The sequence below is a fragment of the Rahnella sp. WP5 genome (assembly GCF_000745615.1).
In the GTDB taxonomy this organism is placed as follows: domain Bacteria; phylum Pseudomonadota; class Gammaproteobacteria; order Enterobacterales; family Enterobacteriaceae; genus Rahnella; species Rahnella aceris.
Map to the genome: position 1 here is coordinate 115,344 of NZ_KN050720.1, position 230,686 is coordinate 346,029.

At 51.7% G+C, this 230,686-nt stretch carries 205 protein-coding genes, 2 tRNA genes and 1 pseudogene (2 of these 208 only partly in view); 86 read left to right on the forward strand and 122 right to left on the reverse strand.

The window, feature by feature from the left end:
* The 5 genes in view from citE to EX31_RS17815 are tightly spaced (at most 30 nt apart) and all read left to right on the forward strand, a layout consistent with a single transcriptional unit that may run on beyond the window.
* Positions 1-550, forward strand: the 3' portion of a protein-coding gene (citE, locus tag EX31_RS17795; RefSeq protein WP_037035952.1) for a citrate (pro-3S)-lyase subunit beta. The gene continues 326 nt to the left of window position 1, outside the view; the window shows 550 of its 876 coding nt (coding positions 327-876); the start codon falls outside the window, past its left edge; the stop codon is at positions 548-550.
* A gap of 30 nt (positions 551-580) precedes the next feature.
* Positions 581-2,107 carry a citrate lyase subunit alpha gene (gene citF / locus EX31_RS17800; protein WP_037035955.1) on the forward strand — a complete coding sequence of 509 codons (1,527 nt, stop codon included), beginning with the start codon at positions 581-583 and terminating at the stop codon, positions 2,105-2,107.
* A complete protein-coding gene (citX, locus tag EX31_RS17805) occupies positions 2,107-2,646 on the forward strand; it encodes a citrate lyase holo-[acyl-carrier protein] synthase (RefSeq protein WP_013574921.1) in 540 nt (179 codons plus the stop codon). The genes citF and citX overlap by 1 nt, the downstream gene beginning before the upstream one ends.
* Positions 2,624-3,463: a triphosphoribosyl-dephospho-CoA synthase CitG gene (gene citG, locus EX31_RS17810; RefSeq protein ID WP_013574920.1), complete on the forward strand. Its 840-nt coding sequence runs from the start codon at positions 2,624-2,626 to the stop codon at positions 3,461-3,463. The genes citX and citG overlap by 23 nt, the downstream gene beginning before the upstream one ends.
* Positions 3,460-4,008 carry an RBBP9/YdeN family alpha/beta hydrolase gene (locus EX31_RS17815; protein ID WP_037035958.1) on the forward strand — a complete coding sequence of 183 codons (549 nt, stop codon included), beginning with the start codon at positions 3,460-3,462 and terminating at the stop codon, positions 4,006-4,008. The genes citG and EX31_RS17815 overlap by 4 nt, the downstream gene beginning before the upstream one ends.
* Positions 4,009-4,035: 27 nt before the next feature.
* Here EX31_RS17815 and EX31_RS17820 read toward each other — a convergent pair whose 3' ends face one another.
* Complete coding sequence (locus EX31_RS17820; protein ID WP_013574918.1) at positions 4,036-4,512, reverse strand: DUF805 domain-containing protein; 477 nt, start codon at positions 4,510-4,512, stop codon at positions 4,036-4,038.
* 86 nt (positions 4,513-4,598) lie between these two features.
* Positions 4,599-5,669: a LacI family DNA-binding transcriptional regulator gene (locus EX31_RS17825; protein ID WP_037035960.1), complete on the reverse strand. Its 1,071-nt coding sequence runs from the start codon at positions 5,667-5,669 to the stop codon at positions 4,599-4,601.
* Positions 5,670-5,946: 277 nt separating this feature from the next.
* Here EX31_RS17825 and EX31_RS17830 point away from each other — a divergent pair, with 277 nt between their 5' ends.
* Complete coding sequence (locus EX31_RS17830; RefSeq protein ID WP_013574916.1) at positions 5,947-7,203, forward strand: maltoporin; 1,257 nt, start codon at positions 5,947-5,949, stop codon at positions 7,201-7,203.
* A 253-nt stretch (positions 7,204-7,456) separates the two neighbouring features.
* On the opposite strand, the gene EX31_RS17835 is transcribed toward EX31_RS17830, so the two are convergent.
* From EX31_RS17835 to EX31_RS17860, 6 genes are all read right to left on the reverse strand, one after another.
* On the reverse strand, positions 7,457-7,774 hold the full coding sequence (locus EX31_RS17835; protein ID WP_013574915.1) for a glucose PTS transporter subunit EIIB: 318 nt from the start codon (positions 7,772-7,774) through the stop codon (positions 7,457-7,459).
* An 80-nt stretch (positions 7,775-7,854) separates the two neighbouring features.
* Entirely contained in the window at positions 7,855-9,924 is a 2,070-nt protein-coding gene (locus tag EX31_RS17840) for a beta-galactosidase (RefSeq protein ID WP_037035962.1), read from the reverse strand.
* 65 nt (positions 9,925-9,989) lie between these two features.
* A complete protein-coding gene (locus EX31_RS17845) occupies positions 9,990-11,201 on the reverse strand; it encodes a glycoside hydrolase family 53 protein (RefSeq protein WP_037035964.1) in 1,212 nt (403 codons plus the stop codon).
* 4 nt (positions 11,202-11,205) lie between these two features.
* Positions 11,206-12,057 (reverse strand): sugar ABC transporter permease, encoded by an 852-nt coding sequence (locus tag EX31_RS17850; RefSeq protein WP_013574912.1) that lies wholly within the window; start codon positions 12,055-12,057, stop codon positions 11,206-11,208.
* A 13-nt stretch (positions 12,058-12,070) separates the two neighbouring features.
* Positions 12,071-13,372 carry a carbohydrate ABC transporter permease gene (locus EX31_RS17855; RefSeq protein WP_015689635.1) on the reverse strand — a complete coding sequence of 434 codons (1,302 nt, stop codon included), beginning with the start codon at positions 13,370-13,372 and terminating at the stop codon, positions 12,071-12,073.
* A gap of 86 nt (positions 13,373-13,458) precedes the next feature.
* Entirely contained in the window at positions 13,459-14,685 is a 1,227-nt protein-coding gene (locus EX31_RS17860; RefSeq protein ID WP_013574910.1) for an extracellular solute-binding protein, read from the reverse strand.
* A 276-nt stretch (positions 14,686-14,961) separates the two neighbouring features.
* On the opposite strand from EX31_RS17860, the gene EX31_RS17865 reads away from it, so the two are divergent.
* The gene (locus EX31_RS17865; protein ID WP_037035967.1) at positions 14,962-16,065 is read left to right on the forward strand and encodes an ABC transporter ATP-binding protein; all 1,104 of its coding nucleotides are present in this window, start codon (positions 14,962-14,964) and stop codon (positions 16,063-16,065) included.
* 200 nt (positions 16,066-16,265) lie between these two features.
* Complete coding sequence (locus EX31_RS17870; protein WP_037035969.1) at positions 16,266-17,225, forward strand: D-2-hydroxyacid dehydrogenase family protein; 960 nt, start codon at positions 16,266-16,268, stop codon at positions 17,223-17,225.
* Between the two features lie 63 nt (positions 17,226-17,288).
* Here EX31_RS17870 and EX31_RS17875 read toward each other — a convergent pair whose 3' ends face one another.
* Entirely contained in the window at positions 17,289-17,621 is a 333-nt protein-coding gene (locus EX31_RS17875) for a DUF496 family protein (protein WP_013574907.1), read from the reverse strand.
* A gap of 167 nt (positions 17,622-17,788) precedes the next feature.
* Positions 17,789-18,886, reverse strand: a complete 1,098-nt coding sequence (locus EX31_RS17880) for an FUSC family protein (RefSeq protein ID WP_037035971.1) — start codon at positions 18,884-18,886, stop codon at positions 17,789-17,791.
* Positions 18,887-19,123: 237 nt separating this feature from the next.
* On the opposite strand from EX31_RS17880, the gene sbcB reads away from it, so the two are divergent.
* Positions 19,124-20,551, forward strand: coding sequence for an exodeoxyribonuclease I (sbcB, locus tag EX31_RS17885; protein ID WP_037036569.1), 1,428 nt, complete (start codon positions 19,124-19,126; stop codon positions 20,549-20,551).
* 146 nt (positions 20,552-20,697) lie between these two features.
* Here sbcB and EX31_RS17890 read toward each other — a convergent pair whose 3' ends face one another.
* Both EX31_RS17890 and EX31_RS17895 read right to left on the reverse strand, forming a co-directional pair.
* Entirely contained in the window at positions 20,698-22,074 is a 1,377-nt protein-coding gene (locus EX31_RS17890; protein ID WP_013574904.1) for an APC family permease, read from the reverse strand.
* A 461-nt stretch (positions 22,075-22,535) separates the two neighbouring features.
* Complete coding sequence (locus EX31_RS17895) at positions 22,536-23,960, reverse strand: glutamine synthetase family protein (RefSeq protein WP_051931116.1); 1,425 nt, start codon at positions 23,958-23,960, stop codon at positions 22,536-22,538.
* Positions 23,961-24,333: 373 nt separating this feature from the next.
* On the opposite strand from EX31_RS17895, the gene puuD reads away from it, so the two are divergent.
* The 3 genes from puuD to EX31_RS17910 are packed head-to-tail and all read left to right on the forward strand — an operon-like array spanning position 24,334 to position 27,063.
* Positions 24,334-25,137, forward strand: a complete 804-nt coding sequence (puuD, locus tag EX31_RS17900; RefSeq protein WP_037035973.1) for a gamma-glutamyl-gamma-aminobutyrate hydrolase — start codon at positions 24,334-24,336, stop codon at positions 25,135-25,137.
* A gap of 4 nt (positions 25,138-25,141) precedes the next feature.
* On the forward strand, positions 25,142-25,699 hold the full coding sequence (gene puuR, locus EX31_RS17905) for an HTH-type transcriptional regulator PuuR (RefSeq protein ID WP_013574900.1): 558 nt from the start codon (positions 25,142-25,144) through the stop codon (positions 25,697-25,699).
* Between the two features lie 50 nt (positions 25,700-25,749).
* The gene (locus EX31_RS17910; RefSeq protein ID WP_051931096.1) at positions 25,750-27,063 is read left to right on the forward strand and encodes an NAD(P)/FAD-dependent oxidoreductase; all 1,314 of its coding nucleotides are present in this window, start codon (positions 25,750-25,752) and stop codon (positions 27,061-27,063) included.
* Between the two features lie 50 nt (positions 27,064-27,113).
* On the opposite strand, the gene EX31_RS17915 is transcribed toward EX31_RS17910, so the two are convergent.
* Positions 27,114-27,308, reverse strand: coding sequence for a hypothetical protein (locus EX31_RS17915; RefSeq protein ID WP_037036572.1), 195 nt, complete (start codon positions 27,306-27,308; stop codon positions 27,114-27,116).
* Between the two features lie 194 nt (positions 27,309-27,502).
* On the opposite strand from EX31_RS17915, the gene EX31_RS17920 reads away from it, so the two are divergent.
* Positions 27,503-29,230 carry a potassium/proton antiporter gene (locus EX31_RS17920; RefSeq protein WP_013574897.1) on the forward strand — a complete coding sequence of 576 codons (1,728 nt, stop codon included), beginning with the start codon at positions 27,503-27,505 and terminating at the stop codon, positions 29,228-29,230.
* Between the two features lie 41 nt (positions 29,231-29,271).
* Here the strand turns inward: EX31_RS17920 and osmE are convergent, their stop codons facing one another.
* Complete coding sequence (gene osmE / locus EX31_RS17925; RefSeq protein WP_013574896.1) at positions 29,272-29,604, reverse strand: osmotically-inducible lipoprotein OsmE; 333 nt, start codon at positions 29,602-29,604, stop codon at positions 29,272-29,274.
* 242 nt (positions 29,605-29,846) lie between these two features.
* On the opposite strand from osmE, the gene EX31_RS17930 reads away from it, so the two are divergent.
* Positions 29,847-30,446, forward strand: a complete 600-nt coding sequence (locus EX31_RS17930) for a cupin (RefSeq protein WP_037035976.1) — start codon at positions 29,847-29,849, stop codon at positions 30,444-30,446.
* A gap of 7 nt (positions 30,447-30,453) precedes the next feature.
* On the opposite strand, the gene EX31_RS17935 is transcribed toward EX31_RS17930, so the two are convergent.
* The 5 genes from EX31_RS17935 to EX31_RS17955 all read right to left on the reverse strand — a co-directional run bounded on the left by EX31_RS17935 (position 30,454) and on the right by EX31_RS17955 (position 37,274).
* Complete coding sequence (locus EX31_RS17935) at positions 30,454-32,079, reverse strand: methyl-accepting chemotaxis protein (RefSeq protein WP_037035978.1); 1,626 nt, start codon at positions 32,077-32,079, stop codon at positions 30,454-30,456.
* Between the two features lie 97 nt (positions 32,080-32,176).
* Positions 32,177-33,247, reverse strand: coding sequence for an ABC transporter ATP-binding protein (locus EX31_RS17940; protein WP_013574893.1), 1,071 nt, complete (start codon positions 33,245-33,247; stop codon positions 32,177-32,179).
* Entirely contained in the window at positions 33,240-35,009 is a 1,770-nt protein-coding gene (locus EX31_RS17945) for an ABC transporter permease (protein WP_013574892.1), read from the reverse strand. The genes EX31_RS17940 and EX31_RS17945 overlap by 8 nt, the downstream gene beginning before the upstream one ends.
* Before the next feature lie 87 nt (positions 35,010-35,096).
* Positions 35,097-36,185, reverse strand: a complete 1,089-nt coding sequence (locus tag EX31_RS17950) for an ABC transporter substrate-binding protein (RefSeq protein WP_013574891.1) — start codon at positions 36,183-36,185, stop codon at positions 35,097-35,099.
* Between the two features lie 198 nt (positions 36,186-36,383).
* Positions 36,384-37,274: an SDR family oxidoreductase gene (locus EX31_RS17955; RefSeq protein ID WP_037035980.1), complete on the reverse strand. Its 891-nt coding sequence runs from the start codon at positions 37,272-37,274 to the stop codon at positions 36,384-36,386.
* A gap of 137 nt (positions 37,275-37,411) precedes the next feature.
* Between EX31_RS17955 and EX31_RS17960 the strand changes: the two genes are divergently transcribed.
* Positions 37,412-38,329: an AraC family transcriptional regulator gene (locus EX31_RS17960; protein ID WP_013574889.1), complete on the forward strand. Its 918-nt coding sequence runs from the start codon at positions 37,412-37,414 to the stop codon at positions 38,327-38,329.
* A gap of 80 nt (positions 38,330-38,409) precedes the next feature.
* On the opposite strand, the gene EX31_RS17965 is transcribed toward EX31_RS17960, so the two are convergent.
* Positions 38,410-38,497: transfer RNA gene (locus EX31_RS17965), tRNA-Ser, on the reverse strand.
* Between the two features lie 195 nt (positions 38,498-38,692).
* Positions 38,693-38,780: transfer RNA gene (locus EX31_RS17970), tRNA-Ser, on the reverse strand.
* Between the two features lie 389 nt (positions 38,781-39,169).
* Between EX31_RS17970 and yccA the strand changes: the two genes are divergently transcribed.
* Both yccA and tusE read left to right on the forward strand, forming a co-directional pair.
* Positions 39,170-39,835: an FtsH protease modulator YccA gene (yccA, locus tag EX31_RS17975; RefSeq protein WP_015689627.1), complete on the forward strand. Its 666-nt coding sequence runs from the start codon at positions 39,170-39,172 to the stop codon at positions 39,833-39,835.
* A 106-nt stretch (positions 39,836-39,941) separates the two neighbouring features.
* Positions 39,942-40,271, forward strand: a complete 330-nt coding sequence (gene tusE, locus EX31_RS17980) for a sulfurtransferase TusE (protein ID WP_013574887.1) — start codon at positions 39,942-39,944, stop codon at positions 40,269-40,271.
* A gap of 6 nt (positions 40,272-40,277) precedes the next feature.
* Here the strand turns inward: tusE and yccX are convergent, their stop codons facing one another.
* A complete protein-coding gene (gene yccX, locus EX31_RS17985) occupies positions 40,278-40,556 on the reverse strand; it encodes an acylphosphatase (protein ID WP_013574886.1) in 279 nt (92 codons plus the stop codon).
* A gap of 98 nt (positions 40,557-40,654) precedes the next feature.
* Here yccX and rlmI point away from each other — a divergent pair, with 98 nt between their 5' ends.
* Entirely contained in the window at positions 40,655-41,848 is a 1,194-nt protein-coding gene (gene rlmI / locus EX31_RS17990) for a 23S rRNA (cytosine(1962)-C(5))-methyltransferase RlmI (RefSeq protein ID WP_037035983.1), read from the forward strand.
* Between the two features lie 127 nt (positions 41,849-41,975).
* Positions 41,976-42,293, forward strand: a complete 318-nt coding sequence (hspQ, locus tag EX31_RS17995) for a heat shock protein HspQ (protein ID WP_013574884.1) — start codon at positions 41,976-41,978, stop codon at positions 42,291-42,293.
* An 82-nt stretch (positions 42,294-42,375) separates the two neighbouring features.
* Here the strand turns inward: hspQ and EX31_RS18000 are convergent, their stop codons facing one another.
* Positions 42,376-42,789, reverse strand: a complete 414-nt coding sequence (locus EX31_RS18000; RefSeq protein ID WP_013574883.1) for a CoA-binding protein — start codon at positions 42,787-42,789, stop codon at positions 42,376-42,378.
* Between the two features lie 188 nt (positions 42,790-42,977).
* On the opposite strand from EX31_RS18000, the gene EX31_RS18005 reads away from it, so the two are divergent.
* Both EX31_RS18005 and mgsA read left to right on the forward strand, forming a co-directional pair.
* Positions 42,978-43,637 carry a DUF2057 family protein gene (locus EX31_RS18005; RefSeq protein WP_037035985.1) on the forward strand — a complete coding sequence of 220 codons (660 nt, stop codon included), beginning with the start codon at positions 42,978-42,980 and terminating at the stop codon, positions 43,635-43,637.
* Positions 43,638-43,756: 119 nt separating this feature from the next.
* Positions 43,757-44,218, forward strand: a complete 462-nt coding sequence (gene mgsA, locus EX31_RS18010; protein ID WP_013574881.1) for a methylglyoxal synthase — start codon at positions 43,757-43,759, stop codon at positions 44,216-44,218.
* A 66-nt stretch (positions 44,219-44,284) separates the two neighbouring features.
* On the opposite strand, the gene helD is transcribed toward mgsA, so the two are convergent.
* On the reverse strand, positions 44,285-46,339 hold the full coding sequence (gene helD / locus EX31_RS18015) for a DNA helicase IV (protein ID WP_037035987.1): 2,055 nt from the start codon (positions 46,337-46,339) through the stop codon (positions 44,285-44,287).
* A 176-nt stretch (positions 46,340-46,515) separates the two neighbouring features.
* Between helD and EX31_RS18020 the strand changes: the two genes are divergently transcribed.
* Positions 46,516-46,977 carry a YccF domain-containing protein gene (locus EX31_RS18020; protein ID WP_013574879.1) on the forward strand — a complete coding sequence of 154 codons (462 nt, stop codon included), beginning with the start codon at positions 46,516-46,518 and terminating at the stop codon, positions 46,975-46,977.
* Positions 46,978-47,019: 42 nt separating this feature from the next.
* Positions 47,020-49,161: a YccS family putative transporter gene (gene yccS / locus EX31_RS18025; protein WP_037035989.1), complete on the forward strand. Its 2,142-nt coding sequence runs from the start codon at positions 47,020-47,022 to the stop codon at positions 49,159-49,161.
* A 21-nt stretch (positions 49,162-49,182) separates the two neighbouring features.
* Here the strand turns inward: yccS and EX31_RS18030 are convergent, their stop codons facing one another.
* Positions 49,183-49,815, reverse strand: coding sequence for a TfoX/Sxy family DNA transformation protein (locus tag EX31_RS18030; protein WP_037035992.1), 633 nt, complete (start codon positions 49,813-49,815; stop codon positions 49,183-49,185).
* 216 nt (positions 49,816-50,031) lie between these two features.
* Here EX31_RS18030 and sulA point away from each other — a divergent pair, with 216 nt between their 5' ends.
* Together sulA and ompA are read left to right on the forward strand one after the other, a co-directional pair.
* Positions 50,032-50,538: an SOS-induced cell division inhibitor SulA gene (gene sulA, locus EX31_RS18035; RefSeq protein ID WP_037035994.1), complete on the forward strand. Its 507-nt coding sequence runs from the start codon at positions 50,032-50,034 to the stop codon at positions 50,536-50,538.
* 357 nt (positions 50,539-50,895) lie between these two features.
* On the forward strand, positions 50,896-51,972 hold the full coding sequence (ompA, locus tag EX31_RS18040) for a porin OmpA (protein ID WP_013574875.1): 1,077 nt from the start codon (positions 50,896-50,898) through the stop codon (positions 51,970-51,972).
* Positions 51,973-52,081: 109 nt separating this feature from the next.
* On the opposite strand, the gene matP is transcribed toward ompA, so the two are convergent.
* Positions 52,082-52,543, reverse strand: coding sequence for a macrodomain Ter protein MatP (gene matP, locus EX31_RS18045; RefSeq protein ID WP_037035996.1), 462 nt, complete (start codon positions 52,541-52,543; stop codon positions 52,082-52,084).
* A gap of 210 nt (positions 52,544-52,753) precedes the next feature.
* On the opposite strand from matP, the gene EX31_RS18050 reads away from it, so the two are divergent.
* Together EX31_RS18050 and fabA are read left to right on the forward strand one after the other, a co-directional pair.
* Positions 52,754-54,520 carry an AAA family ATPase gene (locus EX31_RS18050; protein WP_013574873.1) on the forward strand — a complete coding sequence of 589 codons (1,767 nt, stop codon included), beginning with the start codon at positions 52,754-52,756 and terminating at the stop codon, positions 54,518-54,520.
* A gap of 68 nt (positions 54,521-54,588) precedes the next feature.
* Positions 54,589-55,107: a bifunctional 3-hydroxydecanoyl-ACP dehydratase/trans-2-decenoyl-ACP isomerase gene (gene fabA, locus EX31_RS18055; protein WP_013574872.1), complete on the forward strand. Its 519-nt coding sequence runs from the start codon at positions 54,589-54,591 to the stop codon at positions 55,105-55,107.
* Positions 55,108-55,245: 138 nt separating this feature from the next.
* Here the strand turns inward: fabA and rmf are convergent, their stop codons facing one another.
* The 6 genes from rmf to rlmKL all read right to left on the reverse strand — a co-directional run bounded on the left by rmf (position 55,246) and on the right by rlmKL (position 63,277).
* A complete protein-coding gene (rmf, locus tag EX31_RS25540; protein ID WP_013574871.1) occupies positions 55,246-55,413 on the reverse strand; it encodes a ribosome modulation factor in 168 nt (55 codons plus the stop codon).
* Between the two features lie 275 nt (positions 55,414-55,688).
* Positions 55,689-56,255, reverse strand: a complete 567-nt coding sequence (gene pqiC / locus EX31_RS18060) for a membrane integrity-associated transporter subunit PqiC (RefSeq protein ID WP_013574870.1) — start codon at positions 56,253-56,255, stop codon at positions 55,689-55,691.
* Positions 56,255-57,907, reverse strand: a complete 1,653-nt coding sequence (gene pqiB / locus EX31_RS18065; RefSeq protein ID WP_081925220.1) for an intermembrane transport protein PqiB — start codon at positions 57,905-57,907, stop codon at positions 56,255-56,257. Before pqiB ends, pqiC begins: the two co-directional genes overlap by 1 nt.
* On the reverse strand, positions 57,894-59,168 hold the full coding sequence (gene pqiA, locus EX31_RS18070; protein ID WP_369794817.1) for a membrane integrity-associated transporter subunit PqiA: 1,275 nt from the start codon (positions 59,166-59,168) through the stop codon (positions 57,894-57,896). The genes pqiB and pqiA overlap by 14 nt, the downstream gene beginning before the upstream one ends.
* 78 nt (positions 59,169-59,246) lie before the next feature.
* Positions 59,247-61,151 carry an ABC transporter ATP-binding protein gene (locus EX31_RS18075; protein WP_013574867.1) on the reverse strand — a complete coding sequence of 635 codons (1,905 nt, stop codon included), beginning with the start codon at positions 61,149-61,151 and terminating at the stop codon, positions 59,247-59,249.
* Positions 61,152-61,156: 5 nt separating this feature from the next.
* Complete coding sequence (gene rlmKL, locus EX31_RS18080) at positions 61,157-63,277, reverse strand: bifunctional 23S rRNA (guanine(2069)-N(7))-methyltransferase RlmK/23S rRNA (guanine(2445)-N(2))-methyltransferase RlmL (RefSeq protein WP_013574866.1); 2,121 nt, start codon at positions 63,275-63,277, stop codon at positions 61,157-61,159.
* Positions 63,278-63,387: 110 nt separating this feature from the next.
* Between rlmKL and EX31_RS18085 the strand changes: the two genes are divergently transcribed.
* On the forward strand, positions 63,388-64,491 hold the full coding sequence (locus EX31_RS18085; protein ID WP_037036002.1) for a YcbX family protein: 1,104 nt from the start codon (positions 63,388-63,390) through the stop codon (positions 64,489-64,491).
* A gap of 30 nt (positions 64,492-64,521) precedes the next feature.
* Here the strand turns inward: EX31_RS18085 and EX31_RS18090 are convergent, their stop codons facing one another.
* Together EX31_RS18090 and pyrD are read right to left on the reverse strand one after the other, a co-directional pair.
* Positions 64,522-65,070: a cell division protein ZapC gene (locus EX31_RS18090; RefSeq protein WP_013574864.1), complete on the reverse strand. Its 549-nt coding sequence runs from the start codon at positions 65,068-65,070 to the stop codon at positions 64,522-64,524.
* A 184-nt stretch (positions 65,071-65,254) separates the two neighbouring features.
* Positions 65,255-66,265 (reverse strand): quinone-dependent dihydroorotate dehydrogenase, encoded by a 1,011-nt coding sequence (gene pyrD / locus EX31_RS18095; protein ID WP_013574863.1) that lies wholly within the window; start codon positions 66,263-66,265, stop codon positions 65,255-65,257.
* Positions 66,266-66,580: 315 nt separating this feature from the next.
* On the opposite strand from pyrD, the gene ssuE reads away from it, so the two are divergent.
* The 5 genes from ssuE to ssuB are packed head-to-tail and all read left to right on the forward strand — an operon-like array spanning position 66,581 to position 70,951.
* A complete protein-coding gene (gene ssuE, locus EX31_RS18100; protein ID WP_013574862.1) occupies positions 66,581-67,162 on the forward strand; it encodes an NADPH-dependent FMN reductase in 582 nt (193 codons plus the stop codon).
* A gap of 18 nt (positions 67,163-67,180) precedes the next feature.
* A complete protein-coding gene (locus EX31_RS18105; RefSeq protein ID WP_037036004.1) occupies positions 67,181-68,155 on the forward strand; it encodes a sulfonate ABC transporter substrate-binding protein in 975 nt (324 codons plus the stop codon).
* 59 nt (positions 68,156-68,214) lie between these two features.
* Positions 68,215-69,369, forward strand: a complete 1,155-nt coding sequence (gene ssuD / locus EX31_RS18110; RefSeq protein ID WP_037036006.1) for an FMNH2-dependent alkanesulfonate monooxygenase — start codon at positions 68,215-68,217, stop codon at positions 69,367-69,369.
* Between the two features lie 11 nt (positions 69,370-69,380).
* Positions 69,381-70,172 (forward strand): aliphatic sulfonate ABC transporter permease SsuC, encoded by a 792-nt coding sequence (gene ssuC / locus EX31_RS18115; RefSeq protein WP_013574859.1) that lies wholly within the window; start codon positions 69,381-69,383, stop codon positions 70,170-70,172.
* Entirely contained in the window at positions 70,169-70,951 is a 783-nt protein-coding gene (gene ssuB / locus EX31_RS18120) for an aliphatic sulfonates ABC transporter ATP-binding protein (RefSeq protein WP_037036008.1), read from the forward strand. The genes ssuC and ssuB overlap by 4 nt, the downstream gene beginning before the upstream one ends.
* A gap of 75 nt (positions 70,952-71,026) precedes the next feature.
* Here the strand turns inward: ssuB and pepN are convergent, their stop codons facing one another.
* Complete coding sequence (gene pepN, locus EX31_RS18125; RefSeq protein WP_037036010.1) at positions 71,027-73,642, reverse strand: aminopeptidase N; 2,616 nt, start codon at positions 73,640-73,642, stop codon at positions 71,027-71,029.
* 694 nt (positions 73,643-74,336) lie between these two features.
* On the opposite strand from pepN, the gene pncB reads away from it, so the two are divergent.
* From pncB to EX31_RS18145, 4 genes are all read left to right on the forward strand, one after another.
* A complete protein-coding gene (gene pncB, locus EX31_RS18130; protein WP_013574856.1) occupies positions 74,337-75,542 on the forward strand; it encodes a nicotinate phosphoribosyltransferase in 1,206 nt (401 codons plus the stop codon).
* A 259-nt stretch (positions 75,543-75,801) separates the two neighbouring features.
* Positions 75,802-77,202, forward strand: coding sequence for an asparagine--tRNA ligase (gene asnS, locus EX31_RS18135; RefSeq protein ID WP_013574855.1), 1,401 nt, complete (start codon positions 75,802-75,804; stop codon positions 77,200-77,202).
* Positions 77,203-77,501: 299 nt separating this feature from the next.
* The gene (ompC, locus tag EX31_RS18140; RefSeq protein ID WP_037036012.1) at positions 77,502-78,614 is read left to right on the forward strand and encodes a porin OmpC; all 1,113 of its coding nucleotides are present in this window, start codon (positions 77,502-77,504) and stop codon (positions 78,612-78,614) included.
* A gap of 241 nt (positions 78,615-78,855) precedes the next feature.
* Positions 78,856-80,046 (forward strand): amino acid aminotransferase, encoded by a 1,191-nt coding sequence (locus EX31_RS18145; RefSeq protein WP_013574853.1) that lies wholly within the window; start codon positions 78,856-78,858, stop codon positions 80,044-80,046.
* Positions 80,047-80,131: 85 nt separating this feature from the next.
* Here EX31_RS18145 and EX31_RS18150 read toward each other — a convergent pair whose 3' ends face one another.
* The 7 genes from EX31_RS18150 to cmoM form a co-directional block, all read right to left on the reverse strand.
* Positions 80,132-80,779, reverse strand: a complete 648-nt coding sequence (locus EX31_RS18150; protein ID WP_013574852.1) for an MBL fold metallo-hydrolase — start codon at positions 80,777-80,779, stop codon at positions 80,132-80,134.
* 51 nt (positions 80,780-80,830) lie between these two features.
* Positions 80,831-81,382, reverse strand: coding sequence for a YcbK family protein (locus tag EX31_RS18155; protein ID WP_013574851.1), 552 nt, complete (start codon positions 81,380-81,382; stop codon positions 80,831-80,833).
* Positions 81,383-81,561: 179 nt separating this feature from the next.
* The gene (gene ldtD / locus EX31_RS18160; protein ID WP_037036014.1) at positions 81,562-83,412 is read right to left on the reverse strand and encodes a L,D-transpeptidase; all 1,851 of its coding nucleotides are present in this window, start codon (positions 83,410-83,412) and stop codon (positions 81,562-81,564) included.
* A gap of 361 nt (positions 83,413-83,773) precedes the next feature.
* Positions 83,774-88,222 carry a chromosome partition protein MukB gene (gene mukB / locus EX31_RS18165; RefSeq protein WP_037036016.1) on the reverse strand — a complete coding sequence of 1,483 codons (4,449 nt, stop codon included), beginning with the start codon at positions 88,220-88,222 and terminating at the stop codon, positions 83,774-83,776.
* Positions 88,219-88,950, reverse strand: a complete 732-nt coding sequence (gene mukE / locus EX31_RS18170) for a chromosome partition protein MukE (RefSeq protein WP_013574848.1) — start codon at positions 88,948-88,950, stop codon at positions 88,219-88,221. The genes mukB and mukE overlap by 4 nt, the downstream gene beginning before the upstream one ends.
* Positions 88,931-90,253 (reverse strand): chromosome partition protein MukF, encoded by a 1,323-nt coding sequence (gene mukF / locus EX31_RS18175; RefSeq protein ID WP_013574847.1) that lies wholly within the window; start codon positions 90,251-90,253, stop codon positions 88,931-88,933. Before mukF ends, mukE begins: the two co-directional genes overlap by 20 nt.
* On the reverse strand, positions 90,250-91,035 hold the full coding sequence (cmoM, locus tag EX31_RS18180; RefSeq protein WP_013574846.1) for a tRNA uridine 5-oxyacetic acid(34) methyltransferase CmoM: 786 nt from the start codon (positions 91,033-91,035) through the stop codon (positions 90,250-90,252). The genes mukF and cmoM overlap by 4 nt, the downstream gene beginning before the upstream one ends.
* 155 nt (positions 91,036-91,190) lie before the next feature.
* Here cmoM and elyC point away from each other — a divergent pair, with 155 nt between their 5' ends.
* Positions 91,191-91,970, forward strand: coding sequence for an envelope biogenesis factor ElyC (elyC, locus tag EX31_RS18185; RefSeq protein ID WP_013574845.1), 780 nt, complete (start codon positions 91,191-91,193; stop codon positions 91,968-91,970).
* 1 nt (position 91,971) lies between these two features.
* On the opposite strand, the gene EX31_RS18190 is transcribed toward elyC, so the two are convergent.
* The 14 genes from EX31_RS18190 to serC form a co-directional block, all read right to left on the reverse strand.
* Positions 91,972-92,865 (reverse strand): YcbJ family phosphotransferase, encoded by an 894-nt coding sequence (locus EX31_RS18190; RefSeq protein WP_037036018.1) that lies wholly within the window; start codon positions 92,863-92,865, stop codon positions 91,972-91,974.
* A 195-nt stretch (positions 92,866-93,060) separates the two neighbouring features.
* Positions 93,061-93,819 carry a 3-deoxy-manno-octulosonate cytidylyltransferase gene (gene kdsB / locus EX31_RS18195; protein ID WP_013574843.1) on the reverse strand — a complete coding sequence of 253 codons (759 nt, stop codon included), beginning with the start codon at positions 93,817-93,819 and terminating at the stop codon, positions 93,061-93,063.
* A complete protein-coding gene (locus EX31_RS18200; protein WP_013574842.1) occupies positions 93,816-93,998 on the reverse strand; it encodes a Trm112 family protein in 183 nt (60 codons plus the stop codon). Before EX31_RS18200 ends, kdsB begins: the two co-directional genes overlap by 4 nt.
* A 381-nt stretch (positions 93,999-94,379) precedes the next feature.
* On the reverse strand, positions 94,380-95,603 hold the full coding sequence (locus EX31_RS18205; RefSeq protein WP_037036019.1) for a winged helix-turn-helix domain-containing protein: 1,224 nt from the start codon (positions 95,601-95,603) through the stop codon (positions 94,380-94,382).
* Positions 95,604-95,698: 95 nt separating this feature from the next.
* On the reverse strand, positions 95,699-95,911 hold the full coding sequence (locus EX31_RS18210; RefSeq protein WP_013574840.1) for a cold-shock protein: 213 nt from the start codon (positions 95,909-95,911) through the stop codon (positions 95,699-95,701).
* A gap of 261 nt (positions 95,912-96,172) precedes the next feature.
* Positions 96,173-96,382: a transcription antiterminator/RNA stability regulator CspE gene (locus tag EX31_RS18215; RefSeq protein ID WP_013574839.1), complete on the reverse strand. Its 210-nt coding sequence runs from the start codon at positions 96,380-96,382 to the stop codon at positions 96,173-96,175.
* A gap of 349 nt (positions 96,383-96,731) precedes the next feature.
* Entirely contained in the window at positions 96,732-97,721 is a 990-nt protein-coding gene (lpxK, locus tag EX31_RS18220; RefSeq protein ID WP_037036020.1) for a tetraacyldisaccharide 4'-kinase, read from the reverse strand.
* The gene (msbA, locus tag EX31_RS18225) at positions 97,718-99,466 is read right to left on the reverse strand and encodes a lipid A ABC transporter ATP-binding protein/permease MsbA (RefSeq protein ID WP_037036021.1); all 1,749 of its coding nucleotides are present in this window, start codon (positions 99,464-99,466) and stop codon (positions 97,718-97,720) included. Before msbA ends, lpxK begins: the two co-directional genes overlap by 4 nt.
* A gap of 38 nt (positions 99,467-99,504) precedes the next feature.
* Positions 99,505-101,784 (reverse strand): ComEC family protein, encoded by a 2,280-nt coding sequence (locus tag EX31_RS18230; protein WP_072012290.1) that lies wholly within the window; start codon positions 101,782-101,784, stop codon positions 99,505-99,507.
* A 241-nt stretch (positions 101,785-102,025) separates the two neighbouring features.
* A complete protein-coding gene (ihfB, locus tag EX31_RS18235; protein ID WP_013574835.1) occupies positions 102,026-102,310 on the reverse strand; it encodes an integration host factor subunit beta in 285 nt (94 codons plus the stop codon).
* A gap of 60 nt (positions 102,311-102,370) precedes the next feature.
* Positions 102,371-104,044 carry a 30S ribosomal protein S1 gene (gene rpsA / locus EX31_RS18240; protein ID WP_015689619.1) on the reverse strand — a complete coding sequence of 558 codons (1,674 nt, stop codon included), beginning with the start codon at positions 104,042-104,044 and terminating at the stop codon, positions 102,371-102,373.
* Positions 104,045-104,200: 156 nt separating this feature from the next.
* Positions 104,201-104,899, reverse strand: coding sequence for a (d)CMP kinase (gene cmk / locus EX31_RS18245; protein ID WP_013574833.1), 699 nt, complete (start codon positions 104,897-104,899; stop codon positions 104,201-104,203).
* A gap of 196 nt (positions 104,900-105,095) precedes the next feature.
* The gene (gene aroA / locus EX31_RS18250) at positions 105,096-106,379 is read right to left on the reverse strand and encodes a 3-phosphoshikimate 1-carboxyvinyltransferase (RefSeq protein WP_037036023.1); all 1,284 of its coding nucleotides are present in this window, start codon (positions 106,377-106,379) and stop codon (positions 105,096-105,098) included.
* A 104-nt stretch (positions 106,380-106,483) separates the two neighbouring features.
* The gene (gene serC, locus EX31_RS18255) at positions 106,484-107,569 is read right to left on the reverse strand and encodes a 3-phosphoserine/phosphohydroxythreonine transaminase (RefSeq protein ID WP_037036024.1); all 1,086 of its coding nucleotides are present in this window, start codon (positions 107,567-107,569) and stop codon (positions 106,484-106,486) included.
* Between the two features lie 325 nt (positions 107,570-107,894).
* Here serC and ycaO point away from each other — a divergent pair, with 325 nt between their 5' ends.
* From ycaO to pflB, 3 genes are all read left to right on the forward strand, one after another.
* Complete coding sequence (gene ycaO / locus EX31_RS18260) at positions 107,895-109,658, forward strand: 30S ribosomal protein S12 methylthiotransferase accessory factor YcaO (protein ID WP_037036574.1); 1,764 nt, start codon at positions 107,895-107,897, stop codon at positions 109,656-109,658.
* A gap of 499 nt (positions 109,659-110,157) precedes the next feature.
* Positions 110,158-111,015 carry a formate transporter FocA gene (focA, locus tag EX31_RS18265; RefSeq protein WP_013574829.1) on the forward strand — a complete coding sequence of 286 codons (858 nt, stop codon included), beginning with the start codon at positions 110,158-110,160 and terminating at the stop codon, positions 111,013-111,015.
* 75 nt (positions 111,016-111,090) lie between these two features.
* Positions 111,091-113,373: a formate C-acetyltransferase gene (pflB, locus tag EX31_RS18270; protein WP_013574828.1), complete on the forward strand. Its 2,283-nt coding sequence runs from the start codon at positions 111,091-111,093 to the stop codon at positions 113,371-113,373.
* Between the two features lie 416 nt (positions 113,374-113,789).
* On the opposite strand, the gene EX31_RS25550 is transcribed toward pflB, so the two are convergent.
* The 14 genes from EX31_RS25550 to EX31_RS18330 form a co-directional block, all read right to left on the reverse strand.
* Positions 113,790-114,008, reverse strand: coding sequence for a DNA-binding transcriptional regulator (locus tag EX31_RS25550; RefSeq protein WP_072012291.1), 219 nt, complete (start codon positions 114,006-114,008; stop codon positions 113,790-113,792).
* A gap of 82 nt (positions 114,009-114,090) precedes the next feature.
* On the reverse strand, positions 114,091-115,254 hold the full coding sequence (locus tag EX31_RS18275; RefSeq protein WP_037036025.1) for a phage late control D family protein: 1,164 nt from the start codon (positions 115,252-115,254) through the stop codon (positions 114,091-114,093).
* Positions 115,251-115,715 (reverse strand): phage tail protein, encoded by a 465-nt coding sequence (locus EX31_RS18280; RefSeq protein WP_037036026.1) that lies wholly within the window; start codon positions 115,713-115,715, stop codon positions 115,251-115,253. Before EX31_RS18280 ends, EX31_RS18275 begins: the two co-directional genes overlap by 4 nt.
* A 12-nt stretch (positions 115,716-115,727) precedes the next feature.
* The gene (locus tag EX31_RS18285) at positions 115,728-118,181 is read right to left on the reverse strand and encodes a phage tail tape measure protein (RefSeq protein ID WP_037036027.1); all 2,454 of its coding nucleotides are present in this window, start codon (positions 118,179-118,181) and stop codon (positions 115,728-115,730) included.
* Entirely contained in the window at positions 118,171-118,311 is a 141-nt protein-coding gene (locus EX31_RS25555) for a GpE family phage tail protein (RefSeq protein ID WP_197060745.1), read from the reverse strand. The genes EX31_RS18285 and EX31_RS25555 overlap by 11 nt, the downstream gene beginning before the upstream one ends.
* A gap of 14 nt (positions 118,312-118,325) precedes the next feature.
* Positions 118,326-118,622, reverse strand: a complete 297-nt coding sequence (locus tag EX31_RS18290) for a phage tail assembly protein (RefSeq protein WP_037036028.1) — start codon at positions 118,620-118,622, stop codon at positions 118,326-118,328.
* A gap of 54 nt (positions 118,623-118,676) precedes the next feature.
* Positions 118,677-119,195, reverse strand: coding sequence for a phage major tail tube protein (locus EX31_RS18295; protein WP_037036029.1), 519 nt, complete (start codon positions 119,193-119,195; stop codon positions 118,677-118,679).
* 11 nt (positions 119,196-119,206) lie between these two features.
* Entirely contained in the window at positions 119,207-120,394 is a 1,188-nt protein-coding gene (locus tag EX31_RS18300; RefSeq protein WP_037036030.1) for a phage tail sheath protein, read from the reverse strand.
* A 121-nt stretch (positions 120,395-120,515) separates the two neighbouring features.
* Complete coding sequence (locus EX31_RS18305) at positions 120,516-120,971, reverse strand: tail fiber assembly protein (RefSeq protein WP_037036031.1); 456 nt, start codon at positions 120,969-120,971, stop codon at positions 120,516-120,518.
* A 9-nt stretch (positions 120,972-120,980) separates the two neighbouring features.
* Positions 120,981-123,380: a phage tail-collar fiber domain-containing protein gene (locus tag EX31_RS18310; protein ID WP_037036032.1), complete on the reverse strand. Its 2,400-nt coding sequence runs from the start codon at positions 123,378-123,380 to the stop codon at positions 120,981-120,983.
* A 14-nt stretch (positions 123,381-123,394) separates the two neighbouring features.
* Positions 123,395-123,925 carry a phage tail protein I gene (locus tag EX31_RS18315; RefSeq protein ID WP_037036033.1) on the reverse strand — a complete coding sequence of 177 codons (531 nt, stop codon included), beginning with the start codon at positions 123,923-123,925 and terminating at the stop codon, positions 123,395-123,397.
* Positions 123,918-124,826 (reverse strand): baseplate assembly protein, encoded by a 909-nt coding sequence (locus EX31_RS18320; RefSeq protein WP_037036034.1) that lies wholly within the window; start codon positions 124,824-124,826, stop codon positions 123,918-123,920. The genes EX31_RS18315 and EX31_RS18320 overlap by 8 nt, the downstream gene beginning before the upstream one ends.
* A gap of 4 nt (positions 124,827-124,830) precedes the next feature.
* On the reverse strand, positions 124,831-125,181 hold the full coding sequence (locus EX31_RS18325) for a GPW/gp25 family protein (RefSeq protein WP_037036035.1): 351 nt from the start codon (positions 125,179-125,181) through the stop codon (positions 124,831-124,833).
* 17 nt (positions 125,182-125,198) lie between these two features.
* Positions 125,199-125,840, reverse strand: a complete 642-nt coding sequence (locus EX31_RS18330; protein WP_037036575.1) for a phage baseplate assembly protein V — start codon at positions 125,838-125,840, stop codon at positions 125,199-125,201.
* Between the two features lie 157 nt (positions 125,841-125,997).
* Between EX31_RS18330 and EX31_RS18335 the strand changes: the two genes are divergently transcribed.
* Complete coding sequence (locus tag EX31_RS18335) at positions 125,998-126,534, forward strand: hypothetical protein (protein WP_037036036.1); 537 nt, start codon at positions 125,998-126,000, stop codon at positions 126,532-126,534.
* Positions 126,527-127,000: a hypothetical protein gene (locus EX31_RS25000; protein WP_051931100.1), complete on the forward strand. Its 474-nt coding sequence runs from the start codon at positions 126,527-126,529 to the stop codon at positions 126,998-127,000. The genes EX31_RS18335 and EX31_RS25000 overlap by 8 nt, the downstream gene beginning before the upstream one ends.
* Positions 127,001-127,065: 65 nt before the next feature.
* Here the strand turns inward: EX31_RS25000 and EX31_RS18345 are convergent, their stop codons facing one another.
* The 11 genes from EX31_RS18345 to EX31_RS18390 all read right to left on the reverse strand — a co-directional run bounded on the left by EX31_RS18345 (position 127,066) and on the right by EX31_RS18390 (position 132,718).
* Positions 127,066-127,512: a phage virion morphogenesis protein gene (locus EX31_RS18345; RefSeq protein ID WP_037036037.1), complete on the reverse strand. Its 447-nt coding sequence runs from the start codon at positions 127,510-127,512 to the stop codon at positions 127,066-127,068.
* Positions 127,505-127,972 carry a phage tail protein gene (locus EX31_RS18350; protein WP_037036038.1) on the reverse strand — a complete coding sequence of 156 codons (468 nt, stop codon included), beginning with the start codon at positions 127,970-127,972 and terminating at the stop codon, positions 127,505-127,507. Before EX31_RS18350 ends, EX31_RS18345 begins: the two co-directional genes overlap by 8 nt.
* Positions 127,935-128,180, reverse strand: coding sequence for an Rz1-like lysis system protein LysC (lysC, locus tag EX31_RS26445; RefSeq protein WP_231576079.1), 246 nt, complete (start codon positions 128,178-128,180; stop codon positions 127,935-127,937). The genes EX31_RS18350 and lysC overlap by 38 nt, the downstream gene beginning before the upstream one ends.
* Positions 128,062-128,484 (reverse strand): Rz-like lysis system protein LysB, encoded by a 423-nt coding sequence (gene lysB, locus EX31_RS18355; protein ID WP_037036039.1) that lies wholly within the window; start codon positions 128,482-128,484, stop codon positions 128,062-128,064. Before lysB ends, lysC begins: the two co-directional genes overlap by 119 nt.
* Positions 128,481-128,990, reverse strand: coding sequence for a lysozyme (locus tag EX31_RS18360; protein ID WP_037036040.1), 510 nt, complete (start codon positions 128,988-128,990; stop codon positions 128,481-128,483). The genes lysB and EX31_RS18360 overlap by 4 nt, the downstream gene beginning before the upstream one ends.
* A complete protein-coding gene (locus tag EX31_RS18365; protein ID WP_037036041.1) occupies positions 128,974-129,183 on the reverse strand; it encodes an HP1 family phage holin in 210 nt (69 codons plus the stop codon). Before EX31_RS18365 ends, EX31_RS18360 begins: the two co-directional genes overlap by 17 nt.
* Positions 129,184-129,185: 2 nt before the next feature.
* A complete protein-coding gene (locus EX31_RS18370; protein ID WP_037036042.1) occupies positions 129,186-129,389 on the reverse strand; it encodes a tail protein X in 204 nt (67 codons plus the stop codon).
* Entirely contained in the window at positions 129,389-129,883 is a 495-nt protein-coding gene (locus tag EX31_RS18375; protein WP_051931102.1) for a head completion/stabilization protein, read from the reverse strand. The genes EX31_RS18370 and EX31_RS18375 overlap by 1 nt, the downstream gene beginning before the upstream one ends.
* A 95-nt stretch (positions 129,884-129,978) precedes the next feature.
* Complete coding sequence (gene gpM / locus EX31_RS18380) at positions 129,979-130,725, reverse strand: phage terminase small subunit (RefSeq protein ID WP_037036043.1); 747 nt, start codon at positions 130,723-130,725, stop codon at positions 129,979-129,981.
* 2 nt (positions 130,726-130,727) lie between these two features.
* Complete coding sequence (locus tag EX31_RS18385; protein WP_037036044.1) at positions 130,728-131,828, reverse strand: phage major capsid protein, P2 family; 1,101 nt, start codon at positions 131,826-131,828, stop codon at positions 130,728-130,730.
* 44 nt (positions 131,829-131,872) lie between these two features.
* The gene (locus tag EX31_RS18390) at positions 131,873-132,718 is read right to left on the reverse strand and encodes a GPO family capsid scaffolding protein (protein ID WP_015689591.1); all 846 of its coding nucleotides are present in this window, start codon (positions 132,716-132,718) and stop codon (positions 131,873-131,875) included.
* A gap of 164 nt (positions 132,719-132,882) precedes the next feature.
* Between EX31_RS18390 and EX31_RS18395 the strand changes: the two genes are divergently transcribed.
* The 6 genes from EX31_RS18395 to EX31_RS18420 all read left to right on the forward strand — a co-directional run bounded on the left by EX31_RS18395 (position 132,883) and on the right by EX31_RS18420 (position 142,379).
* Positions 132,883-134,655 carry a terminase ATPase subunit family protein gene (locus EX31_RS18395; RefSeq protein ID WP_037036045.1) on the forward strand — a complete coding sequence of 591 codons (1,773 nt, stop codon included), beginning with the start codon at positions 132,883-132,885 and terminating at the stop codon, positions 134,653-134,655.
* A 1-nt stretch (position 134,656) separates the two neighbouring features.
* Entirely contained in the window at positions 134,657-135,670 is a 1,014-nt protein-coding gene (locus tag EX31_RS18400; protein WP_037036046.1) for a phage portal protein, read from the forward strand.
* Between the two features lie 392 nt (positions 135,671-136,062).
* Complete coding sequence (locus EX31_RS18405; RefSeq protein ID WP_051931104.1) at positions 136,063-139,335, forward strand: P-loop NTPase fold protein; 3,273 nt, start codon at positions 136,063-136,065, stop codon at positions 139,333-139,335.
* A 517-nt stretch (positions 139,336-139,852) separates the two neighbouring features.
* On the forward strand, positions 139,853-141,211 hold the full coding sequence (locus tag EX31_RS18410) for a hypothetical protein (RefSeq protein WP_037036048.1): 1,359 nt from the start codon (positions 139,853-139,855) through the stop codon (positions 141,209-141,211).
* Positions 141,212-141,229: 18 nt separating this feature from the next.
* The gene (locus EX31_RS26450; protein ID WP_231576080.1) at positions 141,230-141,568 is read left to right on the forward strand and encodes a hypothetical protein; all 339 of its coding nucleotides are present in this window, start codon (positions 141,230-141,232) and stop codon (positions 141,566-141,568) included.
* Positions 141,552-142,379: a hypothetical protein gene (locus EX31_RS18420; RefSeq protein WP_037036050.1), complete on the forward strand. Its 828-nt coding sequence runs from the start codon at positions 141,552-141,554 to the stop codon at positions 142,377-142,379. The genes EX31_RS26450 and EX31_RS18420 overlap by 17 nt, the downstream gene beginning before the upstream one ends.
* Before the next feature lie 264 nt (positions 142,380-142,643).
* On the opposite strand, the gene EX31_RS18425 is transcribed toward EX31_RS18420, so the two are convergent.
* Positions 142,644-144,713: a replication endonuclease gene (locus tag EX31_RS18425; RefSeq protein WP_231576081.1), complete on the reverse strand. Its 2,070-nt coding sequence runs from the start codon at positions 144,711-144,713 to the stop codon at positions 142,644-142,646.
* A gap of 44 nt (positions 144,714-144,757) precedes the next feature.
* On the opposite strand from EX31_RS18425, the gene EX31_RS18430 reads away from it, so the two are divergent.
* A complete protein-coding gene (locus EX31_RS18430; protein ID WP_037036051.1) occupies positions 144,758-145,015 on the forward strand; it encodes a hypothetical protein in 258 nt (85 codons plus the stop codon).
* A gap of 206 nt (positions 145,016-145,221) precedes the next feature.
* On the opposite strand, the gene EX31_RS18435 is transcribed toward EX31_RS18430, so the two are convergent.
* From EX31_RS18435 to EX31_RS18455, 5 genes are all read right to left on the reverse strand, one after another.
* Positions 145,222-145,503, reverse strand: coding sequence for a DUF5405 family protein (locus EX31_RS18435; RefSeq protein WP_037036052.1), 282 nt, complete (start codon positions 145,501-145,503; stop codon positions 145,222-145,224).
* Between the two features lie 2 nt (positions 145,504-145,505).
* Entirely contained in the window at positions 145,506-145,724 is a 219-nt protein-coding gene (locus tag EX31_RS18440) for a TraR/DksA family transcriptional regulator (protein ID WP_037036053.1), read from the reverse strand.
* Complete coding sequence (locus EX31_RS18445; RefSeq protein WP_037036054.1) at positions 145,724-145,966, reverse strand: DUF2732 domain-containing protein; 243 nt, start codon at positions 145,964-145,966, stop codon at positions 145,724-145,726. The genes EX31_RS18440 and EX31_RS18445 overlap by 1 nt, the downstream gene beginning before the upstream one ends.
* A 59-nt stretch (positions 145,967-146,025) precedes the next feature.
* Complete coding sequence (locus EX31_RS18450) at positions 146,026-146,526, reverse strand: hypothetical protein (RefSeq protein ID WP_013574791.1); 501 nt, start codon at positions 146,524-146,526, stop codon at positions 146,026-146,028.
* A 178-nt stretch (positions 146,527-146,704) separates the two neighbouring features.
* On the reverse strand, positions 146,705-147,076 hold the full coding sequence (locus EX31_RS18455) for a Cox family DNA-binding protein (protein ID WP_037036055.1): 372 nt from the start codon (positions 147,074-147,076) through the stop codon (positions 146,705-146,707).
* A gap of 100 nt (positions 147,077-147,176) precedes the next feature.
* On the opposite strand from EX31_RS18455, the gene EX31_RS18460 reads away from it, so the two are divergent.
* The 3 genes from EX31_RS18460 (at position 147,177) to pflA (ending at position 149,403) form a co-directional block, all read left to right on the forward strand.
* Positions 147,177-147,476, forward strand: a complete 300-nt coding sequence (locus EX31_RS18460; RefSeq protein ID WP_015696620.1) for a helix-turn-helix transcriptional regulator — start codon at positions 147,177-147,179, stop codon at positions 147,474-147,476.
* A 102-nt stretch (positions 147,477-147,578) separates the two neighbouring features.
* Positions 147,579-148,565 carry a phage integrase gene (locus tag EX31_RS18465; RefSeq protein WP_015689581.1) on the forward strand — a complete coding sequence of 329 codons (987 nt, stop codon included), beginning with the start codon at positions 147,579-147,581 and terminating at the stop codon, positions 148,563-148,565.
* 97 nt (positions 148,566-148,662) lie between these two features.
* Complete coding sequence (pflA, locus tag EX31_RS18470; protein ID WP_015689580.1) at positions 148,663-149,403, forward strand: pyruvate formate lyase 1-activating protein; 741 nt, start codon at positions 148,663-148,665, stop codon at positions 149,401-149,403.
* Positions 149,404-149,509: 106 nt separating this feature from the next.
* On the opposite strand, the gene EX31_RS18475 is transcribed toward pflA, so the two are convergent.
* The 12 genes and pseudogenes from EX31_RS18475 to lrp form a co-directional block, all read right to left on the reverse strand.
* Positions 149,510-150,655, reverse strand: a complete 1,146-nt coding sequence (locus tag EX31_RS18475) for an MFS transporter (RefSeq protein WP_037036058.1) — start codon at positions 150,653-150,655, stop codon at positions 149,510-149,512.
* Positions 150,656-150,788: 133 nt separating this feature from the next.
* Positions 150,789-151,361, reverse strand: coding sequence for a ferredoxin-type protein NapF (gene napF, locus EX31_RS18480; RefSeq protein ID WP_013574785.1), 573 nt, complete (start codon positions 151,359-151,361; stop codon positions 150,789-150,791).
* Positions 151,361-151,969: a Tat proofreading chaperone DmsD gene (gene dmsD, locus EX31_RS18485; RefSeq protein WP_037036059.1), complete on the reverse strand. Its 609-nt coding sequence runs from the start codon at positions 151,967-151,969 to the stop codon at positions 151,361-151,363. The genes napF and dmsD overlap by 1 nt, the downstream gene beginning before the upstream one ends.
* Positions 151,970-152,038: 69 nt before the next feature.
* Entirely contained in the window at positions 152,039-152,896 is an 858-nt protein-coding gene (locus EX31_RS18490; RefSeq protein WP_013574783.1) for a dimethyl sulfoxide reductase anchor subunit family protein, read from the reverse strand.
* Between the two features lies 1 nt (position 152,897).
* Entirely contained in the window at positions 152,898-153,515 is a 618-nt protein-coding gene (locus EX31_RS18495; protein ID WP_013574782.1) for a DMSO/selenate family reductase complex B subunit, read from the reverse strand.
* Positions 153,516-153,526: 11 nt separating this feature from the next.
* A complete protein-coding gene (gene dmsA, locus EX31_RS18500; RefSeq protein ID WP_037036060.1) occupies positions 153,527-155,974 on the reverse strand; it encodes a dimethylsulfoxide reductase subunit A in 2,448 nt (815 codons plus the stop codon).
* A gap of 90 nt (positions 155,975-156,064) precedes the next feature.
* Positions 156,065-158,034 (reverse strand): annotated as a pseudogene (locus EX31_RS18505) (molybdopterin-dependent oxidoreductase).
* Positions 158,035-158,232: 198 nt separating this feature from the next.
* Positions 158,233-159,525 (reverse strand): serine--tRNA ligase, encoded by a 1,293-nt coding sequence (gene serS / locus EX31_RS18510; protein WP_013574779.1) that lies wholly within the window; start codon positions 159,523-159,525, stop codon positions 158,233-158,235.
* A 106-nt stretch (positions 159,526-159,631) separates the two neighbouring features.
* Positions 159,632-160,975, reverse strand: a complete 1,344-nt coding sequence (locus EX31_RS18515) for a replication-associated recombination protein A (RefSeq protein WP_013574778.1) — start codon at positions 160,973-160,975, stop codon at positions 159,632-159,634.
* Between the two features lie 7 nt (positions 160,976-160,982).
* Positions 160,983-161,594: an outer membrane lipoprotein periplasmic chaperone LolA gene (gene lolA / locus EX31_RS18520; RefSeq protein WP_013574777.1), complete on the reverse strand. Its 612-nt coding sequence runs from the start codon at positions 161,592-161,594 to the stop codon at positions 160,983-160,985.
* 194 nt (positions 161,595-161,788) lie between these two features.
* The gene (locus EX31_RS18525; protein WP_037036062.1) at positions 161,789-165,235 is read right to left on the reverse strand and encodes a DNA translocase FtsK; all 3,447 of its coding nucleotides are present in this window, start codon (positions 165,233-165,235) and stop codon (positions 161,789-161,791) included.
* A gap of 120 nt (positions 165,236-165,355) precedes the next feature.
* Positions 165,356-165,850, reverse strand: coding sequence for a leucine-responsive transcriptional regulator Lrp (lrp, locus tag EX31_RS18530; RefSeq protein WP_013574775.1), 495 nt, complete (start codon positions 165,848-165,850; stop codon positions 165,356-165,358).
* A 732-nt stretch (positions 165,851-166,582) separates the two neighbouring features.
* Here lrp and trxB point away from each other — a divergent pair.
* The 5 genes from trxB to infA all read left to right on the forward strand — a co-directional run bounded on the left by trxB (position 166,583) and on the right by infA (position 172,288).
* Positions 166,583-167,551 (forward strand): thioredoxin-disulfide reductase, encoded by a 969-nt coding sequence (gene trxB / locus EX31_RS18535; RefSeq protein ID WP_015689578.1) that lies wholly within the window; start codon positions 166,583-166,585, stop codon positions 167,549-167,551.
* A 148-nt stretch (positions 167,552-167,699) separates the two neighbouring features.
* On the forward strand, positions 167,700-169,466 hold the full coding sequence (cydD, locus tag EX31_RS18540; protein WP_037036064.1) for a heme ABC transporter permease/ATP-binding protein CydD: 1,767 nt from the start codon (positions 167,700-167,702) through the stop codon (positions 169,464-169,466).
* 2 nt (positions 169,467-169,468) lie between these two features.
* Entirely contained in the window at positions 169,469-171,190 is a 1,722-nt protein-coding gene (cydC, locus tag EX31_RS18545) for a heme ABC transporter ATP-binding protein/permease CydC (RefSeq protein ID WP_037036580.1), read from the forward strand.
* Positions 171,191-171,241: 51 nt separating this feature from the next.
* Positions 171,242-171,976 (forward strand): leucyl/phenylalanyl-tRNA--protein transferase, encoded by a 735-nt coding sequence (gene aat / locus EX31_RS18550; RefSeq protein ID WP_037036065.1) that lies wholly within the window; start codon positions 171,242-171,244, stop codon positions 171,974-171,976.
* 93 nt (positions 171,977-172,069) lie between these two features.
* Positions 172,070-172,288 (forward strand): translation initiation factor IF-1, encoded by a 219-nt coding sequence (infA, locus tag EX31_RS18555; protein ID WP_002211347.1) that lies wholly within the window; start codon positions 172,070-172,072, stop codon positions 172,286-172,288.
* A 221-nt stretch (positions 172,289-172,509) separates the two neighbouring features.
* Here infA and clpA read toward each other — a convergent pair whose 3' ends face one another.
* Together clpA and clpS are read right to left on the reverse strand one after the other, a co-directional pair.
* On the reverse strand, positions 172,510-174,792 hold the full coding sequence (gene clpA / locus EX31_RS18560) for an ATP-dependent Clp protease ATP-binding subunit ClpA (RefSeq protein WP_013574770.1): 2,283 nt from the start codon (positions 174,790-174,792) through the stop codon (positions 172,510-172,512).
* Between the two features lie 27 nt (positions 174,793-174,819).
* Entirely contained in the window at positions 174,820-175,140 is a 321-nt protein-coding gene (gene clpS, locus EX31_RS18565) for an ATP-dependent Clp protease adapter ClpS (protein WP_013574769.1), read from the reverse strand.
* A 393-nt stretch (positions 175,141-175,533) separates the two neighbouring features.
* Here clpS and cspD point away from each other — a divergent pair, with 393 nt between their 5' ends.
* Positions 175,534-175,755: a cold shock-like protein CspD gene (gene cspD, locus EX31_RS18570; protein ID WP_013574768.1), complete on the forward strand. Its 222-nt coding sequence runs from the start codon at positions 175,534-175,536 to the stop codon at positions 175,753-175,755.
* Between the two features lie 292 nt (positions 175,756-176,047).
* A complete protein-coding gene (locus tag EX31_RS18575) occupies positions 176,048-177,037 on the forward strand; it encodes a VirK/YbjX family protein (RefSeq protein ID WP_037036068.1) in 990 nt (329 codons plus the stop codon).
* Here the strand turns inward: EX31_RS18575 and EX31_RS18580 are convergent.
* A complete protein-coding gene (locus EX31_RS18580) occupies positions 177,034-178,767 on the reverse strand; it encodes an ATP-dependent endonuclease (RefSeq protein WP_037036070.1) in 1,734 nt (577 codons plus the stop codon). The genes EX31_RS18575 and EX31_RS18580 overlap by 4 nt on opposite strands.
* Positions 178,768-178,956: 189 nt before the next feature.
* Between EX31_RS18580 and EX31_RS18585 the strand changes: the two genes are divergently transcribed.
* From EX31_RS18585 to EX31_RS18615, 7 genes are all read left to right on the forward strand, one after another.
* Positions 178,957-179,856 (forward strand): LysO family transporter, encoded by a 900-nt coding sequence (locus EX31_RS18585; protein WP_013574765.1) that lies wholly within the window; start codon positions 178,957-178,959, stop codon positions 179,854-179,856.
* 166 nt (positions 179,857-180,022) lie between these two features.
* A complete protein-coding gene (gene hcp / locus EX31_RS18590) occupies positions 180,023-181,675 on the forward strand; it encodes a hydroxylamine reductase (RefSeq protein ID WP_013574764.1) in 1,653 nt (550 codons plus the stop codon).
* A gap of 6 nt (positions 181,676-181,681) precedes the next feature.
* Positions 181,682-182,695: an NADH oxidoreductase gene (gene hcr / locus EX31_RS18595; RefSeq protein ID WP_037036072.1), complete on the forward strand. Its 1,014-nt coding sequence runs from the start codon at positions 181,682-181,684 to the stop codon at positions 182,693-182,695.
* Positions 182,696-182,990: 295 nt separating this feature from the next.
* Positions 182,991-184,712, forward strand: a complete 1,722-nt coding sequence (gene poxB / locus EX31_RS18600; protein WP_037036074.1) for a ubiquinone-dependent pyruvate dehydrogenase — start codon at positions 182,991-182,993, stop codon at positions 184,710-184,712.
* Positions 184,713-184,789: 77 nt separating this feature from the next.
* Positions 184,790-185,803 carry a low-specificity L-threonine aldolase gene (ltaE, locus tag EX31_RS18605; protein ID WP_037036076.1) on the forward strand — a complete coding sequence of 338 codons (1,014 nt, stop codon included), beginning with the start codon at positions 184,790-184,792 and terminating at the stop codon, positions 185,801-185,803.
* Between the two features lie 82 nt (positions 185,804-185,885).
* Complete coding sequence (locus tag EX31_RS18610) at positions 185,886-187,340, forward strand: DUF2867 domain-containing protein (RefSeq protein ID WP_037036077.1); 1,455 nt, start codon at positions 185,886-185,888, stop codon at positions 187,338-187,340.
* Positions 187,341-187,496: 156 nt separating this feature from the next.
* Complete coding sequence (locus EX31_RS18615; protein ID WP_013574759.1) at positions 187,497-188,531, forward strand: NAD-dependent epimerase/dehydratase family protein; 1,035 nt, start codon at positions 187,497-187,499, stop codon at positions 188,529-188,531.
* A 22-nt stretch (positions 188,532-188,553) separates the two neighbouring features.
* On the opposite strand, the gene EX31_RS18620 is transcribed toward EX31_RS18615, so the two are convergent.
* Positions 188,554-189,402 carry an N-acetylmuramoyl-L-alanine amidase gene (locus EX31_RS18620; RefSeq protein WP_081925224.1) on the reverse strand — a complete coding sequence of 283 codons (849 nt, stop codon included), beginning with the start codon at positions 189,400-189,402 and terminating at the stop codon, positions 188,554-188,556.
* Entirely contained in the window at positions 189,399-189,725 is a 327-nt protein-coding gene (locus EX31_RS18625) for a heavy metal-binding domain-containing protein (RefSeq protein ID WP_013574757.1), read from the reverse strand. The genes EX31_RS18620 and EX31_RS18625 overlap by 4 nt, the downstream gene beginning before the upstream one ends.
* A gap of 187 nt (positions 189,726-189,912) precedes the next feature.
* Here EX31_RS18625 and EX31_RS18630 point away from each other — a divergent pair, with 187 nt between their 5' ends.
* The 9 genes from EX31_RS18630 (at position 189,913) to sanA (ending at position 198,636) form a co-directional block, all read left to right on the forward strand.
* Complete coding sequence (locus EX31_RS18630) at positions 189,913-190,494, forward strand: lipoprotein (RefSeq protein ID WP_013574756.1); 582 nt, start codon at positions 189,913-189,915, stop codon at positions 190,492-190,494.
* Between the two features lie 210 nt (positions 190,495-190,704).
* Entirely contained in the window at positions 190,705-191,433 is a 729-nt protein-coding gene (artP, locus tag EX31_RS18635; protein ID WP_015689572.1) for an arginine ABC transporter ATP-binding protein ArtP, read from the forward strand.
* Between the two features lie 47 nt (positions 191,434-191,480).
* Positions 191,481-192,212 (forward strand): arginine ABC transporter substrate-binding protein, encoded by a 732-nt coding sequence (gene artJ / locus EX31_RS18640; RefSeq protein ID WP_013574754.1) that lies wholly within the window; start codon positions 191,481-191,483, stop codon positions 192,210-192,212.
* Between the two features lie 12 nt (positions 192,213-192,224).
* Positions 192,225-192,941: an arginine ABC transporter permease ArtQ gene (artQ, locus tag EX31_RS18645; RefSeq protein ID WP_013574753.1), complete on the forward strand. Its 717-nt coding sequence runs from the start codon at positions 192,225-192,227 to the stop codon at positions 192,939-192,941.
* Entirely contained in the window at positions 192,941-193,609 is a 669-nt protein-coding gene (gene artM / locus EX31_RS18650; RefSeq protein ID WP_013574752.1) for an arginine ABC transporter permease ArtM, read from the forward strand. Before artQ ends, artM begins: the two co-directional genes overlap by 1 nt.
* A 227-nt stretch (positions 193,610-193,836) precedes the next feature.
* Positions 193,837-194,571 carry an arginine ABC transporter substrate-binding protein gene (locus tag EX31_RS18655; protein ID WP_013574751.1) on the forward strand — a complete coding sequence of 245 codons (735 nt, stop codon included), beginning with the start codon at positions 193,837-193,839 and terminating at the stop codon, positions 194,569-194,571.
* Positions 194,572-194,745: 174 nt separating this feature from the next.
* Complete coding sequence (cdd, locus tag EX31_RS18660) at positions 194,746-195,630, forward strand: cytidine deaminase (RefSeq protein WP_037036582.1); 885 nt, start codon at positions 194,746-194,748, stop codon at positions 195,628-195,630.
* Between the two features lie 158 nt (positions 195,631-195,788).
* Positions 195,789-197,486: an NAD-dependent malic enzyme gene (locus EX31_RS18665; RefSeq protein WP_013574749.1), complete on the forward strand. Its 1,698-nt coding sequence runs from the start codon at positions 195,789-195,791 to the stop codon at positions 197,484-197,486.
* A 226-nt stretch (positions 197,487-197,712) separates the two neighbouring features.
* Positions 197,713-198,636 (forward strand): outer membrane permeability protein SanA, encoded by a 924-nt coding sequence (gene sanA / locus EX31_RS18670; RefSeq protein WP_037036078.1) that lies wholly within the window; start codon positions 197,713-197,715, stop codon positions 198,634-198,636.
* A 136-nt stretch (positions 198,637-198,772) separates the two neighbouring features.
* On the opposite strand, the gene mglC is transcribed toward sanA, so the two are convergent.
* From mglC to EX31_RS18705, 7 genes are all read right to left on the reverse strand, one after another.
* Positions 198,773-199,783, reverse strand: a complete 1,011-nt coding sequence (gene mglC, locus EX31_RS18675; RefSeq protein WP_013574747.1) for a galactose/methyl galactoside ABC transporter permease MglC — start codon at positions 199,781-199,783, stop codon at positions 198,773-198,775.
* 18 nt (positions 199,784-199,801) lie between these two features.
* Complete coding sequence (gene mglA / locus EX31_RS18680; RefSeq protein WP_013574746.1) at positions 199,802-201,334, reverse strand: galactose/methyl galactoside ABC transporter ATP-binding protein MglA; 1,533 nt, start codon at positions 201,332-201,334, stop codon at positions 199,802-199,804.
* Positions 201,335-201,560: 226 nt separating this feature from the next.
* Positions 201,561-202,559 (reverse strand): galactose/glucose ABC transporter substrate-binding protein MglB, encoded by a 999-nt coding sequence (mglB, locus tag EX31_RS18685; protein ID WP_013574745.1) that lies wholly within the window; start codon positions 202,557-202,559, stop codon positions 201,561-201,563.
* Between the two features lie 250 nt (positions 202,560-202,809).
* Positions 202,810-203,841: an HTH-type transcriptional regulator GalS gene (galS, locus tag EX31_RS18690; RefSeq protein WP_015689566.1), complete on the reverse strand. Its 1,032-nt coding sequence runs from the start codon at positions 203,839-203,841 to the stop codon at positions 202,810-202,812.
* Between the two features lie 270 nt (positions 203,842-204,111).
* The gene (gene yeiB, locus EX31_RS18695; protein ID WP_013574742.1) at positions 204,112-205,266 is read right to left on the reverse strand and encodes a DUF418 domain-containing protein YeiB; all 1,155 of its coding nucleotides are present in this window, start codon (positions 205,264-205,266) and stop codon (positions 204,112-204,114) included.
* 175 nt (positions 205,267-205,441) lie between these two features.
* The gene (folE, locus tag EX31_RS18700; protein ID WP_013574741.1) at positions 205,442-206,107 is read right to left on the reverse strand and encodes a GTP cyclohydrolase I FolE; all 666 of its coding nucleotides are present in this window, start codon (positions 206,105-206,107) and stop codon (positions 205,442-205,444) included.
* A 125-nt stretch (positions 206,108-206,232) separates the two neighbouring features.
* A complete protein-coding gene (locus EX31_RS18705; RefSeq protein ID WP_013574740.1) occupies positions 206,233-207,360 on the reverse strand; it encodes a YbfB/YjiJ family MFS transporter in 1,128 nt (375 codons plus the stop codon).
* A 199-nt stretch (positions 207,361-207,559) separates the two neighbouring features.
* Here EX31_RS18705 and EX31_RS18710 point away from each other — a divergent pair, with 199 nt between their 5' ends.
* From EX31_RS18710 to fghA, 3 genes are read left to right on the forward strand one after another with little or no spacing between them, the layout of a single operon-like run.
* Positions 207,560-208,489, forward strand: a complete 930-nt coding sequence (locus tag EX31_RS18710) for a putrescine utilization regulator PtrR (RefSeq protein ID WP_013574739.1) — start codon at positions 207,560-207,562, stop codon at positions 208,487-208,489.
* Positions 208,490-208,532: 43 nt separating this feature from the next.
* Positions 208,533-209,657, forward strand: a complete 1,125-nt coding sequence (locus tag EX31_RS18715) for an S-(hydroxymethyl)glutathione dehydrogenase/class III alcohol dehydrogenase (RefSeq protein ID WP_037036079.1) — start codon at positions 208,533-208,535, stop codon at positions 209,655-209,657.
* A gap of 11 nt (positions 209,658-209,668) precedes the next feature.
* Positions 209,669-210,526: an S-formylglutathione hydrolase gene (gene fghA / locus EX31_RS18720; RefSeq protein WP_037036080.1), complete on the forward strand. Its 858-nt coding sequence runs from the start codon at positions 209,669-209,671 to the stop codon at positions 210,524-210,526.
* Between the two features lie 63 nt (positions 210,527-210,589).
* On the opposite strand, the gene gsiD is transcribed toward fghA, so the two are convergent.
* From gsiD to EX31_RS18745, 5 genes are all read right to left on the reverse strand, one after another.
* Positions 210,590-211,510, reverse strand: coding sequence for a glutathione ABC transporter permease GsiD (gene gsiD / locus EX31_RS18725; RefSeq protein ID WP_037036082.1), 921 nt, complete (start codon positions 211,508-211,510; stop codon positions 210,590-210,592).
* Between the two features lie 8 nt (positions 211,511-211,518).
* Positions 211,519-212,439 (reverse strand): glutathione ABC transporter permease GsiC, encoded by a 921-nt coding sequence (gene gsiC, locus EX31_RS18730; RefSeq protein WP_015689564.1) that lies wholly within the window; start codon positions 212,437-212,439, stop codon positions 211,519-211,521.
* 108 nt (positions 212,440-212,547) lie between these two features.
* Positions 212,548-214,104 carry a glutathione ABC transporter substrate-binding protein GsiB gene (gsiB, locus tag EX31_RS18735; RefSeq protein ID WP_037036084.1) on the reverse strand — a complete coding sequence of 519 codons (1,557 nt, stop codon included), beginning with the start codon at positions 214,102-214,104 and terminating at the stop codon, positions 212,548-212,550.
* Positions 214,105-214,176: 72 nt separating this feature from the next.
* Positions 214,177-216,045: a dipeptide ABC transporter ATP-binding protein gene (locus tag EX31_RS18740; RefSeq protein ID WP_037036086.1), complete on the reverse strand. Its 1,869-nt coding sequence runs from the start codon at positions 216,043-216,045 to the stop codon at positions 214,177-214,179.
* Entirely contained in the window at positions 216,042-217,046 is a 1,005-nt protein-coding gene (locus tag EX31_RS18745) for an isoaspartyl peptidase/L-asparaginase family protein (RefSeq protein WP_037036088.1), read from the reverse strand. Before EX31_RS18745 ends, EX31_RS18740 begins: the two co-directional genes overlap by 4 nt.
* A gap of 277 nt (positions 217,047-217,323) precedes the next feature.
* Between EX31_RS18745 and tsgA the strand changes: the two genes are divergently transcribed.
* On the forward strand, positions 217,324-218,523 hold the full coding sequence (tsgA, locus tag EX31_RS18750; RefSeq protein ID WP_037036089.1) for an MFS transporter TsgA: 1,200 nt from the start codon (positions 217,324-217,326) through the stop codon (positions 218,521-218,523).
* Positions 218,524-218,926: 403 nt separating this feature from the next.
* Positions 218,927-221,746: an autotransporter family protein gene (locus tag EX31_RS18755; RefSeq protein WP_231576082.1), complete on the forward strand. Its 2,820-nt coding sequence runs from the start codon at positions 218,927-218,929 to the stop codon at positions 221,744-221,746.
* Between the two features lie 74 nt (positions 221,747-221,820).
* Here EX31_RS18755 and EX31_RS18760 read toward each other — a convergent pair whose 3' ends face one another.
* Positions 221,821-222,054, reverse strand: a complete 234-nt coding sequence (locus tag EX31_RS18760) for a DeoR family transcriptional regulator (RefSeq protein ID WP_013574728.1) — start codon at positions 222,052-222,054, stop codon at positions 221,821-221,823.
* Between the two features lie 245 nt (positions 222,055-222,299).
* On the opposite strand from EX31_RS18760, the gene moeA reads away from it, so the two are divergent.
* Both moeA and moeB read left to right on the forward strand, forming a co-directional pair.
* Positions 222,300-223,541: a molybdopterin molybdotransferase MoeA gene (gene moeA, locus EX31_RS18765; protein ID WP_037036093.1), complete on the forward strand. Its 1,242-nt coding sequence runs from the start codon at positions 222,300-222,302 to the stop codon at positions 223,539-223,541.
* Between the two features lie 2 nt (positions 223,542-223,543).
* Entirely contained in the window at positions 223,544-224,305 is a 762-nt protein-coding gene (moeB, locus tag EX31_RS18770) for a molybdopterin-synthase adenylyltransferase MoeB (protein ID WP_037036095.1), read from the forward strand.
* 182 nt (positions 224,306-224,487) lie between these two features.
* On the opposite strand, the gene EX31_RS18775 is transcribed toward moeB, so the two are convergent.
* On the reverse strand, positions 224,488-226,080 hold the full coding sequence (locus tag EX31_RS18775) for an ABC-F family ATPase (protein WP_015696564.1): 1,593 nt from the start codon (positions 226,078-226,080) through the stop codon (positions 224,488-224,490).
* Between the two features lie 186 nt (positions 226,081-226,266).
* Positions 226,267-227,154, reverse strand: coding sequence for a nucleoside-specific channel-forming protein Tsx (locus EX31_RS18780; protein WP_037036097.1), 888 nt, complete (start codon positions 227,152-227,154; stop codon positions 226,267-226,269).
* 449 nt (positions 227,155-227,603) lie between these two features.
* On the opposite strand from EX31_RS18780, the gene EX31_RS18785 reads away from it, so the two are divergent.
* Positions 227,604-227,966 (forward strand): type II RES/Xre toxin-antitoxin system antitoxin, encoded by a 363-nt coding sequence (locus EX31_RS18785; RefSeq protein WP_231576083.1) that lies wholly within the window; start codon positions 227,604-227,606, stop codon positions 227,964-227,966.
* Positions 227,963-228,421 (forward strand): RES family NAD+ phosphorylase, encoded by a 459-nt coding sequence (locus EX31_RS18790; RefSeq protein ID WP_013574722.1) that lies wholly within the window; start codon positions 227,963-227,965, stop codon positions 228,419-228,421. The genes EX31_RS18785 and EX31_RS18790 overlap by 4 nt, the downstream gene beginning before the upstream one ends.
* 27 nt (positions 228,422-228,448) lie before the next feature.
* On the opposite strand, the gene EX31_RS18795 is transcribed toward EX31_RS18790, so the two are convergent.
* Positions 228,449-228,901, reverse strand: a complete 453-nt coding sequence (locus tag EX31_RS18795; RefSeq protein ID WP_013574721.1) for a DMT family transporter — start codon at positions 228,899-228,901, stop codon at positions 228,449-228,451.
* A gap of 3 nt (positions 228,902-228,904) precedes the next feature.
* Positions 228,905-229,339 (reverse strand): DMT family transporter, encoded by a 435-nt coding sequence (locus tag EX31_RS18800; RefSeq protein WP_013574720.1) that lies wholly within the window; start codon positions 229,337-229,339, stop codon positions 228,905-228,907.
* A 101-nt stretch (positions 229,340-229,440) separates the two neighbouring features.
* Here EX31_RS18800 and EX31_RS18805 point away from each other — a divergent pair, with 101 nt between their 5' ends.
* A complete protein-coding gene (locus tag EX31_RS18805) occupies positions 229,441-230,370 on the forward strand; it encodes a LysR family transcriptional regulator (RefSeq protein WP_037036098.1) in 930 nt (309 codons plus the stop codon).
* Positions 230,371-230,594: 224 nt separating this feature from the next.
* Here the strand turns inward: EX31_RS18805 and EX31_RS18810 are convergent, their stop codons facing one another.
* On the reverse strand, positions 230,595-230,686 hold the 3' end of the coding sequence (locus tag EX31_RS18810; protein ID WP_037036100.1) for a GNAT family N-acetyltransferase. The gene runs 376 nt beyond the window's last position; the window shows 92 of its 468 coding nt (coding positions 377-468); its start codon lies beyond the right edge, outside the window; its stop codon occupies positions 230,595-230,597.

Sequence of the window (230,686 nt, forward strand, 5' to 3'; positions counted from 1 at the left end):
CGAACGCATCGAGAAAGACTGCGGTCGCGAAGTTGGCTCCACCAAAATTATGGCGGCCATCGAATCGGCCATTGGTGTGATTAACGCCGTGGCGATCGCCCGCTGCTCGCCGCGTCTGATCGGTATCGCGCTGGCGGCTTTCGATTATGTGATGGACATGCAAACCGAGCGCGGCGACGGTACCGAACTGTTTTATGCCCGTTGCGCCGTGCTGCACGCGGCACGCGCCGCCGGAATTGACGCCTTCGATGTGGTGTATTCCGACATCAACGATGAGGCCGGTTTCCTGCGTGAAGTGGAACTGATCCGCAAGATGGGCTTTAACGGCAAATCCCTGATCAACCCGCGACAGATTGAGCTGCTGCATAACGCTTACGCACCGACGCAGGAAGATGTCGACTATGCGCACCGCGTGATTGCCGCCGCAGAGGAAGGCGAGCGCAAGGGTCTGGGCGTAATTTCGCTCAACGGCAAGATGATCGATGGCCCGATCATTAACCATGCGCAGGTGGTACTGGAACGCGCCAGTGCATCCGGCATCCGTCGCTAGCCCTCAATTTTGCACAGGAATATCAAGATAATGAGTCATTTAACTGAAACTTTGCACAGCCTTTATCCGCAGCTCAGGCATCTGACTGCCTTTGACGGCGCGCACCGCAATACGCCGTATCTTTCCGATCCCGATGCCCGCCTGCACCGTAAACTTTGTGATTCACTGGAACAGGCGATCGCCCGCAGCGGCCTGAAAGACGGCATGACCATTTCCTTCCACCATGCTTTCCGTGAAGGTGATCAGGTCATTAATAACGTCGTCGCCACACTGGCGAAGCTCGGTTTTAAAAACCTCACGCTGGCGTCCAGTTCGCTGATGACCTGCAACGATGCGCTGATCGAACCTATCCGCAACGGCGTCATCACCCGTATTTATACCTCCGGGATGCGTGGCAAACTGGCCGATGCCATTTCTCACGGACTGATGAAAGAACCGGTACAAATCCACTCACACGGCGGTCGGGTTAAATTGTTGCAGGACGGCGAGCTGAAGATTGATGTCGCGTTTCTCGGCGTGCCATGCAGCGATGAATTCGGCAATGCCAACGGCACGCACGGTAAATCCTGCTGCGGTTCGCTGGGCTACGCGATGGTGGATGCACAGTTCGCCAGAACCGTGGTGCTGCTGACCGAAGAACTGGTGCCCTTCCCTAATATGCCCGCCAGCCTGGTGCAGGATCAGGTGGATTACATCGTTAAAGTCGATCAGGTCGGCGATCCGGCAAAAATCAGCGTCGGCGCAGCGCGGGTGACCAGTAATCCGCGCGAACTGATGATCGCCCGCACGGCGGCTGAAGTCATCGAATACTCCGGCTATTTCAAACCGGGCTTTTCAATGCAAACCGGTTCCGGTGCAGCGGCTACGGCCTGCACCCGTTTCATGGAAGAGAAAATGGAACGCAACCAGATCACCGCCCGTTTTGCCCTCGGGGGCATCACCGGCAGTCTGGTGGATTTACATGAAAAAGGCCTGATTGAAACGTTGCTGGATACGCAATGTTTCGACGGTCAGGCTGCGGCGTCACTTAGCCGTAACCCGCAGCATATCGAGATTTCTACCAACGTTTATGCCAATCCGGGAGCCAAAGCCGCGAGCTGCGATCAACTGGATATTGTCATTCTGAGTGCGCTGGAAATTGACACCGGCTTTAACGTTAACGTGATCACGGGTTCCGACGGCGTTATGCGTGGCGCGTCCGGCGGTCATTGCGATGTCGCCAGTGCGGCCAATCTGACCATTGTCGTCGCGCCTTTACTGCGCAGCCGAATTCCGACAGTCGTACGTCGCGTCACCACCCGCGTCACACCGGGGGAAAGCATCGATGTGCTGGTGACTGACCACGGCATCGCCGTCAATCCGGCACGTCCTGAAATCCGTCAGCGGCTGGAAGAGGCTGGCATGAAAATCATGGACATCGAAGCGTTGTATCAGCGGGCGATTTCCCTGACCGGCGAACCGAAACCGATTGAATTCACTGACCGTGTGGTGGGCGTTATCCGCTATCGCGACGGCAGCGTGATCGACGTGGTTCATCAGGTAAAAGAGGACGCATAATGACCATCATGACGCCTGCGGATGCAGGCGTCAGCCTGGAGGATTTGCTGGCAGCAAAGGAACTGCGTGCCAAACGGCAAACCGACTGGCTGACTCAATTCTCACAACCGCTGATTTCACTCACGCTGGTGACGCCGGGGCCGGTGAAAGACTCCGTGGCCTGGCGTCAGGTGATGCGCGAGGCGTTGCAACGTGCCGAAGTTATGCTGCTGCAACACGGCTGGCCGGTGCTGAAACATCAGGTTTTCTGGCTGCCGACCGGCGCCGAAGCATTCTGGTGCGTGGCACATCCTGCGCCGGAAGTGAAAGCGGCCACGGTTGAACTGGAACAATCGCATGCCCTCGGGCGTTTATGGGATTTCGATGTGATCTGCCCGCAGGCGGGTGTTGTTGGCCGCCGTTCGCTGGACAATGCCAGCCGCCGCTGCCTGATTTGCGACGGTCCTGCGCATGCCTGCGCCCGTTCACGTCAGCACCCGCTCGTGGACGTTATCGCTAAAGTGGAGGCACTGATTGATGGCTGGCACCGCACGCGCTGAACACCCCGCCTGCACGGACATCGCTACGCTGGCGGCAGAGGCGTTGCGCCGTGAAGTGTGGCTGACGCCCAAACCGGGACTGGTCGACAGCGCCAATAACGGCTCGCACCGCGACATGGATTTACCCCTGTTTCTGCGCAGCATTGACGCCATCACGCCCTGGCTGCATCAGTTTTTCGCCCTTGGTCAGCAGGATTTCCTGCAACCGGCGCAGGCGATGCTGACGCGCATCCGCCCGACCGGAATAGCCTGCGAACAGGCGATGTTCGGTGCCACACAAGGCGTTAATACGCATAAAGGCGGCATCTTTTCACTGGGATTATTGTGCACCGCCGCAGGCAGGCTGACCGGCCAAAGCCAGCCACTGACCCGCCACCGCTTATGCGCTGAAGTGGCCGCCATGACGCAAGGGCTGGTTGAACGTGAATTGCAAAGCTGCCGCCAGCCGGTGACTGCCGGTGAACGGCTGTTTATGGCGCACGGCATGACCGGTGCCCGTGGCGAAGTGCAGAGCGGGTTCCTCACTTTACGCCGTCACGTTTTTCCGTACTGGTATCAGGAAAGCCATTCCGGGCGCCGCAGTCTTAATGCTTTGCTGCGCCTGATGGCCTATAACCCCGATACCAATCTGGTAGCACGCGGCGGGCTGGACGGATTACATTTCGTGCAGGACTACGCCCGCCGGTTGCTGATAACGGGCTGGAAGACAGAGGATTTGCAGCAGATGGACCGCGCCCTGATCGCCCGCAATCTCAGCCCTGGCGGCAGTGCTGATTTGCTGGCGATTGCCACCGTGCTGATGGCTTTCCCGCAATGAATTCGTCCCCTGAATTCACCCGCATGCTGGTGCCCGGATTACGTGACAGCGAGGCCGGACACTGGCAAAGCCGCTGGCATGAGCAGCATCCGCACTGGCTGCGTATAAAACAGCGCAACTGGGCGCAGGTTGATCTCGAGGGCTGGATCACCGCCATCGATCGCGAGCAAAAACAGGCGACATCCCCGCTGCTGCTGATCGGCCACAGTTTTGGCGCGCTTGCCAGTCTGGTGTGGGCGAACCGTCATCCGCAACGCGTGGCGGGTGTCATGCTGGTCGCCCCCGCCGAGCCTGTGCGGTTCGGACTGGGTGATGACATTCTCCCTGCACCGCTGGCCGTGCCGGGGCTGCTGATCGCCAGCCATACCGATCCGCTGCTGACCTTTACCCGCGCGGAATTTTGGGCACAGGCGTGGCGCTGCGAGCTGGCAGATATCGGCGAAGCCGGACATATCAATGTGGAATCAGGATTCGGCGACTGGTCGTGGGGGCTGGCAAAACTGGAGGTGTTTGCCGCGCAACTGGCGGCAAACTTGTCGGATTAAATGCGCAATAATGCTTTCAGCGTGACGTTACTCAACAATGCGGGTTTGTGTGGTCGGCGCAGGCTGTGATTTCTGGCAGCACAGGAAAACCATCACCAGCAGCGGGATCCAGCCCAGCACGATGCCCAGCGTGATTTTCATCCAGACATAGGTTTCCGGTGAAGCGTATTGCATCAGGATCGTATTCAGCAGGCGCGAGACAATACCGGCCAGATAAACGCCACCAAACCACCAGCCGGAACGGTTGATGTCGTGCATACGCCGGACACCGACCGCCAGCAACGGTAATGCCGTCGCCAGCGCAAACAGGGTGTAAGCGACACCCGCGTAGAAAATGCTGTAAGGATTACCCGCCAGCGCGAACAGGAATGACACGCCCATCGTCAGCAAAATAATAATCAGCAAATTGCCCAGCGCAAAGGTCCAGAACGCCTTGCGGCTCGCCCGACCACGGAAATCCACATACTTTTTCCAGCCCTGCACATAACACTGCCATAGCGTCATTTCATCACGTCCTTTTGCCTGTTCATCTGATGTTTCAATGGAAATTTCATTCTGCTTTTCAATAAGCCGGGAATTAAAGCGTTTTCTTACTGGCCCCGCAACTGCCGCGCCAGAAGATCAAGCTGATCGGCTATCTGATTGAGATCTTTATCCTGCTGCCCGGGCGCACGGGTAGAATTACGCACCACCAGCTTCGCAGGCAGAATTTTGGATGACATCACCTCCGCACTTTCGGCCAGTAAATGTTCAACCGCCTCTTTGCTCTGCAAATCGAGATCCAGTGACACGGTGGTCAGTGACGGATGGAAGAATGCGCTGTCGTACGTGTCATCGTAGCCAATGATCGACGCCTGCTGCGGAATGGCCACATTGTGCTGATGCAGCGCACTGATGACGCCCAGCGCCATCTGGTCATTGCCCACCAGCATGGCGGTGAATTGCGGAGTTTCACGCAAAATCTGCAACGCGCTGTAATAACCGCTTTTCGCACTCCAGTCGCCGTGGATGACAGTCACCGGCTGAATGCCCTTCTCTGCCAGCGTTTCCTGCCAGCTTTTCAGACGCAAACGGGAAGACACAGAATCTTCCGGCCCCGCCAGCAAGGCAAATTCCCGATGCCCTAAATCATGCAGATATTCCACGCTGGCACGCGACCCGTCAGCCGGATTAAAGCAGACGTTAAACACCGGACTGGTCGGGTCGACATCGAGAAACAGACACAGAATGTCGCGGTTGTTTTCATAAATCCGTTCAGCCTCGGCACTTTCCAGCGGGATGTTAATGATCATGCGGTCAACGCGTTGTGATTTCAGCTCGTTAATGGAGTCCTGAATGCTCTGATTGACGTCCTCATCAATCATTGAAATCAACACCTGATACCCGGCCTGATGGGCATATTTCTTCACTGACGCCGCAATTTGCGACGGCGCGTGTAACGCCAGTGATGTGGTGACCAGTCCGATGGTAAAACTCTGCTTTCCAACCAGTTGCTGCGCCAGCCGGTTCGGCACATAGCGCAGAACTTCAATGGCCTGTTCGACCTTCAGACGCGTGGCATCTGAAACATTGGCCGATTTGTTTAACACCCGCGAAACCGTCTGGTACGAAACACCGGCATAGCGGGCAACATCTTCTAATGTCGAACTTTTTGATTTCATTCTTTCCCCACACAGCAGCCCGTGATTTTGCTCAATCTTATGATAATCGAGCCAACGTACGGGATCTCATTTAAAAGTTCAATCCGGGCGTTCGTTGCTGCATAAGTTATACGTTAACATTGCATATAATCGTGATTTACATCACTCCTGATTTATCATTAACTCATAAGTTGTAGACATATCTCACATTTCACAATATGTAAAATTGATCATTATTGTTTCTGGGTATCTTATAGATTTCGTAAATGTGAACGTCATACAATCATAAGGAAAAAAAATGAAACACAACTTACGCACTCTGGCTGTGGCGGTTTCCCTCGCCATCACAGCGGGCCCTGCTGTGGCAAATGATATTGATTTCCATGGATATCTGCGTTCGGGGCTGGGGGTTTCTGGCGGTGGCGGTCTGGAACAGTTCCAGAAAAACAAAGTCGGGCGTCTGGGTAACGAAGATGACACCTACGGCGAAGTCGAACTGGGCAGCGAAGTTTACAAGAAAGACGACGTGAGTTTTTACGTCGACTCGATGGTCAGTATGGTGTCTGACGGCTCCAATGATGATGAAAACACCCTGAATGATGATGCACAGTTCGGCCTGCGTCAGCTGAATCTGCAAATCAAAGGACTGGTGCCGTGGGATAAAGATGCAGTGATCTGGGGCGGTAAACGTTATTACCAGCGCCACGATTTACACATCATCGATACCAAATACTGGAACATTTCCGGTGCCGGTGCCGGTATTGAGAACCTGAAAATGGGTGAAGGTGCGCTTTCTCTGGCGTGGATCCGTGGCGATGCCAATGACGTGGATTACCGCGTGGATGGCAATAACGATGTGAACATTAACTACATCGACGTGCGTTATGCCGGGATCAAACCGTGGAGCGGTGCCTGGATGGAAATCGGTGCCGACTACGCCATGCCAAACCTGTCGCATGACCAGAAAGAGTACGGCGGCCTGTACGATGCGGATAACGGCGTGATGCTGACCGGTGAAATCAGTCAGGATATGTGGGGCGGCTATAACAAACTGGTGTTGCAGTACGCGGATAAGGGCCTGGCGCAGAACATGATTTCGCAGGGCGGTGGCTGGTACGATATGTGGAACTACACCAATGACGCTACCGGTTATCGTGGCATCATCACCGGTCTGATTCCGATCACCAGTAAGTTCAGCCTCAACCATGTGCTGACCTACGGCCATGCAGAAAACATCACGGATTACACCGACACGACTGAGCTGGTTTCTCTGGTAGGCCGCGCGCAATACCAGTGGACAGAGTATGTGCGTACCATCGGTGAAGTCGGTACCTTCTATCAGAAAGATGATTACAAGAACGGCTCGAACTACAAGCAAGGCGGTCAGAAATATACACTGGCGATGGGTCTGGCAGCCGGTCCGGAGTTTATGTCACGCCCTGAATTGCGTGTGTTCGCGTCTTATCTGAATGATTCTGAGCATGGCGATACGTTTGACGACCATACCAAAGCGGATACGTGGAACTTTGGGGTACAGGTAGAAGCCTGGTGGTAAATTTCCTTCATTCTTGAAGCTGTTGCTGCGTTGGCTGCAACTCCAATGACTTTGAAAAAATAAGTGTTAGTTATTAAAGAAATATCCTCATTGTTATACAGCGACAGATAAAAACTTAATTTCTCTTGTAGGGGATCGTTACGTTTTTTCTCCGCACAGCAGCATCATTATTATTATTTATAAAAAGCAGAAACAATAAAGGCAGCCTTGTGTCGGGCTGCCTTTATTTTTGGGGTTGTTTCAGCAACAGCGTTTAATTACTTTTCAGTCCAAACTTCTCAGTCATTAATTTCTTCAGGCTGTCGGATTGTTTACCGAATATCGCATGCACTTCCTGGCCGATAATCACCACGCCAATCGCACCGGTCTGCTGGATAGCACCGGAGTTCACGCGCTTAAGTTCTTTTACCGTCACGCGCAGGCGGGTAATACAGGCATCGACATTCACAATATTATCGCGCCCGCCGAGTGCATCAATTAATAACGCCACGTCAGTCGATGGCGGCACTTCATTGTCAGGCGTTTTATTCTTCGCAGAGAATACATGCATAAAGTCTTTAATATTTACCATGATGAACACTCTCTTTCAGGAATGAAAAAAAACGTGCAACCGGGAAATCCTGATTGCACGTCGCTGTTAAAAATAATGGGTTAAGAAATAACAGATAAACGCCGCGACAGGATCTGACAACCGAATGCCGGAAGCGTCAGTGTGCGCGGTAATATACCGCCGTGAACCATGTCGCGGTAATCATCCGGCAATGTCACCGTCTGGCTGTCGGCGGCATAGTTTTGCAGGAAGATAAATTCACTTTCACCGTCGGTGCGTCGTGCGGCAGTGACACCTTCAGGCAGATCGGTGGCTATCGCCCGTGGCAGCTTCATTTCTTTCGCCAGCGCGGTATAAAAATCGGCGTGGAATTGCTGATCGTTTCGGGAAGCCAGATAATACGCCTGCCCTTTGCCAAACAGATTCACGCTCACGGCTGGCGTGCCGGCGTAGAAATCGTCACCGTACGTCGCCAGTGCGGCCGCACCTTCCAGGTGGATCACTTCACACAATTCGCTGGCGCGATACGGGCCGTTTAACCCCAGCGCATTGCCTTCAGTGCCGCTGACGCTGTTGTGCTGATCGTCGGTCAGGCTGTCGATTTCTTCCGCCCAGATACCCAGTACCGGACGCAACGGTCCCGGGAATCCGTTGAGGAAACACAAATCGCTTTCGTTAACGATACCGCTCCAGTAAGTCGCGACGAACCGCCCACCGGCCTGCACGAACGCGGTGATCCGCTCGTCGACGCCTGCCCTCACCATATACAGCATCGGCGCAATCACCAGGTCGTAACCGGTTAAATCGCAATCGGCATTGATCACATCGACCGCAATGCCCTGCGCCCACAGCGCACGGTAATGTCCGGCAACCGTGTTTTCATATTCCAGTCCCTGATTGCGCGGCCCGAGGGAATCGTCCATCGCCCAGCGGCTTTCCCAGTCGAAGATAATTGCCACTCTGGCTTCTACGCGGCTGCCCGCCACCGGAGCCAGCGCCGAGAGAATCCCGCCCAGTTCGGCCACTTCGCGCCCGACACGGGTATCGATATGCCCGACGTGATCGACGACCGCGCCGTGGAATTTCTCTGAAGAACCGCGGCTTTTACGCCACTGGAAATACTGCACAGAATCCGAACCATGAGCGACTGCCTGCAAAGAAGACAGAATATGCATGCCCGGCTTTTTCAGTTTGCTGACCGGCTGCCAGTTGGTGAAACTTGGCGTCGATTCCATCAGCACAAACGGCTGGCCCTGTTTCAGCGTACGCATTAAATCGTGATACATCGCGGTATACGCCGCCAGACCGATATCATCTTTGCGGGTATGCCACATCGGATAGCTGTCCCACGAGATGAAATCCAGCACGCTGGCGAGTTTCCAGTAATCGTAATCGTAGAAATATTCCATGAAATTGGTGGTCGCCGGTAACGCCGGATTCTCCGCTTTGAGCGGGCGGATTTCCTCGCTGCAAAAACGGGTGACCTGATCGGTGTTAAAACGACGCCAGTCGAGATTCAGGCCGTGAATACCGCTTTCGCCCTGCGGCGACGGCGATTCGATCTGCGCCCAGTCGGTATAGGTGTGGCTCCAGAAAGTGCTCCACCAGGCTTGATTCAGCGCATCGAGCGTGACGTAACGGGCTTTCAGCCAGTCGCGGAAACGGGTCTGGCAGTAATGGCAATGGCACTCGCCGCCGTATTCGTTGGAAATATGCCAGCCAATCACCGCCGGATGATGGGCGTAACGCTTCGCCAGCGCACTGTTCATCAGTTGCACTTTTTCGGCATACACCGGCGAACTCATACAGTGATTGTGACGCCCGCCGTGCAGTGCTTTTACGCGGTCACGCCCGACACGCAGGACTTCAGGATACTTTTGCGACATCCACGCCGGACGTGCGCCGCTTGGTGTGGCAAGAAATACCGAGATACCATTTTCATGCAATTTGTCCAGCACCTGATCCAGCCAGCCAAAGGTAAAATGACCTTCTTCAGGCTCCAGCGCTGACCAGCTAAAAATCCCGACTGACATGACATTACAGCGCGCCTCTTTCATCATTTCGACATCGCGAATCAGCACATCGGGGCTTTCCAGCCACTGTTCCGGGTTGTAATCCGCACCATGTAATAGCCCGGAAATCTTACTGCTCAGAAGAGGAAATTTCGTCATGCTTGGGTCCTTAGGAACTTTAAGAAATATCAACTCCCCGGCCAATCAAGCCGGGGAAAAAGGGATTAATTGAAGACTTTGATGGAAGGAAGAACCTGACCGTCACAGCTGAACAACGCCTGATTTTCGCGGGCATTGCCCTCTTTCCAGTGGTCGTTGATGTAGGTCATCCCGGCCGGTGTCGCCCAGCCTGCGCCGTCAACGGCGATCCAGGTAGGTTCCCAGTAGAACAGACCCTTGCCGCGATGATCCGGCACCGCGACCAGGCTTTTGATCATGTCGCTGAGGAAATCAGCCTGCCCCTGCACCGTGCCCGGATAGCCGCCGTCTTTGGCTTCTTTTTCGGTAAAGCTGTTTTCAGCCGCATCACAGTTTTTGGTGGTATAGCCGTAAGCCACTTCCACCACGATCACGTCTTTGTTGTAGCGCTTGCTGATGTCGTCCATGTTGGTCTGCAACGCGGAAACCGGACCGTTCCAGTAGGTATAAAATGACAGGCCAATCACGTCGTAAGGCACCTTGCGCTGATTGATTTCATCGAACCACCAGCGGAAGGTGTCGTTCTTAGTGCCTTCGGCCAGATGCAGCATGATTTTGATATCAGAAGGATTTTTTTCATCGGCACGCACACCGGCAATTGCGGCGTTCAGCAGCCCGGCCAGACGGTCAAACTCACCGCCGCCCGCGCCCCAGCTTTTGCCTTCAGGCCATAAAATGCCGCCGTTCATTTCGTTGCCGACCTGCACCATATCCGGCACGGTGCCTTGTGCCCGGAATCTGGCGATCACCTCGCGGCTGTAATCATGAATGGCAGTTTTCAGTTGCGGATAATCCATTTTCTCCCAGCTTTTTGGCTTGAACTGTTTACCCGGATCAGTCCAGAAATCGCTGTAATGGAAATCGAGCAGGATTTTAAAACCCTGCGCTTTGGCGCGTTTCGCCAGCTCCAGCGTGGTGGCCAAATCGTTATTGCCGCCACCGTACGGATGCCCCTGCGCATCTTTCGGATCCACCCACAAGCGCAGACGCACGTAGTTAAAACCGTTTTGTCTGAGGATCACCATCGCGTCGGTCTGCTTGTGGTTTTGATCAAAGAACTTGCCGCCGTGTTTTTCGACGTCAATCAGCGTCGAGATATCCGCACCTTTGATGAAATCCGCCGGGACGTTGGCGACTTTTTTAATCACCACCTCCTGCGCCACCGTTGAAAATGACACCGCCAGCAGCACGCAGGCCATTGCGCTTTTGTTGAAAATCTTCTTAGAAAAGAAAGTCATCGGATTATCCTTTTGTACTGCCAGCCGTCAGGCCGGAAACGAAGTATTTTTGTAAAGCCAGATAGAAAATGGCGACAGGCACAGCGATCAGTACCGCGCCTGCGGCGTACATGGTGTAGTTGGCACCCATTTTTTGCGCGACCAGGTTGTACAGGCCAATCGGTAAGGTGTACTTATCCGGTGTGCGTAAAATGGTGCTGGAAAGAATGAAATCGCCCAGCGGTCCGGTGAAGGAAAACAGCGCGATCACGGCCAGAATCGGTTTGGACAAAGGCATGATGATTTCGATGAAAATGCGGAAATTGCCCGCGCCGTCCATCCGCGCTGATTCATCCAGATCTTTCGGAATGGCGTCGAGATAGCCTTTCATCAGATAGGTGTTCATCGGGATCATGCCGCCGACGTAAATCAGCACCAGTGCCAGATGACTGTTGATAAGCCCGAGTAACTGCGCCAGCACAAAGATGGCAATCAGCGCGGAAAACTGGGGGATCATCTGCAATAACAGAAACAGCATCAGCCCGTCTTTGCGGCCTTTAAAGCGAAAACGCGAGAAGGAATAGGCGGTGAAACTGACACAAATCAGGGTCAGGATCATGGTCAGGAAACTGATTTTCATCGAGTTCCAGTACCAGCCGACATAATTCACTTCGCCGTTAAACAGGTCTTTGTAATGCTGGAACGAGACGTTCTCTGGAATAATCGATGTGCTGAGCAGGCTGTTACCGGCATTCAGTGATGCGCCGACGGTCCAGATCAGCGGATAAATAATGATCACCGCCACAATCAGCAACAGGAAATAACTCAGCCCGAGGCGGATAAACCGGTTTCTTTTAATACTGCTGTTCTTACTCATGCCCTTCCCCCGGTTACGCCATATCATCTTGTTTAAATGAATTGGTTGAGCGGAATTGCCACAGAGCAATACCGACCACAAATATCGACAGCAAAATCGTAATGGTCGCGGCAATGGCATATTGTGAAGATGACATGGTGAGTTTATATATCCACGACACCAGAATATCCGTCCCGCCTGCATTCGAACCGGCCACTGCCGGGCCGCCGTTATTAAACAGATAGATAATATTGAAGTTATTAAAGTTGAAGGTGTATTGCGTGATAATAATCGGCGCAATGGAATATAAGACCAGCGGCAATGTAATGGTTTTGAGTTTCTTCCAGGTACTGGCACCATCCATTGTCGCGGCTTCATATAAATCGTTCGGAATGGCCTGCAATACGCCGGTAGTCATGGCAAACACAAACGGGAAGCCCAGCCAGGTCTGCATCAGGATCAGCGCCGTTTTGGTCCAGAACGGATCGGTCAGCCAGGCTTTAGGCTCAATGCCTAAGGCAGCCAGAATGCCGTTATTGATGACACCGAATGAATCATTGAACATGCCCGCAAACACCAGAATGGTGACAAAACCCGGCACCGCCCACGGCAAAATAAGCACGGTGCGAATCAGCGCCTTGAAGCGCAAATCTTTCTGGTTCACCAGAATTGCCAGCATCACGCCAACCGTACATTGCAGCGTGGTCGCCAGCACGGTCCAGACCACCGTCCATTGCAATACATCCAGCAAGGTCGAGCGCCAGATATTGAGCGTGAAGATATTAATAAAGTTTTTGAACCCCACCCAGTCGACTAATTTAGCCGGCGGCGTGTGGTATAAATTATAATTGGTAAACGCGATGGAGAAGCCGAATATAATCGGGAAGACCACCACAAACACCAGCAAAATAAAGCCCGGCGTAATCATCAGATAAGGGAAACCTTCACGCAGCAGCAAATGATATTGCTTGCGCACGCTGGGTAATTCCATCCCCTGGTCGCGGCGTTTACCATTTGCCCACGCATCGCGCAGACTCCAGTAATAAAAGGCCACGCCGAACGCGCCAATCAGCAGGCTGATAATGCCTTTGGCGAGCAGAAATATCGAATTATCACGCGGCACTTCTTCGCCCAGTGTATATAAACCCCATAATCCCTGACGCAGGAAATCATAGAAGACGCCGGCGAAACAAATAAGAATGATAAAAAACAGTATTCCCTTGGCCCATTGCCGGTTATAAAACTGCCCAAAACCGGGGATCAGCGCCACAGCCAGCGCCACCGGTGCATGGTGGCTGGCAGAGAGTGGCGCCTGGTTTTCCTCATGAAGACGCATAGACACAAAGATGTTCCTTTCACTGGTGAGGGAGTGAAATCACTCCCTCCGGTCAGACATACATGGGTTTCAGCAGGCGTTGCCGGTTATTCGTTGCTGGCTTTCGCCGCTTCGATTTGCATCTGGATATTTTTCACCGCGTCGTTGAGCGCGGCATCAACCGGCTGTTTGCCAGTCACACCCAACTGGATGCCGTTGTTCGCAGGCCCCCAGACTTCCTGCATTTCAGGTACACCCGGCATCGCCGTGGCGCGGGTTGACTGCTCGGCTACCGCGTTGGCTTTTTCATCGTTTTTAATCATCGGATCGTTAACCAGCGCCGTCAGTGCCGGGATTTCCTTGGTCACTTCGTAACGCACCTTGGCGTACTTCGGCTGGTTGATGAAGGTGATGAATTTCTCGGCCAGCGGTTTTTGCTTGCTGTAGGTTGAAACCGCATAACCTTTCACGCCGAGGAACGAACTCATCGGTTTGCCGTTTGGCAACAGCGGCAGCGCTTTCACGCCATAGTTAATGCCAGCAGCTTCATACGGCTGGAAGGCCCAGGGACCGGTGATCACCGCAGCCGCTTTCTTTTCAGTAAACAGCGAGTCGATGGCGTTCAGGCCGTTATCGCCGACAATCCCTGCCGGGAATAATCCGTCGGCATAGAATTTTTTCAGGTAAGTAATGGCTTCAATGCTGCCCGGTTTATTCAGGCCGATATCTTCGACGTTGATTTCGCCTTTAGCATCCTTACCGAATATATAGCCGCCCATCGAGGCCATCGCGCCGTAGGCGTAATACACTTCGTCAAACTTGGCTAACAGACCATATTTACCTTTCGCCCTTTCGGCTTTGGAGAAGGTGTAATACTCGTCGAGGGTTGCCGGTGCCTGTGGCAGTAAATCTTTGTTGTAAATCAGCACCAGCGTTTCCACCGCTTTCGGCACACCATAGGTCTGGCCTTTAAGCTGGAAGGCGTTCAATGCTGGCGGCGTAAAGCTCGCCAGAAATGCTTTGTCGAGATTCAGTGGCGCCAGTAAACCCTGTACCACTGCCGTGCCCAGCTGATCATTGGGGATCACGACGACATCGGGGCCAATACCTGCCGGACCATCCAGACGTAATTTCTCCGTTTGTTGTGCGTAAGGCGTTTCCTGCACAACGACTTTGACGTTGTTCTCTTTTTCAAAATCTTTCACCGCGTCGGAAATACCGGAAGATTTCTTAATATCTTCCCAGACAAGTAACTGTCCCTCTGCTGCCCGGACGGCCTGGCTGCTGAGACTTAATGACATCAGTACCAGGGCAGTAAGGTGGGTAATTTTCATTGTCGCTCCTGAATGTGAAGGTATAACATTTTTGTAGGGTACGTAACGACAGTCAATCAACACTTTATACAAACAACCCTTTAAAATCTGATTTAACAATGATGAATGTCGCCTTAAAAACTATGTTATACGTTAAACTTACACACCATAAATCACTACAAAAAGATGCGCATTGTGTGATCTTCTCTCCAAAATTCAAACCCGCCTGTGCAAACGCTTACACAAGGTGGTTATAGTCCGAAACATCAGCGGTATGAATTCTTCATGAGGTCAAACATGTCCAGCATCAGACTTAAAAATGTGGTCAAGCGTTTCGATAAAACAGTGACGTTGCATGGCATCAATATTGATATTGAAGACGGCGAGTTCACCGTTTTCGTCGGGCCGTCGGGGTGCGGGAAATCCACCCTTCTGCGCATGATTGCCGGGCTGGAAGATATTACGGAAGGAGACGTTTACATTGGCGAGCAACGGGTGAATGACGTCGACCCGTCACGCCGTGGCGTGGCGATGGTGTTTCAGTCTTACGCGCTGTATCCGCACATGACCATTGCGGAAAACATGGGTTACGGGCTAAAAGTCAACGGCGTACCGAAAGAGGAAATTCGTCATCAGGTGGAGATGGTTGCCAAAACCTTGCAGCTTTCTCATTTGCTGGACAGAAAACCGAAACAGCTTTCCGGCGGTCAGCGCCAGCGCACCGCGATTGGTCGTGCGATTGTGCGAAATCCGCAGGTGTTTATGTTTGATGAACCGCTGTCTAACCTGGATGCCGAGCTGCGTGTGGATATGCGTTTACACATTTCCAAGCTGCATCAGGAACTGAAAACCACCATGGTGTACGTGACGCACGATCAGACCGAAGCCATGACGCTGGCCGATAAAATCGTGGTGATGAATTACGGCAAAGTCGAGCAGACAGGCGCGCCGATGGATCTGTACTACAACCCGGTGAATCAGTTTGTGGCCGGATTTATCGGCTCGCCGAAGATGAATTTTCTGCCTGCAGAGGTGCTGAGCTGGCAGCCGGAGCGGCTCGAAGTGCGCCTGACGCCGGAGAAGACGCTGACGCTGGCGCTGAACACCAGCGAACTGGCAGCAGGCGATAAAGTGACGCTCGGCATCCGACCTGAACATCTGCTGTCGCAGGAAACTGAAAACGTGCTGGAATTTAACTGCGAAGTGGTTGAACGGCTGGGCAACAGCACCTATCTGTTTGGTCAGTGTTATGGCACCGACGGTTTCAAAATGCTGCTGCCGGGCGATATGGCGTTCAATCCTTATCAGAGCCTGACCACCTGGTTCGATGCTAAACGTTGCATGGTATTCAGCGAAGACGGTCTGCGCATCAGCGCGCCGAGCCTTTCACATCTGCATTAATGTTGTCAGACCGCCCGCTGCGGCGGTCTCCTCCCGCACTTTCCCCGCTAAAGGGCTTTCCCCCATCAGATTCATTTACACCCTTTCCTTTATGCAGGGCTTTGGCGCCGCATAAAGGAAAGGGGCTTACCGGGGTACTTCACCTCCCGGCTGTTTCAGTGCTATATCTCTTTATCATGATTTTCAGATAAGGGATCCCCATGCCACTGCAATGCCGCATTCTTGATGATTACCAGAACGTTTCCCTTTCGCTGGCTGACTGGCGCTCACTGGCACCGCAGGTGGAATGCCAGGCGCTGACGGAACATATTGCTGATGAAAACACCCTCGCTGAAACCCTGAAAGACGCCGATATCGTCGTGATTATGCGTGAGCGCACACCGTTCACCGCTGCGCTGTTTACCCGTTTACCCAAACTGAAACTGCTGATCACCTCCGGTATGCGCAATGCCTCAATAGATCTTGCGGCGGCGAAAAAGCATGGCGTGACGGTCTGTGGCACCGGCAGCGGGCAGTCTGCGCCGGTTGAGCTGACATGGGCACTGATCCTCGGGCTGGCGCGGCATCTGATGACTGAAAATAATGCATTTCGCCACAACGGCTCGTGGCAAAGCACGCTGGGTTTTGGCCTGAGCGGCAAACGTCTTGGTCTGCTGGGACTGGGAAAGATCGGTCAGAAGATGGCACATATCGCGCAGGCGTTCGGTATGGATGTATGTGCGTGGAGCCAGAACCTGACCGCAGAACGCGCGGCGGAACAGGGTGTGACACTTTGTGCATCGAAAGAAGAATTACTGCAAACCAGCGATGTGGTGTCCATTCATCTGGTGCTCGGCGAACGCACGCGCGGCTTGCTGGGTGCGCAGGAACTGGCGCAGATGAAGCCCTCCGCCCTGCTGATTAATACCTCGCGCGCCGCGATTGTCGATCAGCCCGCCCTGCTCAGTGCGTTGCAAAACGGTGTGATTGCCGGTGCCGGACTGGATGTGTTTGATGTCGAGCCGCTGCCGGCAGATCATCCTTTCAGAACGCAACCCAACCTACTGGCGACGCCGCATCTGGGCTACGTTTCAGACGGCAATTATCAGGTGTATTTCACCGAAGCCGTCGAAGACATTCAGGCGTTTCTGGCTGGAAAACCGGTACGCGTTTTGGAATAAGATAAACAACAGGCGTAAAAAAACCGGGCATCAACCCGGTTTTTGTATTCGGTCGCGACGAAACTACTTGGTTTCGTTGGCTTTGATTTCGCCCATTGCTTTCAGCTTTTTGGACATTTCACGACGTTCTTTCGACAGGTCCGCATTGCGGATGATGTAATCATCAACGCGATCTTCATAGTCGCCGCGCATGCTGGCAATGATCGCCTGAATTTCGTCGATGCTCATACCTGGTTTGATGTAATCACTCAGGTTGTCGAGCAGCAGAACACGTTTCTGGTTGTCACGGATTTTCTTTTCGTTGTCAGCAATTTCGCGTTGTAATTTGTTTTTACGACGGAAAATGCGCACAAACTCCAGAACGTCCTGGAAACTCGGCTTATTGATATTGTCCATTTTAACACCTTCGATTAAGTTACACAGATTCAGTGACTGACTTGTCGCAACCGCGTGTCCTGCCTTAACTGTCAGCTAGCAGAAGAGTAGCAAAGATCGGGCTGCGCGCTCAGATAATCGTCCAATAACGCCATCTTACCCGTTTTAGGCCACAGACAAAAATCCCTTCATGCTTTCGGCGTTTTACCGCTGCTTATTTGAGCGTCTTCTTTTTGCATCGTCATGGTGATCAGGTCGCCCATAGCCCGCAGTTGTTCCGCTACCTGTGAACTCAGCCACACATAGCCATACACCTGCGCTTCCAGATGATTTGCCGCATTCATTTCCGCCATCAGCGCTTTCAGCTCTTCCGCAGATTCGTTGAGCTGATGATTGATCGTCAGTTCGTCGCCTCGCGTGCCGTTCATCAGCATCAGACTGAGCTTTTCCAGCGTATTGAGCATCAGCAGTTGCGCACTGCGCAGCGTGCGGGCATTGAGCATCAGGAAATGGCTTTCGCGCGAACTCCAGTAGGCATCGGCCAGCAGTTCCAGCGTACACAACAGATTACGGCTCAGGGTCTGGATCGCATCAAACACTTCACGCGGAATATGCGATTCCTTACTGGCGGGAGCGAACAGAGCGCGCATCTTGACCATCTGCCCCATCGTCGTTTTCATTTTACCGTGCAGATGCGGGCGTTCGAGCATATTCGGCGATAACCACGCGCTGTAGAGTTTGTTCAGCGACATCAGGTAATCGGCCATCTGCATGCGCCAGTGAATAAACGCGCGCTGCGGATAAATACTGGCGAAAAGCAGCGCCAGCAGGGATCCGAAAATCACATCGCCGGAACGCCACAGCGCGGTATTCATATCGCCCGGCCCTGCGCCACACACCACCGCCAGCGTAATGCCGATCAGCAGCGCCATATACGGACGCTTGCCAAGGGTCAGATAGCCGCTGACAAACATCACAATTCCGCACCACACCAGCATCAGCGGAAAGGAGTACAGCTCGAGCCATAAGGCAATCAGCCCGGAAACGGAACCCAATACCGTGCCGGTAATGCGCTCCAGCACGCGCTGAAGCACGTTTCCCCAAAACGACATCGGTCCCATCACCACGACCAGGGTGATCAGCGGCCAGGTACCTTCGGGGATTTTCGTCAGACGGACAATCAGGAATGTCAGAATAAATGCCACCGCGATCCGCAGGGCGTGAGTCATTCTGTAATTACGGTAAATGACGTTATCCAGCGCAGAAATTTTCTTGTCGAGACGCACGTTGAGCCTGCCGTAAGGCGTAAATTCAAAGAAGGCGGTAGTTTAGCCGAGTTACCAGAGGGGATCACCCTGGTTTTTGTCAGGGATTTGGGGGATCGGTGCGGTATTGCGGAACAACGGGCAGATTTTGATGATGTGTTCCATGCCTGCGCATTTTGTCATGACTTCATTGTGGCGGATGGTATCCTAGTCGCCGTCGAGTTCATTCATTCCGCACTGATTAAGGTTATTTCCGTCATGTCAGACAAGCCGCAAAAAACTTTTTATTTCCACGATTACGAGACATTCGGTAAAAACCCGGCGCTGGATCGCCCGGCACAATTTGCCGGGGTGAGAACTGACGAAGATTTCAATATTATTGAAGAACCGCTGGTGATTTATTGCCGCCCTTCTGACGATTATCTGCCTGAACCTGAAGCGGTGATGATCACCGGTATTACGCCACAAGTGGCCCTGGAACGCGGCCTGATCGAAGCCGAGTTTACCGCGCAAATCCATAAAGCTTTCAGCGTACCGGGCACCTGCATTGTCGGATATAACAATATCCGTTTCGACGATGAAGTCAGCCGTAATATCCTTTATCGCAACTTTTACGATCCGTATGCCTACAGCTGGCAGAACGGCAATTCCCGCTGGGATTTGCTGGATGTGATGCGCGCCTGTTATGCACTGCGTCCGGAAGGCATCAACTGGCCGGAAAATGATGACGGTTTTCCGAGTTTCCGTCTGGAACATCTGACCAAAGCCAACGGCATTGAACACGAAAATGCCCATGACGCGATGGCCGATGTCTACGCCACTATTGCCATGGCAAAGCTGGTGAAACAGGCGCAACCGCGTTTGTTCAGCTTCCTGCTTGAGCATCGCAGCAAACATAAACTCAATACCCTGATCGACATTCCTGCCATGGCCCCGCTGGTGCATGTTTCCGGTATGTTCGGCGCGGCGCGCGGGAATACCGCGTGGGTCGCACCACTGGCGTGGCATCCTGAAAACAAGAACGCCGTGATCATGTGCGATCTGGCCGGTGATATGTCGACGCTGTTAGATCTCAATCCTGATGAGATGCGCGAACGTTTGTACAGTCGCCGCGAGGCGTTGCAGGCGGGTCAATCTCCGCTGCCGGTCAAGCTGGTGCACATCAACAAATGTCCGGTGCTGGCACCGGCAAAAACACTGTTGCCTGAAAATGCCGAACGGCTGGGGATTGATCGTCAGCGTTGTCTTGAGAATTTGCAGTTACTGCGTCAGAACCCGCAGGTGCGCGAGAAAGTGGTCACGATGTTTGCTGAAGCAGAGCCGTTTACGCCTTCCGATGACGTAGACGCCCGCCTTTACGACGGCTTTTTCAGCGATGCCGATCGCGCGGCCATGCGCATCATTGTGGAAACCCGTCCGGAGAACCTTCCCGCGCTGGATCTGACCTTTAATGATTCCCGCATCGAACCGCTGTTGTTTCGTTTCCGCGCCCGCAACTACCCTGCCACGCTGACCGATGCCGAACAGAAACGCTGGATGTTGCATCGCCAGGAGAAACTGACGGACGAGCGTGTGCAGGCGTACATTTTAGAGCTTGAATCGCTCTATAACTTGCATGAGGGGGATGCTGAGAAGATGGCGCTTCTCAAGGCGCTGTTTGAATATGGGAAGAAACTGGTGGGTTAATCGGTTTGCGCCTCCCCATGCGAAGGGGAAAGGCTGCGAGCGGGGTATAAAGGGCTAACACCACGTCAAAGCAAACTTCAACTCATTGATTTCGCTTCAATACCCCACCCCGGCCCTCCCCTTCGCAGGGAAGGGCGCGGAACAAATCACGCTTCCGGCGCTATCTCCCCGCTCATCTGCGGTGGCTGCTTGCGAAACGCATTGGTGATGAACGCCAGATACCCGAGGCCAATCGCCCCCCAGACTAAGCCCAATGTCATCGAACTCGATTCCAGGTTCAGCCACAGTGCACCGACGGTCAGCGCACCAATTACCGGCAGGATCAGGTAACTGATGTGATCTTTCAGCGTACGGTTACGTTTTTCACGGATGTAGAACTGTGAAATTACCGACAGGTTCACGAAGGTGAACGCCACCAGCGCACCGAAGTTAATCAGCGCGGTCGCTGTCACCAGATCAAAGGTTATCGCAGACATCGCCACAACGCCGACCAGCAATACGTTGAACGTCGGGGTACGCCATTTCGGATGCACATAACCGAACAGTTTTTCCGGGAACACGCCATCGCGGCCCATTACGTACAGCAGACGGGAAACACCCGCATGTGCGGCCATGCCTGATGCCAGAACGGTTACGCAGCTGAAGCACAGAATGACGGACTGGAAGAACTTACCTGCCACGTACAGCATGATTTCAGGCTGAGACGCGTCCGGATCTTTAAAGCGCGAGATGTCCGGGAAATACAGTTGCAGGAAGTAAGACACCACCACGAAGATGATGCCGCCAATCAGCGCGGTCAGGAAAATCGCTTTCGGAATGACTTTGCCCGCGTTTGGCGTTTCTTCAGACAGTGAACTGATACCGTCAAAGCCCAGGAATGAGAAGCACAGAATGGTCGCACCGGTAATCATCGGCACTACATGCGCATTTTCACTGAAGAACGGTTTAGTGGTTGCCAGCGTACCCATCCCCTCGCCCATATAAACGCCACGGACTAACAGACCCAGGAACACCACCATGATCGCCACCTGCACCACAACGATAATGCTGTTCAGGTTCGCAACAATCTTGATACCACGCAGGTTGAACGCAGTCATCATGCCGACCAGCGCCACCACGAATATCCATGACGGCACGCCCGGGAAGATGGCTTCCAGATAGATTTTCGCCAGCAGGATGTTGATCATCGGCATGAACAGGTAGTCCAGCAGTGATGACCAGCCGACCATAAAGCCGACGTGCGGGCTGATAGCTTTTTGCGCGTAAGTGTAAGCAGAACCGGCAGACGGGAAACGCTGCACCAGTTTGCCGTAGCTCACGGCAGTAAACAGAACGGCGATCAGCGCGAAGATGTACGCTGTCGCGACGTGACCATCGGTCAGGCCGGAAACAATGCCGAACGTATCGAAAATGGTCATCGGTTGCAGATAGGCAAGCCCCATCATGACAACCTGAACCAGTGTCAGGGTTTTACGCAGTTGTACACGCTGAGTGGCCGGAGCGGCAGATGCATTAGCAGACATGGTTCAGCCCTCCCTGGATTGCAGACACCGGGCGCTTAAACGCCTCTGAAAGCAACGTACAGGGAAAACTTCGGGAGTTATTACCAGTAAACGGGGGGTAGATCTTCACGTCGCTGAACGCGGAGGTGAAGGCTGTGCGAATGTGACCGCAGCTGACAGAAGCACCGGCAGGCACCGGTACAGGTTTGAAGTATTGCCCCATATTACATTTCCTCATAGTGGCGACCGTTTTTAATTTGGGATCGCACACGAACCTTGTTATCTATCCGGATCTGGGTCCGGCCTCTGTTGAATTAGTTTGGGTACTGCATATACAAAAAAAATAACCGGCGCCTTTAAGCGTCGGTTATCTGCAGTGCGGCGTATTTTGCACAAATCACGCATGAATGACAACATTCACAGGCGTTGCGTTACAAATTCTTTTCCAGTATTGAACATAATGCGCGTATTCGTTAACCGTGCTACGCGTTGCGGAGCATCCAGTCTATCTCCGTTTCCGTCACCCTTCTCTCGAACTGCAACAGTTCATCGGATTTACAGGTGTGATAGACGTGTGAGAAACGTTCGCCGAGGATTTTCTTCAGCGCAGGCTGATCGTCAAAATCATACAGCGCATCGCTCTGGCGGATAGGCAGCGGAATACCTTCCTGTTCCAGACCGTTACCGGTGACCGGTTCGGGTAACGGCAAATCGTTGTCCAGACCATACAGCATGCCCGCCAGTACGGTGGCGACCACTAAATACGGGTTAGCATCGGCACCGGCCACGCGATATTCCACGCGGTGATCGGCGGTTCCACTGCAAGGAACACGCAGGGCAACGGTACGGTTATTGTGCCCCCACGACGCCTGCGTCGGCACATACATGCCCGGCTGGAAGCGGCGGAAGGAATTGACGTTTGGCGCCAGCACCGCCATAGAGGCCGGCATCAGTGCAATCATGCCAGCGAGCGCGCGTTTCATCAGTTCAGAATCTTCGCCACTGGCATTGGCAAACAGGTTTTTACCGTTGTCGTCGAGCACGCTGAGATGGATGTGCATCCCGCTGCCCGCATATTCATCGTAAGGTTTCGCCATAAAGGTGGCGTCCATATCGTGATTTTCCGCCACCAGACGCACCAGACGTTTGAGCATCAGGGCGTAATCACAGGCGCGCAGAATATTTTCGCTGTGGTGCAGATTGATTTCGAACTGGCCCGGTGAGGATTCCGCCACCGCGCCATCCGCAGGTAACCCCTGAATGTGCGCCAGACGATCAATGTCACTGAGCACATCCGCAAAGTGATCGAGATTATCGACGGAGTAAACCTGAGTATGCATGCTGCGTTCCTGCGTCCCCGGGGTGCAGGGTGGCTGAATATAGCCTTCCGCATCACGCTGCCTGTCGAGCAGATAGAACTCCAGCTCTACCGCTACCACCGGGAACAGGCCCCGCTGGCGCAATGTTTGCCAGATATGATTAAGCACATTGCGTGGTTCAACGTTAAAGGGAGTGCCATCTTCGTCAAGCATGGTCAGAAGCAACTGGCCGGTATGTTCAGGGTCGGAAGCCGATGGCGTTAAGGTACCGGGAACCGGCACACAGGTGCGGTCGGGTTCGCCCAGTTCCTGGCCTAGTCCGGCTTCTTCCACAACATTACCGAGAATGTCCATGGCGAAGACCGATGCCGGGAAATAACAACCTTTTTCGAGTTTACGGAGTGCTGAGACGGGAATGCGTTTGCCGCGGAAGGAGCCATTGAGATCGGTGAGCAGGACGTCGACGTGAAGGGTTTGCGGGTGACGCTCCAGGTATTGGGATACTTCATCCTGGAACGCGCTACTTCGCTCTTCAACGTGCTTAGCGAGGGGCTCGGTCCCGCTAATCTCTTTCTTAATTTCATTCATCAGTTCAGTCGCTTGCATAGGTTTTCCGCCATTTGCTGGTTTCCGGCATATCAGGCTCCAACAGGGTGCCAGCCGGTTATCTTTACCGGGTCATCACTTTGTTCAACGCTGTGCTCTCATGGAGTGGGGATCCTCTCAGTTTTTTACTCAAAGCTCTTTTATGCTCAAACCGTTTATTGCTCAAAATAACGGCCATATCATTAACCCTAGCCTTAACATTAATTATTTGCAACATGTACATTACCGCAACATATCAGTTTGAAAAGCGACCTGAGCGCTGCTAAATTGGTCAATATAAGGTCAATATTCTGAGCAGTAACGTGCGGGGAGGCACGTACTGTCAGCCAATTCATCTACTCAACGAGGCGGTATTATGGGCAATATATTTTCCACGGCATCTGCGGGAAAAGAGACGCGCTACAGACCGGTCATTGGGGTAGTCATGTGTAAAAACATCGTTGATGAAAATCCTGCCCTGACTGTCCACGAAAAGTATCTGGACGCCATTTTCAACGCCGATGCCCTTCCCGTTTGTCTGCCACATGAACTGGCAGCGCGCGAAGGCGCGATAGACCAGATTCTGCGCGGTCTCGACGGCATCTTCCTCACCGGCAGCCCCAGCAATATTGAGCCTCATCAGTACGGTGAAGAAGGTGTCGAGGAGCAGGCCGATCCCGGCCGTGACCGCCTGAGTTTGCAGTTGATCCGCGCGACGCTGGATAAAAAAATCCCGTTGTTCGCCGCCTGTCGCGGATTACAGGAACTGGTGGTTGCCACCGGCGGCAGTTTGCACCGTAAAGTGCAGGACGTGCCGGGCTATATGGATCACCGCGAAGACACCACCTTGCCGCACGACAATCAGTATGATCTCGTGCATCCGGTACATATCGAACCGGGCGGCTTACTTTCGGAATTATTACCCGATTATCAGCAGTTTCAGGTGAACTCCCTTCACGGTCAGGGAGCCAACCGTCTGGGTGACGCACTGACCGTGGAAGCACGCGCACCGGACAATCTGGTGGAAGCCGTGAGTGTCCGCAATCATCCGTTTGCCCTTGGTGTGCAGTGGCATCCGGAATGGCACAGTCTGACCGACCCGGTGTCGCGTCAGCTGTTTAACGCTTTTATCGCTGCCTGTCGCAAGGGCCATCAGGCCCGGAGCGCACGAGAGGAATAAACGGATGAGCGAAGTCAGTCTGGCGCCTGGTCGCCGGCTTTCTGAAATTCGCCAGCAACTCGGGATGTCACAGCGCAAAGCCGCCGAGTTGTCTGGCCTGACACACAGCGCCATCAGCACCATCGAACAGGATAAAGTCAGTCCCGCCGTCAGTACGTTGCAAAAGTTATTGCGGGTTTACGGGCTGTCACTTTCGGAGTTTTTCGCCGAAGAACATAAAAGTAACGCGCCGCGTATCGTGATTAATGCGGCGGATTTAATTGAAATCGGCAGCCGCGGCGTGTCCATGCGCATGGTCCACAACGGCACGCCAAACCATACCGTTGCCATGTTGCTGGAAACCTATCAGCCCGGCAGCACAACCGGCGATAAGATCAAGCATCAGGGCGAGGAAGTCGGCACCCTGTTAGAAGGAGAAATCATCTTAACCGTCAACGGTCAGAGTTACCCGCTGCGTGCGGGGCAAAGTTATGCCATTAACACCGCGAACCCTCATAGCTTCAGTAATATTTCGACGCGGATTTGCAGGATTGTCAGCGCGCATACCCCTAATACCTTCTAGTTGTCATCGGCTCCGGGCGTGGCAACGGGAACCCGAAGAAGGATGTCATCATGACTGCTCAAACAGGAAGTCCCCGCGCTGCCGGTGTGCCGCACACCGACAGCTATTACGCCGGTTCTGTCAACGACCACGCCCCGTGGCCGGAACTGACAGACAATATTGAGTGCGATGTCTGCATTGTCGGTGCCGGTTTTACCGGCATTTCTTCTGCTTTATATCTGTGTGAGGCCGGTTACGACGTGGTGGTGCTTGAGGCCGCACGGGTCGGCTGGGGCGCCAGCGGGCGTAACGGCGGGCAGGTGGTCAACTCTTACAGCCGCGATATTGATGTGATTGAAGACCGCTACGGACGGCAGACCGCTGATATGCTCGGCAGCATGATGTTTGAAGGGGCGAACATCATCCGTCAGCGCATCGATCAGTATGCCATCGACTGTGACTATCGCCCCGGCTGTATTTTTGCCGCGCTAAGTGCACGCCAGCTTTCGAAACTGCGCGACCAGCAAAAGCTGTGGAACCGTTACGGCCATACTGAACTGACCCTGCTGGATGAAACCGCCGTGCGGCGCGAAATCGCCACCGACCGTTATGTCGGCGGGCTGCTGGATAAAAATGGCGGCCACCTTCATCCGCTGAATCTGGTGCTGGGCGAAGCCGAAGCGGTGCGGCGTCATGGCGGGCGTATATTTGAAGGATCGGCAGTCACGCGCATTGACCACGGCGAACCGGCGTTAGTGCACACGGCCAAAGGTCAGGTCAGCGCCAAATATGTGATTCTGGCGGGCAACGCCTATCTGAGTCAGCAGCTTGCGCCGCGCCTCACGCGTCTCAGCATGCCGTGTGGCTCGCAGATTGTCGCCACAGAACCGCTGTCGGATGACATGGCACTCTCACTGTTGCCCAACAATTACTGCGTCGAAGACTGCAATTATCTGCTCGATTATTTCCGTCTCACCGCTGACAACCGGATGCTGTACGGCGGCGGTGTGACCTACGGCGGTAAAAATCCGCCGAATATCGATTCGGTGATCCTGCCCAAACTTAACCGCACCTTTCCGCAGCTTAAAGGCGTCAAGATTGATTACCGCTGGGGCGGCAATTTCCTGCTGACGTTATCGCGCCTGCCGCAATTTGGCCGGCTGGAAAATAACATCTATTACATGCAGGGTGACAGCGGGCATGGCGTGACGCTGACGCATCTGGCCGGGAAGCTCATCACCGAAATGCTGCGCGGAGACGCCGAACGTTTTGATGCGTTCGCCCGTTTACCGCATATGCCGTTCTTCGGTGGCCGCAATTTCCAGGTGCCATTTACCATGCTGGGCGCGGCGTATTATTCCCTGCGCGACCGCCTGGGCGTGTAATCCTTTCATCCTGCAAAGCCCCGCAGTTTAACTGCGGGGAAATCCCTGTGTCAGCCTTTACCCGCCACCGGAAATTCGCTGTCAGTGCCGACTTCGGGCAACTCATTCAGATCTGGCTCGATCCCTTGCGAAATGTAATCTTTTGCCGCAATCGACTGTTCATTGCCTTGTGCGTCGCGGATAAGCACATGTTTGATCGCGCCATCTTTCATCACCTCACGGTGTACACCGGTAAATTCACTCATTGTGGTTTCCTTTTTGATGAACTGCACGTAGACATCGCTCATCTTTAAGCATAGTTTTTTATTCTTAAGTGCAACTAATAAAAATCCTAAATGACCTCAGCAACGCGCTCATTTTCCTGATAAATTAGAGGTATTGTCACTGATGACGACACCGCACGCCCCCGCACCACTCATGCCTTACAAGGAGAACGCTCTTGGACGCCAGCACGATTAATACTCTTTTCTTTATTGGCGCCCTGTTAGTCGCAGCGAGCATTTTGCTCAGTTCGTTCTCTTCTAAGCTTGGCATCCCTATTTTAGTCATTTTTCTGGCGATCGGCATGCTGGCAGGCATCGACGGAATTGGTGGTATTGCGTTTGATAATTACCCCGCCGCCTATCTGGTCAGCAACCTGGCGCTGGCGGTGATTTTGCTCGACGGCGGCATGCGTACCCGCGCCTCTTCCTTTCGTGTTGCCCTGTGGCCCGCGCTGTCGCTGGCGACGGTCGGCGTTCTGATTACCGCCGGTCTGACCGGGCTGGCCGCCGCGTGGTTGTTCAATATCAACCTGATGCAGGGTTTACTGATTGGCGCGATTATCGGTTCAACCGATGCGGCAGCCGTCTTCTCGCTGATTGGCGGTAAAGGTCTGAACGAACGTGTCAGCGCCACGCTGGAAATTGAATCCGGCAGCAACGACCCGATGGCGGTATTCCTGACCATCACCCTGATCGACATGATTTCCAAAGGCGAACACGGCCTGAGCCTGATGTTTGTGGTGGATGTGGTGCGCCAGTTTGGCCTCGGCATTGTGTTTGGTGTGGGCGGCGGCTGGCTGCTGCACAAGCTGATTAATAAGATTACGCTGGCGGCCGGGCTGTATCCGCTGCTGGCGTTCAGCGGTGGTTTGCTGGTGTACGCGGCAACCATGTCACTGGAAGGCAGCGGCATTCTGGCGGTGTATCTGTGCGGCCTGATGCTCGGCAATATGCCCATCCGCAACCGTCACGGTATTTTGCAAACCTTCGACGGGCTGGCATGGCTCAGCCAGATTGGTATGTTCCTGGTGCTCGGTTTGCTGCTGACGCCCAGCGATCTGTTGCCGATTGCCATCGCGGCGCTGGCGCTGTCATTGTGGATGATCCTGCTGGCACGCCCGCTGTCGGTGTTTGTCAGCCTGATCCCGTTCAAAAACTTTACCCTGCGCGAACGCTTCTTTATCTCGTGGGTTGGCCTGCGCGGTGCGGTACCGATCATTCTGGCGGTATTCCCGATGATGGCCGGACTGCCTAATGCCACGCTGTATTTTAATGTCGCCTTCTTTATCGTGCTGGTCTCCTTGCTGCTTCAGGGGACGTCATTAGGCTTTGCGGCCAAAAAAGCCAAAGTGCTGGTGCCGCCGCAACCGACGCCGATTTCCCGCGTCGGACTGGATATCGATGTGTATAACGACTGGGAACAGTTCGTGTATCAGCTCGGCTCCGATAAATGGTGCGTCGGCGCGGCACTGCGTGATCTGCAAATGCCGCAGGCGACACGGATTGCAGCGCTGTTCCGTGGCAAAGAGATGCTGCATCCGACCGGCAGTACACGGTTGAAGGAAGGCGATATTCTGTGTGTCATCGGACAGGAAAAAGATTTACCGGAATTGGGTAAATTGTTCAGCGACAGCAATAAAGTGGTGCTTGATGATCGTTTCTTTGGTGATTTCATTCTGCAGGCCGATGCGCCGCTGGATGCGATTTCCCAGCTGTATGGCCTGAATCTGGAAGACACCGTGGATCAGTCGCAAACCCTGGGACATTTCGTCATTAAGCTGCTCGGAGGCGAACCGGTGATCGGTGACCATATCGAATGGGACGGACTGACGTGGACGATTGCGGAAATGGAAGGAAATCGGGTGAGTAAAGTCGGCGTGAGGATTGTGACGCAGAAGGCTTAAATTTCGGCTCCTTCCCCTCTCACGAGGGGAAGGAAAACGTATTACTGAGCAGCCTGCGGGTCTTTGTCGTAGTCTGAACAGGACTGATAACCTTTGTTCATGACATGACCGGTGTCGTTAAAGCTGACGAAGTAGGTCTGTGCTTTACCATCACGCGGGGCGACCGCATAAGTCTGACAAGTCCCTTTGGCGTGGATCAGCGTCGCTTCCGTTGACGGTGGCCCTGCAATGGCACGAACCTGCGATTTCGTCATCCCGACTTTGACATCGCTGACTACCGGTTCTTTAACGTAACTCGCCGCACGGTCATAAGTCTGACACCCTGCCAGTACCGAAACTGCTGTAGCAACCACAAGTAACATTTTCTTGTTCATAACTTCTCCTCCTGAGTATTTTTGTATTGTTAAGCATAGAAGACATAAGGGATTTAGCCAGCCGATATGACTTCTATTTATTAATTGCACCATATTTTAAGTTTTTTCTGATAACCGGAATGGAGGTTTTTAGCGCGGCCTGACATGCATTTTTTATGTGTGCAAAAAGAAGATATTCAGGGCTTTTTGATCTATACATGAAAGAGGTAAGCCATTGATTGCTCGACAAGGAGCTATTACTGATGCATTTGGATCGACGCCGGTTCGTGACTTTGCTGGGTGTTATAGCCCTGATGCCGATACCCCAAACGGGCTTCGCGACTCCCCGGGAGGTTGCCATGGATACTCTGCGGATTGATAAACCCGACGGCGGTGTGCCGAATAATACGTTACCGGTGCTGATTTATCACCGCGTCATTCCGCCTGATACCGCCGATAATGCCGACTATCTCGAACACCTTTTCCGCGCCAACGGCTGGCCGCCGCAGTGGCGTTATCCCGTCTATACCTTTACGCATTTTCATTCCAACACACCTGAAGTGCTGGGTGTTTTTGCCGGTACGGCGAAGCTGCAACTGGGCGGCGAGCACGGCAATATTATCGAGGTGAAAGTCGGCGATGTGTTACTGCTTCCGGCCGGAATCGGCCATAAACAGATTTCTGCCGATGCCGATTTTATGCTGGTCGGCGCGTATCCGCCGGGCATCAAAGCCGATTTATGCCATGACGAATTGCCGCAACTGGCGGCTCGCACCAAAGCGGTGAACGCCGTCCCGCTGCCCGCGACGGATCCGGTGACCGGCCACAGCGAAGGCAGCATGCTGGTGTGGCATCAGAAATAACCGGGTATCACGCGGCGGTCAGGGCAAACCGCGCCACGGCTTTTTCCAGACGCTGCGACTGGTCCAGCAACTGCTGGGAAGATGCCGCCGCATGATCCGCCAGTTTGCCGTTTTGCAGCGTCACATGATTAAGCGCGGTAATGCGTTCGGAGACATCGTGAACACTTTGCCCCTGATACAACGTCGCTGCCGAAATCTCACTGACTAACGTGCTCAGGCCGTTGAAGATATGAATTATCTCTTCCAGACTTTGCCCCAGCACCGTAACGGATGCCGAACCGCGATCAATTTGCTGCACGGAATCATCAATCAGCTGGTGAATGCCACGCGTCGAATGGCTGCTCTTTTGCGCCAGCAGACCGATTTCTTTCGCCACCACCGCAAACCCGCGTCCGTGCTGTCCGGCATGCGCCGCTTCAATCGCCGCATTCAGCGCCAGAATATTGGTCTGAAACGCCACGCTGTCGATCATTGAGACAATACTGCTCATTTCTGAAGACTGGCTGACAATCTCTTTCATCGCGGTATCCACCTGCCCCATTACTTCCCCGCCGCGCGTCGCCACGCCTTTCGCCTGCTCGGCGCGTTGACTGGCCTGCAACGCATAGGCGGCGTTTTCTTTCACGCGTTCATTAAGATGGGTGATGTGTTCAGTGGCAGCGCTGAGTTCTTCGCTCTGAATGGCGGCCTGTGCCGATAATTCCTCGTTACCCTTTGCCATCTGATTGATATTGATCATGATATGCGAGGAGGCATCGCGCACTTCACTGACCAGTTTTTGCAGGCCGTGCTGCATGTTGCGCAGGCTGACACCCAGCTCGCGGACTTCAATCACCCGCGCGTGGTCATCTTCGACATCGCGCGATAAATCCCCGGCAGCCAGCACGCTGATGTGCCCGATCATGCGTTGCAACGGACGGATAATCCACGCAGACACACCGCGCCAGACCAGCACCGCAATCACCGCCAGAATGACCAGCGCGCCCATAAACAGCGTTTTCGCCTGCGTCAGCGCATTGAGTAAGCGGTCGCTCAGGGACACCGCTGTGTGCTCATTAACCGCCAGATAAGCATAATATTTCTGGCTGAAGTCATCCTGAAACGCCTGGATCGGCACTTCAAAGAAGGAATCAATATTGTTGTTCTTTTGCAGACCGTTCGCCTGTTCCCGCAAGCCGTCGTAGAACATCTGATAGCTGGATTTCAGCTCGGTGGCAGCCGTATCGGCGTTTTTCGTCATACCTTCGAATTGTGCAAACGCTTTTTGCGACGCGGCAAGCGAACCCAGCGATTCTTCCATCAGGCTGTTCCAGCTCCCGACCGAGCCGGTTTCTTTATCCTGCATGTAATAAATACCGGCACGGTTCAGTTTGTCGCTGGCCATCAGCAGTTCCATACGGGCTTTATCCATGACGGCTTGCTGCTGACGCAGACTTTCGGTGGCAATAACGTTGTTATGTGCATCCTGCAGGATTTTGGTGAGCACCACGGTGGAGAAAATTTGCAAAGCAGAAAACAGGGCGATAACGCAAATTACCCCGAAAAGGATCCCCCGCGGACGTTTGATGAAACCCGATCGAAACAATCTGTTGAATGGCATTTTACCAATAAGTGAACGAGAAGTTAAATTCATGATTATTCTGCATTATTTAGAGAAGAAACAGAATTTTACTCGCGGGAAATGACAGAAGTATTTCAGGGAGCGGCGCTGAACCGCTCCCTGCGATTACTTATTGTTTCGGGAAGATCCACACATGGTTTTCGGGAAGTGCCAGACGGCAATGCTGCGGGTCGCGCACATCGGTGCCGTAAGCACGGATCACAAAATCATCGCCGGTTGTGCGGAACAGATATTCCCAGCGGTCACCGAGATACATGCTGGTCAGGAGCGGCAATTCCAGCTGATTCTCGCCCGGCCCGTCGGCCAGCACCACGCGTTCGACGCGGATCACCGCCGTCCCTTCCTGTCCGGCCTGCACCCCCTCACCCGCCAGCCCCCACAGCACCCAGTCGCTGCCTTCGATACGCGCTTTACCCTCACGCACTTCGGTGACTTTGCCGTGCAGACGATTGTTGCTGCCCATAAATTCTGCGGTAAACAGGGTTTTCGGCGAACCGTACATTTCCTGCGGCGTACCCTGCTGTTCAATTTTGCCGTTGTTGAGCAAAAGAATACGGTCAGAAATCGCCATCGCTTCATTCTGGTCATGCGTCACCATCAGCGCCGACAGTCCGAGTTTAATGATCAGTTCGCGCAGGAACACCCGCGCCTCTTCACGCAGTTTGGCATCAAGGTTCGACAGCGGCTCATCGAGCAAAATCACCGGCGGGTTGTAGACCAGCGCACGGCCAATCGCCACGCGCTGCTGCTGGCCGCCGGAAAGCTGATGCGGGTGGCGCTTGCCCAGATGCCCGAGGCCCAGCTGATTCAGCACATCCTGTACGCGCCGGGTGATTTCACCCGCCGAAACCTTACGTAATTTCAGCGGATACGCCACGTTCTCAAACACGGTTTTATGCGGCCACAGGGCGTAAGACTGAAACACCAGTCCGAGATTGCGCTCTTCGGCCGGAATTTCGCTGCGCGGTGTGCCGTCATAAACTTTGTTTTTGCCAATGACGATAGTGCCTTTCACCGGCTTTTCCAGCCCGGCGACGGCACGCAGCAAGGTGGTTTTTCCGCTGCCGGAAGGCCCGAGCAATGACACCACTTCGCCGCGTTTCAGATCCATAGAAACGCCCTTCAGCACCGGATTATCACCATAAGTCAGGTGCAGATTGTCGACAGATAATTCAATCATGTAATTTCACTCCGAAACGAAGGGCAATACCCAGACCTAACACCACCAGCAGGATGTTAATAAAGGAGAGCGCGGCAACAATATCAATGGCGCCCGCCGCCCACAGGGAAACCAGCATCGAGCCGATGGTTTCCGTGCCCGGCGACAGCAGATAGACACCGGTGGAATATTCACGCTCGAAAATCAGGAACATCAGCAGCCACGAGCCAATCAGGCCGTAACGCGACAGCGGAATGGTAACGTGACGGGTGATCTGCCCGCGGGTCGCCCCGGTACTGCGCGCCGCCTCTTCCAGCTCCGGCCCGACCTGCAACAGTGTCGAGGAAATCAGCCGCAGACCATACGCCATCCACACCACGGTATACGCCAGCCAGACGCTGAAAATCGTACTGCGCAAGGATCGCAACCAGACCACCAGGTTATCGCGCAACCACTGTGACCACGGCATGCCGGAAAGCCAGCCGGATTTTAGCGCGTTATCGAGCCACATCGGCAGGAACAGGAACACCCACAGGAAAGCCAGACCGGCCAGCAGCCCCGGCACCGCACGCGGCACCAGTACGCTGTAATCAAGGAAACGGGTGACGCCGTCGGGTTTACGGTGCATCGCAATACCGATAAACAGATAACAGGCCACTGCCAGCGCACCGCCAATGACGCCAATAGCCATCGAGTTGACGATAGCGCGCAGCAGGTTCGGCTGTTCCCAGATCGTGCGGAACGTGTTGAGCGAGAGTTCATCCCAGATGGACACGCCGACGCCCCAGTTAGAGATAAATGCACGCAGCATCACACCAATCAGCGGAACGCCGATGGTCACCGTCAGCCAGAACGCCACCACAGCCCCGGCCACCCAGCGCCATTTTCCAAGCGGTAAAGCACGCGCCTGCGACGCTTTACCTTTCACCGTCACGAAACGGTTGGCGGTACGCATCAGGCGGCGCTGCAACATCACCAGCGGAATAGTGATACAAATCAGCACCACGGCAACCGCAGCCATCAGATGATAAGACGGCGTACCAAGTTTGTTGGTCAACTGATAAAGATAGGTCGCCAGCACCATGTTGCCTTCCGGGTCGCCGAGCACCAGCATCAGGCCGAACACTTCCAGCCCGAGGAAGAACAGCAGAACGGTGGCGTAAAGAATCGACGGACGCACCATCGGCAGACTGACCGCCGTCATCACCTGTAACGGCGAGGCGCCTGCAGTTCGCGCGGCTTCCTCAACATCCGACCCGACGCTGCGCAACGCCGAGGAGATATACAGATAGGCGTGAGGAACATGCGTCAGACCGGCAATCACCACGATGCTCGACATGTCGTAGATGTTCCACGGCACGAAACCGAGGATCGCCTGTGCCCACAGTGAAAAGAACCCGACCGGTCCGGCGGCCACCACGTAACCGAAACCTAATACCATCGGCGACACAAAAATCGGCACCAGGATCAGCGGCTCAATCACGCGTCTGCCCGGCAAATCCGTACGCACCATCAGGAACGCCAGAATACCGCCAAGCGGGATGGCGATGACCACCAGCCCGAAGGCCAGAATAAAGCCGCTTTTCAGCGCTTTGTAGAAATCCGGATCAGTAAAGATGAATCCAAAAGATTCGAGGCTCCATTCTTTCGACGGCGAAAAGAACGGCGCGGAGAGGAAACTCTGTATCACGATGAACGACAACGGAATGTAGATAACCAGCGCCGTTATCAACACCACAATGCCGCGCGGCAGGCTCTGCCACTTTCTGCGCAATGCATTCATGTTACTTCCCTTCGGTTAGAAACAAGGAGAGCGAAATCAGGCAGGAAAAAGGAAGCGCGGCGGAAAATGACGCGCTTCAATATGTCACTACTTGGCAGCAGCGGTACGCCACTGTTTGATGTAATCCAGGCGTTTTTTCTGTTGCAGGTATTCCAGCAGGGTTTCATCCACCGGGATGGGTTTGAGCGCGTTGCCCAGCATTTTGGTCATACCATCGATATCATTTTTGCCTTCGATATCGTTACGGATGGAGGGAATGTCAGCCTGATTGGCCAGAATGCTCTGCCCCTTCTCGGACAAGACATAGTCCAGCCACAGTTTGGCCGCGTTGCTGTTTTTCGATTCCTGACTGATGAAGGAAACGCGGGAAAGCACCAGGGTGTAATCCTTCGGATAGGAAATCCCCAGTGACGGGTCAGTTTTAGCGCGGGCTTCGGCGTAGGAACCCAGGATGTTAAAGCCGATCAGGTTTTCGCCGGAAGAGACACGTTCCATCATGGTGCCGGTAGAGGATTGCACTGCTAAGCCGCCTTTGGCCACATCAGCCAGCGTTTTGAAATAATTCGGATCGGCTTTGAAATCCTGTACGGACAGCATGAAGCCGAGACCGGATTTCTCAATATCGTAAGTCGTGACTTTTTTGTTGAACTTTTCGGTCTGGCTGGCGATCAGTTTTGCCAGTGCCGCATGGGAATCAGGCACATCACCGGCCGGGATCAGGCGTTTGTTATAGATAAACACTACCGGTTCATACGTCGTGCCGTAAGCTTTGTCTTTCCACACTGCCCATTTTGGCAGTTGCCCCTGTTCAGGGGATTTATATTCCTGCGCGTAGTCGGTCGCCAGTTTCAGCGCGGTATCCATCGAGGAACTCCAGACCACGTCGCCGCTGGTGCCGCCCGCCGCCTGTTCGCTGATATAACGGTTGTACAGCTCGGTGCTGTTCATATCGTTGTATTCGACTTTGATACCCGGATACGTCGCCTCGAAGCCCTGGATCAGCGGGCCAGCGGCTTTGGTGTCAGTCGTGGAATAGACCACGACTTTGCCTTCTTTAGTCGCCGCATCGACGATTTTTTGATAGTCAGCCGGGTAGCCTTGAGGTAATGCAGACATTGCAGAGGAAGACATCATTACAGCCAGAGCAATCAGAGAGATACGTAATTTATTCGACATTATTGTTAACCTCTAGTTACATTTGGGAAACTAAAAATCAACATAACGCATAACATCGGACAGGCAATAGGGTAACGTTTTTATCTTCCCGATTTGTGATTCGTGGCGTTTTTTAAGCAATTAACACCATAAAAACCACGGTAGAAAACGCAAAACAGGCCCTCTGAATGGCCTGTTTTTAAGGACAGAAAACGGGGATTATTTAAAATATCCGGCGGTATCAATATCGGTCAGTAAATCCTGATGTACGGGTTTCCAGCCCAAAATATCGCGGGTGATCTGACTTGAGGTCGGATTATTTAACGAGGCAAAATGGGTAAACCAGCCAAAATGTGCCGCCAGATCTGGCCCGTTTTTACTCACCACTGGCAGGTTCAGGTGCTTACCGATGAGGGTGGCAATCTCACGGAATGGCACACCTTCTTCTGCATTCGCGTGATAAATCGCATTCTGCGCGCTCTTCTCCAGTGCCAGCACAAACACTTGCGCGGCATCAAAACGGTTCACTGCCGGCCAGCGGTTTTCGCCATCCCCCGGATACGCTGATTCCCCCTTTTCCCGCGCCAGCGCAATGAGCAGCGGCACAAATCCATGATCGCCCGCGCCATGCACCGATGGCGGGAGACGCACCAGTGACACCCGCACGCCCTGCTCTGCCAGTTTAGCGACGGCAAGATCGGACGCCACGCGAGGATTTTGCCCGTACGGATCGGGTAAATCATTTTCCGTTGCCAGACGGCCATTGTTCACCAGCGCCGTGCCGGAGGTGACGATCAGCGGTTTATGGGTGCCCTTCAGCGCAGCGCCTAATGCGCCAATCGCCAGCCGGTCTTTTTCACAATTTTCCAGAAACTTCGAAAAGTCATGGATAAACGCGGTGTGGATCACCCCGTCGGCCTGCGCTGCGCCGGATGCGAGGCTCTCAAGATCTTCAATACTGCCGCGATGAACCCCGGCACCCGCGTCGGTCAGCGCCTGCGCCGAGGCATCCGAACGGGCCAGCCCCAGCACCTGATGACCGGCCCGCAGCAATTCCTGAACCACCGCAGAACCGACAAAACCTGTTGCACCTGTCACAAATACACGCATTGCGAATTTCCCCGTTGTTGGCTAAACCTGTCGTGGCTACAAAAGCCCAGGACTTACGTCATAAAATATAGGGGCTGGAGGAAAGACGATCTATGCGCTAATGTCCGCATTATCTTTGCAATCGTCCGGAGTCGCTGATGGACCCTCTTTCTGATGTGTTATCACTGCTGAAGCCGCGCAGTTATATGTCCAAAGGTTTTGAAGCCGGAGGCGCCTGGTCGGTGCAATTTCCCGACCATTATCAGTCGATTAAATGTAACGCGATTATTCGCGGTGAATGCTGGCTGGCAGTCGATTCCGTGCCAGGCGCAGTGCATCTGAAAGCAGGAGACTGCTTTGTGTTACCCAGCGGACGCCCGTTCCGGCTGGCCAGCGATCTTAGCCTTCCGTCCGTCGATGCCGGGCCCATTTTCCAGCAGGCGCAGGATGGCGGAACGGTTTCCTGTAACGGCGGCCAGGATTTCTTCCTCACCGGCAGCCGGTTTGCGGTCAGCGGCGCAAACGCTTCTACCCTGCTGGCGATGCTGCCGCCGGTGGTGCATATCTCAAAAGAATCCGACAGAGCCAGCCTGCGCTGGGCGGTTGAACGGATGATGCAGGAACTGCGTGACCAGCGTCCCGGCGGCTTGCTTATTGCGCAGCATATGGCGCACATGATGCTGGTACAGGCGCTGCGGATGCACGTCGATAACGCGCCGGAAGGTGAAACCAGCGGCTGGTTTGCCGCACTGGCCGATAAGCAGTTATCCAAAGCGCTGAATGCAATGCATGAAAACCCGGCGCAGCGCTGGACGGTGCAAACGCTGGCAGAACGGGCGGGTATGTCGCGTTCTGTATTTTCTCAAAAATTCAAACAGGCTGTGGGCAGTGCGCCGCTGGAATACCTGACGCGCTGGCGGATGTTGCTGGCTGGCGACCGGCTGGCGAATACTAAAGAACCGGTATCAGCCGTGGCGCTTTCGCTTGGGTACGAATCAGAAAGTGCTTTCAGTACGGCGTTCAAACGCACACTGGGATGTTCGCCAAGGCAATACGGGCAGAAAGAAGCCGTCTGAAGAATAAGTGGAGGGGCAAAGGGGGAATTTCAGATACAAAAAAAGCCGCTAATCACTTAGCAGCTTTCTTGTGTTGTTTATGGCGGAGGAGGAGAGATTCGAACTCTCGAATGGTTTCCCATCGCCGGTTTTCAAGACCGGTGCCTTCAGCCGCTCGGCCACCCCTCCGTAAACAACAAGTACGTTACGACCTCAGTCGTTCAGTACGGGGCGTAGTATACAAGACCGTAAAAAAGATGCAAATATTATTTTCAGTCTAGTTTGTTGATTTTATGAGCATTTAAACCGCGTACACAAAGTCGGGCATAAATGACAGAGACAAAAAAAGCCGCTAATTGCTTAGCAGCTTTCTTGTGTTGTTTATGGCGGAGGAGGAGAGATTCGAACTCTCGAATGGTTTCCCATCGCCGGTTTTCAAGACCGGTGCCTTCAGCCGCTCGGCCACCCCTCCGCAACGAAGCGAACTATAAACAGTGCCGATCCGCTTGTAAAGCCTGATTCTGTTCTGATTGCCTGAAAAACAGGCATTCGGTTCGCAAGCGGCGATTTAAGCATCATTTCGGTGATTTTGACGTCAGGATACCGCGCAGTGCCCCGCTCCGGGCAGGTAAAGAAGGGTAAAACGTCTTTAATGACGCACCGCAACTACTTACACTGCAACCTGTTTGTATTTTCACCGACTCCAATTAGATACCCAAAATAATTTGGGTCGCAGGAAGGCGGCAAGAGAGGGAGTCCCGATGAGCTTACGCAGGTAAGTGATTCGGGTGACCGGGCGAAGCCAACGCATCTGCGACACAAAGTATGAAGGGCTTAAGTGAGAATTTTATTATGAACCGCATGGATCGTATCGTTGCATCTTCGTCATCATCACGCGCTGGCTCGTTGCTAAGCACGCACCGGGTGCTGCGTAATACTTATTTCCTGTTAGCACTGACTTTGGGCGTATCCGCGATTACTGCGACAGCAAGTACGGTTCTGAGATTGCCGTCCCCCGGTTTTCTGCTGACCATCGTTGGCTTCTATGGCCTGATGTTCCTGACCTACCGCACAGCCAACAGCCCGGCGGGTATTTTATCTGCCTTCGCGCTGACCGGTTTTATGGGGTATACGCTGGGGCCACTGCTGAGTTCGCTGCTTTCCGTCGGTGCCGGTGACATTATTATGCTGGCACTGGGCGGCACTGCGCTGGTGTTCTTCTGCTGTTCAGCCTATGTGCTGACCACGCGCAAAGATATGTCGTTCCTGTCCGGCATGATGATGGCAGGTTTTGTGGTGCTGCTGGTGGCGGTTATCGCTAACCTGTTCCTGCAAATTCCTGCGCTGTCACTGGCGATCAGTTGCCTGTTTATTTTGTTCTCCGCAGGCGCAATCCTGTGGGAAACCAGCAATATTATTCATGGCGGCGAAACCAACTATATTCGGGCGACCGTCAGCCTGTATGTCTCGCTGTACAACATTTTTGTCAGCCTGCTGAGCATTCTGGGCCTGTCATCACGTAACTGATAAAGCCTGAAGTGGATCGAAGCCCCGCCTGCGTGCGGGGCTTTTTATTTTGTCTGACCGGCGTTTTTGCTAAACTGACTGCCGCATTTTACAGGTTTGAGGTTGTATGCTGGAGTTTGAAGGTCAGGTTATTGAAACCGACGCTCAGGGTTACCTGAAAAACAGTCAGGAGTGGCAGGAAGGCATGGCGCCGCTGCTGGCGGAAGAAGAAGGGATCGTTCTGACTGACGCCCACTGGGAAGTCGTGCGGTTTGTGCGCGAGTTTTACCTCGAATTCAATACTTCTCCCGCCGTACGCATGCTGGTGAAAGCAATGGCGCAGAAATATGGCGAAGAGAAAGGCAACAGCCGCTATCTGTTCCGGCTGTTCCCGAAAGGTCCGGCCAAACAGGCAACCAAAATTGCGGGCCTGCCGAAACCGGTGAAGTGCTTGTGAAAGATTTCAGTATTTGATTTTAAAATCGCTGTAATTGCCAGGCGCGGTCGGCTCACTCAGTACGCGATCAACGCGTGCATGTTTCGGCCCGCCCTGCTTCAGCCAGGCTAGCAACTGATCTACTTTCTCCTGCTCTCCGCACGCCACCACTTCGACGCTGCCATCCTCAAGATTTTTCGCGTAACCGGTCAGACCGAGACCGGTAGCCTGATGCTGGGTCGCAAAACGAAAACCGACGCCCTGCACCATGCCGTACACATAGGCGGCTATACTGACTGTTGCCATAATATTCTCTCCGTTAGCGGTATGGTTCGTTGCAATTTGACCTGCATGACCGGACAATGTCGCTCTTTTTTGTCTCCGAACCGACAGAACCTAATTTTATGACTGCACGTTTAATTCTGGCCAAAGGCCGTGAAAAATCACTTCTTCGTCGCCACCCGTGGGTGTTTTCCGGCGCTGTTTCGCGCATCGAAGGTAAAGCCAATTCCGGCGAGACTATAGATATTGTAGACAGTCAGGGAAAATGGCTGGCGCGCGGCGCCTATTCGCCGTCCTCGCAAATCCGTGCGCGGGTCTGGACATTCAAACAAGATGAAGACATTGATATCGCGTTCTTCATCCGCCGTTTACAACAGGCGCAGAGCTGGCGCGATTATATCGCTAAGCGCGACGGACTGGACGGTTACCGCCTGATTGCTGGGGAATCCGACTGCCTGCCAGGTATCACTATCGACCGCTTCCAGAATTTCCTGGTGCTGCAATTGCTGTCAGCCGGTGCGGAATATCAGCGTGCCCCGCTGATTGCAGCACTGCAACATTGCTATCCGGAATGTGCAATCTGGGATCGTTCCGACGTGGCCGTGCGTAAAAAAGAAGGGCTGGAACTGGCTCAGGGACACGTATTTGGCGACGAGCCTCCTGCCTTGTTGCCGATTCAGGAACATGGAATGAGCCTGCTGGTGGATATTAAAGAAGGTCACAAAACCGGTTTCTACCTTGACCAGCGTGACAGCCGCCTTGCCGCACGTAATTATGCCGCAGGCCGCAACGTTCTGAACTGTTTCTCTTATACCGGCGCTTTCGCGGTGTCTGCGCTGATGGGCGGCTGTACAAAAGTCACCAACGTGGATACCTCCCAGGCAGCGCTCGACGTGGCCCGTCAGAACGTTGAACTGAATAAACTGGATCTCTCGAAAGCAGAATTCTTGCGTGAAGACGTGTTCCAGTTGCTGCGTAAATACCGCACCGAAGGCCAGCAGTTCGATATGATCGTGATGGATCCGCCGAAATTCGTTGAGAACAAAAATCAGCTGGCAAGCGCCTGCCGTGGTTACAAAGACATTAATATGCTGGCGTTGCAACTGTTACGTCCGGGGGGGATTCTGCTGAGTTTCTCCTGCTCCGGATTGTTGCCAACGGATTTATTCCAGAAAATTCTGGCTGATGCGGCGCTGGATGCCGGTCGTGAGATCCAGTTCGTCGAGCAGTTCCGTCAGGCAGCCGACCATCCGGTGACCGGCGCTTACCCTGAAGGTCTATATCTGAAAGGGTTCGCCTGCCTGGTAATGAACTGACAAAATAAGCACGGTGTGCTGTTGCGGCAGTACGCCCGCGAATTTTAAGCAGATTACGTGGTCAAAACTTGAAATAGCCCGTTTTATCTCCATATAGAGATTAATGAATTATTTTTGGGAGGTGACTATGATTGCCAGTAAATACGGTATCGGACAGCAGGTCCGCCACAGAATGTTAGGTTATCTGGGTGTGGTTATTGATGTTGATGCACAATATTCGCTCGATAAGCCTGACGTCAATGATGTCGTTGCTGATGATTCAATGCGTACCGCTCCCTGGTACCATGTCGTGATGGAAGATGAAGAAGGTCAGCCGGTTCACACTTACCTGGCTGAAATTCAGATCGATCATGAAGCGGCACGTTCGCATCCTGAACAAGCCTCGCTGGATGACCTGGCAGCCTCAATCCGTAACCAGTTACAGGCACCGCGACTGCGTAACTGAGCATGATGGCTTTTTCCTGACAAGATGAAAGATAAAAACCGGCGCGGTAGCCGGTTTTTTTACGGGCAGGATCCGCAGACGTTTACTTTTCCATGCCCAGTCGCGGAATTTCAATTTTCGGGCAGCGATCCATCACCACCTTCAGCCCGGCCTCTTTTGCCAGCACAGCAGCCTGTTCATTAATGACGCCCAGTTGCAACCACAACACGTTCGCCTTAATCGCAATCGCTTCCTGCGCCACGCCATAAGCGGCATCCGCATTACGGAACACGTCCACCATATCTACCGGATGGGGGATTTCTGCCAGAGAACCATAAGCTTTCTGGCCGAGCAGTTCCTGCCCCGCCAGCTTCGGACTTACCGGGATCACCTCAAAGCCCTGAGAAAGTAAATACGCCATGACGCCGTAACTTGGTCGGCCGGGATTATCACTGGCCCCCACCAGCGCGATGGTTTTCACTTCTTCAAGAATCTTGCGGATATCATTGTCTTGCACGGGTTTATCTCCTTTGGCCTGTATGCATTAAGTGTAACGCAGCCTGACCATTTCGACAGTCTGTACGTGAAAAAGAGCCGCTGCAGGATCACGCCGGTGGGAAATTAAAACATTTTGTAAAACTTTGACACACAATCGTCATTCCTGAATAATAGAGGATGAGCAACGTTGTATCTGAGGAGAGAGGAATGAAAATCTGTCATGCGCTGGTCGCATTAGCGAGTCTCAGCCTGATGGTGTCAGCTTCAGCGACCTCACTTAAATTGTCCCCCGATGTCGATGTTCTGGTAATCGATGGCAAACAGATGTCTGGCGCAATCCTTAAAGGTGCAGACAGCCTTGAACTCGATGGCGGTCAGCACCAGATTCTGTTTCAGGTCAGCAAAAATGTCCGTTCCGTCACTCAACAGGCACCGATAATCTACCATTCGCCTGCCCTTATCGTGACCTTCAATGCTAAAAGTAATCGTTCCGTTTCTTTCGTTCTGCCAAAACTGAGCAACGACAATGAAACGACACAATTTAGCCAGCAGATGAATTATCAGCTCATTGATGAACAAGGCCGTCAAATACCGACGCAACGTGACGTCCTGAATATGTTTAATCCCGGACATACTGCAGACGCTGAGAAATTAATGATGACTTACAATTTGTCGGGCGCACGTGCGGCGGTTCCTTCATTCGCCAAAGGCAGCACGGATAAAAAATCTGCGTTAGCCACCGACGCAACATCTCAAATTTCTATCGTTTATCTTCACCCGTTGTGGACACGTCTGGCCGCGAATGCTGGCTTTGAGCGGTTGTTACTCTGGTTAAAACTGCCGGATAATCAGGAACGCGCGTCATAACTTAATCTGCATCACGCATTCCTCCTTCTTAACGGCGAATTATTCCCCCTGAGCTATGCAGTAAAACGGAGTTTCAGTATTCTGTGATCCACTTTTACTTTCGCGTTGAAGGGAATTAGATGGAATACACGACCCGCACGATCGCAAAACAAAAACATATAGCCCTGGTCGCGCATGACCACTGCAAAAGTACCCTGCTGAAATGGGTTGATAAAAACGTTGCTGAACTTTCGCAGCATATCCTGTATGCCACCGGCACGACGGGTAACCTGGTTCAGCGTAATACCGGGATTAATGTCAAAAGCATGCTAAGCGGGCCGATGGGCGGCGACCAGCAAGTGGGCGCGCTGATTGCCGAAGGCAAAATCGATATGCTGATTTTCCTCTGGGATCCGCTCAACGCCGTTCCGCATGATCCGGATGTGAAAGCCCTGCTGCGTCTGGCGACCGTATGGAACATCCCGGTGGCAACCAATCTGTCTACTGCTGACTTCCTGATCCAGTCTCCGTTGTTCCAGTCTGAAGTCGAAATCACTATTCCTGACTACCAGCGCTATCTGTGGTCACGCCTGAAAGAATAATTATTCAATTGGCTGATTTTTAAAAGTAAAAATCCCGGCGATTGCCGGGATTTTCATTGATCTTATCTATGGTTTTCGCTGGACCGGTACGCCGATATCTTCAAGCTGTTCTACGAAGACGGAAGGACGTTCTTTATCCTGCAGCAACCAGACCTGATGCTTCGCACGTGTCATCGCCACATACAATAAACGCCGCTCTTCGGCATCCAGAAAGTTTTCCGGTTCAGGCAATAACACTTCCTCCAGCAAAGATTCCCGCGCGGGCGCAGGGAAACCGTCATTGCCACCATGCAATCCGACGATAATCACGTATTCAGCCTGTTGTCCTTTACTGGCATGAATCGTCATGAAATCAAGATTAAGCTTTGGCCAGCGGGTCGCGGCTTTCTCCAGAATTTGCGGTCGAAGATGGTGATAACGTGCCAGCACCAGAATATGTTCATCAGCGGTGACATAGCCGCTAAGTTTATCCAGCAATTTTTCCATCTGATCCTCAGGCAGTATCACCACATTTTTCTTGTTGCCTTTGGTCAGACTGTTCAGCGGCTTCTTCAACTGATAAGGGTTTTGCTGCACAAACTTATTGGCAATTTCACCGATGCGGTCATTGAACCGGTAAGTCGTATCCAGTGCGCATTGCGCTCCTTCGCCAAAATTGTCAGCAAACGCCGTGGTCAGGGACAACTCCGCACCGCTGAAACGGTAAATCGCCTGCCAGTCGTCCCCCACAGCAAACAAACTGGTATGTTTGTTAAGTTTACGCAAGGCAGAAAGCAGCAGTGCGCGCTGGGGGGAAATGTCCTGGAATTCATCCACCAGAATATGCTTCCACGGGCTGACAAAACGCCCTTTTTCCAAGATATTGACTGCCTGATGGATAAGCCCGGAAAAGTCCACTGCGCCCTCTTCTTTCAGTGCCGTTTTCCAGGCTTTCATCAGCGGTGCCATCAGACGAATACGCTTTGTAAACAGATCTTTGACGTCTTCCGGCGCGCTTTCGATCATCTCCGCCTGACTGCCACCGTGCATACGCATCAGGCTGAGCCAGCGTTCAAGGCGGCTTCCGAGGCGCTCCGCCAGCGATTTATTTTTCCAGTAATCACCCTCAGGAACGGTCCATTCCAGTTCGTCTGTCATCCATTGCCGCCAGCCGCTGGCCTGCACTTTTTTCTCTGCACACTGCTGCTGCCATGTCTTAATCAGTAAGCTGCGCCGGGCTTTCGAATCGGTTTCAAGTTTGCTGATTTTGGGGGCTTTTTTGCTGCCTTCCTGGATAATCTGCAAAGCGAGCGCATGAAATGTCTTGGCCTTGATGCCTTCAGTATGCAAACGCTCTTTGATACGCCCGTTCATTTCATCCGCTGCCTGACGACCAAAGGCCAGCAACAGAATTTGTTCAGGATGCGCTTCCTGACGGCGCAACAGCCAGCCCGCGCGCGCCACCAGCACCGACGTTTTACCACTGCCCGCGCCAGCCAGCACCAGAACCGCGTCTTCACCGTTCACGACAGCGCGGCATTGGCTGTCATTGAGCGGTGACACTTCAACGGTATCAAAAAAGTCACGGTTATCAGCAATCACCCTGTCAGTCCAAGCCAGATTGCGCCGGTCGACACTGCGTTTACCCTGCTCAAGCCAGCGCAGACAGGTCTGATAATCTTCCCGACAATTATCAAATTCAGTAAGACGTTCAACAGGCACCGGGATCGCAGAAAATGCCTCAGTAATGTCTTTCTGCACATCAGCCAGATCAATGCGTTTGAACCATTTGTCTTGCTGTTCAATCTGGGTAATTTTTTCAACCTGCCCGCGCAATACTCCGGCGCTGACCTCGCTCATCTCGAGACTCCAGGTCTGCCAGATATTGAGCAGGTATTGATAAAAACGCTGTGTTTCCTGCCATTCGGTGCCGTGCAGCCGGACCACTTTTTGCTCCGGCAATTCAAATTCAAGCTCCCCCCAGACGATGCCACGTTTGCAGCGAATCTGAATAAGCTGATTAAAAGGGATCAGATAGTGATGTTTATCGCCGCTGACTTCCACGCCGGCATTAAGCAGACGCACCCGGTTATAAGGGTGCTGCGCCAGATGTTTCCCGAATGAGGTCGATTTCAGTTCCATATCATCACACCGTGTTTTTCTTTAATTCCTGACATTTTACATGCAAGAGCATTTAAGAGTTTACCTTTGATAAGCGCAGGCGATCCACGCTCCAAAACAGAGTAGAATAAGAGGTATGTTTGCGTTATGTGAACACGAAATTTATCAACTTTTTAACCTCTTCGGGAAGAGCTGCCATGCGTACCGTACTCAATATTCTTAACTTTGTTTTAGGTGGTTTTTTCACCACGCTTGCCTGGCTGCTTGCTACGCTGGTCAGTATCGTGCTGATCTTTACTCTGCCCCTCACCCGCTCTTGCTGGGAAATCACCCGTCTTTCACTGCTGCCATTTGGCAATGAAGCCGTACATGTCGATGACCTGTATCCGGAAAAACGCAGCGCGTTGCTGTCCGGCGGAGGTACTCTGTTGAATATCTTCTGGTTTATTTTTTTCGGCTGGTGGTTATGCTTGTCGCATATTGTCGCCGGTATCGCGCAATGTATCAGCATAATCGGTATTCCGGTGGGCATTGCGAACTTTAAAATTGCTGCCATTGCACTCTGGCCGGTAGGACGCAGGGTCGTTTCCGTCGAGCTGGCAAAGCAAGTTCGTGAAGCTAATGCAAGCCGTCAGAGAGAAAACGGACGCATTCGCTGATTGCGATGTTTCAACATTTTTGAATTTTAAGGTGGGTTTTTCGTGCTTTCTATTGCACCCGGTTTACGGCGCTATGCCTATAACAGCAATATTCTTTATCACATCAGGATTTTCATTGCGCTGACAGGGGCTGCGGCATTGCCATGGTGGTTGGGTCAGTTCACGTTGACAATCCCCCTGACACTCGGTGTGGTTGCTGCGGCTCTTGCCGACCTTGATGATCGTCTCGCTGGCCGTCTGCGCAATTTGCTGATTACCCTGGTCTGTTTTTTTATTGCTTCAGCATCCATAGAATTACTCTTCCCCTATCCGTGGCTTTTTGCGCCCGGGCTGATGATTTCAACCTGCGGATTCATCCTGCTGGGGGCCCTGGGGCAGCGTTATGCCACGATTGCCTTTGGCGCGTTGCTGATCGCCATATATACGATGCTTGGCACCAGCATGTATCACATCTGGTATCAGCAACCGCTGATCCTGCTTGCGGGTGCTATCTGGTATAACCTGCTGACGCTGGCTGGCCATATTATTTTCCCCATCCGTCCGTTACAGGATCAGATCTCACGCTGTTTCACGCAACTGGCGGCTTATCTTGAAGCCAAAGCAACGTTGTTTGATCCCGATCAGGATGATAACAACCAGCAACTGGTCGAGCTGGCCATGGCCAATGGTCAACTGGTCTCCACACTGAACCAAACAAAAAATACGCTACAGACCCGGCTGAAAGGAGATCGTGGCCAGAAAGGAACCCGCCGGACATTACATTATTATTTTGTGGTGCAGGATATTCATGAGCGCGCCAGCTCGTCCCACGTGCAGTACCTCAAACTCAGTGAACAATTTCATCACAGTGATATTCTGTTCCGCTTTCAGCGCCTGATGAGCATGCAGGCGCGGGCCTGTTTACAGCTGTCACAATGCATTCTTTATCGCCAGCAATATACCCACAACAGTCAGTTCGAACGGGCGTTTTCCCGGCTGGAAGAAGCCCTCAAACGTCTGGAATCTCATCATGAACACCGTGAGACATTACAGGCGTTACGCCATCTTTTACGCAATCTGCATGCGATTGACGCGCAACTGGCAAATATCGAGTCGGAGCAGTCTCTGCCGGAAAACCAGACCGGCAAAAGCCCGTTTGCGGAAGACCGTCTGACTGGCCTTGATGATATCTGGCTGCGCATTTCCCGCCATTTTACGCCGCAATCGGTGTTGTTCCGTCATGCAATTCGTATGTCTGTCGTGCTCTTTGTCGGTTACGTTTTCATTCAGGTCAGCGGCTTAAATCACGGCTATTGGATCTTGCTCACCAGTCTTTTTGTCTGTCAACCAAACTACAGTGCGACCCGCCGGAGGTTAGCTCTGAGGATAATCGGAACACTCGCCGGTATTGCTCTCGGGATCCCTATCTTGTATTTCGTTCCGTCCGTTGACGGACAAATGATTCTGATCGTCATCAGCGGGTTATTGTTCTTTGCGTTCCGCACAGTGCAATACGCGCAGGCCACAATGTTCATCACCCTTCTGGTGTTGTTATGCTTCAATTTGTTAGGCGAAGGATTTGAAGTCGCTATCCCGAGAGTAATCGATACGCTGATTGGTTGTGGTATCGCCTGGGCGGCAGTGACCTTTATATGGCCCGACTGGAAATTCAGGCAACTTGATAAGGTGGTCAGAAAAACGTTCGATGCTAATTGCCGTTATCTTGATGCTATTCTGGTGCAGTACCATCAGGGGAAAGACAACAGTCTCGAGTACCGTCTGGCCCGCCGCGATGCGCATAATTGCGATGCCGAACTGGCGTCCGTGGTGTCAAACATGAGCTCTGAGAGAAATAACGAACCGTCGACACTCGAAGCGGCGTTTCGCCTGTTATGCCTCAATCATACAATGCTGAGCTACATTTCAGCGCTGGGTGCCCATCGCGAAAAACTCAATGATGCCGAAACCCTGAGGTTGCTGGATGATGCAGCATGCTGCGTTGACGGCGCTTTGCATCATCTGCCTTCTGAAGCAGAACGCATCCAACACGCGCTCGGTGAACTCACTGCACGTATTCAGATGCGTACAACGGATATCGACAGTAAAGAGCAGCTCGTGCTTCAGCAAATTGGATTACTGGTGGCTCATTTGCCTGAGCTCACCAGTCTTAATACTAAGATCCTGCCGGCACAAAATCGGCTCTAATTGCAGATAACTTACGCAAATTTAGTGCACAACCGTTGATAGCTGCTCTTGGTGATGGTTAAACCAGTGAGTTAATGACTCTCTGGATTCCATCGGCAAAGCGGCTTCATGGAAGCCCAAAATTGCCCCTTCGAGTGCCATCAGTAAATTAATCCCTAAATTCTTTTTTTTAATGGCACACAGTTTGAGGTAGGTATGGCAGGCCCCCTGTAACCGCAAGTCCCCCGAGTTCTCAATGCCGACTTGCCAGAGCATCCTTTCGAGCGCCAGCGAGAGATTGGGTAAATCTTTCAATCGGACCGCTTCGTTGTTTTTTTTCAGCTCTATATCCCGCAACATCCCTTGCAACGATAATCTGCCCAGCTCGCACAGTGCCTGGTGATCATTCCATTGCCGGGCACTCACTTTGAAATAACGCAACTGCACATCCATGCCTCGCTTGCGATAGGTCAGCCTCTCCATCTTTTTGCGGCGAAAATGAGTTTCAGTTTCTCCGGTCGCTCGCAGATAGAGTTCACCATCAGAAACCAGGGCGAACATGACGCGGTCAGCGGACAAGCTCATCCCCCCAAATTGGGTGCGGGAACGAATATTGCCCAACGGGGCAAAAATCTCCAGACACTCAAGCACTCGTTTTTTTGATTTGTTTATCATTGCGTTATCCTTTTCACGTTAATCCCTTGCTTCCATTTTGAGTTACCAAAACAGCTAAAAGCAAAATACGCAATCTTATGAACTCCAACAAACATAAAATGCCGTTACAGCCTGTTGCCTTCAAAATTTGCGAGATATCTTGGAAAAATTGGGTTGATCTTTGCTCACCGCCAGAGTACTGTACATACATACAGTAACTCACTGGAGTACATCATTATGCGAACTCAATACCATACAAATCATAATTTTAGTCAGCTTGCTTTGCCCGTCACTCCGTCACAGGTAAATACGTCTGCATCCTTGAATAATGGTCTGATCACTGAGTTCGTCTATAGTGCGAGCCAACCTGATTTTGCGCAGTTATTACTGCCCTTACTGCAACACCTGGGTATGCAGTCTCGCTGGTTGTTGTGGCTCACACCTCAACAAAAACTGAGCCGTCATTGGTTATCTCAGTCAGGTCTGCCGGTGGATAAGATGGTGCAAGTTAATCAAATTACGGCGATGTCGACGGTAGATGCAATGGAGAAAGCCTTGCAGACGGGTAACTACAGTGTCGTGTTGGGATGGCTTCCGGATTTGAGTGATACTGAGAGGGAAAGATTGCAAATTGCAGCACGCCAGGGTGGTGCTTACGGCTTCATAATGAGACCGACAAATGAACAGAATTCAGCTTGTGGACATCATTCCACAGTAAAAATTCACTCTTCCGTATACCATTAGTTCAAAATAGGAATCTTCCTATGAAAATAATGCGGAACTTAGTGATTTGTGCTGAATAATGCCTGCAAGCCAGTAAAAACGGGCTTCCTGAATGCAGATTAGTGCCAGATTTTGTCAGCAAATTGCCAAAGCCGTTAAGAAATGTGTCCGTTTTTCCCTTTTTTTCCACGGTGTTAACACATCAAGCTTGTAAGTTTCGCGCCACGTTGTAGACTTTACAACGCCAAGGTTGCTCGATAATGCCAACGTAAAGTGGCAAGTTCTGAAATGAAGCAATAATCTTGGCGTAAGGATTTTAACCAAGGGCTTAAAAAGCTTAAAGCTCAATTGCCTATTTGGATGATAACGAGGCGCAAAATGAAAAAGACAGCTATCGCATTAGCAGTGGCACTGGCAGGTTTCGCTACCGTAGCGCAAGCCGCCCCTAAAGATAACACCTGGTATACCGGTGGTAAATTGGGCTGGTCCCAATACCATGACACTGGTTTCGCAAACGCTTACAACGGTATCGGCAACGGCCCTACCCACGAAAGCCAACTGGGTGCAGGTGCGTTCTTGGGTTACCAAGCGAACCAATACCTGGGCTTTGAAATGGGATATGACTGGCTTGGCCGTATGCCTTACAAAGGCAGCGTAAATAACGGCGCGTTCAAAGCACAAGGCGTTCAGCTGGCTGCTAAACTGAGCTACCCGCTGACTGACGATCTGGACCTGTACACCCGTCTGGGTGGTATGGTTTGGCGTGCAGATGCTAAAGGTAACTTCAACAACGGTGCTAATGGTCGCGTAAGTGATCATGACACTGGTGTTTCTCCACTGGCAGCAGTTGGTGTTGAATACGCAGTAACCAAAAACTGGGCTACCCGTCTGGATTACCAGTGGGTTAACAACATTGGTGACGCGGCTACCGTTGGTGCACGTCCTGATAACGCAATGCTGTCTGTAGGTGTTTCTTACCGTTTCGGTCAAGATGAAGCAGCTGCTCCAGTTGTTGCTCCAGCACCAGCTCCAGCTCCAGTTGTAGAGACTAAGAAATTCACTCTGAAATCTGACGTTCTCTTCAACTTCAACAAAGCGACTCTGAAACCAGAAGGCCAACAGGCTCTGGATCAGCTGTACAGCCAGTTGAGCTCTATCGATCCTAAAGACGGTTCTGTTATCGTTCTGGGTTACACCGACCGTATCGGTTCAGAACAATACAACCAGAAACTGTCTGAGCAACGTGCTCAGAGCGTAGTAGATTACCTGGTATCTAAAGGTATCCCTGCTAACAAGATCTCTGCACAAGGCCAGGGTAAATCTAACCCAGTTACCGGTTCTACCTGTGACTCCGTTAAAGGCCGTGCTGCTCTGATCGACTGCCTGGCACCAGACCGTCGTGTAGAAATCGAAGTTAAAGGCTACAAAGATACTGTTACTCAGCCACAGGCTTAATAACACGCTTTAGCTTTTGCTACAGATACTAAAAACCCCGCCATGGCGGGGTTTTTTTTATGCCTTCGGTCAGAGCAAATAGCTGACTCCCTGAGACGCGAAAGCAAATCTATCCAATATCTTTCTTGCCGAGTATTTGTTCTAAATCCTCTTTCAATGAAGACATCTGATTCGCGTATTTCTCTTTACGCTCGGCATCTTCAAGCAGTTGAATGATCGTGTCAGAAAGCGTGACACCACGCCTTTGTGCCAATCCCGCTAAACGCTGCCAGACCAGAAATTCTAAATCGATAGATTTTTTGCGAGTGTGCTGATGCTCGGCATTGAAGTGACGCTTACGGCGTGCACGAATCGTTTGCTTAAGACGATTTTCCAGCGCCGGATTCATATTATTAACAATCCAGTCTGACACTTTGACCGGCTCGTTTTCCAGGTTGAGAAGTTGATTCACGGATTCCTGGGCAGCGCTGTTTTCCAAATGGCGGGTGATCCGCTCACCTTCCCGGTGTTTTTTCACCAGATACTTCCATTTCCAACCACTTTCGAGATTTTCCAGTTGCTGATATTTCATCGTGAACTCTTCGGTGACCACGTAACTTTACTAAGCATAACAGCTTTAATTCAATTTTCACCCCAAATAAAACCGCTTATTTTGGTTGTTTTTTACCCGCCTGTACAGCAATGTGCACTAAGACCAATTCCGCTACGACTCTCATTGTATGCAGCCGGATTTATTCTTGTATAATCGCACTTTCCCTTTTTATAGAAAACAGCTAACACATTGACCAATAACCGACTTGACTGGCAGCTTTTACTGCCCGACTCCGCGCCTTACGAGGCAATCTTTGCAACGGCTGCCCAGTTAGCCCCTGTCGATTTTGCAGGAATTCAGCCCCGGCTGGAAAATGGTTTAACGCTGTTTTGTCATCCCCGCTCACGTGTGCGTTTTATGACGCTCAAGGCGCAGGAAAATCGCGAATACTTGTCACGTATTACGCAGGTGGTCAGCGACTTACTACCTGAACCGGCGGAAGTCACGGGTAACCGTTACCATATTGAAGGCAATAAGGTAACGCTGCTGGCGGCGAAGACAGCGGAAGATGCATTCGCGGCGAAATCGACCTGCCAGTATCGTGAATGGGTTGAACCTGAACAGCTGTTCGGGTGCGTGCGCATTTACAAAGACCAGATCCAGCTGGAGCCGGGATTGGTACACCAGGTGAATGGCGGTGTGCTGGTACTTTCCATCCGTACCCTCATCGCGCAGCCTCTGATGTGGTTGCGTCTGAAACAGATGATCACCGAAGGTCAATATCATTGGGTCTCACCAGATGAGACGACACCTTTACCTGTGACAGTCCCTCCGATGCCTTTGGATATTCGCCTGATTCTGGTCGGTGACCGCTTATCGCTTGGTGACCTCAGTGATATGGAGCCAGAGTTGGTGGATTCTTCCATTTATGGTGAATTTGAAGCCGACCTGCCGCTGACGGAAGAAAGCGATATGGAAACCTGGTGTGGTTATGTCAATACGCTGGCTGATGAGCTTGAGATCCCACGCCTGGCCGCTGATGCATGGCCCGAGTTTCTGAAAATGGCCATTCGTCACAGCACCGATCAGGGCAGTCTGACACTCGATCCGGTATGGCTGAACACCCAGCTTAGCGAAGCTGCACTCTATAATGAAGACGAGTTGCTGAGCGTTAAGTCTCTTGAGGCGGCATCCGGTGCACGTGCATGGCGTGAGAGTTATCTCCAGGAGCGTATGCAGGATGAAATCGAACTTGGACAAATTCGCATTGAAACAGAAGGCGAAGTTGTCGGGCAGATTAATGGCCTGTCTGTACTGGAATATCCGGGGCATCCGCGAGCGTTGGGTGAACCTTCCCGAATTAGTTGTGTCGTACATGCCGGCGACGGCGAATTTACCGACGTCGAACGTAAAGCCGAGTTAGGTGGTAATCTGCATGCCAAAGGCATGATGATTATGCAGGCCTTTCTGATTTCCGAGTTAGAACTCGACCAGCCTCTGCCCTTTTCCGCCTCGATTGTATTTGAGCAGTCTTACGGAGAAGTGGACGGCGACAGCGCTTCACTTGCTGAACTCTGCGCACTGATCAGTGCGTTGTCGATGCAGCCGATCAACCAGCAAATTGCGGTCACCGGCTCTGTCGATCAGTTTGGGAATGTGCAACCTATTGGTGGCGTAAACGAGAAAATCGAAGGTTTCTTCGAAGTTTGTCAACGTCGCGGTTTGACCGGTAAACAAGGGGTCATTCTGCCAACCAGCAACGTGCGCAACCTGTGCCTGCATCCGCAGGTTCTGGACGCCGTTCGCGAAGGCCAGTTTCATTTATGGGCAGTTGATAACGCAGCCGAAGCGCTGCCTATCCTGACCGGATTGATTTACACAAACGAAGAAGAAGCTGAAGAAGAGCGTCCGAGTCTGCTGGGATTAATTCAGCAGCGTATTGCGCTGGCGACATCGCAAGGCAGCCCGCGTTATCCGTGGCCTCTTCGCTGGTTGAACTGGTTCAATCGCAGCTGATCGGAGTTGTTCAGCTTACAGCTGTTCGCTAAACTTCGCCCTTCATTAAAATAAGGCTTACATAGAACATGGTAGATAAACGCGATTCCTATACGAAAGAAGACCTCGTAGCTTCTGGCCGCAGTGAACTGTTCGGCGCTGGTGGCCCTCCGTTACCATCAGGCAATATGCTGATGATGGATCGTATCGTAAAGATGCAAGAAGACGGCGGCACCCATGGCAAAGGCTATGTTGAAGCTGAATTAGATATCAACCCTGATCTGTGGTTCTTTGGTTGTCACTTTATTGGCGATCCGGTAATGCCTGGTTGTCTGGGTCTGGATGCCATGTGGCAGTTAGTGGGCTTCTATCTGGGCTGGCTCGGTGGCGAAGGCAAAGGCCGCGCACTGGGTGTAGGTGAAGTGAAATTCACTGGTCAGGTTCTGCCAACCGCGAAGCTGGTCACCTACCGCCTGAACTTCAAACGCGTGATCAACCGTAAACTGATCATGGGCGTTGCTGATGGTGAAGTGCTGGTTGACGGCGTGGTAATTTACACCGCCACTGATCTGAAAGTGGGTCTGTTCAAAGACGCTGCGGCTTTCTGATAAAGCCCTGCACGACGTCTGAAAAAGGGTGAGCCTCCGGGTTCACCTTTTTTATGTCTGCTGTACGGGCACTCTGCCCTGCAAACAAAAACCTCCGCGCGCAGCGGAGGTTGTTCCTTATTCTGACAGGGTAGCCGCTTAAGCGGTAACAGCCCTGTCCTCCATGGCTTGTCGCCAACCCCCGAGCCAGTGTGATCGGGCATCTAATGATTGGTACGGACAAATCTCTTTTGAGCGTCCGCCAATACCTGCTTGATATCCACGTGATTGTGCCCGTTCCAGGCGATCGCGTTTTTGTCTCTTCATGCCTTGTATCCCTCATTATTCAGGTCAGGTGGAAAGAAAACAGTGGCCCGCTTCTGCGTCCACATCTAACAAATAGCTGCAATATGAGGAGAGGTCAATGCGCAAAATTCACGCCAATGTCACATTCGTGAGCTATATTATTGGATTGTGCACAAAATAATCGCGCCAGTTAATCCCTCATCTGGCTGATCCCCATAAAAAAATCCCGGTGTCTGTCAGGTCAGAAACCGGGATTTTTTATCTTTAACTTAAAAAATATTAAGCTTAAAAAAACGTCATCTTATCTGCGCAGCAATCTGGCCCGCTTCTTGCTGCCAGCCGGTAGCCAACGTTCTGACCAGCGCGTCATAGCCATCTTCGTTTTGCTTGAGATTCAGGGTGAAATCACGCTGAATCATCTGCCCGTTGCGTGTCAGGCTCCAGCTGCCACTGACGATCACAATACCGTCATAGCGGCCATGGAAACCGGTGACATTAACGTTCAGCACATCCTGATCGTCGGTATTCGCCGCCTGAGTGGAAACCAGCGAGCCCGGCAAGTCCCGGCGTAAATAGGTGACCAGTGCTTGCTGTAGTTGCTGATCCAACGGACTGGCCCAGAGATTATTCTGGGTCAGCGTGTACTGCACATCATTGGTCTGATATACCAGCCCTGACCCTGCCAGATAATCAGCAACACTCACCCGCTCAACCCACAGATGCCGCTGTACGGCACCTGCAGACATCACGCTACCTGTTGTTACGGTGCTGCTCAGCACAGGCAACTGGTAGTAGGTTTTCTGATCACTGCTGCTACAGGCAGTCAGGAATAATGCTAAGACGACAGGTATCCATTTCATCATTATTTGGCCTTCTTCGGCTGAGGATCATCTTGCCCTGGGGCAGCGAAAATCAGTGCGTTACTTTTCTGATTCAGCGTTTTCAATACCGGTTGCAGCTCACGCAGGGTTTTATCCAGACTCTGCATATCGCCGACCAGATTGCCGTACGCCGGCGAACCAGGCTGGAAGCCTTTCAGGCTGCGGTTCAACTGAATCAGCGTCTGCTGCATATCCTGAGGCAGATTTTTCATCTCTTTACTGCTGACAATCGCGTTCAGAGACTCAATCGTTTTCTGCGTTGACTTCATCGTCCTCTGACTTTCAGCCAGCGTACTTGTCGCTTCGCGCATCATCGGTTCGATTGGCAGATTGTTGATCTTATCGAGGGTTGTCATCAGTTTTTGCTGAATCTGTGCAAAGCCTCCGCTCACCGTCGGCAACAATTTATGCCCGCCGATTTCCAGCGGCCCTTTCCACGGTTTCTCATTCGGATAGAAATCCAGATCGATATACATCGCCCCTGTTAACAGGTTGGCGGATTTCATCGAAGCACGCAGACCCTGAGCAATACCGTCACGGATATGATCTTCAATATTGAAATTACTGCCCAACAGTTGAACGAAGCGATCGGGTTCAATGCGGATCAGCACAGGAATGCGATAATCGTCCGACATCTGCTGTTTCACCACATTCATCGGATAAGGCACTTCGGCCACAGTACCCAGACGAATACCACGGAATTCAACAGGTGCGCCAGGTTGCAGACCGCGAATAGAATCCGAGAAGAACATCACGTAATCCGTGTGACGGGTATACAGCGATTCCTGAATGCTTTTCTGATCATCAAAGAGCCTATAACTGTCACCATTTTTGGCTTCGTTGCCCTGCGTCCAGCCATTCGGAATATCAAAGCTGACACCACCACTAAATAACGTGGTCAGTGACCCCATTTCGACACGCATACCGGCGGCAGACATATCGAAATTCACGCCGCTGTCTTTCCAGAAACGCACGTTGTCAGTCACCAGTGTGTCGTAAGGCGCACGGATGAAAAGCTGGTATTTGATGTTACGTGCTTTCGGATCAAAGTGACTGGTTTCCACCGTACCGACCTGGAAACCCCGGAACAACACAGGGTCGCCTGGACTCAGCTGACCGGAACGCTCACTTTCCAGACTCACGCGGATCCCTTTCGCATCAGGTGACGCCAGCGGGGGGGAGTCATCCAGTTTATATTCTGATTTTTCTCCCCCCTTGTTACCCGGCTGCAGCTGAATATAAGCGCCAGACAATAATGTGCCCAGACCGGAGATGCCTTCACGTCCGATTTGCGGTTTCACTACCCAAAAAACAGAGTCCCCGCGCAGCATTTTTTCCATACCGGTGTTCAGTCGTGCTTTGATGATAACTTGTTGTAAATCATCGCTAAGCGTAACGGACTCTACTTTACCGACATCGACGTTACGGCTTTTGATGGTGGTTTTGCCACCTTCGATGCCCTCAGCGGTGGTAGTGATCAGCGTGACTTCCGGGCCCTGATGGCTGTAGTGATAAAACAGGATCCACGCGCCAATCAGCGCAGTGACGATCGGTACGATCCACACTGGCGACCAGCGTTTAATTTTCTCTACTTTGGCAGTTCCGTCATGCTCTGCCATGTTATTTCCCGCCATCTTGTGGCTCCTTTGTAGACTTCATTCCAGCACGATCCCAAATGAGCCTTGGGTCAAATGTCGTTGCGGCAAACATGGTGAGGATAACTACGCCGGCGAATAGCAGCGCGCCAATATCCGGATAAATACTCATCAGTTGCCCCATTCTCACCAGCGCCGCCAGTACCGCAATAACAAACACGTCGATCATTGACCAGCGGCCAACGAACTCAACCACCTCGTAAATGACATGTAATCGTTCCCTGTCGATCTCTTTATTAGAGTTCGCATCCCAGCATAGCCAGCCAATAGCGATCATTTTGAGCGTCGGCACCATAATACTGGCGATCAAAATAACCAGAGCCACGGGATAGGAACCTTCGCTCCATAACAGCGCCACCCCGGCCATAATCGTAGACGGTATCGGATTACCCAGTACCTGAGTGATCATGATAGGCAACAGATTTGCCGGGATATACAGCAGAACGGAGGTCACCAGCAGAGCCATTGTCCATTGCAGACTATTTTTACGCCGTGCATGACCATGGGTTTTGCAACGGCCACATTCTTTCTGATCAACCGGTAAAATTGCCATGCAGCAATGACAGGATCGCAGACCCTGACGCAGACCGCTTTCTCCCATGCGCAGTGGCTGATCTACCGCCGGAGCAGGTTCGATGTGCTGCCATATCCAAAGACGGTCCGTGCACTGAAAGGCACGCAATTGCAGAAGGCAAAACAGGACATAGGGATAAAAACTGCTGCCCACGCCCACGTCGCCATAAGCCATGAGTTTCACGAAACTGACCAGTACCCCGGCAAGGAAAATCTCGACCATACACCAGGCTTTCAGTTGGAATAAGGTCCGGGCAATGACAACTTTCCAGCGAACGGGAATATTGAAACTCTGGCAGAGGATGATAATGGACAGCATGCAAATGGCCGGGAGCAGTTGCACCACGATCATGAATAACGACGCCATGCTGGCATAGTCTTCTGAAACCAGAACCTGAGGGATTTGCACCAGCGTGACTTCGCTGCTCAGCCCGGCAACATTCATATTGACGAAAGGAAAGAGATTGGCCAGCAACAGCATGAACAACGCGCTGATGGCATAACCGACAGGACGTCTTCGAGGCTCATTCCAGCGGGAGGTTAGCGTAGTGTGGCAACGGGGACACACCGCTTTTTGCCCGATGTGCAGGCCGGGTATTGCCACCAGCATATCGCATTGGGGACATAATATGTGCGGGTCATGATCATGGGCGTCAGAACACACTATCGACTCCTCAACAGCGGAAAGACTACGAATATCGGCAACCGGCCTTCCCTTTATCCGGTTGCCAATCATGAGGCAGTGTTAAGCGTTCTTCTGCGCTTCCAGCGCTTCCCAACGTTCAAACGCCTGCTCTAACTCAAGCTCTGCGGCAGCGAAAGCGGTGAGCACTTGCTGAGTTTCTTCATGAGGAAGGGTGAAGAAATTCGCATCGCTCATTTGCTGTTGCAAGGCACTGATTTTTTCTTCCAGAGTGCTGATTTGCGAAGGCAATTGTTCCAGCTCACGTTGCTGATTATAGCTGAGCTTATTCGCGGTGCGTTTGGCCGGTTCTGCTTTAGGTTGTGCAGCGGGTTTATTTTCCGTGGTCACCGCCTGACGGATTGGCTTCTGGTTGCGGCGCTGATGCTGTGCATCATGGTAACCACCGACATAGCTGTTGATCACGCCATCGCCTTCATAAATCCAGCATTCGGTTGCCGAGTTATCAACGAATTCACGATCATGGCTCACCAGCAGTACCGTGCCCTGATAGCTGTCGATCATCTCTTCCAGGAGTTCAAGAGTTTCCACATCCAGGTCGTTGGTCGGTTCATCGAGGATCAACAGGTTGCTTGGGCGCAGGAATAATTTTGCCAGCAGAAGACGGTTACGCTCGCCACCTGACAGCGCTTTCACCGGTGTCATGGCACGTTTCGGATGGAACAGGAAGTCCTGCAGGTAGCCCAGTACATGGCGTGCACGGCCATTGACCATCACTTCCTGCTTACCTTCGGCCAGGTTATCCATCACCGTACGTTCAGGATCCAGCTCAGCACGGTGCTGGTCGAAGTACGCCACTTCCAGTTTAGTACCACAGTGAACACGGCCGCTGTCTGCCTGAATCTTACTTAACATCAGTTTCAGCAACGTCGTTTTACCACAACCGTTCGGGCCAATCAGCGCAATTTTATCACCACGCATGACTTGCGCAGAGAAGTTGCTCACCAGTTGTTTTCCGGCAATGCTGTAATAAACGTCTTCCATTTCAAAGACAATCTTGCCTGAACTCGCGGCTTCGACCACCTGCATTTTGGCGGTGCCCATCACTTCCCGGCGATCGGAACGCTCTTTACGCAGGGCTTTCAGAGCGCGTACGCGGCCTTCGTTGCGGGTACGGCGGGCTTTGATACCCTGACGGATCCACACTTCTTCCTGCGCCAGTTTTTTATCAAACTCGGCGTTCTGCAGTTCTTCAACGCGTAAGGCTTCTTCTTTTGCCAGCAGATAGGCTTCGTAATTACCTGGATAAGACACCAGTTTGCCGCGATCAAGATCGACAATGCGCGTCGCCATATTGCGGATGAAAGAACGGTCATGGGAAATGAAGATAATGCTGCCCTGGAATTCCTTCAGGAAATCTTCCAGCCACGCGATACTTTCGATATCCAGATGGTTCGTCGGTTCATCGAGCAGCAGAATATGCGGCGCGCTGACCAGAGCACGGCCCAGCGCCGCTTTACGCAGCCAGCCGCCGGACAGGGATTTCAGCTCTGTATCTGCATCCAGACCCAGTTTCAGCAATACTTCGTTGATACGGCTGTCGAGCTGCCACAGGCCCTGATGATCGAGGATCTCCATCACCTGAGCCAGTTTGTTCATGTTCTTTTCGCTCGGGTCGGTTTCAACCAGATGCGAAATCGCGTGATACGCCTTCAGATGTTCAGCCTGCTCGAACACGCCTTCTGATACGAAATCAAACACCGTACCTTCGACATTGCGCGGCGGATCCTGTTGCAGACGCGCCACAATCAAATCCTGCTCGTACACGATACGCCCGTCATCAAGCGGCACTTCGCGGTTCAGGATCTTCATCAGCGTCGATTTACCGGCACCGTTACGGCCAACCAGACAGACACGCTCATTCGGCTCGATGTGTAATTCGGTGTTATCCAACAGCGGCGAGTCACTGAATGACAGCCAGGCACCTGACATACTAATTAACGACATAAACTTTATTTTTCCTCGCCGGCATGGGACAGCAGCCAGCAGTTATGAATCTGACGATTACGGGCGAAATCCTGTGACAGGGTTTGGCTGGTGATTTCTTTCGCGCTCAGCCCCAGTTTACTCAGTCCGTCGAGATCCATCTGGAAACCGCGCTTGTTGTTGGAGAACATAATGGTGCCGTTGCGACGTAAAATGCGTTTCAGATCTTTCATCAGAGCCAGATGATCACGCTGTACGTCAAAACTTTCGGCCATACGTTTCGAGTTGGAGAACGTCGGTGGATCGATAAAGATCACATCAAACTGTTCGTCACACATGCCCAGATAAGACAGGCAATCCGCCTGGATAAGTCGATGCTGGCGGCCGGTCAGATCGTTGGCACGCAGGTTCTTTTCCGCCCATTCCAGATATGTGCGGGACATATCTACCGTGGTCGTGCTGCGCGCGCCGCCCAGGCCAGCATGAACACTGGCGGTACCGGTGTAAGCAAACAGGTTAAGGAAGTCTTTACCTTTGCTCATTTCACCCAGCATTTTGCGGGCGATGCGGTGATCAAGGAACAAGCCGGTATCGAGATAATCCGTCAGGTTAACCCACAGTTTAGCGTTGAATTCCTCAACCAGCAGGAACTCACCTTTCTGCGCCAGTTTCTCGTACTGACTGGTGCCTTTCTGGCGCTCACGGGTTTTCAGGATCAACTGGCTGGATGAAATATCCAGTACAGACAGGGTGGCGTTTATCACGTCAAACAAGCGCTGACGGGCTTTTTGTGCATCAACCGTTTTTGGCGGCGCATATTCCTGCACCACCACTTTGCTGCCATAGCGGTCAACCGCAACGTTATAATCCGGCAAATCGGCATCATACAGGCGATAGCATTCAATGCCCTGCTGTTTGGCCCATTTTTCCAGTTTTTTGACGTTTTTACGCAGGCGGTTAGCGTAATCTTCCGCCATTTGCGTACCGGCCGCACCCGTCGGGTTTTCTGCCAGCTGATAGTTTTTCTGCACACATTCCAGCGGGCCGTTTTTAGCTTTGAACTGGCGCTCAGCACGCAGTTGCAGGCAGCTCAGCAATTCCGGTGACGCACTGAACAGCGACAACTGCCAGCCACCAAATTTGGTCTTCATAATGCGGCCGAGCATGTTATGCAGCGCAATCAATGCCGGTTCGCTTTCCAGACGCTCGCCGTATGGCGGGTTGCTGATGACCGTACCCACCGGGCCTTCCGGCAGCGGATTCACCAGTTTCCCAACTTCTGAGGCTTCAAAGCTGATCAGTTCCGCAACACCAGCGCGACGGGCGTTCGCACGCGCCATCTCTATCACACGACGGTCGATATCAGAACCGAAGAAACGGGAAGTGGTTTCCTGCACCGCACGGCGGGTACGAACCTGCGCTTCTGCGGTCAGTTCGCGCCACAGTTCAGCGTCAAATTTATTCCAGCCGGTAAAGCCCCAGTGCTGACGATGTAAGCCCGGTGCGCGATCGGCAGCGATCATTGCCGCTTCAATCAGCAATGTCCCGGAACCACACATCGGATCGACCATCGGAGTGCCCGCCTGCCAGCCGGAGCGCATTACAATCGCTGCTGCCAGGTTTTCTTTCAGCGGCGCCTGACCGGTCAGATCGCGGTAGCCGCGCTGATGCAGGCCTTCGCCGCTGAGATCCAGCGCGACGCTGGCAGTATCACGTTGCAGGAAGACGTTTACGCGGATGTCGGGCTGCTGTTTCGCCACATTCGGGCGTTCGTCCATTTTGCGGGTAAAGCTGTCGACGATGGCGTCTTTCACTTTCAGTGCACCGTACTGGCTGTTACGGATTTCGTCATTCAGGCCGCTGAAATGCACAGCGAAGGTTTTTTCCACGCCAAAAACGGCCGGCCAGTCGATCGCCATCACGCCAAGATAAAGATCCAGATCGCTGTGAACTTTGAATTCGTTCAGCGGCAACAGGATGCGCGAAGCCAGACGGCTCCACAATAAGCTGCGGTACAGCAGGCGATCGTCACCTTCAAAATGCACCCCTCCCTGCACAACTTTACAGGCTTGCGCACCCAGCGTTTCCAGTTCGCTTTTTAACAGTTCTTCCAGTCCACGCGCCGTGCTGGCAAACAAAGAGTTCATATCGACATATCACCAAAAATAAAATTGTTGCGCATTATAGCTAATCCCCGCCTCTTGTCATAAAGTCTCTGGTTCTTCTTAAGACTTTACACTCTGAGAGGCAGTCTTCAGTGCCCATTCTTTCACGTTTATTTGTTCACCCGGTCAAATCCATGCGCGGCCTGCAGGTTTCATACTCGCTGGTGACAGCAACCGGCCTGGCGTTCGATCGCCAGTTCATGATTACCGATCCGCAAGGCATGTTCATTACAGCCCGCCAGTATCCGAACCTCGTTCTGTTCACGCCGGTTTTGCTGCCCGATGGTCTGATGATCTCCGCGCCCGAAGGCGAAAGCATCACAGTCAAATTTCGTGATTTCGCAGGCGTTCACTCGCCGACGGAAGTCTGGGGCAATCAGTTTACCTCACTCATCGCGCCGGAACCCGTAAATCGCTGGTTAAGTGCCTATTTAAAGCGTGACGTTCAACTGCGCTGGGTTGGCGATGAACCGACGCGCCGGGTAAAAAAACATCCGGAAGTGCCGCTGTCGTTTGCTGACGGATTCCCGTATCTGCTGATCAATGAAGCCTCAATGCAGGATTTACAGCGCCGCTGTCCGGGCGGTGTCAGGATTGAGCAATTCAGGCCGAACATCGTGGTCAGCGGCGCACAAGCCTATGCCGAAGACAGCTGGCAGACGATCCGCATCGGGGAAGTGATTTTCGATCTGGTGAAACCTTGCAGCCGCTGTATTTTCACCACAGTCAGTATCGAAAAAGGTCGCAAACATCCGCGTGGCGAACCGTTGAAAACATTGCAGGGTTATCGTACCGCCAGCGACGGCGATGTCGATTTCGGTCAGAACATGATTGCCCGCAACAGCGGCGTGATCCGCGCAGGCGACAGCGTTCAGGTGCTGGCAACCAGGCCACCACGGCCTTACTGCGCGGGCGATATCATTGAAAATGTGGAAGCGCCAAAAAGCACCGCGCAGGACGTCAGCATTAATTACCAGGGAACGCAGTTTACCGGCAACAATCAGCAGATTTTGCTCGAGCAGCTGGAATTGCAGGGATTACGTATCCCCTATTCCTGTCGTGCAGGAATTTGTGGCGCGTGCAGGATGACATTGAAAGAAGGAAAAGTGGCACCGCTGAAAGAGAGTGCAGTGGGAAAAGATGGAACGATATTAGCGTGTAGTTGTATTCCGGCTACGGATATCGTGCTCGGCTAGAGGTGTATTTAATGAGGATCAGGCAGGAAACTAAACTGCCTGATCGTAAACATCATCCCTGTCAACGCGGAATGCTGCTGGCATTAGCCGGTCATGCATCACTTTAATAGCATCCCCCAGCACCATGCCGCGCCCTGCGACCGTCAGCCGTTCCTGCGCCAGCAGGCACAGACTGGCATTATCACCGGATTCCACCACCAGTAATGTCGCCTGTTCACCGCTTTCCATCACCTGCACCTGAGCAAGCTGACCATTAGCAGGCTGGAAAGGACGCATCTGCTGACTGAAATGCCAGCTCTTCGGCATCAGCGGTTTTAAAAAACGATAAGCGACTAAGGCGTTCAGAACTAATTCAGCGCGTTGTTCAGCTGCGAGACGAATATGTTTGCACTGTTCTTCAAAATCAAAATACAGCGCCGCATCATCGACACAAAATGACATATTTCCGAAAGCATCAGGAGTTAACATTTTGGCGGGAAAACGGGAACGGAAAATCATGCCATTGGCGAGGTCCAGCATAAGCCGGTCATGTTCTGTATCAAAATACCAACGCCAATTATCATCTGGTTTAATTTTCATTTCGTCATCCTGTTTACCCTCATGCCCTCTGCCTGACTTCATTACCGGCTAATCTGTAAGAATAGATTTTTCAGTAACGAAACGATATCAGACAAATCCTGAGCCTGAATTACGGTCAGTGGACAAAATATAGACGAGCCGGGTTAATAAATAAACCCCTGACTCGTCTTCAGGATGAAAAATATTAGATATGGGTAACAATATCTTTGATCAGACCCGGACCTTTAAAGATAAAGCCGGAATAGATTTGAATTAAGGAAGCGCCTGCGGCCATTTTCTCACGGGCCGCCGTTAATGAATCAATACCGCCAACACCAATAACCGGCAGACGCCCTTGTAATTCATGAGAGAGCATGCGGATAATTTCTGTGCTGCGCAGCTGCAACGGGCGCCCGCTCAGACCACCAACCTGTTCGCAATAATTTAGCCCCTGAACCAGTTTACGATCGAGTGTGGTATTCGTCGCAATCACGCCATCCATATTATGGCGCACTAAACTGTCGGCTATTTGGATCAATTCTTCCTCAGAAAGATCCGGTGCGATCTTCACCGCAACAGGCACATATTTCTGATGGCGTTGCTGTAACTCAAGCTGCTTATTCTTAATCGCTGCCAGCAAATCATCCAGCGCTTCACCGTATTGCAGTGAACGTAATCCCGGCGTGTTAGGTGATGAAATATTCACCGCGATATAACCGGCGTACGGATATACCTTTTCCATACAGGTCAGATAATCGTCTGCGCCGTGCTCAACAGGCGTATCTTTATTCTTGCCAATATTAATCCCCAGAATGCCGCCAAAATGTGATTTTTTGACATTATTCACCAGATTATCCACGCCATGGTTATTGAAACCCATGCGGTTAATCAGGCCTTCAGCTTCCACAATACGGAATAAACGCGGCTTATCATTACCGGCCTGCGCACGCGGGGTCACAGTACCGACTTCAATAAATCCAAAGCCCATTGCCCCCAGCGCATCAATACATTCGCCGTCTTTATCCAGGCCTGCGGCCAGTCCCAAAGGGTTCTTAAAGGATAATCCCATGCAGTTTACCGGTTTGGTCGGCACTGACTGGCGGATCAGGAATTCAAACGGGGTGCCGGAAATGCGGCTCAACTGACGAAAGGTTAACTCGTGGGCGCGCTCTGGATCGAGCTGAAACAGTGCTTTCCTGACAAGAGGATAATACATGGAGACTCCTGGATTCCCGGTGGCTAGACGGGGCGGTATTATCGACTAAGCGCCGCTTAATTGGAAACGATAACCGGTATATTGGCCGAATAATTGCTTCGCTGCGCAAACGATTACTTTTTTGTTACCTTTAATTCACTTTTATTTCCTTTCCCCCCATCGCCCCGCAGCACACCCGACACGTGCTTTATCTGTTTTGAAACTTTCCATAGCCAAAATTGAGATTTCCGCTGCGCCGCCTCTGCCTGCTAGGTTTACCTCACTTCGTTAAGAAAAATGATAGTTCTATAACAGATTGTTATAAGGAATAAGCAAATGCGTGTAGTGACTCTGGCAGGCAGTCCGCGACAACCCTCCCGCTCCTCTTCCCTGCTGGCACTCAGCCACCAGTGGCTGGCGAGCCGTGGCGTTGAAGTCTTTACCTACAATATTCAGGATTTTTCAGCAGACGATCTGCTTTTCGCTAATTTTGGCAGCCCGCAACTCAAGCAACTGAATGCTGAACTGGCGAGTGCTGATGGCCTGATCGTCGCCACACCAGTGTATAAAGCGTCTTTTTCCGGCGCACTGAAAACCCTGCTCGATTTACTGCCAGAACGCGCGCTCGACCATAAAGTGGTGTTGCCACTGGCTACAGCCGGATCTATCGGCCATATGCTGGCCGTCGACTACGCCCTAAAACCGGTACTCGCCTCGCTGAAAGCACAGGAAGTTTTGCAGGGCGTTTTCGCAGATGACAGCCTGATCACCGATTATCAGACGTTCCCTGCGAAACTGGCCCCCGCACTGGAAGAGCGTTTGATCGAATCTCTGGAAAACTTCTACCTGGCGCTGAGCCGCCGCCGTCCGCAGCTTCCGTCTGTTGCATCCCTTTCTGCGCAAGCACTGCGTGTCTGACTTTAAAAGGAATTAATCATGCCTGCTTCTTTCTCTTTATTACGCCGTATCCCGGTTGTGGCCAGCCTGCTGACCAGCCTTTTCCTGAGCGGCACCGTAACGGCTCAGGAAAAGGATCCGGCGCAATTACGTATTGCCTATCAGAAAGGATCTGTCGGACTGGTGCTGGCGAAATCACACCAGTTACTGGAAAAACGTTTCCCGGATACAAAAATAAGCTGGGTAGAATTCCCTGCCGGGCCGCAAATTCTTGAAGCGCTGAACGTCGGAAGTATTGATCTGGGCGGTACCGGTGATTTGCCGCCGTTGTTCGCGCAGGCAGCGGGGGCAGATTTGTTGTATATCGGCTCTGAACCCCCGAAACCGAAAGCAGAAGTGATTCTGGTCGACAGCAACAGTCCGATCAAAACCGTCGCAGATCTCAAAGGCCATAAAGTCGCTTTCCAGAAAGGCTCCAGTTCGCACAACCTGCTGTTGCGTGCCCTGCAACAGGCGGGCCTGAAATTCAGCGATATCCAGCCGGTCTATCTGACCCCTGCCGATGCACGGGCCGCATTCCAGCAACATGATGTGGATGCCTGGGCTATCTGGGATCCGTATTATTCGGCCGCGCAAGTTCAGGGTGATGTGCGGGTTCTGACCGACGGCTCGACGCTCCACCAGACGGGCTCCTTCTATCTGGCACCGAAAAAATACACCGAGGCCAATCCTCAGTTCATCAGTCAGGTTCTGGAAGTGTTAACGCAGGCGAATGCGCTGACCAAAACTGACCGTGAGCAAAGTATCAAACTGCTTTCTCAGTCGATGGGGTTACCGGAAAAAGTGGTCGCCTCTTATCTGGATCATCTGCCGGATATGCCTATCACGCCGGTCAGTGCAGAAACAGAAAAGCGCCAGCAGCAAACCGCCGATTTGTTCTATCAGAACCATATTTTGCCAAAGCCGGTTGAAATTAAAGACCGCATCTGGAAACCAGCCGTACAAGCTAACTGAACATCCATTTAGCCGCCGCTGAGCGGTAACGAATCGCACACTTTGAGAGGAACACAACGATGAGTCTGAACGTATTCTGGTTTTTACCTACCCACGGCGACGGCCGCTATTTAGGCACAGAAGAAGGTGCCCGCGTGGTCGATCACGGCTACCTTCAGCAGATCGCGCAAGCGGCTGACCGTTTAGGTTTTGGCGGCGTGCTACTGCCAACGGGTCGTTCATGCGAGGACTCATGGCTGGTAGCGGCTTCCCTGATTTCTGTCACGCAACGTCTCAAATTCCTGGTGGCGCTGCGTCCCGGCATTATTTCTCCGACACTGGCAGCCCGTCAGGCGGCAACACTCGACCGGCTTTCCGGCGGTCGTGCACTGTTTAATCTGGTGACCGGTGGCGATCCGGCTGAACTGGCGGCTGAAGGTTTACACCTCAATCATAAAGAACGTTATGAAGCGTCGGCGGAATTTACGCGTATCTGGCGTCGTGTTCTGGAAGGTGAAACCGTCGATTACGAAGGCAAACACATTCAGGTCAAAGGCGCGAGCCTGATGCATCCACCGGTTCAATACCCCCGCCCGCCGCTGTATTTCGGTGGTTCTTCCGACGAAGCGCAGGATCTCGCCGCCGAGCAGGTGGAACTTTATCTGACCTGGGGCGAACCTCCGGCGTTAGTGAAAGAGAAAATTGAACAGGTGCGTGCCAAAGCTGCCGCACAAGGCCGCACCGTGCGTTTCGGCATTCGTCTGCACGTGATTGTGCGTGAAACCAACGAGGAAGCCTGGCGTGCTGCCGACAAACTTATCGCCAACGTGGATGATGAAACTATTCAACGCGCGCAGGCAGCTTTCGCTAAAACCGACTCTGTCGGCCAGCATCGTATGGCGGCATTGCACGGCGGCGACCGCAACAAGCTGGAAATCAGCCCGAATCTCTGGGCCGGCATTGGTCTGGTACGTACCGGAGCCGGGACGGCGCTGGTGGGCGATGGCCCGACCGTCGCCGCACGTATGCAGGAATATGCTGATCTGGGCATCGATACCTTTATTTTCTCCGGTTATCCGCATCTGGAAGAAGCGTACCGCGTCAGCGAACTGCTGTTCCCGCATCTGGAACTGGCAAAACCGGAAGATGACAATACTGTGAAGAAAGCCATTTTGCCGCGTGGCGAGCTGGTCGCTCATGACTTTGCGACCAAACGCACCGCCAGTCAGCACTGAGGAGAATACCGATGACAACGACACAACGCTGGCTGAACCGCGCTGCTCCCTGGGTAGTGCCGGTGGTTCTGATCGGTGGCTGGCAGCTGGCTGTCGAAGCGGGCTGGTTATCCAACCGCATTCTGCCCGCTCCCAGCGCAGTGGTGGAAGCCTTCTGGACACTGGCGAAGAGTGGCGAGCTGTGGCAGAACCTGAAAATCAGTACCTTCCGCGCTCTGATTGGTTTCGCTATCGGCGGCAGTCTCGGCTTGCTTCTCGGCTTTATTACCGGGCTTTCCCGCTGGGGCGAACGTCTGCTCGACAGTTCTCTGCAAATGCTACGAAACATTCCGCATCTGGCGCTGATCCCACTGGTGATCCTGTGGTTCGGCATTGATGAATCCGCCAAGATCTTCCTGGTGGCGCTGGGAACGTTGTTCCCGATTTATCTCAACACTTACCACGGCATCCGCAATATCGACCGCGGTCTGCTTGAAATGTCGCGCAGTTACGGGCTTTCCGGTTTCCCGCTGTTTATTCAGGTGGTATTACCGGGCGCGTTGCCCTCAATTATGGTCGGCGTACGATTTGCGCTGGGGTTCATGTGGCTGACGTTGATTGTGGCCGAAACCATTTCCGCCAACTCCGGGATTGGTTATCTGGCGATGAATGCCCGCGAGTTTTTACAAACTGACGTCGTGGTTGTCGCCATCGTGCTTTACGCCATTCTTGGCAAACTGGCCGATGTCCTTGCCCGCCTGCTGGAAAGTGTCTGGCTGCGCTGGCACCCTGCATATCAGAAAAAACAAGGAGATGCCGCATGAACGCCCCCGCACGTATTCCGCAAGGCACGCCGGTGACACTGTCCGGCATCACCAAAAAATACGGTAACCGCGCCGTGCTGAACGATATCAATCTGCGCATTCCGCCCGGCCAGTTTGTAGCCGTCGTCGGGCGCAGCGGTTGTGGCAAAAGTACCCTGCTGCGTTTGCTGGCCGGGCTGGAAAAAACCACTCAGGGCGAACTGCTCAGCGCCAGCGCACCGCTGAGTCAGGTGCGCGAAGATACGCGTCTCATGTTTCAGGATGACCGCCTGCTGCCATGGAAAAAGGTGATTGATAACGTGGGATTGGGCCTGAAAGGCCAGTGGCGTGAAGCCGCACAAGCTGCACTGGAAGAAGTCGGGCTGGCAGATCGTGCCGACGACTGGCCGTCAGCATTATCCGGCGGACAGAAACAGCGCGTGGCACTGGCGCGTGCATTAATCCACCGCCCTCGCCTGCTGTTACTGGATGAACCGCTGGGCGCACTCGATGCCCTGACGCGCATCGAGATGCAAAGCCTGATCGAGCGTTTGTGGCAGCAGCATGATTTCACCGTGCTGCTGGTGACGCACGATGTCAGTGAAGCGGTGACCGTCGCTGACCGTGTGATCCTTATCGATCAGGGGCAGATTGGCATGGATTTAACGGTTGATTTGCCACGTCCGCGTCGTAAAGGTTCTGCGCGACTGGCGGAGCTGGAAGCCGAAGTGCTGGAACGCGTGCTGACGCCACAGCCTTCACACACGGTGGCGCAGGAAGCAAAACGCGCGCAAAACTGATCTCTATGTTCAGCGAATACAAAACGAAAAAAGGGCGATGTTTCCATCGCCCTTTTGCTTTGCGGTTAATTGCGATTACGCATCTAACGCTTTGGTAATTTTCTCGAACAAATCACCGGACAGATTTTCCAGCCCTTTCAGCTGTTCCAGCGCCTGACGCATCAGCGCCTGGCGGTTCTGGTCATAGCGTTTCAGGCGGATCAGTGGCTCGATCATACGCGCAGCCACCTGCGGGTTACGGGTGTTGAGATCAGTCAGCATTTCAGTCAGGAACTGATAACCGCTGCCATCTGCCGCGTGGAAAGCGGAAGGATTTGCAGACGCAAAAGCACCGATTAATGAACGGACCCGGTTAGGGTTGCCCATGCTGAATGAACGGTGGTTCAGCAGTGAACGGACTTTCTGCAATACATCGGCTGCCGGGCTGGTCGCCTGCTGGATAAACCATTTATCCATCACCAGACCGTCGTGATGCCAGCGCTCATCGTAAGCCGCCATCAGGGATTCACGGCAAGGCAGTTGCGCAGAAACCGCCGCAGACATCGCCGCCAGAGAATCCGTCATGTTATCAGCCTGCTCAAACTGCGTTCTGACAAGTTGATCGGCCAGCGTCACATCGGCAAAGGCCAGATAATGCAGGCAGGTGTTACGCAGCGAACGTTTACCGATATCTTCATGCACGACGCGGTATGCAGGCAGACGGTTAGCGTTGTAAACCGCCAGGAATTCATCCGCCATCTCGGTTGCCAGACAACGGGTGATCGCATCGTGAACAGCGCTGATCGCTTCAGGATCGATAATATCGAACAGTTCAGCAATTTCATTTTCAGACGGCAGAGTCAGAATCTGCGACGCCAGCGCCGGATCAATGTTCTCATCCAGCAATACCGCGCGGAACGCATCTGCCACATGCAACGGCAGGGACAATGGCTGTTTCTGCTGATGACGCGCTACGTTCAGTTTGATGTAAATTGCCAGCAGGCTTTGCGCCGCATCCCAGCGGGCGAAATCATTACGCGCGTATTTCATCAGGAAAGTCAGCTGATGATCGCCCCATTTGTAATCGAGTTTCACCGGTGCGGAGAATTCACGTAGTAAGGAAGGCACCGGCGGATATTCCACGTCGTCAAACACAAACGTCTGCTCAGCTTCAGTCACGTTCAGCACGTTACTGACCGTCTGACCCTGTTGTTTCAGCGCAATCACATTGCCCTGCGGGTCATACAGTTCAATATCCAGCGGGATATGCAGTGGCAGCTTTTCAGTCTGATCAGGCGTCGGCGGGGTTTTCTGGCTGACAGTAAGGGTGTATTGCTGTTTTTCCACGTCATAGTCGTCGCGCACGGTCAGCACTGGTGTACCAGACTGGCTATACCAGCGGCGGAACAGAGAAAGATCGACGTTTGAGGCATCTTCCATCGCCTGTACAAAATCGTCACAGGTTGCCGCGCTGCCATCATGACGCTCGAAATACAGCTGCATGCCAGCCTGGAATTTCTCTTCCCCCAGCAAAGTGTGCAGCATGCGAATAACTTCTGAACCTTTCTCGTACACCGTCAGGGTGTAGAAGTTGTTCATTTCAATGACTTTTTCCGGACGGATCGGGTGCGCCATCGGGCTGGCATCTTCAGAGAACTGCGCACCACGCATGACACGTACGTTATCGATGCGGTTAACTGAACGCGAGCCCAGATCAGAGCTGAATTCCTGATCGCGGAATACGGTCAGGCCTTCTTTCAGGCTCAGCTGGAACCAGTCGCGGCAGGTCACGCGGTTGCCGGTCCAGTTATGGAAGTATTCATGGCCGATCACCGCTTCGATACCGAGGTAATCTTTATCGGTTGCGGTTTCTGCTTTTGCCAGCACGTATTTGGAGTTAAAGACATTCAGGCCTTTGTTTTCCATTGCGCCCATGTTGAAGAAATCAACGGCGACAATCATAAAGATGTCGAGGTCGTATTCCAGATTAAAACGGGTTTCGTCCCATTTCATGGACTGTTTCAGGGATTCCATCGCCCAGCCTGCACGATCCAGATTGCCACGATCGACAAACAGTTCGAGCGCTACATCCCGGCCGGAACGGGTTTTGAAGGAATCGCGCAACACATCAAAATCACCCGCGACCAGCGCAAACAGGTAGCAAGGTTTCGGGAACGGGTCCTGCCATTTGATCCAGTGTTTGCCGCCTTCCAGCTCACCCTGATCAATACGGTTACCGTTTGACAGCAGATACGGATAGCGGGCTTTATCCGCCACAATGCGGGTCGTGAAACGCGCCAGCACATCCGGACGATCCAGATAATACGTAATGTGGCGGAAACCCTCGGCTTCACACTGCGTACAAAGCGCTTCACCGGAAAGATACAATCCTTCCAGCGCAGTGTTTTTTGCCGGATGAATTTCATTAACAATCGCCAGTTCAAAGGCTTCCGGCAAACCGGTAATTTCCAGTGCGCCTTCTTTTAACTGATATTTTGGCCAGTCCTGGCCGTTAACCTTCAGGCTAATAAGGGTCAGATCTTCGCCGTTGAGCACCAGCGGCGCGCCCTCTGCGCCCTGTCGTTTAATCTGACTGACCGCAGTCACAAGGGTCTTCTGTGCATCAAGCTCGAAATTAAGGTCAATGTCCGTGATGGTATAGTCCGGCGCACGATAATCGTGACGGAACTTGGCTTGTGGCAGTTGAGTCATAAAAAACCTTTTGACGTGTTGGTTGTTAGTAGTGATGGCGATTTTGATTGATGAAGCAGGTTTTGCAAGTCAGCGAATCGCTGCCCAGCACACCGGACGACCTTCATACTTTTTATCTTTAAACTCTACCACAGGCATCAGGAAATCCCAGATTGTTACCAGTTTGTGAGTGCGTATGCGCACCTTTCAACCAAAACACAGAAATTTCTGTAAAACAGCGGTTTTGGCGCATCCGGTAAAAACACAACCGTCACGGACAGCTTGTCGTATAGCTTCATGGTATTCAGCATACTGGTCGTGATGCGGGTGATCGGTATTTGGGGCAAAAAAAACCTGAATCACTCTCGAAAACATCAGTTCGTTTACTATCGTGAACAAACGTAGCGAAATGAACATAAGAAAACCGGGGTTTAATCGCCCCAGTTTTTTCTTTCTTAATGTCAGATTGATTAAATTTATGTAATCAATTCGTGCTTTTTTTACGCCGAAAAATCGCCAGCTTGCCCATATTTCCTACATTTAAGCACATTTAGACCTCGACCATTCCCCGACAATTATGATGTGATGAGGGTTCTTTGACGGGATAATACGGTATACTTCACAGACTTTGCTGTTTTATCCAGAACGTTTTTTTTACGGAACGGTTGTTTGTGTTCAAACACTCAGTTTCTGACGAGGATGCTGTAAACGCGCTATGACTCCATACGCCTCCCCGATTTTGACTTCGCTGTTAGATACCGATGCCTACAAGCTTCATATGCAGCAAGCAGTCTACCATCGCTACCACAACATCAGCGTCGTGGCAGAGTTCCGTTGCCGTGGTGATGAACTGCTGGGCGAATACGCCAGCGAGGTCCGCCAGCAAATCCAGATGATGAGTCAACTGGCGCTGACGGACGACGAGTTCACCTACCTTTCCGGGCTGCCGTTCTTCACGCAGGATTACCTGAACTGGCTAAAAACCTTCCGCTACAATCCTGAACATGTAATGGTTTCCGATCGCAACGGACATTTGCATGTGCGCATCGAGGGCCCGTGGCGTGAAGTGATTATGTGGGAAGTGCCGCTGCTCGCGGTCATCAGTGAAGTTGTCCATCGCCAGCGTTCTCCACAAGTGACGGCGCAAATGGCAGTGGAGCACCTGCGTAAAAATCTCGCCAGTTTTAAAGAACAGGCCGCAGATATCGATCTCGGTGCCTTCCGTCTGATGGATTTCGGTACCCGTCGCCGCTTCTCCGGTGAAGTTCAGGAAGCCATCGTCAGCACACTGAAAAATGAATTCCCTTATCTGGTCGGCACCAGTAACTACGATTTAGCGCATAAATTGCAGCTGGCACCGGTCGGCACGCAAGCCCACGAATGGTTCCAGGCGCATCAGCAAATCAGCCCGGTTCTGGCTAACAGCCAGCGCGCGGCGTTGCAGGCCTGGCTGGACGAATACCCGGATCAACTGGGGATCGCTCTCACTGACTGCATTACGATGGATGCTTTCCTGCGTGATTTCGGCAGCAAATTCGCCAATGCCTATCAGGGACTGCGTCATGATTCCGGGGATCCGTTTGAATGGGGTGAGAAAGCGATAACGCATTATCATGCGCTGGATATCGACCCGATGACCAAAACGCTGGTCTTTTCCGACAATCTGGATCTGGACAAAGCGTTACACCTGTATCGCCATTTCCATCAACGGGTGAATCTGATATTCGGGATTGGTACGCGTCTGACATGTAATATTCCGGGCGTGAAGCCGCTGAATATTGTCATTAAATTGGTACAGTGCAATGGCAAACCTGTCGCGAAACTCTCTGACAGCCCAGGCAAAACGATTTGCCAGGACAAAGCTTTTGTTAAAGCCCTGCGCAAAGCTTTCGATCTGCCGCTGGTGAAAAAAGCGTCCTGACTCTCCCTAAAGTGCCGGAAATCAATCCGGCGCTTCATTCAGATTTTCTTTCCTTTATATACTTGCGATCTAATTCTGCTCGGCTTTTATTCACTCTCTCAATATTTCCCCACAACTCTCTTCATTCGCGCCACAATTCTTGGCCGCTGACGACGATTTCTGCTTGTGTCCTGAGAAAGCCTAAGTAACATAGCAAAATCCCTATTTACAGGGTGTCCAATATTTCTTAGTCAACATATATAAAGAAAGAGAGAAATCTATGAGCGTTGTGCCTGTAGTCGACGTACTGCAAGGCCGTGCTGCGGTTGACAGTGAAGTCACCGTACGCGGTTGGGTACGTACCCGGAGAGATTCTAAAGCTGGTATCTCATTCGTCGCCGTTTATGACGGCTCCTGCTTTAATCCTTTACAGGCCGTCATCAATAATTCTCTGCCCAATTATCAGGAAGACGTATTGCGTCTGACGACGGGTTGTTCAGTAGAAGTGACCGGTATTGTTGTCGCCTCACCTGGCGAAGGCCAGAGTTTTGAGCTGCAGGCAACGACCGTCAACGTTGTTGGCTGGGTGGATGACCCTGATACTTATCCGATGGCGGCAAAACGCCACAGCATCGAATACCTGCGTGAAGTGGCTCACCTTCGCCCGCGCACCAATCTGATTGGTGCTGTCGCCCGTGTGCGCAACACCCTCTCTCAGGCCATTCACCGTTTCTATCATGAAAACGGGTATTTCTGGGTGTCCACACCGCTGATCACTGCCTCCGATACAGAAGGCGCCGGTGAGATGTTCCGCGTATCGACACTGGATCTGCAAAATCTGCCGCGTACAGACAAAGGCGAAATCGACTTCAGCGAAGATTTCTTCGGCAAAGAAGCGTTCCTGACGGTTTCCGGCCAGCTGAACGGCGAAACGTATGCCTGTGCGCTGTCCAAGGTTTACACCTTCGGTCCGACTTTCCGTGCAGAGAATTCCAACACCAGCCGTCACCTTGCGGAATTCTGGATGGTAGAACCGGAAGTCGCATTTGCGACACTGGATGACATCGCAGCGCTGGCTGAAAACATGCTTAAATATGTTTTCAAAGCCGTTTTAGACGAACGCGCAGACGATATGGCCTTTTTTGCTGACCGTGTAGACAAAGATGCTGTTGCACGCCTTGAGCGATTTGTAACATCCGATTTCGCCCAGGTAGACTACACCGATGCAGTAGAAATATTAATGAATTGTGATCAGAAATTCGAAAACCCGGTTTCATGGGGTGTCGACCTTTCTTCTGAGCATGAACGTTATCTCGCGGAACAGCATTTCAAAGCGCCGGTGGTGGTTAAAAACTATCCGAAAGATATCAAAGCCTTCTACATGCGTATGAATGACGATGGTAAAACCGTCGCGGCAATGGATGTTCTGGCACCGGGCATTGGTGAGATTATCGGTGGCTCTCAGCGTGAGGAACGTCTGGACGTACTGGACGCCCGTATGGCTGAAATGGGGCTAAATAAAGAAGATTATTGGTGGTATCGCGATCTTCGTCGTTACGGCACAGTCCCGCATTCAGGCTTCGGCCTTGGCTTTGAACGTTTAGTCGCCTATGTAACCGGTGTTCAAAACGTTCGTGACGTGATCCCGTTCCCACGTACACCACGTAGTGCAACCTTCTAATTAATTAAACTATTTTTAATTAACATAATAGTTACAAAACTAAGGCCAGCTTTGCTGGCCTTAGTCATTTTCAAAGATAGATCCCTGTCACAAAGTTCCGCAAAATACACATTTTGAAATACATTCTTTCCTGCTGAAACATATTTAGTAATTTAGTAGCATTTTCGCTGTGGATTAAGCTCACCACGGATGGAATAGTGCGTTCAGACACAGGAGACACCAAACTTTCGTAAATAGTTCCGTAAAGAATTATTTAGGCAGTGGCAGGTGTCCAAATAAAACCAATGAGGGTAATAATAATGATGAAGCGCAATATTCTTGCAGTGGTAATCCCTGCTCTGTTAGTTGCTGGTGCAGCTAATGCAGCTGAGATCTATAACAAAGATGGCAACAAACTGGATCTGTACGGTAAAGTTGACGCACGTCACACCTTCTCTGACAATGCTGGCGACGATGGCGACCAGACCTATGTCCGTTTCGGCTTCAAAGGCGAAACTCAAATTAATGACCAACTGACCGGTTACGGCCAGTGGGAATACAACGTTCAGGCTAACCATGCAGAAAGCGCTGGCGACGAAGGCAACAAAACTCGTCTGGGCTTCGCAGGTCTGAAATTCGGTGATGCAGGTTCTTTCGACTACGGTCGTAACTACGGCGTAATCTACGACGTAATGTCCTACACCGACCAATTGCCAATCTATGGCGATGACACCATGTACCAGAACAACGACAACTTCATGATTGGTCGTGGTAATGGCATGGCAACTTACCGTAACAGCAACTTCTTCGGTCTGGTTGATGGCCTGAGCTTCGCTGTACAGTACCAGGGCAAAAACGACGAAGGTCGTGACAGCCGTGGCGCAGTTGATTCCAATGGCGACGGCTGGGGTACTTCTGCCGCTTACGCTATCGGCAACTCAGGTGTTAGCATCACTGGTGCTTACTTCTCTTCTAACCGTACTGTTACTCAGAAACAAGACGGCACTGGCGACAAAGCTGACGCATACGCATTCGGCGCTAAATACGACGCTAACAACCTGTACCTGGCAACCTTCTACGGTGAATCACGTAACACCACCGATTACGGTAACCCGGATGCAATTGCTAACAAAACTCAGAACTTCGAAGTTGTTGCTCAGTACCAGTTCGATTTCGGTCTGCGCCCATCTATCGCATACCTGCAGTCTAAAGGTAAGAGCCTGAACGGTTTCACCAACAACGGTTCTACCTACGCTGGCGGCGATGCTGACCTGGTTAAATATGTAGAAGTTGGTACTTACTACTACTTCAACAAAAACATGTCTACCTATGTTGACTACAAAATCAACCTGCTGGACGACAACAGCTACACCAAAGCAGCGGGTCGCAGCACTGACGACATCGTGGGTGTTGGTCTGCAATACCAGTTCTAATATCACTTAACGATGCGCTTACAGGCGCAGCAAAGTGGATATCAAGGCAGAGCTTCGGCTCTGCCTTTTGCATTTCTGAGTCTTGAAAAGACCGCTTTTCCACCCTCGCCTATAAAATATTTTAATCTCCCACGCCTTCTCACAACTCTGTTTTCTTTTTGCCGCAAACGGTTGGCAAAAGGGGGCGCTGGCGTTACCCTGATGACCTCTTTCGTAATATCAGGCTATGGAATTTTCCGACATGTTTGAAAAAATCACTGCAGCACCTGCTGACCCTATCCTGGGTCTTACCGATCTTTTCCGCGCTGACGACCGCTCTAATAAAATCAATCTGGGGATTGGTGTTTATAAAGACGAAACAGGTAAAACGCCGGTTCTGGCCAGCGTGAAAAAAGCCGAACAGTTCCTGTTGGAAAATGAAACCACTAAAACCTATCTGAGTATCGACGGGTTGCCTGATTTTGCCCGTTGTACACAGGAACTGCTGTTTGGCAAAGACAGCACGGTTATTGCTGATAAACGGGCACGCACCGCACAGACTCCGGGCGGCACTGGCGCTCTGCGTATCGCAGCAGATTTCATCGCTACGCAAACCAGCGCCAGACGCGTGTGGGTCAGTAATCCGAGCTGGCCGAACCATAAAGGTGTGTTCTCTGCTTCGGGTCTGGAAGTTGTGGAATACAATTACTATGACGCCGCAAATCACAGCCTTGATTTCGATGGCATGCTGAAAAGCCTGAGCGAAGCGAAAGCAGGCGACGTGGTGCTGTTCCATGGCTGCTGTCACAATCCAACCGGTATCGATCCTACAGAAGAACAATGGGCACAGCTGGCAGAATTGTCGGTGAGCAACGGCTGGTTACCGTTGTTCGACTTCGCCTATCAGGGCTTTGCAAAAGGTCTGGAAGAAGATGCGGCGGGTCTGCGCCTGTTCGTGGCAAAACATAAGGAATTGCTGGTCGCCAGTTCTTACTCGAAGAACTTCGGCTTATACAATGAACGCGTAGGTGCTTGTACGTTAGTCGCAGCCGATGAAGAAACTGCCGGTCGCGCTTTCAGCCAAATGAAATCGGTTATCCGTGCAAACTACTCCAACCCGCCGTCACACGGTGCTGCGGTTGTAGCCACCATACTGGGTAACGAAGCTTTGCGCACGCTGTGGGAGCAGGAACTAAGCGATATGCGCCTGCGTATCCATCGTATGCGCCAGCTATTCGTCAGCACCTTGCAGGAAAAAGGCGCTCAACAGGATTTCAGCTTTATTATTAACCAGAACGGGATGTTCTCTTTCAGCGGCCTGACCAAAGATCAGGTATTGCGTTTACGTGATGAATTCGGCGTGTACGCGGTGAACTCCGGCCGTATCAACGTTGCCGGCATCACGCTCGAAAATATGGCACCGCTGTGTGAAGCCATCGTCGCCGTACTGTAAAAGATAAGCAGTGTTGCTCAATTAAAAAAGCCCGTCAGGTATCCTGACGGGCTTTTTGTTTTTTGCTGATAAACAGCAAACGTAATTACCAGACCGGCATTTCATCCTGCAGGAACGGGTTCGTTTTACGCTCATAACCAAAGTCTGACATCGGGCCATGACCGGGAATAAAGACCATGTCATCGCCGAGCGGTAATAATTTCGTTTTGATGGAATGAATCAGCGCCTGATGGTCACCACGCGGGAAATCACTGCGGCCTACGCCACCCTTGAAAATCACATCACCAGAAACGGCAATTCGCGCTTTATCATTGATGAAGACAATATGCCCCGGCGTATGGCCTGGGCAATGCAGCACGGATAAGATTTCTTCACCGACACTCACTGAATCCCCTTCTTCCAGCCAGGTATCCGGCGTCAGCGGGTCACAATGGTCGAGGCCAAACATCTGGCTTTGGGTCGGTAACGCATCCAGCAGGAATTCATCTTCTTTTTGTGGTCCGATAACCGGTACCTGATAGTGCGCAGCCAGTTCTGCTGCGGCACCCACGTGATCAAGATGTCCGTGAGTCAGCAAAATTTGCGTAACCAATACACCTTTGGCAGAAACTTCCTGGATGATCCTGGCGGCTTCACCGCCCGGATCAACAATGGCGGCCTGATTGGTTTTAGCACACCAAATCAGTGAGCAGTTTTGGCTGAACGCCGTGACGGTAATAAGATGGGTTTTCATAGAGCTCCACAAAATGACCTGCACATTCCGGCAGGCCATTAATTACACACATCACCAGGTCCGTGCGGGACCGGTATCGATGTGCACAAAGTTACTTCGTGGATAATATCCTACACCACCCATCCGCATTTTTAATGCTGCTTTGCGGATATTGCTCAGTTCGATGCCCTGAATATGGAAATCCATTGCCTGCCCAAGCGTGTGATAGCTGTGCTTCGCTACCCCGCTTCCGGGTTCACGCATGCTGTTGTTTGTCGCCAGTGAGCGGTAACCCGAAATCAGCTGGACTGGTTTATTCGTTCCGCCAAGCATCACCTGCAAACGATAGAGGTGATCGAACAACGCGGGATCGATAGATTTTACTTTTTCCGCACGATAGTCCCTGAACAGATGATTCAACCGGGCCAACTCATCCTTGTTGTAACGCTTTCCATCAAAAAACTCGGTTTTGAGGGTTTCGCCGGTATTGATATTGTTAACGACTAAAATACGCGGGCGAGGTGTGGAAAGAGTGGCGAATGCACGACCTGGAAGTAATGCAATCCCCATAGCGGCACTGCCTAATGCCAGCCATTTACGGCGATGTTTGTCGATTTCATTCATGAACAGTTTACTATCCGGTAAGAGAGTCAAAAATAAGCTCTGATCTGAGCCGTTTTGAACCTTAACTGCCAATTTTCTGCGAGTCAAGGGAACCCATATAAGCAAAACGAGCGTGCCAGTGGCTCACGCTCGTTCGATGGCCAAATACTCTGACCCTTATCAGATTAGTTTTACTGCATTTATTGAAGCAAAATTTCCGCCTGAGGCAGAATTTGTGCACCGGATCTCACCGTTGAATCATAATTGTAAATATCTGTTCTGAATTGCGGCTTACCGTCATCCGCAACCCACGCCGTCAGATAAAACAGTTTTACCGGTATATGATGGCGTATTGCCACATACGTAGTATTGCCGCCCTGCAATGCAGAAGATATTCGCGTGTCATTCCAGCCTGCATCCTGTAACAGCATATTGGCTAATTCAGAAGCCTTATTCACCCTCACACAGCCAGAACTCAGCGCACGAATGTCTTTGCTGAACAAGTTATGGTTTGGCGTGTCATGCAGATAAATGGCATCAGAACTCGGCATATTAAATTTATACCGTCCCAGGGAATTACTTACGCCCGGCGCCTGACGGATGCGATAGGGGAAATGGTTGGGTGATATCATTGCCCAGTCGATCATTGAAGGATCGATGATTTCAGCATCGTTACTCCAGCCAGACAATACCTGATAGCCATGTTGCTGGAAGTAACCGGGATTGTTCATGGCTTTAGGCACGATATCTTCACGCACTAACGTTGTGGGCACATTCCACGGTGGATTGACCACCACATTATTCAATGCACTGCTCATTAACGGCGTTTTACGGCTTGGACGACCGACAATTACCCGTGACGACAACACTTCATTGCCATTGAGATAATAGGTGAGCTGATAGTTTGGAATGTTCACCATGATTCCGGTGTTCACATTGCCTGGAAGAATGCGCAGACGCTGAATATTCAGCGCCAGCAAGGTAGCACGCAATTGCGGAGAGGCATTCAGCCACTGACGGGTACGTCCGCCAATAATACCGTCCGCTTCCAGCCCCTGCCATTTTTGAAAACGCTTAACAGCTTCCACTAAATCCGGTGTGTACTGATTATCAGCGACAGCCACTGGCGCGGGTGTCGCTGGCACTTCTGTCGACTGAACCGTTGGCAGGACATCTTGTACTGATGTTGCGGAAGGGCTGACAGCCGGGGTCGATTGCTGGGCCTTATCAGCGGTTTCATCAACAGACAGATCGTCATTTGCCGCGCTTCCCGGCGTGTTCGGGGCGATAGTTTCATCTGTCGGTTTAGCCACCTTATTCTCTTCAGGCGAGGCGACCATCATACCGGTTCGGGTCAGGATCTCCCGCAAGGCCGGGACATCGTCACTGATCTGGTCCGGACGCAAACTGGCTGATCCTGTCATCACGGGCCATGGTCGATTGTCCGTCAGCATGATTTTCAATGCATCATGCATTTTGGTGTAATAAGGGTGCTGTGGTGCGAGAGTCGACAAATAGTGTGACGTATTGCCCTGACGCACAGCCAGTTGCCACTGATTAATCACAGTCAGCGACGGCGTCGTCATTTTGTACGGTGTGGCGCTGTATAACCACTTATCTCCATTGGCTTCCACGCTGCTCGTAAACTGCAAATAGCCCAGCATTGCATCTGACAACACCACATCACGGGCCATGCCGGTAACTTGCGGATCCGTCAGCCATTTCACCCATTGCGTGAACTGAGGCTGGATCCCCGATATGGCCAGCTCGGCGAGTTGCTGCTGGAATAACTGAACTGTTTCGCGATCGTTCCACATGGGCTGCATATGATTTGCAGCATAAAGCGATGACAGAGATGACAGATACAACGGCCTGATGCCCCTTGGCAATAACTCTGCCTGCAACTGGCTCATGCTCTGTACGCTTGATAGCGTGGTTTTTCCTAATGGCAGCGCGGGCACGGTAGCCCATGCAGCAAACCACGGCGAGAGACCGCTCGCCAGCAGACAGCTGGCGACTAAAAACCTGAGAGACCTTTGATTCATTAACATCTTCCCTTGCCTCCCGATAAGGTGCTCAATCTCATCCCCAAAATTGAGCCAACAGCTCTTGGAATAAGTATATAAAGAGAATTCTTTTTTTGCGTAGGAACTCAATGAAATAGAGCCCGCGTGTAACGTAAAGACTCTAAGCCAGCTGTCAGTTTAAATAAAGTCTTCCCTTACGTGTTTATGTGCTGTTTTCAGGCATTCGTCTATAAATTGCGCAGCACCTTAGCGTTGGCTTACAAACTATTTAGTTCACCACAACTTTTTAAAGAAATATAAGTGAAATGGATGCAATTTCAATAAAAAGCCCCGGCGCTCAGGCCGGGGCTTTTAAAAATCAGACATCTTATTTATCTGAAAACACTCAGGAAACGTCAGCTTCCGTATTGACCAGTGCCGGAAGTTCAGGTGCGAATCCACGCAAACCGACCACGTGTACATGTTCATTATTGCCGAACACTTTACGTACCAGTTTATAGGTCGTGCCTTTTTCAGGGCTGATGTTTTCCGGTGCCGCAATAATCAGCTGCATTTCCAGACGGTCGCAAAGCTCGAACAGCGTGGCGATAGATTTAGCATCCAGACGTGCGGCTTCATCAAGGAACAGCAGACGACAAGGCGAAATATCCTTCCCGCGCATACGGCTCGATTCGTCTTCCCAGCTCTGAACCACCATCACCAGAATCGACATACCGGTACCGATCGCTTCACCCGTTGACAGCGCCCCGCTTTCTGCGCGTAACCAGCCGTCAGAACCACGGTTCACTTCCACTTCCATTTCGAGATAGTTGCGGTAATCCAGCAGTTCTTCACCAATAGTTTGCGGTGTGCGCTGACCCATATCAATTTGCGGGTTCAGACGCTGATAGAGTTTCGCCAGCGCTTCCGAGAAGGTCAGACGGTTACTGCTGAAGAGATCCTGATGCTGTTCCTGCTGTTCAGACAGCACATCCAGCAGTCCCGCGTGCGCTTCGCGTACATTCACGTTCAAACGCACACTTTTCACCTGACCAAAGGCCACAGCCTGCAGGCCCTGGTTCAGCTGGCGGATACGGTTCTGTTCGCGCTGAATGGTTTTACGGATGATATTCGCCACACTTTTCGAACTGATGGCCAGTTGCTGCTCGCGGGCAGTCAGTTCTTCGGTCAGACGGCCCAGTTCAATTTCCATCTGTTCAATCGCTTCAACCGGGTCATCGGTACGAATAATATCCTGACGGATACGTTCGCGCAGATGCTGGTATACAGCAATGTAGAACTGGATTTTACGTTCAGGACGTTTTGGATCTTCGGACAGACGCAGTACATCGCGCAGATGTTCGTTATCAGAGACCGCCAGACGCAGCGCGCCAAGGGATTTATCTGACATGGAACGCAGTTCGTCGCCATCCATATACGCCAGCTCACGGCGGTGCAAACGGCGTTCAACGCCATTGTCTTTCACCAGACGCATCACCGCACACCAGCCCGCTTTCGAGGTCACTACCTGTTCGCGGCTCTGATGATAATCACGCTCAAGTTTGCGCAATTTCTTCTGCAGGTTATCCATTTCTGCTTCGCAGAAGGTGATTTGTTTTTCGAGCTGATTACAGCGTGCCCGGTTGGTGCTGAGCGCGGTGTGCAGTTCGTCACGACGGGTTTTAGCACGTGCTTCAGCATTTGCATCAGCCTGAACACCGATATCCTGCAATTCCTGGCTAAGTTCTTTGAGCATATCGCGTTTGGCATCGAACGAACTTTTCAGCGAGGCCAGAACCTGACTGTACTGCGTCAGTTGTGTCTGATGCTGACGCATTTGTTCACGGGCACGCGTACGTTCCGCTTCCGCATGTTCCAGACGCTGACGCAGTTTGTCATTCAGATCACTGTTTTCATTCAGCATGCCGGCGGAGTCGGTATAGCTGAAGTGAGCACGGCGCTGAACCACTTCCGTCAGAGCGAATGCCTGTTGCTTCGCCAGACGCTGTGCATGCTGCGCCTGTGCGTAATCTTCTTTCAGTTGCTCATGCTGTTCCGGGTCGCTTTGCAGCACCGATACCAGCGGTTCCAGCTTGCTCAGTGAAACACCGTGTTGCTGAATGAAACGGGCGGAATCCTGTGCCTCTTCCATTTCTTCGCGGATTTCTTCAACGCGATCAATCAGCGTTTCGTCACACAGCAAGCCGACACGTGGCTGCAATTTATTAAGCATGCCGATAGCGTCTTTCGCCTGCTCGTATTGCTGACGCTGTTGCTGATTCTGGCCTTCATGCGCATTGATAGCGCGTTCCAGTTCGCCACGACGCCCGCTCAGAGTGCGGATTTCAGCTTCCGGGTCGGCGTCAAACGCCACAGCTAAATGACTGCCGATGAAACGACTAAATGCCTGATGTGCACGCTGAATTTTCTGCACGTCAAACGACAATGTCGCGTAACGCTCTGACAGGTTTTCGCGTTCTTTATGCAAGGTTTCCAGACGGTTCTCACGCGCCGCACGGCCAAACAATGGCACCTGTGGGAAGTGAGAATAACGCCACTGGCGATCACCCGTTTTGACCAGTACCGCGCCCTGCATTTCTTCTACTTCAAAGACATTGTCATCAAATGATTGTGGATCCCCTTCGATAAGATAGAGGTCTTCCGGGCAATCATCCAACCCATCCAGCTGATCGCGGATCAGGGATAAATCAGGCACCACAATCGCGTGGCGGGACGGACCATACAATGCAGAGAAGTAAGGCGCATCGTCGATGGTGACGTCATCGTAAATTTCCGACAACAACACGCCACCGAAGCGTTCTGCAAGCGCGATCATGCGGGAATCTTCCGCACCGCTTGGCTGGCTGAGGCGGGTTATCTGCCCTTCAATACGACGTTTGCGGGCAGCCACTTCGTCACGCTCAACCGTCGTTTCGCGTTCCGTTTCCAGCAACTGCTGCATGTATTCGGTCACCTGCTGGCTGCTTTCCAGCGGTTCCTTACTTTGCTCGCTTAACTGGCTAAGTGCTTCCTGCGCGGCCAGCCAGACGGGTGCACGGGCGGTCAGTTCGCGAATGCGCGACTGAACACGTTCAAGTTCCTGACGCATTTCCATGCGACGCTCACCTGCCTGCGACACAACACCCTGTAATTCTTCGATCTGTACTTCCAGCTCACGCTGCATTTCGTCCAGATCTTCGGGATGCACATCCTGACCCGTACGCTTGCAGAATTCCTGCAACTGACGTTCGGCATCCTGCTGTTCACGCAGGCGGCCTTCAAGTTCTGACAAGCGCATGCGCAGCGGTTCGACGCGTTCGGCCTGATGCTGTTGTGAAGACCAGTCGCGCAGTAATTCACGCGCCGTTTGCCAGGCCTCACTGCGGCTCACTTCACCGGCGATTTTTACCACCAGCTGATAAGCCGTTTCAAACTGATTATGGGCGGCAGAAGCGACGCTCATCTTCTGTTCCAGCATCAGCAGGATTTCAGTCGCTTCCTGCTCTTTACTCTGGAAAGTTTCCAGCCATTCTTCACTGTTCTGAATGCTCAGATCGGGGATCTGGCACAAATCGCGCGCACGCTCAATGGCCTGCAACGCCTGCTGATACTGAATCGCACGGGTCTGCTGAACATCCAGCGCCTGCTGGTAATCGGCCAGCTGGCTTTTCAGCTCATCCACTTCCAGTTCAGCGGCTTCAGCGCGCGCTTCATGTTCGGCGTGCAGCTCGCTGGCTTCGGCCACCACTTCGTTCTGTTCTTCCAGACGGTACGTCAGCTCTTCGAGATCACTTTCATAACGCTCGATTTTTTCCTGTTGACGCATCGCCGTCTGAACCAGACTCAGATGATCGCTGGCAGCCTGATAATCGGTTTCTAAATCGCTTTGCGCACCACTTTGCTCAGCCAGTTCACGTGCCATTTCGACATGACGGTATTGCTCGCCGGACAACTGTTTGCGGCTGGTGAACAAATCATTACGCAGTACCAGCGCACCATCGAGATGAATACGGCGTTCATTGGCGTGACGCATATAATCTGCAGCCACGTAAGACGTCGCTTCAGAAATCAGGTGTTTAAACAGGTCGCGGTCAGACTGAGTAACGCGGATAGCTTCCAGCGTCATACGGTTTTCACGCAGCGCCGCTTCCATATCCTGGAAGGCTTTCCGCACGCCACTGTTTTCCGGCAACAAATAGTCGCGCAGGGAACGGGTGATGGCACTGGAAATACCGCCATAAAGCGAGGCTTCAATCAGACGATAGAACTTGCTACGGTCGGATGCCGATCGCAAACGACGTGGAATAACACCCAGATCAAACATCAGGGCATGGTAATCGGTAATCGAGTTGAACTGCTTGAACTGCACGCCTTCCATCGCTTCCACGCGATCTTTCAGTTCCTGCAAAGACAGCACACGAGCCTGACGCTCGCCGACCGTTTCAGTCAGCATTTCCGTCGGATTGACCGCAACCGGCAAGCCCTGAATCGTGAAAGGTTTGATGTCGACTTTACGGTCACGACCGGCGACCTGCTGCAGACGAACCCCCACGACAATACGCTGGTGACGGGAGTTCACCACATCCAGAACCGAGTAACAGACACCCGCACGCAATTTACCGTGCAGGCCTTTATCACGCGAACCGGAAGTTGCGCCCGCTTCGGTGGTGTTACGGAAATGCAGCAACGTCAGATCGGGGATCAGCGCCGTGACGAAAGCCGCCATCGTGGTGGATTTACCGGCCCCGTTACCGCCGGAAAGCGTGGTGACCAGTGAGTCGAGGTCAAAAGTACGGGCAAAGAACCCGTTCCAGTTAACCAGCGTCAGTGAGCGAAATTTACCGCGTTCAATCATTCCTGTTCATCCTCTGCGCTCTCATGCCCTTGCTGCACTGCCAGCGATTCGCCGTCCTCACTTTCGTCATTCAGTGACAGCGCGCTGTCGACCGGCATTGCTTCACCGTCGCGGATCATCCGCAGTTGTGCTTCGCGCGCGTCATCGCCGCTGCGGACATCCGCACCAAACCGGAATACCGCTTCAGTGATACGGAATTTGCTGCTATCAACCCCCATGAAATACACCATGCCCAGCCGGCGTAGTCGGTTCAGGGACGTGCGGACTTTGTCCTGCAATTTCTGGCGATCCAAATCTGAGCCGGTTGAACGTTGGTTGACGTATTTAAGTAATTTGCTTTCATCCGCCAGGCTCAGTAATTCGTCATACAGTTCCTGCTGGGTAAAAATCCCCTCATGCGCCAGACGTTCCGGGCTGAGATACAGATAGCAAAGGATTTTACCCACCATCATGTCCAGTTCAGATAAGACTGAACGCGGGATAAGCGTAGTGGAGCGCGGGCGCAGGTAGAAGAAACCTTCTGGTGCCCGGATTAACTCCACGTTGTAGCGGCTGTAAAAGAGTTCCATTTCTTCCTGATAGTCCATCAGGAAAGCGTGGTTATCCAGCTCATCAATACCGATATGACGGCCAGAACGCAGTTGGCTGTCGAGAGCAGGAAACACTGAGTTCGCCAGTGCCTGCGCCAGCTTAGCTGGCATTATGTGTTCAATATTTGTCGATGACATGGGCCTGCACCTTGGCTCCGTAATCATTGATTGCCTGCCATTCGGCATGCAATCCTGAAAAATCTGCTTCAGCCACACCAAGGCGCACAGCCTGGTCGACCACAATTCGCGCGACATCAAAATGTCGGGCACGCGGATACTGTTTAAGATATTCGCGCATTACCATGCCCAGATTGAGCGGCGTTTTTTGTTGCTGATAAACCTGTAATGCCTGTTCAATCAATGCCGCAAGTTGTTCGCGGATTTCGTTAAATTCTTCAAACTCAAGATCTGGCGGAAGTTCGCCGGTCACTTCCTCGCTGCGCAAGGCCAGTTCTTCATCGCGCATATCCAGCAGACGGTCAGCATTGGCGAAGGTCAGCGTCCATGGCTGATCAAAATAGTTCTGAACCGACTGGCGCAGACGCTGGGCGAACACCCGGTTTTTATCCATGTCGATGGCAGTACGGATAAATTTATGCACATGCCGGTCATAGCCAATCCACAGGTCAATAGCCTGCTGGCCCCAACTGGTAATGCGGTCGAGTTTGTTCTGCAGGTCGAAAACCAGTTTGTCGACAAAGCTCAAATCGAGTTCGACCATCGTGGCATCCTGAATACGCATAAGATGCGCCTGCAACAGGTTACCGGCCGCCTCGAGCGTATCCTGCAATTCACGCAGCGTGCCGGAAGTTTCTGACAGGAGGATTTCACAACTGGAAATTGCCGCACGCCAGTCTTTATTGAGCAACGCGGCAATGTCGTCTTTCACGCCCTGCTGCTGCTCGTCCATGATCCGCTGGGTCATGTCGATGCTGTCAAAAATTTCAGCTACTGAGTATTTAAGTGGCGCGTAAACATTGCGATGCCAGTGAAAATCATCACCGCCCTCTTCGGCTGCATCGGCTGCACGCTTGAGTTCCTGAGCAACGATCGACAACTGCATAGACAACCGCAACGTTGAGAACTCTCGCTGGCGGATGTAGTAATCTGAAATGCCGATCGCCAAAGGCGTCAGGCGATAAATGGCATTACCGTCGGCCAGTTCACTGACAAAACGGTTGAGCAAACGCTGACGCACCATGTCATTGATGGCGTTATTGGCACGTACGGTGATGGTTTCATTTGTCTGCTCAAATCCCTTGCTGACATGACGAAACGCGTCGACCAGTTCACCCTCACTCATTTCTCCATCAAGGCGCTCGCTGTTTAATGTGGCGATTGCCAGAAGAAAAGCCAGCCGCTCCGTTGGCAGCGAAATTGAGAAATCATTTTTGCGTGCCCAGGCGACCAGTTCGGGTACAGTCTGGGAAAATTCACTCATAATTCGTCCTTCAGAATGGGTTTGTGCGCCATCACGTGGATGTAACGTCCCAAACTAACAAAAGGTTCCTGACGACAATAACGCTGTTCCAGCGCCAGAAGCTCATCAAAATCCTGTTTATGTTGTTGTCTGTTTCGCAAATAATCGTGGAACACTCTAACACCGGTCTTGCCGCTGATCTGCATCCCAAGTTCTTCCAGCCACTGGTAAACCTGTGCGGGTTCCAGTGGGTGATCGGGTAACAGGGAGCTTTTTTTGATTTTTGGCACACCCGCTTCAACATGAGCAAAATTGCCAAGGATCATGTGCCGCATGACCAGACCGTGGATATTGTAAAACATCAGTGATATTGCGCCACCGGGGGTCAGACAATCGACCAGTGCGGCCAGAGCCTGTTGAGGTTCGGCCAGCCATTCGATGACCGCATGGAACAATATCAGATCAACCGGCTGTTCCAAATGTTCGGCGATATGCTGAGCCGGACATTGTACAAATTGCATGTTGTCGCTCACACCTTTTTCCAGCGCAGCCGCCTCGGCGCGGCGGATCATCTCACCGGAGAGATCACACAACAAGACCTTATGTCCTAAAGCTGCCAGTTCACAGGCCATTTGTCCTTCACCGCCGCCCGCATCAAGGATGCGCAGTGGCCTCTGAGGCAAAGTCTGTAGTAAATCATGCAGATCCTGACCCAGCACAGCCTGACGGATACGTCCCTTTGTTGTGCCGTAGATATTGCGCGAAAACTTCTCGGCCATATCGTCGAAATTACGATCCTGCATGAAATGAACCCTGTTTCTAAAAACAATTTGTTAATGATGGCTGAGCGGTGATACCGGGTGAAGTGCTATTTTGGCACAGGCTGGCATAGAATAAATCATCCTGACGCGGATTCACGCCCGGATGTCGTTTTTTCACCCAAAAGGATCGGTTTCTGATGTTATTTATCCTAAAAAAGACGCTGGGGGGCCTGTTATTACCTCTGCCATTTATTCTGCTCTTCATGGCGATTGCACTGGTGTTGCTGTGGATGACCCGCTGGCAAAAAACCGGAAAAGTGTTTTTTTCACTGAGTTGGCTGCTTCTGTTGCTGCTCAGCTTGCAACCTGTTGCGGATAACCTGCTGCGTCCTATTGAATCGGTTTACCCCACTTACCAGGCCAGTGGCAATGTGCCGGTAAAATATGTTGTCGTACTGGGCGGCGGTTATACCTATAACCCGGCGTGGGCACCGAGTTCTAATCTCATCAATAACAGCCTTCCTCGCGTGGCCGAAGGGATCCGCATTTACCGGGCAAATCCCGGTTCAAAAATGATCTTCACCGGTGCGCGGGCCATGACTAACCCGATGAGCAGTGCTGCGGTCGCCGGGAAAGTTGCGGAGAGTTTAGGGGTGCCGGAGAGCGATATTATTCTGCTCGACAGGCCACGGGATACACATCAGGAAGCTTTGCAGGTTAAAGAAATGCTGGGAGAGCAGCCGTTTGTGCTGGTGACGTCGGCAAACCATCTGCCGCGGGCAATCATTTTCTTCCGGCAACTGGGACTGAACCCTATTCCGGCACCGGCGAATCAGCTTGCGATAGATTCCCCGCTCAATCCGTGGGAAAAAGCGTTGCCTCAGGCACTGTTCTTGTCTCACAGCGAGCGGGCATGGTATGAAACGCTGGGGCGCGCATGGCAATGGATGACGCTGCCGGCACCCGCAGCGAAGTAACTCAGTTAAGCCACGGCAACAATTGTTGCCGTGCATAATCGAATTGCCGGCGATCAAGCTTACCGGTATGAATCAGATGCGCGACTGATTCCCACACCAGATACAACCAGCGCCGTGCGAGGAATGTTTCTGAAACAGGTGCTTTTTGCAGATAACTGAACAGCAATTGCTCGCTCATGCCTTTTTCCCACAACCTGAAAAGATCAAACTCCCTCGGCGCCCATAACACGGTGCCGGGATTAATCATTGCCAGCAGTTGATCGCTGCGAGGATCTTTGAGCATGCTGCGCAACGAGAGATTGCCGTGTACCAGTACCGGTGTATCGTCGAACTCTTCAAATAGCTTAGGAATGCAGGCACGGGAACGGAAAAGCAGCGTGCGATCTTCAGGTGTGAGTTCGGATGCCTGTAAATTCGATAACGTTGCCCACAACACCTCCACCCGCTGCGGGTACCAGTTTTCCCAGCGATTTTCCTGCGTGCTGTCAACAGAACCGACGCAACCGTGGCTGTCAATCCGGTGCCACGCCAGCATCGCCTCGACAATTTGCTCCTGCAAGATTTGCCAGCGATCAGGGGTGCGTGTTGGCGCTTCCGCCGATACGCCGCGCAGACGTTCAATCAGCAATATTTCCTGATATGGTTTCTGATGCGTGGTGACCATGCCATAAACCGTCGGCACCCTCACCACGCCCTCCCGCGCCAGCATTGATAATTTATAAGCCTCCTGCCCGGCAATTCCCTGACAAGTAAAACTCTTCGCCATCAATGGCATCGCGTAACCCTGCTCATCATAAAGGGAAAAAAGATGGGCATAAGGCTGCTCACTGACACATTCGAGGCGGGATAAACGCTCGCCCAGCACAATACTCAATTCGGCTTTTAGCTGTTCCATAACGTGTTCGCAGTGACGAATAAATTAACGTTTATGATGAAAGTTTCAGGAAAGGATTACCCCGTTTCAGATCAAACAAAAACCGGATAGTCGGGGCAGAAACAGGAAGGCAGTGCGCAAAACGAAAAGAGAACAGTGATGACAAAACGGAATGCCGGAACATTCCGCTTTTATGACTTTTTATACTCTGTGTGGTCAGGAATTTTTATGCCCCAAAATCACGCGCACACGTTCCAGATCCTCAGCGGTATCGACACCCACAGAAGGAATGGCCTTCGCTACATCAACGTGGATTTTTTCACCGTACCACAGCACCCGGAGTTGTTCGAGTAATTCGATGTGCTCAAGTTTAGTCGGTTCCCACTTCACATACTGGCGAATGAAACCAGCACGGTATGCATAAATACCGATGTGACGAAGGAAGACATCACCAACCGTTTCTTTCGACACGGCAAAACGTTCACGTTCCCACGGAATTGTAGCGCGGGAAAAATACATGGCGTAACCTTTGGCATCCCGAACCACTTTGACCGCATTCGGGTTAAACGCTTCTTCCGCTGTTTCAATTGGCACTGCCAGTGTTGCCATTCCTGCTTCACTGTTTGCCAGATTATCAGCCACCTGACGGATGATAACAGGCGGGATCAGCGGCTCGTCGCCCTGAACATTAACGATAATTTCATCATCGGAAAACTGACATAAATCGATGACTTCTGCCAGACGCTCAGTGCCTGACTGATGATCAGGTCGGGTAAGACAAACTTCACCACCCGCAGCTTCAACCGCCGCCACAACGTCAGGATGGTCTGTCGCAACAATTACACGTTTAGCACCCGACTCCCGTGCACGTTCCATCACATGCACAACCATAGGTTTACCGTTGATATCGGCCAACGGCTTACCCGGCAAACGGCTTGACCCGAAGCGGGCCGGGATAATAGCAACAAAACTCATGGGTGTGTCTCATCAACAGAAAGCGGGCGGGCCTCGTTTTCTAATAAAACAGGGATCCCTTCACGCACGGGATAAGCCAGGCTGTCTGCCTTACACACTAATTCCTGCGACTCTTTATTAAAGTAAAGCTTCCCGTTACATACAGGGCACGCAACGATTTCAAGCAAACGGTGGTCCATAAATTCCTCCCGGAGGCGAATACACCGCATTTTCAGCAAGGTGTAACGTAAAAAAGCATTGGAAACACAACATAGCGGTTCAGGAGAATAACATAACGCCGCACCCCGCGTTAATCCTCACTCATCCTCCGATACGACTTCAAAGAAGTTACATTTCTGTAAATAAAAAATATCTCCTGAGGAGCATTGCGCTGCCGATTTCGTGGGAGTACAATTTTTTTGTGATGCACGTCACACTAAACACCTTCAATATGAGCACTAAAAATGAAAACCATTAACAAAATCATCGCAATGTTCGCTAACTTCAGCCACTAAGCTGGATGCCACCTGCAATCATCGTGAAATAACGGCTGCCTGATGCAGCCGTTTCATTTTGTGACATTAAATCTGCCAGTCTCTTTCCCAAAACACCGTTAACGTTTCAGGTACTTTCACGGTTTTGACTTTTTCAGCTCCCTGCCACTGTGCAAACCGGCTGATTGCTCCGTGTATATCTTTTGCACGTCGTGAAGACATCGTCACATCGGGCTCGAGATGGAGGCTTTTCACTTCCAGTAGTTTTTCTTTGCGATGCATTTTTGCATCCACCCGACCAATCAGTTCACCCCGCTGCAGTATGGGTAGCGTGAAATAGCCGTACTGGCGTTTTGCTTCCGGCGTATAGCATTCGATCCGGTATTCAAAATTAAACAACATTGAGGCGCGTTTACGATCCCATACCACGGGATCAAAAGGTGAAAGCAGCGTGGTGACCGTTGAACCGATCCGTGATTCAGTGGCTTGTTGCAGAAGGGGAAACTGTTTCCGGTGGACATAGTAAATATCTTCAAGCCCGGCCACTTCGACCGGTGTAATTTCCTCATCCATCAGTAATTGTGCAATCACAGCCTTGGTATTCACCCGCCTGAGGCGATAATAGTCCGCCAGCCATTCCGGTCTAAAGATGCCAAGATATTGCGCCGAACGCCGCAGCATCTGATATTCCGCTGCAGACTGTTCAAGAGTCTGGCTCGCATCGTCCCAGCCAGGCATCACCCGTTCAGCAAGGTCATAAACCCGGTGGAAATTACGCCGTTCAGACACCATCAGTTTCCCGGAAGTAAGCAATGTTTCCAGGTGCTTTTTATGAGGCTTCCAGTCCCACCAGCCGCTGGCAGACTTTTTATCTGTACTGAAATCGGCCGAACGCACAGGGCCATTTTCAGCAATGTGTCCCAGCAGTGCCTCAATATCCGTCTGATGTTCATCAAACCAGGTCTGAGAAAATTTCCACCCCATCCCCTGAGGATTGAGCATCCGGTGGCGCAGGAGTCCGTAATCTTCACTGGGAATAAAACAGGCCTCATGTGCCCAATACTCGAATATTTTTCCTGCCGGGAGGGCTTGTTCCAGCCATTGAGGGTCGTAATTACCTAAGCGGCTGAATAACACCAGATAAGGACTGCGCGCAACCACGCTTATCGTGTCAATTTGCAGCAATCCCATATCACGGATCGCCTGAACGACATCCGCAGCAACAGGCTTTCGGGTCACTGGTTTAAGAAGATTTTGCGCAGATAGGTGCAGGGTGCGGGCTGAAGCAAGAGATATAACCGGGTGAGACATATCGGTATCCGTGGCAGCAATTTAACTGTGGATACCGATAGCATATTTTTACCGGAGCGTAAAATTCAACTCAACGGTGAACAACAAAACCGGACTCAGAAAGCAATAACATCAGCCGCGGAAGGGCCATGTGTTACGCTGCGGTAAGTGGTGAACTCCACCTTCTGACCGGCACTCAGAGATTTATTCCCTGTATTGGCGATGGAAGTACGCTGAACATAAATTTCAGAAGAACCATCAAGCGGGCAAATAAAACCGTAGCCTTTAGCCTGATTATACCATTTAACTAAACCCATTTTTAACATCATAATTTCTATCCTTTCTTTTGGGCATCCATGAACACACTTTTTTATTATTGTTCGGATGCGTTTGCCCATTGCTAAGTTATTTTTTTATAAAAAACCTCTAATGAGCGAATTAGTTTTAACGACTACTTTTACAACTTTCACGACGTCTTATAAACGCCGTATTTACCTTTTCAGGTATGTAAAACCCGCCATCCGGCGGGTTTTACTCTGCTGATATGATGAGCGATTAACGTTGTTTCATATCCTCACGTTTGTCTCTTATCAGAGTGCAATAACGTTAGCAGCAGCAGGACCGCGCGGGCTATCCTGAATGGTGTATTCTACACGCTGGCCTTCGGCCAGAGTTTTGAAACCATCGGTTGCGATTGCAGAGAAATGTACGAATACATCCTTACCGCCATCAGCCTGCTCAATAAAACCAAAACCTTTGCTTTCATTGAACCACTTAACCTGACCATTTTTCTTCGACATATTTAAAACCTTTTACAAAATATAAAATCCTGCCATTCGGCAATGCTAGCCAATAGTTCAGACAATTACTTATGGGGAGGACTTAGAAGGTTCGTCTTGGAAGCGGAATCATCGGGAAAGAGATAACGTCTGGGAGGAACTGCTTTACTCTACACTCATACATAAATAGCGCTGCAACACAGGCTGCACGCATTTACTCATAAGTGCAGAGCAATAGCAAGTCACGTTGCGCAATTATTCTGACGTTAAACATTAACGGTGAATATTAGTCTTTAAAATCAGGGAGATTGAAACTTTAGATTTACGTAAATTTTTATCAGAGGCGCGAAAACGGTCTGTTTTTGCTGTATCAATGCATCTTTTGCAAAATAAGCTCAGCTATTTTTTGGAGCAGTTTCTCAGCCTGGTCACCCTCGATTTTGGCGTCAACCGGTAAATACCACCAGTCTGGTTGAGCAAAAGAACGACATTTTACTGCATCCTTTTCAGTCATCAGAAGGACCTGTCCTGGTGCCTTCACAGCTGACAGTTGCCCGGAGGTGTAAGCCTGATGATCCGAAAAAGCGACTTCCTTTTGTACATTTATCCCTAGCTGTTTCAACGTGGAAAAGAAACGCGGTGGATGCCCGATGCCGGCAATCGCAACCACATTTTTCAATGCAGAAGCATCACACTGTTCACCTGTGACCAAATTTATCGCTTTGCCAGGTTGCAAGAACATCGCTAACTCACCAGGACGGGCTGTGCCGCCATTGGTAATAACCGCATCCACTGAACGCAAACGAGATTCTCTTTCACGCACAGGTCCTGCAGGTAACCAGTGACCATTACCAAAACGGCGGACTCCGTCGATCACAACAATTTCGATATCACGCTGAAGTGCATAATGCTGTAATCCGTCATCCGTAATGATAACGTCTAACTCATTTGCACCAAGTAATGCTTTTACCGCATCAGAGCGAACCGGAGACACCGCAACCGGTGCCCCGGTTCTCTGAAATATCAGCACAGGCTCATCACCTGCCTGCGTGGTGGGCGTCGCCTCCGTCAGCAATAAGGGATAGTGCTCAGCCCTGCCACCATAACCGCGCGAAACGACTCCAACACGAAAACCATGCTGCTGGAGTGTTTCAACCAGCCAGATCACCACCGGCGTTTTACCATTACCTCCGGCAGTCAGATTTCCGACCACCACGACAGGCACCGAAGCCCGCCAGCTTTTTTTCAGCCCCGTTTTATAGCTGTAACGGATCAAAGTTGAAACTAACCCGTACAACCATGAAAGAGGCAGGAGTAACAGATATAGCGGTGATTTCCCTGACCAGATGCGCTCAATCATTGGCCAAACTGCATCCGGTACAGCTGTGAGTAAACACCACGCTCTTCGAGCAGGCTCGTATGTGAACCACGTTCCACCACGCAACCATCTTCAATGACCAGAATCTCATCGGCCTTTTCAATAGTGGATAAACGGTGTGCGATCACCAGGGATGTGCGGTTTTTCTGTAGTTCGTCGAGTGCAGCCTGAATAGCACGCTCAGATTCAGTATCAAGGGCAGATGTCGCTTCATCAAGGATCAGAACCGGCGAGTCACGCAGCAAGGCACGCGCAATTGCGATACGCTGACGCTGGCCACCAGAGAGCAGAACGCCATTTTCACCAATGACCGTATCCAGCCCTTGATCCATTTTGCTGATAAAGTCCATCGCGTAAGCCATCGTCGCCGCTTTTTCGATTTCTTCGCGGGAGTACATATCCGTACGGGCGTAAGCGATGTTATTGGCAATGGTATCATTGAACAGGTGGACGTTCTGAGAAACGAGTGCCACCTGATCACGTAATGACGACAGGGTATATTCCCGCAGATCATGACCATCCATCAGGATCTTACCTTCCTGAATGTCATAGAAACGGGTCAGCAAATTCGCGATAGTCGATTTACCGGAACCTGAGCGGCCAACCAGTGCAACAGTTTTACCCTCCGGCAGGTTGAAGGAAATATCACGCAAAGCAGGAATATCGCGTCCCGGATAAGTGAAGGTCACGTTTTTGAATTCGACATTTCCGTTAACGCGTTTGACTTCCAGTTTCCCTTCGTCTTTTTCCTGTTCCATATCCAGGATTGAGAACAGCGTCTGACAAGCGGCCATACCGCGCTGGAACTGGGAGTTCACGTTAGTCAGGGACTTCAGCGGACGCATCAGGGCAATCATAGAAGAGAACACAACGGTGATAGTACCCGCGCTGAGCGTTTCCATCACGGACGGGAAGCTTGCCGCATACAACACGAACGCCAATGCCAGAGAGGCGATCAACTGAATAATCGGGTCTGAAATTGAAGAAGCGGAAACCATACGCATACCTTGCTGGCGCATACGGTTACTCACTTTATCAAAACGCGCGGTTTCAACTTTCTGGCCACCGAAGATCAACACTTCTTTATGACCTTTGAGCATCTGTTCCGCGCTGGTCGTCACCTGTCCCATGGTGTTTTGCATTGTTTTACTGATATTACGGAAGCGTTTAGACACCACACGGATAACAACAGAAACAATCGGCGCAATCACCAACAGGATTACAGAAAGCTGCCAGCTGTAATAGAACATCATGACAAACAGACCAATGATTGACGCACCTTCACGTACGACGGTCACGAGCGCACTGGATGATGAAGACGCCACCTGCTCGGAATCATAGGTGATACGGGAAAGTAAAGTACCGGTAGATTGCTGGTCAAAGAATGCTACGGGCATTCTCATCATGTGACCAAACAGACGACGACGCATATGCATCACCACTTTGCCCGAAACCCATGAAATGCAGTAACTCGAAATGTAGCCACTGACCCCACGCACAACCATCAGGCCGATAACGACCAATGGCATCCAGAGTAGGATCGAGCGGTCAGCTTTACCAAAACCGTCATCTAACAGAGGCTTCAGCAAAGACAGCATGAAAGTATCACTGGCGGCGTTTGCGACCAGCGCAATAGCCGCAGCGATCAGCCCGGCTTTAAAAGGTGTGATCATCGGCCAAAGGCGACGAAATGTCTGCCATGTGGAGAGATCTTTATCGTTCATCATGCAATATCAACCAGCATCGAAAGAAATAGCGGTCTATTCTACTCATTATCTGTAGATACTCCAAACTGGCGGTGATACCAACGGGGGATTAATTGCTCACGTAAGCCTTTAATTGTCCAATAATCATCAAAAACGAAGAGGCTGAGTTGACCCGATTCAGACGTTGAATGCCAGTCATAGTGCGCTTTGTTGTATCTGCTAACAACTTTATGTGCCGGCAGATGCCATTTATTAAAACGGGATGCGGACGCCAGTGCGATAACCGGCTTAACTGCCCGCAAAAATGGAGGTGTCGATGACGTATTGCTGCCATGATGAGGAACCTGAAGTACAGTGGCTTGCAGTTTGCTCCGCCACTTCCTGACTAACGCTTTTTCTGTTTCAGTTTCAATATCTCCGGTCAGGAGCAAACTGAATGAACCGTCATCAATGCGGATAACGCAGCTGTCGTTATTCCCTGCATCCTCTGACATTTTATCCGGCCACAAAACGTTAAAATCCAGCCCCTGCCAGTGCCATTGCTCGCCTGCTATGCATTTCAGATGATGCTGATCCGACAAAGCACTTTCACGAACGCTGGCGGCAGGATAACGGTTTTGTAACGGGGCCAAACCGCCCCGGTGATCCATGTCATTATGACTGATAATTATCTGTTCCAGCTGAATGTTCTTCCAATTTAAATAAGGGATAATATTTTGTTCAGCGGCTGAGCCCCCTTCCCAACGGTTGCCGGTATCATAAAGAATGCCCCGGCCATTTTTGCTGATAAGAACAGACAAGCCATGTCCGATATCAAGCATATCAACCCGCCAGCGCTCCGATGGATTTCTGTTCAGCCAGACAGAAGAGATCGCAAAAAGAGACAGCAACAGTGAAAGACAATATCTCAACGGGCAAATCCGCCAGCACAGAAGCACCAGCCATCCCATCAGGCTCACGGCCAGAAATGACTCACCCAATGGGATCCAACCGCCCGGTAATGCTTTTACCCCCCACAAAGCCAATCTCAATGTGGCATCCGCCAGTTGCCAAAGCAGAGCTTGTGCGTTATCCATCAATGCGCAGGGCGCGGCGTTCGTCAACAAGGCCAGTAATACCAGCGGGACTGTGATCAATGAAACAACCGGAACTGCCCACATATTGGCCGGAAACGAGAAGACGTTTACGCCGTGGAAAATCCAGACCTGTAAGGGCAACAGAAGAAGTGTCATTCCCACCTGCAGATGCCCCCAGCGAAACAATGCCCAATACCATGCCTGCTGAAACATTGCAGGAAGAGGCACCCACTGGAACCAGAAAACCAGAGCCCCCACCGCGAAGCATGACAACCAGAAGCTGTCGGACAATAAATTCATAGGGTCGACCAGCAGAAGCATAGCCACCACCCAAAGCCATATCTGGCACGGATGACAGCGGACACGGAACAGACGCAGCAGGATCCACATCAACACCGCAAACGTTGCACGCAGCGCAGGTGCATTGCCTCCGGAAAGCCAGGTATAGAACAGCAGAAAAACGCCGCTCACGAATAACGGAAAGCGGTAGTCAATCAGTTTTACCGGCAGCAGATACTGCAATCCACGCGCCAGCCACCATCCAAATAACGCCGCAATTCCGATATGTAGGCCTGATATCGCCACCAGATGCGCGATGCCAGTCTGTTGTAACATTAGCTTGTCTGCAGCCTGTATTAATCCTTTTTCGCCAAAAGCCAGTGCAATCAGTACGGGCGTATTTTCCATCGGTGGCATCTTCTGCTGCAACCGCTGAATAAATTGCTGACGAAGCGAACTTCTGGCATCTAATAGCTGCCTGTTACGGACAGTTGCTGTCAGAGGTGCATGCTGAGCCAACGCCCAACGCTGGGCATCAAATCCGCCTTCATTCAGCAAGCTGTGGACGGGCCGCATACTGACGATCATATCCCAGCGCTGGCCCGCTAACAGTTCTCCCTCTGTCTTGTCCCATTTAGTGCGGAATATGACCGGCGGGAAAATTATTTTTCCTTCTGCTTTTTCTATTTTGAAGAGTACAGAAGATGTACTGGTGCTCCCGAGATTAATACTCTCTACCACGGCGATAACATGACGCTTTGTGCCCTGAAGCGCTGAAATCTGATCGAGCTGAATACCGCCCTGAAACGAGGCCCAACTGAAACTCAGCAGGCCGATCGCTATCAGGCTGAATATTTTGTGATGAAATCTGAAGCAGCATGAGGCGCAAAGACACAGCGTGACCAGATGAATAGCCGAAGGAAGTTGGGAAAAAATAAGCAGTGGCAACATCCCTGCAATAACCGCTAAAGCAGCCTCGTCCAGTGAAATTTTGATGTTTTACTCCCTTCACGTTCATCAGACATGTTTTCGTGCCGGAGTATGATTTTCATGCAAAGAAGGAGCAACCAGGAAAGCAAAACGCTGCGTGACGTTACGCAAAAATTTTATGATCGCAACTGAAAGAGGGGGGGAACTTATTCGTCATAAAGCAAAAAAAAACGGCACCCCGAGAGGTGCCGCTTTACGTTCGCTATAGGCAGACATTTACGTTCAGGCGAAAGCCTCAGCCGTAAATATTCGCGCGATCACGCAACTCTTTCCCTGGCTTAAAGTGAGGAACGTACTTGCCGTCCAGCTCGACTTTATCGCCAGTTTTAGGGTTGCGCCCAACACGCGGAGCACGGTAGTGAAGAGAAAAACTGCCAAACCCACGGATTTCGATGCGTTCACCATCAGCCAAGGTTGCAGCCATATGCTCAAGCATCTCTTTCACTGCATCCTCAACAGCTTTCGCCGGGATATGAGAGTGCTGGCCAGCAAGTCTTTCAATAAGTTCAGACTTGGTCATAGTACCTCCAAGCTTTGCAGCTAAACTACCGTTTCGGGGCGACTGAGCCGCCCCCCGTCATTACTCGCCTTTTGCCGCTTTGAACGCTTCAGCCATAGCACTAGAGAAGTTGCTTTCGTCTGGTTTGTTGTTAACAACAGCGATTGCATCTTTCTCGTCAGCTTCGTCCTTAGCACGGACGGACAGGCTTACTACGCGGTTCTTACGATCAACACCGGTGAATTTAGCTTCTACTTCATCACCAACGCTCAGAACCAGAGTTGCGTCTTCAATACGGTCGCGAGAAGCTTCTGAAGCGCGCAGGTAACCTTCTACGCCGCCAGCTAATTCAACTGTAGCACCTTTGGCGTCAACTGCTGTAACTTTACCAGTAACAATAGTACCTTTCTTGTTAACAGACAGGTAGTTATTGAATGGATCTTCAGCCAGTTGCTTCACGCCCAGGGAGATACGTTCACGTTCTGCATCAACTTGCAGAACCACAGCTGCGATTTCGTCGCCTTTTTTGTATTCACGTACTGCTTCTTCGCCTGCAACGTTCCAGGAGATGTCAGACAGGTGAACCAGGCCGTCGATGCCGCCGTCCAGACCAATGAAGATACCGAAGTCAGTGATTGACTTGATTTTACCTTCAACGCGGTCGTTCTTGTTGTGGGTTTCTGCGAATTGCTGCCATGGGTTGTTTTTGCATTGTTTCAGGCCCAGGGAGATACGACGACGTTCTTCGTCGATATCCAGAACCATAACTTCAACAACATCGCCCACGTTAACAACTTTAGATGGGTGGATGTTTTTATTAGTCCAATCCATTTCAGAAACGTGAACCAGACCTTCAACGCCTTCTTCGATTTCTACGAAGCAGCCGTAATCAGTCAGGTTGGTAACGCGACCAGTCAGTTTAGTACCTTCTGGGTAACGTTTAGCGATAGCGACCCAAGGATCTTCGCCCAGTTGTTTCAGACCCAGTGATACACGGGTACGCTCACGGTCAAATTTAAGAACTTTAACAGTGATTTCATCGCCAACATTAACGATTTCGCTTGGGTGTTTAACACGTTTCCAAGCCATGTCAGTGATGTGCAGCAGGCCGTCAACGCCGCCCAGATCAACGAATGCACCGTAGTCAGTGAGGTTCTTAACGATACCTTTAACTTCCATGCCTTCCTGCAGGTTTTCCAGCAGTTGATCGCGCTCTGCGCTGTTCTCAGACTCAATTACTGCACGACGGGAAACAACAACGTTGTTGCGTTTCTGGTCCAGTTTGATGACTTTGAACTCAAGATCTTTGCCTTCGAGATGCAGCGTGTCGCGAACAGGACGAACGTCTACCAGTGAGCCTGGCAGGAACGCACGAATACCGTTCAGCTCAACAGTGAAACCGCCTTTAACTTTACCGTTGATAACACCGGTAACAGTTGCAGATTCTTCGTAAGCTTTTTCCAGCGTGATCCAAGCTTCATGACGTTTAGCTTTTTCACGGGACAGCAGAGTTTCACCGAAGCCGTCTTCAACAGCGTCCAGCGCAACATCAACTTCGTCGCCAACCTGGATTTCCAGTTCGCCCTGTGCGTTTTTGAATTGTTCTGCCGGGATTGCAGACTCAGATTTCAGACCGGCGTCAACCAGTACGATATCTTTGTCGATAGACACAACAACACCACGAACGATGGAACCAGGACGGGTTTCGATTGTTTTTAAGGATTCTTCAAAGAGTTGAGCAAAAGATTCAGTCATGTTGATAATCTTTAGGTTCTTAAGTTTAACGTCCATCTGGCTTCCTGCTGGATGGGGTTGTTTCAAATGCCCCGCTACAGATCCTTGCGGCGAGGTTAAAAAAAACTATAGCCAAAACTGGCACTGAATATTCTTCAGCACCAGAGTGAGGCTCGATTACCGGGTTTGTTTTTGCGGCAATCCTAGAATTTCTGTGGCATAAGCCAGTGCTTTTTCGATGACTTCGTCGATGGACATGCTGGTTGAATCCAGCAACAACGCATCGGAAGCAGCCACTAGAGGCGCGACGGGCCTGTTACGATCACGGTCATCGCGCTCTTTGATCTCGGCTAAAAGCCGTTCAAAGTTAACACTAAAGCCTTTTTCCTGCAACTGTAGCATTCTTCTGTTTGCACGTTCTTCCGAACTGGCATCCAGAAATATCTTCACCGGTGCATCAGGGAAAACCACCGTCCCCATGTCACGACCATCCGCAATCAGGCCCGGTGCATCACGGAATGCGCGCTGCCGGCGCAATAATGCTTCACGAACGCGGGGAAATGCCGCCGCCTGAGACGCAGTATTGCCTACCGTTTCGGTGCGGATTTCATGGGTAACATCCTCACCTTCTAAAATAACGTGCAACTGCCCATCCTGAGCCACAAAACGAACGTCGAGATGTGCGGCAAGCGGAACTAGCGCCTCTTCTGAGACAATATCAACCTGGTGATGCAAAGCCGCCAGCGCCAAAACGCGGTAAATCGCGCCGGAATCCAACAGATGCCAGTTAAAGGCTTCGGCCAACGCTTTACACAACGTACCTTTACCTGCACCACTTGGCCCATCAACGGTGATTACCGGGGCTAAAGCCGTCATTTTTGTCTCCTTTCGGTGGGGTATGCCCGCTTCATTAGCCTCACAGGACTAATTCAGGAGCGGCATTATACGCTGCCTTCACTGCAACTGTTACCCCACATTTTTCAGTTGGCTAAAAAGCGGACGGTTCTGAGCCTGAAAACAAAAAAACGGACATCAGGGATGTCCGTTCATACACGGGCAACCAAGTGAAAAACTATGCCAGTGTGCTGATTGCCGCCAGACGGTCAAAATAGTCCGGGAACGTTTTTGCGGTACACTTCGGATCAAGAATGGTCACCGGCGTATCGGATAACGCCACCAGCGAGAAACACATCGCCATGCGGTGATCATTATAGGTGCCAATTTCGGCAAATTTCAGCGATTGAGGCGGATCAATACGAATGTAATCTTCGCCCTCTTCCACTGTTGCACCGACTTTACGCAGCTCAGTCGCCATCGCCGTCAGGCGATCGGTCTCTTTAACACGCCAGTTGTAAATATTACGCAACGTTGTCGGGCCTTCAGCAAACAAGGCAGCGGTAGCAATGGTCATTGCTGCATCAGGAATATGGTTCATGTCCATGTCAATGCCGTTCAGTTCACCGCGGGTACATTCGATATAATCATCAGCCCAGTGAATAGTAGCACCCATTTTTTCCAGCACGTCTGCAAAACGAATATCGCCCTGCATGCTGTTTTTGCCGATTCCGGTCACACGAACCGTACCGCCCTTGATCGCCGCAGCGGCCAGGAAGTAGGACGCTGAAGAGGCATCACCTTCGACCAGATATGCCCCCGGAGACACATAATGCTGACGTCCTTGGATGCTAAATCTCTGGTACTCGTGGTTTTCCACTTCAATACCAAAGGTTTTCATCAGGTTCAGCGTGATATCGATATAAGGTTTGGAAACCAGATCACCTTTAATCTGAATGGTTGTATCGTTATCTGCCAGCGGAGCTGTCATCAATAACGCTGTCAGAAACTGGCTGGAAACACTGCCATCAACACTGACGTCACCGCCACTAAATCCACCCTGCAGGCGCAAAGGCGGATAGTTTTCCTGCTCCAGATAATCAATCTGCGCACCGCCCTGACGAAGCGCATCAACCAGATGTCCGATCGGGCGCTCTTTCATGCGCGGCTCACCGGTCAGTACAACATCCTGTTCGCCCAGGCATAATGCTGCCGCCAGCGGACGCATTGCGGTTCCTGCATTCCCAAGAAACAGTTCCAGACCTTTAGCATTGGAAAAAGCCGTGCCCAGACCATCGATTTCACACTCGGTGCGGGATGCAGATAAACGATGCGTGACACCCAGTTGAGTCAGTGCTGTCAACATATGACGCACATCATCGCTGTCGAGCAGGTTAGTCAGGCGGGTAGTACCCTGTGCAAAAGCAGCCAGTAAAAGTGCGCGGTTAGAAACACTTTTTGAGCCAGGTAAATTGATGCTGCCGTTAACCAGCGCAACGGGTTGTAATGTCAGGGATTCCACTCTTTCTCCAATTCTTCTTTTCATAAAATGACCCCGGACATTGAGCCGGGGTCATTTTTAAGGCTTCTCAATGAAGCATTCTGCGAGCCTGAAAGCCAGCACACTTAACCGTGACGTTTTTCGAACTCCGCCATAAAGTCGGTCAGGGCTTTTACGCCTTCAATCGGCATTGCATTATAAATAGATGCGCGCATACCGCCAGCCACGCGGTGGCCTTTTAGTGCATGCAGACCGGCTTCCTGTGCCTGATCAAGGAACAGTTTATCCAGCGAGGCATCTGCCATCTGGAAAGGAACGTTCATCCACGAACGGTTAGCCGCCACCACAGGGTTACGATAGAAGCCGGTGCGATCGATTGCGCCATACAAAAGTTCGGCTTTTGCACGATTGCGCTTTTCCATTTCGCGCAGACCGCCCTGCTCTTTCAGCCACTTGAATACCATACCTGACAGATACCATGCAAAGGTCGGCGGGGTATTGAACATAGAGTCGTTCTCAGCCAGCACGGTATAATCGAGGATAGAAGGCAATTCAGTGCGCGCTTTGCCCAGCAGATCATCACGAACGATAACCAGGGTCAGACCCGCAGGACCGATATTTTTCTGCGCGCCAGCATAAATCACCCCAAAACGGCTGACGTCAATCGGGCGGGAAAGAATGCAGGATGAATAATCTGCTACCACGATTTTGTCGCCAAAATCAGGCATTTCATCAATAGCGATACCATCGATAGTTTCATTCGGGCAATAATGAACGTAGGCAGAATCTGCACTCAGTTTCCATTCGCTCATCGGCAGAATGCCACGCTTACCATCAATCGTAGTGGTGACATCAATCACGTTTGGCGTGCAATATTTTTGGGCTTCTTTAACTGCGCTGTGTGCCCAATAGCCACCATCAATATAATCAGCGGAGGATTTTTCACCCAAAAGGTTCATTGGCACAGCAGCAAATTGCGCACGGGCGCCGCCATGGCAGAACAGCACTTTATAGTTCGAGGGAATATTGAGCAGGTCACGGATATCCTTTTCGGATTCTTCAGCAACCTGGATAAATTCCTTACTACGGTGACTGATTTCCATCACCGATGTACCCAGTCCGTGCCAGTTACAAAGTTCCTGTTCCGCACGACGCAATACTTCAGCCGGGATCATTGCCGGACCTGCACTAAAATTATAAACCTGAGTCATTTCCCCTCACCACTTCTCTGAGACAGTCACATAGTAGTCACTAATTTAACGGTTTTATCATCCGAGACAAGCAGTCTGCAACGGTTATTGATGACGACCTGATAAACAGCGATGAGATGTTGATCACAAGGTTCATTCCTCCTTTTAACCCTGATTTTTCGGAATAATATGTGTAAGCACCGTCAAATTTCACACGGTATAACAGCGTGTTCAAACTCAAGCCTTTGACTTCACACAGCGATTACATTCTTAACACGAATACATGGAGCTAATGTGCAAAACCCCGTATCATTGCACGTTTTTAGCACGCTCAAAAGTGAACTCAATGACCCAAACTTTTATTCCTGGTAAAGACGCGGCGCTGGAAGACTCCATTTCCCGCTTCCAACAAAAACTCACCGATCTCGGCTTTAATATCGAAGAAGCTTCGTGGCTGAATCCGGTTCCCCACGTCTGGTCAGTGCACATTCGCGATCGCGACTGCCCGCTGTGCTTCACCAACGGTAAAGGCGCCAGCAAAAAAGCCGCACTGGCTTCTGCTTTGGGTGAATATTTTGAGCGCCTGTCGACTAACTATTTCTTCGCTGATTTCTATCTGGGCAAAGAAATCGCTAATGGCGATTTCGTTCATTATCCGAATGAGAAGTGGTTCCCGCTTCCGGAAGACGACAGTCTGCCCGCCGGGATCCTGGATGAGCGCCTGCACGCATTTTATGATGCCGATAAAGAACTGGTTGCCCGTGATCTGATCGACCTGCAATCAGGCAATCCTGATCGTGGTATCTGCGCTCTGCCATTTACCCGTCAGTCCGATCTGCAAACCGTCTATATTCCGATGAACATCATCGGCAACCTGTACGTTTCCAACGGGATGTCCGCGGGTAACACCGCCAATGAAGCGCGGGTTCAGGGGCTGTCAGAAGTCTTCGAGCGTTATGTCAAAAACCGCATCATTGCAGAATCCATCAGCCTGCCTGAAATCCCTGTTGAGGTTCTGGCACGCTATCCTGGAGTGGTTGAAGCCATTGCCAAACTGGAAGAAGAAGGTTTCCCTATTCTTTCTTATGACGCCTCGCTGGGCGGCAATTATCCGGTCATTTGCGTGGTTCTGTTCAACCCGGCGAACGGGACCTGTTTCGCGTCCTTTGGTGCACACCCTGATTTTGGCGTCGCACTGGAACGTACCGTGACGGAACTGTTGCAAGGCCGCAGTCTGAAAGACCTGGATGTCTTCACGGCGCCTACTTTTGACGACGAAGAAGTGGCTGAACACGCTAACCTTGAAACCCATTTCATCGACTCAAGCGGTCTGATTTCCTGGGATATGTTCAAACAAGACGCAGACTATCCGTTTGCAGACTGGAGTTTCAGCGGTACCACTGAAGAAGAATTTGCGACACTGATGGCTATCTTTGATAAAGAAGATGCTGAAGTGTATATCGCCGATTACGAACATCTGGATGTATACGCCTGCCGCATTATCGTTCCGGGCATGTCTGACATTTATCCTGCCGAAGATTTATTGCTGGCGAATAACAGCATGGGCGCGCATTTGCGTTATCAACTGCTGGCGTTGCCGGGCAGCGATCTGCCAAAAGAAACCTATCTTGAGATGATCACTCAACTCGACGATGAAGGTCTGGATGACTTTACCCGCGTTCGCGAACTGCTGGGGATCGCCAGCGGCAAAGACAACGGCTGGTACACGCTGCGTGTCGGTGAGCTGAAATCTATGCTGGCTCTTGCCGGTGGTGATTTGGATCAGGCGCTGACCTGGGCTGAATGGGCGCATGAGTTCAATTCCTCGGTGTACAGCGATGAGCGCAACAACTATTACCGTTGCCTGCAAACCCTGCTCCAGTTGTCTCTGGAAGAAGATCGCGAGCCAGCCCAGTACTACAACGCTTTCGTGAAAATGTATGGTCAGAAAGCAGTTGAGGATGCTTCGGCGGCCATCAGTGGAGAAGTCCGTTTCCACAGTCTGTTTGCAGTCGACCCTGAGCTGAAAGCCTTGTCAGCCCATCAGGCGCTGCTTGGTGCATACGAAAAGCTGCAAGTCGCCAAACGTCGTCACTGGTCGAAAGCCTGATTCACTGGCCACGGTGAAGCGATTAAAACCGACGGGATTTCCTGTCGGTTTTTTTGTTTATAAATTCGCTATCAGTTCACTATAAATCCTAAGCTTCTGCTGCTGTATTTGTCCGCAAAAGTTTGACTCGGCCATCAAAATGACGTGTAATTCCGCGCGAAATAATACCCGCTTGCCGTTTTTGCGTGAAAAATATAGCACTTATTTTATAAGTTAATTGAAAGTGAAATTTATAAAATCAAAATAACGATATTTATTAACACTGAATCCTTTGTATTAACTGGAATCTGAAAATAAACTCTTGCTTTCTCAACTTTATTTGCAAAAATTAAAATCTTTTTATTCGTTTATTTTCAATTAATTACCCATAAAACCACCCCTTTAGCAGTCTATTAAAAACCACCAAAAACCCCCTCATATGATCCACGTCAATTTTTACGTTATACTGCTTTGCTAGTATCTCGTTGCGCAGTGCATAGCCCTGAATAAGAGAGTTAATGTGAAAGCTGACAACCCCTTCGATCTCATTTTACCCGCCGCGACAGCGAAAATTGCTGAAGATGCTGGCGTTTATAAAGCCACCAAACAGCCGTTAAAAACATTCTTTTTAGCCATTACTGCTGGCGTCTTTATTTCTATAGCCTTTGCTTTTTATATCACCGCCACTACAGGCACCGGTACCGTCCCTTATGGCCTTGCAAAACTGGTTGGGGGCATCTGCTTCTCTCTGGGTCTTATGCTGGTTGTCGTATGTGGTGCGGACCTGTTCACGTCCACTGTACTTATCGTCATTGCGAAAGCCAGCGGTCGAATCACCTGGGGGCAATTGGCGTGCAACTGGGTCAATGTCTATATTGGTAACCTGGTCGGCTGCTTATTCTTTGTGGCTCTGATTTGGTTCTCCGGTGAATACATGGTTGATAACGGTTTGTGGGGACTGAACGTTCTGCAAACTGCTGATCATAAAATGCATCACACATTTATCGAAGCCGTATGTCTGGGGATCCTCGCAAACCTGATGGTTTGCCTGGCGGTATGGATGAGTTACTCCGGCCGCAGTCTGATGGATAAAATGTTCGCTATGATTTTACCGGTCGGCATGTTCGTCGCCAGCGGCTTTGAACACAGCATTGCTAACATGTTCATGATCCCTTTAGGCATCGTAGTGAAAAATTTTGCGACACCAGAATTCTGGCAGGCTGTCGGGGCAACACCGGCACAATTCGCAGAGCTGAATATCCCTAACTTTATCATAGACAATCTCATCCCTGTGACCATCGGTAACATCATTGGGGGTGGTTTGCTGGTAGGGTTAACGTACTGGGTCATATATCTTCGCGATGAGAAACACCACTGAAACAATGTGGCAGTCTTGTTACGACAGTTTTACACGTGATTTTTAAAGAAATCCAAATTAGAAGGTAGGTGCAAAATGTCCAAGCTCAATGAAAAATTGACCAACGCATGGCAGGGTTTTAGTGCTGGTGAATGGCAGAATGGCGTAAACGTCCGTGACTTCATTCAGAAGAACTACACACCGTATGAAGGTGATGAGTCCTTCCTGGCTGGCGCTACCCAAGCGACAACCACCCTGTGGGATAAAGTAATGGATGGTATCAAACTGGAGAACCGTACTAAGGCTCCAGTAGATTTCGATACCGACGTTGCCTCTACCATCACCTCTCACGATGCCGGCTACATCAACAAATCATTGGAAACCATCGTTGGTCTGCAAACTGACGCGCCATTGAAACGTGCCCTGATCCCTTTCGGCGGCATCAAAATGGTGGAAGGTTCATGTAAAGTTTACGGTCGTGAACTGGATCCGGCACTGAAAAAAGTCTTCACTGATTACCGCAAAACCCACAACCAGGGTGTTTTCGATGTTTACACTAAAGACATCCTGAACTGCCGCAAATCTGGTGTGCTGACCGGTCTGCCAGATGCCTATGGTCGTGGCCGTATCATCGGTGACTACCGTCGCGTCGCGCTGTATGGTATCGACTTCCTGATGGCCGACAAATACGCACAATTCCAGTCTCTGCAAGACGACCTGGAAAATGGCGTAAACCTGGAAATGACCATCCAGTTGCGTGAAGAAATCTCAGAACAACACCGTGCTCTGGGTCAGATTAAAGAAATGGCTGCTAAATATGGCTGCGATATCTCTGGTCCTGCAACAACTGCACAAGAAGCTGTTCAGTGGACTTACTTCGGTTACCTGGCTGCCGTTAAATCTCAGAACGGTGCTGCGATGTCCTTTGGCCGCGTCTCTACTTTCCTTGACGTGTACATCGAACGTGATATCAAAGCAGGCAAACTGAACGAAGAACAAGCTCAGGAACTGATTGACCACCTGGTTATGAAACTGCGTATGGTGCGTTTCCTGCGTACCCCTGAATATGATGAATTGTTCTCCGGTGACCCAATCTGGGCGACAGAATCCCTGGCTGGTATGGGTGTTGATGGTCGTACTCTGGTTACCAAAAACAGCTTCCGCTTCCTGAATACCCTGTACACCATGGGACCTTCACCAGAGCCAAATATGACCATTCTGTGGTCAGAAAAGCTGCCAATGAACTTCAAAAAGTACGCAGCTAAAGTGTCTATCGATACCTCATCTGTACAGTATGAGAACGATGATCTGATGCGTCCTGATTTCAACAACGATGACTATGCTATCGCTTGTTGTGTGAGCCCAATGGTTGTGGGTAAACAAATGCAGTTCTTCGGCGCTCGTGCAAACCTGGCGAAAACCATGTTGTACGCAATCAACGGCGGCGTTGATGAAAAAATGAAAATCCAGGTTGGTCCTAAAGAAGCACCAATGATGGATGAAGTGCTGACCTTTGATAAAGTCATGGATCGCATGGATCACTTCATGGACTGGTTGGCTAAACAGTACGTGACTGCGCTGAACATTATTCACTACATGCATGACAAATACAGCTACGAAGCATCGCTGATGGCTCTGCATGACCGCGATGTTTATCGCACCATGGCATGTGGTATCGCAGGTTTGTCAGTTGCTGCTGACTCCCTGTCTGCTATCAAATATGCAAAAGTTAGCACCATCCGTGACGAAGACGGCCTGGCTGTAGACTTCAAAATTGAAGGTGAGTATCCACAGTTCGGTAACAACGATTCTCGCGTAGATGACATCGCTTGTGACCTGGTAGAACGTTTCATGAAGAAAATTCAGAAACTGCGTACCTACCGTGGCGCTGTAGCAACTCAGTCTGTTCTGACCATCACCTCTAACGTGGTTTATGGTAAGAAAACAGGTAACACTCCAGATGGTCGTCGTGCTGGTGCTCCGTTTGGCCCGGGTGCTAACCCAATGCACGGTCGTGACCAGAAAGGTGCGGTTGCCTCTCTGACCTCCGTTGCTAAACTGCCGTTTGCTTACGCGAAAGATGGTATTTCTTATACCTTCTCTATCGTGCCAAATGCGCTGGGTAAAGACGATGATGTGCGTAAAGCCAACCTTGCGGGTCTGATGGATGGTTACTTCCACCACGAAGCGTCCATCGAAGGTGGTCAACACCTGAACGTGAACGTCATGAACCGTGAAATGCTGTTAGATGCGATGGAACATCCTGAAAACTATCCTCAGCTGACCATTCGTGTTTCTGGCTACGCAGTGCGTTTCAACTCACTGACTAAAGAACAGCAACAAGACGTTATTACCCGTACTTTCACTAAGTCCCTGTAATAATTCAACCTTGTAATCTGGTCTGATAAAAAGGCTCCACAATGTGGAGCCTTTGTTTCATCCCTCCCTGCCCGCACTGTCTGTACGACAGTCTGTTTTGCCAGAGCGCTATAGGTTGTGGACTTCTGGCAAAGCAGTACCGCCATTGCTGACAATCAACCTTATTGATTGTCTGGTATCATAAACCTGTGGTTTCCAGTTTATCTCTGCCAGGCCAGCATCCGCACATGTAGACTGCTATTTATTGGTCACTATGGAGAACAACCCGCAATGTCAGTTCAAGGTGACATGATTTAGGGTTTATTTAATTGAAATATAAGGATTTATTTCAAACCACGTCCACATATTGACCATTTCGAGATTTAAAGACAAAAAAGCCCCGCATTTAACCGTGCGGGGCTTTTTTGTTTCTGCGATTACATCAGGAAGGTTTGTTGACCGTGTGAAGTGGGATGAGGCAACACTGCGTTGATATATCCCGGTTTCATAATTGAGCCGTCGAATGACTCCATCGTCTTAAAGGTATGTCCGCAGTTGATGTTCTGACACTGATTGTATCGCTCTTTGGTGTTCTCACTCAGGTAACGGCTGGAACGTGTGTGTGCTGCGTGTTTGCAAATGGGACAATGGAACATGATCATCACCTCAATGAATCGCTTTAATATGCAACAATTCTAGCCACTAAATACATATAAAACAATGAGTTAATCAGATAAATCATTCTTCCTCTTCGCTCTCATACTCCACCTCTGAAAGCCTCACCTCAAGCTCTAGGGACGTCGTGTAGCCGTTATTACTGAGTGCATGCACCACCTTAGTGATCACCCACGCCTGATCGTCTATGACGCGCTTAAACCCGCTGACGGTGACCGGCATTTCAGGAAATAAATCGGCGCGTCCCATCGCCAGCGTTAGCGAGAATTCCGCCACGCCCCGTTGTAATTTGTCCCACTTCGCCGCAGCGGCGCGCATGGCCTGCGCTTTACTGGCGTAAGTGGTGGTCAGCGCAAAAACGTTATCCGCTTCACCGGCCATATATTCACCCTCTCTGGCTTCGGGCGTTTTAGCGGCGGCGGTGGCTTTCACCGGTTTGGCTTTGGGGTGTTGCAGCGCGCGCAGGTGCTGCACCTTGGGTTTACGCTTGATTTTAACCTTCTGCTTTTTCGGCTTGGGGTCTTTGGTATGCAGCCATTTCGCCGTGACGCCGGTATATGCGCCCCGGTCAGCAATGGCAAACTGATGCCGGTCACCGTCGGCGCGCTCAATGGTCATAGCCGGAATGGCTTTACCGCTGGCGGTGGTGGCGTTTCCGGCTTTGAGAAATAACAGCTTACCGGCTTTTATCGACACATCGGCTCCGTTGCGCGTAGCGAGCCGGGTTAAAAACTTGGCGTCAGACTCCTGCGACTGGTCAATGTGGGGGACAGGGATAGCGGCCAGTGGCGCGGCGACGCTTGCAGTCAGGTTGTTACGTGTGGCTACCTGCGCCACCACCTGACCGAGCGTGGTGTCATGGTAAGACATTTCACGGCGTGAATTGAGCGTTCCGCGAAAGTCTGCGCTGCGCGCCCGGATGGTCAGCGTATCCGGCGCCCCCCGGAGCTCTACCTCATCAACCGTAAAGCTCCCCTTGCCTATGAGCGCCGAACCCTGCCAGCCTAAAAACAGCGAAAGCACCGCACCACGCGGCGGCATTTCCACCTGACCGTCGCTGTCGTCCAGCTCAATGTCGAGCTGGTCGGCCTCAAACCCTCTGTTATCCGTGAGCGTCAGGGATAACAGCCGGGTACTGATATCTTTCGTGATGTCATGACCCGCCTGCGTCAGCATAAACGCCGGTGCCACTTTTGCCCCGGCATCAAGTGTCATACCGGTGATCATGACCCTACCCCCGGCATCATTGAGCTGGCTTTATTCAGCAGCCCATTAGCCTGCGCCTGCAAGTCACCAAACATCGCCGTCAGAGACTCATCCACGCGGGTCAGAGTCAGAGAGAATTCAATGCTGCGGGCGCTGCCGTCAGAAAAAAACTCAGTGTGCGTTTCGCTGATGCTGTTCACCACAAACATACCGTAAATGGTGCCGGTTCCCTCCAGCAGCGGCCACGCTTTACCCTCGTCGGCCATGAGGTGTAAAGCCAGCAGGGAAATGCGCCCGCCGGTGATTTCCGGCATCAGTACACCGGACAGAGTTATTTTCTCCTCACTGACGCCGAGAAATTGCAGTGCGGGGCGCTGGCCAATACGGCTGTTCGACGGCCAGCGATAATCCACGCTGCGTTGCAGGCTTTGATAAGGGACGGTTTGTAGCTGAAATACAAACAATCCGAGCGTTAACATCATGCAAATATCTCCTTAGTCATAACCCAGCCGTGAGCGTAAATCTGCCCGGCGCTGGCGTTCGCGGGCGTCCAGCGCATCCATCACCTGACGGCCGGTATCCTGCGCACCCGTACCGGCACCGACTGAAATCTGATAACTGTTTTTGCTGTTATCGGTGTAGTTGCGGCCACCGCCCGCCGCCACAGGCACATAACCGTAACTGAACCCAAACTTACCGCCGGGTGGCTGATACGGCACCGCATCCCCGGTATCGGATTTTGACCGTTGTTCCGCTTTGTCAGCGGTTTTATCCAGTTCGGCGGATTCATCTTTGATAAGGCCGAGCTTTTTCAGCAGCCAGTCCACGCCCTGACGCAGCTTGTTAAAAAGCTGCAACGGCGCGGTAAGTGCATTCGCCACCGCCTGCCCGAAAATCACACCGGCATTTTTGCAACTGTCGAGCGTCTCCTTTGTGGATTTGACCGGCGCGATCAAATCTTTAAACCACTGCCAGACCTTTTTAAGCGCATCACCCAGCCCGTCAAACACCGGTTTTAGCGGTGCAAAAAGCTCTTTGACCGGCTCAAAAGCGACGCCCAACCCTTCAATCACGCCGGAGAAAAAGGCGCTGATGGGCTCCCAGTATTTGCGGATAAGCAACGCACCGGCGACGATGGCCACCCCAATGGCCACAATCGGCCACGTCAGCCCGCCGATCACCGTCGCAATCGCGCCGCCTGCGATACTCAGCGCCGACCATAAACCGGCAGCCGCCGCCACAATCATGTTTATGCCCCCGATAACCGGCCCCGCTATCAGCCCAATCACCCCCAGCGCCCCGACCAGCATCACCGCGCCACCGGCAATTTTCGCCAGCGTCGTGGCCAGCGCTTTATTATCAACAATCCATTTGTCCAGCCTCAGCACATACTTTGTGGCCGTTTGGGTCAGGCTGCGCAGCGATGCCTCCTGCTGATCATAAATATCGGTGCCGACGGCCTCATACGCCGACTGAAACTCTTTAAAGTCGCCGCCGAGATTGTTTTGCATAATCTCGACCAGCTCCGCCGTTTTTCCGTCTGACGTCCGCAAGGCTTGGGTCAGCGCGTCGAGCTTGCCCGATGAGGCGTCATTCATCAGCACCGCAGCCGCAGAGCTGGCCTCTTCACCAAAAATGGCTTTCATGTACTGCGCTTTCTGCGCCGTGCCGAGATTATTTTTTTTAAAGCTCTTTTGCATTTCTTTCAGGATGGTAAATATCGGCCTGAAATCCCCCTTGCGGTCAGCCGTTTTAACGCCAAGCTCATCCAGCGCGGTGGCGGCGGCTCCTGTCGGCGCCTGTAAACGGGTGATCAGCGCCCGGCTCCCCGTACCGGCCATTGACCCCGTGATTTTCGCATCGGCCAGCGCGCCCACCATCGCGGCGGTTTGCTCCACGCTGACCCCGGCATTTTTAGCCACCGGTGCCGCATAGGTTAGTGCGTCACTCATGCCCGCAAAGTCAGCGGCGCTTTTATTCATGGTGGTGGAAAGCACGTCACCAATATGCGCAACCTTGTCATTCGCCAGACCAAAAGCCGATTTCACCCCCATCAGTAAACTGGCGTTATCTTCCATGCTCTGTTTATTGGCCAGCGACAAATTCAGGATGGTCGGCGTGGCCGCCAGAATGCCGTCTTTATCCGCGCCGGATTTGGCGACGATGATTTGCGCGGCGGCGGCATCATCCGCCGAGGCGGCTGTGTTATCACCCAACTGACGCGCCTGCTTACGCAGACTCAGCATATCGGCGGAGTCCTTCTCCAGACCGAGAACCGCCTGAAGCTCTGAGTTTTTCAGCGAAAAGTCATAGCCCGGCTTCAGCGCCGCGCCCCCCGCAACCGTTCCGGCCGCAGCCACGCCGACACCGCGCGCCCCGGCGGCGGTCACGCTGCCCGCAAGCTGTTTACCGGACTGATACCGCTGCCTGACGGCGTTGAGTCTGGCCTGCTGCGCGCTGACGCGAGCCAGTGAATCCCGCTGGCGGTTGAGCTGCGCGGTAGTTTCACCGATTGAGCTTTTCAGGCGGCGTTCAGATTCTGACAGCGAGCGCGTACTGATACCGGCCTCTGACAGCGCCTGACGCTGGCGTTGCACGGACAGGCGCAGGCCGTTGTATTTGAGTTGCAGGTCAGACGCGGCACGTTTGGCCTCCTCCATTGCCTTAGCCTGCGCCCGCGTCGGATTGGTGGTGTTTTTGAACTGGATCGCCAGCGCGGCGGCTTCCTGTTTTGCATTTTTGAGTGACTGACCGGTGACCGCAAGCTGCGCGCTGGTTTTACGAAACCCCTCAATCTGACCGGCCTGAGCGTTGAGCTGCTTAATGGTGTTTTGGGTGCTTCGGATATCCTGAGACAGCGATTTACTCGCTGTCTGGATGGATTTAAACGGGCGGCTGGCTTGGTCAACGGCTTTGAGTAAAACCTGTAAGGTGACGTTATTGCTCATGGGCGTGTCCACTTCGTTCGAGCGCCTTTCCGCGCCATATGACGAGCTCGGTCAGGCTCATCGGATAGAGCTCTGACGGTGGCCAGTGAAAGACCACCGCCACGTCGGCTATCAGGTCATCCACTGACAGCCGGGGTGGAAAAATCAGCTCTCCGAATTCGGCACTAAAAAACCAATCACCTTGCCCGCTAAGCTGATCATGTCCGGTAATGACAGCGCGGCGCACTCTTCTTTCGTCAGGTTCGGGTAGGTGATGCGGGGCAACACAACCAGCAGCGCATCGACGTTCGAGCTGGCGACGTCAGCCAGACTGACCCCCCGCAGCGCTCCCGCATTCGGGCAGATCACATTGACTTCGCTAATGACGGTTTCACCGCGTTTAATGGGCGTATTGAGCGTCACGATGTTCTGGTTTTCCGGGGTAGTTTCTTTCTTTTTCATGAGTGATTTCCGTTGGGTTAGGTGAAGGTGGCCAGCGCGCTGGCCACACAAAAATTACAGGCCGATATTGCGGCGGTGTTTTTCCAGCATGTCAGTGCCGTTGACGATTTCGACCATGTTCACGGTGTCGATTTCAATCAGGGTGCTCCCGTCAATCACCAGCTTGTAATAGCTGCACTGCGTGGTGATTTTGCTTTCGATGTCTTCGCCCTGTTTCATGTCGCCGGTATCGATTTCTTTGTGACGACCCCGCATGACGATTTCCACGGCGGAGGTGTCGCCGGTGTCGTCGCGCTGGAAAGAACCGGCAAAACGCAGCGGCACATCAGCCGCACCGGAGGCGGCATACTGCGCCCACAGGGCACTGTCCGGGAGTCCGCCCATTGACCACTCAACGGTCAGCGCGTCATCGTCCAGACCAAAATCCACCGCTGCGGAGCCGTTCATGCCGCCGCCGCGATAGTTCTCCAGCTTGCGGGTCAGCTTCGGCAACGTGACCGACTGCACGAGACCCATGTAGCTCAGACCGTCGTTAAACAGGTTGAGGTATTTCAGTTTGCGAGGAAGTGCCATGGTGAATGCCCTTAGCTGTTAATGGATGCGGCCAGATTGACGAGGTAGGTGGCAGTGATGCGCTGACGCAGGGTCAGGCTTTCCAGCGGCGGCACCGGCGTGTAGTCATAATCAACGTAAAGTTTCCCGGCTTTCAGGGTGTCTTTATCGTTCGCCGATTCATCAAACCAGCAGTTGCCGTCAATGATGTAGCCGTTCGATTTGAGCTCACGGAATTTGGCGTTGATGCCGTCGATGATGTCGCGGATAAGCGTTGCGGTCATCGGCTTGTCCACCGCCCACATATGCGCCTCGGCCATCGTGTCAGCCAGCACCTGCGCGGTGCGGGTGTAGTTCTCAAACTGGAAAAGCGGGTCATCAGAACAGGTGCGGTTACCCCAAAAGCGGAAGCCGTCTTTGCGTACCAGCGTCGTGACACCGGCCTCATTGAGCAGGTCAGCATCCGTACCCGCTGCCTGCAAATCCCAAAACACCGAAGCGCTGATGCCGGTCACGCCATTAACGCCAACGTTTGACAGGGTTTTATGCCAGCCAGTGTCTTGGTCTATTTTGGCGCGCAGACCTAACGCGCGCGCCGTGGCGTAGGCGGTAGAGCTGGCGTTTGCCGTGGTGTCCCAAGAAATAAAATCAGGCCAGATAAGCATCAGTTCACGCTGGCTGAAATTGTCACGGTACTTAATGGCATCAGAGAGCGTTTTGCATTCCCACGCGCTGATATAACCGAACGCGCGCAGCGACTGGCAGACCGTGGCCAGCGCCGTGGCCACTTCCTGAGAGTCCAGACCCGGCACACCCAAGATGCGCGGTTTGACGCCAGTGTCCGCCTCAGCAGTGAGCAGGGCTTTCAGGCCGGTATATTTACCGTCGGCACCGGCACCGCCGAGAATATTAGAGAGGGTCTCGGCGGCGGCAGCTTCCGCATCTTCGTTTTCTGATTCCGCCACGCGCACCACGACGGTGACCGGTTTGCACTGGTCGCCAATGGCCGTCAGCGCCGGTAACAGGGTGCCGGTTTTTCCCGCCTTGCCCTGCGCGGCGATCACATCGGTAATTAACACCGGCGTGTTCAGCGGAAAGACTTTTTCATCAGCATCATTGGCCGTGCAAACCATGCCAATAATGGCCGTGGATACGGTGGTAATGACGCGCGTTCCGTCGTTAATTTCGACGACCTGCACGCCGTGGTGAAAATCACTCATCGGGTTAACTCCGTTAAAATAGGCAAGGTAATTTTGTTGTTTAACGGGGGTCAGGGCGAGGAGTGAACGTTGGGAGGGGGGCAGTACAACAGACGAAAAAAACCCCTTTCGGGGCGATGACTTATTCAGGCAAATGAGGCCAGTCGATATCAGGCACTAAAGATAAATCGAGCCGGTTGAGGGCAACGCGGTATTTTTTCCAGTCTTTAAGCTTTGCGATTTCATCATCCGTTGCATCCTCAATATCAACAGCATCTTGCAAGGGCGCAATGGCGAGGTTTGCTTTTGTCATGAGCCCAGAGAGTGTGGCTACCGCATCGGCCTTTAACTCCTCAATCGTCGGTGCAGGGATATCCGCCCAGACCGGCAAACCGTCCGCACCTGCAATCCGCATTTTCCCCTCTGGTGGGGGGAGAGTTTGATATTCACGGTAAACAACATCACTTACCGCAATGCCATCATCAGGCCAGCTTCCCGCATCGTCGTACACCTCACGCAACTCACGCGGATAGAAGCCATTAGTGAGCGGGCTGTAAACATAAAGACTTGTGGTGATTGCGCTGTAATAGTTGCTCATTTTATCCCCTTACCAGCCGGTGGCTTCCCAGTAACTGCCTGCGCTGTCCTGCCCGCAGGTGAAGCCGACGTTGTTAATAATTTGCGCCGTGCCGAAGTTGTCGTTGAACGTCCCACCACCGCCATTGATAGCGGTTACCTGAACGTTGACGCAGGTACTCGGGAAAGGAATGGGGAAATTTACCGTTGACCAGCCGCGACTCCCTTTGTTGACGACGCCCCACTGCTTAATCATGCCGGTATCACCACACCGCCACCAGCCACCGCCGAGATTGGCGGTGTTGGTATTGACCGGCTGCCGGTTATTGGGGCTGAAAACGCGCTGCCCCATCTCATAAATCCCGCCGCCTTCGGAATAAATACCGCCCTGTGTAGCCAGATCGCCAGTGCCGGTAAATCTGACAAATCCCGTTTGAACGGTGTTTTCTTGGTTAACAGTGCGGAAAAGAAAGCCCCCCACGCCGCCGCCTCGGTTATTAACAAAGTCGGATTCGCCCTGACCGCCGCTTTCGTTCCAGCCTAAATATGTCCCTTGCCCGTTGCCAGGGTGCGGGATGGTTATCGCACGGAGAAAATTCGCCGTGACGCTACCGTTGACATCACCGCCCACGCGGGGAAATGCGCCAACATTGTCTGCATTCAGCGCAATATCTTTCGTACCGTCAAACGCCACACCGGCAATCTTTCGCGCCGTGGCTAATTTTGTTGCCGCTACTGCTGTGCCAGCGGCCGGGAGTGCGCCAACGTCGGCCGCAGTAGGTTTATTATTTGGACTGTATACTTCGACCCATGCAGACCACGGACCATCTGCGCCGTTCCATGCGCCGGTAGCTGCTCGGGTAAACTGTCGGCCATTATTGTTAAAGGCTATCTGCTGTGTCGCATTCGGACCCCACGTCACGAAAATGACACCAACAAAACCGTTCATCGGATAGCCTTTTTCCGTGGTCGCTGCGGCTGCGCCCGGCACGCCATAATGTCCAAACATTGCACTGCCGCGAATGGTGTTTGGGGAGTCTGTCGCGGTTAAGTTAGCGCGAATTTTAAACGCCGTTGCGATTTCATCAGCCAGTGCTTTTTCGCTGGCGACGCTTTGTGACGCTGTCCACGCGCCTACATCTGCCGCAGTGGGTTTGTTATTCGCGCTGTACGTCGGCACCCACTCTTTCCATGGACCATCTACACCGTTCCAGTCAGCAGACAGCCCTCGATTCCAGATATTGCCCGTAAACGTGACGTACATCTGCTGACAGCCGTAGGCGCTCGGCGTGACATACAGCGTGCCTGCGATGCCCTGCGGATAGTGCAACGCCGCCGTGGCGTTGGCATTTTTAGGCTGCGCGTACAGAGCGGCACTTCCGGCTCCGCTGGCAAAGCCCAGGGTATTGATATCCGTGGTTGTCAGGATGGCCGACGGCACCGTGACGGAATTCACCGCGCTGACTTGCACCCAGTCACGCCATGGTCCGTCAGTCCCATTCCACGAAGCATTTAACGCCCGAGTCCACACCATGCCGGTGTTTTGGACGGTATAACGCTGCAATACACCGCCTGTCCATGACGCAGGTATGACTTCAAGTACCCCCGCAGCCTGTGAGCCTGCGGGATAACCATTGGCGACGGTGGCACTGGCTCCTGTGCTTTGCACATAAAGGCCAATCTTTTCCAGATTAAGCGTGTTGATGTTGGTTACGCCCAAGACCGTCGTGATAACGGGCAGCGCCCCAACGTCCACAGCAGTGAGATTCTGGTCTGAGCTTAACGCCTTGCCGTTAATTTTACGGGTGGAAGGCACGCGGGTGTTGGCGTTGTCATTGGCCACTTTCACCGCCTTTGGCGTCGCCGCCAGCGTTTCGCTGGTACTGCTGACCGAGCTGTTAAGCTGCACAAAACCTTTTGCCGTCAGCGTTCCGTCGGGATGGTTACGGGATTTCTCATGTTCGGAGAGTTTATCGTCTACATAATCTTTTGTGGCCATCACCGTGGAGCCGTCAATGCTCAGTGCGACGGACTCAATTTCGCTGACGATGAGCACCATCCGCAGCGTCTGTAATCTGCCTGACCCTTCAGCAAGCTTGGGTTTATAACTTTCCGCCATATTGCTGACAGCAACCAACACACCGTCAGCATCGTATAAGCCCATTTCACGCATCCAGAAGCCGCCGACGTCAGGTTGGATCACCAGCTCGGCCACCAGATAATGACTGTTTTTGGCATCGATGCTTAAGCGGTTGAGATTGGCGCGATAAACCTCATTAACCAGCTTGGTCTGTTTTGGGTCAGGGGTTGGGAGCTTTCCGCCCCCGTCACCGACGGCCATACGTGTGATTTTGACCTGCGTTCCGCCTGCCGTGGCGGCGGCGATTTTGGCCGCTCCGGCGGTAGTCAGTAATGCTTTATAAGTCGCCATAAGTTTTCCTCTGCTTAGGCCGGATAAACGGTGATGACGTCGCCATCGTAAGAAAGCGCGCCGACAAAAATGTGTCCGGGGATATCCTGAATGATGGTCAGCGTCTCAAGGTGGCGGCTGGCGGGTTTCGCATCCGCAATGAGCCGCTCCATTTCCTGATACATTTCTTCGGTAATACCGCTTTCCAGCACGCCAATATCAAGGCGAAACGTGCCGGGCGGGCTGTTGGTTTCCCACCACTCAGAAATCTTGATGACGTACCCCAGCGGCTCAACCACCCGACGGATCGCGCTGATAGTGCCTTTATGGGTATGGATGAAATAAGCCGACTGGATCACCCCGCGTTTCGTTGCCTCCGGCCAGCTTTCATCCCACCGGTCAACCGAAAACGCCCACGCCAGATAGGGTAAGAACTTCGCCGGGCAGGTCTGCGGGTTCCATAAATCGCGCAGCGGGACGGGGACAGCGGTCAGCGCAGCGCAGGCCGCAGCGGCGGCAACCTCCAGCGGCGAGGAGCCCACAGGTAACAGGCGCGCATTACTCATCAGTGCCTCCGATGGTGATGGAAGACGACGTGCAGTAAGACGCCTGCGTATCATCCAGTACGAGATCGGCCAGCGGCTGCGTGAGTTCGACCCGCTGCACACCTTCAACATGCAGCGCGGCATAGATAGCGGAGAGACGAATATCTCTCCCCAGCCGGTGCTGTGCCAGCGTGTAGGCGTTGAGCTTATCCACTGCGGCAAGCCTGACGGGCTCTAATTCCGGTCCCGGATAAACATAGAGCTTAGCGGCAATCTGATAAGGGATAATCTGCGCTGACTGCACCGTCACGCGGTCAGCCACCGGGCGCACGTCCTCAGCATTGAGCGCGGTATTTACAATCCCGATAAGCTCCGCGCTGGCCGTGCCGTTACCTTCACGCGAAAGCACGGAAATAGTCACATTGGCCGGTGCCGGGCTAATCACCGACACATCCGCCACGCGACCATCGGCACTGCGGCCATGAAACTGATAAGCGCCGGTTGAACCGGCCACGCTCAGCCCTTCAAAAGCCTGCTGGATACGCACACGGAAATCACTGTCACTTTCCATTACCTCAGCCACCGGCGGCAGCACCGTATCATCAGCCTCAGTGATAACCAAACGTGCAACGTTATAGTTTGCGCCGAGCTGATCGAGGTCAGCGCCGGTGGCGTAGGCCAGCATATTGGCGCGCGCAGCTTCGTTTACCCGCTGACGTAAAATCACCTCGCGGTAAGCATTCTCCTGCAACAGCTTGACGATAGGCTCAGATTCCAGCGCCAAGGTGCGGGCGACGGCCTCGCGTTCGCTCTCGTCATACAGTGACAGCAACGTGGCTTTGCGTTCTTCAAACAGGGTTTCGTAGTCCAGTTCCTCGACCACATCCGGCGCGGGGAGCTGGCTTAAATCAATAAGTGCCATAGCGTTAACTCAGTGAGAGGGAAGAGGAGAAACTGCCGGGGGTATCGGTTCGGTTACCCGTGATATTGACCACCATCACGCCGTCAAAAGTCGAATCAAAGGTGATGCCCGTCAGACTGATGCGCGGTTCCCATTTGAGGATCGCGGAATAACATGCGGCCATGATTTGCAGGCGGAGCGCGGCGTTTTGCGGCTGGTCAGTCAGTTCGGAAAGCAACGAACCGTAATCACGGCGCATAACCCGCGAACCTATCGGCGTTCTCAGAATATCGCTCACCGACTGGTTAATGTGTGCCATGTCCTCAACCGAGCGCCCGGAATGGCGGGACATGCCGAGATACCTCGCATTACTCATTATCAAAACCTCAGCTATCAATTCGGTTTACCGGTATTACCGCCGCCAGTCTGAACGCCACCGTGTGTATGGGTATCCACTTGCACACCGTTGGAGGTAAACGCGCCGCCGCTGTGCGCAATATTGCCTTTCATCGCCCCGCCTTTTTTCACCTCTAATGAGCCGGTGGTCAGCTTGTTGGTACACACTACCTCCGGCGTATCGAGCGTGATTTTGCTGCTGGCCGTGACGGTGACATTCGGCGCGGTGGCACTGATTGACGTTGCAGCGGAAATATCAGCGGTCTGAATACCGCTCACAGTCAGCGCGCCGGTTTCCGGCTCGTACTCCAGCACGGCACCGTCAGAAAAACTGACGTGATACGCCTGCGGTGATGCCGACGGCGCGGGGAAATGATCGGAATAAATGCCCGGCAGCACGAACCCGGTATCAAGTTCACCGCCAAGGGAAAGCAGCAAAACCTGCTCACCTACGGAAGGTGCCCACCAAGTACGCGAACTACCGGCGCGAGACGTCAGCCAGTGCAGCCAGTCAGTGAGAAGCTCACCGGTCTGGACACGGCAGACACCCAAAGTTGTATTCACTTCGGCAACCACGCCAATGCGGATAATGTCGCGCACTGCGCGGGTAAGTTCGGAAAGGGTTTCGAGTGTTTTCATAGGAGGAAGAATGCAGCCGCTCATAATTCACATCAATCAACAGGCATTCTTTCGTGCATGTCACAACTTAAGCCGATAGTTTTGTTCCTATGGATATTTAATCGGAATTAACATAAGATTCATAAAAGCAACGAATCTGCTCCATAGGAAGGATTTGGTGAGCCAAACAATACAAGAAAAAATATTTAGTCTTTCATCAATAGCAATTGCTGTCGGTGTGGCTGGTTTTTTATCTGCCATAGTAACCATGTTTATAAACACGGCAACATATGTTTCTGCTAAGTGGATAATCTTTCTATGCTGGCTATTCATCACTGCGGTTGTTGTCCTCCACAAAGTCATTTATGACCTGAGAAAAGAAAATGACACAGAGTCAGAGCAAATGCAGTTCTTTGCAAAACCCTTTAAAATCATCAATGATAAAGGCATTCTTCTAATAAGAAAGAACAAAGCCTTCTCCAATAATATAATTGTAGGCTGCTATTATATTGATGAAAACAATATCGAATCTCTTTATTTTGTAGCCTTTGTTTCTCATGTTCAAGACAATTTCCTACAAATCAAAATTCTCCGCGACTTTCGCAATGATGCGGATAAAGAAAATTACTCAAATCGCGGTATTGATTGCATGATTATTAGACCCCATATTCCTTATGAACTATGGGCCGTATTAGGAGATACATCCGATGAGTGAAGTTTACTTTGGCATAGTTGTTAAAATTAATGCTGAACGCACCGAATTTGTGATTAACAAAGGATCATCCCACGGTGTCTATGACGGCCTTAAATTTCAGATAATTGAATTTGGTGAAGAAATAATAGATCCAGAAACAAATGAAAGCTTGGGCACACTTGAAATCCTCAAGGGCACAGCGAAAGTTCTTCACATTCAAGAAAAAATGACGACATTAATATCTAATGAATATAGGGTAATCCCGGCACAGGAAGAAATCAGATTCGAAAATGACCTTGAAAGGAAAAAGTCACCTTATTCTAATTACATTTTAGAGATATTCAAAACAAACGATTCTTTTTACAATCGACACAGTTCATTGAAGGTCAAAAATAATTCATCGACAAAAGTAATTACGGAGTCGCAAAAAGAAATAAAGCCACTCCCGCGCGTAAAACTCAATGACAAAGTCAAGTTAATACCATAAGCATATGAAATGAAGGGCAGCCACCTGCCCTTCATTTCATATATATACGCTAATTTTAATTCAGCTTAATAAAAATTGGATAAAATAATTTTTTCTACACTCTTGCGCTCTAGCTCACTAAATCCTAAGAGCAAACGAGCTTCGTACTGCACAGGTTTACTGTGACGGTTCGGTTTATCCCGTAACCCTTCCTGATGAATGCGCGCAATCCTCTGCACCTTCCCGGCAAATTCAACCACCGCCGCATCAGGTGAGCCATTCGCTTTGAGGTAACGGGTTGTGCGCAGCTTGGCGAACATCTCACGCTTTACCCTGCCTTTTTTGCCCCGAACAGGCTGACGTTTTCGGAAGGCATACGGCGTACCATCCGGGGCTTTTTGTCGCTTGATGCGCTGCTGCTGGCTTGCTCTCAGTTTCTTGGCAATGTCTGAGGCCATCTTGCGACGGCCTGCGGGGGACAGGCTGGCCAGCAATCCGGCAAGCTTATCGTCAAAGGGCTTGAGCTCATTCATCCCATTGACTCACCAGCTCGCCATGCACATACAGCTCCATTGGCCGGTGTACCGGCACCGGCAACGGGGGCTCATCCAGTGGCGTAACGGTTAACCTGCGGTCAGCTTCTTTGACGATGGTGCGCTCGGTCAGTTGCAGACTCATGCGCACATCTTTGCTGTCGTCGTTATTAATATCTGCCACGTAAGTGAAGCCGCGTTTTTTTCCTTCCTCTGTGGTCATGATGTCCGGCTGATGCTCACGCAGCCACACGTTAACCGGCACAATCAGAAAGTTTAAATCGCCGGTGTAATCCGTGACGACAATATCCAGCGTGTAGCGGTTCTCAAATGATAACGACGTGGCCAGCGTGGCATTAATCGTGCCGCCATCAACAAACATGTGCAGCATGTCCGGGTTATCACGCAGCAACGGAACGGACTTAAAGATCGCGTTTTTCAGGCTGGCGGGCTTCAACATCGTGGGACTCCTGACACTGTTTAACGGTCTCGACTTGCAGCGCACAATTCACCAGCGCGCTCTCCAGTTGACGATTGTCTTCGCTTAAATCACCGTTCGTTTTCGGGCTGCTGGCCGGTATCGGGCAACTGCTGACTTTCGGACAGCCAACGTAAATAATCGCCGGGTTTATCGAACGCAGGGCGGGTGTGCAGCCGGATAATGTCATCAGGCAAAGGAGATTGAAACCAGCCGCGCAGTGCTTCATTTTCATTGAGTAACCTCGTAATTGTCTGATTCCGACGCGCGGCCAGCGCACCCGCCGCATTAACCTGCTGACGGAGCACAACCTGCGCGCGCTCATTACGCTGACCGCTGGCTTTCAGCTCACTGATGGCCAGCACGCTGGCTTCCAGCGTCGTTTTTAATTGCTGAATGTGCTGATTGGCCGCTGCTACTTTCTGATTTGCTCCCCGCCACGCAAAGAGCGCACCCGCGAGCGTCAGCACTAACACCGTGATGATGTATTTCATGGCACCCCCTTCATGCAGTGTTTTAGTTCAACCGCCCGGCGGTTGTTGAGACCCTTATTCCACACGCCATTGACATACACCCAGCGAGGGAGCTGCTGGCAGGCTTGTGACCATTCACCGCGCCTGATGAAATAGGCCAGCGTGGATTTACACGCCGCCCCCGTGCCGATGTTAAACGCCAGACTGATCACGGCGTCATACACCGGCTGCGGCATGGTCACCGGCATGCATTTATCCACGGAGCGCTCCGTCATGATGATGTCAGCGATCAGATTACGGGCGGCGTCCTGCTCCGTAATGTTCTGCGCGGGCTTCACCCCCGAAGTGTGGCCGATGCCAGATGTCCAGACTCCGGCGCTGCACTGGTACGGATTCAGGCGGCACCCTTCGAGGTTGGCAATAATGGCCAGCCCCTCGGCGGAGGTTTTGACAAACCGGTAATCAGGCATCAGCGCGGCGAGTGCCAACACGACGGCCACACTGCAACGTTTAACGATTGAGTTCATCGAAAACCCTCTGACTCAGGCCGTTACGCTCCAGCAACTTGTAGCTTTTGCGGCGGTAATACCAGTTAACGAGAAACGTCCCCACGGCCACCGCAGCCCCCACCAGAAAGGCGAAATCCTGCGGCGTCAGCGCGCCGACAAAAGCCAACAACGCCGCTAGCCCATAGGCAAACATTGAAGATATTTTTTCCATCGTCAGTCCCATAGCTGGACGGTTTCAGAAGTGGGGGCGGTGTCAACGTCTGGCAAAATCACAGTGGTGCCGTGCGGCAGGACTTCGCCTAATTCAGCCAGACCGGGATTCGCGGTTAGTACCGCCTCAACGACGCCCCCGGTTCGCCCGTAGTAGCGAAAACACAGGGCGTCGAGCGTGTCGCCCTGCTGTGCGATGACTTTCATCAGAGCTGGCTCACCGTGCCGCGCGCCTGCCCCTGTAACCGGGATAAATGCCAGCGCATGTCACGCCACTGGTCATCTACCGACACCTCCAGCGCATCGGCTTTTTTGTCACCCTTCGCGCTGGCGTCATAGCTGCGGTAACGCTCATAAATCACGGCGGTTGTCATCGCACAGACCGCGCTCAGGTAGTGGAAACACTTCACGCTTTCCCCGTCCAGCGCTTCAGCGGGCACATCCGCCAGCGTTTTAAATCCCGCCTCGATCTGCGCCTCCCGGAAGAGATAAAGCTCAGCGTTGACCTCGGCCATTGCGGACTTAATCGCGGCGCGCAGTCTTTCATTCGTCACTACGTGACCGAGGCGGATACGTTCGCTCACCAGTTTTGGGTCAACGTCCGGGAAAAAAAACGTATTGGTGATAACGGGAATGACCGCCTGCTCTGGGGGGATCACTACGGTGGAGCTCGCCGCTGCTGCGGTCATGACAATATCCATGTTCAAACCTCAAATAGGTGGACGGTGGACGCAGGCGTCAGACGAGGTGAAAACCTGCATCGGCCTGCGTGCCGTCCGGCGCGGGGCGCTTTCTGTTAACAACTGGGCTTTGTCTTACGCGGGCGACCACGCTTAGCCGGGGTGGCTTTAGGCTTGGTTTTGCGCGGGGCGGCATCAGGCTTCGCCACCGCCACCGCTGGCCGCAGCGCCCTATCCAGTTGCTCTATGTCTTTTTTCACACCAGCGACGCTATCAAGCTGCATCGCGCGTTTTAGCTGAGTAAGCGCCTGTTCGGGCTGACCGTTGTCACGCAGTACCAGACCGGTAATTTTGTGCAGCTTGGCGCGTACCGGATCCGGCATGTCATGCGGGAGGGTCATATCAATCACGGTCAGTAGATCATCAACGCTGACGGATTCCCCGGCACTGCGGGCGCGCATCGCGGCCAGCGCAACATCTTCGGCAAATAAATACGGTGTCGGGCGCTTGTTATTCGGCACACGCAGATCGTGTTTTAACGCATAGCGCGCCATGTCGAACGTGCCGCGAATGTCCCCGGCATCGAGTGACCACTGCAACATCGTCATCAGGACGTCATCCTGATTTCCGGCATCGCTGGCCAGCACACCGGCAATCCACGGCGCATAGGCTGGCAACATGTCGCGCTTACGACGGGCTTTGTCTTCAACGGAATAAATGGATTTGAGTATCTGGCGGTCTCCGCGCAGCTTCATCAGCATCTGGCCGTAGGGCAGTGCCGAACGCAGCGGATCACTGACCCGCTGCGATGAGGCTTTTTCAGCAGAGACCCGCATCATGTGACGCTGTGCGGGACTCAGCATGGTTACGCCTCGGTTTCAGGTTGAGTTTCGGTCACCGGTGATGAGGCCGGTTCGTTTTTTCCAGGGGTGAAATCGCCGAGCTCGATGTTTTCAATCATCGCCGCGCAACCGTAGTCTTCGACCACAAAGTCAATTTTCAGGGACTCGTAGTTTTCGATGCGGTCACGGCGCGCTACTTCTTCGATATGACGACGGTGTGAGCTGTCCATGATGTAGATAGACAGGTTATCCAGACGAGTGATCAGCAGGGCATTGTCCGGGAAGTAAGGCACTCGCACCGCAGGCAAATTACCGATGCGTTTCTGGCTGACGATAATGTCACCGGCCAGTTTTTCGCTGTTTTCCTGCGACTTGTTGATCAGCGGGAAATACTTATCGGAAAGCATTTTGCGGCCGCAAATCACTACCAGTCCGGGGTCTTCTGAATGCCACGCATCCAGCAGAAAATCGGTGGCGTTCATTACCGCAGCGTCGATATTTTCGAAATCACCGTTCTTACCGATTCGCACGGTGGCGGAAACCACCGCGCCGGTTTCGTCAGTGATTTTATCCATCACGCGCTCGGCAGCTTCGTTACGCAGCTTTTGCAGCCAGCCGACAGCCACGTCCTGCAACATCTGGAACTTACTGCGGTCAGACGTTTCCGCGCGGCTTACGCCGTTGAAACCGGCCATGATGTAATCCAGCGCCTGACGTTTAGCGATTGCATCGCGCAGACGGGTCTGGAAGTCCTGATAACGCGCCCACAAATCGAGAGTGTTGTAACGGATATGGAAATCGAAATTGACCTGCTCACACTTATATTTGCGTGAAGCCAGCGCCTGAAAATCTGCGGTTTTACGTTCGCTGCCGCCGTCGGTATCCGTGGTACTGGCAATAGAGCCGGTCACGCCAAGGCCGATTTTTTCACCTTCCTGTTCATCCACCGGCACCATGTTGATGCGGCTCAGAAATTCTGAGGACTCCTGCACGGTGGTGATAAGGGTCTGCGTTACTGAAGGTTCAACGCTGAATTTTTTACTTAAATCCTCCACATCGACGCCGTTCAGCTCGGCCAGACGGGACAGGTAGGCATTAAATTTAAAACGGGTGTTCTTACGCATGTTTCTCTCACTGTTTATCAGGAATAAAGGGGGAACGCCGCCGGTTAGCAGTTCGTCAAAAAGGTGCTTTCACCGTTGCCACCCGGAGAGACCGGGCGTTTCGGTTGTTTGAAACTTTCGGTGCTATCGAGGGAGGTTTTTAACGAGCTAAGCGCCGCATCGCTGGTTTTCACCTGCCCTTTCAGCGCGGTAATTTCCTGCTCCAGTTCAGAGAAGCGTTTTGCGGTGGTTTCACCGGCGATTTGTAATTCCTCGGCCACGACCGTGATCGCGCCCTGCACATCAGAAAAACGTGCGTCATCGCTGGTCTGTTTGGTGCTGAACATCCCTTTGATCTTTTCAGTCAGGCTGGTAAGCAGGTTGTCAGGCAGATCTTCGAAATCCAGCTCGGCAATGGTGGCCACGGAGAACAAATCATCCGGCTGGTCTTTCTTACCGGCAAACGGGTTGACCTTAGCGCGGGCGCTGAATTCGAGCATTTCCGTTCCAAGGCTGGCGGGGTCATCAGTCACGGCCAGACCGACCAGATACGCTTTACCGGTGTTGGCGAAATTCGGGCGAATTTCCATGGAGGTATAAATTTTCTGCCCCGCTTTGACCATTGCGGCCAGCTCGTCAGTCGGGGTGATTTTGGCAAACAGCGCCCACTTACCTTTCAGGGCTGAATCATCATCAATTTTCTCGCCTTTCAGTTCGACGACGTCACCGAGACGCTTAAAGTCACCGCTGGGTAATAAGCCTCTGATGTGCTCCAGATTGATGCGGCAACCGTAGACGCGCGGATCAAACGCTGCGGCCATTTGCTGAATGTCGCTTGCCTCAATATTGCGGCCGTCGCAGGTATCACCCTCAACGCCGATTCGAAACCATTTCGATACTTTCTTTGCCATTGTTCAGATGTCCTGAGTGGGAGTTAGGTTCGGGGCTAGTTTCCCGACCTGACGCCCGCACGGCCAGCGGTGGCCGTCTGACGATCCATTACACAACAGGGGGTTAATGCGGGGTTGTAGCCCGATGCGTAGCGTTGCAGTCATTGATACAACGGAGCGATGACATGACCGAAAATAACAACACTGGAATAATCAACGACCCTCGCAGACAGGCGGCACTGTTCTACTGGCAGGGTTTTTCCGTGACCCAAATTGCGGAAATGCTGAACTTGAAAAAACCGACGGTGCAAAGCTGGAAACAACGAGAGAAATGGGATGACATCGCGCCAATTTCCCGTATTGAAAACAGCATTGAGGCGCGGCTGAGTCAGTTGGTAATGAAAACAAAAAAAGAGGGGCAGGATTTTAAAGAAATCGACCTACTGGGCCGACAGATTGAGCGCCTCGCAAGGGTTAACCGCTACATGTCCACCGGCAGCGAAGCTGATTTAAATCCGAACGTGGCGAACCGCAACAAAGGGGAGCGAAAAAAGGCGGAGAAAAACGTTTTCACGGATGACGCTATCGCCAAACTCAGTGACATTTTTCTCGATGAGGCATTTGAGTATCAGCGCGGCTGGCATCAGGCGGGTTTACAGCACCGCATCCGCAATATTCTCAAATCTCGCCAGATTGGCGCGACCTTCTTTTTTGCCCGCGAGGCACTACTTGATGCGCTGACCACCGGACGTAATCAGATATTTATCTCGGCCAGTAAATCACAAGCGCATGTCTTTAAAAATTACATCATCGACTTTGCCCGTCAGGTTGACGTAGACCTAAAAGGCGACCCGATGCAGCTTTCAAACGGGGCGCGCCTGTTCTTTCTCGGAACAAATATTCGCACCGCGCAGAGCTACACCGGCAATCTTTATCTGGATGAATATTTCTGGATCCCCAAATTTCAGGAGCTGCGCAAAGTGGCCTCCGGGATGTCACTGCATAAAAAATGGCGTACCACCTATTTCTCCACGCCGTCGAGCCTAGCCCACAGCGCCTATCCGTTCTGGTCAGGTGAGTTATTTAATAAAGGGCGTCGGCATAAAGACCAGCGAATTCAGCTCGACCTCAGCCACAGCCATTTAGCCGCCGGTGTGGAATGTGCCGACGGCCAGTGGCGGCAAATTGTCACCGTGGAAGATGCGCTGTCCGGCGGCTGCGATCTGTTCGATATCAACCAGCTTTCGCTCGAATACAGCCCGTCTGAATATCAGAACCTACTGATGTGTGAATTTGTCGATGATAAGTCCTCGGTATTCCCGTTTGAGGAGTTGCAGGGCTGCATGGTGGACAGTCTCGAAGAGTGGCCGGACTTTAATCCCTACGTATTTCACCCATTCGATGACAATCCGGTGTGGATTGGTTACGACCCGTCGGAAGCGAACGGCGGCGACAGCGCCGGATGCGTGGTCATTGCCCCGCCCGATCAGCCGGGCGGCATTTTCCGCATTCTGGAACGTCACCAGTGGCAGGGTATGGATTTTGATGCGCAGGCAAAAGCCATCGAGGCACTGACAGAAAAATATAACGTTGAATACATCGGTATCGATGCCACCACCGTAGGTCAGGGCGTTTATCAGCTCGTCAGGCAGTTTTACCCGGCGGCGCGTGAAATCAAATACACGCCGGAAGTGAAAACTGAAATGGTGCTGAAAGCGAAAAACACCATCCATCGCGGCTGCCTGCAATACGACGCTGGCCATACCGACATCACAGCCTCATTCATGGCCATTCAGAAAACCATGACGGCCAGCGGTGCGAAATCCACCTACCGCGCGAGCCGCAGCGAAGAAGCCAGCCACGCCGACGTCGCGTGGGCAACGATGCACGTTCTGATTAACGAGCCGCTGACCGCAGCCTCCGGCAAACAAATAAAATCCACCTTGGTGATGTTCTGATATGACCCGTAAAAAAAACCGCATCAATAAAAAACTGACGCCACAATCCGACGCACAGAAAAGTGAGATTTTCCGCTTTGACGAACCGGCCACGGTGATGGATCGCCGCGATATTCTTAATTATCTGGAATGCCTCAGCAACGGGAAATGGTACGAGCCTCCGGTCACTTTCTCTGGGTTGGCTAAAAGCTTCCGCGCCGCCGTTCACCACAGTTCGCCGATGTACGTTAAGCGTAATATTCTGGCGAGTACATTCATCCCTCACCCACTGCTTTCTCAGCAGCAATTCAGCCGCTACGCGCTGGACTACATTGTTTTTGGAAATGCGTTCATCGAAAAACGCCTGAGCGTGACCGGGCAGCTTCTCAAACTGGAGACGTCACCGGCCAAGTACACGCGCCGGGGTGTTGAGGAAAATGTTTACTGGTTCGTGGAGAATTATATAAGCCCCCACGCCTTTGGTCAGGGGGACGTTTTTCATTTGCAAGAGCCGGACATTAATCAGGAACTGTACGGCCTGCCGGAATACCTCAGCGCATTAAACAGTGCGTGGCTCAATGAGTCAGCGACACTGTACCGTCGGAAATATTTCCTCAACGGCGCTCACGCGGGCTATGTCATGTACGTGACTGACCCGGCGCAAAATTCTCAGGACGTGACTGCACTGCGCAACATGATGACCAAATCCAAAGGGTCAGGGAATTTTAAAAATATTTTCTATCACGCACCCGGCGGAAAATCGGATGCGATCAAAATCATTCCCCTCAGCGAAGTGGCGACCAAAGATGATTTCTTTAACATCAAGAACGCAACCCGCGACGACCTGCTAAGCGCACACCGCGTACCGCCGCAGATGATGGGCATTATCCCGAACAACACCGGCGGCTTTGGTGACGTTGAGAAAGCGGCAAAAGTATTTGTGCGTAATGAGCTGGTTCCTTTGCAGGAACGCATGAAGGAGATAAACGAGTGGGTTGGAAAGGAGGTGGTCAGGTTTACTGATTACGGGCTTTAAAATGCACTCTGAGAAAAAACCGCATGAACAATAGCGGTTTTTTCTTAGTACCAAAATGACATTCAACCAGTTTCGACTTTGTTCTGAGCTGAAAAAAACAAAATTTGACAGCCCAATTAAGCTAGCAGCATCTTTCTGTTAAAAGTGGTGAAAATGGCATAGTAACATCTAGATTAGGTATAACTATCCGAAGAATGTTTACCATTGAGGCGTAAAACTAAAAGAACAATCTGACTTGAGAAGTGGCATAACACATTAAAATCGTGATCTGAAAGAAGACATTTACATTAGACTGGCGTATGTTAAGCATGCTCACTTTGGCTCAGCACTCAACAAACAACCCCAATCTATTCAATTTTTCTCGGAATAAATATTTTCCTCAAGGAGTGGCAATGGATCTTATATTACAAACAGCAAACCCTTCTGATAGTGATATCTTCGAAGGGAAGAGTCATGAAGCTGTCGCGATAAAAATGGCAGAGATCATCAAGAACACTGATATAAGTATTATTGGACTTGAAGGGGAACTTGGCACGGGAAAATCGACGATAATTAAATTTCTAGTGAACAAGCTTGAAGGTGAATTTAAATTCATTACCTTTGATGCAGAGAGATATCATTATGGTTCGACTAAAAAATCCTTAATCGAAATTATATTTAAGGGAATGTCTGACGTTTCTGGTGTGAATAAAAAAGAACTTGAAAACTACAGAGATAAAGCACTGGGAAATGTTGTTGAATATGAAAAAAAAGTGAACAGCCGAATTAGTTGGTGGACAATTACCTTTATACTCTGTACTTTACTTTCTGTACAAACCATCCGTTATTTCATTGTTGATATAAATCAATATCTGCAACCCGTTGACCCCAAAAAAATGCTTAGTATATGGGTAATAATTTTCGAAGCATTAGGCTTATTATCTCCTACATTGGTATTATTAATACTAGCCTGTGTAAGAAGGTATCGAAATAAAAAAGGAACACTCACTGAAGCATTTATTAGTATCGGTGATCTGTTCAAAAGAAACAGCACGGACACTATATCCGAAAAATGGATGGTCAGCAGAGAAGTTGGTACGATTGAATTGACCGAAGCCTTGGAGGGGTTCACAAAAAAAGAAACCTTCACTGAAGAATGCCGGTTTATATTGATAATTGACAACCTCGATCGCATAAGCGGTGATAAGGTTAAAGAACTCTGGAGTGACATGGAGCTTATTGCCGGCGTCACTCATGAGCAATTCAGGATCGTTGTCCCTTATTCAGCTCGGCAGGTAGCCAAGTCTCTTGCAGTTGAAGGACATAGTGGGCAGGAGTTTATAGCAAAAAGAATACCAGTCAGCTTCAGTGTCCCTCCTCTGATTTCAGCCGGTTGGCAGTCAGCATTTTCATCACTTTGGAAGGAAACCGTGTCGCGTGTTGAGGACATGTCCTGTCATGAAACTGCACAACTATTAGAACGGTGGCGACCTGAAGAATATCCTCAAATCACACCTCGCCTAATGAAAAAGCTGGTTAACGACATACATATCCTTGCGCTTACAGCACCTAAAGAAGAACCCTATCGTCATATTTTAATCGCCCTGTATATCCTAGTCGTCAGATACGGTGGAATTAATATTCGTACTCTTCTCCGGGCACCAACGGAAACAGATGGGGGAAATTCGGATATGCTAAGCCAAGAACCAGTACTGGACGACAAATTGAAATCGACGTCCACACAGTTAGCCAAAGTTTTTAATAATGATACAAATCGCTGGAGCGAATACTTAATGAGCGTCCATTACCAGACGGGTATTTCTTTAGCACGCAGTGAATTAATGGATACGCCCCTTATTGATGCCGTCAATACTAATAATAGCAACAAGCTTATTGAACTCATAGGATTTTGGGGATTCCAGACTGCATGGGAAAGGTGCTCCAATAAGTTTAATATATATAATTGGTTTATTGCTGTTTCTAGTCTCCCTGACAATATGTTGAAATCTGTAATACCAGAATTACAACAAAGTGTATTACTGATGGATGCTCGTTATGCTCTCCATTCACGTGAAAAATACTCCGGTGAGTTTAGTCTAGCCATCAATAAGTTATTTAACGAAGGATATCTGTTGAAAAGCCCTTTTATGGAAAGACAATGGGGGTTTATTATTAGTGATTTAAATAATGCACAGACAAATGAAAATCATGATATGACAGAAACACTGAGTTTACTTAAAGAGGCAAATATTTATTCAAATATGTTTAAAACTAATGCATTGGATGAAATCAACCAGTATTTAAATGGAGAGTTTTATGTTCGGTTTTTAATGAGAAACAACTCTGCTTTTGAAAGTTTATGCGTGAATGATATCGTTCTGGCAGATGATGGAATAGAAGAAATGCTCAGATATCTTCTTGATAACGAAGTGGCCGGTGATATCTTTGCACCCGAAGTTATTCGTCATATTAAACTCGATAATAGCGCCACAAGCCGAATTGTAGAGAATAAATCTCAAAACCTACCTACTTCGGTATTTGAATCGCTCCAGATGTTAAAACAAAGGAGGCCTTTCACTGAATACAAAACCTTCAGATGCATAATTTTCAACTCTGAGTGGCATTCAACTAATTTAATATCTTATTATGCACATCAAAGTAATATGCTAAGTATTTACCCGGTAGAGTTTGCTGCCCAAAAAATGGCTCACATGGTTGCTATCAAAACTTATACTGATTTACCATCCTTTACTGAATATGCAGAAAATAATGAGTTTGCAAAACTACTTAGTGAGTATTTTGTTTATTTCACTAGTTTCGATGTTGTCATGTCCTCTGTTGAAAGAACGGACGTTGCGCCTATTGTCATTGGTGCTATAAAAATAATTTTCAACAGCCACAAAATAGCAAGAATGAATCCAATAATCTTTGGTAAAACACACTACCACTTACTTAAATATTACGCTCCTGAATTAAATTTATTACAACTAGTAGTCAGCACAGAATCTTGGTTCATTGAAAACCTGAAATTATTAGATTTTAAGGAACTGAGTTCTGTTTATATAAAGGATATTATTTCATCTAACTTACTTAAAAATTCTTATAATAGATTTATTGAGTTAGTCAAAGGCACATTGATTACAACTGAAGAATTACATGAATTTTTTAACAAGATAGATAGTAACATTGAGCTAATTTTAATTCAGATGAAAGAGGATAATATTCATTTGGAATTTTCTGAAACTCACGCATTTTCTGACTGGTATCGGAACTCTAGTCTGGCACTGATTCAAGACTCTAAAAACGTTCATTTGTTATGGGAGTTATTGAATGAAGAGAAAAAGAAAGAAGTTATAAAAGACTTAGAAGATATCATTTATGAAAGGGATACTGTTATTGAAAGGAGAACTTCCCTTATTCATGATTTTGGCAACGAAATTAACTTCATTGAACCTGAGCACACAAAGGAACGCCGTGCCATTGCCGCTTTATTTCAGGTATCAAAAGATGATGATATTTTAAGATGTTGGTTAGATCGACAGAGTTTTCACTTGAATAAATGGAATGCGGAAGATAGCGATACCGTAGCAAGTTACGTTATTGACCATCAAATCGACTTTCCGACACTTTGTGATAAATCTGTTTTTATTAAAAATAGAATAAAAAATAAAAACACTGAGGAATAGCCACAAAAACAGGCTTCATGAAAAATTACAATATGGAGCCTACAATCTCACTATAGCTACAATAATCTTTCCTCAAGTAACTGTTTCAAAATTGGTGATGGCTGCTTATTTTACTTAGCGGCTATTACCAAATCCTCAGGCAGCTACACCTAGCTGAGCTCGTCCCACAAACCTGAGTGTTATAGATATAGCCCAGATCCTAAAAATGACCTTGCGCGCAATGCTATCCCCGCCACGCCTGCGCGCTTCGTATGTTGATTTTAATGCAGTTGCATTAAGCAGGATAAGCCGCTTGAGCGCCCAACTTAATGAAGATAATCAAAGGCAAACTCTTCACGCACATAAATGCACGTTCATGCATCAGCCTTTGACAAGAAAAGATGCACTAAAACGCTCTGGCAGAGGATGAAAATATCATATAAAATCCGCGAGAATTCTTTAACTCAATTTTGAGTCATTTTTACCATTAACTACATGTAAATGTAGCTTTTTTTCGATACTACAAAGCGAGGGATATGTGAAAAAGAAAAGCCGCGATGGAAGAGAAAGGTTTGTAAGGGATTGGAATAAATACCTATTTGAAGTCAGCAGAAGAAAAAAAGTCAGAAACCACTCTTCTAATCCAACTCGGCTTTCATTCGAGAATGAAAGCACTCCCATTACAAATCCAACAGTAACTTATATTGAAAAAATTTCAAAACTCAAAGGAGTTGATGGTAGATTCGTTGATGGAAATAAAATTAAAATCCCAAAAACATTCAATTTCTACGATGATCCTGAGGGCGCTTTACTATTCATTCACTCAGCAACAAAACTAGTATGTCGTGGTAAACAAAGATCAATAACACTCGATTATAGTGGTGCGAAAAAGTATTGTTTAGGCGCTGAGTGCTTGCTTGGCGTATCATTGATCGAAGCAAGGAAAAACAACCCTAACTTTTCGGAAACAAACATTCAATTAAATGGAATATATCCAAAAAAAGAGCAATATTTAGAGATTATAAGAGACATTGGACTCGTTAAAGAGATGGACGAGGCGACACCCGGTAAAATTAAAGATCTCTCAATAAAAGTTAATAACCCTAAACAGAGAATTTTTAAGTCTGAAAGCATAGGTAAAGAAGATGCTTCAGCTTTTGCAAGGGATAAGAAAAATCTTACAGCTGAAAACTTTACAGGTTATATAAATGATTGCCTAGGCGATCATGAACTTGAATTAAATGAGACTGCAGCGGACCATCTTACCTCCTGCATGGGTGAAATGTTAGATAATGCCGAACGACACTGCGGTACCCCACAAAGATCAAGATGGTATGTTCGTGGATATGTAAACAATAAGTTAAGAAACCCCGTATGTGAGCTCACGATATTCAACTTTGGTAATACTATATTCGAGAGTTTTGAAGGTCTTCCACCAGACCACTATTCATTGAATGAACATGTAAAAAAATATGTCAACAAGCATATTGGTAAAAGAGGCATGTTTTCAGAAGGTCTTACTACTGTTGCAGCTTTGCAAGGAAGATGTAGTTGCATGAATGAGCATGATTTTGATAGTTCAGGCACTGGCACAATTGAATTGTTGAAGTTCTTTCAGGACATGCATGATAACTTAGAAAGGATTAGAGGGGTAAATGAGGAAAAACCGAGAATGTCTCTTATTTCAGGTTCTACTCATATCAGTTTTGATGGAACTTATAAGTTACAAAGACGTCTCACAATGGATGGGGAGAGTGAATTTTATACGTACCCTTTCAACGATCAAACCCTTGAAAAGGAGCCGGACAGAGCTTATCTTAAAGAGATGAAGAAAGCTCGATTCCCCGGCGTTATGATAAATATACGTTTCCCGCTTCAGAAAACGCAAAGAACTTGAGGGATAGGTGAAATGAAAATGTCGAATATTACTATAGATTTCAATAAATTAGTTGTAGGCAGTAACAAAAAACTGTTCGCAGGTAGAGCAAATGGTAAGACAGCCTATGATTACTTCGAAGTCAATCTTTTCAATGTAGAAAGCGACGATACCTTATCCCTGTCCATTCCAGACGGCGTTGTTGTTTCAAGCTCGTATTTTTTAGGTCTTCTTGAAAAGATTTTACCTAAGTTTTCATCGCCTAAAGATTTATACAAAAGAACGAAACTAGATGGAAAATCCTACCAAGAGGGTATGTTGGCAGAATTCGATCGAGCCGTTAAAAGAGGCCTTCACAGAAATGAACCTTTCTTCTAACATTCGTTCCCTTACAAAAATGGCAGTTTTCTCTGCCATTTTTTTTGGGGTTCTTACCGGATGTTCCTTTGCGGCGATGTCAGATAATTCCAACTCGAAACTAAATTTTGATAATGTTATTCCTCTTGAAAAAAACAATAGTTCATTTTTTAAAAAAAATGAGGGGTTTTGTTTAAACCCTGCACAAAATACATTGAAAATATGTAAAGATTATTATGAAAATTTTAATTACCATTATTTAGCAGAAAATAAAAATTCAAATAATGCGTTGGGACATTATTCATTAAACAATAAAACACTGAATACTGGTGAACCTAACCGGCCAAGTGAAATATATAACTTAGTTAATATCCCTGAGGGAGGCCCTGAATGGGTCTCAATAATTATATCCATATTCGCGCTAATTCTTTCATGCGGCATACCTTACTGGCAACACAAGAAAGAACGTACAGAATCGATAAACGAAGGATTCTGGTTGCGCGAAGTCATTATGCCTAAAATAAGTGATCTCGCTTTTGATGTATGTAATGTGTTTAAAAGCAGCTTAGACCTAGATGAAAACGATTTCAATTTAAGCTTTGAATCGTCATTATTGCCAAAACTTGGAGAGTTAAGGGATTCTCTTTACTTATTCGAATGCTACCCTGATCTCGAAGAAAAAATTGATGAACTCCAGACAATATGCGATGATTTCGAAAACAATGTGGATAATAATCAGAATGCACTAAGAGAAAGAAGGCAAAAAGATATATCTGATTTTCATATAAAATTTATTGCAAAACTAATATTTATTCATAAATCCATTGGTTAATAAACTCAAGAATAACCAAAAAATAATATTCAAAATCTCCACCGGAGATAATTACTTATTTTTATATAAAATGATAGAAGCTGTCTATTTACCCCTTCTTCTAGCCCCTCTAACGTTCTTAATATAAAAAACATCATTTCAAACACCTCCCAAAATCCACAAAAAAATGTTAATTAACGAAGAAAATACTTTATTTTCGCCCTTTTCTCTTCTTGCTACTCATTCATGCTGGTTTAAAGTCTAAGTGCATCGGCTTTCTAAAGATTAAATATTTGTTGAACATTCTAAGTCTTGGCTCTTCAGGTTGTCTCGCAATACCTTGACAACATCGGGGTCGTCCCAGTCGATATATCCATTTTGAATTAGTTTCATCACCGCCATGGCGTGTTCACGAGGTGTAGGAAGCACCTCTTGTCCGAGCCATTTCTGAACCACTCCACAGTTATTGACAGGACTCCGAGGCGCGCCGGAGGCGCTTATTAAATTCAAAGGATGAACGGCAACTTCAACTGCCTTGGTGACAATGCGCCATTTTGTTGTACGGGTTTCGTGGATGAGGTCGGTGCCAAGATGAGGGGCATAAACGCCGATGATTTTCTGAATCTCTTCGTCGTACTCGTTCAGCTCATCAATCACTTGGCGGGCAGTTCTGACCGTCTGCTCGTCGCGGGGTACATTCGCTCCGCCCTGAGCTGATATATATGCGGCAAAATCACCGCCGTCGGCTGCTGCTCTGGCAGCTTCGACAAGTTCGTCAAACTCGCTGGCAATACTCACGCCGCGCGGCAATCTGCGCAGTTCGCGATAGGCTCCCATCGTGGGAACACCAATAGACTTAAATTGCGGAATACGCCACGTAGAGGCCCATGCAGTAACCGCGGCGGCAGTTTCTGATAGCGGCTTGCCCGTATCGTTATCCAGCTCACCATCGAGCGCATAACCATCAATATTCTTAGCGATGTATTTGGCGATATAGCCTGCCGCACCGCCTTTGTTCATATGCTTGCACTGGAAACGTTGCTTTTCCGCACCGCGCTCTTGACCATCTTCTTTCAGGGCATAACGGCGCATGATATCGACAGCCGCCTGACGCTGCGTGCGCTCGCAAAAAAGCATCATGTGCCAGTGAGGTGTAGCATCATGGTGCGGCTCCACAACTCGCATACCGTAAACCCTGACACCGGCATCTTTAAACGCCGTGCGCATTTTACTCCAGATTTTTACCAGATAACGCTGGCCGTCTTTGGGGGAAAATGCCAACTCATCCCACTTGTGGTTAAAATTAACTTGGCGTTTCTCTTTCTTCCCGACCTGACGTGTTGGGTGATATTTGGAAGGCGTGGTGATGGTAATAAACATGCCGACATGCCCAGCACTGGCGGCATACTTTTCAATCCCGGCAATGGTGCTCATCAGCTCCATACGACGGATTTCAGGATTAGAGATACTTCCCATCACCTTATCAATGAGATCTATGCGCTCGCCGGTTTCGATGTTTTCTAAATCGCAGGATTTGAGATATTCCATATTCGCCAAACGACGAGCCCGGACATCACGAATGGCCTGCTTGCTGGCATAACCAGACTTCTGAAGACTCACCTCCCCTACAGCGATCAGAAGAGATTCGCGCCACTGCGTGCGCTGCGCTTTTAACTGCCGAATCCACCACTCATCATTCACCAGCCGCGCGACACTGGAGAATGCTGAGCGCATATCCAGTTTGCGTTTACAGTATTTTTGCCAGTGCATTGGAGTGATATTAAAAACGCGGGCAGCACCGGCAACCTCACCATAAATTTTCTGCTGTGCGCTATCGGTGAATAACTTGGCTTGAACCCCGTTGTGCTGACTAAGAAGCCGATCGCTCTGCTCTTCATATTCTGTGAACAGCCGGGATGAAATTTGCATAGCAAGACGTTTCAGTGTTTTGTCATTCATACCCGCTAGCTGGCGGTAGCTCTCGGCTTCATCGGTAAATATTTCGTTAGTTCGACCATTTAAAATCAGCTCATATTTAGCCTGCACGACTTCGATACGTGGCCAAATGCGTGGCATAAAAACGTTGATGAGATAGCGGTGAGCAGCCAGTAACCCCGTGCTTTCTTTTAGGTATTCATACCGGCCAAAGAAAATGCCACTTAGAAAAAATGGCAGCGCCTGGATTTTACGTAAGGCATCTTGCCCCTGATGGAATTCATCACGGGTAAGAGGTCTTTCTTTTGAGATTGCTGGGCGGGGAGCATTCCAAGGGTATGCGCCGACAAAAAGAGGTTTGTCGGCAGTATCAAATTTTGGAGGAGGAGATGGGGCAATACGCCCCCTAACATAATTCATGATATTATTTGAGCCTATTCAATAGCTTTGGAGGAAAAATGGATATGGATGAAATTCACGAACTTAAACAACAAGTCGAGGAACTCACGCTTTCACTATCAGTTCAAAGGGCTTTAATACTTGGGTTAATGAGTGAATTGGGTGTTACTTCGTTGCAAGAATTCAGCACGTTCAGACGTGTTACTCAGGGGGAACTGGCCAAGTACCCGCCACAGAGCGACGACCATCACGAATTCCGTCGTCAGTTGAATATCTATCTGAATAAAGCGATGGCAGAAGCTTCATCGGACATGATCCTCTGACGAAACCATAGTGACGGCCTCCGTGTAGAGGCCGTTCAAATCAATGAATACTTCTTGGATAGTTTCAGCTCGAAAGTAATGACCATTTTTCAAAATGATATGCGATACGTTATCATCGCTAATCGATGGATATATTTGAAAAATATTACTTTCCAAAACAATCAGTGATTTCTTGTGGTTTTTAAAAGAGATGCATTTATTAATCATTAAGCTTTATCTCTAATAGAATGCATAATGGCGTTATGACAAGCATTTCCGATTTCCTCTATCGTACAAGCCAGCTCCGCGAGAGTTATCACATCCGAATCTCTGATATGGAAATGCACCAAGCCTTTCACTAACTGGTCAATCCTGGCGTAATATGCTGTTGCCTCTAAATACTCCTGCCCTTTCTTCTCACCAGAAAGAACCACTTTCTTTTTGTTCAAAATGAACTGATAACGATCACTTGTTACAACCCAGTTGTCTCCTACGGAAATTCGAATCATGCTTAGCTCCTGAAATGTTTTTTCTGTTGTTCGGTGATTTCTTGGCATGGCACACAACGCACGACACCGGGAAATGCAGCGCGCCGCTCCGCAGGGATTGGCTGGTCGCAGTCTTCACACACTGAGGCCGATACCCCATTGCTATGAATACGATGTGCAGCTACCTGATGAGTCAAAATTTCGAGATTTCTTTCCTGCACGGAATCCATTAAATCTGGCATTACATCACCCCTTTATTTTCTAAACCTTCGTTGTGAAAACGGATGGACTCTTGTCCGAGTAATTCAAGAATTTGAACCCTGTCTAATTGCTCTTGAATCGCGTGACTAATTAGCGAATCCAGATGCGAGGAAAAGGTGATTGCTGCATCAGCCTTAGCCTGATTTCGTGCCTGATTTAACATCCAATTCGTTGCTTCGCTGTCTGCTTTATTTCTCATTTCCTGACCAACTGTTAAGCTCATCTCTGGCTCCAGACAAAGAGATTCCCTACGCAATCAAGCGCAGAATTAAAAATGGTTAATTAGTGGAGGTAAGTTTCGGGGCGAACCGACGTTAATACAGTCGGCGCATTTTCGAACAGGCTAAATAATTCCCGTAGTGCCCGGAATAAAGCCTCTCTCCATGAGCAGGTTTCGTCATCGATTCGCCAATATGGCTGGCTGAATTCTTCTTCCGTTAATCCTGCATGAAAATATAAAGTGCGACGTTCGCTAATATTTAAACGTCCGATAAAACATGACTTGGTGATCCTGAAACTACGATATTTTGCAAAAGCAGCCCGGAGCTCATCAATTGCGCAGACAATACGCTCACGATCGCAATCGTTCATTTCCTGCAATTTCATAACTGAATGCCGTTGTCTTAACTGAGCATGAAAACAGATGGTCAGACGTTCACGTTCGCTCATCTTGTTATAGAAATCACACGAGGTTTGCCAGCGAGCAGGCGCAAGGCGCTCACCAACAGCAGCGCGAAGCCCGGCAGGCTGATTCATTACGATAGCCGCAGTGATTACTGTCATTTCTTCCCCCATGATAAAAACCGTTTTACTGCTACCGCGCGCATAGAACGGCGTGAGCAGATAATGATTCCTTTGCGGCCTTTCCCATGTGTAATTGAATTATTCATGGGACGTGCGGTTTGATGATTCCAGAGCAGTGGTGCTAAAGAGATTGGGTTTTGCATATAACTGGCCTCTTCTATGCTGCGCGGCCGCGTCCACGGCAAGGCTTACTTGCACTAATACGGTCTTTCCATCCGTGCCACTCTGCCGGTGCATCTTCAACAAGCTGATCAGCAAACTTGTCCCACTCTTTACGGCTAATCCATAACTCTGCATGTCCTCCAGGCTTTAGTGGATCAGCCATGTAAAAAGCTGGGAGTTTTCCAGCTTTTGCCATCGCTACGATCGCCGCCGGAGTTTTACCTACATACAGAGCGAATCCTTCTTTTGAAAGAAGATTGCCCGGTTTCTCAGACAAACTGACAGGTTTACGTTTAACGATACCGCCGCTTTCCCCTAAAAGTTCGTCATCATTCGACTGGTCTGATGTTTTAGCTTTCGTATTCATTTGGTATTCTCCTATTTCCTTTCCGATCTGACACTATTTAGACCTATCTAATGTCTTACCGGGTATCTCAATGCTTATAAAATAAGAGATCTGATATTTTATGTCAACTGAACAGTCAGAAAAGCTAAAGCTGATCCGTGAGTCTGAACGACTAAAAGTTAAGGAAGCCGCTGAATTAGTTGGATTAAATTATGTGACTTACCATGGCTATGAATCTGGTAAGTCGAAAATGTCTATGGAAGCGGGGATGAAGTTCTTTAAACACCCGCGTTTTCGCAAGTATCGCGATTGGTTCATGTTTGACGAAACCGACCCAGCTTCCGGCCAAATTGCGCCGGCACTCGCACACTTTGGGCCAGAAAATCCAACCTCATCCCACTCAGACCAAAAGACTGGCTGACCATATACGCCGCACAAATATGTGATTTTTGTACAGTGGCCGACTGTTACAGCCACAAACAGACAGTACCGAACAAAGTTGTAACCATTGGAGGGCTTCGCTATGTCAATTAAGAAGCTCGATGATGGTCGATATGAAGTGGACGTAAGGCCGCAGGGTTCCGAGGGAAGACGAATCCGGCGTAAATTTAATACGAAAGGTGAGGCTCAGATTTATGAGCGTCATGTGCTGGTTAACTACCATAATAAAGAGTGGTTAGAGAAACCGGCAGACCGCCGCAAACTGACTGATTTGCTGGAATTGTGGTGGCTATACCACGGTAAGCACCATAACCGAGGTCTGATAGAAAAAGGCAGGCTTTCAGCAATCATGATTAAGTTTGCTGAAATCGGGGTGACCAGAGCTGACCAGATAACCAAGAAAGCTATAACGGATTATCGGGTCAAGATGATGAATGAAGGCTTGAAACCAGCCAGCGTGAACCGTCATCAGGCTATATTCAGCGGCATGTTTACCAAGCTGATTGATGCCAATGAATATCACAGTGAGCATCCTTTCAGAGGCGTGAAAAAGCTTAAAGAGGCTGAGCCAGAAATGGCGTTTCTTTCTACTGAAGAAATCACGCAGTTGCTCGATATGCTGGAAGGAGACAACCGCAACGCTGTGCTGCTTTGTCTGGCCACCGGTGGTCGCTGGAGTGAAGTTGCAGATCTTAAAGCTGAGCACATTATTAACTGCATGCTGACATTCATGAAAACGAAGAATGGTAGACGCAGAACAATACCGCTGTCAGAGGGCTTGGTTAAAATGGTGAAAAAACGTAGTACCGGGAAACTGTTTACGCCCAATTACGACACGGTGCGGAACACACTGCGAACTATGAAGCCAGACCTACCCGCCGGACAGGCTGTCCATGTTCTGCGGCACACATTCGCCACGCATTTTATGATGAATGGAGGTAATATTATTACACTACAGCGAATTTTAGGGCATTCCACCGTACAACAGACCATGGTTTATGCGCACTTTGCACCGGACTTTTTGCAGGATGCAGTCTCATTAAACCCACTTAACGGAGTGTCCATATAATGTCCACGAATCTGCACTATTTAGGACTAAGTGAAACTTTATGAGTAACTTAACTGATTGTATTTCCACGGAAAGCACCACCGAGTCAGAGGGTCACATGTCCGTTCAAGGTCGCATCCACTCATATGAATCCTGTGGCACCGTTGACGGCCCAGGTATCCGTTTCATTGTTTTCTTCCAGGGTTGCCTGATGCGTTGCATGTATTGCCACAACCGCGATACCTGGGATACACATGGCGGAAAAGAGATCAATGTTGATGATTTAATGAAAGAAGTCGTGACGTATCGTCACTTCATGAATGCTTCCGGCGGTGGTGTAACAGCCTCTGGTGGCGAAGCCATTCTTCAGGCAGAGTTTGTGCGTGACTGGTTCCGCGCCTGCCAGAAAGAAGGGATCAACACTTGCCTGGACACCAACGGTTTTGTCCGCCGTTATGATCCGGTGATCGACGAATTATTGGATGTCTCTGATCTGGTCATGCTTGATCTCAAGCAGATGAATGATGACATTCACCAGAATCTGGTGGGCGTGTCCAACCACCGCACTCTGGACTTTGCCCGCTATCTGGCAAAACGTAATCAGCGCACCTGGATCCGTTATGTCGTGGTGCCGGGCTGGTCTGATGATGATGACTCCGCGCATAAGCTGGGTGAGTTCACCAAAGATATGACCAACATCGAGAAGATCGAACTGCTGCCATACCATGAGTTGGGCAAACACAAATGGACGGCAATGGGTGAGAAATACGGTCTGGATGGCGTAAATCCACCCACCAAAGAGATCATGGAAAGAGTGAAAAATATTCTTGCCAGTTACGGGCATAAAGTTATTTATTAACAGTCTGATATGCTCATAAAAAAGACGCCAAATGGCGTCTTTTTTGCTTTATGGCTCAGAACATACCCAAAATCATTGGGGTTGCGGCTTTAATTATGAAAAAGGATTAAGCAGTCGCTACAGGATTATGCGTATGATCCGCTTTGCGCATCAGCATCACCAGATACACCAGCGAAACCACCGCAATCATCACGAACAACAGACGGTCGGAATAACTCTGCATTAGCATCGCGGTCATTGTCGGCCCGGCGAGGCTACCGATGGTGTAACTCATCAGTAATGCCTGGTTCATCGCCACCAACTCCTCTGCGTTGACTTTTTCGCAAGCCCAGGACATAGCGACCGGATACAGCGTGAAACCAGCACAGCCCAGAATAAACAGCGTCGGAGCCATCGCATAGCCACTGAGCATCGCAATGCTGCCAAGGATAACGGCGAAGATCTGAATGCGCAGAACCATCAGACGGCCATAACGGTCAGCCAAACGCCCTACCGGCCATTGCCCGATAATCCCGGCGCTGACCAGCAATGCCATCCAGTAACCTACATCTGCATCGCTCATTCCCTGATGCGTCAGGAACAAAGGCATCAGGCCGTATAAAGATCCCAGAACGATGCCGGAAATAATACAGCCGTTAATCCCCAGCCGTGCATTACGGCGTCTGAACATCGGCATTACCGCATGACGCGGCTGCCCGCTTTCCTGGTTCTCAATATGCGTTAATAACAATGGCAGCATTGCAATGACAATCAGCGCTGTCACCCACGGCAGTACACTTAAAATTGCCGTCGGCACCGTACCCACCAGAAGCTGCCCAACCACAGTGCCGATGTAATACATGATCATATACGCTGCCAGTAACTGGCCGCGGTTTCTGACGGTTCCGCTGCGTAGCAACGCACTTTCCACCACTACCCAGATCAATGCGCAGCCGATGCCTGCAACGAATCGCGCCGTCACCCAACTCCAGAAACTTATTGAAAGTGCCAGACCTGCGGTCGCGACAGCAAACAGGATGCAGGAAAGGTAGTAACTGCGGTTAAAACCAATACGTTTAATCAGGCCGCCCGCAAGCAAAGTACCCAGCAGATTACCGGTAAAATAGGACGAACTGACGAGTCCGACCTGCCAGGTTGGAAGTTGCTCATGACTGAGCCACAAAGGGACCAATGTGTTTAAAACGGCGATAGAAATCGTCAACAACAGAAGTCCGCACAGGAGCAGAGAAACAGGACGGGAATAGGCGGACATAGGGCGGTGATGACCACAAAGAGGAAGAAATTGCGCGCATCATGCCACCGGCGGTTTAAAAGTCAATCTGGCAAAAATTGACCTGAGCACAAAGTGGAGAAGAATGATTGAAAACACTAATCAAGCTTAATGATTAAGATGAATGACACTTCAAAGACAGGTTAATATCACCATGATAACAAACAAGTTTGCATTTCCCGCAGCCATTACATTTTGCGTCATCAACAGAAGGTTGATTCTGTTGATTAAAAAATATTGCCGTGCGCGGACAGGCAATTTCGCACATTCGGCACAAGTCATCCAGCCGTCCCAGACACTGGGACAAAATAACCGGACGCAAACCAGTATCCATTGGCACACACTGATCCAGCGCCTCTCTTTCGCAAGCCTGCGTACAAGCACCGCAAAAGTCACATTCAGCATAATCGATAGCCAGCGAAGCCTTTCCTCCCTGGATGCTTATAATGCCGACCGGGCACGCCTGTGCGCAACGTCCGCATCCATCACATTGTTGCTGAAACATCGGTTCGGCAATGGCCTGAGGCGGACGGGCAATCACGCGCGCCAGCAAGTTCGCAGAAGGCTGTGCCGCCTGTTCAATTGCCTGTTTGCCCGGTGACAGCAAGCCGCGGAATAACCCACGGCGGCTGACCGTTCTGCTGCTCATCCAGGCACGATAGTATCTGGCGTCGCGGGAATCGCTCATCAGAAATACAGATCCACGACGGGCGCTTCCAGACTACGTTGTTGTTTCCAGCCCTGTAGTGTGGATTCTGCCAGTACGGCCACTCCGAGATAAAACGGGTGTTCTGCTTTCTGACGGAGTAATTCGAAATAGCGTCCGGCCCACGGGAATAAATGCTCTGTCAGAAATTCATCCAGCAAAGAAGGTGAATTCTCGGCTAACCATGCAGACATCATCAGCAGCAAACCGATGTGATCTTCCGGCTCTGCCTGCTCCAGATGGGGTTCAATACCGTTTTCACGCATCCACTGGCGCAATGCCAGCGTTGAATCGCCAAACAGCACTGATTCTTTGTCCAGATACACCGAGCCCCAAGGTGGCGCGGGTAACGAATAAGGGCCGATAAAAAGACGCTGATACGCGTCATCCAGACTTTCAGACGCGGCCGTAATCTGGCTGAATGTTTCTCCCGCCTGAGTTTTAGCCTCGTCACTCGCACATGGCCATGACTCCGTCCAGACGCTGCTTTCAAGTAACGTAATTAAGACGCTAACTTCAGGAGAGCTCGGCGGATAAAACAGCATCGCGCCTAATACTTTACCGGTTAAACTAATTGATTCTGCTGACATAATTAACTCATTTTGCAGAGGCACATCCTTACTGGCGACGTGCCTCCTGATAAACCTGACTACCTGAAATTAGCCGCCCACTGCCATTCCCACTGTCATATGCAGACCGTAGAAAATCGCCCGACCAATCAGTTCTCCGGCAAACACCAGCACAAAGGCCAGTATCATTGAGGCCAGTGCAGGTCGTTTACGCAGTATAAGCGGACAGAACCAGCAGCCCAGTCCAAGAACAACCAGCACCAGCCGCCACACCGACAACACACCGTATTGTGGGATAAGCGCTGACGCAGCCTGAACGGAACTGCTGATGCCTGCCAGACTGGCGCTTTGCATAACAACAACAGCCATACTCACGACCAGTGACACAAAGCTGATGACCGGCAGCAGACGTAGCGCACAACCATTAATATTAGCACCACGCAGCAGCAGGTAGCCCAGAACCGGTCCGCCAATCAGTACCGTCAGGCCAAAATGAAACGCGGTATACGCATTGTCCCAGGTTGGCACAGTATTGATTGCATACACACGACACATCGCGAAGACGAATCCAACACCTGCCAGCATGGTCACGATTAACCAGATTTTAGCGAGCACGCGTGGCATCTTGTTGATCATCGCCAGCAGCCAGTAAATCCCGCCCAGCGCAAAGAAGAGCGAGCCGCTGCCAATTTCGTTGCTCAGCGGCGACGCGCCCAGCCGGTTAAGCGAATTGAATGCCCGCAGCGGTGACCCCAGATGCAGAACCGAGGCGATGAAAGCGATCGCCATCAACACCCACAAAAAGAACATCGAGAGATGGATCTGGCGGTATTCTTCCCTACTGCGCTGAGTCAGCAACGCAATGGCAAGCACAATAAATGCGCCAACGACACATTGCCCCAGAACCGTAAAGACCATCAAAGGCCATTCATGCCATCCGTTTCCCATCTCAAACCTCCTTCGGGTTAGCCAGATAACCCGTGGTATCGCCTACAGGACGGCAATTCGCATTGGGTTTAATGACGATATTTGGGTGAGTGAAATGTGAAGCCGGCAACGGTGCCACTTCAGCCAGTTCACCGTATTTCGCACGCAGTTCTTCGATTGGCGCCATATCCAACGCACGCAGCGGGCAGGATTCAACACAAATCGGTTTTTTACCTTCAGCAATGCGTTCGTAGCATCCGTCACATTTGGTCATGTGACCTTTGGCTTCATTGTATTGCGGCGCGCCATACGGACACGCCATATGGCAATAACGACAGCCAATACAGATATCTTCGTTTACGACCACAAAACCGTCTTCACGCTTATGCATCGCGCCACTCGGACAGACCTTGGTGCAGGCGGGATCCGCACAATGGTTACAGGAAATTGACAAATAATAGGCGAAGACATTCTGATGCCAGCCATCTCCGTCTTTTTGCCAGTCGCCGCCAGCATATTCATAGATACGGCGGAAACTCACGTCCGGGGTTAAATTTTTGAAGTCCTTGCATGCCAGTTCACAGGTTTTGCACCCTGTGCAGCGGCTTGAGTCAATATAAAAACCATATTGAGTTGTCATGATTTACTCCGTTAAACCTTAGCCACTTGCACAAGGTTGGTATGAGAGGGGTTACCTTTCGCCAGCGGTGAAGGTCTTTGAGAAGTCAGTACATTAATGCTGCCCGCACGATCTATTTTTTTGCTGTCAGGGGAATACCAGGCACCTTCGCCAAGTGCGACAACGCCCGGCATCATGCGCGGTGTCACTTTGGCGGCTATATGCACTTCCCCGCGATCGTTAAAGATGCGGATCATGTCGCCGTTGGTGATACCACGCTGTGCGGCATCCATCGGATTGATCCACATTTCCTGGCGACAGGCTGCTTTCAGTACATCAACATTGCCGTAAGTGGAGTGGGTACGCGCTTTATAGTGGAAACCCGTCATCTGTAACGGATATTTACTGGCCAGCGGGTCGTCATAGTTTTCGAAACCGGCGGCATACACCGGTAATGGATCAATCACGTCCTCTTTAGAGAGTTCCCATTCAGCCGCAATTTTGGCCAGTTCAGCAGAGTAAATTTCGATTTTACCGGACGGCGTACTCAGCGGATTGGCTGCAGGATTTTCACGGAATGCTTTGTAAGCCACATGATGCTGGTCGGGGTCACGTTTTTTGAATATGCCCTGTTTGCGGAAGGTCTCGAAATCTGGCAGTTCTGGCAGCGCTTCACGTGACTGCTGATACAGATGACGCAACCATTCTTCCTGCGTACGGCCTTCGGTGAACTGCTGCTCTACCCCCATGCGGCGGGAAAGCTCGCTGGTCATTTCATAGATGTTCTTGCACTGGAAACGTGGCGTAATCGCCTGATCGGCAAAAATCACATAATCCATGTTGCCGCACGAGGCATCGAGACAGAAATCCATCTGCTCAGAGGCCGTGCAGTCTGGCAGGATAATATCTGCGTATTTTGCTGACGAGGTCATGTGGTTATCAATCACCACAATCATTTCACACTGTTTGTCATCCTGCAGAATGTCATGGGTGCGGTTGATATCTGAATGCTGATTGATCAAACAGTTACCAGCGTAGTTCCAGATAAACTTAATGGGCACATCAAGTTTATCCTTGCCGCGCACGCCATCTTTCATGGCGGTCATCTGCGGGCCACGCACAATCGCATCCGTCCACAGGAACATAGAAATACTGGTCTGAACCGGATTTTCCAGCGTCGGCATACGTACAAACGGGATCTCGTAGGAACCTTCGCGGGCACCGGAATTACCGCCGTTAACGCCCACGTTGCCAGTAAGGATCGCCAGCATCGCAATTGCACGGGTTGCAATTTCTCCGTTAGCGTGACGCTGCGGGCCCCAGCCCTGCGTAATAAATGCTGGTTTTGCCTGTCCGATTTCACGCCCCAGCTTGACGATTTTATCCACGGAGATGCCCGTGATTTTTGCCGCCCATTCAGGCGTTTTCGCTACACCGTCTGGCCCTTTGCCGAGAATATAAGCCTTGTAATGCGCATTCTCAGGCACACCCGCCGGTAAGGTTTTTTCGTCATACCCGACGCAATACTTATCGAGGAATGGCTGATCAACCAGATTTTCAGTGATCATGACGTGCGCCAGCGCCGCTGCCAGCGCGCCATCAGTACCCGGACGGATCGGCACCCATTCGTCTTCGCGTCCGGCACCGGTATCGGTATAGCGCGGATCCACAATGATCATACGGGCGTTCGAACGCTGGCGAGCCTGTTCGAGGTAATATGTCACCCCGCCACCGCTCATACGGGTTTCACCCGGGTTATTGCCGAACAGCACCACCAGTTTGCTGTTTTCGATATCAGACGGGCTGTTGCCGTCCGCCCAGCCGCCATAGGTATAATTAAGACCCGCTGCAATTTGCGCTGAACTGTAGTCGCCATAATGATTCAGATAACCACCGCAGCAGTTCATCAGACGAGCGATCAGTGTCTTGCCTGGCGGCCATGAACGCGTCATCGTGCCACCCAGCGTACCGGTGCCGTAATTCAGATAAATCGCTTCATTGCCATAACGATGAATAATGTCTTTAAGGCTGCCCGCCAGGGTGTCAAAGGCTTCGTCCCAGCTGATAGGCTTGAATTTCCCTTCACCACGTTTGCCCACGCGTTTCATCGGATACTTCAGACGGTCCGGGTTATAAACACGACGACGCATTGAGCGCCCGCGCAGACAGGCACGAACCTGATGCAGTCCTTCATAATTGTCATTACCGGTATTGTCGGTCTCGACATAACGGATCTCGTTATCAACGACGTGCATTCGCAACGGACAGCGGCTGCCGCAGTTAACAGTACAGGCACTCCAGACGATTTTCTCATCTGTAGATTTGGCCGGGGCCTGTAGCTTTTCCGCACGTATTGATTTGAACGGCAACGATATGCCGCCAACTGCGGCTGCTATACCGGCGAGTGTGGTTCCCTTAACCAGGTCACGGCGGCTGATCCCACCGCCTGAATCGGTTTTATTACTGTTTAAATCTGACATTGCTTACTCCGTAACGCCCTTATCTGAAGGACGAAAATTTAACAACCATGTCATCGGGCCCTGGCTCGTGGCTCGTGGCTCGTGGCTTCTTTAGACTTTTTCTATTTGAATCAAATTCGTATGCTGAGGATTACCCTTCGCTAACGGTGAGGGGCGTTGGGTTGTCAGCGTGTTCATACAGGCACCATGGTCAATACGGTCACCACTCATATTGGCCTGATGCCATGCGCCCTGCCCCATAGCCACAACGCCGGGTATGATGCGCGGGGTGACTTTTGCCGCGACACGCACTTCACCGCGGTCATTAAAGACTTTCACTTTGTCACCGTTTTCAATGCCACGGGTTTTGGCATCGATCGGGTTAATCCAGACTTCCTGCCGGCAGGACGCCTGCAAAACATCGATATTGCCGTATGTGGAATGGGTGCGGGCTTTGTAGTGGAAGCCGAACATCTGCAGCGGAAATTGGCTACGTTTCGGACGTCCCAGCCTTCAAAGGTTGAGGCATACACAGGCAGCGGACTAATGGTTTCATCTTTTTGCAGCTCCCATTCGCCGGCAATTTTCGCCAGAGCAGAGGAGTAAATTTCGATTTTACCGGAAGGTGTTTTCAGCGGATTGGCCTGGGGATCCTGACGGAATTTTTTATAAGCCACAAAATGCCCGGCAGGATCCTTACGCTTATATATCCCCATTAGCCGTAGTTCTTCATAAGCAGGCAATGCCGGGTCTTTCGCCAGCATTTTGGCATACAGATATTGCAACCACTCCCGCTGGGTACGGCCTTCGGTGAACTTGTTATAAACATCCGGGCCAAGACGACGCGCGACTTCGCTCATCATCTCGTAGATGCCTTTACGTTCGAACTTAGCGGACGTTGCAGGCTGGATGAAAATCAGATACCCCATATTCCCGGCGTAGTCATTTGGAATAATATCTTCCTGCTCGACGGTCATGAGATCAGGCAGCAGGATGTAGGCGTACTTCGCCGAGGAGGTCATGAAGTTTTCCAGCACGACTATCATCTCGCACTGCGTGTCATCCTGCAGAATATCGTGGGTTTTATTGATGTCGGAATGCTGGTTGGTGATGGTATTACCGGCATAGTTCCAGATGAATTTGATCGGCACATCCAGTTTGTCTTTGCCGCGCACGCCATCTTTCGTGGCAGTCATCTGCGGGCCACGGGCAATGGCGTCAGTCCAGCTAAAACAGGAAATCTGTGTTTTGACCGGATTTTCCAGCACGGGCATGCGTTCAATGGTGATGGTATAGGTGGATTCACGTGCGCCACTATTGCCGCCATTAATGCCAACATTGCCGGTTAAAATCGGCAACATAGCGATGGCTCTGGACGTCAGTTCACCGTTGGCCTGACGCTGTGGGCCCCAGCCCTGAGAAATATAGGCGGGTTTTGCCTGACCGATTTCGCGGGCCAGTTTGACAATACGAGTGGCCGGAATACCGGTAATGCGGGACGCCCATTCAGGTGTCGCAACCAGCGAAGCGTAAGGGGAAGAACGGGTGATGTTGCCGCCTACAATGTCGGACGTGTAATTGATATATACCGCTTCATTGCCGTATTTCGCGACAATACGCTTCAGGTTATTGGCAATTTCATCGAACGCCTCTTCCCAGCTAATGCGTTTAAACTTACCTTCACCGCGCTTGCCGACGCGCTTCATCGGATAATTCAGGCGCTCCGGATGATTCATGCGGCGGCGGATAGAACGCCCGCGCAGGCAGGCGCGCACCTGATGATCACCGTAAATATCCTGCCCGGTATTGTCTGTTTCGACCCAGTACACCTCATCATCACGTACATGCAAACGTAACGCACAACGGCTACCGCAGTTGACTGAACAGGCGCCCCACACCACTTTATCTTCGGAGACTAAATGCTTCGCCTCACCCACTCCCTGGGCCAGAGCTTTACGGCTAAAAGGAAGGGATACGCCATCCGCAGCAACGGCCAGCCCTGCCAGCGTTGATGTCTTGATCAGTGTCCGGCGGCTGATACCACTTTTTAGCGTGGTGATTTCTGGTTTGATTTCCGACATTTTTCGCTCCGGTAATGAGGCAATACCCACTCAAACAGCATGGATACTACTTATTAGGGGGTACGAAACCTTGTCTGCTATCAAAAAAGGCGGGGTTGAAGAGAAAGAAATACGGAATTCGTAACGTAACGCATGATCTCATGCATAAAAAAAGCGCCCTAAGGCGCTTTTCGCTATGTTAGTGCAGATATAACGGGATTAACCGATATATTCTAAACCACCCATGTACGGACGTAATACTTCCGGCACTTCGATACGGCCATCAGCTTGTTGGTAGTTTTCCAGCACGGCGACCAGTGTACGACCTACAGCCAAACCAGAACCATTCAGGGTATGAACCAGACGTGGTTTTTTATCGGTTTTGTTGCGGCAACGCGCCTGCATACGACGGGCCTGGAAATCACCCATGTTGGAGCATGAGGAAATTTCACGGTATGTATCCTGCGCTGGCAACCAAACTTCCAGATCGTAGGTTTTGCAAGAACCAAAGCCCATATCGCCGGTACACAACAAAACTTTGCGGTATGGCAAATTCAGCAGCTGAAGCACCTTTTCTGCATGGCCGGTCAGTTCTTCCAGTGCGTCCATTGAATCTTCAGGACGAACGATTTGCACCATCTCAACTTTGTCGAACTGGTGCATGCGGATCAGACCACGGGTGTCACGACCATACGAACCGGCTTCTGAACGGAAACATGGCGTATGCGCTGTCATCTTCAGTGGCAGAGATTCTTCTTCAAGAATTTCATCACGGGTCAGGTTGGTCAGCGGCACTTCTGCCGTCGGGATCAGCGCATAGTTACTGCTGCCCGCCTCTTCATCCAGGGGTTTGGTATGGAACAAATCTTCGCCAAACTTAGGCAACTGACCGGTACCGTACAACGTTTCCTGATTGACCAGATAGGGAACATAGGTTTCCAGATAACCGTGTTGCTCTGTGTGCAGATCGAGCATGAACTGCGACAGTGCGCGATGCATACGGGCGATTTGCCCTTTCATCACGACAAAACGCGCACCCGTCAGTTTAACGGCAGCGGCAAAATCCAGGCCGCCAGCCATTTCGCCCAGCGATACGTGATCGCGCACGGTGAAATCGTACTGACGCGGCGTGCCCCAGCGGCTCACTTCCTGGTTATCGTTCTCATCTTTACCGGCAGGCACGGAGTCATCAGGCATGTTTGGAATAGCAGAAGCGATATCGCGGATGTCATTTTGCAATGCATCCAGTTCAGCTTTCGCTGCATCCAGCTTCTCACCCAGCGTATTCACTTCCAGACGCAGGGGTTCGATGTCTTCGCCACGGGCTTTTGCCTGACCGATAGATTTCGATCGGGAGTTACGTTCAGCCTGTAGAGTTTCCGTTTCTACCTGCAAGACTTTGCGGCGTTCTTCCTGAGAACGCAGCGTTTCCACATCGAGTTTAAAACCTCTGCGAGCGAGTTTTTCTGCAACTGCGTCTAGCTCATTACGCAGCAGATTGGGATCCAGCATGCTAATCCTGTACGTGTCGTTATTGAATGTTAATTTGATGATGCACACTGTCTGAAATGGCAGCGTGTCAAAGAGTTATCACGGTAACCTTACCGCAACGATAAAATTAGCGGTAGCGTTTTGTCGGGCTATTTTGATCTTGTTCGGCAAGCCATGCCAACTTTTCGCCGATCTTGCCTTCAAGCCCGCGTGATGTCGGGTAATAATACTGCGTACGGGCCATTTCAGGCGGGAAATAATCCTCTCCCGCCGCATATGCATTCGGTTCGTCATGCGCATAACGATACTCAGCACCAAGCCCCATTTCTTTCATCAGTTTGGTCGGCGCATTACGCAAATGTTCCGGCACATCAAAATCTGCCATTTCGCGTGCATCACGCATGGCAGATTTGAATGCGGTGTATACAGCATTACTTTTCGGTGCACAGGCCAGATACACAATCGCCTGGGCAATCGCACGCTCACCTTCAGCCGGGCCAACACGGGTAAAACAATCCCAGGCAGCGAGCGCCACCTGCATGCCCCGTGGATCGGCATTCCCGACATCTTCTGAAGCAATCGCCAACAAACGTCGGGCGACATACAACGGATCACCACCGGCGGTGATGATTCGGGCATACCAGTAAAGTGCCGCATCAGGCGAAGAACCCCGCACTGATTTATGCAATGCAGAGATTAAATCGTAAAAACGATCGCCTTTATTGTCGAAGCGCGCACTGCGTTCACCGGCAATCTCAGTGAGTAATTCCGGCGTGAGTGTCCTGTAACCATTGGCGTCGATTTCCGCCATATCGGCCATCATTTCAATACTGTTCAGCGCCCGGCGCGCGTCGCCATTCACCAGCTCCGAAAGCATCCGGCGGGTTTCCGGCGGAACACGGATTTTCTCATTGGCGTAACCGCGCTCAGAATTGCTCAGTGCCTGATCAATCACTTTCTCGATATCTTCAGCCGTCAGTGATTTAAGTAAATACACACGAGCGCGAGACAGCAATGCGGAATTGAGTTCGAAAGAAGGGTTTTCGGTGGTCGCACCAATAAATGTAATGGTGCCATCTTCAATGTGCGGCAGGAAAGCGTCCTGCTGACTTTTGTTAAAGCGATGGACTTCATCAACGAACAAAATGGTACGACGCCCGGCATCGCGATTCTGCCGGGCTCGCTCAATCGCTTCCCGAATATCTTTAACACCGGATGTGACCGCAGATATACGCTCAACATCGGCGTTTGCATACCGGCCAATCAGTTCTGCCAGCGTCGTTTTCCCGGTACCCGGCGGCCCCCACAAAATCATCGAATGCAATTGCCCTGCTTCAATGGCCCGCGGCAGAGGTTTGCCCGGCGCTAACAGATGCTGCTGTCCAATATATTCTGCAAGAGTGACTGGCCGCATTCTGGCGGCCAGTGGCTGGAATTCATTTTGGGAAAAATCGAGTGACAGATTACTCAAACTAACCTCACTGACGCTGGTCGTCCACCGTCACACCCTGCGGCGGAGTAAATTTAAACTTGGCATCATCAACAGACGCATTTTGCTCACCTTTCAGGGTATAAGCACTTTTCTGCCCGTCCTGTTCAACGGCAGTGAAGCTTTTGATAGTGCCTGAAGGGGTCACGTTGATCGCAAATTGTTTCAGATTACCGGTCGCAGCTTTCGGCGTTAATTCAAAGTCATCGCCCTTCTGTTTCACGTTATATTTTGCCCAGTCACTGCTATCATTACGCGTGATCAGCATGAACGGCGTGTTGCCGGTGGCATTTTTAAGCCAGGTTGCCGTGACCTGTTCAACGAACGGGTTATAGAACCATAGGGTTTTACCGTCGGAAACTAAAATGCTCTCATCCGGCGTAGTCATATGCCAGTTAAACAGGTTTGGACGTTTCACCCACAACTGGCCTTCGCCCTGCTGAACGGCTGCACCATCATCGCTGGTTACCGTCTGCGTGAAGCTGGCATGGAAAGTATTGAGTTTACCCAGACGAGATTTGAGATCACTGCTGGCATCCGCTAAAACGGAAGCAGAGGTAAATGCGGTCAGTAAACACCCTACCATTAACAATTTTTTCATTCTTATACTTACCTCAGAAATCCATAAACTTCAGACGATGCCTTTTACACAGGCAAAAGACGTATGGTGCGAACTCTATCCGAGGCAGCGCCCCGGCGGTAGCTCATTCATCTGAAAAACAATAGTTTTACGCATCTTTGCACAAGGGTCGCATTCGCGACCCTTCTTAACAAATGCAGGCAAACCGTCTGGGTTTACTCGTGTGACGGTGGTGCCAACACTTCGCGGTTACCGTTATGACCCGGCGTACTGACAATGCCCTGCGCTTCCATTTGCTCAACAATGCGCGCCGCACGGTTGTAACCGATACGGAACTGACGCTGAACACCCGAAATCGACGCACGGCGTTTATCGACTACGAACGCAACCGCCTGATCAAACAGCGCATCGAGCTCTTCATCACCGTCCAGCCCTAAACCGCCACCCTCACCATCTTCACCACCGGAAACAATGCTTTCGATGTATTTTGGACGACCGCGCGCTTTCCAGTCCTGAACCACCGCATGCACTTCCTGATCGCGGACAAAAGCACCGTGAACACGCACCGGAATCGAGGAGTTTGGTGCCATATACAGCATGTCCCCCATCCCCAGCAGTGATTCTGCGCCGCCCTGATCCAGAATGGTGCGGGAGTCAATTTTACTCGAAACTGTAAAGGCAATTCGGGTCGGAATGTTGGCTTTAATCAGACCGGTAATAACATCGACAGAAGGACGCTGGGTCGCCAGAACCAGGTGAATACCTGCCGCACGGGCTTTCTGGGCCAGGCGCGCAATCAGCTCTTCAACTTTTTTACCCACGGTCATCATCAGGTCGGCAAACTCATCGACCAGCACCACGATAAACGGTTCTTTCTGCAGATACGGCGGCTCAGCAGCCATGCCATCGCCCGGCTTCCAGAACGGATCAGGAATGGGACGTCCCATCGCCTCCGCTTCCAGAACACGTTCATTGTAACCGGCAAGGTTACGCACACCCAGCGCCGACATCAGTTTATAGCGACGTTCCATTTCACTGACACACCAGCGCAGCGCATTGGCTGCATCTTTCATGTCAGTAACGACTTCGGTCAGCAGATGTGGAATACCTTCATACACCGACAATTCGAGCATTTTCGGGTCGATCATAATGAAGCGCACATCTTCCGGTTTAGACTTGTACAGCATACTCAGGATCATGGCGTTAACGCCGACGGACTTACCGGAACCGGTCGTACCGGCCACCAGCAAGTGAGGCATTTTCGCCAGATCGGCGATAACCGGCTCACCTGAAATATCTTTACCCAGCACAATTGTCAGCGGCGACGTACTTTCTTTAAATTTCGCACAGTCCAGCACTTCGCGCAGATATACCGTCTGGCGCTTCTTGTTTGGTAATTCCAGGCCGACATACGGTTTGCCCGGGATCACTTCCACAACACGCACCGCAACCGCAGACAATGAACGGGCAAGGTCACGCGAAAGGTTAGAAATACGTGCAGCTTTCACGCCCGGCGCCAGATCCAGTTCGAAACGGGTAATTACCGGTCCCGGCAATTTCCCCACGACATCGGCTTTAATGCGGTAATCATTCAGACGCGCTTCGATCAGATTTCCCATCTGTTCCAGCGCGAACTCATCCACAGGCTCAGCTTCAGCCGGCGGTGAGGTCAGCAAATCCAGTGATGGCAGCGGTGTGGTCGGTTTCACCAGCGGCTGCTCATTACGCATAAGGAACGGATGGATCAGGCTATCCATATCAGGCTGCGCCGATGGCGAAGACTGTCGTGGAGCCTCATATTCCTGCGCATGCTGTACGGGCTCAGAAGACGTAGCGCGCTGATAAGGTTGTTGTGCAAACGTTGCAGCCTGCGGTTCTTCTTCCGCTTGTGCCGGCAATGTAAACAGCGGTTCAGAAGGCGTATCGTCCACCAGGTCAGCCATTGGTGAGAAGCTGAATGCATCATGCTGGCTGAGTTTCATGGCCGCAGCGGCAAAATCATCAGCAACAGCCGGTAATTCAGTCTGCTGATTTTGTGAATGGTGATGCTGTACCACGCCGCTTAGCGGTTCGACATCCTGCTGATAGCGGGCCTGCTCACGCGCAGCAAACGCATTGCGCAATTCGGCTTCCTGCAAGGCAGTTTCTTCATCAGGTTCATTTTCAGTGACCGCATCGCCATAGCGCTCTTGTTGCTGAGCGGCAAACGCCTGCTGCAATGCTGCTTCCTGTAGCGCTTCTACGTCTGCCTGGATCTGTGGATCGCTATGCGTCGCAGACTGTGCCTGTTCCTGCTGTTCTGCCATACGCTGAGAAGGCAGCTTGATGCCATACGAGGCCAGCTCACGGCGTGTAGGTATACGCACCGGATTAGGACGCGGCAACTCAGGGCCAAAGCCTTTTTTCACCTGTGGATTTTCATCGCTCACAGCACTGAAGGCTGGCATAAAGGTGTTACCAGCGGAAGATGCCGTGGACTGCCCTGCCTGTGCAAGACCGGTCGCCAGTGCTGCGGTGGCCGCCACGCTGGCCGCCTGAGCGGCATCAGGCACTGCTGAACTGAAATCAAACGGAGAACGGGAATGCTCCACGGCAGTTTGCCAGTTGCCCAGACTCGGACCATCTTCCTCTCTGCGCTCAACTGGCGCTGGTGAAGGCGATTGCTGAACGGGCTGCGGATGGCGCGGAACTGGTGTTTCTTCCGGGATCTCGAAATTGTATAACGGCGGAATGGCCGTTGCCGGTGCTGGCTGCGGTGAAATATTAGCAACCGGCGGCTCAGCAGCATAAGGATCCGCTGCCTGTACCGGTTCAGCAACAGCCGCGCTCGCAGCAGGTGCGGTAGCCTCAGAAGAGGCCTGCGCCACAGGTTCATTCACCGAAGGCGCAGAGAATAGCACGTCATCTTCATCAGCTTCGGAAGCGGCGGCAGTTGCAGGAGCCGCTGCAGCAGCGACGGCCGGCGCGACTTTAGCAGCCGGTTTTGCGTCATCGTCTTCCAGTAGCGGAGCGTCCTCCTCGCCGTAATCATAATCATCGTCACGACGGGACCGGTTGGTCACGATATTCGTTACACCCAGCACGGCACCACCGATCTTTTCGGCGATCGTCAACCAGGACCAGCCGGTAAATAAGGTCAGGCCCGCAGCCCAGACGCATAACAGCACCAGAGTCGCCCCCACATTATTAAAGTAAGGTGTCATCGCGGTACTGAGCAAACTGCCGATTACACCGCCGGAAGCGAAGTAATACAGGTCATCAACGTTGACGGCTGCAAGACCACAAGACGTGACAATGAGCGCCAGCGTGCCAATAAGGCGCAGCGAAAGGGCAAAATAATCGACGAAATCCTGTTTATCCCGCTGACGGAAAGCCGCCCAGCAGAGACACAGAATAATAGGTGGAATAGCGTAACCAAATACGCCAAAGATGAAGAACAGCGTGTCGGCCATCCATGCACCTACACCACCGCCCCAGTTATGAATTGGCCCATGCCAGGCTGTCTGAGACCAGCTTGGATCAGAGGGGTTAAAACTCACCAATGCCGCCATTAAATAAGCAGCAAAAATCGCTACCACAACCAGCAAAGCCTCCAGAAGACGGCGGCCATTGCTCAGTTTTTTCAGGGTAACTTCTTTATCTTCTGTATATTCCTGGCTCAAGAAAGGCTCTCCAGGTTCCTGTGAACTGAGAAAAAGCAACAGCGCCGAGACTCCCCGGCGCCATAGCTGTATAGATACACAGGAGTGTAGCTAAAATGACAAGGTTTTGCACCAGAACAATTACCGGGTCTTAATGACCAGGCGATTTGTCTGTTTCACTTCTTCCATCACCACATAGGTGCGGGTGTCGTTAACACCTGGCAGACGAAGTAAAGTCTCACCTAACAGCTTACGGTAAGCAGACATATCAGGTACGCGGGTTTTCAACAGGTAGTCGAAGTCCCCTGAAACCAGATGACACTCCTGAATATCTTCGAGTTTTTGTACTGCCGCATTGAACTGTTCAAACACATCCGGGGCGCCGCGATTGAGGGTAATCTCAACAAATACCAGCAACGATGCGTCCAGATAATGCGGGTTGAGCAATGCAGTATAACCATTGATGAAGCCCTGACGTTCAAGACGACGAACGCGCTCCAGACATGGAGTTGGAGATAATCCCACACGTTTGGAAAGCTCGACGTTTGAAATCCGGCCATCCTTTTGCAATTCGTTGAGGATGTTACGGTCAATACGGTCGAGATCTTTTCCCGGACGTTTTTTGTTGTCTACCATTATTATTGTCTCTCTGCTGTCCTTCCCTGCACCTGCCATACCCCAGCCAACTTCAATGTCTAAGGGTTGTCCCAAGCGAAGACCCGATGATTAAGGTTTACGCATCCAAAAGCCGCGTTGATCCCCTGTCAAAAGGAACACGGCCATAAAACGGATACTCAAAAGAAATAACCTTGTGAAATTAATAGATTGAAAACCACCAACCTGATTCACTAAACCCTGCTGCAACATAAAAACCAAAAAGCAATACCAGGACGGGTCCGTAGCAGCCAATTGCATAAATTCAAGTCACAGACAGGCAGTTAATTTCTTCTTCCCCTGATGTTTTCGCAAATGCACAGCGGATTGTCAAAGTAAAAGAAGCAAAATCAGAAGAACGTGCCAGATTGAAAAGCGGACGCCCCCTTTTTAGCTGTCTTTTATCTATGAACAATAACAACGCATCTCACCCATTATTTCGCCCAAATCCCTACAAAGAATCCTGAATTGTGGCTAAATTAACGCGTTCTGATGAACAACGTTCACAACGATCGGTCGCCGGAATGCTGGTTTTTCATCCTATCCATCAAACAGTTATCTGCCTCATCAATATTGGCGAAATCCTTTTTACGCGGGTTACGCAGTAAAAACTATCAGACAAATCGTTAACAACATCTGAGTTTACTTTTTTTACTGCGCCGTTTTCCCTACAATCGGTTTATCGCTTGTCGCCATCGCGGAGATGAATTACGCATGAGTACGGTTAAACACAGTAAGTTATTGATCTTGGGTTCCGGTCCGGCGGGTTATACCGCAGCGGTTTATGCTGCGCGTGCAAACCTCAATCCGGTATTAATTACCGGTGTGGAAAAAGGCGGTCAGCTGACCACCACTACCGAAGTGGAAAACTGGCCAGGCGATCCGGAGGGTCTGACCGGTCCGGGCTTAATGGAACGTATGCATGAGCATGCCACCAAATTTAATACTGAGATCATTTTCGACCACATCAACAAAGTCGATTTGCAGAACCGTCCGTTCCGCCTGACTGGTGACAGCGGTGAATACACCTGTGACGCGCTGATCATCGCAACCGGCGCTTCAGCACGTTATATCGGTCTGCCTTCTGAAGAAGCTTTTAAAGGTCGCGGCGTGTCAGCCTGCGCAACCTGTGATGGCTTCTTCTATCGCAACCAGAAAGTCGCGGTTGTCGGCGGTGGCAACACCGCTGTTGAAGAAGCTCTTTATCTGGCCAATATTGCCTCTGAAGTGCATCTGATCCACCGTCGTGACAACTTCCGAGCAGAAAAAATTCTGGTGGATCGTCTGAATGACAAAGTGGCCAGCGGCAATATCGTTCTGCATACCCATAAGACCCTGAATGAAGTGGTCGGCGATCAGATGGGTGTGACAGGCGCGAGCCTGCTCGACGTGCGCACTGATGAGAAATCGCAAGTGGATGTGGCGGGCGTGTTCATTGCTATCGGCCACAGCCCGAATACCGGTATTTTTGAAGGCCAGCTGGAACTGAAAGATGGCTACATCAAAGTGCAGTCCGGCTCTCATGGCAACGCCACCCAGACCAGTATTCCGGGCGTCTTCGCAGCAGGCGATGTTATGGATCATATCTACCGTCAGGCGATCACTTCTGCCGGAACCGGTTGTATGGCCGCACTGGATGCAGAACGCTATCTGGACGGTTTATCTCAAGCCCCGGATTTATAATTACGCCTGCGGCTAGTTATCGGACCAAGAGTCCATACAAAGAGTAACGAATAAGGCGGCTTAATTGCCGCCTTATTGTTTTCAGTGTTGAGCCAAGCATGTAACATGAGCGCCCTCCCATCCGGATTGCTGCACAGACTGATGCCTGATGAATAAAACACGACAACAAGAACTTATCCGCTGGTTAAAACAACAAAGCTCACGCGCCAAAGGCTGGATCCGTCTGTCTATGATGCTGGGTTTACTTTCCGGTTTGCTGATCCTCGCGCAAGCCTGGCTGATGGCCGGATTACTGCACAGCCTGATCATTGACCACACACCGCGTGATGCCCTGCTGCAAAGTTTCCTGTTAATGGCGCTGACGTTTGTTCTGCGCGCTGTGGTCACCTGGCTGCGTGAACAGGTGGGCTTTATTTGCGGACGTGTTATCCGTCAGGAAATGCGCAAGCTGGTGCTGGATCGTCTCGAGAAGCTCGGACCTGCCTGGATCCAGGGAAAACCGGCGGGCAGTTGGGCCAGCATTATTCTTGAACAAATCGAAGATATGCAGGATTACTATTCCCGTTATCTGCCGCAGATCGCTCTCGCAGGTATTATTCCCCTCCTCATCCTGGTCAGTATTTTCCCGATTAACTGGGCCGCCGGGCTTATTTTGCTGGTGACAGCGCCGCTGATCCCGCTGTTTATGGCACTGGTCGGTATGGGAGCCGCTGATGCGAACCGTCGTAACTTTGTCGCGCTGGCGCGTCTGAGTGGGAATTTTCTCGACAGCCTGCGCGGTCTTGATACGCTTCGCCTTTTCCATCGCGGCACGGCGGAAATCGACCAGATTAAGCGTTCAACTGAAAACTTCCGCGCCCGCACGATGGACGTTCTGCGTCTGGCCTTTTTATCTTCCGCTGTACTCGAATTCTTCGCTTCTATTTCTATCGCCGTTGTCGCGGTTTACTTCGGCTTCTCCTATCTCGGTGAACTCAATTTTGGCAGTTACGGCACGCCTGTGACCTTGTTCGCCGGCTTTCTGGTACTGATACTTGCCCCTGAGTTTTTCCAGCCTCTGCGTGATCTGGGCGCGTTTTACCACGCCAAAGCGCAAGCCATCGGCGCAGCAGAAAGTTTAGTCACGTTTCTGAGCGCAGAAAGTGCCGATATGGGTGACGGCGAGCAACCCTGGCCAGCCGGGCAGACAGTGGCACTGGCAGCCCGCGACGTCATTATTCAGTCACCGCAAGGCAAAACGCTGGCCGGTCCGTTAACGTTTAGCATTCAGACCGGACAACGTATCGCGATTGTCGGCCTGAGCGGCGCGGGGAAAAGCTCCCTGCTCAACGCCCTGCTGGGCTTCCTGCCTTACCAGGGTTCCCTTACTGCCAGCGGTATTGAACTGAAATCATTGCGTAGTGACGAATGGCGTAAACAGCTGAGCTGGGTGGGCCAGAACCCGTATCTGCCCGAACTTACCCTGCGCGCCAACATTCTGCTTAATCAGCCGGAGGTCAGTGACGAACAGCTTCAGTCCGCCATTGAACGTGCGTATGTGAATGAATTTCTACCCTTGTTACCTCTGGGGCTGGAAACTGAACTGGGTGACAGTGCTGCGCGGTTATCTATCGGACAGGCGCAACGCGTCGCCGTTGCCCGCGCCCTGCTCTCACCATGCAGTTTGTTACTGCTCGATGAGCCGACCGCCAGCCTGGATGCGCACAGCGAAAAACGAGTGATGAGCGCGCTGAGCGAAGCCTCTAAAGCACAGACTTCACTGCTTGTAACGCATCAACTGGAAGATACCCGTGACTACGACGAAATCTGGGTGATGGAGAAAGGCCTGATCGCTGAGCGTGGCACCTTCGCGCAACTGGTGGCTCAGAACGGTTTATTCGCCAGTCTGCTTTCCCGGCGGAATAAGGAGCTTTAATGATGAAAACCCTTCTGCCTTATCTCGCCCTGTACCGCCGCCACGGGTTCCGTCTGTCACTGGGTGTCATTCTGGCCATCGTCACCTTACTGGCGAGCATCGGCCTGCTGACGCTCTCTGGCTGGTTCCTGGCAGCCTCGGCAGTGGCCGGTGTCGCCGGTTTATACAGCTTCAACTATATGCTGCCCGCAGCCGGTGTGCGCGGTGCTGCGATATTTCGTACCGCAGGCCGCTATGCTGAACGTCTGGTCAGCCACGACGCGACCTTCCGTGTGCTGGCGCATTTGCGGGTGTTTACATTCACAAAAATTCTGCCGCTGTCACCGGGGGGGATTGCACATTTCCGTCAGGCTGACCTGCTTAACCGCCTGGTTGCCGATGTCGATACGCTCGATCACTTATATCTGCGGGTCATTTCTCCGCTGGTGAGTGCGCTGGTGGTGATCATTCTGGTGACCTTCGGCCTGAGCTTCCTCGACGTGAAACTGGCGCTGACGCTGGGCGCGATTATGCTGGTGCTGATGCTGCTCCTGCCGGTGATTTTCTACCGCGCGGGAAAACCTGCCGGACGTGAACTGACGGCGCTGCGCAGTAACTACCGGATGCAACTGACATCGTGGTTACAGGGGCAATCGGAACTGGTGGTTTTCGGCGCTCAGTCGCGGTTCCGCCAGCAACTCAATGATATCGAACAGCGTTGGATGTTGCGCCAGCAGCAGCAGGCAAAACTCACGGGCCTGTCTCAGGCAATGGTGATCGCGGCGGCCGGTCTGACCGTCACACTGATGCTATGGCTGGCTGCCGGTGGTATCAACCAGTTCCCGCAACCGGGCGCACTGATCGCACTGTTTGTCTTCACCCCGCTGGCGGCATTCGAAGCGCTGGGACCTGTAGCCGCCGCATTCCAGCATCTCGGGCAGGTTATCGCCTCAGCTCAGCGCGTCAGCCAGATCATCGACCAGCCCGCAGAGGTGACCTTCCCGTCTCAGGGCCCGCTGGCCGGTGAACGGGTTAGTCTGTCGCTGAAAAATGTGAATTTCACCTATCCGGGGCAACCTTTGCCGGTGCTGAAAAATATCAATCTGGATGTCCGTGCCGGTGAGCACATCGCCCTGCTTGGTCAGACCGGTTGTGGCAAATCCACTCTGCTGCAACTGCTGACTCGCGCCTGGGATATCAGCAACGGTGCGTTGGAAATCAACGGTCATCCGGTTGCTGATTACGATGAAGCGACACTGCGCAAAATGATCACCGTCGTCAGCCAGCGTGCGCACGTCTTTAACACCACGCTGCGCGAAAACCTGCGCATGGCATCGCCGCAGAGCACCGACGAACAAATCGCCGATGCTCTGAAACAAGTTGATTTGCATGTGCTGCTGGAAAACGAAGGCCTGAATGCCTGGCTTGGTGAAGGCGGACGTCAGCTTTCCGGCGGCGAACAACGTCGTATCGGGCTGGCGCGAGCTTTGTTACATGACGCGCCACTGTGGTTGCTGGATGAACCCACGGAAGGGCTGGATGCAGAAACGGAACAACACATTTTGGCACTGCTGCACAAGCATTGTCAGAATAAGACGCTACTCTTAGTGACGCACCGTTTGCACGGTCTGGAAGCCCTCGACAGGATATGTGTTATGGAAGAGGGTCAGATTGTGGAACAAGGCGATCACCAGACGTTAGCTGCGGCACAAAGTCGTTATGCAAGGTTCCTTGCCCGCGCCTGACGGGGTTGTTTGTGGTTTTACGGCGGACGTGTCCGCCGGATAAGGAGATCTATGCGGTTAGTTAAGCTTGAGGCCAATTCATTGAATTTCCCGGCACCTGAAACTGCATTGCAGGAGCCGAATGGCCTGCTGGCTATCGGGGGCGATCTTACCGCTCCCCGCCTGCTTTCCGCGTACCAGCATGGCATTTTCCCCTGGTTCGAGCCGGGGGAAATGATCCTCTGGTGGTCACCTGACCCCCGCGCAATTTTGGTCCCGGGAGAACGCCACGCCAGCCGCAGTCTGAAACGTTTTATGCGCAAGATGCCGTTTCGTTTCACCCTCAACCAGCAATTTGAGCAGGTGATCCATGCGTGCGCCATGCAGCGTGAAGATGGCACCTGGATCGGGCCGCTGGTGCAGCGTGGTTATCAGGAATTGCATGAAGCCGGACGCGCGCACTCGGTTGAAGTCTGGGAAGGTGATGAACTGGTTGGCGGTTTGTACGGCGTTTCTGTCGGCGGATTATTTTGCGGTGAGTCGATGTTCAGCCGGCGGGAGAATGCCTCTAAGTGCGCGCTTATGCTTTTTTGCCAACATTTTTCCCGCAATGGAGGAGAACTGATTGACTGTCAGGTGCTCAACCCTCACACTGCGTCGCTGGGTGCGAGAGAGATCCCCCGCCGCCAATTTTTGCAGCAGTTATCCGCACTTTCGCAACGCGCGTTAGCACCGGATTGCTGGTTGCCACAAGACTTATCCCCACATGATGAAGACCTGCCGGTGTTCCCGAAGGATAGGGAATAGGTGCGGTCATGGACCATACTTCTTTACATAATGTGGGTTTTTCGGCATTATCTTGCCGGTTAAAAACTATGGTAGTTAGACCTAGAGGATTCGATGGCCAAAGAAGACAACATTGAAATGCAAGGCACCGTACTGGATACGCTGCCAAACACTATGTTCCGTGTAGAATTAGAAAACGGACACGTAGTTACCGCTCACATCTCCGGTAAAATGCGTAAGAACTACATCCGCATCCTGACGGGCGACAAAGTCACTGTAGAGCTGACCCCGTACGACCTGAGCAAAGGCCGCATTGTCTTCCGTAGCCGTTAATAAGCGGCTCACTCATCGCTGATTTTCCGGCGATACCTGAGGATACCCTTTTCGCCCTTCCTGCAGTTGCAAGGGCGTTTTGTGGTATCCGCAATCCGGCGTTTTGTTCCATTATCCTTTCTGAAATCCCTCACTAATTACTGCAATTAAATAAAGAATTTCAGAAAGAAAAAAGGCGATGTTTTCACATCGCCTTTTGTTTTTTCATGCTTTATGAAAAATTAATGCACCGCACCTTCCGGTTTTTTCTTCTGCGCACTCATAAAGTGATAAGTGAGCTTGTCAGCCGCCTTATCCAGTGCCACAGAGACGGAACCGCCATCCACCAGTGAACCAAACAGCAGCTCGTTAGCGAGTGGTTTTTTCAGGTTTTCCTGAACGGTACGGGTCATCGGACGCGCACCCATCGCACGGTCATAGCCTTTCACTGTCAGCCAGTCGCGAGCCTCGTCGCTGACTTCCAGAGAAACGCCTTTCGCATCCAGTTGCGCCTGCAGTTCGACGATAAACTTGTCGACAACCTGCTGGATAACTTCCGTAGACAAATGGTTGAACCAGATAACGTTGTCCAGACGGTTACGGAATTCCGGCGTAAAGGTCCGTTTGATCTCTTCCATCGCATCCGGGCTGTTATCCTGATGCACCAGACCAATCGATTTACGTTCCGTTTCACGCACACCGGCGTTAGTGGTCATCACCAAAATCACGTTACGGAAATCTGCTTTGCGACCGTTGTTATCGGTCAGCGTACCGTTGTCCATTACCTGCAGCAGCAGGTTGAAGACATCCGGATGCGCCTTCTCTATTTCATCAAGCAGCACGACGGCGTGCGGATGTTTAATCACCGCATCCGTCAGCAAACCGCCCTGATCAAAACCGACATATCCCGGAGGCGCACCGATCAGACGGCTGACCGTATGACGTTCCATGTATTCCGACATATCAAAACGCAGCAGTTCGATATCCATCGCTTTCGCCAACTGAACCGTCACTTCGGTTTTCCCCACCCCGGTTGGACCGGCGAACAGGAACGAACCGACAGGCTTGTGATCCTGACCCAGACCGGCGCGGCTCATCTTGATCGCTTCGGTCAGTGCTTCAATAGCTGGATCTTGTCCGAAGACCAGCATTTTCAGGCGGTCGCCCAGACTTTTCAGGACATCACGGTCTGTCGCAGACACAGTTTTTTCCGGAATGCGGGCAATACGCGCTACGACACTTTCGATATCGCTGACATTCACGGTTTTCTTGCGTTTGCTGACCGGCATTAACCGGCTACGTGCGCCCGCTTCGTCAATCACGTCGATGGCTTTGTCCGGCAGATGACGGTCATTAATGTATTTGACCGACAGCTCGACCGCCGCACGCACCGCTTTTGCGGTGTAGCGCACATCGTGATGCGCTTCGTATTTGGTTTTCAGGCCGTTAATAATCTGGACGGTTTCTTCAACGCTTGGCTCAGTAATATCAATTTTCTGGAAACGCCGTGCCAGAGCGCGATCTTTCTCAAAGATATTGCTGAATTCCTGATAGGTCGTCGAACCGATCACGCGGATTTTACCGCTCGACAGCAACGGTTTGATGAGGTTTGCCGCATCCACCTGACCACCTGACGCCGCACCGGCACCGATAATCGTGTGGATTTCATCAATAAACAGAATGCTGTTTTTATCCTGCTCCAGCTGTTTCAGCAGAGATTTGAAACGTTTCTCGAAATCACCGCGGTATTTGGTACCCGCCAGCAACGAACCAATATCCAGAGAATACAGGGTGCAATCCGCCATTACTTCCGGCACATCGCCCTGCTCGATTCGCCATGCCAGCCCTTCGGCAATGGCCGTTTTACCTACGCCGGATTCGCCCACCAACAGCGGGTTGTTTTTACGGCGACGGCAGAGCACCTGAATGGCGCGCTCCAGTTCTTTGTCACGGCCAATCAGCGGATCGATACCACCTACGCGCGCTAACTGGTTAAGATTAGTGGTGAAGTTCTCCATACGATCTTCCCCCGCCGACTGTTCTTCGTTAACTGGGTTTTCCGCATTGTTTTGCGCCTGGCTACCCGATTCATCTTTACGGGTGCCGTGCGAGATAAAGTTCACCACATCAAGGCGGCTGACATCATGTTTACGCAGTAAGTAGGCAGCCTGAGATTCCTGTTCGCTGAAAATCGCGACCAGAACGTTGGCGCCGGACACTTCACTGCGGCCAGAAGATTGCACGTGGAATACCGCACGTTGCAGAACGCGCTGGAAACTCAGCGTAGGCTGGGTGTCACGTTCCTCTTCACTGGCAGGTAAGGTGGGTGTGGTTTGCTCGATGAAGGCTTCCAGTTCCTGGCGCAGGGCCACTAAATCAACTGTACAAGCTTCGAGCGCTTCACGGGCAGCAGGGTTGCTGAGCAACGCCAGCAACAGGTGCTCCACGGTCATAAACTCATGCCGGTGCTCACGGGCTCTTGCGAAAGCCATGTTGAGACTGAGTTCAAGTTCTTGATTGAGCATAGGCACCTCCCAAATAGATTGCCTTAATCAGGCTTTTTCCAGCGTACACAGCAACGGATGCTCATTCTCCTTGGCGTACTCATTTACGTGTGCGACCTTGGTTTCCGCGACTTCGGCAGTATAAACGCCGCATATCGCTTTACCTCTGTAGTGCACCTGGAGCATCAGTTGCGTTGCACGTTCAATATCATAAGAAAAGAACTTTTGCAGAACGTCAATCACAAATTCCATTGGAGTGTAATCGTCGTTGTTTAATATAACTTTATACATAGATGGCGGTTTTACCTCATCCTTTTGCTTATCCGCCGCCAAATGTTCAAAATTTAGCCAGTCTTGATTATTACCCATTGCCTGTTCATCACCTGTGAAGATCGTATTGGAAGCCAAATACACAAACGGGAAGACTTTCTGCAGAGCCTCGCGCTGTTATTACCGTATTTTACCATCTCTGGCCTCACCTTGCCGCTGCACAAAATGTCTACGTACATCAGACAACGCCGGGCAAAACTTAACAAAATATGTCAATAGCGTTACCTGCTTCAAACTTTGGTTATCTGCTCCCCCGCGACAAATGCCGTTTCCTTGACGTCTAACTCTATTCCACTAGAGTGTAAATTCGTGAGCTGAACGGAGTTTAAACCGGCCTGAACAGACGCTTATCCGCCGTGTTCCGGCCTTCGGGCTCACTCAACTGGCTTTATCTATTTACTACCAGACTAGTCATGAGAGGGATGTAGAAGCATGCAGACGGGTACTGTTAAATGGTTCAATAATGCTAAAGGCTTTGGCTTCATTTGCCCGCAAAATGGCGGTGAAGACATCTTCGCTCACTACTCCACAATCCAGATGGAGGGTTACCGGACTCTGAAAGCCGGCCAGCAGGTCAATTTCGACGTTCATGAAGGCCCAAAGGGGAATCATGCCAGTCTCATTATTCCAGTGGAAAGTGAAGTGGTCGCCTGACCGGTTCAGCATCACGCATCAGATAACGCTTCAACTGCAAATGCCGGTCACTTACTGACTGGCATTTTTATTTATGGGGGAGAATGCTTCCGGCTTCAAGTCCTGAGCGTGAAAAAAAGTACATTTTTTAGACACAAATTGCTAAGACACGTCATATGAGGATGTAAATCTAAACATCATCTCAACAAATTACATGCAATTTCTCCATAATTCCCACCGTTGTATCCCTGTTTATTCTTGGCCTGATGAAATAGCCACCACAAAACTCCGGCTCACGACAACAGGTATTTCCATGACTACTTTCAGCTACCCTTCTGTAGAAAAGGCGCCACTTACCGGCCTTCAGTTAATGAAGGCATTGCTCACCCGTCAGATAACGCCGGGGCCATCATGGGAATTACCACGCTATCGCCTCAAATTCCTTTTCCGCACGCTGGCGCACCCGCGCAGAACGTTTGGGATGCTTGATTATCTGGCACAGCATCCGCAGCGCGACGAAATCCTGACCGCCATGCCCAGCCTGCCTTGTAAGCTGCACCGGGCGTATCAGTCGGCAAATATCACGCCGCAACAGGCGATGAAACGCATCACTGATCACTACGATATGATTGGTCATTGCCTGCCCGACGCTATTAATCACGGTTATCTGAATAAAAAGCCGATGGCGATCGCCACGCTGACAGGCAAAGAGGGGCAACATTTTTTTGTCGCCTTTAATGCCATCAGCCGTCTCGATAAAGAAGGCGAAGCCACCCTGACATTTAATACTCCGCAGGGTGAACCGATTGCGATCGTGACGTTTTCGTTTATTGAATATCAGGGGCGTCCTACGCTGTTTATCGGCGCGTTACAGGGGCCACGCGCGCACGTGGATCATCTGGAAATACAAACAGCGACCAAAGCCTGCCACGGTTTATTCCCTAAACGTCTGGTGATTGAAGCGCTGACCACACTCGCGGACGTCACCGGCATGCAGCAAATCGTGGCGGTGGGAAATCACACCCATATTTATGAAAACCCGCGCTACAAAAAACGCAAAGGCATGGTGTTTGCCGATTACGACAGTTTTTGGGAAACGCTGGATGCTAAACCGGGCGATGACGGTTATTTCCACTTACCCTCACAGATTGCCCATCGCCCGCTGGAAGAAATCGCCAGTAAACGACGCTCGGAATACCGTCGCCGTTACCAGCTGTTAGACGATCTGGAAACGCAGATCCGTCACACTTTTTCCAGCGGACATGGCAACCCCGTGATAACCGAAAACAGCCACGCCGCTTAATCCGCCCTGCCGCGTGCCAGCCATGCCACGCGGGAAAACATTTGCCGCAGCAGCGCAGGAATAGACGAGGTTCCCCGGAGCGAGGCCGCAAGTGCCACATCAATCGCCAGATCTGGCTTCGAACTGCGGTGAATGGCTTTATCGATAATTCTTCTCGGCGACATCGGCACATTGTCCGGTATCGCCGCATTCTTGCGGTAAACGTCTTCAAAACCCTCGCGATACAAAAAGTGTTCGATATCCTGCGACGGCAACGCCGTCAGGCGATATCGCAGCGTATCATTGTGGTTTTCCACGTTCGCAATCACTGTCGCAGCATATTTGCGACCGGCTTCGTCACCGTCGACCAGCGCATGCCATTCGATGCCCATTTGCCGCGCAAAACGCAGCAGAGGCTTCAGGCCACATTGTGCAAACTCAATAACCTTTATCCCTTCCGATTCAAAATGATAACCACACTGACGCGCCAGCTGGTTCAGCAACCAGACTTCGGTCTCGCCTTCCACCAGCAGCCAGCAGCGGGCGAATAAAGACGAGGGACGGTTAAAACGGATATGGAAAGCGATGCGGCGGCTGTCTTCCATACTCAGCCCTTCAGGACCGATGGCGTAAGCCGCGACGCGGCCGGACTCACGCACCAGTCTGCATATTTGCTCAACGGGCACCAGCGACAACAAATCGCCGGAGTTGGTGGTGGTGATGCGCTGCAACGGCAACTGATCCAGTAATCCCCAGGCCACCGATAACATGATCGGATGCAAACGGGTTTCGGGGTCTTCAATGAGTAACAGTGGCCGGGCATCCGGATGCAGCACCACCGAGCCTTTCGCCTGTAACAATGTCGAGAACATGCCGAGCAGCATCACCCGCATACTGCGGCTGTTGGGTTCGGCAATCATGCGATTGATGTTATCCAGCGAACGCCATGCGCGGCGGCTCTCCGCCCGGCCATGACGCTTTTGCTGCCAGGGTGCACTGCTGGATGTCCCCTGCTCGGCAAAATAGTGTTCCAGCAACTGTCGCATCGCCGACAGGCCACTGCGCAGTTCACTGTTTTTCAGCGTCTGCGGGCTGTGAACCAATTCGCGCGTCAGTTCATCAAGCTGTTTTGCCAGCTCTTCATTATTGACTGCCAGCCGCGGCGCCAGTGTTTCGCTGCGCAGACGGCGAATAAAGCGCGCATCGCGTAAGCGTAATACCGGGTTCAGGCGGATCAACGCCTGCGCAAGCGGATCAATCGTCGTCAGATTTAAAGGCTGGCCGTTGGACGACAGAAAACTGCGCAGCGTCATCACGCTGCCATCGTCGTCCAGCTCTCCTTCAAGACGATAATAGATACGGTTCAGTTTATCGGCACATTTCACCCAAAGCGGTGAGAGCGGATTAAAGCGCGGCGACATATGATGACCGGCCTGGTTCTCGCAAAATGTAAACACCACGTGCAGGTACTGTGATTTGGCCTCCTCTTCACCTGCCGGGAAATAGAAATCCTCCTCTTTAAAGCAGTACAGTTTAGATTCGGGGGAAAGCAGCAGAGTTAACGCATCGAGCAGGCTGGATTTCCCCCAGGCGTTCTCGCCGATTAACACGGTGTTGGTCAGAAAGGATTCGGCCTGCCCCTGATGGGCAGAACCGGTAATCGATGCGCCACGTTGCGCGGGCTGCGTGAGCGTCAAAGACAGGCGGTTAATCCCGCGAAAACCGACAATATCAACACGTTCCAGATACATCAGACGCCTCCTGTGTGCTCAAAACTTTCCTGAGCATGGCGTTAAAAATCGGTTCAGGTCAAGCTCGCAGAGATATCTCTGCGTGCCGAAGCTGCTTTACAGTCAGATAACTTTTCGTTAGCGTGGCGGGCGGCATTTTATGTGCTGCGCGCCACTCATGGGATCTTACTTTTCAGGGACTTTTGCATCATGTACTCCGGGCTGTTAATTATTCTTTTGCCGCTGATTGCCGGCTACCTTATTCCGCTCAAAAACCGTGCCCTGTTGCATCTTGTTAACCAGTTACTGAGCTGGATGGTGTACGTCATCCTGTTCATTATGGGCATCAGTCTGGCTTTCCTGGACAATCTCAGCACCAATTTGCTGCTGATTTTCAAATATGCCGCCGTCTGTTTCCTGTGCATCTTCGTGATGAACTACGCCGCGCTGTGGTTGCTGGAACGCCGCAAGCCCTGGAAAACGCAGTATAAACAGGAAAAATTGCCATCCCGCATTCACATGGCACTGGAATCACTGAAACTGTGCGGCGTGGTGGTCGGGGGTTTTGCGCTGGGTCTGACACAATGGCACTGGCTTACCTTCGCGTCGCAGGCCAGCGAAATCGCGTTGTTATTCCTGCTGGCGCTGGTCGGTCTGCAACTGCGCAACAGCAGCATGACCCTGCGCCAGATTATCCTGAACCGTCGCGGCATGATGGTAGCAATCGTGGTGGCTCTCAGCGCCCTGATTGGCGGTGCACTTGCCGCACTGCTGCTGGGTTTACCGCTGAAAACCGGGCTGGCCATCGCCTCCGGTTATGGCTGGTATTCACTTTCAGGCATCGTTCTGACAGATTCTTTCGGACCGGTGATTGGCAGCGCGGCCTTCTTTAACGATCTTGCCCGCGAACTTTGCGCCATCATGCTGATCCCGACACTGGTGCGCAGCAGCCGTTCGACGGCACTCGGCCTGTGCGGCGCGACATCCATGGACTTTACCCTGCCGGTGTTACAGCGCAGCGGAGGACTGGATATGGTGCCTCCGGCCGTGGTGCACGGCTTTATCCTCAGCCTGATTGCCCCGGTCTTAATGGCCTTTTTCTCTGCCTGACCCCTGCCCGTCCCGCTGCCATCCCGCAGCGGGAACCGCCCTGCAAAACTTGCGATAAATCAACTCCGCGTCACTTTGTCTTAAAAATCCCTTCATTTCTGTCTCAGCCAGCTCTAGGCTTGCATCAAAACAAGCATTTCAAATGCAACTTTAAAAGGACCTCATTATGTTTTGTGTGCAATGTGAACAAACAGTCCGTACCCCGGCGGGCAATGGTTGCGCGTATGCGCAAGGTATGTGTGGCAAAACGGCCGAAACTTCTGATTTACAAGACTTACTGGTTGCGGTGTTAGAAGGTTTATCTGCCTGGGCACTGACCGCACGCGGCTATGGCATCATTGATGAAGAGATCGACAGCTTCGCGCCTCGCGCCTTTTTCTCCACGCTGACCAACGTAAACTTCGATTCTGAGCGTATCGTCGGCTATGCCCGTGAAGCCGTTCTTTATCGCGAATCGCTGGCTACCCGCTGCCGTCTGATGGATGCGGAAATCACCATTAACCATCCGCTGGCCGCACTGGAACTGGTGAGCGATAATCTCAGCGAGCTGCAACAGCAGGCACAGCAATTTGCCCTCAACGGTGACAAAGCGCAGATCGGTGATGACATTCACGGCCTGCGTATGCTGTGCCTGTATGGCCTGAAAGGTGCAGCGGCGTATATGGAGCACGCGCATGTTCTGGGCCAGTCTGATAGCGCCATTTACGCCGAATATCATCGCCTGATGGCGTGGCTGGGCACGCAACCGTCCGACATGGGCGAGCTGCTCGCGAACGCGATGGCAATCGGCAAAATGAACTTTGGCGTGATGGCCATTCTGGACAAAGGCGAAACCGATGCTTACGGACATCCGCAACCGACGGCGGTCAATGTCCGTCCGCTGGCAGGTAAAGCGATTCTGATTTCCGGTCACGACCTGAAAGATTTGCAGATGCTGCTCGAGCAAACCGTCGGCACCGGCATCAATATTTACACCCACGGCGAAATGCTGCCGGCGCACGGTTATCCCGAACTGAAAAAATTCCCGCATCTGGCCGGTAACTATGGCAGCGGCTGGCAAAATCAGCAGGTGGAGTTCGCCAAATTCCCCGGCCCTGTCGTCATGACCTCAAACTGTATTATTGACCCGAATGTCGGCAATTATGGCGACCGCATCTGGACCCGCAGCATTGTCGGCTGGCCAGGCGTGCAGCATCTGGAAGGCGAAGATTTTGCGCCGGTGATTGCGCAGGCATTGCAGCTTCCGGGCTTCCGCTACAGCGAGATTGAACAGGAAATTACCGTCGGATTCGGCCGCCAGACGTTACTCAGCGCAGCAGACACCGTCATCGATCTGGTTGCCGCAAAAAAACTGCGCCACATCTTCCTGATCGGCGGGTGTGACGGCAGTCGCGGAGAACGCAGCTACTTCACCGATCTGGCGCTTAGCGTACCGCAGGACTGCCTGATCATGACGCTGGCCTGCGGCAAATACCGCTTCAACAAACTGGATTTCGGTACGCTCGAAGGCCTGCCTCGTCTGCTGGACGTCGGCCAGTGTAACGACGCCTATTCCGCCATTATTCTGGCCGTGAATCTGGCCGAGAAATTAGGCTGCGGTGTGAATGATTTACCGCTGAGTCTGGTGCTGTCGTGGTTTGAACAGAAAGCGATCGTGATCCTGCTGACCCTGCTGTCGCTTGGCGTAAAAAATATCGCCACCGGCCCGACGGCACCGGCCTTCCTCACCGATAACCTGCTGGCGATCCTGAATGAAAAATTTGGCCTGCGCGCAATCACCTCGGTTGAGCAGGATCTGAAAACCATGCTGCCGGAGTAAGCTGAAATGAATTTTCCCTTATTTCCCGATCAGCCGACCGCGTTGTGCCAGAACCGCATGCAGGTGTATTCCGTCACACAGGAAACGCCGGATGTCCGCACGCTGTCGCTGATTAATCACGATGTGTATTCACACCGTCCCGGCCAGTTTGCTCTGGTGAATATTGGCCAGAGTGGTGACGTACAGCGTGCCTATACACTGTCTTCCACACCGGGCAATAGCCGCTTTATTCAGCTGACGGTACGTCGCATCGGGGGCGGCGAAGGTTCACCATGGCTGACGCAGCAGGTGAAAGCCGGTGATTATCTCTGGCTGAGCGATGCGCAGGGGGAATTCACCTGCGATACGCAACAGCCTTTGTTGTTGCTGGCGGCTGGCTGTGGCGTGACGCCGGTTATGTCGATCACGCGCGATATTCTGGCGCATCATCCGGCGCAAAGCGTGCAGGTGTTTTACAGCGTGCGTAGCCCGCAGGACATCATTTTTGCCGAAGAATGGCAGCAACTGGCCGCAGCGTATCCGCAGCTGAATCTGACTCTTCTTGTGGAACAGGATGCAAAACCCGGCCAAATCGCCGGTCGCCTGAGCCAGGATTTACTGCAAAGTCAGGTGCCAGATATCCGTGAACGTCGGGTAATGATTTGCGGCCCTGCGCCTTATATGCAACTGGCCGGAGAATGGGTGAAAGAACTGGGCGCTGCGGCGGAGAATATCGTCAAAGAGCAGTTTCAGGCACAGCAAACTGAAGTGTCTGCCGACCAGCAACTGACGCTGACCCGCCTGACACCGTTACAGAATTACCGCGTACCGGTGGGAACGACATTGCTGGCGGCCATGGAACAGCACAGTTTGCCGGTCACCGCAGCCTGCCGTGCAGGCGTCTGCGGCAGTTGTAAAACCCGGATACTTTCCGGTGATTACCAGACCACCAGCCGCATGACGCTGACCGACGAAGAGGTCGCTCAGGGTTATGTACTGGCCTGTAGCTGTCAGCTCCAGGGCGACGTCACCCTCGCCTGATCCCCCGCAGTAACTCACTGCCCGCTCATGACTTTTTACAGTCTGCGCGGGCAGATTTACAATTCTTCACCTCCCTCCTCCGCATATTTTTGTATGGTTTAAGGCTGAACATTCAAGGATGTAATCAGTGGACTATGCTTAATCCACTTATTTGAAAATTAGCCCTAAATCATTCGAGTTGGATCAAGGCGGCAACTGAGTGAATCGCCGGGAGCATACATAAGTATGTGACCGGGTTCGCGAAAGCAGCCAACGCAGAGGCAGCTCGAAGGATGACGGGCGCACCGGAGGGACTATGAAACAAAGCGTAGCAGCATACCTGGCGAAAACTCTCGAGGCAGCAGGCGTAAAAAGGATCTGGGGCGTCACCGGCGATTCCCTGAACGGGCTCAGCGACAGCCTGAACCGCATGGGCACCATCGAATGGCTGGGTACGCGCCATGAGGAAGTGGCCGCATTCGCCGCCGGAGCCGAAGCACAAATCACCGGCGAACTGGCGGTGTGCGCAGGTTCTTGTGGCCCGGGCAACCTGCATCTGATCAACGGCCTGTTCGATTGCCATCGCAATCACGTGCCGGTTGTCGCGATTGCCGCGCATATCCCGTCGAGTGAAATCGGCAGCGGTTACTTCCAGGAAACACATCCGACCGAATTATTCCGTGAATGCAGCCATTACTGCGAACTGATCAGCAATCCCGAGCAACTTCCTCAGGTACTGGCGATCGCCATGCGCAAAGCCATTCTCAACCGTGGCGTATCAGTGATTGTGCTGCCGGGTGATGTGGCGCTCAAGCCTGCGCCGGAAGACGCTAAAGTCAGCTGGTATCCGCCTGTGCTGCCAAAAGTCACGCCACAGCCTACAGAACTGGAAAAGCTGGCGGAACTGCTGAACGGCGCGACCAACATTACGATGATGTGTGGCAGCGGCTGCGCGGGTGCGCACGATGAAGTGATCAAACTGGCTGAAACCCTGAAAGCGCCGGTGGTGCATGCACTTCGCGGTAAAGAACATATCGAATGGGATAACCCGTACAGTGTCGGTATGACCGGGCTGATCGGCTTCTCTTCCGGTTATCATGCCATGCTCAATGCCGACACGCTGATCCTGCTCGGCACGCAATTCCCGTATCGCGCGTTTTATCCGACCGATGCCAAAATCATTCAGATTGATATCAATCCGGGCAGCATCGGTGCGCATTGCCATGTGGATATGGCGCTGGTCGGCGACATCAAATCCACCCTGACCGCCCTTCTGCCGCAGTTGCAGGTAAAAAATGAACGCAAGTTCCTCGACAAGGCGCTGAAGCATTACGAGGAAGCGCGCAAAGATCTCGACGGCCTGGCGACGCCGAACGACAAGCAACCGATCCATCCGCAATACCTGGCGCAGCAGATTAGCCGCTTTGCCGCTGCCGATGCGATTTTCACCTGCGACGTCGGCACGCCGACCGTCTGGGCGTGTCGTTATCTGCAAATGAACGGCCAGCGCCGTTTGCTCGGCTCGTTCAACCACGGCTCGATGGCCAACGCCATGCCGCAGGCGATTGGTGCGCAGGCCATTGACCGCTCACGTCAGGTTGTGGCGCTGTGCGGCGACGGCGGATTTGCCATGCTGATGGGGGATTTCCTGACGCTGGCGCAGCAAAAGCTGCCGGTGAAAATCATTATTTTCAATAACAGCGTACTGGGCTTTGTGGCAATGGAAATGAAATCCGGCGGTTATCTGACGGATGGCACCGAGCTGAAAAATCCGGATTTCGCCGCTATCGCTGAAGCTGCAGGCATCAAAGGCATTCGGGTTGAAAAATCCTCCGATATCGACACCGCCTTGCAGGATGCGTTCGCCTACGAGGGGCCGGTGTTGATCGATGTGATCACCGCCACTGAAGAACTGGCGATGCCACCGCAGATAAAATTCGAACAGGCAAAAGGCTTCAGCCTGTACATGCTGCGCGCGGTGATCAGCGGCCGGGGCGACGAAGTGGTCGAACTGGCAAAAACCAACTGGCTGCGATAACCCCGACAGGGCTATAGTGCATGATTAAATAATCATACCTGCCCCCTTAAGGGGCATTCACCCAGAAGGAAGCCACGTTGATCGATTTACGCAGTGATACCGTAACCCGCCCCAGTGAAGCTATGCGTCAGGCCATGGCCAGCGCTGAAGTCGGCGATGATGTCTACGGCGATGACCCAACGGTAAATGCTTTACAGGACATGGCGGCAAAGTTGTGTGGCAAAGACGCGGCGCTGTTTTTACCAACCGGTACGCAGGCCAATCTGGTGGCGTTGCTGACGCACTGCCAGCGTGGCGAAGAATATATTGTTGGCCAGAAAGCTCACAATTATATGTATGAAGCAGGTGGAGCCGCGGTGCTCGGCAGTATCCAGCCTCAGCCGCTGGATATGGATGCTGACGGTTCTATCCCGCTGGATAAGATCGCGGCAGCCATCAAGCCCGATGATATCCATTTTGCCCGGACCCGTCTGCTGAGCCTGGAAAACACCCACAGTGGCAAAGTGCTTCCGCTGGATTATCTGCAAAAGGCGTTCACCTTCACCCGTGAAAAAGGGCTGGCACTGCACATTGATGGCGCACGTATCATGAATGCGGCAGTGGCACTGAACGTGGAATTACGTGAGATCACTCAGTATTGCGACACGCTGACCATCTGCCTGTCGAAAGGTCTGGGCGCACCGATTGGTTCCCTTCTGGTCGGCAGCCAAGAGTACATCCAGCGTGCTAACCGCTGGCGCAAAATGACCGGTGGCGGTATGCGCCAGTCCGGTATTCTGGCCGCAGCAGCAATTTACGCGCTGGAAAATAACGTTTCACGTCTGCAAGATGACCACGACAATGCACAGTGGCTGGCACAGGAACTGCGCAAAATCGGCGTAGAAACCGCTGAACCCGGTGCCCAAACCAATGTGCTGTACATTAAACAAAGCGCGGAACTGGCAGCCAAAATGGGGCCGTGGATGCAGGAGCGCGGTGTGATCATCAGTGCGGGGCCGGTCACACGCGTGCTGACGCATATCAATATCAGTCGTGAAGATCTGCAAAAAGTCGTGGCGCTGTGGCAGGAATTCCTGCATCAGCACGCCTGACAATCCGGTTGACGGCGATAGCCTGCGCGGGTATCGCCGTACTTTCTGCTTTATCTCCCTTACACTGACCGAGCAAATGGAAATGCCAATCACGACACACACTGGCCGGATCGTCGTTCTCGGTGCCAGCGGGTATATCGGACAACATCTGACGGCGCATCTGAGCCAGCAAGGTTTCAAGGTCACGGCCGCCGCACGCCGTATCGAATGGCTGCAACAGCAAAAATGGCCAAACGTCCGCTGCTGCTTCGCGGATGTCTATCAGAGTAAAACGTTGGCTGCCGCCTTTGAAGGCGCTGACGTGCTGGTGTATCTGGTTCACGCCATGGCAGAAGATGATGATTTACTGGAAAAAGAACGGCAGGCGGCGCAGCACACTCTGCTGGCACTGAAAGATTCCTCCATTAAGCACATTGTTTATCTCGGCTCGATGCAGCCGGAAGACAACCATTCGCCGCATTTGCAGGCGAGAAAACTGACCGGCGATTTGCTGCGCATGAGCACCATCCCGGTGACAGAACTGCGCACCGGCATTGTGATTGGCGCGGGTTCCGCCGCGTTCGAAGTGATGCGTGACATGGTCTATAACCTGCCGGTGCTGACGCCGCCGCGCTGGGTTCGCTCAAAGTCATCGCCCATTGCACTGGAAAATCTGCTTAATTATTTACAGGGGCTGGTGACACTGCCTGCCACAGAAAATCAGATTCTGGAGGCGGCGGGGCCGGAATACATCAGCTATCAGACGCTGTTTAAACGCTTTATCGCGATGAGCGGTAAACGCCGCTGGCTGCTCCCCGTTCCCCTGCCAACATCTTTTGTTTCGGTATATTTTCTCAGCCTGATCACCTCCGTGCCGACGTCACTGGCAAAAGCGCTGATCCAGGGGCTGAACCACGATTTACCGGCCGACAGTGAGAAACTGCAAAAGCTGATCCCGCAGACACTGATCCCCATTGATGAGGCGATCCGCAGTACGCTGGAAAAAGAACAGCAACAGATCATGGATTCACCGGACTGGGGATACGATCCTGACGCCCGTGCGCGCTGGTGTCCAGGCTACGGTTATTATCCGAAACAGGCGGGTTTCACGTTGGAAACGTCGGCGTCAAAAGCCGCATTATGGAAAGTCATTCAGCAGCTTGGGGGCGCTGAAGGGTATTTCTATGCCAACGGTTTGTGGAAAACGCGGGCACGGATCGACGATTTACTCGGCGGCGGCGTGAAATACGGCCGTCCGGATCGTGATTTCCTGAAACCTGGCGATAAAATTGATGGCTGGAAAGTGATCGGGCTGAAACCTCAGCGCGAACTGGCGCTGTTATTCGGCATGAAAGCGCCGGGGCTCGGTCGTTTAACGTTCACGATTACCGACCACGGTGAAAGCCGCAGCCTGGATGTGCGTGCCTGGTGGCATCCTGCAGGGTTCAGCGGCCTGCTTTACTGGTTCAGTATGATGCCCGCTCATCAGTTTATTTTTCGTGGCATGGCAAAACGCATCGCCAGCCTTGCCCGGCAGAAAGACCGTTGCGGACGCTAAAGAGGGTCATTTAATCTGCTTTCAGACACAGCTTTCCCCCTTTCCCATTGCAACCCGCACAATTTCACGAAAGAATGGCACCCTTATTGCTCAGGGGTGCCAGAACCCCGACGCTGACAACAATTTTTCTCTATTTATGAAGGCATTGGCCTGTATATGAAGGTTTTGGTTACCGGTGCGAGCGGCGGTCTTGGAAGAAATGCCGTTGAGTTTCTGCGAAATAAAGGCATCAAAGTCAGGGCGACGGGACGGAATGCCGCCATGGGATCGCTTTTGCAGAAAATGGGCGCAGAATTTATTCACGCCGATCTCACCACGCTGGTGTCTGCTCAGGCCAAAGCCCTGCTGGCAGATATCGATACCGTCTGGCACTGCTCAGGGCTGATGTCGCCGTGGGGCAGTGAACAGGAATTCGAGCTGGCGAATGTGCGCGCCACACGGCGTCTGGGTGAATGGTCCGCGGCATATGGTGTGGAAAACTTCGTGCATATTTCGTCACCGGCGATCTACTTCGATTTTCACCATCACCGTGATATTCAGGAAGACTTTCGCCCGCACCGTTTCGCCAACTCCTTTGCACGCAGCAAAGCCGCCGGTGAACAGGTGATCCACACGCTGGCATTGTCGAATCCACAAACGCATTTCACCATTTTGCGACCGCAGGGCATTTTCGGCCCGCACGACAACGTCATGATGCCGCGTTTGCTGCAAATGCTGAAATATGGCGGAACACTGATGCTGCCACGCGGCGGAGAAGCGCTGGTGGACATGACCTACGTCGAGAATGCCGTGCATGCAATGTGGCTGGCGACGCAGTCGCAGGCAACAGAATCAGGTCGCGCGTTCAATATTACAAATCAGCAACCGCGTCCGCTGTGTACGTTGGTGAAACAACTGATGGAAAATCTGGATATCAAATATCGCATCCGTTCGGTACCGTATCCGCTGCTGGATATGATGGCGCGGGGCATGGAGCGCATCAGCAAAAGCTCGCAGAAAGAACCGGTGCTGACGCATTACAGCGTGGCAAAACTCAATTTCGATCTCACGCTCGACACACAGCGTGCGCAGAAAGAACTCGGTTATGTGCCGGTGATTTCACTCGATCAGGGGATTATCCGCACCGCCGACTGGTTGCGTGATCACGGTAAACTTCAGGGGCTGCACGGCATCGGCCCGAAACGCGACTGACCGTAAAAGTCAGTCGCTGGTTTCAGTCGTTCTTATCCGGAAACTGCTGTAACAGCGCCCGGACGATCGCTTCGGTTTCAGCATCCGCATGGCCGCGATAATCACGCTGGCGGAAATGCATCTGGAATGCCGCAATCACCCGACGCTGCTGACGCGGCGTCATATTATCTTCCACTGAATATCCGTACGCTTTCAGCAACACCAGCAACTGCGCCTGATCGACAGGCTGTTGCGGATTACGTCCCGCCAGATACTGATTCACCCGCGCCGCATCCGGCCACGCGCCAATCCCACGTTCGGCCATTTCCTGCCAGGGGAACAGCGGACCGGGGTCATCTTTGCGCTGCGGCGCGATATCGCTGTGCGCCACCACATTGCGCGGTTCTATCTGATAACGCGCGACAATCTCCTGGCTCAGATTAGCCAGTAAATCTATTTGCGCAGGCGGGAACGGATAGAATTTTTTGCCGAGCAAATAGTTGCTGTAGCCTTTGTTCTCCAGTTCGATGCCCACCGACGTATCGTTAAGATTGGTACGCCCGCGCCAGCTGCTGGCACCGGCATGCCAGGCGCGCATATTTTCAGGCACCAGTTGCCACGCCACCGGTTTACCCGCTTCAAGTGGCGGTTGCGCCGGGATCAGATAATGTGCGCTGACGTGCTCATCTGTAAGCGTATTTAATGCGTTGTTGAAATCTTCAGCGGTGTAATGGATCACCAGAAAACGGATCCGCTGATCTGCGCCCTGCGCCTGTCGCGCCGTTTCCAGCCGGAATGGCGCATCCGCGCCCTGCTGGCTGGCGTGCTGACAACCGGCCATCATGAGTAATGCGACGGTGAACAGACCCCGTTTCACACGCTGACAGATCATTTGCGATGCACAATCACTGCGGTGCCGGACACGCTGACCATCAGCATGCTGCTGTCTTTGCCCACGGTTTCATAATCGATATCAATACCGACAACCGCGTTCGCACCGCGCTCTTTCGCCTGTTCTTCCAGTTCACGGAAAGCAATTTCACGCGCCTTGCGCAGCTCTTTTTCATAAGCGCCGGAACGCCCACCAACGATATCGCGCACACCAGCAAAGAAATCACGAAAAATATTTGCCCCTAAAATCGCTTCGCCCGTCACTACGCCGCAATATTCAGCGATGGTGAAACCTTCGAGGGTCGGAGTGGTTGAAATTTGCATGCGTATTCCTTATCAGTTGTCGTCCAAATCCTGGCAATAATGTCATTAATAGCATAAACCCTGCGTGAGAGATCAAGGTATTACCTTTGACTGATTTCTCTTCGTCATGCATTAAGCCAAATCGGTTTTATACTGTATGGTAAAGAACGTCATGGTGAAAATGTTCAATCTTTCAGTAAGGAATACAATGAAAAAGAAAACCCTTGTCGCCGCCATCCCGCTGGTACTGATGTTAAGTGCCTGCACCACGGTAGAACCTGCATATAAGGACATTGGCAGCCGCACCGCACCCTGTGTCGATGGCGGCCCTGACAGCGTTGCTCAGCAATTCTATGATTTTCGCATTAAACAAGGCGGCAGCGGATTACCCAATTCCAGCCAACTGGCGGCATACCGACCTTATCTGAGCACCGCATTGTATGATGCGCTGCTGAAAGCGCAGTCACATCCGAAAGTCGATATCGCCGCCTCACCGAACGAGAAAACGGGTGCTGGTTCAGGCGATGGTGACATTTTCTCCAGCCTGTTTGATGGACCGACGTCTGCCTCCGTAGACAGCGCCTCCACCATACCGAACACCGACGCCCGCAACATTCCCCTGCGTGTCACCTTCACACATGAGAAAGACAAAGGCGCATCGACAAGCTGGAAAGATGAAGTGCTGATGGTGCGTGAAGGCCAATGCTGGACGGTTGATGATGTGCGTTATATGGCAAACCTCGATTTCGCTTCAAGTGGCACACTGCGCCAGGTTTTAGAACACCAGTAAGCCATTCCTTTCTCTAAAATAGCGGCTGCATAATGTGGGTCAGTGATGAATATCGTCATTGACCAACATCCCCGTCACAGCGGTTTAACAATATGATGTGCTACACTTTGGCATTCCTGCGGTAACACATAATTTTTAAGCCGCGATCGTTGCATAACTATGCTGCGGAAGTTACCATCTGCGGCATCAATGGCTATTCACTATTTGCGCATGAGTATTCAACTTAATAGCATCAACTGCTTCTACGGCGTGCATCAGGCGCTTTTTGACATTCAGCTCGACTGCCCTGCCGGTGAAACTCTGGTTTTACTCGGCCCAAGTGGTGCAGGCAAAAGCTCCCTGTTACGTGTTCTGAACCTGCTGGAAATGCCGCGTTCAGGCACTTTGCAGATCGCCGGTAATACCTTCGATTTCACCCGCAAACCGGATGAAAAAGCCGTTCGCGAATTGCGTCAGAACGTCGGCATGGTTTTCCAGCAATACAATCTGTGGCCGCACCGCACGGTGCTCGACAACTTACTGGAAGCGCCTATGCGAGTGCTGGGGCTGACCAAAGACGTTGCGCTCGCGCGTGCCCAGAAATTGCTGACCCGTCTGCGTCTGACCGATTACGCCGATCGTTTTCCGTTGCATCTTTCCGGTGGCCAGCAACAGCGTGTGGCGATTGCCCGTGCGCTGATGATGGAGCCTCAGGTTCTGCTGTTTGATGAACCTACCGCCGCGCTTGACCCGGAAATCACCGCCCAGATCGTCAGCATTATTCGCGAACTGGCCGGCACCGGCATTACTCAGGTTATCGTGACCCACGAAGTTGAAGTTGCGCGTAAGACCGCCAGCCGCGTGGTGTACATGGAAAATGGCCGCATTGTCGAGCAAGGCGATGCCTCCGTTTTCGCACAGCCGCAAACCAAAGAGTTTGCCAGCTACCTTTCCCACTAAACTGTATTTCTATCAATACATTGATTGATGTTTCTACGGAGTTTGCGATGAAAAAATTAGTAATTGCCGCGGTTCTGGCTACCGTCAGTTTGTCTGCCAGCGCTGCTGATACCATCCGTTTCGCGATGGAAGCGTCTTATCCTCCGTTTGAGTTTGTAGACTCCAGCAATCAGATCCAGGGCTTTGACGTCGATCTGGCGAACGCCATGTGTAAAGAGATGCAGGCAACCTGTACGTTCACCAATCAGGCGTTCGACAGCCTGATCCCGAGCCTGAAATTCCGCCGTTTTGACGCGGTGATTTCCGGTATGGACATCACGCCTGAACGTCAGAAACAAGTGGCTTTCACCAACCCGTACTACGATAACTCTGCTATTTTCATCGCCCATTCTGGTCAGTTCACTGACGTTGCTGCGCTGAAAGGCAAACGTGTCGGTATGCAAAACGGCACGACTCATCAGAAATACCTGATGGATAAGCACCCTGAAATCACCGCCGTACCTTACGACAGCTATCAGAATGCCGTACTGGACCTGAAAAACGGTCGTCTGGATGCCGTATTCGGTGACACCGCCGTGGTGAATGAATGGCTGAAACAGAACAAAAATCTGGCCGCTGTGGGTGACAAAATCACTGACCCGACTTACTTCGGTACCGGCCTGGGTGTTGCGGTTCGTCAGAACAATACCGAATTGCTGACTAAACTGAATGATGCTCTGGCAAAAGTGAAAGCAGACGGCACTTACAAGACGCTGTATTCAAAATGGTTCCAGCAATAAGTTTGCCTATCAATGACTGAATTCCAACCTTTAGCAAGCGCCGCCGGGATGACCGTCGGTCTTGCCGTTTGTGCGCTGATCCTCGGCCTGGTGCTGGCGATGATTTTCGCAGTCTGGGAATCCGCGCCGTGGAAGCCGCTTAGCTGGCTGGGCACCGCGTGGGTTACCGTGCTGCGCGGTCTGCCGGAAATCCTGGTGGTACTGTTCATCTATTTTGGTTCCTCACAACTGCTGATGGTGCTGGCCGATGGCTTCAGCATCAACCTCGGCCTGTTCGCCATCCCGATCAAGTTGCCGATTGAGAACTTCGAAGTCAGCCCGTTTGTGTGTGGTGTGATCGCCCTTTCCCTGCTGTATTCGGCTTATGCATCGCAGACATTGCGCGGCGCACTGAAAGCCGTGCCACAAGGACAATGGGAGTCCGGTCAGGTGTTGGGCATGAAAAAGTCGGCGATTTTCTTCCGCCTGATCATGCCGCAGATGTGGCGTCATGCGTTGCCGGGGCTGAGTAATCAGTGGCTCGTGCTGCTGAAAGATACCGCACTGGTATCACTTATCAGCGTGAACGACCTGATGCTGCAAACCAAAAGCATTGCGACCCGTACGCAGGAGCCATTTACCTGGTATGTGATTGCGGCGTGTATCTATCTGCTTGTTACCCTGTTCAGCCAGTTCGTGATTAAACGTATCGAACTGCGTACCACACGCTTTGAACGGAGTGCATCCTGATGTGGGAATATTTACCTGAAGTCCTGAAAGGATTGCACACCAGCCTGACGCTGACCGTGGCGGCACTGATTGTTGCACTGTTGCTGGCGATGATTTTCACCGTCATCCTGACGCTGAAAGTGCCGGTTGCCAGCCAGATCGTTAAAGGTTACATCACGCTGTTTACCGGCACACCGTTGCTGGTGCAAATCTTCCTGATTTACTACGGACCGGGCCAGTTTCCGTCGATCCGCGAAATTCCGTGGTTATGGGAAGTCCTGTCGCAGCCGTGGCTTTGCGCGATGTTTGCATTGGCGCTGAACAGTGCGGCCTATACCACACAGTTGTTTACCGGTGCGGTACGCGCTATTCCGTCCGGCCAGTGGCAGTCGTGCGAAGCACTTGGTATGTCGAAGCCGCAAACCTTGCGCATTCTGTTGCCGTACGCCTTTAAACGCGCGCTGTCATCGTATTCCAACGAAGTGGTGCTGGTGTTTAAAAGTACCTCGCTGGCTTACACCATCACGCTGATGGATGTGATGGGTCACAGCCAGCTGATGTACGGTCGTACGTATGACGTGATGGTATTCGGTGCGGCCGGTGTGGTTTATCTGTGCGTGAACGGGTTGCTGACCCTGATGATGCGCCTGATTGAGCGTCGTGCACTGGCATTTGAACGCCGTAACTGATAGCCAGAGAAGAATCTGAAGGGACGAGAAATCGTCCCTTTTTTTGTGCCGGAAAAAACATCCCCTTGTTTCAATTTATAATTTTTTAATCAAATTTATTGCATATAAATTCATTTAGTGGCACTTTGTTCTCAGGTTTCACTTCCTGCCAGTTACCCGATTAAATTAATAAAATCAGTAAACTGTACCATGAAGGGAATGTCATTTTTTGAACAGGAATGTATTGCATGAAAAAGCTGATCCTCGCCGCCCTCTTGTCTGCCACAGTTTTCACTGCCACCGCTGCGGATACCATTCGTTTCGGCACTTCCGCCACGTATCCGCCGTTTGAATCTATCGGCGCTGACAACCAGATTATTGGTTTTGATATCGATCTGGCGAACGCGCTGTGTAAGCAAATGCAGGAAACCTGTACCTTCACCAATCAGCCGTTTGATGGTCTGATCCCGGCACTGAAATTCCGTCGTTTCGATGTGATTATTTCCGGTATGGATATCACGGAAGAGCGCAGTAAACAGGTGACGTTCACCCAGCCTTACTACGCTAACACGGCAATGATTATCGGGCCGAAAGGCAAGTTTGCTTCTATTGCGGACCTGAAAGGTAAGCGTGTTGGCCTGGAAAATGGCACCACGCACCAGAAATACCTGATGGAAAAGCATCCTGAAATCACTACCGTCGGTTACGACAGCTATCAGAATGCGATTCTGGATCTGAAAAGTGGTCGTCTGGACGGGCTGTTAGGCGACACCGCCGTGCTGAACGGCTGGCTGAAATCCAACCCGAATCTGGGTGAAGTCGGCGAGCTGATTAAAGATCCGCAATACTTTGGTACCGGCGTCGGCATGGCGGTGCGTCCTGATAATAAGGAACTGCTGGCGAAGCTGAACACAGCGCTGGAAGGGATCAAAGCTAACGGCGAATTTAAAAAGATTAATGACAAGTGGTTCCCGGCTCACTGATTCCCCGTCATCCTTTTTTAACAGCCGTCTGAAAAGGCGGCTGTTCTGCGTAACATCTCCCAAATATGCAACGAAGCAGAACTTATTACATCAAAAAAGTGACATCCGTCACACCACGTTCATGGAATGACTTTTACACTGTTCAACCGTAATCACTGTCGAGATCGAATGTTTATGCACGCACGTTTTCACACCGCCTTTGCGGCACTCCCTGAAAATTTATCCTCCGCGCTTGAGCCGTTTTTGCGTCATGATGACTTCCCGGCAATGCTCACTGCGGCTGATGTTGCGCAGATAAAACAGGCGACCGGACTGGACGATGACGCGCTGGCATTTGCCCTGCTGCCTCTGGCCGCAGCCTGTTCTGTTACGCCTATCTCTCATTTCAATGTCGGTGCGGTTGCACGCGGAATTTCAGGCAATTTGTATTTCGGTGCCAACATGGAATTCGCCGGTGCGCCGATGCAACAAACGGTTCACGCTGAGCAATCCGCAGTCACGCACGCCTGGCTGCGTGGTGAAACCCGTCTGGCCTCCATCACCGTGAATTACACGCCTTGCGGGCATTGTCGTCAGTTTATGAATGAGCTGACCAGCGGCACGGCGCTGGATATCCATCTGCCCGATCGTGATGTAGCAACACTTGGCGATTATCTGCCGCACTCCTTCGGCCCGAAGGATCTGGACATCACCACCCTGCTGATGGACAAAGTGAATCACGGTTACACACTGGAAAGCACCGACTCCCTGGCACTCATGGCACTGGATGCCTGCAATCAAAGTCATGCGCCTTACAGTAAGTCGCACAGTGGTGTGGCGCTGGAAACCCATAACGGCAAACAGTTCGGTGGCCGTTACGCCGAAAACGCCGCATTCAATCCGAGCCTGCCTCCGTTGCAGGCCGCGTTAATCCTGCTGAATATGTCAGGTGAAGATTGCCTGAAAGTGCGCCGTGCAGTACTGGTCGAACAAAAAGATGCGTTGATCACGCAAAACGATGCCACGCGTGCCACGTTAAAAGCACTGGGCTGCGAAGATATCACCACGCTGACCTGCTGATAGTGTGAGCCGGTTAACACTAAAGACTCTGTTTCCGGAGTCTTTAGTTACATAACATTGTCATTACATTTGTCATTTGAAATCCTTATTTCCTCTCTGTTACCCTCACCGCTCCGAAATATAAAAAACAACATTCTGAAAACCGGAAGAGTAAAACGATGGAACTTGAATACGAAAGTAAACGCCCCCTGTACATTCCCCACGCTGGCCCGATCCTGTTAGAGTTTCCGTTACTGAATAAAGGCAGCGCTTTTACTGAAGAAGAGCGCAGCAACTTTAACCTTCACGGTTTACTGCCGGAAGCGGTGGAAACCATCGAAGAACAGGCTGACCGTGCCTACCGCCAGTTTCAGAATTTCAAAACCGACATCGATAAACACATCTATTTGAGAAACATTCAGGACACCAATGAGACGCTGTTCTACCGTCTGCTGGACAACCATCTCAGCGAAATGATGCCGGTGATTTATACCCCGACCGTCGGCGAGGCCTGCGAACACTTTTCCGATATCTACCGCCGCGCCCGTGGCCTGTTCATCTCTTATCCGAACCGCGCCCACATCGATGACATGCTGCAAAACGCCACCAAACAACACGTAAAAGTGGTGGTGGTGACTGACGGCGAACGCATTCTCGGCCTGGGAGACCAGGGCATCGGCGGCATGGGCATTCCGATCGGTAAGCTTTCCCTGTATACCGCCTGTGGCGGCATCAGCCCGGCGTATACCTTGCCGGTGGTTCTGGACGCCGGTACCAACAATCCGCAGTTACTCAACGACCCGCTGTACATGGGCTGGCGTCATCCGCGCATTACGGGTGAAGAATATGAAGCGTTTGTTGATCAGTTCATTCAGGCCGTAAAAATCCGCTGGCCAAACGTGCTGCTGCAGTTTGAAGATTTCGCGCAGAAGAATGCCATGCCGATCCTTGAACGCTACCGTGATGAACTGTGCTGCTTTAACGACGATATTCAGGGCACAGCGTCCGTGGCGCTGGGTAGCCTGATTGCCGCCAGTAAAGCCGCCGGGGGCAAACTGAGCGATCAGACAGTCGCCTTCCTCGGTGCGGGTTCTGCCGGTTGTGGTATCGCCGAACAAATCGTTGCGCAGATGAAATCTGAAGGTCTGAGTGAAGAAGAAGCCCGCGCCAAAGTCTTTATGGTCGACCGCTTTGGTTTGCTCACCGATAAACTGCCTAACCTGCTGGATTTCCAGAGCAAACTGGTGCAGAAAAGCAGCGCACTGGCCAGCTGGGGCATGGAAAGCGACAGCGTTTCCCTGCTGGATGTGGTGCGTAACGCCAGGCCAACCGTGCTGATCGGCGTTTCCGGCCAGCCGGGGCTGTTCACCGAAGAAATCATCCGCGAAATGCACAAGCACTGTGCACGTCCGGTGGTGATGCCCCTGAGCAATCCTACGTCCCGCGTTGAAGCCACACCTGCCGATATCCTGAACTGGACCGACGGCGCCGCGCTGGTCGCCACCGGCAGCCCGTTTGCACCGGTGAGCCACAAAGGCAAGCTCTACCCTATCGCACAGTGCAACAACTCCTTCATCTTCCCGGGGATCGGGCTGGGTGTGATTGCCTCGGGCGCCACCCGCGTTACCGACGGGATGCTGATGGCCGCCAGCAGAACGCTGGCAGAGTGTTCGCCGCTGGCCACAGAAGGCACAGGCTCGCTGCTGCCGGACGTTGACGATATTCAGGGCGTGTCTAAATGCATCGCGATGGCCGTCGGTAAGGCCGCGCAGTTGCAGGGCGTGGCGATGGTAACGTCAGAAGATTCTCTGTCGAAAGCCATTGAGCACAACTTCTGGGCACCGCAGTACCGAAGTTATAAGCGCACGTCTTTCTGATCCGACGGTAGTAAAAGAAGTCCGGCTATGATCCAGACCAATGCCTTATGCATTGGTCTTTTTTTTCGTCCAAATTGCAGTACGTCGCGCAGATTAAGAAGTAATTCACTGAAAAGTGCTGAAAAAAGCTGCGAAGCCTGTGGATGCAGAGTCCAACGTATTGCGAACCCCGAACAGGTAAAGTAGCCTTGGATCCGATTTCCATCCGGTCATAACAGGGATACCTATGATTAAGCGACTTATAGCTGGCGTTTTCGGCATCATTATTCTGATGCTGGCTGTCGCTATTGGGCTTGATCAGTGGATAAGCTTACGTACCCAGCCCTACATTTATGACGAAGTACAAACCCTGCCGCACCGTCAGGTCGGCGTGGTGCTCGGAACAGCGAAGTATTACCGCACCGGCGTCATTAATCAGTATTACCTGTACCGGATTCAGGGCGCGATTAATGCCTACAACAGCGGCAAGGTAAAATATCTGCTGCTGAGCGGTGACAATGCACAGCAAAGTTATAACGAGCCGAGCACCATGCGCCGCGACCTGATTGCCGCCGGTATTCCCGCCAGCGATATCGTGCTCGACTACGCCGGATTCCGTACGCTCGACTCCATCGTGCGTACCCGCAAAGTCTTCGACACTAACGATTTCATCATTATCACCCAGCGTTTCCACTGCGAACGCGCGCTGTTTATCGCGCTGCACATGGGCATTCAGGCACAATGTTTCGCCGTACCATCGCCAAAAAATATGCTCAGCGTGCGCAGCCGCGAGATCTTCGCCCGCCTCGGCGCGCTGACGGATTTGTATCTGCTTAAACGCGAACCCCGCTTCCTTGGCCCGCTGATCCCTATTCCTGCGGTACACACCATTCCGGACGATGCCCAGGGCTACCCGGCGGTAACACCGGAACAACTGCTGGCATTACAACAGCAACTTGAAGCCGAGAAGAAAGCCGCTATCGCCAAAGCCGCGGCAGATAAGGCAGCAGCGGATAAAGCTGCTGCGGAAAAAGCAGCCGCAGACGAAGCGGCCAGAGTCAAAGCGGAGCAGGAAGCCAATGACGCCGCTCAGGCTGAAACCGAGGATGCCGCACCGGCACCGCAACCTGAACCACCGAAACCGGTAGGCAGAAATCCATTCCAGCAGTGATCGCCGGACTGCTCCTCCCCTGTGAAAGGGTTTGGCCTTTAGTGCCTCACCTTCGCAGGGGAGGGAGCAGTCGGTGCCGAATTTACGACAGCAAAAAGGCCGCGTATGCGGCCTTTTGTTTTTACTGCCCGAAAACTTATTTCTTCTTGGCGTATTTCAAAGAGTCCAGCGCCACCGCGAAGATGATGATGCTGCCCTTGATAATGTACTGCCAGTAAGGGTTCACGCCGATGTAGGTCAGGCCGTAGTTGATGACGGTGAAAATCAGCACCCCTGTCACCACCCCTGCCACAGAACCCACACCACCGGCGAATGACACGCCGCCGACCACACAGGCTGCGATGGCATCGAGTTCATACATAAAGCCGAGGTTGTTGGTCGCACTGCCGATACGCCCTGCTTCCAGTAAACCGCCGAACGCATAGAACACACCAGACAATGCATAAATCATAATCAGGTTTAACGGGACGTTAACGCCGGAAACTTTCGCGGCTTCCGGGTTACCACCGATAGCAAAGATGTTTTTACCGAAGCGGGTTTTGTTCCACAACACCCAGACAAAGGCGATCGCAATCAGCGCGTAGAACGTAATGTAGGAAAGCTTCAGACCACCTAAATGGATAAAGCCTTGTGCAAACTGGGAGAAGCCCGGGTCAAAGCCTGCCACCGGTGAAGAACCAACATAATCGTAATACAGGGAGTTAATCCCGTAGACGATAATCATTGTGCCCAGCGTGGTAATAAACGGCGTTACGTTCAGGTAAGCGATAATAATACCGTTCAGCAAACCAATTAATGCACCAACAATACACACGGTCAGAATAACCAGCGGAATGGGCACCACTTCCAGATTCGGGAAAACTTTGTTGACGTTGTCCATCGCCTGCAACATGGTGGCCGCAACAACCGCTGCTAACCCGACCTGACGCCCGGCTGACAGGTCAGTACCCTGGGTGACGATAAGCCCTGCCACGCCCAGAGCGATAATAACGCGCACGGATGACTGAGTCAGAATGTTACTTAAGTTGACGAGACTGAGGAAGCTCGGATCCTGGATGATAATAATGGCCAGTAAGACCAGCAGGACCACATAAATCCCGCCCTCTTTTAAATAAGTGAGCACACTTTTCTTATTTAATGCTTTCATAATAAGAACCCTTAAAAATTAGAGATGCAAGGAAGCCAGGCGTAATATTTCGTTCTGCGAGGTATTTTTAGTTTCAACAATACCCGCAACCTGTCCATTACTCATAACCAATATTCTGTCAGTAATACCCAGCAACTCCGGCATTTCAGAGGAGATAATAATGATCCCCTTCTCTTTTTTCGCCAACTCGGTGATTAACTGGTAAATTTCAAACTTAGCGCCAACATCAATGCCGCGCGTCGGTTCGTCCAGCATTAATATCTCAGGGTTGGTTAATAACCAGCGCCCGATAATAACTTTTTGCTGATTACCGCCCGACAATGAACCAATGCTGGTTTTATGTCCCGGCGTTTTCACCCGCATGGAATCGATAACCCATTGGGTATCGCTTTTCATCCGGGCAGTGTCGAGTAAACCGGCTCTATTTTTATATTGACGAATATTAGAAATCAGCGAGTTAAAGCCGATGTCCAGATATGCATAAATACCGGTGGAACGACGTTCTTCCGTCACCAGTGCAAAACCATGGTTAATGGCTTCATTGGCACTGTGATTATTAATTTTTTTGCCGTGTAATTTAATGGTTCCGGCGACTTTCTCGCGGATACCAAATAACGTCTCGACGATATCTGTACGTTTTGCACCGACTAAACCGGCAATTCCGAGGATTTCCCCTTTGTGTAAATCAAAGGAAATATCACGAATGGAAGGCTGGCGCAGCGAGGTCAGATTACGGACTTCGAGGATAACTTCACCCGGTACGTTCTGGCGGTCAGGGAAACGCTGGCTCAGTGAGCGGCCGACCATCATGGAAATGATTTTATCCATGTCCAGGCCTTCCAGCGGCTGAGTAATAATCCACTGACCGTCGCGCAGAATGGTTATCTCATCGCACAGCTGGAAGATTTCTTCCATCTTATGCGAGATATACACAATGCCGCAGCCACGATCTTTCAGCTTACGGATGATGGTGAACAGATGGTTCACTTCCTTTTCCGTCAGCGAGGACGTCGGTTCGTCCATAATGACGATTTTTGCATTGTAGGAAAACGCCTTAGCGATTTCGATCATCTGCATCTGCGAAACGGACAACTTACCGACCTTGTCGCGCGGGTCGATATCAATGTCCAGTTCGTCGAAAATCGCCTTGGTGTCTTTGTACATTTTGTCCTGATCGACAAATAGTCCTTTGGTCGGATAACGTCCCAGCCACATGTTGTCCATGACCGTACGTTGCAACACCAAGTTTAATTCCTGATGGACCATCGACACGCCCTGTTCCAGCGCTTCTTTCGAGCTTTTAAAATTAACTTCCTGTCCCTGAAAAAGAATGGTACCGGAATCTTTGCTGTATATCCCGAAAAGGCATTTTAATAATGTGGATTTACCGGCGCCATTTTCACCCATCAGGGCGTGAATAGAATGAGGACGCACTTTTAAATTCACATTATCTAACGCCCTGACGCCAGGAAATGATTTATTGATACCACTCATTTCCAGAAGGAATTCGTCCGGTTTTGATGTTGTGTCAGATAACGTATTATCGGCCATAGTTATACCTGGCTAAAGATAAAAATAAACGGGTGTATTAATACCTGATGTCAGCCCTGCGTATGGCCGGTATACGCACCACACGCAGAGCGACATGACGTCCTGTCAGATAAGCATTAACGTCTAATCATACTTAGTCTTTATTTACGGCTTAACCGCAATTATTTTTGCCACTGCTTAGCTTTGTTTTTTATTGCTGTCTGTCTTTACTGCTGCCGCTGCATTCTTATTTCACGAAGGAAGACAGGTTGTCTTTATCCACAGCGACGTAAGGAATACGCACGACTTTGTTTTCGATTTTCCAGTTAGTCCCTTCGGCCGCTGGTTTACCGTCAGCCAGATTTCTCGCCAGATCAAACGTGGCTTTCGCCTGATTGTTTGCATCGTTCAACACGGTACCGGCCATTGCGCCAGATTTCACCAGTGCCAGCGCTTCTGACAGGGCATCCACACCAAATACCGGAATGCTGGTTTTGTTATGGGATTTCAGCGCTTCTACAGCACCCATTGCCATCGCATCGTTGTTGGCGATAACCACTTCGATTTTGTTAGCGTTAGGACCGGACAACCACGCATCCATCTTGTCTTTCGCCTGTGCGGTATCCCACATGGCGGTATCAAGCTGCAGTTGTTGAGTTTTCAGGCCTTCTTTACCATTCAGGGTGCTGATGACGTACTTAGTACGCGCTTCAGCATCCGGATGGCCCGGCTCGCCTTTGATCAGCACGTATTGGATCACGCCGTCTTTGTTCAGATCCCAGGCCGGGTTAGCTTTCCAGTGTTTAGCAATCAGCTCACCCTGGATCACGCCAGATTCTTTAGAATCAGTCCCGACATAATAGGCTTTGTCGTAGCTGTCTAAATCTTTACGGGAAGGTTCTTTGTTATAGAAAACGACAGGAATGCCAGCACCGCGGGCTTTTTCAATGATGACCGGGGCAGCAGCCGGGTCAACCAGGTTAATGGCCAACGCTTTAACACCCTTCGCCAGCATAACGTCAACCTGGTCGTTCTGGGTAGACTGGCTGTTTTGCGAGTCATTCATCAGCAGTTGCACATCTGGAGTGGCTTTCGCATCTTTCTCAATGGCTTTACGAACTTCGGACATGAAGTTGTCGTCATATTTGTAGATGGTGACACCGATTTTAGTATCAGCAGCATGTGCGGCAAAACCAAACATCATGCTTGCAGCCAGAGTCGCCAGGGTGAAGACCTTCTTATTCATTTGTATCTCCGGTTATGTAGGGTGTTACAGAATTTGGCACCGGAAATCCCTGCGGGAGCAGTACAGCTCCACGTCACGATTGTGGGTGCCTGCCATCCTTGACTTATAACGTCCTGACTCGCTGTGAAACAAGTCCGGCAAACCGGACCCAAATTGAATCATATTGAAAACGAATGAATCATAATGCGCCCGATGTTAATAAACTGTGAAAGTTCTCACAGATTGAAAACGGTTACATCGCGTTATTTGATCAATAAGTGACGGGTGCCACATTTTGCCAGGGAGCTACCGAGTGGCGTCTGACCAGCGTAGGCATGAAGCAATGCGAAACGCCCGTAGCTAACTGTTCTGCCGCACCTTTTAAAGCCAGTTCAGTGGCAAGCGTCGCCATGGAAACGATCGGATAACGCACGGTGGTCATTTTCGGGCTGGTATAGCGGGCAATCGGAATGTCATCAAAACCGATCAGCGAAAAGTCATCGGGAATGTTAATTCCGTTTTCTTTCAACACGGCCATCGCCCCCGCAGCCATCGAATCGTTGTAGGCAAACACCGCGCTGAGGTGCAGATTACGCCCGAGCAGTTCCACCATTGCCGCTTCCCCGCCCTGCAGATCCGGCGAACTTTGCGCCCGCCATGCGGCAGGGGGCGCATCTCCGCTCTGATGTGCCTGCGTCATTGCCTGCGAATAGCCCTGGTAGCGCTGCAAATCGTCTTCGATGCCATGACTTGAACCGATGTAACCAATGCGCTGGTGCCCCTGAGACAGCAACAAACGCGTCGCCATTTCCGCGCCACTGACGTTGTTAAGCCAGACACAGCGGTGCTCGTAGCCCGGAATGACACGGTTAATCAGCACCATGCCCGACACCTGATCCATAAATCGCGAAAGCTCGTCATCCCCCAGCGCCTTGGAATGCACAATGAGTGCGTTACAGCGCTGACGAATCAGAACTTCAATGGCATACCTTTCTTTTTCAGCAATATGATAGCTGTTGCCTATCAGGACGTATTTCTGATGCTGCTGCGCGACGGTATCAACGGCTTTCACCAGCGCGCCAAAGAACGGGTCTGAAACATCCATCACCACCACGCCGATGGTATCGCTGCTTTGCGTCGCCAGTGCCTGCGCATTGGCATTGGGCCGGTATCCCAGCGTGGCGACAGCCTGTAACACCTGCTCGCGCGCTTCTTTGCTGGCAATAGACGGATTGTTCAGAACACGTGACACGGTGGCGACAGAAACCCCCGCCAGCCGGGCGACATCACGAATTGTGACCATGCGTCGCTCCGTGATCAGTCAGGGAATGGTACGGAGGAATACGGAAATTTTTGACCCAGGAGGTAAAGAAACCAGACAAAGAGAAGCGAGGTGAAGTGCGCATGGCGTTTCCTTTTTTAGTGTAGTGGTCATCGGAGAGGCACGACCGCTATCCTAAACATTTTGCGAAAACGCCTGCGTGAATCTCGTCACAGGAAAGAAAACGTTTACATACAAATATGCAACCTTCATCCCAAATCCATCATTTAGGATGATATATCAACGTCAGGTTCAGGCAGCTTTTAGTTCTTCACCCGCTGCTTTCGCCGTCAGTTGACGCCAGAGCCACTCCACCGGCCCCTGGCGGAAATGACGCAACCACAGCAATGTCACCAGCACATTGCACGCCCAGACCAGCGGCACCAGTGCGACCAGTTGCAGGCGGTCGAAGTGCTGATAGAAGCCGAAAACATTGAAGAAGGTGATGCAGATGAGCGTCTGTAACAGGTAATTGGTCAGTGCCATACGGCCAGTCTGCGAAATCCAGTGCGTGACGCGCCAGCGGGAAATCAGCGGCCAGAAGCCGTAACACAGCGCCAGATAGCTCACCGCCTGCATCAGCGAGCCAATTTCACGCGGCACCTGCAACAGAAAACCGCTCCAGCGGTAGTCCCAGCCGGTACGGTATTGCAGATAAATCGCCGGGATCTGAATCAGCAATGAAAGCGGTAACAGTACGGCGGCGACCTTGCGGTAATGCGAGACGCGAAACGCACCTTTCAGCCATCCGCTGCGCATCAGGCCGGAGCCAATAAGCATGGCGCCCGCCAGTTCCCAGCCGTATTGCGCGCCAATCGCCAGCAAACTGGACGACAGTAAATCGAGCCGGTTGCGGATAGCTTCCCAACCCCCTTTCAGCCGCCAGTATTGTTCATACTGAATTTCTGCCGGTCCCGGAAGCCAGAAACTACCGGGCTTTGGCGAGGTAATAAACCCCAGCATCGCCAGCACCGCCACACCGATCAGATACAAAATGATGCCCGTTGAAATCAGCGACTGACTGCTGCGCCCTTCCCGCACCATCCTCCAGCACACCAGACCAATCAGCCCGTATGACAGCAAAATATCACCGTCCCACATCAGGGTGGCATGAAGAAAACCGCACAGTAATAAAATCGACAGCCGGGCCTGGATCCAGTGTTTGCCGCGCGGCAGCAATAAAAACAGACCGCCGCCAAACAGCATGGCGAACATCATCAGGAATTTGCCTTGCGCCAGCGCGTCGAGCACCGCCCAGGTCCAGGTATCAGAAGCTGAAGGCGTTCCGGCAAATGCCGGATTCAGGTAAGCGGCTTTCGGTAAACCGAAGGCGCTGATATTGAGCAGGAGAATGCCAAAAATGGCGAGGCCACGGGCAAAGTCGAGCGTGGCAATACGTGAGCGCACCCTGACATTCCTTTTGAAGATTATTGAGATATTTAAGAATAAGGGAAGAAAATCAGGGTGGCTACCATCCAAGTAAATGAAGTTGCAGCATGGCAGCCAGTGCGTAGAGCCCGATGAGCTGACTGATGTCAGTGATTCGGGTCTCCGAACGCAGCGAACACCGCTGCGGCTTTAGTTACGACGGATGGCGGACGGTTCTTAAAAATTCTTGACGCGTATTCTGGCTGGATTTGAAAAGACCACCGAGCGAAGTCGTCGTCGTTGCGCTGGTCGCGTCACGCACACCGCGCGCTTTCACGCAGTAATGCACCGCATCAATGGAAACCGCGACATTGGTGGTGCCGAGCAGAGTTTGCAGGGCAACCAGTATCTGCTGGGTCAGACGCTCCTGAACCTGCGGGCGCTGTGAGAAGAACTGCACGATGCGGTTGATTTTCGACAGGCCGATTACGGTGTCTTTCGGGATATACGCCACAGTCGCTTTGCCGTCGATGGTCACGAAATGGTGTTCGCAGGTGCTGGTCAGGGTGATATCGCGCACGGTGACCATTTCATCCACTTTCATCTTATTTTCGATGACGGTGATTTTCGGGAAGTTGGCGTAATCAAGTCCGGAGAAGATTTCATCCACATACATCTTGGCGATGCGGTGCGGCGTTTCCGCCAGACTGTCATCGGAAAGATCCAGATTGAGAAGCTGCATGATGCCGGTCATATGTTCCTGGATCCGCTGCTTGCGCGTTTCATTGTCGATCGGCAAAGCTTCACGCAGAGGGGTTTCCAGACCACGGGCTAACAGGGCCTCGTGAACCAAAATGGCTTCTTTACTCAGGATTGGCATTCTTTCTTCTCCGGCAGATGTAATCACTTTGACGCAGATCACGCTAAAATGAGGTGGCTTACTGTAGTAGAGAGCCGGTTCAGAATCCAGTGAATGTGCTTCATGATGGATGAAATAGCTGCAACTTATCGTTTATGCCGGAAGACCAGCGCACCCGCAATAATGAAACCGGCCAGCGCGACATACAGCGCAGGCTCCAGACGATGGGTCAGCGCGGTAGAAATCGCCGACAGAACCGGTCCGAATAACTGGCCGACGGCGTAACCGGTCGTCAGCAATCCGGCCATATAACGGCTGTGATTGGGTGCAAGCTCGCGGCTGTATTGTAAGGCCAATTGCACCACGCTGAGGAAACCACCACCGGTCAGTAACGCGCCGAGTACCAGACCACTGACGCCCGGCACCACTTCCGCGCACAAAATCCCCAGCCCCTGGATCCATAGTGTCAGCGCCAGGCGGGTATGCGTAGTCAGACAATGGCGGGTAAGAATACCGATGATGATGCCGATAACCGCAGCGCCGCCAAACACCGGCCAGACAAACTGCGCGAACAGACTGTCAGGAAAACGTGCACTCGCCATCTGAGATAAAAACGTCGCGGGCAGGATATAACCAAAGCCCGCCAGACTGTAACTCCACACCAGACGCTTCAGCGCAGGCGTCATCACCAGTGGCTCAGTCGCCATGTGCGAACGGTGCAGGTCGCCTTTGCGCGGCAGATTCGGCGTGATAATTGCCACGAAAATCAGCGCCAGCACGCCGTAAACACACCAGGCCTGCGCTGAGGTGAGCTGCAAACTGTGAATACCCACCGCTAACATGCCGCTGAGGAAAATCCCCGCGCCCGGCCCGGCAAACACCGCGGCACTCATTGCCGGACGGCCATAATGCGCCAGCCGTTCGTTACACCACGCTGATACCATGACCATCGCCCAGCCGCTGGTCCAGCCGATCAGGAAGCGCACAATACTGTGCAGCACTTCGCCGGAAATTACCGCCGACAGCAATGTCAGGATCACGCCGCCCCACACGCCCAGCCACAAACGGCGTTCAAGATGTTTGCTGGCACGCATGCCATCAAACGCGCCACACAGATAACCGAGATAGTTGAACGCGGCGACCAGCCCCGCGCCGGTCAGGCTGAACTGATGTTCAGCTATCATTAAAGGAACCTGCGGCGTAAAGGCAAAACGCCCGATACCCATCGCGACGACAAAAGCCAGAAAACCACTCAGCGCAATACGAAAAGCCATAACCGCTCCGTCAAAAGAAACCGCAATGCAACATATTAGAAACAGTGAGTAAACATACTCAAAGCCTGTCGCCGAAAACAGCAGATTTCTTAAAAGAAAGTTAATTGGAAGTTGTCGCTATGATGCCTTATGGATACAATCACGGAAACTGAATAATACAAACCAACTTGTTTACGATTAGAGAACACAGGAACCCATCATGGATCTCACTCAGTTACGGATGTTTTGCTGCGTAGCGGAAACCGGTTCGCTGGCGCGTGCGGCAGAGCAACTGCATCGTGTCCCGTCGAACCTGACCACCCGACTGCGTCAGCTCGAACTCGAACTGGGCACCGATCTGTTTATCCGCGAGAAGCAACGCATCCGCCTGTCCGCCATGGGCCATAACTTCCTCAACTATGCCGAGCGCATTCTGGCGCTGAGCGACGAAGCGATGAGCATCATGCATGCCGGTGAACCGGCCGGGAATTTCGCGCTGGGGTCGATGGAAAGCACGGCGGCAACACGCCTGCCTTCTTTGCTCGCCGCTTATCATCAGAAGTTTCCGCAAGTGGCGCTGTCGCTGGTGACGGCGACTTCCGGAGAAATCATCGACAGCGTGCGTGCCGGACGTCTCGCCGCAGCCCTGGTTGATGGTCCGATCGATTTTGACGATATCAATGGCTGTATTTCTTTTCGCGAACGCATGGTGGTGATTACCCCGCCGGGCGAGTCACCGCTGGAAGTGCCTGCGGGTCGCAGCGGCCACACCGTTTTTGCATTCCGCCCCAGTTGTTCCTACCGCCAGCGTTTACAGGGCTGGATCAAACACATGAATGTGCCGGTCGCTAACACCCTGGAGATTCAGTCCTATCATTCCATGATGGCCTGTGTCGCCAGCGGTGCGGGTATCGCCATGATCCCGCGTTCTGTGCTGGAACAATTGCCCGGCCACGAGCGGGTAGAAATTCACGAAATGCCGGATGAATTCGCCGATACCGCCACCTGGCTTATCTGGCGCCGGGATGCGTTCAGCCCGAATGTCCGGGCGCTGAAAGAACTGATCATCGAACAGAATGACGGGGTGATCCCGTTACTGAAACATCCGCTCGCCGCAGAACACGATCCGGCGTTGCATCCGACTTATTAACTTAAAATCCGAATAAGTAAAAACACCTGACTGGAGCTAAAAAATGCAAATGATCAAAACACGTGCGGCCGTCGCCTGGGGCCCGAATCAACCTCTGTCCATCGAAGAAGTGGATTTGATGCCGCCGCAAAAAGGCGAAGTGCTGGTGCGTATTGTCGCCACCGGTGTTTGTCATACTGATGCTTACACGCTGTCCGGCAAAGATCCGGAAGGTGTTTTCCCGGCGATCCTCGGCCATGAAGGCGGCGGTGTCGTCGAAGCCGTCGGCGAAGGTGTCACCAGCGTGGCCGTGGGCGACCACGTGATCCCGCTGTACACACCGGAATGTGGCGAGTGTAAGTTCTGCAAATCCGGCAAGACCAACCTGTGTCAGGCGATCCGCACCACACAAGGTAAAGGCCTGATGCCGGACGGCACCACCCGTTTCTTTAAAGACGGCAAGCCAATTTTCCATTACATGGGCACATCCACCTTCTCCGAATACACTGTGGTGCCTGAAATCTCCCTGGCGAAAATCAACAAAGAAGCGCCGCTGGAAGAAGTGTGTCTGCTCGGTTGTGGCGTGACCACCGGGATGGGCGCGGTCATCAACACCGCTAAAGTGAAAAAAGGCGACACCGTGGCGATCTTCGGTCTCGGCGGGATTGGTCTTTCTGCGATTATCGGCGCGGTGATGGCTGGCGCAGGCCGCATCATCGGTATCGATCTGAACACCAGCAAATTCGATCTGGCGCGTAAACTCGGCGCAACTGATCTGATCAACCCGAAAGATTTCGACAAGCCGATTCAGGAAGTGATCGTCGAAATGACCGATGGCGGCGTGGACTTCTCCTTCGAATGTATCGGTAACGTCAATGTGATGCGTTCCGCACTGGAATGCTGCCACAAAGGCTGGGGCGAATCTGTCATCATCGGCGTGGCCGGTGCAGGCGAAGAAATCTCCACCCGCCCCTTCCAGCTGGTGACAGGCCGCGTATGGCGTGGTTCTGCTTTCGGTGGTGTGAAAGGCCGCAGCCAGTTGCCGGGCCTTGTGCAACGTTATCTGGACGGCGAATTCGCCCTGAACGATTTCATTACCCACACCCTGCCGCTGGAAGAAATCAACCAAGCCTTTGACCTGATGCACGAAGGGAAATCTATCCGTACGGTTATTCATTTTAATAAGTAAGGAATGTGTCAATGAGCAGCTCGATTGAACTACTCGAAGAACACCGGATGTTTGGCGGCTGGCAGCAGCGCTACCGCCATACCTCTGAGAGCCTGAATTGCAGCATGACGTTCAGCATTTATCTGCCTCCGGCGCAACACGACGCGCCGCAGCCGGTGCTGTACTGGCTTTCGGGCCTGACCTGTAATGATGAAAACTTCACGATCAAAGCCGGGGCGCAGCGCGTCGCGGCAGAACTCGGTGTGATTCTGGTGATGCCGGATACCAGCCCGCGCGGTGAAGGTGTCGCCAACGACGACGGTTACGATCTCGGTCAGGGCGCCGGTTTTTACCTGAATGCCACGCAGGCGCCGTGGGCAGCGCATTACCGGATGTACGATTACCTGCTTGATGAACTGCCTGCGCTGATCAGCGACCATTTCAAGGTCAGCGAACGTCAGTCGATTTTCGGCCACTCAATGGGCGGCCACGGTGCGCTGATGCTGGCGCTGCGTAATCCGCAGCGTTTCTGTTCGGTGTCAGCGTTTGCGCCCATCGTGAATCCGGCTCAGGTGCCGTGGGGACGTAAAGCGTTCAGCGCGTATCTGGGGGATGACGAAAGTCAGTGGCTACAATACGACAGTTGCCACCTGCTGAGTTCATTGCCAGCGGATCAAAAATCGTTCCCGATTTTAGTCGATCAGGGCGATAGCGATCAGTTCCTGGCGGATCAGCTACAACCGGCAAAACTGGCGGAGATCGCCCGACAACGCGGCTGGCCGTTACAACTGCGGGTTCAGCCGGGGTACGATCACAGTTACTTTACGATTGCGTCATTTGTGGAAGATCACCTGAAATTCCATGCGGAGTTTTTGCACTCCCCTTCATGAGTGCAGGTTCCTAAAAATAGAAGCCATCTGCTTCTCCCCTGCGAAGGGGGAGAAGCAAAAATCTCAATTCTTCAATTTCGGATCCAACGCATCCCGTAATCCATCCCCCAGCAAATTAAACGCCAGTACGGTCAGGAAGATTGCCAGGCTCGGGAATATGGCGACGTGCGGCGCCATGACCATATCGGCGCGGGCTTCGTTGAGCATCGCGCCCCACTCCGGCGTCGGGGGCTGTGCGCCCATACCCAGGAACGACAAACTGGCGGCGGTAATGATCGAGGTACCGATACGCATGGTGAAATACACCACTATCGATGACAACGTGCCCGGCAGGATGTGGCGGAATAAAATCGTGGCGTCAGAGGCGCCAATGCTGCGCGCCGATTCAATATAGGTTTGCTGTTTGAGTACCAGCGTGTTGCCGCGCACCAGTCGCGCAAAGGCAGGAATGCTGAAAATCGCCACGGCAATGATCACGTTCGACATGCCATTGCCCATCACCGCCACGACGGCAATCGCCAGCAAAATACCGGGGAAAGCAAACAGGACGTCACAGACGCGCATGGTGATGCGATCCCACCAGCCTTCGTAATATCCCGCCAGCAAGCCGAATACCGTGCCGATTGCCGCGCCGAGCACCACAGAAAGGACACCAGCCGTCAGTGAAATCCGTGTACCCATCAGAATACGGCTGAAAATATCACGCCCCAGCGAATCCACACCCAGCCAGTGGATCAGCGACGGGCCTTCGTTCAGACGGTCGTAATCAAAATAATTTTCCGGGTCAAAGGGCACCAGCCACGGCGCAAGAATGGCCGCGGCAATCAGCAGCAGGATAAAAACTCCCGCAATCATCGCAATGTGCTGCCGTCGAAAACGACGCCAGAACGCTTTCCACGGTGTCCTTCCCGCCTGTGGTTGCACAGTTCCCGGCGTGATTACCGGTAAACCCGCGAGTACGGCATTTCGCCGCCAGTTTTTCATGCGCTTACTCACTTGTATCGGATGGAAGGGTTGATGACGGCGTACAGCATGTCCACCAGCAGATTGATGAGGATAAATTCCAGCGAGAACAACAGCACTTCTGCCTGAATCACCGGATAATCGCGCATCTCAACCGAATCGACCAGCAACCGCCCTAACCCCGGCCAGTTGAACACTTTCTCCACGACAATCGAACCGCCGAGCAGGAAGCCAAATTGCAGTCCCATCATAGTCACGACGGGGATCATCGCGTTACGCAGGCCATGTTTGACCACGACCACCGCTTCGTGCACGCCTTTGGCGCGCGCAGTACGCATATAATCTTCCTGCATCACTTCGACAAAAGAGGCGCGGGTAAAGCGGGCCATGATCGCCGCCACCGCTGCACCGAGTGTGACAGAAGGGAGAATATAGTGCTGCCAGCTGTCAGCGCCCACCGTCGGCAACCAGCCCAGTTCAACAGAGAAGATTTGCATCAGCAGCATACCCAGCGCGAAGGCCGGGAAGGAAATACCGGAAACGGCGAGCGCCATGCCCAGTCTGTCCGGCCAGCGGTTACGCCACACGGCGGATACCACGCCAATTACCAGCCCGAAAATCACCGACCACACCATGCTGGTCAGCGTCAGCCAAAAGGTCGGCATAAAGCGCGAACTGATTTCATCAATGACCGGGCGTTTTGAGACCATTGAGTGGCCGAAATCACCGGTCAGCGCATTGCCAAAGAAAGTGAAGAATTGCTGATAAAGCGGTTTATCCAGCCCCAAATCCTGACGCACCAGCGCCACCACGCTGGCGTCGGCATCCTGCCCGGCCATCAGCCGCGCCGGATCGCCCGGCAGCAGATGCACAAATAAAAACACCAGCACGGCCACAATCAGCAGTGTCGGGATCAGTCCGAGTAATCGTTTTAAAAAATAATTAAGCATGATTCGCTGTCTGTGATTTCACGGTAGACATCCATGTTCCGGACCCGGAACACACGAGTTCAGGGCACGCACGCTGTGCGCCACGCGCCCTGAAAGCATCACCGCCTGTTATTTCACATCTGCATTGTCAAAGCTGAAGGCCGTATCGGGCATCACATAGAAGCCGGTCAGACGTTTGTTTTTGGCTGAAACCAGACGTTCAGTGACCAGGAACGCCCACGGCGCATCGCTCCAGATTTGCTTCTGGGCATCAGCGTACAGTTTAGCTTTCTCAGCTTTGTCAGTCGTTTTCAGCGCATCGGACAAATCTTTATCCACCTGCGCATTGCTGTAGAACGCGGTATTGAACTGCTTCGGTGGCGCGGCCTGTGTGGAGAACAGCGGAGACAACGCCCAGTCTGCTTCACCGGTAGACGCCGACCAGCCGGTGTAGAACATGCGGATGCCCGCCTCTTTCTGCCCCACATTCTCAACCTGCGCAGCACGCTGTGCGGCATCCATGGCGGTGACCGTCACTTTGATACCGACCTGCGCCAGTTGCTGCTGGGTGAACTGCAACACTTTCTGCGCCGTGCTGTTATTGTGCGACGACCACAGCGTAGTGGTGAAACCATCCGGGTAACCGGCTTCTTTCAGCAATGCTTTGGCTTTTGCCGGATCATACGGCCACGGTTTAAATTTCGCGGCGTATTCGATGCCCTGCGGCAATGGCCCTTCAGACGGCACAGCATAACCGGCAAACGCCACTTTGATCAGCGCCTGCTTGTTAATCGCGTAGTTAATCGCCTCACGCACTTTCACATTGTCGAACGGTTTTTGCGTGACATTGAAACTGATGTAGCGATGCAGAATCGACGGCGCAGTCACCAGATCCAGTTTGGCATTTTTCTCCAGCAAGGCTGCCTGTTCGTAAGGCACCGGGAACGCCAGATCCGCTTCGCCGGTTTGCAGCATCGCTGCCCGGGTGTTGTTATCTGCCACCGGACGCCAGGTAATGGTATCGAGTTTCGGCTCACCTTTTTTCCAGTAACCGTCAAACTTCTTCACTTTCACAAAGTCAGTCTGGTTCCATTGTTCAAGCGTATACGGGCCGGTACCGACCGGATGGAAACCGATGTCTTTGCCGTATTTGGTCAGCGCCGCCGGGGAAATAATCACCGCAGACGGGTGCGCCAGAATGTTGATAAAGGCGGAGAACGGCGCTTTCAGCGTGATTTTCACCGTGGTGTCATCAACAGCTTCAGTGCTGGCGATATTTTTAAACAGGTTATAACGCTTGAGGTGACTGTCCGGGTTACTGGCTCGATCAAAGTTGACCTTCACCGCCGCCGCATTGAAATCGGTGCCGTCCTGGAATTTGATGCCCGGATGCAGTTTGATGGTGTAAACCAGACCGTCTTTACTGACGGTATAGCTGTCCGCCAGAACGTTTTCCAGTTTCATATCTTTATCAAAGCCAAACAGACCCTGATAGAAAGATTTGGCGACCGCCTGCGATAAGGTGTCGTTAGCGTCATACGGATCAAGCGAGGTGAAGTTAGAACCTACGGCGATAACCACGTCTTTTGCCGCCCATGCAGAAGCCGACGCCAGCGAACCGAAAACAGCGGCAGCGAGCACGGCCTGACGGACAACGTTCTTACCTTTAGATTTCTGCTGATTCATGTCAGTTCCTTTTCCTGTCTTACCCGTTTGTCTTACTAAGAATTGACGGCTCAAAATAAGCCGCCACAAAAATCAGTAAATACCCGCAATCGTATGTCTGGCGACGAAATGGCCTTCGCCCACCTTCACCAATGGCATCACCACCGGGTCATCGTGCAGCCCGCGGATCGGGCTGGGGATTTCATCCACCAGCAGCGCCTGGTCTTTTCGCTTGTGCGCCGGATCGGCGACCGGTACAGCCGCCATCAGTTTGCGGGTGTACGCATGTTGGGGTGTTTCAAATACCGCACGGCGTGAGCCGATTTCCACTATCTGCCCGAGATACATCACCGCCACGCGGTGGCTGATGCGCTCAACAACGGCCATATCGTGAGAAATAAACAAAAATGCCAGACCAAACTCTTTCTGCAAATCCATCAGCAGATTGATGATTTGCGCGCGGATAGACACATCCAGCGCCGAAACCGATTCATCGGCAATCACCACTTTTGGATTAAGCGCCAGCGCACGTGCAATGCAAATTCGCTGCCGCTGGCCGCCGGAAAACTCATGAGGATAGCGCTGCGCGTGTTCCGGCAGCAGTCCGACTTTTTCCAGCAACCACGCCACACGGGCTTCGGCTTCTGCGCCTTTTGCCAGATTGTGAACCAGCAGCGGTTCCATAATGGAATATCCTACCGTCAGGCGCGGATCGAGCGAGGCGTAGGGATCCTGAAAAATAAACTGGATATCACGGCGCAGATGTTGCAGTTCACTGCCGCCGATATCAGTCAGCGTCTGGCCGTTAAAGGTGATGGTGCCCCCCTGACTCTTCACCAGTTTTAGCAGCGAACGGCCGGTGGTGGATTTACCACAGCCTGACTCCCCCACCAGCGCCAGCGTTTCACCGGGATGCAAATCAAAACTGACTTTTTCCACGGCATGAACCCGGCGGGTCACGCGATTGAAAATGCCGCTGCGCAGGTCGAACCGCGTAACCAGATCACGCACCTGCAATATCGGGGGCACGCCTGGCGTCAGGGTGTTTTGAATCAGTTCCGGATCGCTTTCCTGTTGCGTGGGTGCCGGGAAGCGTGCGGGCAGCGGTTTACCCGCCATCGAACCGAGTTTTGGCACCGCCGCCAGCAACGTCTGGGTATAAGGCGCCTGCGGAGAACGGAATATCGCGTTCACTTCCCCGGTTTCCACACTGTTGCCCTGATGCATCACCAGCACACGATCAGCAATTTCGGCCACCACCCCCATGTCATGCGTGATAAAAATCACCCCCATCTGCATCTCTTTTTGCAGCACCCGGATCAGTTGCAGAATTTGCGCCTGAATGGTGACATCCAGCGCCGTGGTCGGTTCGTCGGCAATCAGCAACGCAGGTTTACAGGAGAGTGCCATCGCAATCATCACCCGCTGGCGCATACCGCCGGAAAGCTGATGCGGGTAACTGTCGAGAATATTTCTGGCTTCGGGAATACGCACCAGATCCAGCATCCGTAATGCTTCCGCACGGGCTGCCCGGTGATCTTTATTTTGGTGCAAGCGGATCGATTCGGCGATTTGCTCCCCCACCGGGAAGACCGGATTGAGCGACGTCATCGGCTCCTGAAAAATCATCGCCATATCCGCGCCGCGCAGGTTACGCATGGCGGGCTGCGTGGCATTCATCAGATCGACTATCTCACCGTTACGGCGGCGCAACTGCATTTCACCTTGTGAAATCTTCCCCCCGCCCTGTTCCACCAGCCGCATCAGCGCCAGTGAGGTCACTGATTTTCCGGAACCCGATTCGCCAACAATCGCCAGCGTTTCACCGCGTTTTACCTGAAAACTGAGATGACTGACCGCCTGAATGACCTGCCTTTCATGGGAAAACTGCACGCTAAGCTGGCTGACGGCAAGCACGTGTTCGGGCGGCAAAATAAGAGGACCGTTCATCGGGCTGTTCATGAACGGTAAATGCTGACGACGGGCGCATCGCCCACACGGGCGAATCCACGGTACATGCCTTCGCTGTTGAAAGGCAGCACCACATTGCCAAATTTATCCACCGCAATCATCCCGCCGCTTCCCCCCAGGGGCAGCAGTTTTTCCTGCACAACTTTATGTGTGGCCTCTTCCAGTGAAAGGCCGGCGTATTCGATAAGCGCGGCCACATCATAGGCCGCCACCGTGCGCATAAACACTTCGCCGGTACCGGTGCTGGAAATCGCCACCGTATTATTGCTGGCGTAACAACCTGCGCCAATAATCGGCGAATCGCCGACGCGTCCGGCCTGTTTGTTGGTCATACCGCCAGTGGATGTGGCTGCCGCCAGATTGCCCAGCGCATCCATCGCCACCGCACCGACGGTACCGAATTTATGTTCAGGATCCAGCGGGTCAGCGTCGTTAAGCGAAGCGCCGTCGTGATCGAGCATGACACCCTGATCAGCGGCGATGGCCCGCTGCAACTGGTCGTAACGTTCCTGGGTGAAAAAATAGTCCGCCCCGACCATTTCCTGGCCGTGCTCACGGGCAAAGGCTTCCGCGCCCGCTCCGGTGAACATCACATGCGGGCTGACTTCCAAAATTTTGCGGGCGGTCAGGATCGGGTTACGGATATGATTTACGCCACTGATGGCCCCGGCATCGAGCGTCCGGCCATCCATAATGCAGGCGTCTAACTCATGCGTGCCCTGATGGGTAAAAACAGCCCCTTTTCCCGCATTAAATAACGGACACTCTTCGAGCAGACGCACCGCCTCGGTGACCGCATCCAGTGCACTGCCGCCGGAGGCCAGAATAGCCTGTCCGCAGGTGACTATTCTCTCCAGTTCGGCTAAATAAAGTCGTTCTTTTTCAGCGCTCATTGCCGCGCGGGTAATCGCCCCTGCACCACCGTGGATCGCAATAACCGGCCGCTTCTTGTCCGAAACGGAAGCCGCTGAATTATCAGTAGAAAAACTCATTAGCGCTGCACCTTTCGATGTTGTATTTATGTATAGGAAAATGTTGAGCTGTTTTTGACTATATTTAGCCCGCAACAGTATGTAAAGCGGAAATGTCGCACCATCAAAAAGTCGCTAATTGCTTAGATTGTTTAGGAAAAACAAATGCTGCAATTGAATATACCTGCGGGACAAATGACCAAAGAACAGCAATAATAAACGTCTTAACTACGGATAAAAGCATCTCTGGATAAGCTTTCCGCAGCTTTTTTATTTTCTCTTTTTAGGAAATCAGTTTATGGAAACTGTTTATAACCGCCGTCGGATTAATGTGATCTCATGGCTCAGCTATTTCTTTACCGGTGGACTGGTTTCCACTCTGGGCATTGTTATCGGGCCGGTGGCTACGGCATTTAACAAAGATCCGGGCTTTATCGGTCAAATGTTTTCCTTAATGAACATTGGCCTGTTCCTGCCCATTATGATCAGCGGCATTCTGATGCGTAAGTTTGATCTGGGCAAACAACTGATGACCGGCTCTTTCATTTCCGTGCTGGTGTGTATCGCACTGTTTATCATGCCGTCTATTACACTGTTCGGCGTGGGTGTGTTCCTGATCGGCGCCACGGCGGGCCTGATGATGTCTATCGGCAGCTATCTGGTCGTACGTATTAATGACGATCCGAAAAAACGTTCTGCGAACCTGATCTTTACCGACTTCTTCTTCGCGCTTTCCGGTATGACGCTGTCGCTGGTGCTGGGTTTCCTGTTCAAACATGGCGCAAGCTGGCTGGCGATGTACGGCATCATGGGTGTCCTGAGCCTGCTGATGATTTTACTGTGCGCGGGTCAGAAATTCCCGAATGTTCCGCAACCGGTTAAAAACGAATCGACGCACAACGTGGTGAAAGAGCCATGGGGCATCGCGGTCTTCTTCCTGTGTATTGCGCTGTTTGCTTTTGTCTTCACCGAGCTGGTCTTCACGCTGTGGATGCCAAGCTGGCTACATGAGCACTTCAGTATGGAAACGGACCGTGCCGCGATTTACATCACCACCTACTGGATGGTGAAAGCGATTGGCCTGTTCCTGAACCAGTTCACCGTGCGTTTCGTGAAACTGCGTACTTTCCTGCTGATTTCCGTGATTGTCGGCATGGCAAGCCTGGCGGTGCTGACCACCAGCAATTCGCCGACGCTGGTGCTCGTCGCCGTGGGTCTGTTCGGTTTCTGTAACTCAGGAATGTTCTCCGGTCTGATGAGCTACGGCAGCCTGCAGGTGAAAAACTCCCCGCCAACGCTGACCTCTGCGCTGCTGACCACCAGTTCCGTCGGCACGCTGATTTTCGCGTCCTTCTCGTCTTTCATCTACAACGAATACGGTTTGTTCTGGGCGCTGAATATCGCGACCATTTCCTATGCGTTGCTGGTGCTGATGGTGGTACTTGCCAGCCTGAAGAGCAAAGCAGAGAAAATTAACCACGAAGTCAGTGCACACTGAAAACCTTGTTTGAGCAATAAAAATCCGATCGCATTTTTGCGGTCGGATTTTTGGTGTCCATCCGCTCGACAATATATACACACCTCGAAACAATATTATCATCCCATATTATTTAATCCTCATTATTCATTACGTTAACGCCCACATATTACACATTCATAAACATCTTAAATTAAGTATTACTTAATATACAATTAATAACCTAAAAAATAAATATGCGTAGAATGTCCGCCAGACTCTTTAACAAAATCCTGACGGGACTAAATATAAAATGGGAAATAATCCGGGCAAATGGAAAACTGTAGCACTTAGATTAATAAAGCTTACCCCTCTGGCGATATCTATCTCTCTGGCTAATTACGCGCTTGCAACAGATATTAGTGATAAAGATGAATTTGGCAATGTGACAAATTTACCCGTGTTAGATATCAGCGGAATGGTCCCTTTTGACCTTTCCACCGAAGGGTATCTGGATGGCGTAAATGCGACCACCTGGTCGGAAGGCACCACTTCCAGTATTCCCGCCTTTTATATCCATGATGGCGGCACACTGACACAGTCAGTCGCGGCACCGGTGACGATCACCACTCAGGGCTCTTTAACTGAAGCGATGCTCATTTCCCGTGGCGGAAGCGTTGATTTACTCGGACCGCTTACTGTCAACACTTACGGCCAAAGTAAAGGCATTATGATGGAAGGAATAGGAACCTCTTTCCTTTCTAAAAATGATGTTACCGTAAATATTTATAATAACAACACCCCCGGATTCACGGTGAATAATAATGCCACCGCGACGATTGCCGGCACTCTGTATATTAATTCAATGCAGAACGGCTCTGATGGTCTGGTTATCCAGAATGGGGCAAAGGGCACAATCAATAAAGTCAATATCACTACTGCGGGTGATTATTCAGAAGGCATTATTTTAAACAACATCAATTCCAGTCTGCACAAGAGGAACGACGTTCTTATCACGGGAAGTGGTAGCACAGTGACCACCCACGGTAAGCATACCAATGCCTTATATGCAGAAGATAACGGATTTATTCTGTTTTCTAATGACGCGATAATTACCACCACGGGCGAGGACTCGCGGGCGATTTATTCCACCCGTAATGCCGGTGTATTAATGAATGGAGGTTCTGCTAATACAGAATATGCAGGCAGTACGGCGATCGAAAGTAATCAAAACAGCTACGTCACCTTAGTGAACACTGACATCCATTCCGCAGGCACGGCGATAAGCTCAAACGACAACTCTGTTATCTCGGTATTCAATGGCAATATCAGCAGCGGCAATACCACCAGCGGCATAGAAATCAGTCATCAGGGCAACGTTAACCTTAACCAGGTCGCGATGGAAAATATGCTGTCGGACCAACCGCTGGTTGACCTGATCACTTCCTACGCCACACCTGATTATGCCTACGGTGGCACACTGGACGTCAAAAACTCCCGGCTTGCGGGTAAAACCCAGGGCGTACACGCCACCGAAGGCGAATGGGCTATCACACTGGATAACAGTTACCTGAATGCCGCCGATGCCTTTGTCGTTGCCGGAAGCAACAGCAACCAGATTGCAGACCTTGCGGTCAATGCCAGCAACGGCAGCATCATCAACGGTAACCTTATTGCGTTAAGCGCAGATGAAGACCCGATCGCCAGCCAGCTGACGCTCAATTTGCTTAACTCGACCTGGCAAGGCAACGCCATAAATGGCGCGGCGCTGACGTCTGCCCCTGCCGGTACGATTAATATTGATGCGCAGGACAGTCAGTGGCTGATGACCGATTCCTCGCGCATCGACTCACTCAACATGAATAACGCCAGCGTTCAGTTTTCCGGACAAGGTGATTATAAAACGCTGGAAATGCACAATCTGTCAGGCAAGGGTACGTTCTTTATGAATACGTCGCTGGAGCAGAATGCGCAGGGAAACAGCGCTGGCGATCTCATTCATGTTACGGGCAACGCGTCCGGGCAGTTCGGATTACATATCTCTGCGTCGGGTAAGGCAGCACAGACAATTAACGACGGAATACGTGTCGTTCAGATTGATGATGCCAGCCGTCATAATGGCCTGTTCAGTCTGGAAAACAGCGTCAGTATCGGCGCTTACGACTATTATCTTTTTGAAGGGAGCAAGGATGCCACCGGCGATATGAATGACTGGTATCTGCGCGCTGAAATCCCAACACCTGACGCGCCGGTTCCTGATGTCCCAACGCCAGATAATCCGACACCGGATGTTCCTGCTCCTGCCCCGTCTACACCAGACACTTACCGTGGCGAAATCCCCAGTTATATCGCAGCACCTTATCTGAACTTGTATTATGGCATGCGTATTGCTGGCACGCTGCACGAGCGTATGGGCGATACAGAAACCTACGGCAAAGGCTACAACAATCGCGCATGGGCGAGAACCGGCGGTGAACACACTTCCTTCGATGCGGGACGTTTTGGGTACGACAGTGATTACTGGTTCGCGCAATTCGGAACCGACTTATATCAGGATGAACTGAAAAACGGCACACGCGTCCACGCTGGCATCATGGCGACATTGGGCAACCAGAGTACCGACACGCAGGATCAGGTGCGCACGTTGGCGGGGAAACTTGCGGATGCAGGCTCAGTGCGCAGTGATGCCTACAGCGTTGGCGGCTATTACACCCGATATGCACAAGATGGCGCTTACGTTGACCTTGTCGGCCAGTTCACCTGGTATCGCAACCAGTATGAGAGCCTGCATGATACGAAACAGGACAGCTACGGCGTATTGCTTTCTGCTGAAGCAGGTCAACCCTATGCCGTCAGCACCAACTGGAAAATCGAACCTCAGGGGCAGATCATTTATCAGTATCTGAATGCTGAAGATTTCAGCGATGAAATTTCTGATATCTCCGGCGTTTCTGTCAATCAGGGCACAGCGCGTGCCGGGTTGCGTTTGTTACGCGACCAGGCAGAAGATAAAGCCAGTGAAAAATTCAAACCTTACCTGACCGCCGACGTACTGAGTAATTTCTCGGATTCACCGGATATCAATGTCGGCGGAATCGATGTCAGTACAACGGATTTTTCCGATCAATACTGGCAGACCGGTGCGGGCATGACGGCGCAACTCGCACCGAATACCTCGGTGTATGCTGATGTGAAATACGTCAAAGGGTTTGACGGCGATATGGAAGGCTACGTCGGCCATATTGGGATCCAGGGGCGTTTTTAATTCAGGTCTCTGAACCACACGCATAAAAAAGGGAAGGCATCAAAGCCTTCCCTTTTCTTATTTCGTTGCTGCGTTTAAAGCTGCGGGCAACGCTGCAAACTGTTTAGCCAGGATGTTTCAGGCTGAGCGGCCAGACGACGCGCACGTCCGTGGCGGCGCAAAATCAATCCTTTGTCCTGCATTTCACTCAGATCGCGTCTGATCGTTTCGAGACTTACATCCAGCGATTGTGCCAGTTCGCTTACCTGTAGCACTTCATGTTGTTCAACCAACTGAAGGATGGCCTGATGGCGATTTTTTTTAAGCACCGGTTATTCCTGTTTATATGACAGTTATGTGACGAAGGTCACAAATAACGGTAACTATAATACCTGCGTTACATTGTTAATTTTGGGATCGATCTCAATTTTTCAGGAATCCGCGCAGAATTTTTACGCTTTCGGCGCTTTTTGGTTCGCTGCGTTTCTCTGTCATACTATGCGCATGCTCCATTTCCCTGCCCGGCTCCGCTGAAAATACCTGCTACGCCGGGACGAATGACTAAGGATTTTTTATGGAATTCAATACTGCCGGTCTGATCTCACTTGACGAAGCGCTGGATAAAATGCGCGACTGTGTACCGCCTAAAACAAGTCAGGAGGCCGAATCCCTGCCACTTGCTGGCGCCGCGGGCCGCATGACTGCCACACCGGTGCTTTCTCCGGTTTTCGTGCCACCTTTTGATAACTCTGCGATGGATGGCTATGCCGTACGTTGCGCAGATTTGCACGACGGCGCGGTGTTCCCGGTCGCGGGCAAAGCCTTTGCCGGTGCGCCTTTTCATGGCGAATGGCCTGCCGGAACCTGTATCCGCATCATGACCGGTGCGCCAGTTCCCGCCGGTGCCGACGCAGTAATCATGCAGGAACAGGCTGAAGTTTCAGAGGCGGGTGTACGTTTTACGGCAGAAATCACCCAAGGCCAGAATATCCGCCTGACCGGAGACGACATTAAGCAAGGCGACAGCGTTTTGCCTGCCGGTGTACGTTTGGGTGCGGCAGAATTACCGCTGCTGGCCTCGCTGGGCGTCACCCACGTCAAGGTCTGGAAACCGCTGAAAGTCGCCGTATTCTCCACCGGCGATGAACTGCAACCGGTGGGAACGCCTTTGCAGGAGGGGCAGATTTACGATACCAACCGTTTCGCTGTGCGCCTGATGCTGGAACAACTGGGCTGTACCGTCCTGGATTTAGGCATTATTCGCGATAATCCCCTGGCGCTGCGTAAAGCCTTCGAAGAAGCCAATGCGTTTGCCGATCTGGTGATTTCCAGCGGCGGCGTATCGGTCGGTGAAGCCGATTACACGAAGCAGATCCTGGATGAACTGGGTGAAATTGGTTTCTGGAAGCTTGCCATGAAACCGGGCAAACCTTTTGCTTTCGGTAAACTGGAAAGCAGCTGGTTCTGCGGTTTGCCGGGGAATCCGGTGTCGGCAGCACTGACGTTTTATCAGCTGGTTCAGCCATTTATTGCACAGTTGTCCGGCCATACGGCCTGGCAATTCCCGCCGCGCCTGAAGGCAAAAGCGGTGACACCATTGAAAAAATCCCCCGGACGTCTCGATTTCCAGCGCGGTATTTTCAGCACCAGCGCCGAAGGACAACTGGAAGTGCGCACCACCGGCCATCAGGGTTCGCACGTATTCAGCTCATTCAGCCAGGCCAACTGTTTTATCGTGCTTGAACGCGGGCGCGGCAACGTGGCGGCAGGCGAAATCGTTGAAATCGAACCGTTTAACGCCCTGCTGCGGAGCTGAATATGCCTCAACTGCCGGAACTGACGGACGCTGAAACCCTGCGTTATAACCGCCAGATCATTCTGAAAGGGTTTGATTTTGACGGCCAGGAACAACTGAAAGCCAGTCATGCGCTGATTGTCGGACTGGGCGGTTTAGGCTGTGCCGCTGCGCAATATCTGGCGGCGGCAGGCACCGGTACGTTAACGCTACTGGATTTCGACACGGTCTCGCTGTCAAACCTGCAACGCCAGACGCTGCATACTGACGCCCGGATCGGCATGTCGAAAGTGGAATCCGCCGCAATGGCGCTGGCGGCAATCAATCCGCACATTGTCATTCATCAGATTAATGCACAGGCCAGCGACGACATGCTGCGTGACCTGATCGCCGCCTGCGACGTGGTGGTCGATTGCACCGACAACGTCACCACGCGCAATCAGCTGAACGGTGAATGTTTCGCGCAGAAAAAACCGCTGGTTTCCGGTGCCGCCATCCGCATGGAAGGCCAGCTCAGCGTGTTCACTTATCAGCCGCAGGAACCCTGCTACCGCTGCCTGAGCCGGTTATTCGGTGAAAACGCCCTGACCTGCGTGGAAGCCGGTGTGATGGCACCTTTAGTCGGCACCATCGGCAGTTTACAGGCGATGGAAACCATCAAACTGCTGACAAAATTTGGTGAAACCCCGCGCGGAAAACTGCTGATGTTCGACGCCATGACGTTGCAGTTCCGCGAAATGAAACTGATGAAAGACCCGCATTGTGAAGTGTGTGGGGATTGTTGAATCAGTAAATTCAGACACAAAAAAACCGCCTTTATCGGCGGCGGTTTTTAAATAATAAAACCTCTAAATCATTCGAGTTGTATCCAGGCGGCAACTGAACAAATCCCCGGGAGCATACATCAGTATGTGACCGGGGTTTGTGAGGAAAGCCAACGCAGAGACAGCTTGAAGGATGACGAGGTTTAATTGATGCCCTGGCTACGCAGATAATCTTCGTAGTTACCCGAGAAATCAATCACGCGGGTCGGCGTCATTTCCAGAATACGGGTTGCCAGCGAGCTGACGAACTCACGGTCGTGGGAAACGAAGATCAACGTACCTTCGTACATTTCCAGCGCCATGTTCAGCGATTCGATGGATTCCATATCAAGGTGGTTGGTTGGTTCATCCATAATCAGGATGTTCGGACGTTGCATCATCAGTTTCCCGAATAACATACGACCTTTTTCACCACCGGAAAGTACTTTCACTTTCTTCTTGATATCGTCCTGACCGAACAGCAGACGGCCTAACACACCGCGCACGGCCTGCTCGTCGTCTTTCTCGGATTTCCACTGGCTCATCCAGTCAAAGACGTTCAGGGTGTCATCGAATTCATATTCGTGATCCTGCGCGTAATAACCGATCTTGGCGTTTTCAGACCATTTTACTGAACCGCTTTCCGGTTCATGCTCACCGACCAGCGTTTTCAGCAGCGTTGATTTACCGATACCGTTGGCACCCAGAATCGCGACTTTCTCGCCCACTTCCAGCATCAGGCCGAGATTTTTAAACAGCGGACCGTTGTCGAAACCTTTGGTGATTTTTTCCACTTCCAGCGCATTACGGAACAATTTCTTGTCCTGCTCGAAGCGCATGTAGGGGTTCTGACGGCTGGATGCTTTGATTTCATCAAGCTGAATTTTATCAATCTGACGGGCACGGGAAGTCGCCTGTTTCGATTTGGAGGCGTTCGCGCTGAAGCGGCTGACGAACGATTGCAGTTCAGCAATCTGTGCTTTCTTCTTGGCGTTATTGGCGCTGAGAAGTTCACGAGCCTGCGTCGCCGCCGTCATGTATTCATCGTAGTTGCCCGGATAAACACGCAGTTCGCCATAGTCGAGATCCGCCATGTGCGTACACACCATGTTCAGGAAGTGACGGTCATGGGAAATGATGATCATGGTGCTGTTACGTTCGTTCAGCACCTGCTCCAGCCAGCGAATAGTATCGATGTCCAGGTTGTTCGTCGGTTCGTCGAGCAGCAGGATTTCCGGGTCGGAGAACAGCGCCTGCGCCAGCAAAACACGCAGTTTAAAGCCCGGGGCGATTTCGCTCATCGGGCCATAATGTTGCTCGACAGGGATCCCCACGCCCAGCAGCAATTCACCCGCACGGGATTCTGCGCTGTAGCCATCCATTTCGCCGTAAGCGACTTCCAGATCAGCCACTTTGTAGCCGTCTTCTTCGCTCATTTCCGCCATCGCGTAAATACGGTCGCGCTCTTCCTTCACTTCCCACAATTCGGTGTGGCCCATGATAACGGTGTCCAGCACGCTGAACTGTTCGAAGGCGAACTGATCCTGGCGTAATTTACCCAGACGCTCATTCGGGTCCAGCACAACGTTACCGCCAGAAGGCACTAAGTCGCCACCGAGGATCTTCATGAAAGTGGACTTGCCACAACCGTTCGCGCCAATCAGGCCGTAACGGTTACCGCCGCCAAATTTCACGTTAATGTTTTCAAATAACGGCTTGCTGCCGAATTGCATGGTGATGTTGTAAGTACTTAGCACAACGCTCGCTCTTAATTGGGAAATGTGATTTGGCGCGCATTATGCCACAACAGCGCGTCAGGATCGCCTGTAGTTGTGGTCATTTTTCACTCAACAGCTAAAAAAAATGCTTAATGTGCGACTTTTCAGAAAGCAACAAAAACAAAAAACCCGGCCGGAGCCGGGTTTGTCGTACAACCGCTGAAATCAGAAGTTGTAGCCAATCACGCCGTAGTAACCCCAGCCGGTGGACTTCACATCGAAGTTACCGTTACCGAAGTTCAGCTCAGCGCCGTCAGCCCACTGGCCGCCGTTGTGGAAGTAACGCGCCACGAACGAGTAATGCCAGTGTGTGTAGTTCAGCGACAGGATATGGCTGGAGGCGATAGAGTTGTTAGAACGCGCTTTGTTGCCGTTCAGATCACGGAAGTCGTCATCACCCAGTGAGGAGCCCCAGTCGAAGTTGGTGAACCCGATATAGCTCAGGTTGCCACCCCACAGTTGCGTCAGAGGAACGAAATATTTCACTTTGAAACGGTAACCGTCCCAGCTGTTTTCGTTCGCTGCGCTGTAGTTTTCCCACTGGTATTTCGCATACACGTTCAGCGACAGGCTCATCGGCAGACCGGTGTCGATGTCGGTGCCCAGCCCCATGTACCAGGTATTCTGACGGTTATCGCTGTCCGGGCCCATGTCGTAGATATAGTTGTTCGCGAAGTACCATTCTTTGAACGGACCGAAGCTCAGATCAGTACCGGTCAGCTTATCAATAGAGAAACGCGGTTCGATTTCCATAAACAGCGGAGAACCGTTTTTATCCCAGATACCGGTGTCATTACCGTTACCGGCGCCGAAGGTTTTAGGAATATCGATATAACCGTAGAAATCAAACCAGTCTTTGTGCGCAAACGCTTCATATTCAAGGTAAACATCGTTACGCAGCGTAGGCCCGAAACGGGTATCGGCGCTACCTACAACGTTGACACTTTGGTGCCACCAGTCAGAAACAAATTCGCCCTTGCTATCATCAGCGAGCACGGTCGCGCTGTAGGACAAAGCCATCAAAGCGCCTGCTGCAATAATTTTATTTTTCATATTTTTACCAGAAGCGGGGGGTGGAACAACGCCTTGCCACTTTCAGACGTTGCATAAAACAAACCCTAAAACTGTGATCCGCAACCGATTGCTGCACATAGTGCAAAAAACCTGCAATTACCAGTTACTTCCTACAAGAGTCGACTTTTCTTAGCTAATAAATAGATTTGGTCAAGGTTTGTCAATTTCTGTTTCATTCCGATACATCTCCAATGTGACATTCATCACATTTATCTTTCCGTGCGCTTTTATTCAGTACGGACTGAGGCAAAAAGTTATCGTTGATAAAATGACCATTCGTTATTTGTCATGCTATAATCATGACAAATAACGGTGCGGAGGCACACATCATGAATTCAAAAATTACCGGGCTGTCTTCCAGCTCTGTGCAAGATTCTGCAACGCCGCTTTGGCAATCTGCGGGCCTTCCCGCAAGCAGCGGAATCAGTTTGATAAATGCCATACAAAAGGGATTTCCGGTTGATAGTATCAGCCGTCTTAATACTGAGCTGGGATGGCCAAAAATGGTGTTACTGGAAATCATGGGCATTAACGAACGCAACTATGCCCGGCGTAAAGCCGGGAACGGATTGCTAAAAAGTGAAGAGAGTGAACGTGTGGCGCGGCTGGTTCGCATCGTGGATGCCGCAACTGATTTGTTCGAAGGGGATCGTGTCTCGGCGCTCGAATGGTTCACCCGCCCTGCTCCGGCACTGGATGGTTCACGTCCGCTGGAACTGCTGTCTTCTGAAGCGGGTGCTGTGGAAGTCAGCCGCCTGATTGGTCGTCTCCAGCACGGTGTTTTCAGTTGAAGCTGTTTCGTATCGTGCAGACCCGCCATCTGGCGACAGCCTGGTCGGGAGCCGGCGCGCAACTTTATGGCGGTCGCTGGAATCCGCCAGGCAGGCCGGTCGTCTATGTCACCACCAGCATCTCACTGGCTATCCTGGAAATTCTGGTGCATTTGCAAAACAGCATGCTGATGCGTTCCTATACCTTGCTGAGTATTGAGGTGCCAGAGGAACTGCTGGATACGCTGGAAGTTTCAGAGCTTGCCGCCGACTGGCGAAGCGCATCGGTGCCTGACAGCACACAACGTCAGGGTGACGTCTGGCTTGCAGAAGGTGAATATGTCGGGCTGAAAGTGCCGTCAGTGATTGTGCCGTCGGAATACAACGTATTACTTAATCCGCTACACCCGGCTTTTGCCGATTTACTGAGTTCAGTAGAACGCGAGCCCATGATGTTTGACCCGCGCCTGCAATAAAGCGCGGGTCTGCTCCCTGTCAGGAAATCACTCTGCTTTCCGGTTGCTGCGATAAATGAGTGCCAGTGCGATGATAAGGCAGGGAATAGCCGCAATCCGGTGCCATGACAGCGCGATCTGCGGATTATCCAGCCAGCCGAAATTATCAATCAGCATACCCATTGCCAGTTGTCCGAGGATTACCGCGACCGTTGCCACCGCCGTCCCGACACGGGGTACCGCTGTCACCATCACAATGATGTAAGGCACGCCAAATAATGCGCCTGCGAGTTGCCACTTCGGTACGGTGAGCAAGGTTTGCGGCTGCGGTGTTTGCAAAAACAGCACCAGCACTGCGGTAATGGCAGCCCCGACGCTGAACGTCAGGAATGCGCTTTTCAGTACGCCCACTTTCCCGCCTAACTGCCCGTTCACCGCCGCCTGCATACTCAGCGCGGCACCGGCCACAATGGCCAGTATTATCATCATCAGTTCAGTCATGGTTCAGTCCCAGGCAATCAAAACAAGTGCAGCAACGATAAACAGCAGCGCCAGCAGGCGTTCGCCGCCGACTTTCTTGTGCGGTGTACCAAACCAGCCGTAATGGTCGATCAGCACGCTTTTCGCCACCTGCCCTGACAAAATTGCAATCATGGTCATGCCGATACCAATGACCGGCGTCGCGAGCGTCAGCACCACGACATAGACCGGGCCGAGCACGCCACCCAGCAATGTCCAGCCCGGTTGTTCATTGAATGACGGCGCATTACGCGGGCTGAAAAACAGCACCAGCAGGCCGGTGAGCACCGCACCCACACCAAAAATACTCAGCGTGGCCCACAGATGGCCAACCTCCGTTCCCAGCGGACCAATCAGCCCGGCCTCCAGTGAAAGCCCCATCCCCGCCAGAACGACCAGCGGAATTAACATCAGATTCATCATTGCCCTGCTTTCTGTTTTTTCGAAGCGGCGACTATAACGTGACAGAACTATGCGAAAAACAGCACAATCAGGAAAATACCTTTGCGGGATACGCACAGATGAAAGGTTTTAATCAGATCAATATTCAGGCATTACGGCTGTATGTCGCGGTACTGGATCAGGGCAGTTTCTCTGAGGTGGCGCGGCGTGAGGCGATGTCGCCGTCAACCGTATCGCGGGTGATTTCCCAGCTTGAACAGGCATTACAGACGCAACTGCTGTATCGCAACACACGCGCCGTCAGCCCGACAGAATCCGGCAAACTGCTCGCCGGACATGCGCGACAGGTGCTGGCACAGTTGGATCTCGCCACGCTGGATTTGCAGGAGCAGGACAGCGAACCCGGCGGACTGGTGCGCATCAATGCGCCGGTAGTTTTTGGTCAGCGCCATCTTGCGCCGTGGTTGCATGAACTGAGTACACGTTATCCGCGCCTGAATATCGAGCTGATGCAGACCGACGATTTTATCGACCCGTTGCAGGACAGCGTTGACTTGCTCATCCGTATTGGCGTGATGGCGGACTCCACCCTGCAGGCGCGCACGCTCGGCCATCAGAATTTTCGCCTTGCCGCCAGCCCTGCTTATCTGGCCCGCGCAGGAAAGCCGGAAACACCGGAGGATTTAGCCAGTCACAGTTGCCTGGTGTTCAAAGGATTTGCCGGTTCACAACGCTGGTACTTTCGTCAGCCGGAACAGGAATGGCATTCGATGACCCTGCGGGGATTACTGACCAGCAATAATGCGGAAACCCTGACGCAGGCCGGGATCGACGGCATGGGGCTGGTGGTGTTCCCCACCTGGCTGATTGGCGATGCCCTGCGCGACGGTCGGCTGGTCAGCGTACTGGAAAATTATCAGGTATCGACGTCACCGGAGCCGCAGACCATCAGCGCGCTGTATCCGAACAGCCGCCGCCCGTCGATCAAAGTCAGGGCTGTGATTGATTTTCTGCTGGAGAAATTTGGCAGTCCGGCGTACTGGGAGTAAGGCGTTGCACTGAGGTTTTTGTTGAATAGTCCGAGACAATTTCGGTTTTTCAAGTGCAGCGACCACCTGACTCGCCGCGCCGAACCCGACCAGAGGGGAAAGGCTTTTCCCCTCTGAACTCCCCTCGCTTTTTCAAACTCTTAAGGCCAGTGTGGGTGGCAACCCACGGTGTTGACGTTGAACCAAGTCGGTGTGGGTGGCAACCCACGGTGCTGACGTTAAAGCTAGAGGCTACCGCCGCCTAACTCCATCCCCACATGCGGTATCCCATCTTCGTCATAAATTTCGGTATACGCCACAAACCCCAGCCTGCCGT

Bases quoted from the DNA above. Each gene is read 5' to 3' on its own strand.
- cydD (WP_037036064.1), top strand. From the start codon at position 167,700: ATGAATAAAACACGACAACAAGAACTTATCCGCTGGTTAAAACAACAA.
- EX31_RS18280 (WP_037036026.1), bottom strand. From the start codon at position 115,715: ATGATGTTAACGCTCGGATTGTTTGTATTTCAGCTACAAACCGTCCCT.
- EX31_RS18610 (WP_037036077.1), top strand. From the start codon at position 185,886: ATGCCAATCACGACACACACTGGCCGGATCGTCGTTCTCGGTGCCAGC.
- EX31_RS17895 (WP_051931116.1), bottom strand. From the start codon at position 23,960: ATGAATGAAATTAAGAAAGAGATTAGCGGGACCGAGCCCCTCGCTAAG.
- EX31_RS18190 (WP_037036018.1), bottom strand. From the start codon at position 92,865: ATGGAACAGCTAAAAGCCGAATTGAGTATTGTGCTGGGCGAGCGTTTA.
- ssuC (WP_013574859.1), top strand. From the start codon at position 69,381: ATGACAACGACACAACGCTGGCTGAACCGCGCTGCTCCCTGGGTAGTG.
- EX31_RS18780 (WP_037036097.1), bottom strand. From the start codon at position 227,154: ATGAAAAATAAAATTATTGCAGCAGGCGCTTTGATGGCTTTGTCCTAC.
- EX31_RS17875 (WP_013574907.1), bottom strand. From the start codon at position 17,621: ATGGACAATATCAATAAGCCGAGTTTCCAGGACGTTCTGGAGTTTGTG.
- EX31_RS18205 (WP_037036019.1), bottom strand. From the start codon at position 95,603: ATGTCTCACCCGGTTATATCTCTTGCTTCAGCCCGCACCCTGCACCTA.
- EX31_RS18395 (WP_037036045.1), top strand. From the start codon at position 132,883: ATGACCGAAAATAACAACACTGGAATAATCAACGACCCTCGCAGACAG.
- poxB (WP_037036074.1), top strand. From the start codon at position 182,991: ATGAAACAAAGCGTAGCAGCATACCTGGCGAAAACTCTCGAGGCAGCA.
- pepN (WP_037036010.1), bottom strand. From the start codon at position 73,642: ATGACTCAACTGCCACAAGCCAAGTTCCGTCACGATTATCGTGCGCCG.
- ldtD (WP_037036014.1), bottom strand. From the start codon at position 83,412: ATGTTAATGAATCAAAGGTCTCTCAGGTTTTTAGTCGCCAGCTGTCTG.
- EX31_RS18710 (WP_013574739.1), top strand. From the start codon at position 207,560: ATGGATCTCACTCAGTTACGGATGTTTTGCTGCGTAGCGGAAACCGGT.
- EX31_RS17850 (WP_013574912.1), bottom strand. From the start codon at position 12,057: ATGAGTAAGAACAGCAGTATTAAAAGAAACCGGTTTATCCGCCTCGGG.
- sulA (WP_037035994.1), top strand. From the start codon at position 50,032: ATGCGAACTCAATACCATACAAATCATAATTTTAGTCAGCTTGCTTTG.
- EX31_RS17930 (WP_037035976.1), top strand. From the start codon at position 29,847: ATGCATTTGGATCGACGCCGGTTCGTGACTTTGCTGGGTGTTATAGCC.
- asnS (WP_013574855.1), top strand. From the start codon at position 75,802: ATGAGCGTTGTGCCTGTAGTCGACGTACTGCAAGGCCGTGCTGCGGTT.
- pyrD (WP_013574863.1), bottom strand. From the start codon at position 66,265: ATGTATTATCCTCTTGTCAGGAAAGCACTGTTTCAGCTCGATCCAGAG.
- lysB (WP_037036039.1), bottom strand. From the start codon at position 128,484: ATGAAATACATCATCACGGTGTTAGTGCTGACGCTCGCGGGTGCGCTC.
- ssuB (WP_037036008.1), top strand. From the start codon at position 70,169: ATGAACGCCCCCGCACGTATTCCGCAAGGCACGCCGGTGACACTGTCC.
- EX31_RS18305 (WP_037036031.1), bottom strand. From the start codon at position 120,971: ATGAGCAACTATTACAGCGCAATCACCACAAGTCTTTATGTTTACAGC.
- ycaO (WP_037036574.1), top strand. From the start codon at position 107,895: ATGACCCAAACTTTTATTCCTGGTAAAGACGCGGCGCTGGAAGACTCC.
- cmoM (WP_013574846.1), bottom strand. From the start codon at position 91,035: ATGCAGGATCGTAATTTCGACGATATGGCCGAGAAGTTTTCGCGCAAT.
- EX31_RS18300 (WP_037036030.1), bottom strand. From the start codon at position 120,394: ATGAGTGATTTTCACCACGGCGTGCAGGTCGTCGAAATTAACGACGGA.
- EX31_RS18285 (WP_037036027.1), bottom strand. From the start codon at position 118,181: ATGAGCAATAACGTCACCTTACAGGTTTTACTCAAAGCCGTTGACCAA.
- cspD (WP_013574768.1), top strand. From the start codon at position 175,534: ATGCAGACGGGTACTGTTAAATGGTTCAATAATGCTAAAGGCTTTGGC.
- mglB (WP_013574745.1), bottom strand. From the start codon at position 202,559: ATGAATAAGAAGGTCTTCACCCTGGCGACTCTGGCTGCAAGCATGATG.
- EX31_RS18075 (WP_013574867.1), bottom strand. From the start codon at position 61,151: ATGTCGTTAATTAGTATGTCAGGTGCCTGGCTGTCATTCAGTGACTCG.
- lpxK (WP_037036020.1), bottom strand. From the start codon at position 97,721: ATGATTGAGCGCATCTGGTCAGGGAAATCACCGCTATATCTGTTACTC.
- EX31_RS17835 (WP_013574915.1), bottom strand. From the start codon at position 7,774: ATGGTAAATATTAAAGACTTTATGCATGTATTCTCTGCGAAGAATAAA.
- ompA (WP_013574875.1), top strand. From the start codon at position 50,896: ATGAAAAAGACAGCTATCGCATTAGCAGTGGCACTGGCAGGTTTCGCT.
- EX31_RS18430 (WP_037036051.1), top strand. From the start codon at position 144,758: ATGGATGAAATTCACGAACTTAAACAACAAGTCGAGGAACTCACGCTT.
- EX31_RS18350 (WP_037036038.1), bottom strand. From the start codon at position 127,972: ATGTTGAAGCCCGCCAGCCTGAAAAACGCGATCTTTAAGTCCGTTCCG.
- EX31_RS18345 (WP_037036037.1), bottom strand. From the start codon at position 127,512: ATGAATGAGCTCAAGCCCTTTGACGATAAGCTTGCCGGATTGCTGGCC.
- tusE (WP_013574887.1), top strand. From the start codon at position 39,942: ATGCTGGAGTTTGAAGGTCAGGTTATTGAAACCGACGCTCAGGGTTAC.
- EX31_RS17865 (WP_037035967.1), top strand. From the start codon at position 14,962: ATGTCCAGCATCAGACTTAAAAATGTGGTCAAGCGTTTCGATAAAACA.
- EX31_RS17890 (WP_013574904.1), bottom strand. From the start codon at position 22,074: ATGTCTGCTAATGCATCTGCCGCTCCGGCCACTCAGCGTGTACAACTG.
- EX31_RS18655 (WP_013574751.1), top strand. From the start codon at position 193,837: ATGAAAAAGCTGATCCTCGCCGCCCTCTTGTCTGCCACAGTTTTCACT.
- EX31_RS18435 (WP_037036052.1), bottom strand. From the start codon at position 145,503: ATGATTCGAATTTCCGTAGGAGACAACTGGGTTGTAACAAGTGATCGT.
- rpsA (WP_015689619.1), bottom strand. From the start codon at position 104,044: ATGACTGAATCTTTTGCTCAACTCTTTGAAGAATCCTTAAAAACAATC.
- EX31_RS18405 (WP_051931104.1), top strand. From the start codon at position 136,063: ATGGATCTTATATTACAAACAGCAAACCCTTCTGATAGTGATATCTTC.
- EX31_RS18420 (WP_037036050.1), top strand. From the start codon at position 141,552: ATGAACCTTTCTTCTAACATTCGTTCCCTTACAAAAATGGCAGTTTTC.
- ssuE (WP_013574862.1), top strand. From the start codon at position 66,581: ATGCGTGTAGTGACTCTGGCAGGCAGTCCGCGACAACCCTCCCGCTCC.
- EX31_RS18805 (WP_037036098.1), top strand. From the start codon at position 229,441: ATGAAAGGTTTTAATCAGATCAATATTCAGGCATTACGGCTGTATGTC.
- EX31_RS18155 (WP_013574851.1), bottom strand. From the start codon at position 81,382: ATGAATGAAATCGACAAACATCGCCGTAAATGGCTGGCATTAGGCAGT.
- EX31_RS17830 (WP_013574916.1), top strand. From the start codon at position 5,947: ATGAAACACAACTTACGCACTCTGGCTGTGGCGGTTTCCCTCGCCATC.
- gsiD (WP_037036082.1), bottom strand. From the start codon at position 211,510: ATGAAAAACTGGCGGCGAAATGCCGTACTCGCGGGTTTACCGGTAATC.
- serC (WP_037036024.1), bottom strand. From the start codon at position 107,569: ATGACTCAGGTTTATAATTTTAGTGCAGGTCCGGCAATGATCCCGGCT.
- moeB (WP_037036095.1), top strand. From the start codon at position 223,544: ATGCCTCAACTGCCGGAACTGACGGACGCTGAAACCCTGCGTTATAAC.
- EX31_RS18455 (WP_037036055.1), bottom strand. From the start codon at position 147,076: ATGAATACGAAAGCTAAAACATCAGACCAGTCGAATGATGACGAACTT.
- EX31_RS18440 (WP_037036053.1), bottom strand. From the start codon at position 145,724: ATGCCAGATTTAATGGATTCCGTGCAGGAAAGAAATCTCGAAATTTTG.
- EX31_RS18705 (WP_013574740.1), bottom strand. From the start codon at position 207,360: ATGGCTTTTCGTATTGCGCTGAGTGGTTTTCTGGCTTTTGTCGTCGCG.
- mukE (WP_013574848.1), bottom strand. From the start codon at position 88,950: ATGTCATCGACAAATATTGAACACATAATGCCAGCTAAGCTGGCGCAG.
- puuD (WP_037035973.1), top strand. From the start codon at position 24,334: ATGGGCAATATATTTTCCACGGCATCTGCGGGAAAAGAGACGCGCTAC.
- EX31_RS18005 (WP_037035985.1), top strand. From the start codon at position 42,978: ATGAAAATCTGTCATGCGCTGGTCGCATTAGCGAGTCTCAGCCTGATG.
- matP (WP_037035996.1), bottom strand. From the start codon at position 52,543: ATGAAATATCAGCAACTGGAAAATCTCGAAAGTGGTTGGAAATGGAAG.
- gsiC (WP_015689564.1), bottom strand. From the start codon at position 212,439: ATGCTTAATTATTTTTTAAAACGATTACTCGGACTGATCCCGACACTG.
- lysC (WP_231576079.1), bottom strand. From the start codon at position 128,180: ATGACATTATCCGGCTGCACACCCGCCCTGCGTTCGATAAACCCGGCG.
- sbcB (WP_037036569.1), top strand. From the start codon at position 19,124: ATGTCAGACAAGCCGCAAAAAACTTTTTATTTCCACGATTACGAGACA.
- EX31_RS18105 (WP_037036004.1), top strand. From the start codon at position 67,181: ATGCCTGCTTCTTTCTCTTTATTACGCCGTATCCCGGTTGTGGCCAGC.
- EX31_RS17845 (WP_037035964.1), bottom strand. From the start codon at position 11,201: ATGACTTTCTTTTCTAAGAAGATTTTCAACAAAAGCGCAATGGCCTGC.
- tsgA (WP_037036089.1), top strand. From the start codon at position 217,324: ATGGAAACTGTTTATAACCGCCGTCGGATTAATGTGATCTCATGGCTC.
- mglC (WP_013574747.1), bottom strand. From the start codon at position 199,783: ATGAAAGCATTAAATAAGAAAAGTGTGCTCACTTATTTAAAAGAGGGC.
- EX31_RS18030 (WP_037035992.1), bottom strand. From the start codon at position 49,815: ATGATAAACAAATCAAAAAAACGAGTGCTTGAGTGTCTGGAGATTTTT.
- puuR (WP_013574900.1), top strand. From the start codon at position 25,142: ATGAGCGAAGTCAGTCTGGCGCCTGGTCGCCGGCTTTCTGAAATTCGC.
- EX31_RS18575 (WP_037036068.1), top strand. From the start codon at position 176,048: ATGACTACTTTCAGCTACCCTTCTGTAGAAAAGGCGCCACTTACCGGC.
- EX31_RS18620 (WP_081925224.1), bottom strand. From the start codon at position 189,402: ATGATCTGTCAGCGTGTGAAACGGGGTCTGTTCACCGTCGCATTACTC.
- gsiB (WP_037036084.1), bottom strand. From the start codon at position 214,104: ATGAATCAGCAGAAATCTAAAGGTAAGAACGTTGTCCGTCAGGCCGTG.
- cmk (WP_013574833.1), bottom strand. From the start codon at position 104,899: ATGACGGCTTTAGCCCCGGTAATCACCGTTGATGGGCCAAGTGGTGCA.
- mukF (WP_013574847.1), bottom strand. From the start codon at position 90,253: ATGAGTGAATTTTCCCAGACTGTACCCGAACTGGTCGCCTGGGCACGC.
- EX31_RS18385 (WP_037036044.1), bottom strand. From the start codon at position 131,828: ATGCGTAAGAACACCCGTTTTAAATTTAATGCCTACCTGTCCCGTCTG.
- EX31_RS17935 (WP_037035978.1), bottom strand. From the start codon at position 32,079: ATGAATTTAACTTCTCGTTCACTTATTGGTAAAATGCCATTCAACAGA.
- pqiB (WP_081925220.1), bottom strand. From the start codon at position 57,907: ATGGCGGGAAATAACATGGCAGAGCATGACGGAACTGCCAAAGTAGAG.
- EX31_RS18795 (WP_013574721.1), bottom strand. From the start codon at position 228,901: ATGACTGAACTGATGATGATAATACTGGCCATTGTGGCCGGTGCCGCG.
- EX31_RS18665 (WP_013574749.1), top strand. From the start codon at position 195,789: ATGGAACTTGAATACGAAAGTAAACGCCCCCTGTACATTCCCCACGCT.
- EX31_RS18315 (WP_037036033.1), bottom strand. From the start codon at position 123,925: ATGAGTAATGCGCGCCTGTTACCTGTGGGCTCCTCGCCGCTGGAGGTT.
- EX31_RS18425 (WP_231576081.1), bottom strand. From the start codon at position 144,713: ATGAATTATGTTAGGGGGCGTATTGCCCCATCTCCTCCTCCAAAATTT.
- EX31_RS18625 (WP_013574757.1), bottom strand. From the start codon at position 189,725: ATGCAAATTTCAACCACTCCGACCCTCGAAGGTTTCACCATCGCTGAA.
- ssuD (WP_037036006.1), top strand. From the start codon at position 68,215: ATGAGTCTGAACGTATTCTGGTTTTTACCTACCCACGGCGACGGCCGC.
- lolA (WP_013574777.1), bottom strand. From the start codon at position 161,594: ATGAAAAAATTGTTAATGGTAGGGTGTTTACTGACCGCATTTACCTCT.
- EX31_RS18150 (WP_013574852.1), bottom strand. From the start codon at position 80,779: ATGAAAACCCATCTTATTACCGTCACGGCGTTCAGCCAAAACTGCTCA.
- EX31_RS26450 (WP_231576080.1), top strand. From the start codon at position 141,230: ATGTCGAATATTACTATAGATTTCAATAAATTAGTTGTAGGCAGTAAC.
- citG (WP_013574920.1), top strand. From the start codon at position 2,624: ATGGCTGGCACCGCACGCGCTGAACACCCCGCCTGCACGGACATCGCT.
- EX31_RS18400 (WP_037036046.1), top strand. From the start codon at position 134,657: ATGACCCGTAAAAAAAACCGCATCAATAAAAAACTGACGCCACAATCC.
- pqiC (WP_013574870.1), bottom strand. From the start codon at position 56,255: ATGATGAAATGGATACCTGTCGTCTTAGCATTATTCCTGACTGCCTGT.
- EX31_RS18615 (WP_013574759.1), top strand. From the start codon at position 187,497: ATGAAGGTTTTGGTTACCGGTGCGAGCGGCGGTCTTGGAAGAAATGCC.
- EX31_RS17955 (WP_037035980.1), bottom strand. From the start codon at position 37,274: ATGCGTGTATTTGTGACAGGTGCAACAGGTTTTGTCGGTTCTGCGGTG.
- napF (WP_013574785.1), bottom strand. From the start codon at position 151,361: ATGAGCGATTCCCGCGACGCCAGATACTATCGTGCCTGGATGAGCAGC.
- EX31_RS18200 (WP_013574842.1), bottom strand. From the start codon at position 93,998: ATGGACCACCGTTTGCTTGAAATCGTTGCGTGCCCTGTATGTAACGGG.
- pflB (WP_013574828.1), top strand. From the start codon at position 111,091: ATGTCCAAGCTCAATGAAAAATTGACCAACGCATGGCAGGGTTTTAGT.
- EX31_RS18390 (WP_015689591.1), bottom strand. From the start codon at position 132,718: ATGGCAAAGAAAGTATCGAAATGGTTTCGAATCGGCGTTGAGGGTGAT.
- yccX (WP_013574886.1), bottom strand. From the start codon at position 40,556: ATGGCAACAGTCAGTATAGCCGCCTATGTGTACGGCATGGTGCAGGGC.
- EX31_RS25550 (WP_072012291.1), bottom strand. From the start codon at position 114,008: ATGTTCCATTGTCCCATTTGCAAACACGCAGCACACACACGTTCCAGC.
- moeA (WP_037036093.1), top strand. From the start codon at position 222,300: ATGGAATTCAATACTGCCGGTCTGATCTCACTTGACGAAGCGCTGGAT.
- EX31_RS17860 (WP_013574910.1), bottom strand. From the start codon at position 14,685: ATGAAAATTACCCACCTTACTGCCCTGGTACTGATGTCATTAAGTCTC.
- citF (WP_037035955.1), top strand. From the start codon at position 581: ATGAGTCATTTAACTGAAACTTTGCACAGCCTTTATCCGCAGCTCAGG.
- trxB (WP_015689578.1), top strand. From the start codon at position 166,583: ATGAGTACGGTTAAACACAGTAAGTTATTGATCTTGGGTTCCGGTCCG.
- artP (WP_015689572.1), top strand. From the start codon at position 190,705: ATGAGTATTCAACTTAATAGCATCAACTGCTTCTACGGCGTGCATCAG.
- rmf (WP_013574871.1), bottom strand. From the start codon at position 55,413: ATGAAGAGACAAAAACGCGATCGCCTGGAACGGGCACAATCACGTGGA.
- msbA (WP_037036021.1), bottom strand. From the start codon at position 99,466: ATGATGAACGATAAAGATCTCTCCACATGGCAGACATTTCGTCGCCTT.
- sanA (WP_037036078.1), top strand. From the start codon at position 197,713: ATGATTAAGCGACTTATAGCTGGCGTTTTCGGCATCATTATTCTGATG.
- EX31_RS17840 (WP_037035962.1), bottom strand. From the start codon at position 9,924: ATGACGAAATTTCCTCTTCTGAGCAGTAAGATTTCCGGGCTATTACAT.
- hcp (WP_013574764.1), top strand. From the start codon at position 180,023: ATGTTTTGTGTGCAATGTGAACAAACAGTCCGTACCCCGGCGGGCAAT.
- EX31_RS18325 (WP_037036035.1), bottom strand. From the start codon at position 125,181: ATGAGTAATGCGAGGTATCTCGGCATGTCCCGCCATTCCGGGCGCTCG.
- rlmKL (WP_013574866.1), bottom strand. From the start codon at position 63,277: ATGAACTCTTTGTTTGCCAGCACGGCGCGTGGACTGGAAGAACTGTTA.
- EX31_RS18580 (WP_037036070.1), bottom strand. From the start codon at position 178,767: ATGTATCTGGAACGTGTTGATATTGTCGGTTTTCGCGGGATTAACCGC.
- EX31_RS18210 (WP_013574840.1), bottom strand. From the start codon at position 95,911: ATGATGTTAAAAATGGGTTTAGTTAAATGGTATAATCAGGCTAAAGGC.
- ihfB (WP_013574835.1), bottom strand. From the start codon at position 102,310: ATGACCAAGTCTGAACTTATTGAAAGACTTGCTGGCCAGCACTCTCAT.
- EX31_RS18450 (WP_013574791.1), bottom strand. From the start codon at position 146,526: ATGACAGTAATCACTGCGGCTATCGTAATGAATCAGCCTGCCGGGCTT.
- EX31_RS18800 (WP_013574720.1), bottom strand. From the start codon at position 229,339: ATGAATCTGATGTTAATTCCGCTGGTCGTTCTGGCGGGGATGGGGCTT.
- mglA (WP_013574746.1), bottom strand. From the start codon at position 201,334: ATGGCCGATAATACGTTATCTGACACAACATCAAAACCGGACGAATTC.
- EX31_RS18090 (WP_013574864.1), bottom strand. From the start codon at position 65,070: ATGAAAATTAAACCAGATGATAATTGGCGTTGGTATTTTGATACAGAA.
- osmE (WP_013574896.1), bottom strand. From the start codon at position 29,604: ATGAACAAGAAAATGTTACTTGTGGTTGCTACAGCAGTTTCGGTACTG.
- yccA (WP_015689627.1), top strand. From the start codon at position 39,170: ATGGATCGTATCGTTGCATCTTCGTCATCATCACGCGCTGGCTCGTTG.
- infA (WP_002211347.1), top strand. From the start codon at position 172,070: ATGGCCAAAGAAGACAACATTGAAATGCAAGGCACCGTACTGGATACG.
- lrp (WP_013574775.1), bottom strand. From the start codon at position 165,850: ATGGTAGACAACAAAAAACGTCCGGGAAAAGATCTCGACCGTATTGAC.
- cdd (WP_037036582.1), top strand. From the start codon at position 194,746: ATGCACGCACGTTTTCACACCGCCTTTGCGGCACTCCCTGAAAATTTA.
- EX31_RS17855 (WP_015689635.1), bottom strand. From the start codon at position 13,372: ATGCGTCTTCATGAGGAAAACCAGGCGCCACTCTCTGCCAGCCACCAT.
- ompC (WP_037036012.1), top strand. From the start codon at position 77,502: ATGATGAAGCGCAATATTCTTGCAGTGGTAATCCCTGCTCTGTTAGTT.
- hspQ (WP_013574884.1), top strand. From the start codon at position 41,976: ATGATTGCCAGTAAATACGGTATCGGACAGCAGGTCCGCCACAGAATG.
- EX31_RS18585 (WP_013574765.1), top strand. From the start codon at position 178,957: ATGTACTCCGGGCTGTTAATTATTCTTTTGCCGCTGATTGCCGGCTAC.
- fghA (WP_037036080.1), top strand. From the start codon at position 209,669: ATGAGCAGCTCGATTGAACTACTCGAAGAACACCGGATGTTTGGCGGC.
- EX31_RS18275 (WP_037036025.1), bottom strand. From the start codon at position 115,254: ATGATCACCGGTATGACACTTGATGCCGGGGCAAAAGTGGCACCGGCG.
- helD (WP_037035987.1), bottom strand. From the start codon at position 46,339: ATGGAACTGAAATCGACCTCATTCGGGAAACATCTGGCGCAGCACCCT.
- EX31_RS18460 (WP_015696620.1), top strand. From the start codon at position 147,177: ATGTCAACTGAACAGTCAGAAAAGCTAAAGCTGATCCGTGAGTCTGAA.
- clpA (WP_013574770.1), bottom strand. From the start codon at position 174,792: ATGCTCAATCAAGAACTTGAACTCAGTCTCAACATGGCTTTCGCAAGA.
- EX31_RS18490 (WP_013574783.1), bottom strand. From the start codon at position 152,896: ATGGGAAACGGATGGCATGAATGGCCTTTGATGGTCTTTACGGTTCTG.
- artQ (WP_013574753.1), top strand. From the start codon at position 192,225: ATGACTGAATTCCAACCTTTAGCAAGCGCCGCCGGGATGACCGTCGGT.
- EX31_RS18145 (WP_013574853.1), top strand. From the start codon at position 78,856: ATGTTTGAAAAAATCACTGCAGCACCTGCTGACCCTATCCTGGGTCTT.
- EX31_RS17950 (WP_013574891.1), bottom strand. From the start codon at position 36,185: ATGTCGAATAAATTACGTATCTCTCTGATTGCTCTGGCTGTAATGATG.
- EX31_RS18320 (WP_037036034.1), bottom strand. From the start codon at position 124,826: ATGGCACTTATTGATTTAAGCCAGCTCCCCGCGCCGGATGTGGTCGAG.
- EX31_RS18715 (WP_037036079.1), top strand. From the start codon at position 208,533: ATGCAAATGATCAAAACACGTGCGGCCGTCGCCTGGGGCCCGAATCAA.
- gpM (WP_037036043.1), bottom strand. From the start codon at position 130,725: ATGCTGAGTCCCGCACAGCGTCACATGATGCGGGTCTCTGCTGAAAAA.
- EX31_RS17815 (WP_037035958.1), top strand. From the start codon at position 3,460: ATGAATTCGTCCCCTGAATTCACCCGCATGCTGGTGCCCGGATTACGT.
- EX31_RS18295 (WP_037036029.1), bottom strand. From the start codon at position 119,195: ATGGCACTTCCTCGCAAACTGAAATACCTCAACCTGTTTAACGACGGT.
- EX31_RS18375 (WP_051931102.1), bottom strand. From the start codon at position 129,883: ATGGATATTGTCATGACCGCAGCAGCGGCGAGCTCCACCGTAGTGATC.
- EX31_RS18020 (WP_013574879.1), top strand. From the start codon at position 46,516: ATGCGTACCGTACTCAATATTCTTAACTTTGTTTTAGGTGGTTTTTTC.
- EX31_RS17910 (WP_051931096.1), top strand. From the start codon at position 25,750: ATGACTGCTCAAACAGGAAGTCCCCGCGCTGCCGGTGTGCCGCACACC.
- kdsB (WP_013574843.1), bottom strand. From the start codon at position 93,819: ATGAGTTTTGTTGCTATTATCCCGGCCCGCTTCGGGTCAAGCCGTTTG.
- EX31_RS18740 (WP_037036086.1), bottom strand. From the start codon at position 216,045: ATGAACAGCCCGATGAACGGTCCTCTTATTTTGCCGCCCGAACACGTG.
- serS (WP_013574779.1), bottom strand. From the start codon at position 159,525: ATGCTGGATCCCAATCTGCTGCGTAATGAGCTAGACGCAGTTGCAGAA.
- galS (WP_015689566.1), bottom strand. From the start codon at position 203,841: ATGGTCACAATTCGTGATGTCGCCCGGCTGGCGGGGGTTTCTGTCGCC.
- EX31_RS17820 (WP_013574918.1), bottom strand. From the start codon at position 4,512: ATGACGCTATGGCAGTGTTATGTGCAGGGCTGGAAAAAGTATGTGGAT.
- EX31_RS17960 (WP_013574889.1), top strand. From the start codon at position 37,412: ATGGACCCTCTTTCTGATGTGTTATCACTGCTGAAGCCGCGCAGTTAT.
- EX31_RS18445 (WP_037036054.1), bottom strand. From the start codon at position 145,966: ATGAGCTTAACAGTTGGTCAGGAAATGAGAAATAAAGCAGACAGCGAA.
- EX31_RS18370 (WP_037036042.1), bottom strand. From the start codon at position 129,389: ATGAAAGTCATCGCACAGCAGGGCGACACGCTCGACGCCCTGTGTTTT.
- hcr (WP_037036072.1), top strand. From the start codon at position 181,682: ATGAATTTTCCCTTATTTCCCGATCAGCCGACCGCGTTGTGCCAGAAC.
- citX (WP_013574921.1), top strand. From the start codon at position 2,107: ATGACCATCATGACGCCTGCGGATGCAGGCGTCAGCCTGGAGGATTTG.
- elyC (WP_013574845.1), top strand. From the start codon at position 91,191: ATGTTATTTATCCTAAAAAAGACGCTGGGGGGCCTGTTATTACCTCTG.
- EX31_RS17945 (WP_013574892.1), bottom strand. From the start codon at position 35,009: ATGAATGCATTGCGCAGAAAGTGGCAGAGCCTGCCGCGCGGCATTGTG.
- EX31_RS17940 (WP_013574893.1), bottom strand. From the start codon at position 33,247: ATGATTGAATTATCTGTCGACAATCTGCACCTGACTTATGGTGATAAT.
- rlmI (WP_037035983.1), top strand. From the start codon at position 40,655: ATGACTGCACGTTTAATTCTGGCCAAAGGCCGTGAAAAATCACTTCTT.
- EX31_RS18330 (WP_037036575.1), bottom strand. From the start codon at position 125,840: ATGAAAACACTCGAAACCCTTTCCGAACTTACCCGCGCAGTGCGCGAC.
- artM (WP_013574752.1), top strand. From the start codon at position 192,941: ATGTGGGAATATTTACCTGAAGTCCTGAAAGGATTGCACACCAGCCTG.
- folE (WP_013574741.1), bottom strand. From the start codon at position 206,107: ATGCCAATCCTGAGTAAAGAAGCCATTTTGGTTCACGAGGCCCTGTTA.
- pflA (WP_015689580.1), top strand. From the start codon at position 148,663: ATGTCCGTTCAAGGTCGCATCCACTCATATGAATCCTGTGGCACCGTT.
- EX31_RS18215 (WP_013574839.1), bottom strand. From the start codon at position 96,382: ATGTCGAAGAAAAATGGTCAGGTTAAGTGGTTCAATGAAAGCAAAGGT.
- EX31_RS18360 (WP_037036040.1), bottom strand. From the start codon at position 128,990: ATGAACTCAATCGTTAAACGTTGCAGTGTGGCCGTCGTGTTGGCACTC.
- EX31_RS17825 (WP_037035960.1), bottom strand. From the start codon at position 5,669: ATGAAATCAAAAAGTTCGACATTAGAAGATGTTGCCCGCTATGCCGGT.
- cydC (WP_037036580.1), top strand. From the start codon at position 169,469: ATGAAAACCCTTCTGCCTTATCTCGCCCTGTACCGCCGCCACGGGTTC.
- EX31_RS17870 (WP_037035969.1), top strand. From the start codon at position 16,266: ATGCCACTGCAATGCCGCATTCTTGATGATTACCAGAACGTTTCCCTT.
- EX31_RS18495 (WP_013574782.1), bottom strand. From the start codon at position 153,515: ATGACAACTCAATATGGTTTTTATATTGACTCAAGCCGCTGCACAGGG.
- EX31_RS18630 (WP_013574756.1), top strand. From the start codon at position 189,913: ATGAAAAAGAAAACCCTTGTCGCCGCCATCCCGCTGGTACTGATGTTA.
- EX31_RS18745 (WP_037036088.1), bottom strand. From the start codon at position 217,046: ATGAGTTTTTCTACTGATAATTCAGCGGCTTCCGTTTCGGACAAGAAG.
- EX31_RS18475 (WP_037036058.1), bottom strand. From the start codon at position 150,655: ATGTCCGCCTATTCCCGTCCTGTTTCTCTGCTCCTGTGCGGACTTCTG.
- EX31_RS17915 (WP_037036572.1), bottom strand. From the start codon at position 27,308: ATGAGTGAATTTACCGGTGTACACCGTGAGGTGATGAAAGATGGCGCG.
- clpS (WP_013574769.1), bottom strand. From the start codon at position 175,140: ATGGGTAATAATCAAGACTGGCTAAATTTTGAACATTTGGCGGCGGAT.
- fabA (WP_013574872.1), top strand. From the start codon at position 54,589: ATGGTAGATAAACGCGATTCCTATACGAAAGAAGACCTCGTAGCTTCT.
- EX31_RS25000 (WP_051931100.1), top strand. From the start codon at position 126,527: ATGAGTGAAGTTTACTTTGGCATAGTTGTTAAAATTAATGCTGAACGC.
- artJ (WP_013574754.1), top strand. From the start codon at position 191,481: ATGAAAAAATTAGTAATTGCCGCGGTTCTGGCTACCGTCAGTTTGTCT.
- mgsA (WP_013574881.1), top strand. From the start codon at position 43,757: ATGGAATACACGACCCGCACGATCGCAAAACAAAAACATATAGCCCTG.
- dmsD (WP_037036059.1), bottom strand. From the start codon at position 151,969: ATGTCAGCAGAATCAATTAGTTTAACCGGTAAAGTATTAGGCGCGATG.
- EX31_RS18365 (WP_037036041.1), bottom strand. From the start codon at position 129,183: ATGGAAAAAATATCTTCAATGTTTGCCTATGGGCTAGCGGCGTTGTTG.
- EX31_RS18465 (WP_015689581.1), top strand. From the start codon at position 147,579: ATGTCAATTAAGAAGCTCGATGATGGTCGATATGAAGTGGACGTAAGG.
- EX31_RS18310 (WP_037036032.1), bottom strand. From the start codon at position 123,380: ATGGCGACTTATAAAGCATTACTGACTACCGCCGGAGCGGCCAAAATC.
- mukB (WP_037036016.1), bottom strand. From the start codon at position 88,222: ATGATTGAACGCGGTAAATTTCGCTCACTGACGCTGGTTAACTGGAAC.
- pncB (WP_013574856.1), top strand. From the start codon at position 74,337: ATGACTCCATACGCCTCCCCGATTTTGACTTCGCTGTTAGATACCGAT.
- dmsA (WP_037036060.1), bottom strand. From the start codon at position 155,974: ATGTCAGATTTAAACAGTAATAAAACCGATTCAGGCGGTGGGATCAGC.
- aat (WP_037036065.1), top strand. From the start codon at position 171,242: ATGCGGTTAGTTAAGCTTGAGGCCAATTCATTGAATTTCCCGGCACCT.
- EX31_RS18290 (WP_037036028.1), bottom strand. From the start codon at position 118,622: ATGAAAAAGAAAGAAACTACCCCGGAAAACCAGAACATCGTGACGCTC.